Origin of the sequence: Mycobacterium sp. JS623 (genome assembly GCF_000328565.1) — a bacterium.
GTDB lineage: Bacteria > Actinomycetota > Actinomycetes > Mycobacteriales > Mycobacteriaceae > Mycobacterium.
Genome location: NC_019966.1, coordinates 1 through 230,686, shown reverse-complemented (window position 1 = coordinate 230,686; position 230,686 = coordinate 1). Strand labels below are relative to the sequence as shown.

Here is a 230,686-nt window from a genome sequence, read left to right as displayed (position 1 = left end):
CGTTCTGTTCGACCTGCGTCAGCCCCGCCTGCAAGCCTCCCGGTCGGTCGAGACCCATCGAGCGCACCGCCGAGCTGAAGTTCGACATCGCGTCATTGAGTTGCTTCACCGTTGAGTCGAGGGACTGCTTGTCTCCGAACCCCTGCAGTTGTCCGGCCAGAGTGTTGATCTGGTCGAGGCTTCCGTTGTTTCGAGCATCGACCAGCTTCTGAAACTGGATGCGGGTGTCGCTGCACGAGGGATTGGCATCGCAGATCGCGTTGCCGTTCAGCGCGGCCAGCACCGGACCCACCCACGCGAACATGTCCCTGACGGCGGAGAAATTCACGCCCATGGCGTTGCCGAGCGCGTTGATGCTCTGCACCAGCTGGGCGGCCGTCTCGACCTGCTTGACCAACTTGTCGCCGCCGAATTGGCTTCGCATCGACGAGAAGGAGTCAATCAGACGCTGCATGCTGGGAGCGATTCGGTTGATCTGAGCGCGCACATCACTGAGGCTGTCGGCCAGCGTGCCCGCCCCGTTCGCGAGTCGGTTCAGGTCGCCGGCGCGCTGATCGATCTGGGCCGAACCGGTGGCCATCCGCTCGCCGACAATGCCGGCCTGATAGGTGGCTCTGAACTCCTGCGGCACAACGCCGGTGGGTCGGGTGATGCCGCTGACAAGGCCGATGTTGGGCAGTTGGCTGACCCGCTGCGCCATCTGCTCGAGGTCTGCGAGCGCCTGCGGTGTGCGCAGGTCGCGCGGTGACTGAACCAGGATGTATTCGGCGACGGCCTGGCTGATGGGGAAATGGCGTTCCAGCGCGGCATACCCGATCGAACTGGACACCGAAGGCCCGAGGGCTTGGCGATCGTCGTAGTTGTAGTGCACGAAGCTCGCACAGCCCGCGAGCACGGCCAGGACAAGGACGCTGGCAACCAGATGGGTCTTTGGCCGCCGGACGATGCGTATCCCAGAACGTCGCCACAGTCGGGCGGTCAGTTCGCGCCTCGGCTTCACCCAGCCGCGAGGCCCGGCCAAGACCAGAATGGGCGGCAGCAACGTGATCGCGGCAAGGAAGGCCACCGCGACGCCGATCGCGCACGCCACACCGACCGTGGAGAACACCCCCATCCGGGCGAAGCTGATCCCGACAAAGGTGATTGCGACCGTGGCGGCCGACGCAGTGATCACCTTGCCGACCGAGATCATCGCCCGCCGCACCGCATCGTTGAATTCTGCCCCTTGGCGCAGATAGTCGTGATAGCGGCTGATCAGAAAGACTGCGTAATCCGTTCCCGCGCCTGCGATCATCGCGCTCAGAAATATGACGGACTGGTTGGACACGCCAAGCCCGAAGAGTTCAGAGACTCGGGCCACTACGGCCTGAGCAACCACCAGGGACGTCCCGATGGCTGCCAATGGCAGCAGCATGGTGACAGGGTTGCGGTAAACCACCAGCAGTACGAGCAGTACCAGCACCGCGATCGCTATCTCGATGGGTAGCCGATCATGCTCGCCCGCGACGGTGAGGTCCGCGACGGTGGCCGCGGGTCCGGTCACGTGCACGGTCAGCGGGCCGTCGGCGGCGGCGTTGTGTCTGACGACGTCGGCAACCCGGTTGTAGGCGTCGAAGGCTCGCGGCGTGCCCAACTCGCCGGCAAGGCCGACGGGCAGCACCCACGTCGTCTTGTCTTTGCTTGTCAGAAAAGGACGCAACTGTGGTGTGGTGAAGAAGTCCTGAACCATCACGACGTCCGTCACGTCGTCGTGCAGCGCGTCGACAACCTTGCGGTAAGCCGCTTCGTCGGCGGGTTTGAGCCCGTTCTCGTTGATGAAAGCAACCACGAGAAGGTTGTCTGAACCCGATTCGTGAAACGCCTCGGTCATCTGCCGCGCGGCCACACTCGACGGGGCGTCGCTGGGGAGAAGCGCCAGCGGGTGCCGCTGCGCCATCTCGTTCAGGCTCGGTGACGTCAACGGCAGGGCGATCGCGATCGCGACCCACACCCCGATCACCGCCCAGGGCCACCGCACCACAAGATCGGTTAGCCGTTGCATATCGCCCTCACCCTCACCCGAAAATCGCGCCGCTTCACGCTATGCGACGCGTCCCCAGTCCCCGCTGTCAGCGACCCGCACGCACACCGACTTCATGGCCTCCATGTAGCGGGTAACTGATTTCTGGGCCACCGGGTTGTCGGGATGCATGATCGCCATGACCGTGCCCTCCCCGTACCTGAATATGTAGATCGTCAGCTGGTAGGAGTACCGGCCGTCGGGGTAGATCCCGATGTTGTTCGCAAGACCCATGTCGGCTGCCGCGAGGATGGCGTTGAGCGGAGCTGCCCCGCCGTGCAGAAAGTTCGACACCGGAAAATTCGGCTGGGGCCAGTTCAACCATGGCGCCAACTCCAAGACCCGGTAGTACGGCACTCGCGACAGGTCCAGGCCCGAATCGAATGACGCCTGCGCTGCCCACGCGGCCTCGCTGAACGAGGTCGCCGCGATCGGGACGGTGATCGGGATCAAGCCGGTGAACCAGCCCTGCGTCATGAAATTGTCGCCAGCTGTGCGGGAATCCCTCGGAGTGAGGCCGTAATAGGTGAGGGCACCGGTGAGCTCGTACTCCACCAGGCCCAGACAAGCGAACAAGCCGCCGACGAAACGCGCGCCGGCCGCGGTGCAGGCGGATTCGAAGTGTTCCGTCTGCGCCGTGTCCATCAGGATTTCTGAGGTCATCCCGCTGCTGGTCGACTCGTCGGGATTACCCAGCGGCAGCGGGAACTCGGGAAAGCTCCCATTGTTGTTCTCGGCGAAGTCAATCCACGCGCGCACGCCGGGCGAATCCAGCGTCAACTCTGATGTTTGCCCGCGCTCGCGGACACAGAAATCGTCGAAGCTGCCGGCATCGGGAAGCGTGAGGGCCTGAGCGCCGCCGCTCAGCGCCGAGTACATTCCGTTGGCTTCCAACATCGTTGTGCCAATCAATGTCGCATCCCCGTGCACGTGATCCATGGCGGCAAAGAATGTGAAGTGGTTCTCGTGCTGGGCTATCCCGAAAGTGAAGCAGCCCCACTCCAAGGGATTCGGGATGGCCACGACGTGAGCGCGTATTTCGTCGACCGTCATGTGACCCTGATCGATCGGCACGAATTCGATATCGGCCGGATCGGTGATGGCATGCCGGATGAACTCGCCGTCGCCGGTCTGTTCGAACCAACTGCGGAACGTGTCGTGCCGGCGGATGTATGCGTTGACGGCGTGATCCATCGCCGAGATATCGCATTTGCCCGCCACATCGCAGGCCGCAATGATTTGCCGGGAGAAGGTCAGCCCTGCGGATGTGCGATCACAATAGTTACGAAGGTGTTGGCTCTGCATGTAGCTGACGGGCACCGAACTCACCGGAGCGCGTCGCGCCGTTTCGGCAGCAGCGACGGTGGGATGCCAGGATGTGACCGAGCCCGAAGTCAACGACCATTCATCAAGTGCGCCAACAGTTATCTTGCCGATGCGCAAATCGTGTCATCCTTCCAGCTGGGCGGGCTCCGCTCCGGTATCACTCCTGGCGAAATCAACATACCCTCGGTTCGACAGCAGTCGTCCGGCGCCGGCCGAACCCCTGACAGCGACGCCGCACACGCATAGGTGCACATGCAATAGTGGGCGTCGGCGTTGGTTACCTGCGCTACATAAGTTGTGCTGCTGGGTGTAATTCCGACCGCTGAGCACGTTGAGCTGATTGCCGAGTAAGGAGAACAACGGCATGGGATCCGCCGAACATCCGACCGGGCCGGCCGCGCGCTTTGCCATCGTTGGCTACGCGGCGCGTTTTCCTGGCGCCCCGGATGCCGACGGGTTTTGGGACGTGCTGGGCGATGGCCGCGACGCGGTATCGGACGTGCCCAAGGACCGCTGGAATGCCGACGAGTTCTTCGACCCGGAACCCGGTGTGCCCGGCAAGGTCGTGACGCGCCGTGCGGGTTTCGTCGATGACGTGACGGGGTTCGACGCGCCGTTCTTCGGCATGTCGACGCGCGAGGTCAGGTCGATGGACCCGCAGCATCGGCTCTTGTTGGAGACGGCATGGCGCGCGGTGGAGCATTCCGGTACTGCGCCAACGGCTTTGGCCAACACCAACACCGGTGTGTTCATCGGGTTGGCCACCCACGACTACTTGGGCATGGCATCCGACGAGCTGACTTATCCCGAGATCGAGGCCTATATGGCCATTGGGACGTCCAATGCCGCAGCAGCGGGCCGGATCAGCTATCGGTTGGGCCTGCAAGGCCCCGCCGTAGCTGTCGACACGGCGTGCAGTTCGTCGCTGGTGGCAATCCACCAGGCGTGCCAAGCGCTGCGCTTGGGAGAATGTGACCTCGCGCTGGCCGGCGGTGCGAACGTCCTTCTCACACCGGCGACCATGATCACCTTCTCCAGCGCGCACATGCTCGCGCCCGACGGCCGGTGCAAGACGTTCGACGCGGCCGCCGACGGCTACGTGCGCGGCGAGGGTTGCGGCATCATCGTCATCAAGCGCCTCGAGGACGCGATCCGCGACGGCGACCGGATTCGGGCCGTCATCCGCGGCAGTGCGATCAATCAGGATGGCGCATCCGGTGGCTTGACGGTTCCGAACGGTGTTGCCCAGCAACGGGTTATCGCCGATGCGCTGAAGCGCGCCGGCGTCAAACCCAGCGAGGTCGGCTACCTGGAAGCACACGGCACCGGAACGTCGCTCGGCGACCCGATCGAGGCCCAGGCCGCCGGTGAGGTGCTCGGCGCTGGACGCGAGTCAGGCAATCCGCTGTTGATCGGCTCGGTGAAGACGAACATCGGACACCTGGAAGCGGCCGCGGGCATCGCGGGCGTCATCAAGGTCATCCTGTCGCTCGAAAACGAATTGCTGCCTCAGCACCTCCACTTTCAGAACCCGTCGCCGCACATTCCGTGGGATCGGCTTGCGGTGCAGGTTGTCAAGGAGGCGACCGCCTGGGAACGCAACGGCCGGCCACGCATTGCGGGCGTCAGCTCATTTGGTTTCGCCGGGACGAACGCTCACGTCATCCTCGAAGAAGCCCCAGTAGCGCCCGAGGTACCCGCTGCGGTCGAGCAACCCACTGATCGACGCTTCAGCATTCTTCCTCTTTCGGCGCGAACGCCGAATGCGTTGGCGCAGCTTGCCGATCAGTACCGCAACTGGCTGGGCGCACACCCCGAGGCCACCTTGGCGGATGTGTGCTTCACCGCGGGGGCGGGACGTGCACACCTCGAGCATCGGGCCGCGTTGGTGGTCAACTCAAAGGAATCCGCCATCGAGCTGCTCGGCGCGCTCGCCGAGGACCGCCCGGCGCCCGGGTTGGTTCGCGGAGAATCCCACGAGGCACCGAAGACGGCGTGGCTGTTCACCGGTCAGGGCAGCCAGTACCCCGGCATGGCGCGAGAGTTGTTCGACACCGAGCCATTGTTCGCCGAGGTGCTGATTCGTTGCGCGACCGCAGTCGCTGACGTCCTCGAAAAGCCGCTGCTTGACGTGATTTTCGATGCCGACAGCCCTGACGGCGAAGAGCTGCTACGGCAGACCTCATACGCACAGCCCGCCTTGTTCGCAGTGGAGATGGGTTTGGCTCGCCTGTGGCAGTCGTGGGGTTTCGAGCCGGACGTGGTGCTGGGACACAGTGTCGGCCAGTACTCGGCCGCGTGCGTCGCGGGCGTGTTCAGTCTCACCGACGGCGCGCTGCTGATGGCCCAGCGCGGCCGTCTCTTCGGCAGTCTGCCTGCCGGCGGCCGGATGGTCGCGGTGTTCACCGACTCCGAGCGTGTCGAGAACCTCACCGACGAGTTCCCACGGCTGTCGGTCGCCGCCTACAACGGTGCCAACACCGTATTGTCCGGTCCTGCAGAGGATCTGGAGAAGGCAGTGGCTGGACTGGCCGCCGCCGGTGTTCGGTGTGACTGGTTGGACACCAGCCACGCGTTCCACTCGGCGCTGCTGGATCCGATTTTTGACGAATTCCAGTCCTATGCCGACCGATTCGATTTCATGACGCCGCAACGGATCCTGATCGACAACCGTACCGGCGCCCCGCTCGGCAGGAGCGTGAAGCTCGACGGCGCATACTGGCGCCGTCACGCGCGACAACCGGTGGAATTCGCCAAGAGCGTGCGCACCCTTGCCGATCTGAACTGCAAGCTGTTGCTCGAGATCGGGCCGCGGCCGGTGCTGACCGCCGCGGCCCTTGGCACATGGCCTGATCCGGCCACCGTACCGCGGGTGATCACTTCTCTGCGCCGAACCGCCGCCGACCACCGGCAAATCACCGAAGCAGTTGCTGATGCGTATGTTATGGGCCACCAACCGAACTTCGTTGCTATCCAACAAGGTCCAGCACGAAAGGTCGACCTGCCCACCTATCCGTTCGAGCGCCGGCAGTACTGGTTCCTCGACAATAGAGATGAAGGTGAGCAGCAAGCCGACGCGCAACTTCCCGTTGCCGCGCGGACCCAGGCCCTTCGCCTGCTCGAGGACGGGCGGATCGAGGAACTCGCGACGCTGCTCGACGGTGGCAGCGGCGACCAACAGACCCTGAACGTGCTTACTAGGCTTGCGGCACAACACAACCAGCAACGTGCGACGCAGTCGATTGCGGATGACTGCTATGAGATCCGCTGGGAGCAATCCACCACTCCCCACTCCAGCTCGCCAGCCGGCGACGGATCCACCTGGATCCTGATCGGCGAGGACACCGAGGAAACCCAGCCTCTGGTCGAGGCGCTGACTGCACGCGGCCACCGGCACCGGATCCTCGGATTGCCAGCGTCGGATGCGGATGGGGAAAAGCTCGCGGACGCGTTACACGCTGCGGCATTGGATGATTCGACGCTGCGCATCGTGCATGTCGCGGCGCTGGACTCCTCTACCGCTCCGTCGATGCGGTCACTTTTGCGGATGCAGCACAGGATCCTTGGCGGAACTCGGCGGCTCTTCCGCGCCGCAGCCGCCGCGGAACTGCGCAGACCAATCTGGGTGGTCACCCGTAGCGCACAGCGCGCCACTGAAAGCGACACCGTGGCACCGGATCAAAGTTGCCTGTGGGGGTTCGGCCGTGCCGCGTCGCTGGAGCTTCCGCACGTGTGGGGCGGGCTGGCGGATCTGTCCGAAGGCACCACGGAGGAATGGTCACGGCTCATCAACCGCATCACGATGCCGCGCGGTTCGGAGGTGATCGAAGACCTTATCGCGGTGCGTGGTCAGGCGGTCTACGTCCCTCGACTGGTTCGTCGGGATGACGAGCTGACCGGCACCCAGCTGAAAGTTCGTTCCAACGCAACGTATTTGGTGACCGGCGGGCTGGGAGCCATCGGCCTGGAGATCGCCGGGTACCTGGCCGCACACGGCGCCCAGCATCTGGTGCTGACCAGTCGAGGCGCACCGAGTGAGGCCGCACAACAGCGCATCGATTCGCTGGCCGAACAGTACGACTGCGAGATCCGGGTCATCACCGCCGATGTCGGGGACGCGCATGGGGTCGCACGCCTGTTGGCAAGCGTGCGGGCCGAGCTGCCGCCCCTGACCGGCATCGTCCATGCCGCGGGCGAAATCGGCACCACCCCACTGAGTGATCTCGACGACGCCGAACTGGATCGCGTATTTGCCGGGAAGGTCTGGGGCGCTTGGCATTTGAGTGAGGCGGCAGCGGACCTGCAGCTCGACTTCTTCATCTGTACCTCGTCGATTGCCTCGGTATGGGGCGGATTCGGTCAAACCGCCTACGGCGCCGCGAACGCGTTCCTCGACGGACTGGCTTGGCGGTTGCGCGAGCAGGGCATCTCCGGGGTCAGCGTCAACTTCGGACCCTGGTCGGTGGGCATGGCCGACGCGGAGTCTCGTGCGCGACTGGATCAACGCGGGGTCGCGACGTTGTCACCTGCCGATGCACTGGCTGGTATGGCCAACGTGGTGACAGCGTCTTCAGAGCAGGGAGTGGTCGCGAGGATCGACTGGGCCCGGTTCCTGCCGCTGTACCAGCAAGCCGGGCGGCGGGCATTCCTGGCCGAGTTGGAGCGCGAGGTGCCCACCCAACTGACGGCCACCGCGCCGGCCGCATCCGGGAAGAAGACCCAACTCGTCGAGCGGCTCGCGAGTGCCCCTGTGCAGCAACGAAAGCGGCTCTTGACCGATTACCTGCGCGATGCGGTCGCAGAGGTGACGCGCGTCGATGCCGCGGAGATCCGCGAGGATGCCGGGTTCTTCGACCTCGGCATGGATTCGCTGATGGCCGTCGAATTGCGGCGCCGCCTCGAACAAGCAGTTGGCCGCGAGATTCCCGTCACACTGGTGATGGATCACCCGCGTCTGTCCGACGCCGCCGACTACCTGCTGGGCGAGGTGCTCGGACTCACCGAGCAGGCGTCCCCAGCGCCACCGCAGCCCGTGGTGACCACGGGCATCAACGAGCCCGTCGCGATCGTCGCGGTGTCGTGCCGATTCCCTGGCGCGCCTGATCCCGAAGCGTTCTGGGACGTGCTGTCCGGCGGTGTTGATGTGATTCGGGAAGTCCCGGACGACCGCTTCGACATCGACGAGTTCTACGACCCCGATCCAGAGACGCCGGGCAAGACCTATACGCGTTTCGGCGGATTCCTCGACGGCATCGACGGATTCGATCCCGAGTTCTTCGGCATCTCGCCGCGCGAAGCTGTGTGGATCGAGCCGCAGCAGCGGCTGATGCTGGAAACGGTCTGGGAGGGTCTCGAGCGGGCCGGCTACGCGCCAGGGACGTTGCGCGGCAGTCGAACCGGAATCTTCGTCGGGGTGGCCGCCAACGAGTATGCGCATCTGCTGTCGTCGGAGTCGATCGACAGAATCGAACCCCACTTCATCACCGGCAATGCGCTCAACGCCATTTCCGGTCGGGTTGCCTTCGCGCTTGGACTCGAAGGGCCTGCGGTGGCGGTCGATACCGCATGCAGTTCGGCGTTGGTCGCCGTCCATCAGGCCTGTCAGGCATTGCGCTCCGGTGACTGCGACTTGGCGTTGGCCGGCGGTGTCAACGTCTTGCTCAGCCCGGTGACAGCCGTCGCCGCGTCCCGGGCCAGGATGCTTTCGCCCGTCGGGCGGTGCAAAACCTTCGATGCCTCCGCCGACGGCTATGTGCGTAGCGAAGGCTGCGGAATCCTCGTCCTCAAGAGGCTGACTGACGCGGTGCGCGACGGTGATCGGGTATGCGCGGTCATTTCCAGTAGCGCGGTCAACCAGGACGGCGCCTCCAGCGGTTTGACCGTCCCCAATGGCGGTGCACAGCAACGGCTTATCGGGGCGGCGCTGGCACGCGCCGGACTCGCAGGCGGCGATGTCGACTACCTCGAGGCACACGGCACGGGCACCCCCCTGGGTGATCCCATCGAGGTACAGGCGGCCGCGGCCGCCTACGGAGCCTCGCGCGACGCGGACCGTCCGTTGCTGATGGGTTCGGTGAAGTCCAACATCGGCCACCTCGAATCGGCCTCCGGGGCAGCCGGTCTGATCAAGGTCGTGTTGTCGCTACAGCACGAAATGCTGCCCAAAAGCCTGCACTTCGAGACCCCGTCTCCTCATATCCCGTGGGAGTCGTTGCCGGTGCGGGTGGTGGACAAGGCGATCCCGTGGCAAGCCAACGGCAGGCCCCGGCGTGCAGGTGTGAGCTCCTTCGGGTTCACCGGCACGAACGCGCACGTGCTGATCGAGGAGGCGCCACCACAGCCGGCGGCCCCGGAGTCGGACACCCCCGAGCGGCCGGTCCACGTGCTGCCGATGTCTGCACGGTCACCGGAAGCACTGTCGGAGTTGGCGCAGCGTTACGCGACTTGGTTGAGCGCCCACCCCGATGTCGACCTTGCCGCCGCATGCCTGACCGCTGGGACGGGTCGTTCGCATTTTGAACACCGCGCCGCACTCGTCGTGGATTCGGTCGAAGGCGCGCGCGAGGGCCTGGCCGACCTGGCCGAGAACCGGGTCCGACCCGGTGTCATGCGTGGCGAGCACACGCACCATCCGACCACGGCTTGGTTGTTCACCGGACAGGGTAGCCAGTATCCGGGGATGGCACGCGAGTTGTTCGGAGCTGAACCGGTTTTCGCGGAGACCGTGACACGATGCGCGGACGCCGTGGAGGGCATCCTGCCGCGTCCCTTGCTAGAGGTGCTGTTCGCCACCGACCGCGAAACCGGAGAAGCACTGCGGCACACATCGTTTGCTCAGGCGGCACTGTTCGCGGTCGAAATGGGGCTGGCCCGGCTGTGGCAATCGTGGGGCATCGAGCCTGATGTGGTGTTGGGGCACAGCGTCGGCCAGTACGCAGCAGCCTGCGTGGCGGGCGTCTTCAGTCTCGAGGACGGCGCACGGCTGATGGCGGAGCGCGGCCGGATGTTCGGCAGCCTGCCCCAAGGCGGCCGAATGGTGGCGGTATTTGCCGACCCCAAACACGTCGAGGAGACCAGCGGCGAGTTCCCCCGAGTATCGGTCGGCGCCTACAACGGACCAAACACCGTGCTTTCGGGTCCCGGTGAGGATCTCGAACAGATAGTCGCCAAATTCGGCGAAGACGGGATCCGCTGCACCTGGCTGGACACCAGCCATGCGTTCCACTCGGAATTGCTGGATCCGGTGCTCGACGAATTCGAGTCGTACGCAGCCCAAATGCAGTTTGCTGCGCCGACGTTGCCTCTGGTCTGCAACCGCACCGGCGCTGTGCTCACCGCACAGACCCCGCTCGACGCCCAATACTGGCGACGGCATTCGCGCCAGCCCGTGCAATTCGCGGAAAGCGTGCGGACGGTGGCGGCGCTGGGCTGCTCGGTGCTGATGGAGATCGGTCCGCAACCGGTGTTGACCGGGGCCGCAGTGCACGTATGGCCGGAGCACCTGGCCGCGCCGCGGGCAATCGTCTCGCTGCGCAAGGGCGTTGGTGACCGACGCCAAATCGCCGACGCGCTGGCCGCGGCCTACGTCGGTGGCCACCACCCCGACTTCGGCGTGCTGCATCACCAGCCCGGTCGCAGGGTCGAACTGCCCACCTATCCGTTCCAGCGCCGCCGGTTCTGGCCCAAGACATCCGCAATTACGATGGACGGCCCATCGGCATCCGGAATTCTCGGCAGTGCAAAGGATCTCGCTTCCGGCGACTCCGTCTACACCAGCCGGTTGTCCGTGAAGTCGCAGCCATGGCTTGCCGATCACGTCATCTACGGCACCGTTGTCGTCCCCGGCGCGACATACGCGGCGATGGCCTTGGCCGCAGTTGGTACACCGGCGCGGGCAAAGGAAGTCTTCTTCTACGAGCCGATCATCCTGCCGGAGAAGAGTTCTCGCGAGGTGCAGCTGACCTTGCACCCGCTGGAGCACCCGAGCGGGACCGATGGCGAGTGGAAATTCCAGGTGCACAGCCGCCCGTACGGTGACCGCGGCGCCGACTGGTCATTGAACGCCGACGGCACCGTCGTCACCGGTGTCGATGACGAGCAGTCGCCAGCCGACGCCATCGACGAGGTGATCGAGCGGTGCAACCGCATGCGCCCGCAGGAGTTGTTCGAGACCTTCTCCGACATGGAGTTGGCGTGGGGGCCGACCTGGTCCGGCTCCCTGAAGTCACTATGGCTCGGTGAGGGCGAGGCGATCGGCGACATCTTCGTCGGCGAAGAACTGGCCGAGCAGCTCGGAAGCGAGCCGATGCACCCCGTGCTGATGGACCTGTGCACCGGCGTCGCATTCCCGGCGTTCCCCGCATTACTCGCGGCCGAGCAGGGCGTGCACGATCTGTTCTTGCCGCTGCGGTACGGCCAGGTGATGCTGAAGGAGAAGATGCCTCGGCGGTTCTATTGCCGTGCAAGCTGGCGCAGCAGCGAACTCAACAGCGAAACCCAGGTCTTCGACCTCGATTTCGTCGATCGGGATGGCCGCCAGCTCGGCGGGATTCGCGAGTTCACTGTCAAACGCGCACCGCGTGAGGCATTGTTGCGCGGCCTCGGCGGCGACGCCACCCGGCTGCTCTACACCCTTGGCTGGCACGAGGTTCCGCCGCCGGCGCCAAGCGACGTAAATGTCAGCGGCACATGGCTGATCGCCAATTTTGATGGATTGGCCGACATGGTGCCTGGCTGCATCCCGTTCGACCGGACTGTCGATGCAGAGCTCTTGGGCCAGGTACTCGCGCAGGCACACGAACGCGGGGTGGGGTTTTCCGGCGTCGTGTGGCACGGTAGCGCGCCGAGGCCAGACGAATCGACCGCCGACGCCACAGCGCGACTCGAGACCGAGATCGCCAACCTGCTCAGCGTCGTGCACACCGTGCAGAACGGCACGCTGAAACTTCCGAATGGTCTGTGGATCGTCACCGAGCGGGCGGTGGCCACGGAATCCGGTGAACCGGTCGACCCGGTGCAGGCGGCGCTGTGGGGATTCGGACGCACCACGATCAACGAGGAACCGGCGCTGCGCTGCAGACTGGTCGACAGTGACGGATCGCCAGAAGCCGTGCATGCACTGGCGAACCTCATCGCCACCCAGGACCCGGCCCCACACGAACCGGAACTTGCGCTGCGACAAGGAAAGCTGCTGGCCTCACGGTTGTTGCCATGGGCGCGCAGCGGTCATCTCACCGTGCCAAGGTCAACCGATTACGTCCTGGCGCCCACCGAACGCGGCGCCATCGACAACCTGCGTCTCACCGAGTCGGATGTGCCGGACCCGGACGTGGGGTACGTGCAAGTGCGGGTGGAGGCCGCGGGCCTCAACTTCCGCGATGTGCTCAACGTCCTTGGTCTCTACCCTGGCGACCCAGGACCGATCGGCGGCGACTTCGCGGGCACCGTCACCCAATTAGGTAGCGGCGTAACCGGACTCGAGATCGGTCAACGCGTCTACGGCTTCATGCAGGGCGCGTTCGCCACGCGGTTCAACGTGCCCGCGCAGTTGCTGGCACCGATTCCCGACGGGGTGAGCCCGGTAGCGGCTGCCACCATTCCCGCTGCGGCGCTCACGGCCCGACTCGCATTCGACTGGGCGCAACTGAAGCCCGGTGAGCGTGTACTCGTCCACGCCGCGAGCGGTGGCGTCGGCCTGGCCGCCATCCAGATGGCACAACAGCACGGCGCTGTCGTCTTCGCGACTGCCAGCACGTACAAACGCGCGACGCTGCGCAAGCTGGGAGTGGAATACGTCTACGATTCGCGCAGTACGGATTTCGCCGACCAAATCCTTGCCGACACCGACGGCAAGGGCGTGGATGTGGTGCTCAACAGTCTGACCAACGAGGGCTTCATCGAAGCCACCGTGCGGGCCACCGCCACAAATGGCCGCTTCGCCGAGATCGCCAAGCGCGACATCTGGACACCTGAGCAGATGGCGGCGGCCCGCCCCGATATCGCCTACGAGATCGTCGCGCTGGACACGGTGACGTTCCAAGAGCCCGAGCGTATTCGTGGCTTGCTGACCGAAGTTTCGGACGGGCTGGCCAACGGCGAATGGACACCACTGCCCGCGGAGATCTATCCGCTGACAGAAGCAAGGGCGGCGTTCCGCCGCATGCAGCAGGCGCGGCACATCGGAAAGATCGTGGTGCAGATACCGAATCCGTTGCAGCCGCGGGCCGATCGAAGCTATCTGGTCACGGGCGGACTCGGTGCGATCGGTCTGCACACGGCGTCGTATCTGGCGCAACGCGGTGCCGGTGACATCGTGTTGACCAGCCGGCGGGCACCCGATGCGGCCGCGCAACAGGTGATCGAGGAGATCATCGAGCGCTACAAGTGCCGCATCCACACCTTCGCCGCCGATGTCGGCGACGAGTCCGAGGTTGCCAAGCTGCTGGAACGGATTCGGGGGCAGTTACCGGCCCTGGCCGGAGTGGTACATCTGGCGGGCGTGCTCGACGATGCGTTGCTGTCGCAGCAGAGCGTGGAGCGATTCCGAACGACGTTGGCGCCCAAGGCATTCGGTGCCTTCCACCTGGATCTTCTGACGAGGGATGACGAGCTGGACTTCTTCATCGTGTCGTCCTCCGTGTCCAGCGTGTTCGGTTCCCCGGGTCAGTCCAACTACGCGACTGCTAATGCGCTGCTTGACGGTGTTATCGCGCGGAGAAGCGCGCAGGGGTTGCCAGCCACGGGTGTGAACTTCGGTCCCTGGGCACAAGGCGGCATGGCCTCCTCGGAGACCGCCAGCGCCAATATCAGTGCCCAAGGCCTGATTCCGCTGCAACCCTCGGCCGCACTCGGTGCCCTCGCCGAGGTCGTCGCGAATGGAACGGGCCAGGCAACTGTCATCAATGCCAATTGGCAGCGTGCGGCGAAGGTGCTTGGCAGTTCGCGGCCGCCCATCCTCGACCTAGTGTTGCCCAGCGCCGTCGGAGAAGTGACCGGTGACAGTGAGTTGCTCAAGCGGCTGATGGAGATACCGGTGCCGCAGCGCGCTGGCTTCGTCACCGAATTCCTTCAGCGCGAGGTGCAGACCTTCCTGCGGCTGGCGCAACCGCCCGCCGCAACCAGTCGATTCCTGGACCTGGGTACGGACTCGCTGATGGCGATCGAACTCCGCAACCGGCTGCACAGCCAGTTCGGCGGCAAGTTCACGATCAATGCGACCGCGGTATTCGACTATCCGACCATCGGTGGGCTGGCCGAGTATCTCGTGGGCCAGCTACCCGATGCGGAATCTCCGTCGGACGAGGCAGAATCCGTCGCAGACGTCAGTCAGCCCAGCGCGTAGCTTCCACCTCAGGCGGCAGCGTTGACTGCATCGGCACGGCCAGCCCGTCGTAGATGCCCGGCTTTTGGTGCGCCAGCCAGTTGAGGGCTCCGAGCAGACGGTTGGCGGCGGTTGTGTTGCCGCCGTCGGCGCGGGTGCCGCCGGGGACGTCGGCGCGGCTGACGATGGTGAGTTGCGGATCGCCGTCGATGATCACCCGGTGGTCGCCGACACCTTCATCCGGCTGCGGCCAGTGCGGAGCGCACGACCGGTGGATCCGGGTGATGTGGTCGATGATGACGCGTTCCCGCCCCTTCGACTTGCCGATCACCTTAAGCCAGAACGCACCCTGCGTGCCCTTCTCGAACCGGCCCATCACGGTGTCGACGGACTCCTCGAGCGGCAGCCGCTCGACTTCCTCGGTGATCTCGTCGATCTCCAGGCCGAGACCGCGCGCGATCAATCGGATGTTGCCGCCCCAGACCATGGTCGGGATGGACGGCAGCAGCATCATCGGCACCTCTTCCATCGATCCGCCGAACCCGCACGACACCTTGACCGCATACGGCTGGTTGTACGTCGAGTAGTCGAAGATCTCTTGGCAGTTGATGGTCTTGATCCGGGTGCACAGCCCCGCGGCGATGATGGCCAGTGCGTCGTTGCCCCAGCCCGGGTCGACGCCACTGACTAGTAATGAGGCCCCGCCGTCCTCGGCGGCCGCGGTCAGGCGCTCGACCCACTCCGGCGGCGCGGACCGCGGGTCATAGAGGGAGTACAGGGACGGCGTGACGACGTGCTTGCCCGTCCGCAGGCAGCGGGCGATGTCGTTGACGGCGTCGTCGGGCCGGATGTCGCCCGACGCCATGTAGGCCACCGCGTCGCACGCGGCCAGTGCGGCGTCGACGTCGGTGGTTGCCAAGGCGCCGGTCGCGGTCTCGAGTCGCGCGAAGGTCGCGGCGTCCTTTTCCGCTTTATCCGGCGAAGACGTGATCACGCCGGATAGTCGCAAGCCCGGAAAGGCCACCGCGGACCTGATTGCTGTGGCACCCATATTGCCCGTTCCCCACACCGCGACGCGAAGCATCCGGACAGCCTATCTACAGGTCGTGATGAAGCTCACACCAGGGCGAATATGCAGTTCAGACACCTGTCAACTGCGGTTTTGGGCTCCCGGCCAACCACTGGGTTACTTAGCCATCGGAAATTGCTCCGGGAAGGTTTGAGTTGTAGTTACTGATGGGTATAGTTCGGTCCAGTTACTGGTGGGTAACTTAGCCAAAAGTACCCAACCACAAGTGGCTACTCGACGAGGAGGAACTGTGAGCCACTATAAGAGCAACGTCCGTGACCAGGTATTCAACCTGTTCGAGGTCTTCGGTGTGGACAAAGCGCTCGGTGAGGGCGCATACACCGACCTGGACACCGACACCGCGACCGAGATGCTGGGCGAGATGGCCCGGCTGGCCGAGGGCCCGATCGCAGAATCGTTCGTCGACTCAGACCGCAATCCCCCGGTGTTCGACCCCAACACCCATGAGGTGAAGCTTCCCGAGCCGTTCAAGAAGTCAATGCGCGCGCTGCTCGACGGCGGCTGGGACAAGATCGGCCTTGTCGAGGAGCTCGGCGGCATGCCGATGCCCCGCGCACTGCAGTGGGCCCTGATCGAGCACGTGCTCGGCGCCAACCCGGCCGCGTACATGTATGCGATGGGTGCGGGCATGGCCCAGATCCTGTGGAACCTCGGCACCGATGAGCAGAAGAAGTGGGCCGTGCTGGCCGCCGAGCGCGGCTGGACCGCGACCATGGTGCTCACCGAGCCCGACGCGGGCTCCGACGTCGGCGCCGGGCGGACCAAGGCAGTGCAGCAGCCCGACGGCACCTGGCACATCGACGGCGTGAAGCGCTTCATCACTTCCGGCGACGCCGACGACATCGGCGAGAACATCATGCACCTGGTGCTGGCCCGCCCCGAGGGTGCCGGTCCCGGCACCAAGGGACTGTCGCTGTTCTTCGTGCCGAAGTTCCATTTCGACCCCGAAACCGGCGAGCCCGGCGAGCGCAACGGTGTCTTCGTCACCAACGTCGAGCACAAGATGGGCCTGAAGGTCTCGGCCACCTGTGAGCTGTCACTCGGCCAGCACGGCGTGCCCGCCGTTGGCTGGTTGGTCGGCGAGGTGCACGACGGCATCGCGCAGATGTTCGACGTCATCGAGCAGGCTCGAATGATGGTGGGCACCAAGGCCATTGCGACCTTGTCCACCGGTTACCTGAACGCGCTCGAGTACGCCAAGGAGCGTGTGCAGGGCGCCGATTTGACCCAGATGACGGACAAGACCGCGCCGCGCGTGACCATCACGCATCACCCGGACGTGCGCCGGTCGCTGATGACGCAGAAGGCTTACGCCGAGGGTCTGCGCGCGCTGTACCTGTACACCGCGACGTTCCAGGACTCCGCGGTCGCCAAGGCGCTGCACGATGTGGACGCCGAACTGGCCGTGCGGGTCAACGACCTGATGCTCCCGCTCGTCAAGGGTGTGGGCTCGGAGCAGGCGTACGCCAAGCTCACCGAGAGCCTGCAGACCTTCGGTGGGTCCGGCTTCCTGCAGGACTACCCGATCGAGCAGTACATCCGTGACGCCAAGATCGACTCGCTGTACGAGGGCACCACGGCCATCCAGGCGCAGGACTTCTTCTTCCGCAAGCTCGTCCGCGACAAGGGTCAGGCGCTGGCCTACGTGGCCGGCCAGGTCGAGCAGTTCGTCAAGAACGAGGCGGGCAACGGCCGGCTCAAGGCCGAGCGCGCGCTGCTGGCCACCGCGCTGGAGGACGTGCAAGGCATGGCCGCCACGCTGACCGGCTACCTGATGGGCGCGCAGGAAAACCCGGCCGAGCTGTACAAGGTTGGCCTGGGTTCGGTCCGCTTCCTGATGAGCGTCGGTGACCTCGTTATCGGTTGGCTGCTGCAGCAGCAGGCCGCCGTCGCCATCGAGGCGCTCGACGCCGGGGCCAGCGGTGACGATCGCGCCTTCTACGAGGGCAAGATCGCGGTGGCGTCGTTCTTCGCGAAGAACATGCTGCCGCTGCTCACCAGCACTCGCGCGGTGATCGACACCCTCGACAACGAAATCATGGAACTCGACGAGGCGGCTTTCTAAACCCGCTTCGTACGCGACAGGCCCCGGACTCTTCCCGGGGCCTTTTGCGTTGGCGCGTCAGTGATTTGGGCCGACTACCGTCGCGCCGTTCGACATCTGATGCACGAACTGCGGGCAGTACGCCATCGCCGCGTCGACAACGATGACCAATGCGGTCTGCCGATCGACGCCGCCGTTCGCGGCCGCGATGTTGCTGCTGATGTCGCTTGGCTCCATGCCTGCATCGAGCGCGTCGCACGCGTGATGCGCGACCTTCATGGCCGAGTCCGGGCTGCCGAAGCCGATGCCCTGCTGTTGCAGGGCATCGAAGAACTGATCGTCGGCCGTCTGCGCGTTGGCCGTGCCCGCGGTGAGCAGGGTGGCCAGGCCGATCATGCCTGCCGCGATGGCGGGCTTGGCGATTCTTGGGCTGAACATGTGTTGGTTTCCTTACCGGTCGGTGTTTGCGTTGGAAACACCATTCACGGTGGCGCTTGACGAATTCTTGGCGGCCGCAAAGCCGCGATCATGGGGAAAATTTCCCTATTCAACCCGGCCTGACGTGCGACGCACACTACGTACGACACAGCACCAAGAAACCTCCAAGGCCGTCTCGGCACTCTTGCCGCAACAAAGACACATTCGTTGGAAGGACATCGCAATGACCCCAGCTTCGCCGCCGGTTCGGCGGACGAACCGTGGCGTGAAGGTCGCACTCGTTATCGGCCTGCTCGTCATCGTGGCGATCGCCGCTGCGATGAGCATCAAGGCGATGGTTTCGGCTCGCGCATCCCAAACACGCGCCGTGTCGTACGCATCTCAGGCCGTGCTGCCGTTCGCACACGTTGACAAGCCCTACGGCGCAGCGGTCGACGCGGCCGGCAACCTCTACATCGCCGACCATGCCAGTCACCAGCTCTTGAAGCTCGCGGCGGGAGCCGACGCACCGACTCCCCTTCCGTCGACGGGCCTTTCGGCTCCCACTGGCGTGGCAGTTGACAGCGCAGGCAATGTCTACGTCGCCGACAACGGCAACGACCGGCTGTGGAAGCTTGCGGCGGGCGCGGACAAGCTGACTGCGCTGCCGCTGCGTGGTCTCACGGATCCCGACGGAGTGGCCGTGGACGCGGAGGGCAACGTCTACGTCGCTGACTACAGCAATCGCCGGGTACTCAAGCTCGCCCCGGGGGCGAGCATCGCAAGCGTGCTGCCGTTAGGCACATTGCACGGCCCCGCCGCGGTCGCCGTCGACGCTGCGAATGCCGTCTACGTCGTTGACCACGATGCCAACCGCGTGCTGAAACTCGCTGCGGGCGCGAGTGGCCCCACGGTGCTCCCATTCGGCACTCTTCACAACCCCATCGCCGTCGGTGTCGACCGACAGAACAACGTGTATGTCCTGCAGCCGAATCCCGATGCGGTGCTGAAGCTGACGCCGAACGCGACCGCGCCGACCAAACTGCCATTCTTCAGTTCCTCCAACGAGAACGCCGGTTTGGCCGTGAGTCCGTCGGGCGACCTCTACATCACCGACCTCTCCAAGCACAAGGTAGAGAAGCTGCAGGCGGGCGCCAAGAACTCGAGTGAGCTGCCGTTCACTCCACTCCGCTACGCCAACGGAGTCTCGGCGGACACCTCCGGCAACCTCTACATCAGCGGCGAGGGTGATCACCGGGTGTGGAAGCTCGCAGCAGGCGCCGATGCTCCTGCGCCGCTGCCCTTCTCGGACAAGACCGATGCCGGCAGTACGGCGGTGGACAGCGCAGGCAACCTCTACGTCACCGACTTCGACAACCATCAGGTGCTGAAACTGGCTGCCGGGGCGACGAATCCGGCTCCGCTGCCATTGGCCGGCGTCGAATACCCCACGAGTGTCGCAGTGGACGCCACGGGCGATCTGTACATCAGCGACTGGGATGGCAACCGCGTATGGAAGCTGGCCGCAGGGGCGGCCACCCCGATTGCGCTGCCATTCGATGATTTGCGCGATCCCCAGGGAGTCGCCGTCGACCCCGCAGGCAACGTCTACGTCGTCGACAGCGGCAACAACCGGGTGCTGAAACTGGCCGCCGCTGAAAACTCCGCCACCGCGCTGCCGTTCACAGGACTCGACGATCCCGCTGGAGTCGCACTCGACTCCGTGGGCGACCTGTACGTCGCCGACCGCGGCAACAACCGGGTGCTGAAACTGGCTGCCGGGTCGAACACCCCGGCCGCGCTGCCGTTCAGCGGTCTCAACCTCCCGCAGAGTCTCTCCGTTGACGCCAACGGCACTGTCTACGTGACCGACAACGGCAATGGCCGCGTAGTGAAACTTTCGGTGCAGCGATGAGCCGAAAAGCCTTGACCTCCCACCACATTCTTCGCAAAGGAACCAACGTGAAGCGATCTCGGATCACCGTCGGGCTCGTCGCCGCGGCGGCAGTGACGCTCGCCGGATGCTCGTCGTCGAACGGTTCGACGGCGGCGCAGAGCACGGCCAACAGCGCTGTGACGCCGACGTCGAAGGCCGCGTCCGCCGCACCTGCCGTCGCACACGGAACCGAGGCCGCGATCGGCAACGTGCCATGGGGGAAGGTCGGCCAGGGTTGGATGCTCGCGATGTGGAATCCGGTCACCCCGGTCAGGCCCGGCAGCGACCGGGCACCCAACGAGCCAGCTCCCGATGTGGCCACCACGACGCTGTATCTCGTTGACCCGCAAGGCAACCGCTACTCGATCACCAACTTCGCCCCGGGCGCGGACCCCCAGTTGGTCGACTGGTCCGGCGATGGCAGCCACGCGCTGATCAAGCCAGAGAAGTACGAGCCGGGCGCGTCGTCATCGTCACTCGTGTCGATCGATCTGCACAGCGGCGCACAGACCACACTTCCCATCACGGGGTACGCCCAATACACCCGCACCGACGGCAACGCTCTGCTGATCGCCACCGACAACGACCGAACCAAGCCGGGAACGCTGAAGCGGGTCGACCTTGCCGGCAACGAGCAGCAGTCGTATCCGACAGACCAGCTGGGCGGCGCGGGTCACTTCAGCGGCGGCTACCTCCAGTCGCCCGACGGCACGCTGCTCGTGCTCGGGACCGCGAACGTCGGCAGCGACGGCTACACCAAGGCCGACAACAGCCTCGTTGTGATGAGCAATGACGGAAAGATCACCCGAACGTTGCCGACGCCGGTGCCGAAAACCGAATGCACGCCTGTGCGGTGGTGGACCTCGACCGTGATCCTCGCCCGCTGCGAGAACGACGCGGGCAGCCAGCTCTGGAAGGTACCCGTCGATGGTGCGACGCCGACCGCGCTGACCGCCGTCAACTCTGGTCAGGAGGACGATCCCGGCTTCGGCGGGGACATCGGCGACGACGTCGCCTGGCAGCTGCCTAGCGGCACTTTCCTGCAGTCTGCTGGCGCGTGCGGCACGATGTTCCTCTCCCGCTTGACGCCCGACATGCACACCACGCGCGTACACATCCCCGGCGTGTCCGAGAGCGTCATCGTTGCGGGCGCGACCGGCGACAAGTTGCTCATACTCGGCAAGGTCGGCTGCGGTGGTACCACGTCGCTGCTGACGTACGATCCGGCGGCCAACACCTCCACCGTGCTTCTCGGCCCACCGATCAACGGCGGCGGCGTCAGCGACGCACAGCTCTATCCCGAGAAGTAACCGTCAACCACAATCAACAACGGGAAACCGATATGGCACCAAAGTTGCGTAACCGCAACCTAATAGCGGCGCTCGCCGTCGCGGCCGTCATCGCAATAGCGCCGACCCCCGCGGCCGGTGCGCAATCGGGGTGCGACGCACTCGGCGGAACGGTCGACGCCGACGGCATCTGCCAGGTCCACACCACCACCCCGGAATACACGCTCGGCATGAGTTTCCCGCTCGACTACCCCGACCAGCAGGCAGTGAGTGACTACCTGACACAGGACCGCGCTGACTTCCTCGACTGGCTTGCTAAGTTCGCGCCGGACGGCCGCAACCGGCCCTACATGCACGACGTCAGCGCGAAGACGTACCGGTCGTCCGGCACCGTGAGCCTCGTGCTGGACATCGACGACGACACCGGCTTTTCCCATGAGGACCACCCGAATACCTACTACAAGACATTCAACTACGACTTGAGCAAGCGCGCGCCGATCACCTTCGACGCGCTGTTCAAGCCGGACACCACCCGCTTGGCGTGTTGAACCCGATCGTGCAGCGCGAGTTGGGGAAACACCGGTCTACTCCCGTACGCGACGACCTGGACGCCAACACGTACCGGAACTTCGCGATCACCGACGATGCGGTCATCTTCTTCTTCGGTGAGGATGCGGTGGTCCCCGACAACAGCGGACCGCATCAGGTTTCAGTGCCGCGCAGCGAGCTCGCGCCGCTGCTGGCCTAGCTGCAGCAACCTGGACGGCCGAACCGCCAACCCCGAGTGTCTGGCGGATGTCAGGTGGGGCTAGCCACACCGTCCTACAGACAAAAAGGGCGGGTTCGGGAGGACACTTGAGGGCGTCTCATTATTCTCGCGCGTCCGGCTTTCACCTCTTGCCGGCACTTTGGATTGGTCACTCCCGAACCCGTCGTGCGCTCGATCGTACGCCTGTGATTGCGGCCACACCAGAGGAAATTTGGGCCTCACCTGTCCCTGGTTCGCAGCAGCGCGCGGGTGCGTGCACGCCCCTCCGGAGAGGGGTCGAAGGTGACGGCCGCGAACTCGTCGACGCCTGATGCGGCGACTTCGTCGAGGCGGTCGGAAACCGTCTTCTCGTCGCCGATGATCGCGGCGTCCTCCGGCCCCGCATAACCCTCGCGGTCGAGCATCGCGCGGTATGACGGCAGCTGGCCGTAGATCGCGAACTCTTGTGCGGCCCTTGCCCGAGCCTCGTCGACGTCGTCGGTGACGGCCACCGGCAGCGACGCGGCGACACGCACATCTGACTGCGCACGTCCCGCCTCCTCTGCGGCGTCGCGCAGCGTCGGGCTGACATGTTCGGCGAGCGTCTTGGGGCCCGTCATCCACGTCAGCGTGCCTGCTGTGCGACGGCCCGCGAGCTTCAGCATCTGCGGGCCCAGCGCGGCGATGTAAACATCGGGCACGGGCGCCCCGGGAATCTGCAGCGACCCGCGCGTGGTCACCGTCTCGCCTACCGCGTCCGCGGGTTGGCCGGAAAGAAGCGGCAGCAGGCCGTCGAGGTACTCACGCATCCGCCGCAGCGGCTTCTCATACGAGATGCCCCACATCTGCTCGGTGACCATCTTGTGGCTCATCCCGACCCCGAGGCTGAAGCGGCCACCTGCGATCGCATTGAGCGTCAGCGCCCGCTGGGCCAACGACGTCGGGTGCTGGACCTGAATCGGCACCACGCCGGAGCCCACCTCGATGGTGTCGACCTCATGCAGGGCGACCGCCAGGATGGTCAGCAGATCCGGGTCGTAGGGCAGCTGGGCCATCCAGACTCTGCGGAACCCCTCGTCGCGCAGCAGGGCGAGGCTCTTGATGGTCGCGTCGACGGGCGAGCCGCCGGTATCGCTGAGTAATCCGACGAGGCTGAGGCTGATTTGCATGTCCCCATCGAAGCACTCGGGCCCAGAAAATAAGAGCCCCGTGTTGCCGTCGGGTCGGGGGGTCAGACGGCAACACGGAGCTATCGGGTCTATCGACCACTGCCGGGGGCGCGTTACATGCCTGCGAAAATTATTTTCTAGGCCTCGAGGATCGCCGCGACGCCCTGCCCACCCGCTGCGCAGATCGAAATCAGACCGCGGACCGGCTGACCGGTCTCCTTCTTCTTCTCCGCCAGCTGCTTGGCCAACTGCGCCACGATTCGTCCGCCTGTCGCTGCGAACGGGTGACCCGCCGCCAGCGACGAGCCGTTGACGTTGAGCTTCGACCGGTCGATCGAGCCGAGCGCTGAATCCAGACCGAGGCGCTCCTTGCAGTACTCCTCGGACTCCCACGCCTGCAGGTGGGCGAGTACCACCGACGCGAACGCCTCGTGGATCTCGTAGAAGTCGAAGTCGCCCAGGCTCAGGCCGTTTCGGGCCAGCAGCCGCGGCACCGCATAGGTGGGCGCCATCAGAAGGCCGTCCTTGCCGTTGACGTAGTCGACCGCTGCAGTCTCGGCGTCGACGTAGTACGCCAGCGGCTCGATGCCGTGCTGCGCGGCCCACTCGTCGGTAGCGAGCAGGCTCACTGAGGCGCCGTCCGTCAGCGGCGTCGAGTTGCCCGCCGTCATCGTCGCGTCGCCGGCCTTCACGCCGAACACCGGCTTCAGCTTCGCGAGTTTCTCGACCGACGAATCGGCACGCAGATTGTTGTCGCGGTACACGCCGAGGAACGGGGTGACCAGATCGTCGAAGAATCCGCGGTCGTAGGCGGCGGCCATGTTGCGGTGGCTGGCCGCGGCCAACTCGTCCTGCTCGACGCGCTTGATGCCCATTTCCTTGGCGGTGATGGCCTGGTGCTCGCCCATCGACAGCCCGGTGCGCGGCTCGCTGTTGACGGGGATTTCCACGCCGAGCGCCGCGGGCAGCTTGCCGACCAGCTTGAGGCGGTCGACGTTGGACTTCGACCGGCGCAGCCCGAGCAGTACGCGGCGTAGGTCGTCGCCGAACGCGATCGGCGCATCCGACGCGGTGTCCACGCCACCGGCGGCGGCCACGTCGTAGCGGCCTGCGGCGACCCCGTCGGCGGCCGCGATGGTCGCCTGCAGTCCGGTGCCGCACGCCTGCTGAATGTCGAACGCGGGCGTGTACGACGACAGCGAGCTGCCGAGGACGCACTCACGCATCAGGTTGAAGTCGCGGCTGTGCTTGAGCACCGCGCCGCCGATCACCGCACCGAGCTTCTCGCCGTCGAGGTTGAAGCGGTCGATGAGCCCGCCAAGCGCGGCGGTGAACATGTCCTGATTGGAGGCGTTTGCGTACGCGCCATCCGACCGTGCGAAGGGAATCCTGTTGCCGCCGAGAATGGCGACGCGTCGGTGGGTATCACTAGCCATGCGCCCCATATTACGCACCCTTCTTACTCTGGAGTAAGTTCGTCCCATGGCTACGGATCTGTACTCGCAAATCGTCCACTCGGCGCCCGGATCGTTCCTGGCCAAGCAACTCGGCATCCCGCAGCCCGAGACGTTGCGTCGCTACAAGGCCGGCGATGCGCCGCTGGCAGGCACGCTGCTGATCGGCGGCGAGGGCCGCGTCGTGGAGCCGCTACGCGCCGCGCTGGCCGAGGACTACGACGTCGTGTCCAATAACCTCGGCGGCCGCTGGGCCGACTCTTTCGGAGGTCTGGTGTTCGACGCCACCGGCATCACGGAACCCGCGGGGCTGAAGGCCTTGTACAAGTTCTTCACCCCGCTGCTGCGCAACCTCGGTGCGTCGGGCCGCATCGTCGTCGTCGGCACGACACCCGAGCACGTCGACAATGCCCACGAACGAATCGCCCAGCGGGCGCTCGAAGGGTTCACCCGGTCGCTCGCCAAGGAACTGCGGCGTGGTGCCACGGTGAACTTGGTGCACCTGTCGCCCGATGCCAAGCCCGCGGCGACCGGGCTGGAGTCGACAGTGCGGTTCATTTTGTCCGGCAAGTCGGCCTACGTCGACGGGCAGGTGTTCCGCGTCGGGGCGCAGGACTCGGCACCTCCGGCCGATTGGGACCGCCCGCTGGACGGCAAAATCGCGCTCGTCACCGGCGCGGCACGCGGCATCGGCGCTACCATCGCCGAGGTGTTCGCCCGTGACGGGGCCAGCGTGGTGGTCGTCGACGTCGAAGGAGCCGCCGACGCGCTCGGCGAGACCGCGGCCAAGGTCGGCGCGACCGCGCTGACGCTCGACGTGACAGCCGACGATGCTGTCGACCGGATCTCGGAACACTTGCGTGAGCACTACCACGGCAGCGGCCTCGACATCCTGGTCAACAATGCCGGCATCACCCGTGACAAGCTGCTGGCCAACATGGACGAGGCGCGGTGGGATTCCGTCGTCGCGGTGAATCTGCTTGCGCCGCTTCGGCTTACCGAGGGTTTGGTGGGCAACGGCACTATCGGCGAGGGTGGCCGGGTGATCGGGCTGTCGTCGATGGCGGGCATCGCGGGCAACCGCGGCCAGACGAACTACGCGGCCACCAAGGCCGGCATGATCGGGTTGACGGATTCACTGGCGGCCGCGTATTCCGACAAGGGCATCACCGTAAACGCCGTGGCGCCCGGCTTCATCGAGACGAAGATGACCGAGGCGATCCCGGTGGCCACCCGTGAGGTGGGCCGGCGGCTGAACTCGCTGTATCAGGGCGGCAAGCCTGTCGATGTCGCCGAGACCATCGCGTATTTCGCGAGCCCGGCGTCGAACGCCGTGACCGGCAACACGATTCGGGTATGCGGCCAGGCATGGTTGGGGGCGTGAGAGCGTGACGCAGCCGTCAGGTTTGATGAACTTGGTGCGCGCGGCGGCCGGAGCCCTGCCATTCGTTCCACGCGGCGACACCTTGCCCGACCGCACGTTGACGGTCGACGAGTTGAGCATTGATCCTGCAAACGTGGCGGCGTACGCGAACGTGACGGGGTTGCGGTTCGGCGATGCGGTGCCGCTGACGTACCCGTTCGCGTTGACGTTCCCGACGGTGATGTCGCTGGTGACGGGCTTCGACTTCCCGTTCGCCGCAATGGGTTCGGTGCACATCGAAAACCACATCACGCAACATCGGACGATTCTGGTGACCGACACCGTTTCGGTGCGTACGCATGCGGAGAACCTGCGTGAGCATCGCCGCGGGCTGTTGGTCGACATCGTCACCGATGTCAATGTCGGAAACGAGACGGCGTGGCATCAAGTGACGACGTTCCTGCATCAGCAGAAGACCAGCCTGTCGGATGAGCCGAAGCCGCCACCGCAGAAGCAGCCGAAGCCGGGACCGCCCAATGCGGTGCTGCGCATCACGCCGGGACAGATCCGCCACTACGCCTCGGTCGGCGGAGATCACAATCCGATCCACACCAATGCGATCGCCGCAAAGCTGTTCGGCTTCCCCAGCGTCATCGCCCACGGAATGTTCAGCGCTGCAGCTGTTTTGGCGAACATTGAGGGTCAGTTGCCGGATACCGTGAAGTATTCGGTGCGGTTCGCCAAGCCGGTGGTGCTGCCGGCGCAGGCCGGTTTGTATGTCGATCGGATCTCCGACGGCTGGCAGTTGACGCTGCGCAACCTGAAGAAGGGCGACCCGCACCTCACGGGAACGGTGACGGCACTATAGCGACGGGGTACCGACGCCGATGGTGATTTCCGGTGATGCGGCGGGGTCGAGCCAGTTCAGCACCGAGCGCATCTCATCACGGCCGATAGCCACACATCCCCATGTGGGACTGCCATCTGTCACGTGCAGAAAGATGCCGGACACCCGCCCGGGCACGCGTTGCGGATTCACCGCGATGTTCACCGCGTAGTCATATACCGGACCGGAGTCGTACAAATTTTCCGCGATGGACGAGGGGCTGCCGGATCGACGCACGTGGGTGTTGTAGCTAGGTGATCGAGCGTCTTCATCCCACCAGTCCTGTTGAGTCGCTTGGAAATACGGCATCTTGGTTCCGGGATTGGGTCGACGGCCGAACGCCTGGTCGAATCTGAATGTTCCCACCGGAGTGCGGTGGACACCGTCCCCTGGAGCACCGACACCGAGCTCGCCTACCTTGGCGGGCACCGGTCCCAACGCCACCTTCCACTGCTGGCCGACCCGTTGGAACGCGGTAAGGGTTCCGGATGTCGCGTGTGCATCTGGCACACCGACGATGATCCACTGTGCCGGCTGACCGGCGAGCGGCGTTGCGGTATCCGCCCACGCGGGCGCAACGACCGGCAGGCTCAGGATAACCAATCCAATCCCCAGTGCTAGGGGGAGTCTCACTAGCTCGTCGAGGCTCAGTCGCGCACCGTCCCAGCGATCTGCAGGCGCTCGGGGGTCAGCTTCGCCGACAGCCAGTCATTTATGGCGTCTTGGCCGATCTGATGAGCTTGCACGGCGTGTGACGCCGACCGTGGCCGTCCGGTGCTGTCGAAGTGCGACTGCAACACGCTCAAAATCGACGAGTAAAGGTCTTTCTCGGTCACTGCGTCCTTTCCGTCCAGCGGCGCTTCTATCGCATTCTTGCGATGCGACGTGTCGCAGAAGGCAAGGTCTGATAACAATTTAACGGCGACGCGGAAGCACTCAACCTTTTGCCCACCAATGGCGCGCTACGCCAACGCGTCGGCGGCCGCGAGGTCGAAGTCGCCGTGGTCGCTGCCCAGTCCCTGCGCGACGAGTGCGGCTACCGCAGTGCCGAGGACCGCCGCATCACGCGGCGCCCTTCCGAGTCCCATGCCGTAGACGAAGCCAGCCGAGAATGCGTCGCCGCATCCGGTAGTGTCCACCACATCGATGGCGAACGCCGGAACATGTTGTGTTCCTTCGGCGTTGACGATCAGCGCGCCGTCGGCACCGCACGTTATCGCCAACAGTCCTGCACCTGCGTCGAGGAGTTTCCGTGACCCTTCGGCAAGATCTGTGGCGCCCGTGAAGCCGAGTACCTGATCCTCGTTCGGCAGCAGATAGTCCGTGTATTCCATCGCAGGCGCGATGAGATCAAAGGTCCCCATGCCGCCTGGTGCGATCAGGTCGACCGAGGTCGTGACGCCATTATCCTTGGCGTGCTTGAGGACTCGCTTCGCGAAGTCCGGCCCCAGCATCTCCGTTCCACCAAGATGGAGGTGATCTGCCGCCGCGATCGCATCCCGGTCGACGTCGTCGAGCGTGTACGAAAGATTGGCCCCGAGCAAGTGCAGGGCAGGCCGTTCACCGTTTGGTCTGATCGGCAGTACCGACATCGACGTCGGCGCATCAGGTTTGCGGACCACCAGGCCGGTGTCGATGCCCGCGCGGCCCAGCAGCGACAGCAACAAATCCCCCGCGGGGTCCACCCCAATCGCCCCCGCCGTCCGCACCGCCGCCCCCAGCTTGGCGAACGTCAGCGCCGTTCCCGCGGCCGTCCCCGCCGCCGTCATCCGGATCTGCTCGACCAGCGCCGTGTCCTGCCCCGCCGGAATGTCGCTGACGGGACGGACAAGCACATCGAGAATGTGGGCCCCCATGCAAACAACAGATGCAATGACGTTCATCGGGCGAGAGCCTAGCCGCTCGGATAGACCAGATCGGGATCGACATTCTGCGCCTCGTACAAGCGCTTGTAGAGGCCGCCTTCGGCGATCAGCGTGCGGTGATCACCGACCTGAGCGATGCGGCCGTCCTCGAGCACCAGAATTCGATCAGCCACCGCGGCAATGAAGTCCATGTCATGACTGATCACCAAGCACGTGCGATCTCGGGCATACTCGCGGATCACTCCGGTCAGCCTGGCCCGCTGGTCGGCGTCGAGGTTCTCCGTCGGTTCGTCGAGCAGCAACACCTCGGGCCTGCGCAATAGGCAGCGCGCCAACGCGATCAGTCGCTTCTGCCCGCCCGATGGCACCTGCACATCCACCACGGTGTCGTAGCCGTCGTGCATCTTCATCGGATCGGTGATGACCGTGTGCACATGTGCCTGCTGACACGCCTGCTCGACATCTGCGTCGCTGGCGTCCGGTCGCGCCAATCGGATGTTCTCGCGGATCGTGTCCTTGGTGAAGAACGGGAACTGCGCAAGCTTGGACACCTGATCGCGCAACGACGCGGTGGTCACCCCCGCGATGTCGTGGCCGTCGAGCAGAATTCGGCCTCTCTGCGGATCGAGGAACCGCAGCATGAGGTTGAACACCGTCGACTTGCCGGACCCGATGCCACCCACCAGCGCCACCGTTTCGCCTTCGGCGATCGAGAATGTCAACCCCTCGAGAACCGTTTGGCTGTCGGTGTATCCGAACGTCACGTCCTCGAACACGACGTTGCCGTGCACCTCGCCGAGCGTGACGGCCTCAGGGCTGTCCTGAACTGTCGGTCGGGTGTCGAGCAGTTCGTAAGTCGACGTTGCGCTCGGCAGTACCGAGTGGTAGGTGGTGTATGCGCCCATCACCCGTTGCGCTGCACCAAACATCGTCGGAACCATTCCCGCGAACACCATCAGGCCGGCGAAGGTAAGGCCAAAGCTCGAGCTGAACCCGACCCCGACCAGCAACACCACCACGGTGCTGAGCGCTACGAAAATCTGAGACCCGTTCGCGGTGGCCTGCATCCAGACCACGCTCGTCGCGTCGTTCTTCGCGGCGGTCTCCGACGCTTCGTGAAATCGCTTGCTGCGAATGGATTGCGCGTTGAACGTTTGGATCTCGGCGATCCCGTTCACCGTCTGCTCGAGCTCGGCGGACATCAAGCGATCGGCTGTTATCACCCGGTGGATCGCTGCCTGAACATGGCGACCGGCGAACCTCAGGGTGAGCAGCGCCAGCGGTGTGAGGGCCAATGCGGCGATGGTCATCTGCCACGAGAGCGCCAACAGATAAGCGATGGCCGCGACCAATACGAAGGCATCGATCAGTGGTGCCAGTAGGCAGTCCATCAGAAGACGTTGTACGCCAGCGGATTCCGTCGTCACCCGCGGGATCAGCGCACCGCTGCTCGACCCGCTGAAGAAATCAAGAGATAGCGTCTGGATGTGGTCGTGCACCCGCTGCCGGATGTCCGTGACGAGCTTCCGTTGGGCCGTCACCCGCACGGACGCGTTGACCAGATACATCAACTGCGTCAGAACGAGAGAAACCCCCCACGTTCCCAACAGCACCCCGAACGGAACGGGGCCCGCGAACGCACGCAACAGGCCGTCCTCGCGCGCGACCAGCGGGCCCTGCAGATCCCATACCGTGCTGAGATTTCCGCTTGCGCCCGCATCGGCAACCACTTGCATCATGGGGCCGAACGCGGCAGCGGTGACATACGGCAACGCCGAAGCGACCATGCCGAGGAGCACAAGCGCCCCAATTAGGCCGCGCACCGATCGCAGCATGCCGAGGCTGCGCCACACCAGACGGCTGCTCAATGCAGTGCTACCCGGTGGCCGCTGGGTGTGCAGGCTGATCTGCGGGCGCGCCCTTCAGACCGCGCCAGAACAGGTTGATCATCAACTCGGCGGCTTCATCGACGTCGGCGTCGCCGGTGCTCACCCGGGCGGCGACGGCCTCACCCGCACCGACCAGTGCCACGGCCATCATGTCGAAGTCGGTGTCCGGCTCGGGATGTCGGGTGCCCGACCGCAGCAGCCTGCCGACCAGGTCGATGATCCGCTCGCGGCCCTCACGCACCGTGTGCGCGAATGCTTGTGAGCTGGTGGCCTGCGTGTAGAGCACCATCCACGACGCCCGATTCGCGTCGATGTAGGTCAGGAATGCGAGAACGGCGTTGCGCAGCAAGTCTTTTGGGCTCTGTGAGAAGTCGATATTGCTGCGCACGTCGTCGACGAATCGCGTCAGCTCACGGTCAAGGCACGCGCCGAACAAGTCCTCCTTCGAGCCGTAATACAGATACAGCATCGGTTTGGAGATCTCGGCCTCGGCGGCGATCGCATCCATCGAGGTCTCGTGATAGCCGTTGACAGAGAAGATTTGCACCGCGGCGTCGAGCATCTGCTGTTCGCGCACGGCGCGCGGCAAACGCTTGGTGCCTCCGGCCATCAGTCCAGGGTAAGCAATAGGTGACGCTGCGGCGCCGAGAGCGTGAATTTGTCCACGTCAGCCCAGTAGTTCGGTGCGGCGCTGGTCCTCCCACAGCGCCATCCGATGCGTGCGGATTCCCCGACCGCATCCATCACGAGGGGCACGAGTAGTTCGGTCAGCAGGAAACCCGGCGGCCACGCTCTGGTAGACCGTGCCCACCGTCTCTAGCGCTGATCTTGAAGATTGTGAAACATTTATGACTCGCGATTCGCCGCGCAGGTGGTCTATCGCGCCTGGGAGCTTGGGGGTGGTGTACTACGTCGGTGGCAACGTTCTGGAAATCACGCCGCCGCTCGTGTTGACCGAAGCGGAAGCAGATACCGCAGCCCAGATCCTCGGCGACGCGATCGCCGACGCAGCCGCCGGGAAAGTCGACGATGCGGAAGTCGCGCGGTATGCCGGCTGGTGAACCACCCGATGTCTTCGCCGGCGTGCACGCCGACGTGCCCGAGGCATTGGCAGACCATCTGCGCGGCATCCAGCTGATCGACCACCACGTCCACGGCGCCTTCGACAAGCCCGTTGACAGAGCGGGCTTCGAGGCGTCGATCAACGAGGGGTCCATCGATCCGGTGCCGTCGTTCATGACGCAGTTCGACTCGCCGCTCGGCTTGGCGATCCGGCGCTGGTGCGCACCACTGCTCGGGCTTGAACCGCATGCCGACGCCGATACGTATTGGCGTCACCGCAGCGAGCTGACGCCCGACGAGTTGGCCCGTGTGATGCTCACCCCGGCGGGCGTCGCCCGATGGATCGTCGATACTGGCTTCAAAGGCGATCTCATCACCACCCCCGAGCGGCTCAGCGATCTGTCCGGCAGGCCGTCGTCGACGATCCTGCGGTTGGAACGGCTGGCCGAGGACCTGCTGGAGTCGGGGACAGACCCCGGGTCGTTCCCCGACGCCTTTCGTACCGCTCTGCAGGACGCCGCGGACTCGCCGGACACGGTGGGCACCAAGACAATTGCGGCCTATCGCACCTCCTTCAACATCGATTGGTCGCGCCCAACCGACCACGAGGTGGTCACGCACGCCCGCGAACTTGCGGAGCGGCCGACGCCGTTACGCTTGGACAGCCCTGCGCTGATTGCGTTCGCGGTGCATGAGGCCGCCGATCATGGACTGCCCGTGCAGGTACACGTCGGATTCGGTGACCGGGATCTGGATCTGCACCGCACCGATCCGATGCTGTTGCTACCGCTGCTGCGGACGATGACGCCGGTGCCGGTGCTGTTGTTGCATTGCTACCCGTTCCAGCGCCAGGCCGGCTATCTGGCGCAGGCGTTCGATCATGTGAATTTCGATGTGGGACTTGCCATCAACTATGTGGGTGTGCGATCGACCGCGGTGGTCGCCGAGGCGATGGAGACGGCGCCGTTCGCCAAGCAACTGTTTTCCTCTGATGCGTTCGGACCGCCCGAGCTGCATCTGCTCGGCTCGGTGTTGTGGCGCCGCGCCATGGGTCTGGTGCTTGGCGGCTGGATCCGCACTGGCGATTGCGCGGAGCAGGATGCGATCCGGATCGTCGACATGATCGGCGTCCACAACGCCGAACGCGTGTACGCGCTGTGAAGCACGACCGCACCGCTTTTCGATGCGTTGCGCCGATTCGTGGACCGCGGGCAGGCTCCGTCAGCAGCGCGGATTGCGGCCCTTGACCGCGGCCATCCGCAGCACCGATGCGTCGACCCTCGGCATCGTCAATTCGCCTGCGGCCAGCGCCTTTTCCAGCCGGTCCAGCACCGCAGGCACCTCGTCGGTGGTCACCCACAACGCGATGTCCGCACCGGCCTGCAATCCGCGCAAGGCCGCCTCGGCGACGCCCATCCGGTCGCTGATGGCCTGCATGCTGGACAGGTCGTCGGTGAACACGGGGCCGGTGAAGCCAGGACCGCCGTAGTCACCCGAGCGCAGCAGCGCGTAGGCCGCAGGGCTCAGGCTGGCCGGGTCACTGCCGGTCAGCCCGGGCACCTCGATGTGGCCCACCATCACGCCGACCGGACCCTGGGTGGTGAGCGTGCGATACGGGATCAGATCACCTGCCTGCAGATCAGCCAGCGGCGGGGTGACGACACTTCCGGTGTGTGTGTCGCCCGAACCGTGGCCGTGGCCGGGGAAGTGCTTGAGTACAGGCAGGAGGCCGGCGTCGCGCAGCCCGCGGGCGTAGGCGCCCGCGTAGTCCGTGACGGCCGCCGGGTCGGCGCCGAACGAGCGGTCACCGATCACGGTGTCGTCGGGCGCGTTGGTGACGTCGACGACGGGTGCGAAATCGATGGTGATGCCGAGCTTGCGCATCGCCTGGCCTCGCGCAAGCGCGATGTTGTAGACCTCTTCTGGCGTGTGGCTGGCCGCGAGCACGCGGGGTGACGGCTGGCTGCCGATCAGCGATGAAAGCCGGGCCACTCGGCCGCCCTCCTCGTCGACACTGACCGCCAGTGGCAGCGGACCCGTCTCGGCGATATTGGCGATCGTGCCGTCGGACAGCATCGACAGGTCGGTCCAGCTACCGATGAAGATGCCACCGACGTGGTGGTTCTCGACGACGGCGCGAGCGTCGGCCGCGCCGGTGACCCCGACCATCAACAGCTGGGCCAGCTTGTCGCGGGTGGTCATGCTCGCCAGCAGCGCAGGCCCGTCGCCGCACGCCGGCGCGGCAGGGTCGGCCGCCGGCGCAGGCGCAACGGTCGCAGCAATTGTCGGAGCCGGTGTCGTCGCAGACGGCGCAGGTTGTGGGGCCGGCGACGAACAGGCCGCCATTAGCGTGGTCAGCGCCGCCAGGACACACAGTCGACGAGGCAAGGCCATCCCGCCATGCTGTCATGCGCGACAAACCGCCGCGTCGTGGGTATTCCTCGCATATGTCATGCCACGCGTTCGTGCTGGGCGGCGGCGGTCTGCTCGGCGCCGCCGAGGCCGGCATGGCGAGCGCACTGCTGGACGCCGGTATCCGACCCGACGTGGTGTGCGGCACGTCAGTCGGCGCGATCAACGGCGCGGCGCTCGCGGCAGACCCCACGCCCGCCGGGGCGAAGGAGTTGTTGGGGTTCTGGGACGCACTGCCGAACGAGGGCGCGTTCGACGGTTCGATGCTTCGGCGGTTCGCCGAAGTCGTTCGGCGCAGAACGTCGTTGCACGACAACGCCGAGCTTCGCCGGATGTTGCGCAGCTGGCTGCCCGCGCAAACCTTCGAAGAGCTCGCGGTGCCGTTCGAATGCGTCGCCGCCAGCATCGAGCGCGCGCGTGAGCGTTGGTTCAACACCGGCGATCTGATCGAGCCTGTTCTGGCGTCCTGCGCGCTACCCGGCGTTTTCCCGCCGGTGCGCATCGGCGACGAGCACTTTTTCGACGGCGGCCTCGTCAACAGCATTCCGCTGGATCGCGCGGTGCAACACGGCGCGGACACGATCTGGGTGTTGCATGTCGGGCGGCTCGAAGAGGAACTCGCACCGCCGCGTTTTCTCTGGGAGGTCGGGTTCACCGCGTTCGAGATATCGCGCAGGCACCGCTTCCACAGCGATCTGGAACGGGTCGGACCCGAGGTGGCTGTACACGTCCTGCCGAGCGGCCTACCGCAGCGGGCCGCCGCAACCTGGTCGAATCTGCGCTACCGCGACACCCGCCGCATCGCCCGGCGCGCCGAACTCGCATACGACGCGACCCGTGAGTACCTGGAGGCGCTGCCATGAAGCTGCTGCGTCGAGTCGTGACGGTGCCGGTCGCCACCGCGGTGATGATCGGCATCCTCGTGGCGTGGCCGGTGCTGCTGGCCATCGGTGGCGTTGCGGGATTAATCGCCAGGTCGACTCTGCCAGTGCGGACTCTGGGCGTACTGATGGCATATGCGTTGCTGGAACTGCGGGCGATGGGGCAGCTGCTGCGCGGCGGTCAGGACTGCGACCGGTTGGTGCGCGACGTGCTCGACAGGGCGCACACCGTCGGGCAACGCACCCTCAACCTCGACGTGCAACTCGACGATGCGTCACCGACGCCGGAGCAGATCCCGCGCGAGGAGCCGCTGATCGTGCTCTCGCGACATTGCGGACCGGGAGACACCCTGCTGGTGGCGTGGCTGCTCAACATTCACTACGGCCTGCAGCTACGCATCGTGCTCAAGTCGCTTCTGCGCTGCGAACCCGTCCTGGACCTCGTCGGCGACCTCGGCTGCCTGTGCTTTCTGCATCATCGAGGCGCCAAGGCGCGCAAGCAAATTCGCGATCTGGCCGGATCGATGGTCGGCGGGCAGGCACTGCTGTTGTTCCCCGAGGGTGGGAACTTCACCTGGGCGCGGTGGCGCGAGGCGGTCATCCGGCTTCGTTCGACCGGCCGGCTGCGTGAGGCCCGGCGGGCATGGCGCCAGACATACACGCTGCCCCCGCGCACCGGCGGCACCGCCGCGGCGTTGTCCGGAGCGCCTCGGGCGAATGTCCTCGTGCTCACGCACACCGGATTCTCACCTGACGGGCGCGCCCGCGTGTGGTGGCAGCTGCCCATGAACCGACGGCTGTTGGTCCGCACGGTTATGGTCCGCGCCGAGGAACTGCCCCCACCCGATCGACTGGGCCCCTGGCTGGAGGAGACGTGGAGCCAAGTGGACGCCTGGGTGGCCGGCCACGTCACGCGCTGATCGCAGCCACACGGTGCACGTTTCGGTGCGCCACCAGACTCGTTCGCCGGCAGGCACGCAAAACAATGTCTGCTACCTTGGCCGCATGGATCGGTTCATCGTTCCCGCCGCAGCCAGCATCGTTGTCGGCCTGCTGCTGGGAGCGGCCGCCGTCTTCGGCGTGACGTTGATGGTGCAGCAGGACAACAAGCCTGCGGTGGCGCCGGGTGATCCGGCGTCCTCGGTGCTCAACAGGGTCGAGTACGGCGACAGAACATAACGTGACAGCGCCGCTACAGCGGCGCTGGCTGTGGTTGGCCGCGGCGGCGGCGCTCATCCTGACCTTCGCCCAGTCGCCCGGAAAGATCTCGCCCGACACCAAGCTCGACCTCACCGCGAATCCGCTGCGGTTTCTGGCGCGCGCCTTCAACCTGTGGAACAGCGAGCTGCCGTTCGGACAGGCGCAGAACCAGGCCTACGGCTACCTGTTTCCGCACGGTGCGTTCTTCCTCGCCGGCGACGTGCTTGGCCTGCCGGGCTGGGTGACGCAGCGGCTGTGGTGGGCCCTGCTGCTCACCGTCGGCTTCTGGGGACTGCTGCGCGTCGCCGAGGCTTTAAACGACGGGCGGGGCCTCGGCTCGCCGACGTCGCGCGTGATCGCAGCGGCTGCGTTCGCTCTGTCTCCGCGGGCGCTCACCACACTCGGCGCGATCTCGTCGGAAACGCTGCCGATGATGCTGGCGCCGTGGGTGCTGCTGCCGGTGATCGTCGCTCTGCGAGGGGACCCGCGGGTCCGGGTCCTGGCGGCCCGGTCCGCAGTGGCGATCGCGTTGATGGGTGCGGTCAACGCCGTCGCGACGCTGACGGGCTGCCTGGCCGCGGCGATCTGGCTGGTCTGCCACCGGCCGAACAGGCTGTGGTTTCGCTTTGCCGCGTGGTGGGCGCTCTGCATCGTGCTGGCGGTGCTGTGGTGGGTGGTCGCGCTGTTCATGCTGGGCCGAGTCAGCCCGCCGTTCCTCGACTTCATCGAGTCCTCCGGCGTCACCACGCAATGGATGTCGTTGACCGAGATGCTGCGCGGCACCGATGCGTGGACGCCGTTCGTCGCGCCGACCGCGACGGCGGGGGCCTCGTTGGTGACGGGGTCGGTGGCGGTGTTGGCGACGACGCTGGTGGCGGCCGCGGGCCTCGCCGGGTTGGCGATGCGTGCGATGCCAGCGCGCGGCCGGCTCATCGTGATTCTGCTGACCGGTGTGGTTCTGCTCGCCGTTGGCTATTCGGGTGGGCTGGGATCGCCTGTCGCGCACCATGTTCAGGCGTTCCTTGACGCGGGCGGGACGCCGCTGCGCAACATGCACAAGCTGGAGCCGCTGCTTAGGCTGCCGCTCGCGCTCGGGCTGGCGCATCTGATGGGCCGAATCCCGTTGCCCGGCAGCGCACCTCGACGCGAGTGGCTCCATGCGTTCGCGCATCCGGAACGCGACAAACGGGTGGCGGTCGGCATCGTGGTGCTGGCGGCGTTGGCCGCAGCCACATCGCTGGCCTGGACAGGCAGGCTCACACCGCCAGGGTCCTTCGACGCGATCCCGCAGTACTGGCACGACACCGCCGACTGGCTCGACGAACACAACACCGACGGCGGGCGGGTGCTGGTGGCGCCCGGCGCCCCGTTCGCCACCCAGGTGTGGGGCAACAGCCACGACGAACCGCTGCAGGTGCTCGGCGGGAGCCCGTGGGGGGTGCGCGACTCGATTCCGCTGACCCCGCCGGAGACCATCCGCGCGCTCGACTCGGTGCAGCGGCTGTTCGCGGCTGGCCGGCCGTCGGCAGGTCTCGCGGACACCCTTGCCCGCCAAGGCATTTTGTATGTCGTGGTGCGTAACGATCTGGATCCCGAGGCGTCGCGGTCGGCGCGACCGCTTCTGGTGCACCGGGCGATCGAAGGATCTCCGGGTCTGACGCAGGTGGCGCAGTTCGGCGAACCCGTCGGTCCTGGCACGCTTGCCGGCTTCGTCACCGACAGTGGGCTGCGGCCGCGGTTCCCCGCGGTCCAGATCTACCGCGTCGACGCCTCACCCGGCATGCATCCCTACCTCGTCGACACCGATGCGATGGCTCGCGTCGACGGTGGTCCCGAGGCGCTGCTGCGCCTCGACGAGCGCCGCAGGCTGCTGGGTCAGCCGCCGCTCGGACCGATGCTGCTGACCGGCGACGCGCACCGCGCGGGTCTCGCGGCACCCCAAGTCACCGTGACCGATACGCCGTTGGCGCGCGAGACTGACTACGGCCGCGTCGACGATCATTCGTCGGCCATCAGGACCCCCGACGATCAGCGGCACACGTTCAACCGTGTGCCCGACTATCCGACCAACGGCGCAGACACGGTCTACGGACAGTGGAACGGCGGCCGTATCACGGTGTCCAGCTCGGCCGCGGATTCGACAGCGCTGCCCTACGTTTCGCCTGCGACCGGGCCCGCCGCCGCCATCGACGTCGATCCGTCGACGAGTTGGGTGTCGAATGCGCTGCAGGCAGCCGTCGGCCAATGGCTGCAGGTCGACTTCGATCATCCCGTCACCAACGCCACACTCACCATCACCCCGAGCGCCACCGCGGTCGGCGCTCAGGTCCGCCGCATCGAGGTGTCGACCGTCAACGGCACCAGCACGTTGCGCTTCGACCAGGCCGGCAAGCCGCTGACGATCGCGCTGCCGTACGGCGAGACGCCGTGGGTGCGGATCACCGCGGTCGCCACCGACGACGGGTCGGCAGGGGTGCAGTTCGGCATCACCGATTTTTCCGTCACACAGTACGACGCGAAGGGCTTCGCTCACCCCGTCAACCTGCGTCACACCGTCGTCGTCCCTGCGCCGCCTCCGAATTCGGCTGTCACACAGTGGGATCTGGGATCGGAGCTGCTCGGCCGACAGGGTTGTGCGCGAGCTCCCGACGGCACCCGGTGCGCAGCGTCGATGGCACTGTCGCCGGAGGAGCCGGTGAACATGAGCCGGACGCTGACCGTCCCTTCACCGACAGAGGTAGTGCCGACGGTGTGGGTGCGTGCCCGCCAAGGCCCGAATCTGGCCGACTTGATCAGTCAGCCCGGCACGGCGCGGGCGCTTGGCGGCGCAGACCCGATCGATGTGCTCGGTTCGGCCTACGCCGCCGCGGACGGCGACCCCGGTACCGCGTGGACCGCGCCGCAGAGCGTCGTGCAGTACAGGACGCCGCCGACGCTGACGTTGAAGTTGCCCGCCCGTACGCAGGTCGCCGGATTGCGGATCACGCCGAGTTCCTCTGTGCTGCCCGCACATCCGACGATGATCGCGATCGACCTCGGGGCCGGACCCGAGGTGCGCCGATTGGCAGCTGACGGTGGGACGCAGACGGTGAGCCTGCGCCCGGTCGTCACCGACACCGTCAGGGTGTCGCTGCTGAGTTGGAACGACGTGATCGACCGCACCGCTCTTGGCTTCGATCAGCTCAAGCCGCCTGGTCTGGCCGAGGTCGCTGCGCTCGACGCCAAGGGTGCGCCAATCGCGGCCGCCGACGCTGCGCGCAACCGCGCCAGGACCGTCGACCTGCCATGCGGCGAGGGGCCGATCATCGGGGTGGCCGGACAGTTCATCCAGACCTCCATCGCCACCACCGTCAGTGCGCTGCTCGACGGCGAACCCGTCGCGGCCAAGCCGTGCCGGTCCGAGCCGATCACGCTGCCCGCCGGTCAGCAGGAACTGTTGATCAGCCCCGGTGCGGCGTTCGTGGTCGACGGCGTGCAACTAACAGTCCCGCAAGAAAACCAATTACCCACGGCTGCAACAGCTCCCGCCACGGTGGGTCGTTGGGCCGCAGACCACCGCGAGTTGACGGTCGCACCCGCGCAGACCTCGCGGGTGCTGGTGGTGCCCGAAAGCATCAATCCGGGCTGGACCGCGCGCACCGCCGACGGGTCCGCACTGAGGCCGATCACAGTCAACGGGTGGCAGCAGGGCTGGGTGCTGCCACCGGGCACCGCCGGACCGATCACACTGTCCTTCGCATCGAACACGCCGTATCGCGCGGGACTGATCGGCGGGCTGGCGCTGCTGCCGCTTCTTGCGCTGCTGGCCTTCCTGCCGGTCCGGCGTCCCCGGCCCGCGGACCCGGCAGCACAGCCGTGGCGGCCGGGCCGGGTGACGACAAGCCTCGCGGCGGTGGCTGCCGCAGCGGTGATTTCCGGGTTCGTGGGCGCTGTCGTTGCCGCCGCGGCACTCGGCATACGTTACCTGCTGCGCAGACGCGAAAAGCTTTGCGAGGCAGTCACTATCGGTATCACGGCAGGCGGGCTGATCGCCGCAGGCGCGGTGTTGAGCCAGAATCCGTGGCGGTCGGTCGAGGGCTACGTCGGCCACTCCTGGGGTGTTCAGCTACTGGCGCTGGCGTCGGTGGCGATGCTGGCGGCGTCGGCAGTGCCGATTGCGCGACGCGCGAAAGGCGGGGCCTCCGCCGATTACAGCGACTCGTCCAACTGGCCGAGGGTGTCGGTAAGGCGCAGGTTCTCCGAATAGTCGACCGGGCACGCGATCAACGAAACCCCGTCGTCAGCCAACGCTTTCTTCAGGGTGGGCAGCAACTGATCGGCCTCGGTGATTCGATACCCTTTTGCGCCAAAGCTTTCTGCGTAGGTGACAATATCGGGATTGGAGAACTTGATGTAGTGATGCTCGCCCAGCTCCAGATCCATCTTCCATTCGATCAGGCCGTAGCCGCCGTCCTCCCAGATGAGAACCACCAGCGGGATTTTTTCACGCACTGCGGTTTCGATCTCCTGCGAGTTCATCAGGAACGCGCCATCGCCGACTACGGCCAGCACTTTGACATCGGGCTTGGCCAGTTTTACGCCGATTGCGCCAGGTAGCGCAAAAGCCATCGTGGACAGGCCGTTCGAAATCAGGCACGTATTGCGCTCATAGGTCGGGTACAGCCGCGCCATCCACATCTTCGAAGCGCCGGTGTCGACCAGGACCACATCGTCGCGTCCCAACGCGGCCCTGGTATCAGCGACGATTCGCTGCGGAGCGAGTGGAAACCGCGAATCTTGTTGCCCACGTTTCAATTCGTCGTCCAACAGGTCGCGTCCGGGAGCCGCGCCGGCGTCGTCGAAATGGCACCCACTCAGCGCGTCACGCAGCGCATCGACTGAGGCGCTGATATCGCCGATGATCCCGACGTCGACGGGATAGTGCATGTCGACCTCGGCCGGAAAGCGGTGGATGTGAATCACCTTCTTGTCGGCATCAGGGTTGATTTTCGCCGGGTCGAATTCCTGAAGTTCGTAACCGACGGCGATGATCGCGTCCGAGTTGTCGAAGCCGAAGTTGACGTAGTCACGCCGCATGAAGCCGATGGTGCCGATGCTGTTGGGATGGTCGTCGGGCATCACGCCCTTGCCATGGAAGGTGTTGGCGACCGGCACGCCGAGGTCCTCGGCGAACCGCACCAGCGCTGCTGTCGCGTCTCCCCGTGCGGCGCCGTGACCGGCCAACACGACCGGCCGCTTTGCGTTGCGCAGCACCTCGACAGCGCGCTGCACCTGCCCGGGCGACGGCGCCTCGGCGCGAACCACGTTGCGCGGCAACGGCTGCAGGTCATAGTCCGTTTCGTCGGCATCGATGTGCTCGGGCACTGCCAGATAGACAGCGGCGGGTCGTTCTGTTTCGGCAACCTTGAACGCCTTGCGGATCATCTCGGGTATCGCCCGAGACGTCGGGACGCCGTCGGACCAGCGGGTGATCGGAGCGAACATCGACACGAGGTCGACGTACTGGTGCGACTCCTTGTACTCACGGTCCTGGCCGACTTGAGCGGATATCGCGACCAGCGGGGTGCTGTTGGTCGTCGCGTCGGCGACACCCAACTGCATGTTGATGGCACCGGGACCCAGTGTCGCCGACACCACGGCGGCGCGCCCGGTGACGCGGCCGTACATCTCGGCCATAAAGGCCGCCCCCTGCTCATGGCGGGTAAGCACATAGCGAATCGGCGACGCGGCCAGCGCCTGGATGAAGCGGATGTTCTCTTCTCCTGGCAGACCGAAGACGATTGAGACGCCCTCGTTTTCCAGGCACTTGACCATCAACTGGGCGGCTCTCGGCATCTGGCACCTCCATTCGCCACGATAGCGCCGCGACGAAATCGCGACCCACCTAGCATCGGTCCAGTGCCCAACCTCAACACCGCTCGGGGAGCAATCGACACAGCCGACCTAGGCGTAACGCTGATGCACGAGCACGTGTTCATCCTGTCGCCCGACATCACCCACAACTATCCCGAAGTCTGGGGTGATGAGGCCAAACGCGAAGCCGACGCGATCACGCGGCTGAACGAGCTGAAGTCGGTCGGCGTCGACAGCATCGTCGACCTCACGGTGATTGGGATGGGGCGCTACATCCCACGGATAGCCCGAATCGCGGCGGCCACCGACGTCAACATAGTCGTGGCCACCGGCATCTACACCTACAACGACGTACCGATGTACTTCCGCCTCACCGGGCCGGGCAGCCCGCTGGACGGCGAAGAGCCGATGGTCGAGATGTTCATCCGCGACATCGACCACGGCATCGCCGATACCGGAGTCAAGGCCGCAATTCTCAAGTGCGCGACCGACGAACCCGGCGTCACGCCCGGCGTCGAGCGGGTGCTGCGCGCGGTTGCCAAGGCGCACCGGCACACGGGCGCTCCGATCTCCACCCACACGCATGCGGCCAGCCGCCGCGGGCTCGAGCAGCAGCGCATCTTCGCCGAGGAAGGCGTCGATCTGACCCGGGTGGTGATCGGCCACTGTGGGGACACCACCGATTTGGACTACCTCGAGGAGCTCATCGGCAACGGTTCCTACATCGGCATGGACCGATTCGGCGTCGATATCTTCCTGCCCTTCGAGGACCGGGTGAACACCGTTGCCCGGTTGTGCGAACGCGGCCACGCCGACAAAATGGTGCTCTCCCACGACGCGGCCTGCTTCATGGACTGGGTACCAGAAGTAATTTTGCCGGCCTTGCCGAACTGGCACTACCTACACATCCACCACGACGTCATCCCCGCGCTCAAGGAGCGTGGTGTCACCGACGAACAGCTGACGACGATGCTGGTGGATAACCCACGCAAGATCTTCGAGAACCAGGGCGGCTACTGATGACCGCACCCATCCCGTCGATCGGTGCGGAGTTCTCACGGCTGGCCGGGCTGTCCCCGGACGAGGCCGCCGTCACCTGCGAGGGGCGCACGCTGACCCGGGCAGAACTCGACAAGTCCACCAACCGGCTGGCGCGCGCCTACGCGGAACTTGGTGTGCACCAGGGTGACTACGTGACCATCGTGCTGCCGAACTCGATCGAATGGATCCAGGCCGCGCTGGCCGTGTGGAAGCTCGGCGCGGTGCCCCAGCCGTTGTCGGCGCGGCTGCCCGACGCCGAACTCGAGGGTCTGCTCGAGCTCAAGCCACGTGCGCTGCTGGTGGGCCGCGACGACCCGCGCGGGGTGATCCCCAGTGTGCCAGGCGATTTCACCGGTGACGCCGGCTTGTCCGACGCGCCGTTACCGGAGGTGGTGTCGCCGAGCTGGAAGGCGCTCGGCTCGGGCGGCAGCACCGGTCGGCCCAAGCTGATCGAGGCGGGCGGCGACAGCCGGTTTCCCGGCGCGCTGGCCGGCTACGGAATGGGTGCCGCCGAAGGCGACATTCAACTGATCGCGGTGCCGTTGAGTCACAACACCGGCATGACCACCGCGACGATCGGCTTGTTGATGCGTCACCATCTGGTGATGATGCCGCGCTTCGACCCCGCCGAGTTTCTGCGGCTGATTGGCGAACACCGGGTCAGCTTCATGGTGGTGGTGCCGACGATCATGCAGCGGCTGCTTCCCGTGTATCGCGCCAACCCGGACGCCTACGACCTGTCATCGGTTCGGCGGCTGTGGCACGTCGGCGCGGCGTGTCCGCCCGCGGTCAAGGAAGCGTGGATCGAGATACTCGGGCCGGAAGCAGTGTGGGAGTTGTACGGGGGCACCGAACTTCAGGCCTTGACGTTCATCAGCGGCACGCAATGGCTCGAGCATCGCGGCTCGGTCGGGGTTGTCGTTGCGGGTGAGATGAAGGTGCTCGACGACGACGGTAATGAGTGCCCGCTCGGCGTGGTTGGTGAGATTTACATGCGGCCGGCGCCGGGTAGCGCGCCGACGTACCGTTACGTCGGCGCCAAGGCCAAGAGCCGCGACGGATGGGACTCGCTCGGCGATCTGGGCTACTTCGATCAGGACCGCTTCCTGTATCTCAATGACCGGCGCGTGGACATGTTCACCGTCGGCGGCCGCAACGTCTACCCCGCCGAAATCGAATCAGCATTGTCAGCCCACCCGAATGTGTTGTCGTGCTTGGCTGTTGGCGTTCCGGACGATGACCTTGGCCAGGTGCCGTATGTCATTGTGCAGGCCGACGGGCTCGACGAGGCAGACGTCATCGCGTTCCTGTCCGAGCGCATCGCGTCCTACAAGGTGCCCCGCACTGTGGAGTTCAGCGAGACGCCGTTGCGCGACGATGCGGGCAAGGCCCGCCGCTCGGCGGTGCGCGACGAAATCATTGCGCGGCGGGCTCAGGCACGTTCCTGACGGCGCTGTCCAGCGGCGGCACCGGACGCTCTTTGCGAAACTCCCAGCGCCGCAATGCGACTCGGCATGGTGACTCGACCAGCGCGTAACTGACCGCCGCGATCGCAAACCCGAACACCACAGTCAGCACCAACACCACCGGCATGTGCCCGTTGAACATGAACTCGCCGATCAGCGGGAACACCATGGCCAGCGCGGCCAGGTGCCAAATGAACAGCCCGTATGACCAGCGGCCCAAGGTGACCATCGTCGTGCTGCCCAGCAACCGGTGCGGAGTGTCGGGGCGGTCCAGCACCAGCGGGGCGACCAGCGCCCCCGCGACGACCGCCCCCGTCGCGATCTTCACGATGAATTGGCTGACGGTGCCTGGCGTCAGCCCCTCGGGGCCTGCCAATGGCGAGGCGCCGACGAGGAACGCGACTCCCGCGATACCCGCCATCAGCAACCGGCGCCGTGCCAGTCGATGGAACCGGCCGACCTCGGAAACGGTCAACTCGGCCAACAACATTCCCGCGGCGAACCACGAGAAAAACGCGGGCGGCCAGTTCAGCGGATTAACGCCGAACGGCGCGGGGATCGGGAGCAGCGCCCACCCGAGACTGGCCACCCCCACCGCCGTGATCAGAGGTATTCGGGCGCGCACCGGCAGTGGTCGCGCCATTAATGCGAGCAACGGCAGCGCCAGGTAGAACGCGACCTCGACGGAAAGGCTCCACATCTGGGTCAGCCCTGGTGTCAGCGTGAGCGGCACGTAGACCTGGGTCAGCGACAGGTTCGCCAGCCACACCGTCAGGTCGGCATGCGCGTCGGGCAGCAGCGTCAAAATCACCACGACCGCAACCAGGTAGCCGGGCATGATCCGGACGATGCGGGATCGCAGGTAGTGCCCGGTCGGCGGGCGTGACCGCAGGCCGCGCGCTGCGGCGGCGTGGCCGCGCCACAGCAGGAAGCCCGACAGCGCGAAGAACACCGCGACGGCCAGGTCGAACCGGCCGAACAGCCGACCCGAGATGCCCCCGGTATGCGCAGTCTGAAATGCGACGTGCGTCACGACGACGCCGACAGCGGCGCAGGCGCGCATCCCCTCGAGGGCAGGCAGGAAGGAGCGCGTCCCGCCAACAGAAGAGGATTGGGCCACGACGACCAGTGTGCCGTGCTGGTCGATCGGCCGGAAAACGGGTAGTCAAGCGGCCATCGGCGGATGCCTTCGTAGTAAGGATCGACTTTAGTTTGTGCTGTTAGGGTCGAACGGGTTTGCCGCCCTCCCAGGTCGGGACGGTGGTGGAGCGTCTGCAGGCAGACGGTGAAGGAGGCACGGTTTGAACCGCGCAGTGGCGCTGCGTCTGGCAGCGTGCGGAATCATGGGGCTCGGGGCCGCCCTTCTGATCGCCGCGCTGTTGCTGACCACCTACACCAAGGGCAAGATCGCGAAGATCCCGCTCGATCTGGACACCACACTCAATGCCGATGGCACAGGCACGGCATTTGACCCGGAGTCACTGAACTCCGACAAGTTCGTGATCAACAAGAATGTCCCGATCGCCCAGCAGCAACAGATCAGCGTAGAAGCGCCGTCGAACGCCGAGGCCGTCACGCTGCAGGTGGGCGATTCGGTACGCCGCACCGACAAGCAGGGTGACGCCGGACTGTTGCTCGCGCTGGTGGACACCGTCACGGTCAACCGCAAGACAGCCGAAGCGGTCTCCAGCGAAAGCAATCCGGGTGGCGCGGTGCAGAAGCCGCGGGCCATCGACGCCACCCAGCCGCCGACCAACATCGCCCTGCCACACGACGGGCTCACCTACCGATTCCCGTTCGGAACCCAAAAGCAGACCTATCCCGTCTTCGACCCGATCGCGCAGAAGGCTTACGACGCCAACTACGACGGTGAGGAAGACGTCAACGGGCTGACCACCTACAAGTTCAGCCAGAACGTCGGCTACGACGCCGACGGCAAGCTGGTCGAGCCCATCAAGTACGCGTCGCTCTACGACGACGACGCCGACGCCCAGGTCACCGCGCGGGCGTCGCTGTGGGGGCTGCCCGGCAACCCGGACGAACCGATCACGATGACGCGTTACTACGCGGCGCAGCGGACCTTTTGGGTGGACCCGGTGTCGGGCACCATCGTGAAGACGAAGGACCACGGCTACCACTTCTATGCGCGCGAGCCTCTCAAGCCGGAGGTGACGTTCGTCGACTACACCGTGACGTCCACCGAGGGCACGGTCGAGTCGCAGGTGGCCAGCGCGCATGACGAGCGGGACAGGCTCGCGCTGTGGGGTCGCATCCTGCCGATCACGTTCACCGCTGTTGGTCTGGTCGCGTTGATCGGCGGCGCATTGCTTGGCTCGTTCAGCCTGCGCGCCGAGTCGGCGTTGATCGATCCGGGACTGGACGAAGCCGATCACCGCTTTTTCGGGCCACGCGGCGCCGAAGGCGAACGGGTGCCAGGGGCGGAGGCGCAGACCGAAAAGCTGCCTGCGTCTAGACCAACCGACCTTCCGCCGGACAGACCCGTCTGATCGCGCGACTCCCCACGCCAACCCTGGCGCGGTCGTTCATCGCGCCCGGCTACGCGCTGGCGCTCGCTCTGCTGGTGACGGCGCCACTGCTGTCGCCGGGTTATCTGTTGCTGCGCGACGCGGTCTCGACGCCGCGCCCGTATCTGTCCGATGCGGCTCTGGGGTTGTCGGAGGCCGCGCCTCGCGCCTTGCCACAGGACTTTGTGATCGGGCTGGCCAGCGCGCTCGTCGACGGCGGCCTTCTGGTCAAGGCGCTGTTGGTGACGGGGTTGTTCCTGGCGGGTTGGGGCGCGGCCCGATTGGCGGCGGCCGTCGTGCCCGAGGCGGGCACCTCCGGTCAACTGGTCGCGGTCACCGTCGCGATCTGGAATCCGTATGTCGCGGAACGACTTCTGCAGGGGCACTGGAGTCTGCTGGTCGGCTACGGCTGTCTGCCATGGGTGGCGGCGACGATGCTGCGGTTGCGGACGTCGAATGTCGCAGCGTGGTTCGAGGTGTGTGCGCTGGTCTTCTGGATCGGCGTCGCGGGGCTGACCCCGACGGGGCTCATGCTGGCCGCGGCGGTCGCGTTGACGTGCGTGTTCGTCCATGGATCCGGCCGGCCGCGGTGGTGGTGTGCTGCGGTGGCGCTCGGCACCTCGGTGTTGGTGGCGCTGCCCTGGCTGACCGCGGCGGTGATGGCCGATTCGTTGTCGTCGACACAGGCTGAAGGTGTTCGCGCGTTCGCGGCGCGCGCCGAACCCGGCCTCGGCACGCTGGGCAGCCTGGCCAGCCTGGGCGGGATGTGGAACGCTGACGCTGTACCTGCCTCGCGCACAACGGGTTTCGCGATCGCCGGGGCCGTGGTGCTTCTGATTGTCGTCGCGGCGGGACTGCCAACGGTGGTGCGCCGCTGTACGGCCGTACCGCTGCTGATCCTCGCGGCAGTCGCGGTGGTGGTGCCTGCGGTGATGGCCACCGGACCGGGACTGGCTCTTGCCGAGGCGGCGATCAGGACGCTGCCGGGACTTGGCGTGGTACGTGATGCACAGAAGTGGGTCGCGCTGGCCGTGCCCGCGTATTCGCTGGCCGGTGCGGCCGCAGTCGTCACGATGCGGCACCGGATTCCGGCTGGGGCGAGCGCGCTGATCTGTTGTGCGGCACTTCTTGCAACGCTGCCCGATCTCGCGTGGGGCGTCGCCGGACAGATGTCCGCAGTGCACTACCCGCCGGGATGGGCCAAGGCTTCGGCTCTGATCAACGCCGACCCGCGCCCAGTCGCGGTGTTGCCGGTCGACAGCATGCGACGGTTCGCGTGGGCCGGTGACGCACCCGTGCTCGATCCGCTGCCCCGATGGGTCCGTGCGGATGTGCTCACGACGGGTGACCTGACAATCGGCGGCCGCACAGTGCCCGGCGAGGGTGGCCGAGCCCGCGCGGTTCAAGAGTTGCTTTTGACGGGTGCCTCCCGTGAGGAGCTCGCGGCCGCAGGTGTGGGCTGGGTCGTCGTCGAAAACATTTGGAAGACAGGCTGGTCCGCTCCCGCGCTGTCCTTACCGGTCGTCTATCACGACGACGACCTCACGGTGTACCGGGTGGGCGGCGACCATCCGGCCGCATCGGGCCGGGCGGTCATGCTGGCTGTGCATTGGGTGTGGCTCGGCACGCTCATGCTGAGCGGTGTGCTGGCATTGGGGTTGGCGCTGCGGGCTAGAGCACGCCACTGATGACGCGGCCCGCGTTTACGGAGTCCAGCACCGTGCGCATCGCGTCGGCGCTTTGCTGCCAAGAGAATTCGCCACTGCGGGCCTGGGCCTTGGCCCCGAGTTGTTCACGAAGCACCCCGTCGGTCAGCAGGCGGTCAAGCTGGTCGACCAGCTCATCGTGGTCGTCGACAAGCAACCCCGTCACCCCGTCGACGATCGAATCCGTCAGGCCACCCGAGGACCGGTACCCGATCGTCGGCACGGAATGCTGGCCCGCCTCGGTGACCGCCAGCCCCCAGCCTTCTTTACGTGACGGCAATACCTGAACCCAAGACTGTTGCAGCACATGATGTTTGGTGTCGTCATCGACGTGGCCGTGGAACGTCACCGCATCGGAGATGCCCAGCAGGGCGGCGTGATCGACCAACCGCTGCTGCCACCAGCCGCCGCCGAGGATGTCCAGGTGCAGGTTGGGGATCCGGGGGTGCAGCGCGGCGACCGCCTCGAGCGCGTCCTCAATCTGCTTGTGCGGCACCAACCTTGACAGCACAACGACTCGCGGTGTGGCCGACCGCGGCACCGTCAGCGTCTGCGCAGGCGCCTCGTCGAGCCCGTTGCGCACCACCGCGATTCGTCCGGGCTGCACGCCAAGGCCCGTCAGGTCACGCGCCGACGGCAGCGACACCGTGACGTACTGGTTGCGGCGGTGCACCCGTGGCGACAGTTTCGACTCGACGAACCAGCCGATCTTGCTCATCACCGGTCCCGCCACCGGCCACTGTTCGCGATGGCAGTGGTGCACCAACACCGCTACCCGGCGACCGAACGCCCACCTGGCCATGAAGGGCAGGCCGTTCTGGGTGTCGATCACGACGTCCGGGCGCGCATTGCGGAGCGAGCCCAGCCCGATGCGCGCGAGCACCATCGCCAGCCCGGCCCAGATGTAGACGGAGTACGGCCCTCCGGCGCGGCTGATCTGCACGCCGTCCTTGAACTCACGTCGCCGCGCCCCTGGATAGCGGGCGGTGCGCAGGGTGACCCGCACGCCGGATTCAGCCAGTTGGGCGCCGATGCGTTCGAGGTAGGCCTCGCTGCCGCCGCCTTGCGGGTGTCCGGTGTCGCGCCAGCACAGCAGCAGCACGGAACGCACGGGTCGGGCAGACATCGGTGACCAGACTAACCGCTGGCTAGGGTCGGTCCGTGGGCGCCACAGATCAGTTCGCCTCGCAGGCGACGCTCAGGCGGTCGCTGCGGCTGCTCGGCCTGTTCCGCTACGAGCACCCCGAGCCGGCGCGGTTCTACGGCGCGCTGGCCACGGACACGGCCGCGATGGTCACCGACCTGTGGCGGGGAATCCACCGCACGACGCCCGCTGGGCGAACCGTGCTCGACGTGGGCGGCGGGCCAGGTTTTTTCGCGAATGCCTTTCAGGCTGCCGGTCTGCACTACATCGGCGTCGAACCTGACCCCACCGAGATGCACGCCGGTCCCGCGGCTGTGGATCGCCAGACCACCTACGTGCGGGCATCCGGCATGGCGTTGCCGTTCGCCGACGCCAGCGTGGACGTCTGCCTGTCGTCCAACGTCGCCGAGCACGTGCCGCAGCCGTGGCGGTTAGGCCGCGAGATGCTGCGGGTCACCCGGCCCGGTGGCCTGGTCGTGCTGTCGTACACGGTGTGGCTCGGCCCGTTCGGCGGCCATGAGATGGGCCTGTCGCACTACCTCGGCGGCGCTCGCGCCGCCGAACGCTATACCCGCAAGCACGGGCACCGACCAAAAAACGACTACGGATCGTCGTTGTTCCCGGTGTCGGTATCCGACGGCCTCGAGTGGGCGGCCAGCACCGGCGCGCTGGTCGCCGCATTTCCCCGCTACCACCCGCGATGGGCGTGGTGGCTGGCGCGGGTGCCGGGCCTGAGGGAATTCGCGGTGAGCAATCTGGTGCTGGTCCTGCAGCCGTCCTGAAAGCCTGACTGGAACAGGTTCTCGTTTTCCTGATCTATCGGTAATGTGACGCTCATGACACAGACTGTGGATACGGCCTACAAGACCGAGTACGACAAGTTGTTCATCGGTGGCAAGTGGGTCGAACCGTCGACCGCCGACGTTATCGAGGTGTTCTCGCCTGCGACGGGGCAGAAGGTCGGGCAGGTGCCGCTGGCGGCGGAGGCCGACGTCAACGCCGCCTGCGCGGCAGCGCGCAAGGCGTTCGACGAGGGCCCGTGGCCCCAGACTCCGCCCGCCGAGCGCGCCGCGGTGATCGGCCGCGCGCTCAAGCTGCTGGAAGATCGTGCTGATCTGTTCAAGCATCTGCTCAAGCTGGAAACCGGCCAACCTCCGACGATCGTCGACATGATGCAGTACGGCGCTTCGGTCTCGACGCTGCAGTACTACGCGGGTGCGGCCGACAAGTACACGTGGAACGAGATCCGCGACGGCATCTACGGCCAGACGCTCGTCACGAAGGAGCCCGTCGGCGTGGTCGGCGCGGTCGTCGCGTGGAACGTTCCGCTGTTCCTGGCCGTCAACAAGCTCGGCCCGGCGCTGCTGGCCGGCTGCACCGTCGTGCTCAAGCCCGCTGCCGAAACGCCGTTGTCCACCAACGCTTTGGCCGAGGCGTTCGCCGAAGCCGGTCTGCCCGAAGGGGTGCTCTCGGTGGTGCCCGGCGGGGTGGAGACCGGCCGCGCGCTGACGTCCAACCCGGAGCTGGACAAGTTCACCTTCACCGGCAGCTCCGCGGTGGGCAAGGAGATCGGCAAGCTGGCGGCCGAGAAACTCAAGCCATGCACGCTCGAACTCGGCGGCAAGTCCGCGGCCATCATCCTCGAAGACGCCGACCTGGACTCCACGCTGCCGATGCTGGTGTTCTCGGGCCTGATGAACTGCGGTCAGGCGTGCGTTGGCCAGACCCGTATCCTCGCGCCGCGGTCGCGGTACGACGAGGTGGTCGAGAAGGTGTCCGCCGCGGTGGCCGCGATGCCCGTCGGCCTGCCCGACGATCCCGCATCGATGATCGGCCCACTGATTTCGGAGAAGCAGCGTGAGCGCGTCGAGGGCTACATCAAGAAGGGCGTCGACGAAGGCGCGCGCATCGTGACCGGCGGCGGCAGGCCCGAGGGCCTTGACGGCGGCTGGTTCGTGCAGCCGACGGTGTTCGCCGACGTCGACAACTCGATGACCATCGCGCAGGAGGAGATCTTCGGCCCTGTGCTGGCGATCATCCCCTTCGACACCGAAGCGGACGCGATCCGCATCGCCAATGACTCGGTGTACGGCCTGGCGGGCAGCGTGTTCACCACCGACTTCGGTAAGGCCGTCGAGATCGCCAAGAAGATCCGCACCGGCACCTACGCGGTGAACATGTACGCGTTCGATCCCGGCGCACCGTTCGGTGGCTACAAGAACTCGGGCCTTGGCCGAGAGAACGGACCCGAAGGTATCGAGCAGTACTGCGAAGCCAAGAGCATCCTGCTGCCGTTCGGTTACACGCCAGAGGTCTGATCTTCACGCGCCCACCTGGTGGGCCTAAGGTCCGTTGGCTACGGTGGCCCTCCCGTTCACCAAATGAGGAGGGTCACCATGGCGGTATCCGTTGATCTGGCCAAGTCGCTCGACAAGGCATATGAAGACAAGGCGCTCAAGGAGATTCTCGACGCGTCGCCCGCCGCCCTAGCGGGAGTGACGGACAAGGACGCTGAGTTGCTAGCGGAGGCGTTCGGCATCAAGACGGTCCGGCAACTGGGCGAGAACAAATTCTTCACTGTGGCGGCGGCGCTGGCCGCGGTAGAGAGGGCCGGCTAGAAGGACTCTTCGCGCAGATCCATCAAGGCGAGGTCGACGGCCTCGACGATCTTGCGTTCGGCGGTCAGCCGTGGCAACACGTTTTTCGCGAAAAACTTTGCCACGGCTGCCTTTCCGGTATAGAACGCGCGGTCACGATCGGAGATTTCGCTGTCTAGGGCGTTGAGTGCGATCTCGGCCTGGTGCAGCAGCAGCCAGCCGATCAACAGATCGCCGACTGCGAGCAGGAACCGAACCGACTCCAACCCGAGGCGATACAACTCGCGCGCGTTCTCCTGCGAGGACAGCAGGTAGCCGGTCATTGCCGCAGCCATCGCCTGCATATCGGCCAGCGCGGTAGCGAGAAGCGTTCGCGCATCGGCCAACTCGGGCCGCGCGGCGTCCCTGCCGAGGAACTCCTGGATCTGCGCGCTCACGTGTTGCAGCGCCCGGCCCTGGTCGCGGGCGATCTTGCGGAAGAAGAAGTCCTGCGCCTGAATCGCAGTGGTGCCTTCGTAGAGCGAATCGATCTTGGCGTCGCGGATGTACTGCTCGATCGGATAGTCCTGAAGAAAACCGGAACCGCCGAGCGTCTGCAGTGATTCAGTCAGGCACTGATACGCACGCTCGGAGCCGACACCCTTCACGATCGGCAACAGCAGATCGTTGACCCGCTCAGCCATTTCGGCGTCAGCGCCGGACACGATGTCGGCGACGACGACGTCTTGATGGGCGGCCGTGTAGAGATACAGGGCGCGCAAACCCTCGGCATACGCCTTCTGCGTCAGCAGGGCGCGCCGCACGTCGGGGTGATGGACGATGGTGACGCGCGGCGCCGACTTATCCGTCATCCGGGTCAGGTCGGCGCCCTGGACGCGCGTCCTCGCATAGTCGAGTGCATTCAAATAGCCGGTGGACAGCGTCGCAATCGCCTTGGTGCCGACCATCATTCGCGCATACTCGATCACCTTGAACATCTGCGCGATCCCGTTGTGGCTGTCACCGACCAGCCAGCCGACGGCGGGGCGACCGTGTTGCCCGAAGGTGAGCTCACACGTCGGCGAGGCCTTCAGCCCCATCTTGTGCTCGAGGTTGGTGACGTACACGCCGTTGCGCTCACCGGGTTGGCCTGTCTCGGGATCGAACAGAAACTTCGGCACCACAAACAGGCTGAGACCCTTGGTGCCTGGCCCGGCGCCCTCGGGTCGCGCGAGCACGAGATGGATGATGTTCTCGAACAGGTCGTCAGAGTCGCCGTTTGTGATGAAGCGCTTGACGCCATCGAGATGCCAAGTGCCGTCGGCCTGTTGGATCGCCTTGGTGCGGCCCGCGCCGACGTCCGAACCGGCGTCGGGCTCGGTCAACACCATCGTTGCGCCCCAGTTGCGTTCCACTCCCATTGTCGCCCAATGCCGTTGCTGCTCATTGCCGACGACGTAGAGGATGTCCGAGGACTTGGGTCCTGACAGGATCATGAACACCGGGGGCTGTGCGCCGAGCACGAACTCGTTGATCGCCCACTCCAGGATGGCCGGGGCGGGCACACCGCCGACGTCGTCAGCCAGGCCGACGCGGAACCACTCGCCCTGCTGCCACGCGCGCACTGACTTCTTGAACGACTCCGGCAGGTGCACCGTGTGCGTCTCGGGGTCGAACGTCGGGGGATTGCGGTCGGCGTCGGCGAACGATTCCGCCACCGGGCCTTCGGCAAGTCGCGCCGCCTCGTCGAGCATCTCCCGCACCGACTCACCGTCGAGATCGCCGAACCCTCCGGTGGCGAGCGCCTTCTCCAGGTGCAACACCTCGAACAGGTTGAACTCCAGATCGCGGACATTGCTCCTGTAGTGGCCCATGCCTTGCCTTTCGTCACGGACTCACGGTCGGACTGTGACCGACCGTCGCACGCGGCCGGTTGGGCCTCGGCTGGTTCTGCGCGAAGCCGGTACAGGTGCCGAGATGTCCTGCGACGCACGGCACGCCATTCATCGTCGGTACCGGGCCGCCGGAGACCGGCGTGGGCGCGCCGTTGTAACCGTTCTGGTCCAGCGGTGCGGCACCGGCGCTGGGAGCAGCGAAAAAGCCGGCAGCGCAGACGGCGACCAGAAGTGACCTGCGCAGATGCCAGCGCCCGGCCATCGCGGCCCCGCTTTCCTCGGTTTCGCCGCCAGCCTACGGCTCCAAATTAGCGCTGAGCTGGGAACTCTCAATTATGGTAATTACCATAATCGTGTGGATCGGCCAGATCACTGATGCCGGCTAAGGCTGCCCGTTCACCTGCTGTTAAACGTGCTGCATGTGTGACGGGGAATACATTGATTGCGCGTGTGTGTTGCCGGTTCTATGCTCTTTACCATAGACAGGGAGGCACCCGATGTGGATCGTTGAGGTCAACTTCGCCGGCCGCAGGTTCACGCGCGAGGTGCATGGACATCGGCGATCGGTCTTCCCGTTCAGCCCGCGCAACTTCAGCTGGCGGTCCGCACCACTGCGGGACCCGCACGCCGCCTGATCACCGCCGGAGGTTAGTTCTGTCCACCCCGACCAAGACCAGGACCAAACGCGGTTCGACGCGAATCAAGATGTTGGTCAGCGCCGCGGAGGTGCTGCGTGAGCGCGGAGCCGCCGGTGTCACGATCGACGAAGTGCTCACCCGTAGCGGCGCGCCGCGCGGTTCGGTGTACTACCACTTCCCCGAGGGCCGCAATCAGATCCTGACCGAGGCGTTGCAGTACGCCAGCGGCCTCGTCACCGACGTCATCGACGCCGCCGCCGCAAAAGGCGGCATGTATTTGGTCCGTCGGTTTGTCACGTTCTGGGAAGACCTGCTCGCCGAGAGCGATTTCACCGCCGGTTGCCCTGTGGTGGCCGCGGCGATCGGCTCCGCTGAGGACGAACCTCAGCTGACCACTGTCGCGGGCAGCATCTTCGCCCGCTGGCGCGACGCGCTCACTCGAGCGTTTGTCAGCGACGGCTTCGACGAACCTTGCGCCGCATCGTTGGCCATCATGTGCATCGCTTCTCTGGAAGGCGCGGTGGTGCTGTGCCGCTCCACCCGCAGCGTCGACCCGTTGCGCGAGGTGGCCGAGCAGCTCGAATTCCTGATCAAGTCACGGGAATTCGTCCGTGTCTACGGTGTGCCCGAGCACCGTTAGGCCTTGCGCCACCGGGCGCAGACGAAGTCGCCGTTGACGGCGGACTCGACGAGCGCCCATTCGGATCTGATCGGCAGCAATCGTGAGCCGGCGCCCAACGAGCACGGCGCATACGAGACGATCATTTCGTCGATCAAGCCGGCCGTCGCGAACTGTGCGGCCGTCTCACCGCCGCCGACCACCCAGACGTCCTTACCCGCCGCTACCGACACCAACTTCGGATGCACCTCCGCTACGTCGCCGTCGAACGTCTGCACCGGATGTCCTTCGGCGATGATCTGCGGGCGATGCGTCAACACCCAGGACGGCAGCTCATACATCCAGTCGCCCGGGTGATTGTTCACAATCCATTCGTATGTCGCAGAGCCCATCACCAGTGCGCCAATGGTTTTGATGAACGCCTCATACCCAAACGGCCCGTCGGCGTCGACCGTGCGTGATGTCAGCCAGTCCAGACTGTCGGCTTCGTCAACGACGTAGCCGTCGAGGCTGGATGCCGTGAAGTAGACGGTGGCCATGTCGGCGACGCTACGCAACGGCACCGACAAGTCTGGTTCGTCGCCTCACTAGACTCTGTTGCCCAGTGAGCGAATTCGATGCGCTGTGCGCCAACGACGCCGAGCTGGGCCAGCTTCGGACGTCGATCCGCGAGTTCCTTGCCGCCGACCGCGCCGAGTTCGGCTGGGAGCCTGCCGTCGACTGTTGGCTGGCCAAGTGGGACCCCGACTTCTCCGCCCGGCTGGCTGGCGCCGGGTTCGTAGGCCTGACGATCCCCACCGAGTACGGCGGCCGCGGGCTGGGTTATCTGCACCGCTACGTCGTCACCGAGGAGCTGTTGGCGCACGGCGCGCCCGTCGCCGCGCATTGGATCGCCGACCGGCAGGTAGCACCCGCATTGCGGTCGTACGGCAGCGAAGAACAGCGAAACCGGCTGCTGCCTCGGATCGCCGCGGGCCAGCTCTACTCGGCGATCGGAATGAGTGAGCACGGGGCCGGCTCCGACTTGGCTGCCGCGCAGGCGCGGGCCACCCGCACCGACGGCGGCTGGGTCCTCAACGGGACAAAAGTCTGGACGAGCGGCGCGCACGTCGCGCATCAGATCGTGGTCCTGGCCCGAACGAGCCCGCTGGACCCAGAGCACCGGCATGCAGGGTTTTCTCAGTTCATCGTGGCGACGTCGAGTCCGGGCATCATGATCGAGCCGATCGTGTTGATGAACGGCGAACACCACTTCAACGAGGTCATCTTCACCGACGTGTTTATCCCCGATGAGGACGTGCTGGGGCAGATCGGCGATGGTTGGCATCAGGTCACCGCCGAATTGGGTTTCGAGCGGAGCGGTCCCGAGCGGATCTTGTCGACGGCCACACTGATCTTCAGCGCAATCCGCGCTTTGGGCGACGTCGACGACGGAGTCGCGGCCGACGTCGGAGACCTTGTAGCCCGGATGATTTCGCTGCGCCAGCTGTCGATCTCGGTGGCGCGCACGCTGGCCGACGGCCGCGACGCGGCCAGCCGGGCGGCATTGGTGAAGGATCTCGGCACACGCTTTGAGCAGGATTCGGTCGAGTTGGTCGCCGACCTGTTGGACTACGTCGAGGAGCCCGAGCCGTTGCGCGCCCTGCTCGCCACCGCGCGGGTGCACTCGCCCTTGTTCACGCTGCGAGGCGGGACGAACGAAGTGTTGCGGGGCGTCGTCGCAAAAAGTATGGGCGCGCGATGAGCGCTTGCGCGAAGAGCACAAAACGATGAACGAACTGGCGCAACTGGTCGAGGATCTCTGCAGCCGATCGACGGGCGACGAACTGTGGCGCAACCTCGATGAAACCGGGCTCGCCCGGCTGACCAGCAGCGGGGATGGAGGGCCTGCGGAGGCCGCAATCGTGTTGTCCGGCTTGGCAAGACATGCGGCGGCGGTCCCAGTTGCGGAGACCGATCTGCTGGCCGCGTGGCTTGCGAACAAGGCGGGTTTGCCGCTGCCATCGACGGGCCCCTTGACTGTGGCGATCGCCGACGCCACCTCGGTCGATGGCCGGCTCACAGGCACTGCCCGCGAGGTGCCATGGCCTGCAAGCACGGTCGTGCTGGCGGCACGCACAGCCGAGGCCCTGCATGTCGGACTGGTCGGCGATGCGGCCGCGGTGCACGGCCACAACATTGCGGGTGAGCCGCGCGGGTCGTTGACATTCGACGTGGCGCTCAGCGAGACGCGCACCGTCGATATGGGTATCGCCGATGAGCTGACCCGTCGCGGAGCGTGGGCGCGCTGCAGTCAGATCATGGGCGCCCTCGACGCGGCGTGTGAGATGTCGGTGGCGCACACCGGGCAGCGCGAACAGTTCGGCCGTCAACTCAACAAGTTCCAGGCGGTGCAGCATTCGTTGGCCGCGATGGCCGGCGAGATCGAACGCGCCCGCGCCGCAACGGCTTTAGCGGTTGCGGCAGCAGCGGATTACGGGTTCGATTATCCGGCAACCGACTACGCGGTGACGGTGGCGAAGGTGGCAGTCGGGCGTGCTGTCGAACCGGTCACGACTATCGCGCACCAGTTGCACGGGGCAATCGGGGTGACCTCTGAGCACCGACTGTGGTTGGCCACCATGCGGGCCCGAAGTTGGGTCGACGAATTCGGCTCGACCGGGCACTATGCGCGGCGACTGGGCCGGCTCGCGCTGGCCGCCCACGACCCGTGGGACGTGGTGGTCAGCTATCCAGCACCCCGTTAACACGCGCCTCGAGGTCGGCATGGTTACCGAGGTCGGCCAGGTTGATGCCAAAGCGCTCGGTCAGCGCGTCGAGCACCTCGGCGGCGGTGTCGAAGCGGATCTTCTCGGTTTCGCCCGCGCAGTGGATGGCTAGATTTCGGCCACGCATGTTATATCGCGCCTCATCGGTCACCAGAGCTGCCGTCAAACCGGTAACGAAGAACGAGTCGGGATGCGTCGACACATACCAACTTCCGACCTCGAGATCGATTCGCGGTTGCGGCCGCGTGGTGAAGATGTACAGCGGTTGCCACTCGCCGCGGACCTCGGCTTCCAGTTGGAGGAACTCCCCACGCTCTCTGAGGCGGTACGGCTCGTGGCGAGTCTCCTGCACCGGACCCGCCTCCAGGCGGATGGGTGACGTCAAGGTCTGCCCACCGAATCCGACGTCGACCAGAAGCGGGCCATCGACGTCGGGCACGGTCACCGACAGCACCTGATGCGTTTGCGCGGGAAGCGGACCGTCGGGGTTCAGCCACACCACGCGACCGGCAAGCCGTTCGACACCGAAGCCCAACTGCTCGAGCACATATCCCATCAGCCCGTTGTGCTCGTAGCAGTAGCCACCGCGGCGGCGGTGCACGAGCTTGTCGGTCAGCGCGGCGACGCTGAGGTCGGCGACGGGGATGCCCATCAGCGGGTCGAGGTTCTCGAACGGGATGGATCGGTTGTGCACAGCCACCAGCGCACGCACGGTCTCGACGGTCGGTTCCGCGCCGCCGCGATAGCCGATTCGGTCGAAGTAGGCGGCCACATCCACAGCATCGGTGACTTCGGTTGTCATGACGTCATTTTGCGACCTCAACGGGGCTTTCGGGTCAACCCTGGCACTTGAGCTGCTGGAGTCGTCTCCGATTCGGGACGAAGTTGCCCGGCTGGTACTCGTCACCAAGACGCGCCAGGTACCGGCAGACGACACAAATGGCGCGCTGCTCAGCGGGCTGACTGCTTGCCGACGAAAGTTCGGGGATGGCGTCCGCCTGACGTGTATGCGATGCTCCGAAAATGGGGGTGTCATATGAAGAATTCGCAGCTCAACACCGGACTCAGCACCTCACGCCGTTCAATCGGTGGTGCGCGGTCGTGGGTAATTCGCTGGTGCCCGTCGCGGCAGTTACCGCGCTGAAGGGTCGGGTCAAGGCCGGCGCAATGCTGTTCGCTCTGGCGAACGCGACGCTCGTCGCGGGGCACATCGCAGAAGGCAACTTGGCGCGCGCCACGCGCGACTTGCGTGACCATCCGGTCTGGGGGGTGCGCGCCGACGTCGAGGTCGCGGTCGCGACCGTCAAGTCTGCCCTGGGATAACGACTAGGTGCGGCCACGCGGCAACGGGGCGGCGGGATCAGCGGCAGTCGCTTCGTTGACCGGCGAACCGTGCGGCGTATGTGTGACGCCCGGTGCGTTCGCAGGATCTCCCGACGACGGCTCGGCGCCATGTGTGAGCTCCCGCAAGCGAGCGTGCAACAACTCCAGCACCGGGATGCGATTGCCGTGAGACTCCTCGTGGTCGAAGAGGCCGCGCAGCTGTCCCTCGTCGAGGGAGCGAATCCGGTGTCGCAGTTCGGTCAGCGGCAGCTGGTCGTAGTCAGCAATGGGCAGTTCGTCGGCCATAGCTGTCGGTTGCCCACGATCGCGCGACCGAAAACCGTCAGCTTCCCGTCCACTTTGGCGGGCGCTTCTCGGCGAAGGCGATCGCACCTTCCTTGGCGTCGTTGCTGCTGAAGACGGGCATCAGGATGCGGGTCTGCTTCGACCACATCTCGTCCGGGCTCCAGCCTCGCGATTCGACGATGATCTGCTTGGTCGCCGCGACTGCCAGCGGGCCGTTGGCGGTGATCCGCTCCGCGAGTGCGATCGCAGCGTCCAGCGCCGCGCCCGGTTCGGCGAGGGCGTTGACCAGGCCCAGCTCATGGGCCCGTGGCGCCGACAGGTTCTCACCGGTCAGCGCGAGTTCCATCGCGACCGCATAGGGGATGCGCTGCGGCAACCGCAGCAGCCCCCCGCCGCCGGCGACCAGGCCCCGCTTCACCTCGGGAATGCCGAACGCCGACTCCTTGGACGCGACGATCAGGTCGGTGGCCAACGCCAATTCACACCCGCCCGCAAGGCAGTAGCCCTCCACGGCCGCGATCAACGGCTTGGCAGGCGGGCGCTCGGTGAAGCCCATGCCACGGCCCTCCACGATGACGTTCTCCCCGCGGGCGAACGCCTTGAGGTCCATGCCCGCACTGAATGAGCCGCCGGCCCCGGTCAGCACACCCACCGAGAGGCCGGCGTCGCCGTCGAGGCGGTCCATCGCGTCGGCCAACCCGCGGCTCACCGCCGCGTTGACGGCGTTCTTCGCCTCGGGACGGTTGATGGTGATGACCAGGATCCTGTCCCGCTGCTCGACGCGGACTACATTTTCGGTGTTATCTGTCACGCCGGTGATCGTATCCGCCGTCGCTGCCGACATTCGGCGGTAGCCTGCGGGCGGTTATTCGGGCATTGGCTGACCGGCCCCGGCCATGTACCATAAATTAGAACACGTTCTAGTTTTTCTCTTCAGGGGGACCTTTGACCTCGACCGATATCGAACCGTCGGAACTCACCAAGTGGGATCCGGGCCTCACCGCGCGCGTCATGGGCCTCACGCGGCCGTTCCTCAAGCGCTACTTCCGATCAGAAGTTCGCGGGCTGGAGAACATGCCGGCCGGTGGCGCGCTGCTGGTCAGCAACCACTCAGGCGGCATGCTGCCGATGGATGTGCCGATCCTCTCGGCGCATTACTACGAGAAGCACGGCTATGACCGGCCGATGTACACGCTGAGCCACGACATGCTCTCCGTCGGGCCGACCGGTGACTTCTTCAAGAAGATCGGCTACATCAGCGCCAACCACGAGAACGCCGATGAGGCGCTGCGCTCCGGTGGGCTCGTCGTGGTTTTCCCGGGCGGCGACTACGACGTCTATCGGCCGACGTTCTCGGAGAACAAGATCGACTTCGGTGGGCGCACCGGCTACGTCAAAGCTGCACTCAATGCAGGCGTGCCAATTGTGCCGACTGTCGGCATCGGTGGCCAGGAGACGCAGATCTTCCTGTCCCGCGGGACGTGGCTGGCGAAGCGGCTCGGGCCGATCGCGCGCCTGGCCCGCACCAAGATCGTGCCGATTTCCTTCGGATTCCCGTTCGGCTTGAGCATCGTGGTGCCACCCAACATTCCGCTGCCCGCCAAGATCGTCATGCAGGTACTGCCGCCGATCGACATCATCGCCGAGTTCGGTGAGGACCCAGACATCGACGAGGTCGATGCTCACGTGCGCCATGTTATGCAGCGCGCCCTCGACGAACTGGCCGAGGAGCGCACGCTCCCGGTGCTTGGCTAAGTCCCATGGCCATCACCGACCGGCTCACCGAAACGCTCGGCGTTGTCGCGACGATGGCCCGCGCCCGCTTGCTCGCGCCGATGCGGCCCGACAAGTATCTACGGATCGCCGCGGCGATGCAGCGCGAAAACATGGGCATCACATCGGGATTCGCCGCCGCGGCGCAGCGCTGCCCCGATCGGCCCGGCCTCATCGACGAACTCGGCGCCCTGACGTGGCGGGAAATCGACCAGCGCGCCGACGCATTGGCCGCGGCCTTGCAGGCCCTGCCCGGAGCGGCTCCGAAAGTGCTTGGCCTGATGGCACGAAACCACCGCGGCTTCGTCGAGTCACTGATCGCCGCCAACCGGGTCGGCGCCGACGTGCTGCTGCTCAACACCTCGTTCGCCGGACCCGCGCTGGCCGAGGTCGTAAGCCGCGAAGACGTGGACACGGTCATCTACGACGAGGAGTTCACCGAAACCGTTGACCGCGCACTGTCCGATAAGCCCGGCGCGACGCGGATCATCGCGTGGACCGACGGCCCCCAGGACGGGCTGACGGTCGAGAAGCTGATCGCCGACCACTCGGGGCGAGAACCCAAGCGCGCTGACAACAAGAGCAAGGTCATCCTGCTGACGTCGGGCACCACCGGAACTCCCAAGGGCGCCAAGCACTCCGGCGGCGCCGACGGCGGGCCCGGCATTCTCAAGGCGATCCTGGACCGTACCCCGTGGCGCGCCGAGGAACCAGTCGTCGTCGTCGCGCCGATGTTTCACGCATGGGGGTTCTCCCAGTTGGTGTTCGCGGCGTCGCTGGCGTGCACGGTCATCACCCGCCGCAAGTTCGACCCCGAGGCCACCCTCGAGCTCATCGACCGTTACCGCGCCACCGGGCTGTGCGTGGTGCCGGTGATGTTCGACCGGATCATGGAACTGCCCGACGACGTCCGCAACAAATACAGCGGGCGGTCGTTGCGGTTCGCCGCCGCGTCGGGCTCACGGATGCGGCCCGACGTCGTCATCAAGTTCATGGATCAGTTCGGCGACGTGATTTACAACAACTACAACGCCACCGAAGCCGGCATGATCGCCACGGCGACACCGCAAGACCTGCGGGCCGCCCCCGATACCGCAGGCAAGCCGGCCGGTGGCACCGAAATACGGATTCTGGACTCCGATTTCAACGAGCTGCCCACCGGCGAGGTCGGCACCATCTACGTCCGCAATTCCACGCAGTTCGACGGCTACACCTCCGGCAAGACGAAGGACTTCCATGAGGGGTTCATGTCGTCCGGTGATATCGGCCGCTTCGACGAGGCCGGACGGCTTTTCGTGGTTGGCCGCGACGACGAGATGATTGTCTCCGGCGGTGAGAACATCTACCCGATCGAGGTGGAGAAGACGCTGATGTCACATGCGGATGTGGCGGAGGCATCGGTGCTTGGGGTGGACGACGAACAGTACGGCCAGCGACTGGTGGCGTTTGTGGTTTTGAATGGCGGCGCCTCGGCTACCCCCGACGTACTGAAACAACACGTCCGCGAGAACTTGGCGAATTACAAAGTACCCAGGGAGATCACGATTCTCGACGAACTACCTCGCAGCAGCACCGGCAAGATCGTGCGCCGCGAATTGCAGGACCGCGCGGCTCGTGCGTAGACGCTGGCCACTACTGCGCGCCTGCGCGGAGCTGCTCAACGCTGTCAACGGGGTGCGCCCGATCGCCCGCGAGGGCTACATCACGCTGCCTGTGTTCGCCTTCGGTTGGCCGACCACCGAGATGTCGGCTGTCTATCTCGCCGGATCGATGTTCGACGCGGTGCGCCGCGGTGTTCGCGGGGACTTTCGCGGTGCTCGTGGCCGAATTGCGCTGGTGCTCACCGGCATTGCCTGGGGCCTGCTGGTGCTGATCCAGCGCCGCAACATCGCGTCCAAACCGTATTTCGAAGAGCCGCTGCGCGAGGTGCTTGGCGACGACTACGAGAAGATCGCAGCGCAATCACAACCGGTGAGGCGCCGCAGGATGATCGGCGTGTGGCCCACCGATTTGGTACGTCGCCGTTATGTCGAGAAGGCAAGCACGGTTCAGTACGGTCCCCATCGTCGGGTCAACCGGGCAGACATCTGGCGGCGCAGTGATCTACCCCGCGACGGCAAAGCCCCCGTACTGCTGCAGGTACCCGGCGGCGCATGGGCCATCGGCATGCGACGGCCACAGGCCTATCCGCTGCTGAGCCATATGGCCGAGCGCGGATGGATTTGCGTATCAATCGATTACCGGGTCAGTCCCCGGAACACGTGGCCGGACCACATCGTCGACGTCAAACGAGCGCTCGCGTGGATCAAGGAAAACATTGCCGACTACGGCGGCGATCCGGATTTCGTTGCGATCACCGGCGGTTCGGCAGGCGGTCATCTGTGCGCGCTGGCCGCGCTCACCCCTGACGACCCGCAATACCAGCCGGGTTTCGAGGACGCCGACACCTCTGTGGTGGCTGCGGTCCCGATCTACGGCCGCTATGACTGGGTCTCCGGCAACGGCAACGGCCGCAGGGAGTTCATCGCGTTCTTGCAGAAGTACGTGGTCAAGAGGCGCATTGTCGAGCGTAAGCAGGTATACGTCGACGCGTCGCCGATCATGCGGTTACGGCCCGACGCACCACCGTTTTTCATCTTGCACGGCGAAGACGACTCGATCATCCCGGTGCCCGAGGGCCGCGCTTTCGCCGCCGCGATGAAGGACACGTCGACTTCGGTCGTCGCGTACGCCGAGATACCGCACGCCCAGCATGCCTTCGATTTCTACTACGGGTCGCCGCGTGGCCACTACACCGCTCAGGCGGTAGCGACGTTCCTGTCCTGGGTGCACGCCACGCGACGCGAGCAGGCGTCGAGTGGCCACTTATCGCACGCCGAATCGCGCGAAGCGTGACATAACTGGCCACTGCCGGTAAGGCTATTGCGCCATCGCCTTCTCGACGATGGTCAACGTCTCGGAAAGCCCTGCGGCGCGGCGTATTTCGACGAATGCATCGAGCAACGCGTCGGTCAGTTCGTGCGGGTCCGCCAATGTGGCGCCGTCGGAAAGCACCGAGATGTTGAGCTGGTCGACGTAGCTCCACACCGTGATGTTCAGGCCCGCGCCCGTGGTCAGTGGTCCGACAGAGTAGATCTCCGTCACCAATGCGCCCCCGACACGACCCGGCTCACGCGGGCCGGGCACGTTGGAGATCGGGATGTTCAACACCTTGTTCTGGCCATCCTTGTCCGCGAGCCAGCGGAACAACCGCTCAGCAGGCGCGGGCGGGAAGTACGCCGCCCACCTGCTGACCAGTTCGGGGCCGAGCAGATTGTGTGTCTCCTTGGCTTCCACCGCGGCGTCGTGCACGGCCTGCACCCGTTCGAGCGGATCATCGAGCTGGATGGGCACGACCATCATGACGCCCGAGAAGCGATTGCCGGAGACGCGGTCCGGTGAGAAGTCGAAACTCACTGGGACAGAGGCCAATAGCGGATGATCGGCGTGGCCGTCGTATTTGAGCGACAGCTGACGCAGCGCCCCTGCGGAGATCGCGAGCACCATGTCGTTGATCGTGACGCCCAGCTGCTTGGCGGTTTGCTTCACGTCGGCCAGCGCGAGTGTCGCGGTGGCGAACCTGCGCTGCGCGTCCACACGGTGGTTCATGAACGACGGCGGCGGGGTGAAGGGCCGCGTCAGCTCGGGCGACAACTTCCGCGAACTCTTCCTGACCCGCTGGATGCCTTGTGCGGTATAGCGCACGACACCCGGAAATCTGCCGATGTGCCGCACGTGGTCGGCGAACGCCGAACGCAACAGCTCGCCGCTGGTCGGCGCGGGATCGCTCGCATAGCAGTCCCGGTCGGTCTGCGGACCCGTCTGCAAGTCCATCCCCCGCGCCAGCAGGTTGGCCGATGCCACTCCGTCGGCCAGCGCGTGGTGGATCTTGCCGAGCACTGCGATCCTGCCGTTCGCCAGCCCCTCGATGAAATACATCTCCCACAATGGCTTACTGCGATCCAGTGGGGTACTCGCGATCCTGCCGACGGCGTCGTCGAGTTGGCGACGGCCACCTGGCGCGTCGACCCGGAACGGCCGAACGTGGTATTCGAGGTCGACCTCGCAGTTCTCCCGCCACATCGGGTGGTGGACCTTGCCCGGCACCTCGATGAGCTGGTAGCAGAAAGGCTCCATCTTGTGCAGCCGGCCTTGGATCACCTTGCGGAACTCGTCAATGCCGAAGTTGCGGCCACCGAGGTCGTCGAACTCGATCACCGCCAGCTTGAGGGTGTGCATGTGCACCGTCGGGGTCTCGCTGTACAACAGCACAGCGTCCCACCCGCTAAGCCTCTTCACCAGCCTCCTCCCGTTGGGGGAAGCCTAGATCACCTGCTTGGCGCGCGTCAGCGATCGGTTGCGGTGAATTTGGTTGAGGAACAGGCCGATTGCGGTCGCCATCGATCCGGTTCGGGCGCCGTCTATCATGTCGAACGCGTGACCGGCACCTGGCAGCTCGATGTAGCTGACCACCGAGTGCGACGCCTTGCGTAGGCGCTCGACGAAACTGCGGGCCTGCTCGACGGGAATGACGCTGTCACCGGTGCCGTGAATGACCAGAAATGGCGGAGCGTCCTCGTGTACCCACGCCATCGGCGAAGCCTTGCGGAATACATCCGGGTGCTTGGCCGCCTTTCTGCCGACCACCACACGCTCCAGGAAGTCCATGAAGCGAACGCGCTCGGCCGTCGACCGGTCTTCCCAGTCGTAGCGGCCGTAGATCCCGACCACCGCGTCGACGGAGGTGTCCGACCCCTCCGGCAGATCGCACTGCATCTCCGGGTCGTTCGCGGTCAGTCCGGCCAGCGCTGAGAGGTGTCCGCCCGCCGAACATCCCGCTACTGCAACGAAATTGCGGTCGCCGCCGTACTTGTCGACGTTGGCGCGGGCCCACGCGATCGCAGTCTTGACGTCGGTGATGTGCGCCGGCCAGCGGTGGTGCGGCGCGCACCGGTAGTCGATGGACAAGCACACCCAGCCCATCTCGGCCAGATGTGACATCAGCGCGTAGCCCTGCAACATCCGGCTGCCGTGCACCCAGGCACCGCCCGGCACGAAAAGCAAGACGGGCGCCGGCTCGACTGGTAGTTCCTTGGGCCGCCACACGTCGAGCAGCTGCGAGGGGAGTGGACCGTAACGCACCGAGGTGCGGTGCACGCTGCGGCGATGCTGGCGGAACTTCCACAGTGGCGGCGAGCTCTCCGGCGCAGGCCACTCGATTGCCAGATCATTGGCAGGCACGATGCCGTGCAGTGCGGCTTCCGTCACGGAGTTCGTGGCGTCGCGTTCCTGTTGCCGCAACTCTGCGTTGCCCGGCTCAAACCAGGAGCGTGCGGTTGCGCCGAGGAAATCCGGCATGTGGCGGTAACCCCAGATGCCCATTGCCGTCGCAGCCCCAAGCGGCTCAAGATGTTTCCCGATTACGGGCAGGGAGGCCGACGCCACGCTCATCGCCAGCATGTAGTCGGCGGGACCCGCCTTTAGTAACCACCGGGCACGTGACCACATCGTCGGTCCGGGATACCGGGTGTCCGGTCGTACCGTCATTGCGCGAATGTACCCCGAGGATGGATTCCCAAACGACAACATCCGCGACTTGTCTACTAACGTCATGATCAAGATCAAATGTGGGGGCCGTCACATATACCGTGACCAGGGCCGACGCGATAGCTTTACTTGACGACCGTCAAACGTAAAGAGGACTTCCACTGTGAGTAAGTCGGCTCTCGCCATCACCGAAGAACACATCGACCTGGCCGATTCAGTCATCGGGCAGCTGAATCGCCTGGATAGCCGCGGCGCGGCGCGCGCGACGTTGGAGGACGGCGCCGCCCATCCGTCGGAGATCTGGTCGGCAGGCACGGGGCTCGGCTGGAACGGGCTGGCGATCGCCGAGGGCCACGGTGGTTCGGGGTTCAGCCTGGCCGAGCTGGCGGTTGTGCTCGAGTTATTGGGACGTGAGCTGTCACCCGGCCCGTTCCTGCCGACGGTCGCGGCTGCCGTCGTGATCGACCGCTGCGCATCGGATTCTGTTCGCGCGCAGTTACTTCCGAGGTTGGCCGACGGGAGCGCGGTCGGCGCGCTCGCATTGTCGGGCAATGTCACCGGCGGCTCTGACCTGGTGCTCACCGGCGAAAGCCCCGCGGTCCTTGGCGCGCCTGACGCCGACGTGCTGGTGATCGCCGCTGGTGAGGACATTGTGATCGTCGACGCGAAGGCCGACGGTGTGACAATCACGGCGCTGGAGTCCCTGGACACCACTCGCAGCGTCGGATCTGTCGCGCTGCGCGGCGTGACACTCGACGAGGACAGGGTGTTGCGCGGCGCCGCCCGCAAGGCGCGGACGGTGTTCCGGATCCTGGCCTCAGCCGAGGCGGTCGGCGTCAGCTGGGCCGCCCTGGACATGGCGGTCGAATACGCGAAGGTGCGCGAGCAGTTCGGCCGCACCATCGGCACCTTCCAGGCGGTCAAGCACCATGCGGCCAACATGTTGGTCAACGCCGAGGAGACCACGGCGGCCGCCTGGGACGCTGCGCGCGCCGACGACCTGGACAGTGCGTGGTTCCCCGCCGCCGTTGCCGCGGCGCACGCCATTCGCACCCAAGTCTTCAACGCGCAGTACAACATTCAGCTGCATGGCGGCATCGCCTACACCTGGGAGCACGACGCGCATCTGTATCTGCGGCGCGCCCGCACCTTGGCCGCGCTGATGGAGGAGGGCGGCGACCCGCTGCTCGACGTCGTGGAAGGCCAGCGCAGCGGTCAGGCGCACGGGGCGTCGTTCACGCTGCCGCCCGAGGCGGACGCATACCGCAGCCAGGCCCGCGAGGCCGTCGGCCAGCTGCAGTCCCTGCCCGAGGACAAGCAGCGGGACTATCTTGTCGACTCCGGCTATCTCGTGCCGCACTGGCCGAAGCCGTGGGGCCGGGCCGCCGATGTGCTCGAGCAGTTGGTCATCGAGGAGGAGTTCACCGGCATCGAGCGACCGGACATGGGCATCACCGGGTGGGTGGCGCTGACGATCGCGCAGGCGGGCACGGATGACCAGCGGGAGCGCTGGGTCGAACCCGTGCTGCGGGGCCAGGTGATGTGGTGCCAGTTGTTCTCCGAGCCGGGCGCGGGCTCGGACGCTGCCGCGGTGCGCACGGCAGCCAAAAAGGTGGACGGCGGCTGGCGGGTTACCGGGCAGAAGGTGTGGACCAGCCTGGCGCAGTACTGCCAGTGGGGTCTGGCGACGGTGCGCACCGATCCCGATGCGCCCAAGCATGCCGGTGTGACGATGATGGCGATCGACATGAAAGCCCCTGGCGTGACGGTGAATCCGCTGCGCGGCATCACTGGCGATTCACATTTCAACGAGGTCTTCTTCGATGATGTCTTTGTTCCTGACGCCGATGTCGTCGGCGACGTGAACCGCGGCTGGCTGGTGGCGCGCGCGACGCTGGGCAACGAGCGCATCTCGATCGGCGGCGGCTCCGGTGGCGCATCCGGCTTCAGCCCCGACCACCTCATCAAGCTGCTCGATGCCTCCCCGTCGGCGGCCAACTACGTGCGGCGTGCGGGCGAGTGCATTGCGGAGACGCACACGCTGCGGCTGTTGAACCTGCGCCGGGCCAGCCGGGCCATCGCCGGTGCGGAGCCGGGGCCGGAGGGCAACGTGACCAAACTGCTGGTGGCCGAGGCAGGGCAGCGGATCACCGAGTTGGGCATGGAATTGGCCGGTTCGGCGGCGGTGGTCGGCCAGGCGCCGAAGCTGCTGCGAAGTTACCTCGGCAACCGGGCCATGACCATTGCCGGAGGAACATCGGAGATCACCCGCAATACCATCGCCGAACGCATCCTCGGCCTGCCGCGGGACCCGCTGCTGAAGTGAGCGCGGATACTGGTCGCATGCCGCCCGCCGAGTTTCATCCCGATCTGCGCCGCGCCGCGCGCCACCTCCCCAAGCAGATCGTCACACCCGCGACGGTGCCGTTTCTGCGCGCAGCGGAGCGCCTGCTGTGGCGGCGCCGGCCGCCGAGCGATATCGAGGTGCTGACGCTGCCGTCCGGTGTCGGGATTCGACTGTTCCGCCCCACCGGAGTGACGGGCCACGTGCCGGCGCTGTTGTGGATCCACGGCGGCGGGTACGTCATCGGAAGCGCTGCACAGGACGATGCGTTATGTCGCCGGTACGCCCGCGAACTCGGTGCGGTTGTCGCGTCGGTGGACTACCGGCTGGCGCCCGACCATCCGTATCCGGCGCCGCTCGAGGACTGCTATTCGGCGTTGCAATGGCTGGTTCGGCTGCCGTCGGTCGACCCCGCACGGGTGGCGATCGGCGGAGCAAGTGCAGGCGGAGGGCTGGCCGCGGCGTTGGCACTGCTCACGCGCGACCGCGCCGAAATCCCCCTTACCGCGCAGCTATTGGTCTATCCCATGCTCGACGACCGCACTGTGGGCAGGCATCTCGACAATCCGGGGCTTCGGATGTGGAACCAGTCCAGCAATAAGTACGGCTGGTCGGCATACCTCGGCGGTGCGGACCCAGAGGTCGCCGTGCCCGCGCGGCGCGAAGATCTCAGCGGATTGCCGCCTGCCTGGGTGGGTGTCGGCACGTTGGACCTGTTTCACGACGAGGACCTGGCCTACGCCGAGCGGCTTGAAGCCGCCGGTGTGCCATGCGAGGTCGAGGTCGTTCCCGGAGCGTTCCACGGCTTCGACGGCGTTGTGCCGAAAGCCCATGTGTCGCAATCGTTCTTCAAAAGCCAGTGCGCGCTGCTGCGCAGGGCGTTCGCCCCCGCCGCGGCTTGACTGAGAGACCGTCAACCGCGTTCGAAGACGACCTGGCCCGCGATGACGGTCGCGGCAACCATGTTCGCGTCGAGTTCTTCGAGTACCTCTGTTGGCGGGGCTGCCAGCAGGCACAGGTCGCCGGGCTGGCCCTTCGCTATGGCTCGTGCCTCGGTGGGCGTGCTCGATACGCCGAAGAACATCGTCAAAGCCTCACGCGCCGAAACACATTCATCGGCGTTGAGGACTGCGCCGCTCGCGGTGGTCCTGTGAACGGCAGCCCGGATGGTGGCCCACGGGTCGCTTTGGCCGAACGGCATATCGGTGGAGAGCGCGACCTTCACCCCCGCTCTGAGCAGTGACGCCAGCCGCCACAGCTCGTGGTGCTCCTCGGCGGGGACGTCGGTCAGATACTGGTCGCCACGCTCGGCGACAAAGTTGGGCTGCGTGATGACGGTGACGCGCAGGTCTTTGAGTTCGGCCACGACGTCGTCAGGCACGACGGCCGCGTGTTCGATGCGGTCCTGCGGGTGCAGGCCCGCCTCGCGCAGCGCCGAAAGGGTCACGACGAGTTGGGCGGCGGTCACGCAGTGCACCGCGACGGGCGCGTCTTCTGCGTGGCGTCCGGCGATCCACTTGGTGAGATCGGCGAGGTTGAGATCGGCGTCGTGAAGGATGCGCTTACCCGGCGCCAAACAGTTCACGCGCTGCAGGAGTTCGCCGTGCCGGTGGGCCTGCATCAGTTTGAGGATGTCACTGACTTCGAAGTCGGGGGTGGCATCGGTTACGCCGGTGACGCCGTACTCGCTCAGCCGGCGGCTGATCTCGGCAAGCCCGCTTTCGTTGCGCTGCAACGTGTCTGACCAACTGCGGTCTGAACTGCGCAGTCGTCCGTCAGGGTGATCGGTCAGCCCCACCCTGGCCAGCCCCGCAGAGTTCAGTGTCCACAGCACACCGCTGCGGTGCTGCACGCGCACGGGCACGGGTGGCGACAGATCGTCGAGCGCGCGCCGGTCGAGCGGTCCCGCCACGGCCTCGTGGTAGCCGACCGCCCTGATCCAGCCGTCAGAGCCCACGGGTGCGTCGGCCAGCGCGCGGGCCAGGTCGTCACGGCCCCGCACCTCGGCGGGGCCGACGCGCGCCGAAGTCAACGCCGCGGCCGCCGAGCGCAGGTGCACATGGTGGTCGTGTAGCCCGGGGATGACCGTTGCGCCCGCGGCATCGAAGACCTGCTCACCCTTGTCCGGCTCTAGGTCGCCGACGTCGGTGATTTGTTCGTCGACGCGGATGTCGGTGGTGCTGCCGTCGAGCAGCGTGGCGCGCTGAATCAGCATGACACCCAGAGCCTTTCGACGGTCGCGTTGTCGGCACCCAGCGCGGCAGCGGGTGGAGACGGGGCCGGCGTTGCCTTGCAAGGGGTTTCGGCGGTCCGGTCATCGGCGGCGTAGGTGGCGGCGACGGCGGCCATCGACAGTTCAATCAGCTCGCCTCCGCCTTGGTGTAGTGACTCCGCGATTGCGAGCGCCGCGTGCAGACCCGTCAGTGGGTCAGCGATCGCGTCGCCGCAGAACACTGGATCGGCGTCGGCGCCGCCGACGAGACCGCCGGCTACCGCGGCGTCGTCACCGAAGGCGACCCAGTTCGCCCGCTCGCCATCGGTTCCGTGGCCGGTGATCCGCAGCCAGACCTGGCCGCCGTGCGACGTTGGGCCGAGGCTCCGATGCCTAAGCGCCGCGGGCCGTGAGGATTCGATGACGACGTCGGCGGCCTCGAGGAGCCGCCGCAGACCGGATGGCTCGTCGAAATCGGCGGCGTATGACAGCTTTCCGCTGTTCATCCAGTCGAAGAATGCCGGCGGGCCGGCGCGGGTGCCATCGGGCCTAGCATGGCTTTCGACCTTGACCACAGTGGCGCCCGCTCGCCTGAGGAGCTGGCCGCACAGCGGGCCGGCCCACATGGACGACAGGTCGGCGACCAAGAGTCCGTCGACGCCCCGCGGGGCGGCCGGGGCGCCTAGATCGCTGATCCGTGGTGGCGCGGCGGGTGTTTCGCCGAGTGCCGCGACTGGAAGGCCGAGCAGCCGGGCGCGCGCGGTGATGTCGGCGCACGCATGTTCGGCCACCCAGTTCTCAACGGCGTGCCAGGGATCGCTGTCGACGGATTCGGTCAGCGCGTGTATGGCGTCGACATCCTCTTGCCGTGACAACGTCAGCGCGCACCATCCGTCCCGACTGCGCATCAGTTGGGTGGCGCCCCCTGCCGAGACCTTCCCTCGAGGTGACAGCCCGAGCAGGGCGGCGCGTCCAGCGAGGAGTTCGGCAGCGTCGACCGCCACACCCGTGAGCTGGTGGAACGCATCGGCGGCCCGCCGCGCTCGCGTCAGCACGGCGACGGGAAAGGCCATCGGCGTCACAGGCCCATTGTGCTCAGAACTGGAGCGCGCTGAACCGCCAGTCGAGCACTTTACGATCGGGCTCGCCTATGCCTGTCCCCCCAGTCGCTGCGCTCCTACCCCCTGGGATGGCATAGACCTGCGAGCGCAGCTTCAGCACGCCGCCGCGACCGTTTGGCAGCGGTTCTGCGCCCTCGACATGTAGCTCGCTATGCAGCGTATCGCCCTCGTGGACGGGCCCGGTGTGGTCGCAGGACTCCCAACCGAGGACGGTGACCAGGTTGGGCAGCAGCCGCGTGGCCTGCGCCAACGCCAATCCGATGGTGTGGCCGCCGTAGACGAGACGTTGGCCGCCGACACGCCAATCATGGTGTGTCGCAGCGATATTGAGCGTGAGCCGGGCAAGCTCCGGCGCGCTGGTGACCACGTCGGCGGTGCTCTGCAGGACTGCGCCCGCGACGCCGGCATCGAAGTGCGCACCTGGTACCTTCTCGCGGTACACGTCGGCGTCCCAGTCGGCCGTGGGGTCGGGCGGTTTCGCAAGGTCGGCGCCGATACTCGAAAGATCGTCGTTGTGTCCGGTGTCGCGTTCGGCGCTGAGCGGAAGCATCGCACAACGGTAGAAGTCGAGCACCAGCCGGCCAATCTGATCGACGGTCGTCATCCGCAGCGCGGCCAGGCCGGTTGGCGCGCGGCCGGGTTTGGCCGAATTTTGCTTCAGCCCGACAACCTCGGTCCGGGTGAACAGGCTGTCACCGATGACGGGGAAGCGGTGAAACTCCAGACCGCGATAGAACAGGTTGGCCTTCACCCGCAGGGTGGCCAGCGTGCTCTGCCCGACCGCGACGTCGCAGACCAGCGCGGGATGCGCCAGCGCCGAGGTGGCGCCGGTTACGGCATAGGCGAGCTGGGCGTCCAGCGCGAGCCGCAGCCGGTCGCCGATGATCGCCTGATGCGCGCCTGCGGCACCCTGGCTCAAGGTCATTGAGGGCGCCGAGTCGAAGACCTGGCCCACCTCCAAGTCATCGAAGTATGGACCGTTCACAGCCGCCGATGTTGCCATTGGGCCGCACAAAGTGCAAATATGGCCGTACATAATGAATGCCGAAGAAATCATGCTGGTCGAGACGGTGCGGGCCTTCATCGACCGCGATGTGAAGCCGACTGTCCGCGAGGTCGAGCACGCCAACGAGTACCCGGAGGCGTGGATCGAACAGATGAAGCGCATCGGTATCTACGGCCTGGCGGTCCCCGAGTCCTACGGCGGCACGCCGGTGTCGACGCGCTGCTATGTGGAGGTCACCCAGGAGTTGTCGCGCGGCTGGATGAGCCTGGCCGGCGCGATGGGCGGCCACACCGTCGTCGCCAAGCTGCTGGCGCTGTTCGGCACCGAGGAACAGAAACGCAAGTACCTGCCGGTGATGTCCACCGGCGAGATGCGGGCCACGATGGCGCTCACAGAGCCCGGAGGCGGGTCGGATCTGCAGAACATGAAGACGACGGCGTTGGCCGAGGGCGACGGGCTCGTCATCAACGGCTCCAAGACGTGGATCAGCAACGCACGCCGGTCAGGATTGATCGCGCTGCTGTGCAAGACGGACCCATCGGCCAAGCCTGCGCACAAAGGGATTTCGGTGGTGCTCGTCGAACACAGAGAGGCCGCCCCAGGCCTCGACATCGAGGTCAGTGATGGGCTCATCATCTCGCGGGATTTACCCAAGCTGGGCTACAAGGGCGTCGAGTCCTGCGAGCTGACGTTCGACGACTGCCGGGTCTCGGCGTCGGCGATCCTCGGCGGTGAGCCGGGCATGGGCTTCGCGCAGATGATGAAAGGCCTTGAGACAGGCCGTATTCAGGTGGCCTCGCGGGCGTTGGGCGTGGCCACGGCTGCACTCGAGGATGCGCTGCGCTATGCGCAGGACCGCGAAAGTTTCGGCCAACCGATCTGGAAACACCAGGCCGTCGGACACTACCTGGCCGACATGGCGACCAAGCTGACGGCAGCGCGTCAGCTCACGCTCTACGCCGCCGACCGCTACGACGCGGGCGAGCGCGCCGACATGGAAGCAGGGATGGCCAAGCTGTTCGCCTCCGAAGTGGCGATGGAGATCGCGCTCAACGCAGTGCGAATCCACGGCGGCTACGGCTATTCCACCGAATTCGATGTCGAACGCTACTTCCGGGATGCGCCGCTGATGATCGTCGGCGAAGGCACCAACGAGATCCAGCGCAACGTCATCGCCAGTCAATTGGTGGCGCGCGGGGGAATCTGATGAAGCCCGCCTACCAGGTTCTGCGCGAACAACTGCGCGACGAGATCGCGGCGGGTCACTACAGCGACGGTGTGCGGCTGCCGACCGAGTCCGAACTTGTTGCGCGGCATGGCTTGTCACGCCAAACGGTGCGGCGGGCGTTTCAGGATCTGGTCGCCGACGGCGCGGTGTACCGGGTGCCAGGCCGCGGCACCTACGCCAGCGAACCGGGGCGGTATCTGCGCCAGCTCGGGTCGATCGAAGACCTGATGAGTCTGTCCGATGACACCACGATGGAGGTGCTGACGGGACTGCGACGCCGGGTCGACGTCGATGCAGCAAGTCGACTGCGGCTCGATGACGACGTCGTGTACTCGGTGGTGTTCCGCCGCCTGCATGACGGCGTTCCGTTCGTAATGACCATTGTTCACCTGGTGCCATCAGCCGCTCAGCCGATACAGGCCGCGCTCGTCGAAGGTGCGGTCGGCACGCACACCGTGATCGGCCTATTGGAGCCACACCTTTCCGAACCGATAGCCGAAGCCGCGCAATCGATTACGGTCGCCCCGGCCGACGACTCCGTCGCCAATGCCGTTGGGTGCGGGCCAGGTCATCCGATGCTGCGGGTGGACCGGTTGTACTCGGATTCCAGCGGAAGCCCGGTCGAGCTGTCGGTCAGTCACTTCCTGCCCGAGCAGTACACCTACAGGGTGACGCTGCGTAGATCTGGCTGAGCTGGCGGATAGAAGGTGCTTGCCCACTCGCGCATGTGCTGGAAGTCGTCGGCCTCCGAGGGCGCCAACGCGGGACGGTCGAGGTACTCCAGATGGGCCCAGATATCGATGTCGTCAGGCAACATTTGCTTGGCTGCAGCGAGTCGGTCGTCGTAGTCGAGGTCTTCAGACACCCAGTAGGTGGCGAATATATCGCTGGTTGAGTCATCAACCGGGGTGGGACAGATGGAAACGATTTGCATGCCGTCGCCGTTGTCCTCGCAGCTGAAGCTCAAACCCACACCATGCCAATATATTTCGACGGGATTCCCGGCGCCGAAGCCGATGGTGGCATGCCAGCTGGAGTTATCTGCCGTCGACGCGAGCAGGACCGGGCTCACCGGCACCTTATGGACGAATCGGTAATGCTGGCGATCGACCGAGCTCTCCGCCACCACCTGCGGATGCACCGTCACGCCTGCAAAGAACTGTTTCTCGTCGGGGCCCACGGAGCGGAACCAGTAACTTCCGGTCCGCTCTCCTAGGCCGCCCCATGCGTTGGGCGCCTGCCACGCGGGCGCGCGATGGCTGATGTCGTGCCAGACGTAGATGCACTCGTTGACTTCGGCGGTGGGCCAGGACTGAACGCGCCGGACGTCATCGGGCTGCGGCTCATAGGGGATGCGGACGTTGTGGCCGTCGTCGCCGCTCCACACCCAGCCGTGGAACGGACACTGGATACCGCCTTCGACGACGCAGCCGCCATGCGATAGGTCGGCGCCCATGTGTTGGCAGTGCGCGTCGAGGACTCGGACGCTGCAATCGAGGTCGCGGAAGGCCACGAGTTCGGTGCCGAAATAGTGCAGCGGCTTGACGTCGCCGACCTCGAGATCGGCGCTCCAGCCCACCTGAAACCAGCCGGTGGGTCGCATGGACGGCAACCCCATGCCTGCCAGCCTGCCACTAATGCGGTTTCGGCGTGGTGAGTCGCACCCAGGGCGACGAATCACAACGAAGTCACTGGATATCGTCGATCAGACCCCACCGCAACGCCGCGGCGGTATCGATCGTGCGGCCGGACAGCACCAGATAAGCCGTACGCCATCGGCCGATACGACGGGTGATGCTGACGGTGCCGCCCGCGCCGGGGATCAGGCCAAGACTCAGTTCGGGCAGGCCCAGCGCGGCGTCGGGATGTGCCCGCACCCAACCGCAATAGGCGGCCATTTCCAGTCCGCTGCCCAGGACCTGGCCGTGCACCTCGGCGCGGCAATTGCGGCCGAGGCGGGCGGTGATCTCGTCGAGCACCAATGCGGGCGAGTAGCGGGTGCGGGCCAGATGGGCGCTGGCCGGGTCGGCGAGGGTGCCGAACTCGGCCAGGTCGCCGCCGCTGCAGAAGGACGGGCCGTTGCCGGTCAGCACCATCTCAGTGATCGACCCGTCAACGCGAGCGACGTCCAGCTTTTCGAGCAGCGCTGCGCGCATGTCGGTGGAGAACGCGTTGTGCCGCTGCGGCCGGTTGAAGCGGATGTGCAGGCAGTCGCCGTCGCGGTCGGCCTGGACGGGATCGGGGATGTTCGGGACGGAAGCGGGCCCGCGCTCGGCAAGCCAGCGCCCGAACTCCGGTCCCGACTGCAGCGTCGAGTAGGCCAGCGATTCGGTGATGATGCCTGCGCGAGTGGGGGCGGCGGGGTCGAGCGAGCGGAGGACGTCGTCGCACACGGCGGCGGCTTGAGGCCAGCGCTTGCATCGGTCGGAGAGTTCGACGAGCGCCTCAGAGACGGATGGGACGGTGATGGCGCGACGGTCGTCGGTGTCGTCTTCGGTCAGCGTGAAAGTCGCGTCGTCGGAAGGTGATCCGACGGCGACGAGCACCCCATCCGCAAGCTTTCTCACGCGTACTTGTCTATCAGCCCCTGCTTGTAGAGCTTGCCGGTATCGGTGCGCGGCAGTTGCACCTCGAACGAGATCGACCGCGGACACTTGTAGTGCGTCAACCGATCCCGCAGCCAGCCAAGCAACTCCTCGGCGAACTCCTCGGTGGCGTCGGCTGGGTCGACGGTCTGCACGACACCCTTGACGCTTTGGCCCATTTCATCGTCGGGTATGCCGAACACCGCGGCGTCCATCACCTTTGGATGGGTCACCAACATGTTCTCGGCCTCTTGCGGGTAGATGTTCACGCCGCCGGAGATGATCATGTGGTGGCGGCGGTCGGTCAGGTAGAGGTAACCCTCTTCATCGAGATAGCCGATGTCGCCGACGGTTTTCCAGCCGTGCCGATCGCGCGACTTGGCCGTCTTCTCGGGGTCGTTGAGGTACTCGAAGTCGAAGCCGCCCTCGAAGTAGATCTCCCCTGCGTGGCCCGGTGGCAGTTCGTTGCCGTCCTCGTCGAGGATGTGCAATAAACCCATCATGGGCTTGCCGACCGAACCGGGGTGCGCCAGCCAGTCTTCGGCGGTGATCAGCGTCGAGCCGATGGCCTCGGAGGAGGCGTAGTACTCGTCGACGATCGGTCCCCACCAATCGATCATCTGCTTCTTGATCTCGACGGGGCACGGCGCCGCCGCGTGCATCACGCGCTTGAGGCTGGACAGGTCGTAGCGCTCGCGCACGGCCTCGGGCAGTTTCAGCATCCGGGTGAACATCACCGGCACGAACTGGCCGTGGGTGACGCGGTGGCGCTGGATCGCGTCGAGGCAGCCCTCGGCGTCGAACTTCTCCAGCACGACGGTTGTGATGCCTGCGCCCTGAATCTGCATCGACCAGACCGATGGCGCGGTGTGGTACAGCGGGGCCGGACTGAGGTAGATGGCCTCGGGATCGAGCCAGAAGCTGACCAACGCCGACATCAATCCGGGGACCTCGGCCGGCGGCAGGTGCGGCAGTTCGCGTTTGATGCCCTTCGGGCGGCCGGTGGTGCCCGACGAGTACTGCAGAAGGTCGCCTTCGATCTCGTCGTCGATCGGCGTATCCGGTTGATCTGCAACGCATTCCGGGTAGCGGTACCAGCCGTCCAGATCGTCGTCGGCGACGAGTTTCAGAGCGGGCTGCGTGTGTTGGGTGAGGTTCTCGCATGTTTTGCGCAGGGTTGCGGAGCCGACGACGGCTTTGGCGCCGCTGTTGTCGATGATGTACGCAGCCTCGGCGGCGGTCAGGTGGGTGTTGATCGGGACGTAGTACAGGCCGCAGCGGCGGGCGGCCCACATGACGGCGTGGAAGTGCTCGTTGTTCTCCATGATGATCGCGACGGCGTCACCCTCGTGCAGACCGTGCTTGCGAAAGAAGTGGGCGAGGCGGTTGGCACGGGCCTCGAGTTCGGCGAACGTCAGGACCGTCCCCGACGGATGGATGATGAGGGCGGGCTTGTCGGGGTTGGCCGCGGCGTGTTCGCGAATCTGCATGTGCCGACTTTACGACCTCTAACTTGACAGGTGTCAAGACCCCTGTGTTCACCCGGGTTGGCCTGCACGAATCTACGATTACGGCACCGGGGGAACGGGGGTACGTCGTGGTTGATGACCATGCGCCGCGCCCTGCCTCAGGCGTCCTGACCTTCCTGTTCACCGACATCGAGGGCTCGACCCGGCGGTGGGAGGCGGACGCCAAGGCGATGCGCGCGGCCTTGGAAACGCACAACCAGGTGCTGCGCGACGCAGTCGCGAGTCACGGCGGGACCATCTTCAACTACACCGGCGACGGAGTGTGCGCCGTCTTCACCACGCCGCGCTCGGCTGTCGATGCCGCGATCGCCGCGCAGCGATCCCTCGGACTGCCCGTGCGAATGGGCATCGCCACCGGCGAGGCCGAGTTGCAGGGGAACGAGTACTTCGGCACGGTGCTCAATCGCACCGCACGCGTGATGGCGGCCGGCCACGGCGGCCAGGTCTTGGTCGACGGCCCCACCGCAGGGCTGCTGGGTGGTTTCGATCTTCTTGACCGTGGCCCGCGTCAACTTCGCGACATAGCCAAACCTGTTGCCATATACCAAGTTCGCGCCGCGGGTCTTCGAGCTGATTTTCCCGCGCTGAAGACGCTTGACTCGACGCCTGGCAATCTCCAACATCCGACCACGAGCTTCATCGGACGCGAAGCGGAAATCGCCGAGTTGGCGAGAGCGCTGAAGGAGCACCGACTGGTGACGCTGACCGGTGTCGGCGGGGTAGGTAAGACACGACTGGCATTAGAGGTCGCCAGCCGCTCGGCCGCCGACTATCCCGACGGGGTGTTTGTGTTTGAGTTGGCGGCAGTAGGCGATCCCGCCGCGGTCCCCGAGGCAGTCGCCGCAGTGCTCGGCATCACCCAACAGGCGGGGATGAGCTTGGCGGACAGTGTGGCTGCCGCGTTGGAACCGCGTACCCGGCTGCTGGTGTTCGACAACTGCGAGCACGTCCTGGACGCCGCGGCCGACATGATCGAGGCAATTCTCGTCCATTCGGAGACCGTGAAGATACTCGCCACCAGCCGAGAGGGGCTTCGGCTCGACGACGAACAGCTCTGGCCCGTACCGTCTCTCGACGTCGACTCGAGTGCCAAGAGGTTGTTCACCGAGCGCGCTTCCGCGGTCGCCCCTGCCGCATCACTAGATGCGAACACAGTGAGAGAAATCTGCCGACGACTCGACGGGATCCCCCTCGCCATCGAGTTGGCCGCCTCGCGCCTGCTTTCGATGACCGTCACCGAAGTACGTGATCTCCTCGATGACCGATTCAGACTCCTCGTTGGCACACGCCGCGGATTGGAGCGACACCAGACGTTGCGACACGCTGTGCAGTGGTCATACGACCTACTGAGCGCAGATGAGAAGGCACTACTCAACCGATGCTCTGTGTTCGCGGGGGGATTCGACCTGAACAGCGCTCAAGCGATGGCTGATTCTCGCGACAAGTTCGCCACATTGGATCTGCTAGATGCATTGGTCCGCAAGTCTTTACTGGTCGCTGACCAATCGTCGGGGCGGACCCGATTCTCGATGTTGGAGACCATCCGCCAATTCGCAGAAGAGCAACTCGTGGCAAGTGGCGAAGCGGAAGATGCGCGCTCGACGCATGCGCGGTACTTCGCAGGGCGTGAGTCCGATCTGCTCACGCTGTGGGACAGCCCGTGTCAACGCGAAGCCTACGATTGGTTCGCGGTCGAACTTGCGAATCTGCGCGCCGCGTTCAGGTGGTCTGCCGATAGCGGTGATCTGGACACGGCCAGCGCCATTGCCGTATTCGCGACGTTCCTTGGCATGCGTATCGAAAACTACGAGCCCGTAGCGTGGGCTGAAGAGCTCATTGCACCTGCGCGCGAAGTTGAACATCGACGGCTTGCTCAGCTCTACGCCATGGCTGCACAGTGCTACGTAGCCGGTCGAATCGACGATGCAGTCCGCTACGCCGACGCTGGTCTCGCCACCATCGAAAGCGAGCGGTTCGATGACATCGTGTATGACGGCGAGGCGTGGTTAGGGGGAGGGTACATCGCGCGAGGTCAGCCCGAGCGGTGGGTGGAAGTGAGCCGAAGGATGACCACGGCGAACACGAATCAGACCTTCGCCCGGGCAAGCCTGGTGCTGTCCTTGACGATGGTTGGGGAATGTGACGAAGCGCTGGCGGTATCGGAAGGACTTCTCAGCGAGGCTGACGCCACCCGCAATCCCCAACAAGCCAGTTACGCGCTCCTGGCATATGGCATTGCCCAGCGCGATCAGAATCCAACGGCCGCCTATGACGCTCATCGCAGGGGGCTGCAGATCGCACAGGAGAGCGGCAACCGCCAAATCGAGTCGTACCACGCCGGCAACTTGGCGAGGCTCGCGGCCATCCACGGTGACCTCGAAGACGCTCTCGACTATGTGACCCTGGCGATTCGCAGATTCTACGATTCGGTCAGCTTGACGATGATGACGAGCGCGATCGCGGTAGTCGTCGATCTCTTGGACCGGCTCGGACGCTATGAGCCCGCGGCCAGAATGTGCGCATTTGCCGTTACCCCATTTTCAGACGTGACCTATCCCGAGTTGGTGGGGACGATCGCTCACCTCCGCGAGGTTCTCGGCTACGAGATCTACGAATCATTGTCTACAGCAGGCGTATCGATGACCAATGCGAGCATCGTCACGTATGCACTCGAACAGATTGACCTAGCCCGCGCCGTCTTCTAGAGGCGAGCAAGTCGCAATGAGCGTCGTCACTTTCCTCTTCACGGACATCGAGGGTTCCACGCGCCGGTGGGAGTCCGATGCGGACGCGATGCAAGTCGCTCTCGAGGCTCACAATCAAGTGCTCCGCGACACAGTCGAAGGCCATCGCGGCACTGTCTTCAACTACACCGGCGACGGGATGTGCGCCGTATTCGACTCTCCCCGTTCGGCTGTCGACGCCGCGATCGCCGCACAACGAACACTTGAGTTGCCCGTGAGGATGGGTATCGCGACCGGCGAAGCTGAACTACGTGGTCGCGAGTACTTCGGCACCGTACTCAACCGCACGGCACGTGTGATGGCGGCCGGACACGGTGGCCAGATCCTGCTCGACGGTGCAACGGCGGCGCTGCTCGCCGATGTTGAGTTGATTCCGCTGGGTTCCAAGCGATTACGGGATATCGCCAAACCAGTTGCGATCTATCAAGTCCAAGCGCCCGGACTGCGCGCCGACTTCCCTCCGCTGAAGACAGCTGATTCCGCTCCGGGGAACGTGCGTGCGCCGACGACGAGCTTCGTCGGCCGCGCCGCGGAAGTCGCCGAGATCGAGGCAGCGCTCAAGGCACACCGAATGGTCACACTGACCGGTGTCGGCGGGGTCGGGAAAACGCGACTGGCGCTGGAGGTCGCCATGCGCTTGGTAAGTGACTTCCCCGACGGCGTCTTCGTGATCGAGTTGGCTGCGGTCACCGATCCTGCAGCAGTACCGGAAGCTGTCGCATCGACGCTCGGAATCACTCAACAGCCGGGGCTCAGCATGACCAATAGCGTCGCTGCCGCTTTGGAAGGCCGTTCGCGTCTGCTCGTGCTCGACAACTGCGAACACGTCCTCGATGCTGCGGCAGACGTACTCGAGGCGATCTTCGACCACTCGTCGACGGTGAAGATCCTGGCGACCAGCCGAGAGGGGCTCCGACTCGATGACGAGCAGCTCTGGCCCGTGCCATCCCTTGACGTAGGTTCAGGCACGAACTCCTCCGCCGCAACACTATTCGTCGACCGGGCGCAAACCGTATCGCCCGGTGTTTCGACGTTCGCGCCTCCTCAAGAAGCGGCCGCGGTGGTAGAGATATGTCGCCGCCTCGACGGCATTCCCCTGGCGATCGAGCTTGCCGCTTCGCGCATGGTGTCGATGACGGCCGTAGAGGTACGCGATCGGCTCGATGACCGCTTCCGGCTGCTTGTCGGATCGCGACGGGCACTCGAACGTCACCAGACGCTGCGCCATGCCGTGCAGTGGTCATACGATCTGCTGGACGACGCCGAAAAGGCAGTGCTGACAAGGTGTTCAGTGTTCGCTGGCGGTTTCGAGTTGCCCGGTGCGTGCGCGGTTGCTGAGTCCGAGGACGATCTCGCGACTTTGGACCTGTTGGATGCATTGGTCCGCAAGTCGCTACTTGTCGCCAATCGGCCGTCTGGGCACACTCGATTCTCGATGCTGGAGACCATCCGGCAATTCGGCGAAGAACAACTGGTTGCTTCAGGTGAAGCGGAGGCAGCGCGGACAGCGCACGCGCGCTACTTCGCTAGGCGCGACGCCGAGGTCATGGCGCTCTGGGACAGCCCTCGACAGGCTGAGGCGTATGCATGGGTAACCGTCGAGTTGCCGAATCTGCGCAGCGCCTTTCGATGGGCCGCCGACCGAGGTGACGTCGACGCAGCCGTCGCGATCGCGATCTGCGCCACGTTCCTGGGTCACTGGGTTCAGCTCTACGAACCGGTCGTGTGGGCGGAGGAAATGATCGAACCGGCGAAGGCGATCGGCCATCCACGCCTTGCCCAGCTCTACATCATGGCAGCCGACTGCTACTTGGCCGGCCGCACCGACGACTTCCTGCGCTACATCGATGCCGCCTCGCGGGCAACCGAGAGCGGACGGTTCGACGCAGTGCCCGTGGCACTCGAAAGCGCCTTGGCCGGTGGTTACCTCACAACTGTCGGTCCCGACCGTTGCGTGGAATGGGCACGCGGAATGCTCGTGCGATATCCCGATGGTTACGCATACGCGGCGCCTGGTCTGGTCGCCGCACTGGTCTACGCCGGCAGGCACGAGGAAGCGAGATCCGTTGCAAAAGGACTGCTCGTAGCCGCGGAGACCGAGGTCAACCCCACCATCGTCTCGTCAGCGATGTACGCGTACGGCGCCAGTCACAGCGAGACGGAGCCCGAAGCGGCATACGCAGCGTTGCGCCGCGGTATTGCGATCGCTGTGGAGAACGGCGACAGACAAATGGAATCTGTTCTAGCACTCGCACTCTCAAGCTTGGCCGCCACGCGTGCTAAGCCCCTCGAAGGTCTCGAATACTCAGCGCTCGCAATACGCACGTACTACGACACGCGTGCCGTTCAGTTCGTCTCCGGACCGCTCGGCGTTCTTACTGCATTACTGGACCAACTTGGTCGTTACGAGGCAGCCGCCACCATCAGTGGCTTCGCTTTCGCGGACGTCGCCCTCGCGACGTTTCCTGAGATATCCACGGCGATATCTCACCTGCGCGAGGCACTCGGCGACGAGGCCTACGAGTCATTGGCCCGCGCTGGGGCCGCAATGACCAATGCCAGCAAAGCCGCGTACGCACTAGAGCAGATTGACCTCGCCCGCGCAGACCTTCAGTAAAAGTACGGCGTCCCTCGACCTGTCACTAAGCATCTGTGTCAACAGAATTGGCCCCCGGACGTGTCGGATCAAGTGTGCGCCTTGCCATCGCATCGATGCGCTAATTCGCGACGGCGAATATTCGCCATTCGTCGGGTACACCCTTGAGCACGTGAAATCCACGGTCTAAGAACTTAATTCCCGACCCCGCCACTAGATCCTTGACGGTAGACGACACGAGAACTTCAGCCGGTCCGGCGAGTGACGAGACACGTTGGCCGATATGTACTGCGATCCCGCCGATGTCGTCGCCGCGCAGCTCGACCTCGCCGGTATGAAGGCCCGCCCGCACGTCGAGGCCCAGCGACCGAACTCCCGCGCAAATCGCTTGCGCGCACCGCACGGCACGAGCCGGGCCGTCGAATGTCGCGAGCACGCCGTCACCCGTCGTGCTGATCTTCCGACCGCGATGACGGTCGATCTCTCGTGCGGCCATGGCGTCGTGGTGGTCGAGAATCCGCGTCCACTCATCGTCGCCGAGCGCCGCGACGCGCTGCGTTGACGACACGATGTCGGTGAAAAGCACAGTCGCCAATGCTCGATCGAGCGCGTGCACGGGACGAACGCCGGTGAGGAACTCCTCGACCTCATCGAGGATCGCATCCTGGTCCCCGAGGTGTGGAAAGTATTCGTCGCCTTGCAGCTCAATGACTTTCGCGCCGGGTATGTGCGCCCCGAGGTAGCGGCTGCCGGCGGCGTGGCCCATATCCGCGGTCCGATACACAACCAGGGTCGGGACGCGGATGGCGGGCAAGGCGTGGCGCACGTCGAGCTCGCGGACCATCTGCTGGATCGCGACGGCGGCCCCGGGGCTTGCCGACAGGCGCTCCCACCGCCCGTGTGATCTGCGGAACGCGGGGTCATCGGCTCGGCCCGGTGCGAGGGCCCAAAGAGGAAGTCCTCCCTCTTCTCCGCGGCCCCAGTTCTCCTCGAGATGTCGCAGACCATCGGCCCATACGTCGTCAGGGATGCCGTCCGGGTAGTCCGGCGCCCAAGCCATGCGGGGATATGCGCCGTATAGCGCGAGCGCTGAAACACGCTCGGGATACGTCACTGCGAAGAGGATGGAGAGGGCTCCGCCTTCCGAGCCACCGTAAATGGCGGCTCGCTGCGAGCCGGCAGCGTCCATCACGGCACGCAGATCATCCATTCGCTCCTCGAGCGTCGCGACGGCGACGCGATCGGACAAGCCGGTTCCGCGCTTATCGAACATGATGAGTCGGGAGAACGAGGCGAGACGCTCAAAGTATCTGCGCTCGGCAGGATCCTCCCACTGCAGTTCGAGGTTCGAGACAAACGGAGGAACGTAAACGAGGTCGAACGGTCCGTCGCCGACCACTTGGTAGGCGATGTTGACGTCCCCCGACTTGGCGTATCGGGTCTCCGGGACCTCGATCACATGGTCCAGTCTGACCGCGAACAGACGCAAACACCCCAAAATCCGAAGGATTTGGGGGTGTTTGCGTCTTCTCGGAAGAATTAGTCGGCTTCTGCCAACCGATGCTTCAGCGCGTCGAACTCGTCCTTGATGCCGGTCGGCAGCTTCTCACCGACGAACTCGAACCACTCCTCGATCAGCGGCAGCTCGTCGCGCCACTCCGCGACGTTAACGGCCAGAGCCTCGTTCACATCGGCGGGGTCGACGTCGAGACCCTCGAGATCCAGATCGTCGGCGGTCGGCACGGTGCCGATCGGCGTGGTCGTGCCGCCAGCCTTGTGCTCGATCCGGTCGATGATCCACTTCATCACCCGGCTGTTCTCACCGAAGCCCGGCCACAGGAAGCGACCGTCGTCGCCGCGACGGAACCAGTTGACGAAGAAGATCTTCGGCATCTTCGACTCATCGGACTGCTTGCCGATGTCGATCCAGTGAGCGAAGTAGTCACCGACGTTGTAGCCGAGGAACGGCAGCATCGCCATCGGGTCGCGACGGACGGTGCCCACCTTGCCTTCGGCGGCCGCGGTCTGCTCCGAGCCGAGCGTGGCGCCGATGAACACGCCGTGCTGCCAGTCGCGAGCCTGCGTCACCAGCGGCACCGTCGTCTTGCGGCGCCCGCCGAACAGGATCGCCGAGATCGGCACGCCTTGCGGGTCATCCCACTCGGAAGCCAGCGTCGGGCACTGCGACATCGGGGTGCAGTACCGCGAATTCGGGTGCGCGGCCTTCTGGTCCGAGTCGGGCGTCCAGTCGCGGCCCTTCCAGTCGATCAGGTGCTGCGGGTCGCCTTCGAGGCCTTCCCACCACACGTCGTTGTCGTCCGTCAGCGCGACGTTGGTGAAGACGGTGTTGCCGGCGTCAATGGTCTTCATCGCGTTCGGATTCGAGGACCAGTTCGTGCCCGGCGCGACACCGAAGAACCCGAACTCGGGGTTGACCGCGTAGAGCCGGCCGTCCTTGCCGAATCGCATCCATGCGATGTCGTCGCCGACGGTCTCTGCGCGCCAGCCCGGGATGGTCGGCTGCAGCATCGCGAGATTGGTCTTGCCGCACGCCGACGGGAACGCCGCGGCGATGAAATACGACTTGTTCTCGGGGGAGATCAGCTTGAGGATCAGCATGTGCTCGGCGAGCCAGCCCTCGTCGTGCGCCATCGCCGACGCGATGCGCAGCGAGTAGCACTTCTTGCCCAGCAGCGCGTTGCCGCCGTAGCCAGAGCCGTAGCTCCAGATCTCACGAGTCTCGGGGAAGTGGCTGATGTACTTGGTGTCGTTGCACGGCCACGGCACGTCCTTCTGACCGGGCTCCAGCGGCGCGCCGATCGAGTGCAGCGCCTTGACGAAGAAGCCGTCGGTGCCCATCTTGTCCAGCGCGGCCTGGCCCATCCGGGTCATCGTCCGCATCGACACGACGACGTATTCGGAGTCGGTGATCTCGACACCGAGCTTGGGGTCCTCGGCGCCGAGTGGGCCCATGCAGAACGGCACCACATACATGGTGCGGCCGCGCATGCAGCCGCGGTAAAGGTCGGTCATGATGCCGCGCATCTCTGCCGGAGCCATCCAGTTATTGGTCGGGCCGGCGTCGATTTCACGCTCCGTACAGATATAGGTACGGGACTCCACACGCGCCACGTCCGACGGATCTGACAACGCCAGGTACGAATTCGGCTTTTTCTTGTCGTCGAGGCGCTTGAAGGTGCCTGCCGCTTCGAGTTGCTCACACAGCCGCGCGTTCTCCTCGTCGGAGCCGTCGGCGAACACGACCCGGTCCGGCTGCGTCAGCTCCGCGACCTCGGAGACCCAGGCGAGCAACTCCTTGTGTTTAGTCGGTGCGGTGTCCAGACCTGGAATGGTCGCTGCTGTCATCAAACTCTCCTGCGTAGGTTTCCTGCCAGGACGCAGGCCCCGATCGCGCCAACCAAGCCTGATTTGGCGGCGCATTCGGTCGTCCCTGTACTGAGGTTAACGTCCGTGACATACCCGCGGTAAATCGGGAGTATGTCCGATCACTCACAGGAACGATTCAGAAAATCGATTTCCAGCGTTTTACCGATTCAGTTTGCGGACGGACGCATCCGAACCGTTCCTCGATTCCACCGACGCGGATCCGTACAGCTCGGCTCGCACCGCGTCGAGGGCCTCTTTCAGGGGCGGCAGCCGGCGGTCGCGAACGGCCGCGGCCTTAGCGGTGGCGACCGCATGCTCGCGCAGTTCGGTGTCGATCTCGGCGACGCGATCGGCGGCCGCCGCGCTCTCGGCCTCGTCACGGGCGGCCAGGTCGGACGTCAACGCCGCCTCTGCTGCCACCACACGGGTGGCGACCCGCTCCTCGACCACGGCGCGCCATGTCGCGGTGACGTCGGCGACCCAGCGGTCCAGCACCGCTCTGTCCTGCAGTAGCCCCCGGATGCCCACCACCCACACCGTCAGCAGCAGACCCACCAACCCGCCCGCCACCAAGCCCGCGATCGTCAGACCCGGCGCGAGACCCGCGAACAGCCGGGTCACCGCGAGCGCGACTCCGAACCCGAAGCCAGCGCCCACGACCATCGTCAGCTGCGTCTCCAACCGCCGCGACTTCAGCGGCGGCGACGAGACTTCGGGCCTGGGTACTGGTCCAGGATGCTCGGGCGCCGACAGCCCGAGCTCGGTCGCGACGTCGCCCAGGTGTGTGGTGATGCCCTGGTCCACCTCGTCCACGACTTCTCCCGCACGGGTCCGCACGTAGGCCTCGAATTCGCCGAGCTTGCGCCGGCTGGTGTTCGAGGCGTCCTCCTGCAGTTCGGCACGCACCGACGTGCAGCGGTTGCGCGCGAAATAGGTCAGCTGCACCCGCGCCTGCTGAATGTGGCTGCGCAGCGCGATGCTTCGCTCGGACTTCGACAGCCGCCGACCCCGCAGGATGTCTTCGCGGTTCTTGCGCAACGCCGTCACCCGGGCCTGGCGGTCCGACCCGGCGGCATCACCCTGATAGCGCTCGATGGCCGTCTGCAGTCGGACTTCCCACGCACGAAGTCGGTTGCGCCGCTGCACATCGGGGTCGGCCAGCCGCTGCCGAAGCACGCCGACCAGTTCGTCGACGCGCGGCTCCCCCAGGTCCGGCGCGGCCGCCGCGCCCACCCATTGCACGTGCTCATACCGCGGCGCGCGTGCCGCCAACTGAGCCCGATCGGCGGCAAGCACCTCGCGCCAGTTGCGATGAGCGTCGATCTTGGCCACCACGCCGATGATCAGATCTGTGTAGTTGGCGGCGAGATCGACCAGCGCACAATCGGATTCGGTCAGCGGGGTGATCGCGGACACCACGAACACCACCGCCGTCGGCGCATGCGCGGCGCCCAACTCGGCGGCCTCCACGAATGTGCGCTCGGGCATTCGCTCCCGCAGCGCCGCGATCAGACTGCTGGTGCCAGCCAGCCACGGGCCTGTCACGAGCACCACGTCGCGGCGCTCGACGCCCGGTGAACTCAGGCCCGTGTCGATGGCCGCCATTACGGCGTCCACCGCGGCTTCCGGTTCGGTCATCGCGCCTGCCCGAGCAGACGCAGTGAGCCCCTTGCGATGTCCGCGCCGCAACTGCGGTGCAACGCACTGACCGGCCCGCGGCTGTAGTGCCGCCAATGCACGGCCCGACGTAGATGCGCTGCCGCGTCGTCGCCCCGGTCCACCCGCACGCCTACCGCTTCGACCACGTCGACCGCCGCCGACATCACCGCCAGCACAGTGGTGTCTGTCGACAGAAAATCAGCGAGTTGTTCGGTGTCGGATAGTACTGCGAGAGAACGTAATTCGGTGATGGCCGTCTGCAGTCGACGATAGCGCAGCGGGGCGGCCACCGCGGCGATGTACTCGATGACCCGGTCGGCCTGGCTGGCCCGTCTCAACACCGTCGACACGTCTGCGCCCTCGCCCAGTGCAAGCAGCGCGCTGGCGATGCCAAACCGGTCCAACGTCGCCAGCAGTCGATGCCGGATCTCGAGCGGCACCGAATGGGCGCCGCCGACGAAAGCGTCGGTCGACGTCAGCGCCGCGGGCTCGGTGACCAATACGCGCAACGCCCGCATCAGCTCGTCGTCGAGTTCGGCGGTGGCGAGTAGGGCGATCATTGGCACCGTCGGTACCCCGGTCAGCGCCCGGCATTCGGCGGCGCGCCGGTGCGCCCGGGCCAGGGGACCACCGTCGCCCAGACCCGTCAGATCGGCCTTGTTCAGCACCATCACGCTGGGCTTGTCGTCGACGAGGAATGCTTGGTCCTCCGGCTTGACCGCCTCGGCGACCACCACGACCTGAACATCCCCGGCCGTCGCGTCGGCGGCGATTGTCACCCCCGACGCGGCGAGCGCCGCGGCGACCGTGCCGCGCCCCACCCCGTCGCGACCTAGGACAGCAACCCGCGTCGGGGCAGCAAGGCGCGCGATAACCGGCTGTAAACGCGGATCATTGCTGTGCTCAGCGAATCGCATCAACGAATCGACGAAAATCTGGCGGCCTTCCCGAGTGTTGGCGTAATGGTGACACCTTCGAGCGCAGGTCGCGAACGGTTGTCCCCAGTACCAGCCGAAGGCAACTGTTGGGTATCAATCTGTACCACGATGCGGGTACTCAGCTGTCTATGAGCGACCATGGACGGATGCAAACGCCCGGGCCGGACATCGCCTCGCCGCATTTGCACCCCAGGGTTACCAGCTTCCGGACCAGGCGTTCGACGCTTTCGGGCGGCCAACAGGCGACGTGGGAGCGGCTGTGGCCGGAGATGGGCATGCAGGCGCGCGACGCCGACGGCCCGGCGTCGCTGCTGGACACCGAGGCGTGGTTTGGCCGGTCGGCGCCCGTGGTCCTGGAAATCGGCAGCGGAACCGGCATCTCGACGCTCGCGATGGCCACGGCCGAGCCGCACCTCGACGTGGTCGCGGTGGAGGTCTACAAGCGCGGGCTGGCGCAGCTGCTGTCCGCGATCGATCGCGAGGGCGTCACCAATATCCGATTGGTCCGCGGTGATGGCGTCGACGTTCTCGAGCACATGTTCGGGCCGCACTCGCTGACGGGTGTGCGGGTCTTCTTCCCCGACCCATGGCCGAAGGCCCGACACCACAAGCGCCGCCTGCTGCAACCCGCCACCGTCGCACTGATCGCCGACCGGTTGCGCTCTGGTGGGGTGCTGCACACCGCCACCGACCACGCCGGCTATGCCGAACAAATCGCCGAGGTCGGCGACGCCGAGCCGCGGCTGCGCAGGGTCAGCGCGTCGGACCCGCTGCCGATCTCGGTGCAGCGGCCCGTCACGAAGTACGAAGGCAAAGCCCAGCATGCGGGCAGCGCCGTGGCCGAATTGCTCTGGGTGAAACAGCCATGAGCCTCACCGAAGACGACGACGAGCGGCGATCGCAGCGACGTACGAGCGAGGACCGGAGCGAGGAGGAGTCGAGTGAGCCTCACTGAAGACATCCGGCAGATAGAAGATGGAGCCCCGCCGCCGGTCATGCCTGCCGAGCCGACGGCTCGGGTGCTGCTGGTGTGGGACGCACCCAACCTGGACATGGGTCTCGGCTCGATCCTCGGGGGCAGGCCCACCGCCGCACATCGGCCTCGATTCGACGCGCTCGGCCGGTGGCTGCTGTCCCGCACCGCCGAGCTGTCCGCCACCCGCCCGGACCTCACGCTGGAGCCCGAGGCGACCGTCTTCACCAACATCGCCCCAGGTAGCGCCGACGTCGTTAGACCGTGGGTGGAGGCGTTGCGTAACGTTGGCTTCGCGGTCTTCGCGAAGCCGAAGATCGACGAAGACAGCGACGTCGACAGCGACATGCTCGCCCACATCGCGCTTCGGCGCAGCGAGGGGCTGGCCGGTGTGCTGGTGGCCTCCGCCGATGGGCAAGCGTTCAAAGCACCGCTGGAGGAGATCGCCCGCGAGGGCGTGCCGGTCCAGGTGCTGGGATTTCGCGAACATGCCAGTTGGGCGTTAGCGTCGGATACCTTGGAGTTCGTCGACCTGGAAGACATTCCTGGTGTTTTCCGGGAACCGCTACCGCGAATCGGCCTTGATTCGCTGCCTGAGCAAGGGGCTTGGCTGCAGCCATTCCGGCCGCTGTCCTCGCTACTGACCTCGCGCGTGTAGACAACTGGAAAAACGCGGGTAGCCACAGACTTAGAAGGAGCTTACGTGTTCGCCTGGTGGGGTCGAACGGTGTACCGATACCGATACATTGTGATCGGTGTCATGGTCGCACTGTGCCTTGGTGGCGGCGTGTTCGGCATCAGTCTCGGCAGCCATGTCACCCAGAGCGGTTTCTACGACGAGGGCAGCCAATCGGTGCACGCCTCGGTCGTCGGCGACAAGGCCTATGGTCGCGACACGTCCGGCCACATCGTCGGGATTTATACGGCGCCTGCGGGCAAGACCGTCGACGACCCGGACTTCAAGAAGAAGATCCTCGACAACCTCGCCAAGGTCGAGAAGGACCACCCGGACGAGATCCTGCGGTCCATCGGCTACTTCAAGAGTCCAGACGTGCTCAAGAACATGGCCGACGCGGACAAGCAGCACGCGTTCATGTCGATCCAGCTCAAGGGCGACAACGACGACGCGATCCTGAACAACTACAAGAAGGTCAAGGACGACCTGCTCAGCGTCAGGGACGAGGGTGTCGACTTCAAGATGGCTGGTCTGCAGCCGCTGGCCGCCGAACTGACCGGCACCATCGGCGACGACCAGAGACGCGCCGAGGTCGCCGCCATCCCGCTTGTCTGTGTGGTGTTGTTCTTCGTGTTCGGCGGCGTCGTCGCGGCAGCCCTGCCCGGCATCATCGGCGGCCTGACCATCGCCGGCGCGCTGGGCATCATGCGGCTGATCGCCGAATTCATCCCGGTGCATTTCTTCGCCCAGCCGGTGGTGACGCTGATGGGGCTTGGCATCGCGGTCGACTACGGCCTGTTCATGGTCAGCCGGTTCCGAGAAGAGATCGCCGAAGGCTATGACACCGAGGCCGCCGTGCGCCGCACGGTGATGACCTCGGGCCGCACGATCATGTTCTCCGCAGTGATCCTGGTGGCCTCGTCGGTGCCACTGCTGCTGTTCCCGCAGGGCTTCCTCAAGTCCATCACTTACGCGATCATCGCCTCCGTCATGCTGGCAGCAATCCTCTCGATCACCGTGCTGGCCGCCGCGCTGGCCATCCTGGGCCCCAACGTCGACGCTCTCGGTGTGCGCACATTGCTGCGCGTTCCGTTCTTCCGTAACTGGAAGCCGATGCGGATTTACCTGGAGTGGCTGTCGGAGAAGACGCAGAAAACCAAGACGCGCGAAGAGGTCGAGAAGGGCTTCTGGGGCAAGCTCGTCAACCGCGTGATGAAGCGGCCCGCAGCGTTCGCGGTCCCGATCATCATCGTGATGGTTGCGCTGATCATCCCGCTGGGACAGCTGGCTCTGGCAGGCATCAGCGAGAAGTACCTGCCGCCGACCAACTCGGTCCGCCTCGCACAGGAGGAGTTCGACAAGATCTTCCCCGGCTTCCGCACCGAGCCGTTGACCATCGTGATGGAAAGCGACAACGGGCAGCCCATCACCGACCAGCAGATCGCCGACGTCCGCAACAAGGCCATGCAGATCTCCGGCTTCATCGATGCGAACAACGACCCGACCAAGATGTGGCAGGAACGCCCGTATCTCGATGGCGCGTCGAAGGATCCGTCGACGCGGGTGATCCAGAACGGCTTGGTGAACCGCGGGGACGCCGCCAAGAGGGTCGCGGATCTGCGGGCGATCATCCCGCCGCGCGGCATCACAATGTCGATCGGCGGTACGCCTGCGCTCGAGCAGGACAGCATCCACGCGCTGTTCGACAAGCTGCCGTTGATGGTGGTTCTGCTGATCACCACGACCACGATCCTGATGTTCTTGGCGTTCGGATCGGTGGTGCTGCCTATCAAGGCCGCAGTGATGAGCGCTTTGACGCTCGGATCGACCATGGGTGTGCTCACATGGATGTTCGTCGACGGCCACGGTTCCGGGCTGATGAACTACACACCGCAGCCATTGATGGCGCCGATGATCGGGTTGATCATCGCGGTGATCTGGGGTCTGTCGACCGACTACGAAGTGTTCCTGGTGTCCCGCATGGTGGAGGCGCGTGAGCGCGGCATGTCCACCGCCGAGGCGATCAGGATCGGCACCGCCACCACCGGCCGCCTGATCACCGGTGCCGCACTGGTTTTGGCCGTCGTCGCGGGCGCGTTCGTCTTCTCCGACCTGGTGATGATGAAGTACCTGGCGTTCGGTCTGCTGATCGCGCTGCTGTTGGACGCCACGGTGGTCCGAATGTTCCTGGTGCCGGCGGTGATGAAGCTGCTCGGCGACGACTGCTGGTGGGCGCCGCGCTGGATGAAGCGACTTCAGGAGCGCCTCGGCCTCGGTGAGACCGAGTTGCCCGACGAGCGAAAGCGTCCCGCGGTGCGTGAGCCGGACGAGGCGCTCGTCGGCGCGGGCGCACCTGTGCCGCGGCCGAGACCGCCGCATGATCCGACGCATCCCGCCGTCGAGGGTTCGTCACGGCCGAGCGCGTCGTCGCGGATCGCTGCGCCGCCGCGGCCCAATGGTCCCTCCGGCGCAGGCACCACGCGGATCCCCACTCGCGGTCAAGCCGAGGAACCGCAGACCACGCGGCTGTCCGTTGCGAAGAACGCGGTGCGCAATGTCGTGCACAACGCCACCGGAGCCGCCCAGCGGGCGCACCGGCCCGCGCCCCAGCCGCCTGCGGCGCCGCGCGAGGAGCGCGAAATCGAGTCGTGGCTGGGCGAATTGCGCGGGACCAGTGCGGGCAGTCCGCCCGCGGCGCCGCCCGCACCCCCAGCGCCGCCCGCACGGCCGTCCGCGGACGCCACGCGCGCGATGCCCGAGCAACGCCGGCGGCAACCGCGTCCGCAGCCGGGCAACGAGCCGACCACCGCGATTCCCGCGCAACGTCCGCGGCCGCAGAACAACGATGCGCCCGCGACGACTGCCATCCCGACTCCACGCAAGCCCGACGCAGAGGCTGCCACCGAGAAGCTCAACACCCGTGACGACGAAGAGCCGAAGCGGCGCGGTGGCGGGGTCAGCGCGCAGGATCTGCTGCGGCGCGAGGGCCGGATTTAGTCTCGCCTGCGGACAGGAGCGAAGCGACTCGGGGATTTACTCCGTTGCTTCGACGTCGTCGGCTTCAGCCTTGACGACGGGTCCGCTTTGCGCCTCCTGAGCGGCTTCTTCGGCGCCGGGATCTCTGGCCACGAGCACGCGCACCGCGCTGTTCAGGAACGCCACCGTTGGCACAGCCAGCAGTGCGCCGACGATGCCCGCCAGCACGCCGCCGCCGGCGATCGCCAACACCACCGCCAACGGGTGGATCGACACTGCGCGGCCCATCACAAGCGGTTGCAGCACATGGCCTTCCAGCTGTTGGACGGCGATGATCAGGCCGAGCGTGATCAACGCGTAGACAAAACCCTTTGCAATCAGCGCCACCACGACGGCGACGAAGCCGGCGACCACCGCACCGACGAGCGGGATGAACGCGCCGAGGAACACGAGCGACGCCAACGGCAACGCCAGGGGCACGCCAATGATCGCCAGGCCCGTGCCGATACCGGTGGCGTCGACGAGCGCGACCAGAAACGTCGCGCGCACATAGCCGATCAACGAATGGAAGCCGGCCCGGCCCGCGTCGCGCACCCGGTCCCGAACGTCCTCCGGAAAGACCTTCGTGACAAACCCGTAGATGTTGCGCCCGCCATGCAGCACGAAGATCAGCGTGAAGAGCACCAGCAGCGCCCCGGTGACGATCTCGGTCAGCGTGCTGGCCGTCGACAGCGCTCCGCTGGTCAACTTCTCCTGGTTGTTCTGCAGTGCGTCGATGGCAGATTTGCGGGCGTGGTCGATCTGGTCCTGGTTGACGTGCAGCGGCCCATGCGTGAGCCAGTCGCCGACCCCCTTGATGCTGGCGCTCACCTGGTCGACGAGCGCCGGTGCGCCCTCGATGAACTGGGTGACGACAAAGGCCATGATTCCGCCGACGACAGCGATGCCGGCGAGCAGCACCAAGGCCACCGCTCCGCCGCGTGGGGCGCCGTGCCGGTCGAGGAAGTCGACGACCGGCAGCAGCAGCGCAGCCAGCAGCGTCGCCAGCGCGACCGGAACCACGAGCACCTCGAGCTTCTTGACTAGCCACAACAGCGCCACGATCGCACCGCCGATGACCAGCAGGCGCCACGCCCACGCGGCCGTCTTACGGACGAACGGAGTCACCGACTGGTCGGCGACGGTATCGATGGAAGGGCCCGCTGACATGCCGGTAGCGTAACGGCAGGTTCATGCCTCACTGGGTATCTCGCGAATCGACCTCGGCGCGCCTGCGATTGCGCCAATATCTGTGCAAACTGCACCGTTACCCTATTGGCGTGTCCCACGACGCGCCGGCGAGCGACGCCCGCAGCCAGGAGCGCCCTACCCGGGGCAAATACTGGTGGCTGCGCTGGGTGGTCATCGGCGTCGCAGCCATTGTGCTGGCGGTCGAGCTCACGCTGGTGTGGGACCAGTTGGCCAAGGCGTGGAAGAGTGTCTACTCCGCGAATTGGTGGTGGGTGCTGGTGGCCATCGTCGCGGCGATGTCGTCGATGCACAGCTTCGCGCAGATTCAGCGCACCCTGTTGAGGTCGGCTGGCGTCAAGGTCAAGCAGTGGCGTTCGGAGGCGGCGTTCTACGCGGGCAATGCGCTATCCACCACGCTGCCCGGCGGGCCGGTGCTGTCAGCCACCTTCATCTATCGCCAACAACGCATCTGGGGCGCGACACCGGTGGTGGCGTCGTGGCAGCTGGTGATGTCGGGCGCACTGCAGGTGGTGGGTCTCGCGCTCATCGGCCTCGGCGGCGCCTTCATGCTGGGCGCGAGCAAAAACCCACTGTCGCTTATCTTTTCGCTTGGCGGGTTCCTGGCACTGATCGTGCTGGCGCAGGCTGTGGCGACCCGCCCCGAGCTTATCGACGGCATCGGGGTGCGGCTGCTCTCATGGTTCAACTCATTGCGGGGCAAGCCTTCTGACACCGGCTTGAACAAGTGGCGCGAGACGCTGACTCAGCTGGAGTCGGTCAGCCTTTCGCGCCGTGAACTCGGCGAAGCGTTCGGCTGGTCGCTGTTCAACTGGATCGCCGACGTGGGCTGTCTGCTGGCCGCGTGCTATGCCAGCGGCGGTCATCCGTCAATTGCGGGAGTGTCGGTGGCGTATGCGGCTGCCCGCGCGGTGGGGTCCATCCCGTTGATGCCGGGCGGGCTGCTGGTTGTCGAGGCGGTGCTGGTGCCGGGCCTGGTGTCGTCGGGCATGACGCTGGCCTCGGCGATCTCCGCGATGCTCATCTACCGGCTGGTCAGCTGGATCTTCATCTCCACGATCGGCTGGGTGGTGTTCTTCTTCATGTTCCGCACCGAGAAGGACATCGACCCCGACGCCGTCGTCGAAGACGACACCGGACAGCCGCCGCAGTTCAGTCCCGACCCTGATGCGCCCCATGATCCCGAGCCCGAAAACTAATGCGCGGCCAGACGTCAGCAGCACTCGCCCTGATCGCCGCGCTGGTCGTGGCATGCACCTCGCCGACTGAAAACCCGCCGGCATCAACCACTTCGGCTGTACCACGTACTGCTACAGACACAGGCCCGTCGGTGGTGACGCCGCTACTGGCGAACGTCATCGCCGCGCCTGTGGCCGTGCCTGCAACCGACGGCAAGGTGCACCTGGCCTACGAATTGCAGTTGACCAATGTGCTCGACCAGGAGGTGACGCTGAATTCGGTCGACGCGCGCGCTGGGGACCGAACAGTGCTGCACCTTGCGGGCGATCGGCTCGCGCACTGGACGCGTGTGTTGGGAAATCCCACGCCCACAACGAAATTCGGGCCGGGCCAGTCCGCGGTGGTATGGCTTGACGTCGCAGTGGACTCCGGTACAACAGTTCCGACAGACCTGCTACATGCGGTCGGCGTTTCGGTGACCCAACCGCAGCCCCCGCTGTTTCCCGCCACCGTCACCGAGACAGTCGCGCCTATCACCGTGCAGATGCGCAAACCTGCGGTTATTACGCCGCCACTACGAGGACGAAACTGGTTGGCCGCCAACAGTTGTTGCGACATGACGCCGCATCGGATGGCACTGAATCCACTGAACGGACAGCTATGGGCTGCCGAGCGATTTGCCATCGACTATGTGCAATTGCTTTCGGATGGACGGTTGTTCACCGGGGACAAGGCGAAACTGGACAGCTATGCCGGTTTCGGTGCCGACATCCACGCCGTGGCCGACGGTCCCGTCGTCGGCCTCCTGGACGGGCTACCCGAACAGGTGGCCGGCACCAACCCGACTGGTTTGCCGCTTGACCAATACGCGGGTAATCACATTGTGCAGGACATCGGTGACGGAAACTACGCGCTGTACGCCCATTTGAGCCCGGGCAGCATCAAAGTAAAGCTGGGCGACCGGCTAACCTCAGGACAGGTGATCGCCTTGCTCGGAAACAGTGGCAACTCCGATGGGCCACATCTCCATTTCCACGTCATGAGCACCCCAGATCCGTTGCGCTCCAACGGGCTGCCATTCGTTCTGTCGTCCTTCACCCTCGACGGTCGCATCACGTCGATCGACGCCGAAGATGGCTTCCAGGCCGGCCAACCCGCTGCGATGCAGCCCGGTTTCACCCCGCGCGATGAATCTGCCGTCAGCCCACTAGTGCTGGATGTGATGAGCTATGCCAACCGATGACACCCGCAGCGGGGTGGGTCGCGCGCTGATCGCCCTACTCGCTGACATCGTATGTGTGATCGTGTTCGCCACGATCGGGCGCCGAAGCCACGCCGAGGGATTGACCGCCGCAGGCATCGCGCAGACCGCGTGGCCGTTTCTGGCCGGCACCGGTGCCGGTTGGCTGCTGATCGGCGGATGGCGACGGCCGTTCGCGGTCATCCCCACCGGCGTCGCCGTGTGGATCGGTACGGTCGTGGTCGGAATGCTGCTGCGCAAGGCGACATCGGCGGGCGTGCAGACGAGCTTTGTGGTGGTGGCGTCGATAGCGACGGCGGTGCTGCTGCTGGGATGGCGCGCCGTGCCCGCGCTGCGGCACAGAAGTTAGTCCGAATCCGAAGGCAGCTCAGGCGAAGTCGAGATAGTCAGGGTTGCACGCAATCCGCCGAGCGGGCCGTTGGACAGTTCGATGCGCCCGCCGTGCAAGGCGGCCTGCTGCGCCACCAGCGCCAGGCCCAACCCGGACCCACCCGGTGCCGCGTTGCTGCCGCGGGAGAACCGGCCCAGCACGGCTTGATACTCCTCCTCCGGCAGGCCACGGCCGTTGTCGTCGACGACGATCGTCAGCATATGGGCAAATCTACGTGCCGCCAACACAATTCGCGTCGCCTGGCCGTGTGTCACCGCGTTGCGCACCAAGTTGTCGACTGCGAGCCGCAGTCCGCCCGGCCAACCCCAGATCGGCGCGAGATCGTCGGCGGCCTCGACCTCGATCTCGACGCCGCTCGCGGTGCGCATGTTCTCGCGCGCGACCCGGTCGAGCATGTCGGTGATGTCGATGAGCTCGCGGTCTTCGACCTGCGCCAGCTGACCGGATGCCAGCTGACCGAGCGCGGTGATGATCGCCTCAACGCGGCGTTGCGCGCGCGAAAGGTCTTGCACCACTTCGGCTCTCTCGTCATCCGGCAGATCGTGGATCCGCAGGGTGTCGAGGTCGGCGCGCATCGCCGTCAGTGGTGTGCGTAGTTCGTGTGCGGCATTGGCTGCGAAATCCTGCGCCGCCTGCAGTGAATTGGTGGTCGCTCGCTGAGCGGCGGCCAACCTGCTCAGCATCGCCGACATCGCCTCGGACAGATCCTCGGCCTCGCGCACACCGCGCACTTCGGGCATCTCCTGGGCGTCCTCGCCGAGCTGTTTGGTGTGCTCGGTCAGGCGGCGCAGCGGACGTATCGCGGGGCCGGCCAGCAGCCAGCCGAGACCGGCCGCAATCAACACGGTCACGACTCCGACGGCCGTGTACAGCGGAATCCTGGCGCGGTTCAACAGGATACTGTCCGCGCGAATGCCGACCGACATCATCACGCCGCCCTGTTGGTCGACGGCGACGGTGCGCACGCGGTACTCGACGCCGTTCACTTCGACGTTCGCGCTGCCCAGCGGTAAGGGCGGCAGTTGCAGGCCGCGCTGAAACATCACCTGGCCGGTCGACTTGGACCGCCCGGTGGTGAGCACGCCACGGCGGGGATCCTGAACTTCGTTCGGGTTGATACTGGCGTCGACGATCGAGTCGAGTCGCCGATCTAGTTGCGCCGCATCGTTATTCGCGAGCACCACCGAGGTGAGGATGGTGAACACGGCGACCACCGCGGACGCGGCAGCGGCCGACGCAATCGCCACTCGGGTGCGCAACGAGGCGGACCGCAGGAACCGCGGCAAACGCATTTCAGGGACTCACCACTGTGCCCGATGCTCGACTCACCTACGGCTCGTCTCGCAGCACGTACCCGATCCCGCGAACGGTATGGATAACCCTTGGCAGGCCGTCGCGTTCGAGCTTGCGCCGCAGGTAGGAGATGAACACATCGGCCACGTTGGTGTCGACGTCGAAGTCGTAGCCCCACACCAATTCGAGTAGCCGCTGCCGCGACAACACCACCCCGGCATTCTCGGCCAGCACCGCCAGCAGGTCGAACTCCCGCTTGGTCAGGTCGACTCGCTCGCCGTCGACGAACACCAGCCGGCGCGCGGTGTCGATGGTCAACGGCCCGACCGTCATCGTGTCGGACTGTTGATCCGAATGGCTGGCCCGCCGCAGCAGGGCGTGCAACCGCGCCACCAACTCGCCCAGATCGAACGGCTTGGTCAGGTAATCGTCGGCACCGGCCTCCAGGCCCGCGATCCGGTCGTTGACCGTGTCGCGAGCGGACAGCACGCAGATCGGGATGTCATTACCCAACGCACGCAACGCAGTCACCACCGCGACCCCGTCGAGCTCTGGCATTTGTACATCCAGAACCAGCGCGTCATGCGATTCGTTCGACAGCAGCCGCAGCGCCTCTTTACCGGTCGCAGCGACCCGGACGTCGAAACCCGAATGCCGCAGTCCGCGGGCGACGGATGTTCTTACGTCGGGGTCGTCGTCGACCATCAACACCGTGCGGCTCGCGCTCTCCTGCGCGGGCGATTCACCAACCCGCACGCGGATTACGGAATCGCTGGTGCCGGTGCTGAACCGCAGCGGTTCTTCAAATCGACCAGAGGCTGGCGGATCCCAGTCAGATCGGCCTTGGTCTGCGGATTCTGGTCCAGATAATTCTTCACCTCGGTGCGGACCTGGTCACGGGGCAGCCCCTCGAGACTGGTGAAGAACCAGTTCACATCCGGATGCGTGAAGAGGTACGCCGAGGTCGACGCCGAGACACCCGAAGCCACGCCGGCCAGGTCGGCGGCCGTGCAGTTCGGCGGGTTCTTGGCCGGATCGTCGGCCATCGCCGAGGGCAGGGCACCAAACAACATCGCACCGGCAATCGCACCGGTGCCGACCACGCCAGCTACCGCACGCCGCGCGGTACGGGCCGAGAGCAACATGGACAGGCTCCTTCAGACGAAGTGGAGAGGCGAGAACCACGAGCGGTTCCGACAATTCAAAAGCTAAGCAGAAAGGGTGCTGACTTTCTTGCCTTGCGCTCAACCAGTCGTGAGAAAGTCTGAAACCACAGGTCAACTCCGGTCTCTGAGTGTCGTCCTACGCTAACGCGGGGCGACCGTCGACGGCCCCGGCAGCGGTCCGGCGCCCTGCGTACCAGCCGATGCGGGCGACGGGTAAGTCGGCGGCGTCGTGCCGCCAGCGCCCATCGTCTGCGCCGTCTGCAGAGCTCCTGGCAAACCTGCGGGCAGAGCGCCGCCCTGCTGCTGCCCGGCCTGCATGAGGCCCATCAACTGCGGCAGGCTGATCGGAAGCCGGCACCTGGCGGATAGCGAGACCAGCGGCTGCTGCAACTGCTGCATGTCCTTGGCGGCCTGCGGGTTGGCGTCGAAGTAGCCCTTGACCGCGCCGAGTGATTGCGGGCCGGCCTGCTGCTGCGAGATCGTCGTCAGCGCCTGGTTTGTTTGGGGATGCGAGTCCAGGTAGTAGCCCGTCGAGGTGGCCACCGAACCGATGGTCTTCGCCAGCTCACTGGCCGCGCATGGATCTGTGGCCGCGGTTGCTGAGGGAACGGCCAGCGCTGCCACGACTGCGCCACCGGCTGCCGACGCAGCGAACACCGCATAAAGGCTGCGGCGCAACGTTTTAGCAGTCGAATTCATGGACAACTCCTTACGATTTGCGAACGCTTTCGACACATCCGCAAACACCGTGCAATCGGACAGTTGGGTTCCCGACCCCAAAACGGCCTGTCGCACATAGTGCCATCGACGCCACTACCGCTGCCAATCCAGCGAAGAAACATGCTGGTGAACACCAGGAAGTCCACAGCTTAAGTAACGCTTAGCCGATTAATTGCGAGAGCTGAGTTAGAGCTGCTTAAGGCGTTGCTCAGGGCGGGCCACCCTACACGACGCTGATATAGGCTCAGCTTCGCAACGCCGGGCAGAAAGTGGGAGTTCGCCATCCAGCAGTTCATGATGCGCTTGAGCAGCAACCTGCGCAGATATCGCTGGGCGGTCTTCGCGGTCTGGCTGCTTTTATTGGTTCCCTCCATTTATCTGGCGATGAACCAATCCGGCAACCTCACCGGCGGCGGATTCGAAGTCGAAGGATCCCAGTCGCTGCACGTTCAGCGCGAGCTCGAGCAACACTTTCCCGGCCAGGGCGCCTCCCCATTGGCCCTGGTCGCAGCCCCACGCGCGGATGCCTCGTTCGAAGACATGACCGCGGCCGTGGCCCAACTCGAGCGCATCGCCGCCGAGGTACCCAGCGTCAAGGTGGCACCCAACCCGCAGCAGCCACCGCCTCAGCCAGACCGCCCGTACGTCGTCACTCTGCAGCTGGACTTCAACAACACCGGCGCCGTCGACGTCGCGAAACAACTACGGCAGAAGGTCGGCATCACCGGCGATCAACCCGGCGAGATCGAGAACGGCAAGGTCAAGCTCTACGTCATCGGGCAGGGCGCGCTCGGCGCGGCCGCGACGCTGGCCACCAAGCACGACATTGCGCAGGCCGAACAGTGGAACCTTCCGATCGTCCTGATTGTTTTGCTCGCGGTGTTCGGCTCGCTGGCGGCCGCGGCCATGCCGCTGGTCCTGGGCATCTGCACGGTCGTGGTGACCATGGGGCTGGTCTATCTGCTGTCGATGTACACCACGATGTCGGTGTTCGTCACGTCGACGGTGTCGATGTTCGGCATCGCGCTGGCCATCGACTATTCACTATTTATTCTCATGCGGTTCCGCGAGGAACTGCGGGCCGGCCGCGATCCCCAACAAGCCGCCGATGCGGCGATGGCCACCTCCGGTTTGGCCGTCGTGCTGTCCGGCCTGACGGTGATCGCCTCCGTCACCGGCATCTATCTGATCAACACCCCGGTGCTGCAGTCGATGGCGACCGGCGCCATCCTCGCTGTCGCTGTGGCGGTGTTGACGTCGACCACATTGACGCCGGCTGTGCTCGCGACGTTCGGCCGGGCCGCGGCCAAGCGGTCGTCGTATCTGCATTGGTCACGCCGCGTCGAGAGCACGCAGTCGCGGTTCTGGAGTCGGTGGACCGGATGGGTGATGCGCCGGCCGTGGGTGTCGGCCCTGCTGGCCGCGGCATTCCTGTTGACCCTTGCCGCGCCGGCGTTCTCGATGGTTCTCGGCAACAGCATGCAGCGCCAGTTCGAGCCGACGCATGAGATCCGCGGCGGCGTGAACGCGGCCGCCGAGGCGTTGGGGCCCGGCGCGCTCGGACCGGTGCGTGTGCTGGTGACGTTCCCCGATGGCAACGCAGCCTCGGCGGCCGCGAAACAGCCGGCGCTCGAGGCGGTGCGCCAGAAGATGGCGCAGGGACCCCACGTGGTGACGGTGTCGCCGCCGGTCTTCGGCGACGACTACCGGCGTGCGCTGTTGTCGGCCGTGCTGTCGGTGGATCCCGAGGACATGGGCGCGCGCGACACCGTCGACTGGATGCGCGCCCAGCTGCCGCAGACTGACACAGGAGCGCGCATCGACGTTGGCGGGCCGACAGCGCTGATCAAGGACTTCGACGATCGGGTGTCGAAGACGCAGCCGATGGTGTTCGGGTTCGTTGCGCTGATCGCGTTCGTGATGCTGCTGATCTCGATCCGCTCGGTGTTCCTGGCGTTCAAGGGCGTCCTGATGACGGTGCTGTCGGTGGCCGCCGCCTACGGCAGCCTGGTAGCCGTCTTCCAGTGGGGCTGGCTGGAAGATCTGGGCTTCAAGCCGATCTCGTCGCTGGACAGCACGATTCCGCCGCTGGTGCTGGCCATGACGTTCGGCCTGTCGATGGACTACGAGATCTTCCTGCTGACCCGCATCCGCGAGCGCTTCCTGCAGACCAAGAACACTCGCGACGCCGTCGCGTACGGGGTGAGCACCAGCGCACGCACGATCACCAGCGCCGCACTGATCATGATCGCGGTGTTCATCGGCTTCGCGTTCGCGGGCATGCCGCTGGTCGCGCAGCTGGGTGTCGCCTGTGCGGTCGCGATCGCAGTCGACGCCACGGTGGTCCGGCTCGTACTGGTGCCTGCGCTGATGGCGATGTTCGACGAATGGAACTGGTGGCTGCCGCGCTGGCTGGCGCGCATCCTGCCGTCGGTGGACTTCGAGAAGCCGATCCCGAAGGTCGACCTGCCCGACCTGGTCATCATCCCCGACGACATCTCGTCGCTAGGGCCGACCGGCTCGGATCTTCGCATGGTGGTCAAGTCTGCGGCCAGACTGAAAAGCCTTGCGCCCGATACGATTACCGTCGCCGACCCACTCGCGCTCGGCGTCGCTCCCGTCACGCAGCCGATGCCTGCGATTGTCAACGGTGGCGCACCCCGCAACGGCGCGACGAACGGGAACGGTGTGAAGAAGAACGGAAAGCCCGGGCCGCACAGCCCGACCGAGATGCATCCGGTGACCATCTGGCGGGGCAGGCTGTCGGTGGCCCTGGATGCGCTGGAGACCGAGGCCGACTCCGAGCGCGCGCCGGTGGCGCGGAGCAGCCCGGTGGAGACCACCAACGTGCAACTGCCGACGGGTGACCGGCTGCAGGTTCCGACCGGCGCGGAGACGCTGCGGCTGAAGAGCTACCTGGTCATGTGCCGAAACACGACCAGGGATTTTGCCGAGTTTGCCGAATTGGTCGACTCCATGGAGACTCACACTGCCGCTGTGGTGCTCGCGTCAATGGACCGGTACTACTGTGGAGACCGCTCGAGAAAACAATGGGTCGCCACCCAGTTGGTACGCCGCCTGGCCGATCCGCAACCGTCGGACGAGCACGACACCAGGATGTCGGGCCCGGAGGCGGAGGCTGATTGGGCCAAGGTCAGAGAGCGCTGCCTGTCGGTGGCGGTAGCGATGCTTGAGGAGGCGAGGTGACGTTGGCACCCGACATTCGGGACGCGCACCGCGATGCAGTCGCCGGCCCGACGCGAGCCCCTGCGCCGAGGAATGCCCGCAAGCCGGCGATCGACGATCGGCCCGTCGAGTTCTGGCCGACCTCCGCGATTCGCGCGGCGCTGGAGACCGATGACTTGACGGTATGGCAGCGCATCGTCGTCGCGATCAAACGTGATCCGTACGGCAGGACCGCGCGCCAGGTCGAGGAAGTACTGGAAACCGCACGGCCGTACGGGGTTTCGAAGGCGCTGTCGGAGGTGCTGATCCGCACCCGCGAGCATCTCGAGGCCAACGAGCGCGCCGAAGTCGGCCGCCATGTGCAGGCATTGCTGGAGCGATCGGGTCTGGGCCCTAACGAGTTCGCCTCGCGCATTGGCGTGCCCGGCGAGGATTTCAAAGCATATCTCGAAGGAACGACGAGTCCGCCTGCCTCACTGATGATCCGGATGCGCCGGCTGTCCGACCGGTTCGCCAAGATTCGGGATCAACGCCACTGACCATGTCGCACGCGCCGGACATCGAACAGATCCTGCGCGACACGCGCACGGTCGCGATCGTCGGCGCGTCGGCCAATCCCATGCGGGCCAGCCATGACGTGTGGAGCTACCTGAAGTCGGCGAGCAACTACGAGCTGTATCTGGTCAATCCGACGATCGACGAAATCGAGGGCACACCGGTGTACCCATCCCTGGCCGACTTGCCCGTGGTGCCCGATCTCGTCGATGTGTTCCGGCGCCACGAGTATCTGCCCGGCGTGCTCGCAGACACCATCAAGGTGGGGGCGAAGGTGCTGTGGCTACAGCTCGGGTTGTGGCATGACGAGGTGGCCCACGATGGTGAGGCGGCGGGACTGCAAGTGGTGATGGATCGCTGCCTGAAGGTCGACCACGCCCGTCTGCTGCGCTAGCGCGAGTGGATCGGCGATACGTCGTCGACCATCCAGCGCCCGTTGGACTTCGACAGTTGGACGCGAAGGGCGAGGACTGCAGTGTCCGTCGGCTTGCCCGGCGAGCTCTGCGTCGCACGCATGATCACCGCGACGCTGGCGGCGTCTGGCCCGATCGCCTCGATGCCCGCCGAAGCCGTGCTGGCCTGGGCCGAGATGTTTCTGCTTGTCAAATCCTTTGCCACATCGGCGAATTCACGCTTGAACACCTCTGCGCTCTTCGCCGTCATCATGGCCGTAACCCGGTCCATCGATGCGTTCGGGCTTTGCGGCGTGAACGTGGCCGAAGCCTCCGAGACGCCGCTGGCGATGCCGACCACCTCGGCGGTGTCACTGTTGAGGGTGCGGTCGGGCACCGTCCACCTGACGTAGCCGATGATCACGCCGGCCGCCAACGCGGCGGTCGCGACGGCGACGACTGCGAGTCGCAGTCCGGGGCCGTCGTCGTCGGTGCCGAGGGTGACCGAATCGCGGCGCGCGAGAACGACGTTGACGACGACGGCCTCGACGATCAGCAGGCACAGCACCGAACACACCGACACCCACCACAGCGGCCAGGCCAACGCGATGCCGATGTAGACGAGCGCGGTGACCGCGGCTATGGGCGCCAACACGTCGAAAGCCAAGACCCGCAACAGGTTTCTCATCGGATTGGCTCCAGCCGCGAGATCAGCAGCTTGCCGTCCACGTCGGAGACGTCGAGGCGCAGATTCCAGCGCACGGTCTGCGGCTTGTCGGTGCCTGCGTTCTGGCTGATCGACGTCGCCACCACCATCACGGTGTCGGTGCGTGACGCGGCACCCGATAGTTCGGGCTGCTGCTGGGGTGGCGGGGCGCCGTTCGCACTGGGCGGCGCGTGGTGAATCGACTCTACGGCCACCGAGTCGACCTGACCGGTGGTCTTCGCTTGCAGCTTCTGCACCAGCGCGCGGTACGGCTCGACGGTGGAATCGAAGTCCGCGTTGAGCTGACCGACAGTGCCCTCGTGCAGTTTGTTCAGGTCCGAGTCGACGCTGTCCTTGTTCATGTTGATCAGCACGCTGGTCCAGTCGGCGGCGGCCTGCATGATGCGGGCGCGGTAGTGGAGTTCGCCGACATCGCTGCGGTGCTGGGTCCAGATCAGGACGCCGAGGACGACGGCTGCGACGGCCACCAGCCCGACCACAGCGGAACCGATGCCGTAGCCGCTGAAGACGGGGCCGTCGTCGGTGAGGTCCTGGCTCTGCTCGTCGGGCACAGGCGAGAGGCTACCCGGCGGCCAAAGTCAGCCCGGATTGCCCGCGGTTCCGGCGTTGCCGGTTCCGCCGGTGACGCCGCCGCAGCACAACTGAAAATCTCCTGAACAAGGAATTTACGAAGTCAACGGGCAGCCATCGATCAACCGACGTGCTTGCTTTCAAAAAAGAGTCGGTGTGCACGCGGCGAACAGTGCACTCGCGAGCTTCTGGAAGGATGTTGGGGTGACGGTAGAAGCCATTCGCTCCGGTATCGACCTCAGCCACGTCGACTCCGATGCGCGCCCTCAAGACGATCTGTTCGGCCATGTCAACGGTCGCTGGTTGGCCGAGTACAAGATCCCGGCCGACCGCGCGACCGACGGTGCATTCCGCTCGCTCTACGACCGCGCCGAGGAGCAGGTCCGCGACATCATCACCGACGCGGCCGCGTCGGGCGCGGCGCAGGGCACCGACGAGCAGCGTATCGGCGATCTGTATGCGAGCTTCATGGACGAGCAGACGGTGGCCGAGCGCGGTATGCAGCCGCTGCTCGACGAGCTGGCCGCCATCGACGCCGCCGAGACCCCCGAGGGATTGGCGGCGGTGTTGGGCGCGTTGCAGCGCAGCGGCGTAGGTGGCGGTACCGGCGTCTACGTCGACACCGACTCCAAGGACTCGACGCGCTACCTCCTTCACCTCAACCAGTCCGGGCTCGGCCTACCCGACGAGTCGTACTACCGCGCCGAGCAGCACGCCGAGATCCTCGCTGCATACCCACAGCACATCGCGGCGATGTTCACGCTCGTGTACGGCGGCGACCACTCCGAGACCGCCGCACGCATTGTGGCGCTCGAGACCAAGCTGGCCGCCGCGCATTGGGATGTGGTCAAGCGCCGCGACGCCGACCTGACCTACAACCTGCGCACGTTCGCCGACCTGCCTGCCGAGGCGCCCGGCTTCGACTGGGCGGGCTGGGTTCGCGCCTTGGGCACAACTCCGGATGCTGTTGCGGAAGTCGTTGTGCGCCAGCCTGATTACCTCACCGCGTTCGCTGCGGCGTGGTCAGGCGAAGACCTGGAGGACTGGAAGAACTGGGCGCGCTGGCGGCTGATCCACGCCCGCGCCTCGCTGCTCACCGACGATTTGGTGGCGGAGGACTTCTCGTTCTACGGCCGCCTGTTGAGCGGCACCGAGGAGATCCGCGATCGGTGGAAGCGCGCGGTGTCGGTGGTGGAAGGCCTCATGGGCGACGCCGTCGGCAAGCTGTACGTCGAGCGTCATTTCCCGCCGGATGCCAAGGCGCGGATGGACGAACTGGTGGCCAACCTGCGCGAAGCCTACCGCGTCAGCATCAACGACCTCGAATGGATGACCCCGGCCACCCGGCAGAAGGCACTGGCCAAACTAGACAAGTTCACTCCGAAGATCGGCTACCCCGCCAAGTGGCGGGACTACTCGAAGCTGGTCATCGAGCGCGACGACCTGTACGGCAACTACCGGCGTGGCCACGAGATCGAGTCGGATCGCGAGCTGGCCAAGCTCGGCGGGCCGGTGGACCGCGGCGAGTGGTTCATGACACCGCAGACCGTCAACGCCTATTACAACCCCGGCATGAACGAGATCGTCTTCCCCGCAGCGATTCTGCAGCCACCGTTCTTCGACGCCGACGCTGACGACGCCGCCAACTACGGCGGTATCGGCGCTGTGATCGGACACGAGATCGGGCATGGGTTCGACGACCAGGGCGCCAAGTACGACGGCGACGGCAACCTGGTTGACTGGTGGACCGATGAGGACCGGACCGAATTCGGCGCCCGCACAAAGGCGTTGATCGAACAGTACGAGGAGTACACCCCCCGGCAGCTGAGCGACGGCCACCACGTTAACGGCGCCTTCACCGTCGGCGAGAACATCGGCGACCTCGGCGGGCTGTCGATCGCACTGCTGGCCTACCGGCTGTCACTGAAGGGCAAGGACGCGCCGGTGATCGACGGCCTGACTGGCGAGCAGCGGGTGTTCTTCGGCTGGGCACAGGTGTGGCGCACCAAATCCCGGGATGCCGAGGCAATTCGGCGGCTGGCGATCGACCCGCACTCGCCGCCGGAATTCCGGTGCAACGGCGTGATCCGCAACATGGACGCCTTCTATGACGCGTTCGACGTCAGCGAGTCCGACGAGCTGTTCCTGGAACCACAACGGCGCGTTCGCATCTGGAGCTAAAGGCGATACTCGAGACGCCACCTGCGTAGCAGGAGGTCAAGAGCGGCGCCGTCGGTGCGGTAGGCGATCTAGAACATCTGCCAGTCGGACGCGCCGTCTGGCTGGTTGTAGAGGCCCTTCGAGTTCTTGATCACGATCGGATCGCCGCTGCCGAAGTTGTCATAGAACCACTTCGCGTTCTCGGGGCTGATGTTGATGCAGCCGTGGCTGACGTTGCGCTTGCCCTGGTCGGCCACCGACCACGGTGCGCTGTGCACAAAGTTGCCGCTGTTGTCGATCCGAACGGCGAGATCCACGTCGACCTTGTAGCCGTTGGCCGAATTCACGGGCACGCCATAAGTCGAGGAGTCCATCACGATGTGGGGGAACTTCTCGAGCACGTAGTAGGTGCCGTTCGGGGTCGTATGCCCGCCAGCCGACATACCCATCGACACCGGGATGGTCCTCTCGACCTTCCCGTTCCGCACGACCGTCATCTGATGGGTCGCGTCATCCACGGTGGCCACCAGTTGCTCGGGAACGGTGAAGCTCGACTTGGTGCCGCTCGCGTCGATGTTGACGACGGTGCCTGCCGGCCAGAAGTTCTGCGGCCGCCAGCGCACCTGCGTGTCGCTGGTCCAGTAGAACCGCCCAGGCACCGGCGGAACCGACGAGATGTGGATGGCCTGCTCGGCCATCGCGCGGTCGGCGATCGGCCGCGCGAAGTTGATGTAGATCGGCTTGGCAGCTCCGGCCTTGGCGCCGTTTGTCGGGTTGAACGTCGGCGGGGCGAACACCGGCGGGCCGGTGTACGGCGTCGGGTTCTGGCCCGCGGGCGTGCCCTCGGGGATCACAGCGGGCTGCGCGGCCAACGGATCGGCAGGCGCGAACGGGTTCGGCAACCCGAACGGCGGCGGAGCGGGCGGTGCGGCCGGATCGGCCGGCGGCGGGACTGCGAGCGGATCAGCGGGCGGCGGCGGTGCGAACGGATCGGGCGGCGGCACGGGCGCTGCGGCCGGATCGATCGGCGCCGGCGGCGGCGGAACGTCGGGGTCAGCCAGCGCAGATGGGTTGCCCAACGCCAGTCCACCAACCAGTCCAACCGCGATCATCGCGGTGGCCAGTCTGCCGCTCATCCGCGTACGCATACGTCACCTCCAGTCACACACAAACTTCGTCCAGTCTCGCACAGCGAAAGCACCGGCTACTTCGGCGAGGAAGCTGCCTGGTCCTGTGCAACCGCCCAGCCCAGGGCGCTGACCTGCAGTGTCAATCGCAGCGAAGCGGGGAATGTTACTTCCTACTGCTTGCCTGCGGAATTAAAGATCACCACAAATATCGAGCGGGGATGCGAATCGCGCCAGGGCGAGTTGTGAGCTCGTAGTGGATCGGCGCCAATTCGAGAGAGGAATCTGATGGTCGATATTCCGACGGGGTACGAAACGCTGCTGGAACGCCCGCTCTACGGGCATTTGGCGACGACGCGGCCCGACGGCAATGCGCAGGTGAACCCGATGTGGTTCGACTGGGACGGCGAGTTGCTGCGCTTTACCCACACCACCAAACGGCAGAAGTACCGCAACGTCACGGCGAATCCGAACGTGGCGATGTCGATCAGCGATCCCGATAACCCGTACCGCTACCTGGAGGTGCGCGGCGTGGTCGAGGAGATCGTCCCCGATCCCACCGGCGCCTTCTACCTTCAGCTCAACGACCGCTACAGCGGGCCGCTGACGGAACCGCCTGCGGACAAGGCCGACCGCGTGATCCTTGTCGTGCGCCCGACCGGATACAGCAAGCAATAACCGTGTGTTGAACGTGAGCCCCTCACCCCATTTCTCTTTACGATCAGTTGAATCGTTGGGACGAAGGAGCCATCGACGGCCAGTAGCGGCAAAACTCCGCCCACCGACCCGCTGACCAGCAGCGAGCGCCGGGGCATGTTGATTGCTGCGGCGATTCTGGTCGGCATCATCGCAGTCGGCACGACAGCCTGGACGGTCATCACCAGCAGATCGGCTTCAGTTCACCCAACCGATGCGTGTGTGACCGTCGCGCTGGCCAGTTCGATGGGAGGCGGGGTCGAACACGCTTGCGGTAACGCGGCGCGCACGTGGTGTCGGGCCGCCTACGCACAACACGACCCGCACGCGCAAGCTGTCCAGGTCCAGTGCCGGGCCGCCGGAATTGTTCCGTAGCAGCGCCGCGCGGCGGTCACTGCGGATGGTTGGTTGCATCACCATTGACGAAGTGCTCGATCTCGCGGTCGAGTTGTGCGCGGCGGATCCGGTCCAGCGGCGAGCGCACCACGGCGACGCCTGCCATCAGGCCCACGATCGCAGCGCCCCAGATGCCCGCCCCTACGCCGATGGCATCGACATCGGCCTGCATTACCGGTGTCGGTGGATCGACCTGCCTGCCATCGTCATTGAGCCAGAGGCGAATCCGATCGCCGTCGCCGACCGAGCGGCGGGTGGTGACCCACTCCGCGCGCTCGGACTGTGATTCGCCTCCGCGAGCGCCGTCGACGGCAGATGGCCACGTCGCCAGGACTGTCGAGGTGGCGGTGTGCTGCTGGTGCGGGTTCGCGGTCGCGGCAACCGTCGCGGTGACCATGTGGCGCATCCGGGCCTGCGCAGCGTAGAGCCTCGCGTGCGACTGGTAGACCACTGCACCCTGGGCGACACTGACCCCGCCTACGCCAAGCGCGAGCACCATCGCCGCGAGGATGACGCAGGCCTCAACCCGATCGGGCCAGCGCAGTAGCGGGTTTCGGCCGAATGCGCGCGCAACCCATCGATATCGGCAACGCAGGACGAATTTGCGCATTGCGACTCCTGTAGCCGTGACTGGCACATGCGTCGACGTTTGAATTCTGATCCGATTCCTGTCGTATTTCAACGGGCAAAATAACTTGCGTCGGAAAATTTCATCTGCGCTAGTCGCGTACCCGCATCGGCGCTATCAAATACGTTGTTCGCCAACATGATTGGTAAAGTCCGGCGATCGGGAGACTGTGCAGCTGAAGGATGGCTGCGAAATCGCTGTCCAGACGCGCCGAAAATGTGGTTAATAACCTGGGAGAATAAGGTCTCTCGAAATAAAGAATTAACAATAGCTAATCCACACGAAACGCGCTGAGCGTAAAAATTTGGCCAGCCGGTAGGCGGAATTACGACCAGCAAAGGCGGTCTGCATGAATCCCTATCCCGACTGGCTCGGCTCGGGCGACAATGCGTGGCAGTTGGTGGCGGCCACCCTCGTCGGCCTCATGAGCCTTCCCGGCATCGCGGTGCTATACGGCGGCCTGGTCCAGAAGAAGTGGGCCGTCAATACGATGTTGATGGCCTTCACTGGCTTCTCGCTGGTGCTCGTCGTCTGGGTCTTATGGGGCTTCAAGATGGGCTTCGGCGAGCCACTCAAACTCGGTCCCGGCGTCTTGCAGGCCGCAGTGGGCAAGCCACGGTCGATCCTCGGCACCGACAACCAGCACCAGGCGGTCATTCCTCTGCTCGACGGGTTGATGCCCCAATTCAAGTTTTCCGAGACGACGCTGGCCTACTTCCAGTTCGTCTTCGCCGCGATTACACCGCTGCTGTTCCTGGGCAGCGTGATCGGCCGGATCAACTTCAAGGTGTGGCTGATCTTCGTCCCGTTGTGGTCGACGTTTGCATATTGCGTCAACGCCTTCCTCGTGTGGGGTGGCGGCTTCTGGGCTCAGGCCCACGCCGGAGCCAGCAGCCTGTTCAGCACAGGCGTGCTCGACTACTCCGGGGGCTACGTCATCCACCTGGCTGCAGGCACCACAGGATTCGTCGCCGCCGCGGTGATCGGGCCCCGCCTGGCTCGGGACCGCGAGCGAGCGGTGCCGAACAATCTGCCCATGGCGGCCGTGGGAGCCGGCATTTTGTGGTTGGGCTGGAACGGATTCAACGGTGGCGATCCGTACTTCGCAGGCACTAACGCCTCTCTGGCCGTACTCAACACCAACGTCGCCACCGCGGTCGCGCTTCTGACCTGGGTGATCTGGGATATCTTCGCCAGTCGCGAGCGCAAGCCCACGTTCCTCGGCGGTGTCAACGGCATGATCGTCGGTTTGGTGGGAATCACGCCCGCCGCCGGTTACGTCAACACGTTTGGCGCCATCATCATCGGCGCGGTGGCTTCGTCGCTGGTCTGGATGTCCTGGAACTGGCTGGGCCGCACTCGGCTGTTCAGCAAGGTCGACGACACACTCGGCGTGGTCCACACCCACGGCGTCGCCGGATTGATCGGCGGGCTGCTGGTCGGTGTACTCGCCGACCCACACGTGATCATCTATCTCGGCAACGGCAAGGACGTCAGCGACGTGACCGCCTCGGGCTGGTTGTGGGGCCACCATCCCGCGCAGATCCTCGTGCAGCTCTGCGCGGCGCTCACGATCATCGCGTGGGACGCGCTGGTGACGGTGGCCATCCTGAAGTTCCTCGGCCTGTTCATGAAACTGCGCGCCCCCGAAGACGTTCTGGCAGAGGGCGACATCGCCGTGCACCAAGAGGAGGCGTACCCGGACGAGTCGCTCATCGGCGGGCGACTGGACTCCGAAGGCGCAAAGGTGGTGTGACGCCGTGAAGCTGATCACCGCGATCGTTCAGCCGTTCACCGTCACTGACGTTCGCGCGGCCATCGATGCGGCCGGTGTACACGGCATGACGTTCAGCGAAGCGCAGGGCTATGGCCGCCAGAAAGGCCACACGGAGGTGTACCGCGGCGCGGAGTATCGGGTCGACTTCATCCCCAAGGCGCGCCTTGACGTTGTGGTCGAGGAAGATCACGTCGAAACCGTGCTCGAGGCCATCATCGGCGCGGCACGGACCGGCAAGATCGGCGATGGCAAGGTCTGGGTGACCACGGTCGACGCCGTGGTCCGGGTACGCACTGGCGAACGGGATGTGGAGGCGTTGTAGCGAGGACTAGGAGCGAACTAAGCGGGCGATGGCCGCCGACGCCTCGGCCAGCTTGGCGTCAGCCTCGTCCCCACCCTCGGCAACAGCCTGGGTGACGCAATGGCCGAGGTGCTCGTCGAGTAGCCCGAGCGCCACCGACTGCAGCGCGCTGTTGACCGCGCTGATCTGGGTGAGCACGTCGATGCAGTACTTGTCCTCGTCGATCATCTTCGCGATGCCGCGGACCTGACCCTCGATTCGGCGGAGCCGTTTGGCGTAGTTCTCCTTTTGCTGCGAATAACCGTGTGCGGCAGTCATTTTCAGCCTCCCAGCATCTGTTTCATCTGGCCGATCTCGGCTTCCTGCGCGGTGACGATGTTCTTCGCCACTGATTTGGCATCCACATTGTCGCCGTTGGCGATCTCGGCCTTGGCCATTTCGATCGCACCCTGGTGGTGACCGATCATCGACTGCAGCCACAGCTTGTCGAACTCCGCGCCGTTCAGCGATTTCAACTTCGTCATCGTCGCCTCGTCGACCATGCCCAGCATCGTGTTGCCGTGGCCCGCATGCCCCGCGTTGTTTTCCGGGTTCTCGTTCCACTGCACCAGGAACACCTTCATCACTTGAATCTCGGGTTGCTGTGCCGCCGAGATCTGCGTCGCCAGCTGCTGGAGTGCTGCGTTGGTGGTGCGGTCGGGCACCAGCGCCGAGAGGTCGACGGCCTGTTGATGGTGCGGAATCATGTTGGTGGCGAATGCGACATCGTCGGCGTTGTAACCAGCGGGCTGCCCCGTTATCACGGGCTCGTCGGACTTCGGATGATCGGTGTGCCCGTCGCTCTTGGGGCTGCTGCACGAGGACAGGAACAGCGCTGTAGCTACCGCCACAAGCGCCGCGAGCAGACGAGTCATCGGGGTCACCCACCCAGGGTACCCCGAGGGGGTATTCGTAACGGTTTGGCCTGTCGAAACGCCGACGGCATACTGAAACGCATGCCCTCAAGCCCTGACATGAAGCCCCGAAGCCGCGACGTCACCGACGGCCTGGAAAAGGCCGCAGCCCGCGGAATGTTGCGGGCCGTAGGGATGGGTGACGAGGACTTCGCCAAGCCGCAGATCGGCGTCGGCTCATCGTGGAACGAGATCACGCCGTGCAACCTATCGCTGGACCGGCTGGCCAAGGCCGTCAAGGACGGCGTGTTCACCGCCGGCGGCTATCCGATGGAGTTCGGCACGATCTCGGTGTCCGACGGCATCTCGATGGGTCACGAAGGCATGCACTTCTCGCTCGTCTCCCGCGAGGTGATCGCCGACAGCGTCGAGACGGTCATGCAGGCCGAGCGCCTCGACGGTTCGGTGTTGCTGGCCGGATGCGACAAGTCGCTGCCAGGCATGCTGATGGCTGCCGCCCGGTTGGACCTGGCTTCGGTGTTCTTGTATGCGGGCTCGATCCTTCCCGGCATCGCCAAGCTGTCGGACGGCACCGAGAAGGAAGTGACGATCATCGACGCGTTCGAGGCCGTCGGCGCATGCTCTCGCGGGCTGATGTCGCGCGAGGACGTCGACGCGATCGAGCGGGCAATCTGCCCCGGCGAGGGCGCGTGCGGCGGCATGTACACCGCCAACACCATGGCGTCGGCCGCCGAAGCGCTCGGCATGTCGCTGCCCGGCTCGGCTGCACCACCCGCCACCGACCGGCGACGTGACGGGTTCGCCCGTAAGTCGGGCCAGGCCGTCGTGGAGCTGCTGCGCCGCGGCATCACCGCCCGTGACATCCTGACCAAGGAGGCGTTCGAGAACGCGATCGCCGTGGTGATGGCGTTCGGCGGGTCGACCAACGCGGTGCTGCACCTGCTGGCCATCGCGCACGAGGCGAACGTGAAGCTGACGCTGGAGGACTTCACCCGCCTCGGCGCGAAAGTTCCCCATCTCGCCGACGTGAAACCCTTTGGTAGCCATGTCATGACGGACGTCGACCGCATCGGCGGCGTGCCCGTGGTGATGAAGGCCCTGCTGGATGCCGGTCTGCTGCACGGTGATTGCCTAACGGTGACGGGCCAGACGATGGCCGAAAACCTCGCGCATATCAGCCCGCCTGATCCCGACGGCAAGGTGTTGCGGGCGCTGTCCAACCCGATCCATCCGACGGGCGGCATCACGATCCTCGGCGGTTCGTTGGCACCCGAGGGGGCGGTGGTGAAGTCGGCAGGCTTCGACTCCGATGTGTTCGAGGGCACCGCAAGGGTTTTCGAGCGGGAGCGGGCAGCGCTGGATGCTCTGGAGGACGGCACCATCACCGCCGGCGATGTCGTGGTGATTCGCTACGAGGGCCCCAAGGGAGGACCAGGGATGCGCGAGATGCTCGCCATTACTGGCGCTATCAAGGGCGCCGGACTCGGCAAGGACGTACTGCTGATGACCGACGGCCGCTTCTCCGGCGGCACCACGGGCCTGTGCGTGGGGCACATCGCGCCGGAGGCCGTCGACGGCGGGCCAATCGCGTTCCTGCAAGACGGCGACCGCATTCGGCTCGACGTGGCCAAGGGCACGCTGGACGTGCTCGTGGACCCAGACGAATTCGAAACGCGCAAGGCAGGTTTCGAGCCCCTGCCCCCGCGTTACACCACCGGTGTGCTGGCCAAGTACACCAAGTTGGTCGGCTCCGCGGCCGGCGGCGCCGTCTGCGGCTAGTGCAGCGCTTTCGCTAACAGCGGCGGTAGCTGGTCTGCCACGAAGGGCAGCGACAGGGGCGAACAGAACGCGATCGCACCGGCCTGCTCGTTGGTGGTAAAGACATTGCGGTTCTCACGCGTGGCCGGCAGATTCGCGATACCTGGAATGGCGAGCAGCGCATCGATATCGGCCTGGCTCTCCGTCTTCCAGATCAACACGTCGGCCTCGTCCAGCGGCGCGGGGTCGTTGGGATCCAGATACGCCCGGTCGTCGCCCCTGCTGTAGGCGGCGATGCCCGCGGGGATCACGAAGCCCATCTGAGTGAGGAACTCTGTCTTCCAACTCGGGATGGCCGCGATGACGCTGTCCTGCCAGAACGTATTTCCTGAGAGCAGGAAGACCTTTTTGCCTGCGAATTGCGGGTATTTCTTGGCGACCGCCGCGAACCGCCCGTCGACGCCGGCGATCACGGACCGCATCCTGTCCGCCTGGAACACCGCTTCGCCGATCGCGTTCGCCTGCAATTTCCATGGTTCGAAGAACGGTTCGGCGCCGGACTGGGGAATGGTCGGCGCGATGGCCGAGAGTTGTTGGTACGTATCCTCGTTCACGCCGGCGTTGGTCGCGACGATCAGGTCAGGCTTCAGCGCCGCAATCTGGTCGACCTGGATGCCGTCATAAATGCTGAGCACCGTTGGCTGCGCCCCGCCGAGTTTGCCTTGCGCCCACGGCCATACGGCGAACGGCTCGTTGCCGAACCATTCGGTCGTGGCGATCGGCACCACACCGACGGACAGCAGGTCGTCCTGTTCGGTGAAGCCGGCGCTGACGACACGTTTGGGCGGCGAAGGAACCACGGTCTGCCCGAAGGCGTGGTTGATGGTCACAGGACCTGTATTGGGTGCGGCCGTCGCGCGGCCCGCCGCATGAGTCGCTGTGATCGCCAAGCCCGCCGCTGCGGTCATCCCGAGGAAACTTCGCCTACTCCATTGTGGGTGCATCGCGCCAGCGTAAGCGGTGCGTACTCGAATTTCAGGCAAATTATCTATTCTGTCAATACGCTCAGTGAGATCCTTCAGGTGGATCGACCGGGCTCAGCGAGATCGGCAGCCAATGGGTGCCCGGACCCTCACCTGGACACCCGGCTCCTTCGATGACGAGGGTGCGCTCTCCGAAGAAGCTGCCGTCAGCGTTCGGGATCCAGTAGTCCGACCGTTGGGCTTGCACGGCGCTGCTGGGGTCATTGCGGTCACAGAAGTAGGGATACTGACCGCTGGTTTCCCAGCGATCGCCCGTCCATCGGTACTCGTAAGCCAACGGAGCGCCGGGATTGCGGGCGTGGTCGTCCTTGTTGTCCATGCGCACGAAGCAACCGTCCACGCCACATTGGGTGGTGAATTCGGCAGGCACCGTTATCGGATTCATCGGTGTCGGCAGCCCGTTGAATGTCTGTTTCGAAAAGTCGATGAACAGGTTGTAGGACCCGTACAGCGGCGGTGGTTCGGCTCGATCCGCATGAGCGACCGGCGACACGAGCAGCGCAGCACATGCAGCAAGCACGCCTATGGACAGAGTTTTCGACATAGCACTGAATTAACACACTCATACGGTCATTCGTTGGGGAATCGGCCGTACAACGCGGGCAGGAAGCCAGCGAGGTGGTTCATCTCCTACGCGCACTGCACCATCAGGTCAGGGGGGTCAGGCAGCTGACGCGCGCCGTGACCCGCCGAAGGGCCCTGTCCGCCAACGATATTAGAGCGCTCGGCGGCCGATACGGCACCGTGGTCGCTACAAGTCTTACTCGGGCTCCTTGACGATTGCCACCGCGAAGCCGTCCCAGCCCTTGGTGCCGACGGTCTGAATCGCAGCGGCGTCCAGCCGCGGATGCGCGCCCATCATCTCCAGCATGTCGCGTACGGCCCGCGCCTGCAGATCGTCAGGGGCGGGCTCGAGGACGCGGCCGAAGCGAGCGATGTTGTCCACCAGGATGATTGACCCCGGCGCCCCGAGTTTGATCGCCCACTCGACGTATGCGACGTTGTTCTCCTTATCGGCGTCGATGAAGATCAGGTCGAAGGTTTCGCCGCGGCCCTGCAGCGTCGGCAAGGTGTCCAGCGCAGCACCGACGATGACCTCGACGCGGCGGTCGACACCGGCCCGTGCCAGGTTCGTCCGCGCCACCTCTGCGTGCTTGGGTTCGAATTCCAGCGTGATGACGCGGCCGCCGGGCCCGACGGCCCGGGCCAACTGGATGGTGCTGTAGCCCGCGAGCGTGCCGATCTCGAGCACACGCGTGGCGCGCATCGCGGTCGCGAGAAGGAACAACAACTTGCCGTGTTGGGCGGACACTTCGATCGCCGGCATACCGGCCGCGCTGCCGGCTTCTCGCGCTGCCTTCAGCGCGTCGTCCTCGGTGTCGAGCACGCGGTTGAACAGCTCATCGAGCGCCTTGGGGTCCGGCTCAGTCACTCGACAAACGCTACCGGACACCCTCTTTGGCGTATACGACGCGCAACACATAGGCGACCTCCGCGCCCATCACCGCCTCGGCGAGCCCGCAGAACGTTGCGACGAAGTCCGGTCCATGCGGCGGCTCGGCGTCGCTGAGGTGGTGAGCGATCTCGTGCAACACCACCAGCTCGCGCAGCGCCCACGTCGAACGCCCGTCGGGCACGGCGATGGTGGCGTCGTCGTCGAGTCGCTCGTAGTGGGCGGCGGTCACACCGCGCCGAGCCCTGACCATCAACGGGCGGTCAGCACCCACATGTGCCAACACCTCGTCGACGTACCGCTGCACGGCGGCGACCGATCCGAAGCGCCCCTCCGGCGGCAGTGTGAGCTGCGTGCCGAAAAAGTCGACGACACGATTGCCCCGCTCGGTAGCGCGGTCGAACAGTGTCCGCACGAATTCCTCAGCGGCATAAACCTTTGCGCGCTGCGTGTCGCGTGGCGTCACGTCTCCAATGCCGAGCGGGCGCCCGCCAGCTCGGGGCTGTGGCCCAGCCGGGCCCGTTTTCCGGCCCGATCACCGGCGCGCCGGGCAGCCGACGAGTAGCCCGCCGTCGCGCTGGTGGCTCGCCAGGTGCCCCGCGCCTGGGACGTCTCGCGGTAGAAGTCTTTTAGTTCGATATCCTTGTCCCGCAACGCGATAGCCGTACCTGGCTGGCTGTCACGGCCCGCCGTGGCCTCGCGCTGCGCCTGCTCGCGCGCCTCCACCAGCCGTTTTCCGATGCGGGCGCCGAACGCCAGTTGGAAGTTGATTCGCGCGGTGATGGTGGGCGTTGGCCGGTGCGCGCCCGAGGAGATGTACGACTCCGACGCTCTGACCATCTGCAGCACCAGGCTGGCGTAGAGCGCATGGCTGGCGTCGATGTCCTCGGCGAATCCGTACGCGTATACGAACGTCGAGTTCGATGCGACGTCGCATTTCACGTCGTTGGCGTGGGCGATCGACGTGAACAACTGCACATAGGTGCGCAGTCCGCGGGTGCCCGCATTACCGATGGTGATCGTGCGCTGCACCGGCGCCTGCGCCTTGGTGCGCTTGTCGGAATGCGCGCGGGCAACCGCGAGGTCGATGGACGTCGCCGTGGCCAATCGCTGTGCGGCGGCCATGAACGCGTCGGCCTCGTGCTGGTTGTCGGTCCCCTCCGCCTGGCGAAGCAGCGCGGCGATGCGCGCCAGCATCTTGTCGTCTGTCACCCCGCCAGACTAGGGCTACTTTCCGACGAAGACGTTGAGCGCCGTGACCACCTGTGGAGAAAGTGGGCCTTGTTTGGTGAGGTTCGCGATGCTGTCGCTGGGGTCGTCGCGCAGCACGTGATTGACGCCGTGCAGTTGCACGACGGTGAGCGCGGTGTGCTTGAGCGCGTCGATCAGCGGTTGCTCGGCGTCGCACTTGGCCTGACTGTCGGTGTCCGAGCAGGTGAACAAGACCGGCATGCCCGCGGGCAGCTTCGCGGCCTCCGCGATCGGATCGATCTTGTCGGTCTCGACGACAGCCCTCACATTGCCGGGGTTGACGATGGCGCCCAGCCCTTCGGGCAGCTTGTCGGACACCGTGCCCTTGGTCCGGACCTCGTTGACGGCCGCCAGCCACGTCGCCAATGTCTGGGCGCTCGCGTCGCCGCGCACCCGGTTGGTGATGATGTCCAGGTATCGGCCGGGCAACGGCTGAAACAGGCCGAGCGAGTGGACCTTTGGCGCACCTCGCGTGGTGTCGGTGGCCAGCGCCATCGCGTGGATGGTGCCCTCACCGAGGCCGTACACCGAGATGCGGTCTTTGTCGGTCCCGGGCTGATCGGCGAGGTAGCGCACCGCGGCTTGGGCGCCCGCCGTGTAGACCGCGCTGACGACGTCATTCGGGCGGGCCTGGTAAGGGCCGAGGCCCGTCTTGCCGGTGCCGATCTTGTCATAGCGCAGGCTCGCGACGCCGTGGGACGACAGTTGTTCGGAGAGTTGTCGCATGTTGCCGATGGGACCGACGACCGTGTTGTCGCCGTTGCGGTCTGTCGGGCCGCTCTCGGAGATCAACAGTGCCGCGGGCGCGGGTCCGCCGCCTTGCTGGTGGTGATAGGTGCCGTGGATGGTCAGGCCGTCGGCCACGTCGAAGGTGATGTCATCGTCGACCCAGGGGTGGTCATCCGACGAGCAGCCGGCAAGTGCCAGCACCAGCGAAACCGCAAGGACAACAACGCCTTTCAAAGGCGAACCTCGATCCATGACGAAACGTCGTCGAGCACCACAGCGCGTTCGGGCTCATTGAACACCTCGTGGTACAGCTCGGGGTAGGCCTTCAGGTGCACATCCGTCGAACCTACGCATTCGACCAGGCGCCTGCTGCCGTCGACGGGGATCAGCTTGTCCTGCTCGCCGTGCACGACGAGCAGCGGCGCGGTGAGCGCACCCGCTCGCTGGGGCATGGTCTCTCCGACGCCGATCAACGCTCGGGCGATGCCTGCGGGCAGGTTGCCGTGGTGAACCATCGGGTCGGCGTTATAGGCGGCCACCACCTCGGGGTCGCGAGACACCGCGTCGGTGGGCAGCTGTTCGACGGGCAGCCCCGGCATGATCTTGCCGAGCAGTTTGGCGACGACGACCATCACCGGCGACACGCCCTCCTGCGCGTCGACGGCGGGTCCCGACAGCACCATCGCCGCGTAGTCGCCGGGATGCTCCACGCCGTAGGCGAAGACGATGCCGCCGCCCATGCTGTGGCCAAGCACGACGCGCTTCAGTCCGGGGTGATCGGCGGCCGCGATGCCGACAAGGGTATGGAAGTCGTCGGTGTATTCGGAGATGTCGCGCAGGTAGACGCGCTTGCCGCCGGAGCGGCCGTGGCCTCGATGGTCCAGCGCATAGGTGACGAGGCCGGATTCGCCGAATCGTTGCGCGACATGGTCGTAGCGGCGCGCGTGCTCGGCGTAGCCGTGGGCCAGCACGACGACGCCGCGCGGCTCGATATCCGGAGTCCATACGTCGTAGACGATGCGCACGCCGCCGACCCCGTCGAAGCTGCGTTCCTTGCGCGTAGTGGCCATCAAGGGAGAGTAGCGAGTGCATGTCGGTCGGTCTGCGTAAGCTCGGCAAGGTGACCGTCCTCGCTCATGAAACCGATGACGAGTTCCTGCTCAAGGCCGAGCCCCACCGGCGTGAACTGCTGGCGCACTGCTACCGGATGACCGGTTCGCTGCACGACGCCGAGGACCTGGTTCAGGAAACTTACCTGCGGGCATGGAAGGCGTACGGCGGCTTCAAGGGCCAGTCGTCGCTGCGGACATGGCTCTACCGGATTGCCACCAATACCTGTCTGACCGCGCTGGACTCGCGGCAGCGCCGCCCGTTGCCGACGGGCCTTGGCCAGCCGAGCTCGGACCCTGTCGACGACATCGCCGCCCGCGACGAGGTGCCCTGGCTGGAACCCCTGCCCGACGACTCCGCTGACCCCTCGACCATCGTCGGCTCCCGCGAGTCGGTGCGGCTGGCGTTCGTCGCGGCACTACAACATCTCTCACCGCGACAACGCGCTGTTCTGGTGTTGCGGGAGGTGCTGCAGTGGAAGGCCGCCGAGGTCGCCGACGCGATTGGTTCGTCGACCGCCGCGGTCAACAGCCTGCTGCAACGCGCGCGGGCGCAACTCGACGAGGTGGGCCCCAGCGAGGACGACCAGCTGGCCGAGCCCGACTCACCCGAGAGCAAGGATCTGCTCGACCGGTACATCGCCGCATTCGAGAACTACGACATCGACAAGCTGGTCGATTTGTTCACCGCAGACGCGGTGTGGGAGATGCCGCCCTTCGACGGCTGGTATCAGGGCCCGGAGAACATCGTCCTGCTGTCGAAGACGCACTGCCCCGCCGAGCGGGCGGGCGATATGCAGTTCATCCGCACCACCGCCAATGGTCAGCCGGCCGCGGCGCTGTACATGATCAACCGAGAGACCGGCGTGCACGAGCCCTTCCAGATGCACGTCCTCGCGGTCAGCCCGCACGGCATCTGCCATGTCGTGGCCTTCCACATGACGTCTTTCGAAAAGTTCGGTCTGCCTGCTCACTTGTAGGCGTCGCTCTGGGCCTGTTCTGTGCGCTTTGTTGCGCTCAGTGGCTGTTTCAGCACACAACGTGGTCTAGTCCGGCATAAACGCACTTCAGCGGGCTAGTTGACACCTGTTTTGGAACGTGTTCTATGATCGCGATTCATGAAGACCAAAGGGGCTCTGCTGTGGGAGCTCAATTCCCCGTTCCGCGTCGACCAGATCGAGCTTGGCGACCCCGTCGCCGATGAGGTGCAGATCCGCATGCATGCCGCGGGTATGTGCCACTCGGACTATCACCTGACTACCGGCGCCACCCCGATCGGCCTGCCCGCGCTCGGCGGTCACGAGGGCGCTGGCGTCGTCACCAAGGTCGGCAAGAACGTCAGGGGCATCGAGGAGGGCGACCACGTCATCCTCGCCTTCATCCCGGCCTGCGGTGAGTGTCCGCCGTGTTTGAAGGGCTACCGCTCGTTGTGCGACCGCGGCGCCGTGCTGCTCGGCGGCAAGGCCATCGCCGACGGCACCAGCCGCGTGCACGCCGGCACCACCGAGGTGTCGCCGATGAACCTGCTCGGCACGTTCGCCCCGTACATGACCGTGCACAAGGATTCCGTCGTCAAGATCGACAAAGACATCCCGTTCGAGACCGCCGCCATCATGGGCTGCGCGGTGCCGACCGGCTTCGGCTCGGCCACCAACGTGGCCCAAGTGCAGCCCGGTGAGACGGTCGCGATCGTCGGTGTCGGCGGCATCGGCATGAGCGCACTGCAGGGCGCCGTCATCTCCGGCGCCCGCAACGTCATCGCGATCGACCCGAACGAGTGGAAGCGCGACCAGGCCATCAAGTTCGGCGCCACGCATGTCTATCCGTCGATGGCCGAGGCCATCGCGCCGATGATCGACGTCACCCAGGGGCTGATGGCCGACAAGACCATCATCGCGGTGGGCGAGATGAAGGGTGAGTACCTCGAAGAGGCGATGATCCTGACGGCCAAGACCGGCACCTGCGTGGTCACCGGCATGGGCTCGATGATGGACGTCGACGTCAAGCTCAACCTGTTCCTGTTCACGATGTTGCAGAAGACGTTGAAGGGCAACATCTTTGGCGGCGGCAGCTCGCACATCGAGACGCCGAAGCTGGTCGGCCTCTACAAGTCCGGGCAGCTGAAGATCGACGAGATGGTCACCACGACGTATTCGTTGGAGAACATCAACGACGGCTATCAGGACATGCTCGACGGCAAGAACATCCGCGGCGTCATCAAGTTCACCGAAGCTGATTGGTAGCTCGGCTACCGAAGCCGACTGGTAACCAGCCCAATCCAGGAGCTCAGCGACCGCAGCTGCGCGGCGCTCACCCCGTCGAAGACGACTGAGCGGACAAGCTCGGCGTGTCCTGGCGCCGCGGCCTCCAGCGCTGCACGTCCCGCAGACGTGAGTTCGACGGTCGCGCCGCGACGGTCGACGCCGCTGCCATGGCGGTCCACCAAACCGCGGCCACGCATCCGCCGCAGCTGATGTGACAGCCTGCTCTGCTCCCATCCCAGCGCCTCGCCGAGCTCGTTGATCCGCTGCGGCCCCCGCTCGGACAGCGCCACCAGTACGTCGTAGTCCGCCAGCGACAATTCGCAGTCCTGCTGCAACTGACGGTGCATTGCGGTCTGCAGTCCGTTCGTCATCGCCAAGTACCCTCGCCAGATCTGCTGTTGCTCCTCGGTCAGCCACATGGAATACATGACACATCATGTATGTTGTCGCAGTCAAGGCTACCCACTTAGGCTGGCCAGGACCAAGGAGATGCCATGACTGTCGAGATCCGGCGTGCCGACGATCGCTTGAAGACCAAGATCGACTGGCTGGACTCCAAGCATTCCTTTTCGTTCGGCAGCCACTACGCACCCGACAACACCCATCACGGCCTGCTGTTGGTCAACAACGACGACCTGGTCGCACCCGGTACTGGGTTTGACACCCATCCCCACCGCGACATGGAGATCGTGACGTGGGTGCTGCGCGGCTCACTGGTTCATCAGGACTCGACGGGACACTCGGGAGTGATCTACCCGGGCCTGGCCCAACGCATGTCGGCCGGTCGCGGCATCCTGCACTCGGAGAAGAACGACTCGTGGAACCTGACTGGCTCTGAAACCCATGACGAGCCAGTGCATTTCGTGCAGATGTGGGTGGTGCCCGACGAGTCGGGCCTCACGCCGGGCTACCAACAGCTCGAGATCGACGACGAGTTGCTGCGCGGCGGCCTGATCACGATTGCGTCCGGTATGCCCGAACACAGCGACGACGCCGCCATCACCATCCGCAACCGCTACGCCGCGCTGCACGGCGCGCGCCTGCAGGCCGGCCAATCCGTCGAGTTGCCCGAAGCGCCCTACTTGCACCTGTTCGTCCCCCGCGGTGAGGTGACTCTGGAAGGCGCCGGGCCACTACACGAGGGCGACGCGGTGCGGTTCACGGCCTCCGGCGGCCAACGCGTCACCGCTACCGAACCCGCGGAGCTTCTGGTCTGGGAGATGCATGCGGGTTTGGCTGCGGCGTAAGCGAATTGGAGCCACGCTGATCGGCGTTGTGCTGATTGCGGCGTGTTCCTCCGAGCCGTCGACGCCAAGCACACCGACGGTGTCAGCCACACCCCCCGCCGCGGGCCTTGTGCCGGTGACCGTTCAGGTCGAGCCGAACCTGGCCCAAGCCCCATTCGACCAACCGCGCCAAGCTTTGGTGCCAGCGGGCTGGACGCTTTCGGTGTGGGCGCGGGTCCCCAGGGCCCGAATGGCGGCGTTTGCGCCGGACGGAAGCCTGCTGATCTCTGTGCCGAGCAGCGGGCAGATCGTCAGGCTCGAATCCGGCCGCGACTCCGTGCTGCTCGACGGCCTCGACCAACCTCACGGCCTGGCCTTCGCCGACAACACGTTGTACGTCGCCGAGAGCGATCAGATCGACACCTACGACTACGTCGGGGGCAAAGCCGGCAACCGCAGCACCGTCGCCGACCGTCTGCCGGATGCCAAGAGCCCCGATCTGCACGGCGCCTACGCGCATGCGCTGAAGAGCGTCGCGGTCGGCCGCGACGGCGCTGTGTACTTCTCCATCGGATCGACGGGCAACATCACCGCCGACGATCGCTCCGCGAATCCGCCGCGCGCCACCATCATGCGGATCCCGCCCGGCGGCGGCCCCGCTGAGCCGTTCTCGACCGGCGTGCGCAACGGAACGGGGCTGGCGATAGGGCCGGACGGTTCGGTGTGGACGGCGGTCAACAATCGCGATAACGTCGCCGACCCTGAAACCGGAGAGGCCACCGCCGATTACGTCAGCGGCCATCCGCCCGAGTCCGTCGCTCGGCTGACGCCCGGGCGCGAATTGGGTTGGCCCTACTGCAATCCCGACGGCGGGCCGGCCAACCTGCCGTTCATCCGCGACGTGCAGACCAACGCCGACGGCAGCAGGCTGGACTGTGCGGCACTGCCGCCGGTCGAACAGAGCCTCGGCGCACACGCCGCCCCGCTCGGCATGAGCTTCACTGTGGGCGTGCTGCCCTCCCCTTACACTTCCGGCGCGCTAGTCGGTGTACACGGTTCGTGGAACCGGCAACCGCCGTACCCGCCGGAGGTGACGTTCTTGCCCTGGGACAACGGCACTCTCGGTAATCCGCAGACACTCGTTGGTGGCTTCCAGGCCGATGACGGCACAAGATGGGGCCGTCCGGTCGCCGCGGTGGCGGGACCGGACGGAGCCGTCTATATCACCGACGACTACGCGAACGCGGTCTATCGGTTAGCGCCGCGCTAACGCGCGGGGGTGCCGGTACCGCGCCTGCCGGTGATGGCTAGGTAGGCCGCGATCAAGATGATCGCCACCACCACGCCAGCGAGGAACGGAATGACCGCCCACCCGCCGTTGGAGTTGGAGTAGCCAACTTGATAGGTCACCCACGACCCGATCAAGGACCCGAGGATGCCCAGCACGATGGTCATGATGACGCCGATGCTCTGCTTGCCCGGCATGATGAGGCGCGCAAGCGCGCCAACGATCGCTCCGACGACGATCGCACTGATGATTGTGCCGATCATTTCTGCTCCTCACGTTGAAAGTCCGACCAACGCGGGATTACCCGTTTCGGCGAATCCCACTCCGCGCAGCTGAGGGCGCGACCCACCCGACGCCCAACCGATGCTGAGCTGTTATCAAAGTTGACTGTGTGTCGGCTGTGATTAATGTTGTCTGGTCTTCTGCTGGTTCAGCAAAGGGGCGTCCGTGCCAATTCCACCCGCGATACTGCGACGATTCGTGGCGTGTGCCGTGGCGTTGTCGGTGTGCGCAGCGGTGGCGACGACGGCCAGCCCGGTCGCCCGCGCCGCCGACGGCCGTGAGTTGTTGGCAGGCGCCATCGCCAACACGCGCGGCTCCTACCTCGTCTACAACTTCGGCGGCGGCGCGCCAGCCCCGATGCTCAACGGGGCAGGCAATTGGTACGAGATGAGCAGTGGTGGCCACCTGATGATCATCAAGTCCGCCGCGCAACGCCTGGCGCCGCGCCTGCTCGTCGATTCGCACTCTGGTTATCAAGCCCGCTGTGAACGAGATCCGCGGGCGCGCACCGGCGAAGGCCTCTGGCAGGCCTCCGAGATCTACACGCCGCTGCAAGCGTGGCAAGCACTCGGCCAGCCGACGATCGCGATCAACGCCAACTTCTTCGACGTGCGCGGCCAGAAGGGCGGCTCGTGGAAGTCCACGGGATGCAGTTCTCCGCTGGGCGCCTACGTCGACAACACCCGGGGCCAGGGCCGGGCCAACACAGCGGTGACGGGCACCGTCCCCTACGCCGGAAAGCAAGGACTGTCGGGCGGCGGCGAAAGCTGGAGCGCGCTGTCGACGATGATCCTGCCCGTCAGTGGCGCACCTTATGTCGTATCGCCCAGTGGCCCACAGGATTACGACGCGGCCACGGCCACGATTCAAGGTCTGGTCGACAAGGGCACGCGGTTCGTGGCGGTGAGCGGCATCGGACTGCTGGCGCCCGGCGACACCGGACAGCTCAACGACGGCGGGCCCAGCGCCGCTCGCACTGCGCTCGCCTACTCCAAGAGCAAGGACGAGATGTACGTCTTCCAAGGCGGCAGCTACACACCGGACCAGATCCAGGACCTGTTCCGCGGCCTTGGCAGCGACACGGCGATCCTGCTCGACGGCGGCGGGTCGTCGGCGATCGTGTTGCGCCGCGACACGGGAGGTATGTGGGCGGGCGCCGGTGTACCGGACGGCAATTGCGACACCCGTCAGGTGTTGTGCGACTCCCGCGAGCGCGCTCTGCCAAGTTGGCTCGCGTTCAATTGACGGCTCGGCCGTTATCGGTCTTTGCCGGCACGCAGTGCACTCGCTGCGGCAAACGCCGTCTGGCGCGCATACCCGCCGCCGAACAGTGCCACGTGAGCAAGCAACGGGTAGAGCTGATGCAGTCCGACGCGGTCCCGCCAGCCCTCGCGCAACGGCCGCTGCGCCTGATAGCCCTCGATCACCGCGTCGAGATGTGGGCAGCCGAACAGCGCCAGCATGGCGAGGTCTGTTTCCCGGTGCCCGCCGTGGGCCGCCGGGTCGATCAGCACTGCGCCGCCGGGCGTCCACATCACGTTGCCGCTCCACAGGTCGCCGTGCAACCGGGCGGGCGGATCGTCGTCGTCGAACTCGCCCTCATCGCAGTGCGCCATCACAGTGTCGATGGCGTTGCACGTGGGCGTGTCCAGTTGGCTCGCCGCCCGTCCGGTCATCGGAGCCAATCGTTCGTTGGCGTAGAAGCTGCCCCACCGATCACCAGCCGTGTAGGACATGGGCAGCGGCTGCTGCAGCGGCCCGAAGTAGCCGGGGCCCGTCCATCCCTGCGGTGGCGCACCGAATGCATCCGCCCCGGCGTCGTGGGTGCGGGCCAGTCGACGGCCGAACTCATGCGCAGCGGTGCGGGTTGGCGCCGCGACCTCCAGCCTCTCCAACGTCAGGCTGACGTCGTCGTAGCCGATCACCTTGGCGCATGGCACGCCGTCGGCGTCCGAAAGCCATTGCAGCCCAGCGGCTTCGCAGGCAAAGAACCCTGCAGGCGCGCTACCGCTGCGCTTGACGAACACTACGGTTGGCCTGCCACGCGTCGCAACACCACATCACGCACGGCCGTTGGCAGGTTCGTCATCAGCGCCACCTGCAGCTTGTTGCCTGCGCCGACGAGATAGCGCGCACGCGGTCTGCGCGCGGTCAGCGCCTGCTCGACCACGGCGGACACCTTGTCGGCGGGCACGGCGAGCTTCTGGGATATCGGGATCGTCTTCCTGAATCCCGCGATGTGCTTTGCATACAGGGCTCGGTGCTCAGACGTCAGTGCGGCCTCGGTCTGTTCGACCATGTCGTCGGCGGTGCGCCACATGTCGGTGTCGGTCTGCGCGGGCTCGACGATCACCACGCCAATGCCCCAGGGCCGCAACTCCATTCGCAGGGCATCGGCGGCCGCCTCCAGCGCGAACTTGCTTGCGCAGTAGGCGCCGATCAGCGACATCGAGAGGCGACCGTTCACGCTTGAGATGAACACCACCCGCCCCCGCGATGCACGTAGCCGCGGAAGCACCGCCCTGGTGACGGCGAGCTGCCCGATCACGTTGATCTCCAGCTGCTTTCGCCAATCATCGGGCGTGAGGGCCTCCATTGGCCCGCTCACCACAATGCCCGCGTTGTTGACGACCGCGTCCAGCCGCTCTGGCAGCGACCGGTCGAGTGCGGCGATGTGTCCGGCATCGGTGACGTCGAGGAGAACCGAGGAGATCCGCTGCGGGTTCAGCGCGATCACCGCGGCGCCATCGGCGTCGCTGCGGACTCCAGCGATGACATCCCAGCCGCGCCCCGCCAAATGCTGGACGATCGACTTGCCGATTCCGCGACTGGCGCCGGTGACGAGTACTGAGGGCATGCGCCCGAGACTAGTCCGCGGTCCCCTCGCCTCTTCGCGGACCGAATCGGAAGACCACCGCCGCAACTGCCACCACGCCAGCGGAAAGCCCGATCACCGGCGCGACGAACCACCGCGTCAACGTCGCGCCCACGAACGCTCCTGCGCACATCGTCAGCACCACGCTGTAGCGCAGCTTCTCGCGATGTCCGGTGCCGCCGGCGACTCGGCTGTCGAAGCCGATGCCCACGATCGTCGTCGTCAGCACCGTGGTGGACAGCTCCTGGATGCCGAACTGCCGGGCCGTCGCGGCTTGGCTGCCGAACGTCAGCGCCAACCCGGCGATCAGGATCAGCTTGGTGTTGTCGTGGTAATCGAGCACACCCGCCCCGCTGAGTATCGCCAGCGTTGCAAGCATGGCGACTTCGACGCCGAGGGTCACGGTGAGCCAGCGGCGGACATTGCCGTCGAGGTGTCGCGACAGCCGACCGCCGAGTACCGCGCCTGTCACAAAGCTGACGAATGCGACCAGCGCTGCGGTCATGTCCACGACGGTGTGCGGTGCGAACCAGAATCCGAGGAAGATCACGTTGCCGGTCATGTTCGCGACGAAGACGTGGCCGAGCACCAGCACACTGATCGCATCGACGATGCCCGTCGAGAACGTCAGCAGCAGCAGGCCAACGACCGTCGTCCGCTCAGAAACGGGAGAGACGACCGGCATGCCCGGCTACAGCTGCGGCGTCAGATCGAACGACGTCACCGTCGACATCCGCGTGATCAACCACTTCGCATCGTGGCGCTGCAGGGTCAACCGGTAGGACAGGTAACGCAGGGACGGGATGTTCTTCGAACCCGGGCTGGTGGCAACCGAATTCGTGTACACCAGGGCGGTGGCCTCCTGGGGGCTCACGCTCTCGACGGCCGTGCCCATCACCTGCGTGGTGTTGGTGACCTGAGCCTGCTTGTTGGTAGCCACGATCGCGTCGATGTACTTGCGGTACTCATTTGCGAAGTCACCCCCCAGATATCCGGCAGCCCGCTCCGGCAAGGCGTCCATGTTGTCAGGGGTGTAGGTCCATAGCGTGGTGATCGCGTTTGCGGCCGTCCTGGCGATGTCCAGCTTGGTGTTCACCAGTGCCCGGTCGGCCAGATATGGCTGCAACATCGCACCGGCGAAGCCGGCCGCTGCGACGAAGAGAACGCTCGCCACGCCCGCCACAATGGTCAGCCGCTTCCCCGCAGGCCGGTGCGGCACCATCACCACGTCTTCCTGCGGCGCCTCGTCGCCGGAGTCCGTCTCCGGTTCGGCGGCCTCGTCCGTCGTCGCTGAAACCGGTTCAGCTTCAGTAGCTTTCGGCTTACGGCGGAACAGACCCCTGCGCCTCGGCATGGCGGCAGGTTCCTCGGCGACTTCGGGTTCGGGCTCCGGTTCGCCGGCGCTCGTCTCGGCCGCGTCCCCGCGGCTTGCAGCCAGCTGCTGACGCCGCGGCATCCGATGACGATGACGGGCAGCCTTGCCGGTCGGTGTCTTCACAGGCTCCGCGGACTGATCCGGCGGTTCAGCACTGGTCAGATCACCTGGATCAGGTTGCTGATCTTCCACTGCTGTCCTTCCTTGACCGCCGTTGCCACCCAACGGCTTCCGCTCTCGACTGTCTGCTTCCCATCCGGCGACTTCGTCGTAATCTTCGTCGCCACCAACACGTCAGCGCTGCCGTCGTCGCGCCACCGCTGCAGCCCGGCTTCGAGGACGCTTCCGGTGGTCGGCTCGGCGCGAGCCACCTGAAGCAGGATCTCGTTCTGCTTGTCCTTGAACATCTTCGCGAACTCACCGGTGCCCTGCGCCAGGACCCGGTCCGCATACGCGTTGGCGTGGAACGGGTCCAACGTCGTGTATTCGACCATGAATTGGCGCACGTAGCCCAACGCGTCCGCCTCTTTGGTCGCCGCCTGGGTGTCTTTCACATGCTGGATCAACATGAAGGTGCTGGCGCCGATCGCCGCGGCCATCACCAAAGCCGCCACGATAGCGACGACAGGCAGCCCCCACCGCCGCGGCGGCTTGGGCACCACCTCGAAGAAGTCCTGCTCGTCCGCGTCGAGCTTGCGACGCGGACTCATTGGCCTGCCTGACTCAGCTGGGGCTTCTTCAGCACAATGAGATTGGCGACGCGCCACTGCCCGTCGCGCGACTTGTCGAAATCAGCCCGAACCGTGGCGGTGATGAACTTGAAGTCGCTCGCGTTGGCGCCGCGCTGTCCCTGCATCGCCAACAGCATCGACATGTGGTCTGCGGTCTCCTGGGGAGTCCGTAGCACCGCGCTGCTGACCGCGAAGTACTGGTTCTTGGTGGCGCCAGCCTTGAGCACGGCCTGCTGCTGCGCGATCAGCTGTGGTCGATAGGCATCCGTCGTCAGCGACTGCGCGTGGGAGAAGTCTTGCTGCAACGTGTCCACGTTGTAACTCAGCAGTTGTTCGACGATCCGTGGGCCCTGCTCGGCGATCTGCTGGCGGGCCGAGACCACTGCGCGCTCATGCCCATACACCGTCAGATAGCTCAGGCCGACCCCCGCCGTACACAGCGCCGTCGCGGCGATGAGCACTGCGGCTACCGGGCGATGCATGTCTCGATGCGGCGGCTCGACCTTGTGCACCTCGGTGCGGAGCAACAGGTCGGCGAATGTTCGCCGACGACGATCCCACAGCGGCCACACCCAGCCGACGAACAACGCGGCGGTATCGAGCAGGTGAGCCACGTCGCGCCCGAGCAGCCTCGCCACGCCAACGGCCGAGCCGTCGCGCCCGCGCACGGCAATGCCGAACAGCGCACGGCCCAGCGACCATCCTGTAATCGTCGGCAGCAGTAGCCGGTTGACAGCCATCAACACGATTGCCACCGCGACAACGACTGCGAACACCCACCACGTCCAATCCCGCGGCGGCGCTGTTTTCCAGAGGAGCGCCGCCGTGGCGATCACGCCCAACCCCACAAAGATGTCCACCAGGAAGGCGCCAGCACGCGCCGCCCACGAGGCAGGACCTCCCGCAGCCGGCTCAACGGGTGCCTGAGGCGCCGCGTCGAGGGTTGCGGTCACGAGGCGACCTGCTTGATGTCGGCGATCTTGTAGGTGCCATCGGCCGGCGCCATCTGCACCCGGAGCCGATACCCTTGTTCCTGGTCTGCGGCCTGGGAGTTGGTCACCTTCGTTCGCAGCGCCACCAGCACGTCGATCGAGCCGTCGTCGTTATGCCGCTCCACCGCGGCGCGCAGATCCGTCACCTTCACTTGAACGTTTGCCGCTTGATATGCCTCGGCCAGCACGCTGCTGTACAGCGGCGCCTGCAAGCCGAACGCGCCTGTGGAGCATTCGATGATCTTGGACTGGCTGGCCAGCATCGCTGCCGTGTCCGGCGCCTGCGTGGCCGTCACACAATCCCTGGCCGCGGCAAGGGCGGCTGCCTCGGTGCGGGCAATGGCCTCACTGGCGTGGTGAGACCGCAAGGCCAGGTATCCCCCGGCGGCCGCACCGCCGGCCAGGATGACAAGAAGCGCGCAGATGGACACCACCGAGCCGACGCCAAGCCGCGACGGCCGGCGATCGTCGGTGGCGTCGTCGATGCCGTCCTCGACTTTCGCGAGCGATTCCTCGGCTTCAGAGGCGTCTGTCGATTGTTCTAGGGATACTGCTAACGACTCATCGGGCGTTTCATCAGCATCGGTGGGGTTCAGCTGGCGGGTGCCAGCATCTCCTTCCATCCGTCGTCTCCTGGGTTCTTCGAATTGCTGACGTTGTACTTGACGCCGTCAGGTCCGACCACCTCACCGCTCGACGGGCTGTAGATAGCCGTCGAACCCGGTGGCCCCTGTGCGGGAGTGTACGTACACGGGTTGGGCTGCTGCCCGCTGCACTGGACGCTACCCTGCCCCGGCGGCGACACCGGGTCGCTGGTCGGTGCAGACGCCCGCGCCGGTGGGGGCAACTGATCAGCCGGCAGCGGATTGAGGCCGTTGTTGACCGATGGCGCCGGTATGACTCCGCGCCCCGGATTGACTCCCTGATCACAGCGGGCCGCAGGAGCAGGGCAGGACAGAATCTGGTTCGGGTCGCCATACCAGGGGTTGGTACCCAAGGGCACATACGGCTCGTTACTGTGGCACTCCCTCGGTGTCGCCGCGCGCTTGCCCGGCACATCCGCACAGGGATAGTTGCGGGCGCCGCGAACGACGTTGCCCTGGAAGTCTTTCGGAATCTTGCAGTACGTGCCCGACGGCAGCGGCGCCATGCTGGTGTCGGCTGGTGACCGCCACTGCGAGGCGGGCAGGAACCCCGTCAAACACGGCGGAGGCTGGTTGATCCCCAGGGCCAAGGGCAGCTGACCGACATTGTCGAACAGTGTTCCGGCCTGCGCGACCGCAGCACCCTGCGGGAGGATCACCAGCGTCTGCTCGAGACCCTTGTGGTAGCGCTTGAGCATGTCGAAGACGACGGCCAGATTGGCGAGAGTCTGCGGTAGGGCATCGCGAACATCGCTGAACACGGCCGTCACCTGGTCCAACGTGGGCGCGGCCTGCTCAAGTCCGCTACGCAGGGCTGCGTCCTGCTCGGCTGATTGGGCCGCGATGATGTTGAGGTTGCGGGCCCATTGCTCGATGTTGTCGCCGGAGTCGGCTTGGCTCTGCAGGATCGGCGTCGAGTGCTCGATGATGTCGTTCAGCTCGGGCAGGTTGTCCTTGAAACCCTGCGCAATGTTCGTGGTGGAATCGACCAGCCGCTGCAAAGCCGGGCCCAATCCGCCGACCGCTTTCGAGGTTTCGGTGAGCAGCGTGTCGATCTTCTCCTTGGGCAGGACGGCCAGCCCGCGGTTGGCGGCGTCCAGCGCCGGACCGACCTCGCTGGGCACCGTGTTGTCGTTGATCGAGCCGACGTTCTGGCCGTCGGACAGGAAACGACCGGGGTTGCCCGTAGAGACGATGTCCAGGTACTGCTCACCGATCGCCGAGACGGAGTGCACGTTCGCGGTCGCGTCCGCAGGGATCTTGAACCGGCTGTCGATGCTCATCTCGGCCCGCGCACCACGCTCTGTGGGATCCACGGCGGTGACTTTGCCGATCTGGGTGCCCCGATATGTCACGTTGGCGGTCCCGTAGAGACCGCCGGACCGGGGCAGGTCGGCATAGAGCTTGTACTGCCCGATCCCGGCCAGGCTGGGCACCCGCAGGTAGTACCAGCCCAATACGACGATCGCGATGATCGTCAGGATCGTGAACAGCACCAGCTGGATCTTGATGAAACGGGTCAGCACTGCTCACTCACCCCTTTCAACCAGCGGACCGTTCGGCGCGTCATGCGGATTCGGGGTGAATCGCACATCGGGAATCATCGTCTCCGGGTCGCGGCCCCAGCTCTGCTCGAGCGCGCGCAGCATGCCCGAGATACCGGTACCCGACAAGAACCCGTTGTCCAGTCCCGACAGGGTGAGGTCGACCATCAACGACACGTTGAGGAAGTCGCCACGGACCACCTTCGGCACGTTCTCGATGGAGAACGGCGCGGTGAGCATCAGCTTCAGGGCACCGATCAGATAGGGCGACGCCCGGCCGAGCTGCTTGAGTGGCCGCTGGAGGTTCTGCAGGTTGGTGTGCAGGTTATCGCTGGACGGAGCCAGAGCATTGTCGGCGGCCCTGCTGATCCGGCCGAGCGCCTCCACCGCATTTGCGAACAGATCCCGGGTGTCGGCGAAATGCTTGATAAGCGGCGGGAATTCGGTGAGTACCCGATCGAGTGTCTGATCACGTTGGCCCACGATCGTCAACAGCCGATTGGTCGAATCAATGGCCCGCGTGATGTCCTGACGCTGCTGATTCAGTTGGTCGGTGAAAGTGTCCAACTTGTTGAGGAATGCACGGATCTGATCGGCCCGGCCCGTCAGCAGGTTGTTGACCTCGGTCTGGATCGTTTCGAGGTTCTGGACGCCGCCCCCGCGCAGGATCGTCGCGATGCTCGCCAGCACCCGCTCGGTGGTGGGGAAGGCTGAGCTGTTCTGCAGCGGGATGGTGTCACCGTTCTTCAGCTCACCCTGGGGGTTGGGCGGCGGATCGAGCTGCACGTGTTGACTGCCGAGCAGGCTGGTCTGGCCGATCTTGGCCAGCGTGTTCTTCGGTAGCTTCACGTCGGGTTGCAGCTCGAGGGTCAGTGTCGCGACCCAGTTCTTCAACTCGATCGACCGCACCCGGCCGACGTACACATCGGCCACGCGTACCCGGCTATTCACGTTGAGCGCCAACGTATCCGGCATCTGCACGTAGATCGTCGTGTTCCTGCTGCCGGTGCCCGGTCCGCCGGGCAGCGGCACATTGGCGATGCCCTTCCACGAACCGCACGCGCTCAGTACCAATGCGACCACAATCAACGCGACGCTGCGCTGGGCGATCCTGCTCCATTTACGTGCAGTCATCTAATGACCTGCCTCAGCGGGTAGTGGCGGGCCCGCAGGCGGCGGCCCGGCCGGGGCGGCGGGGCCCGGGCCTGGCCCGGCAGCGGGCGCGGACAGCGGCGACCCACCGGGGTCACCGGGTATCACCCCGGGTGCCGGGGCAGGCGGTGGCCCAGGCTGCGGATACCACGGCGGCGGCAGCGGGTTGTTCTCGTTATACGAGTCCGGCGGGCCGGGCAGGTTGCCCCCTGGCGGCGCCCCGAAGGCCGGTGGAGCTCCGGGGATCACACAGTCGGGTCCACCCATCAATTCTGCGAGGCACTCCGGCGTCAGCATGTTGGAGGTGAACGGTTGCACGTCGACACCCTGCATGCCGGGAGCGGCGACCCAGCCCGGCTCGTGGTTACCAAACGAGAACAAGGTATCGCGGGAGAAGACGCCGGGCACCGTGGTGTCCTTGTAGCCCCCCGGCGGGTGCAGACGCGGCTCTGAGTACGCGATCTCCTTGGGCAGCGTCATCGCGGTGTTGAACTCATTGATACCGATCGGGGGGAAGTTGAACTTGATCGCGTCGAGGATGGGCGCCAAGTACTGGGCACATAGTTCGGCAGATTCTTGGTACCCCAATCGGCTGCCGGCCTGAATAGCGCTGCACACAAACTGCATTGGGTTCGCGAAGTTGGCGATGGCGGGCAAGCCCATGACACCGCCGGTGACCGGCGACACGATGTTCATCAGGTTCGCACCGAGCGTCGGGAACACGTGCAGGGCGGTTTCCAGACCGTTGAGCGGCTCCGGTTGCAGAATCGCATTGGTCACGTCGGCCAAGTTGTTGACGTCGTGGGTCAGCACCTCGCCGTTCTTGTTGATGAACTGACGGGTCGTCGTCAACAACTGGTTGAGGTCCTGCAGCGCGTTGGCCACCTCGCGGTCGGTGTTGGTGAACGCGTTGGTGAATTGCGCGAGATCGTGATTCAGCGCGACGAACTGCTGATCGCTCTTGTACAGCGCGTTGACGAACAGGGCCAGACTCTTGATCACGCTGAAGAAGTCGCCCCGGCCCTCGTTGAGGGTGTAGAGCGCCTCCGACAGTCCTTTCAGGGTCTTGTTGAGCTGATCGCCCTTGCCGGCGAAGCCGTTCGCGGCCGATTCGATGATGTCGCCGAAGGGCCCCTTCGGCTGGTCCTTCGTCGGCCCGAGTTCGGTCAGGATCCGGTTGATCGAGTCGCGGAGCTGATCGTATTCGACGGGCACCTGCGTCCGGTCGATCGGAATGACCGCGTTGTCTTCCATGACGGGCCCGCCGGTGTACGGCGGCGACAGCTGGATATTGCGCGATGCGACCAGGCTGGGATTCAGGATCGACGCTGTGGCGTTGGCCGGGACCTTGTATTTGTTCTCGTAGGAGAAGGTCACCTTCATCTTGTCGCCTGCCGGCTCGATCTTGTCGATCGAGCCGACCTTGATGCCCATGATGTTCACTTTGTCGCCCGGATACAGCGCCAAAGTCTCCGGGAAATAGGCGACGACGGTGTTGGTGGTCAGCTTCTTGTACACGTTCCAGCCGACGATGGCAGCCACCAGTGCGAGAATCACGATCAGCGCACCGATGATCAGCGCCCCCCGAGAGATGTTGCCGGTCTTGATGTTTCGGATGTTGAAGACAGTCGACATCTAACTCAGCCCCCCTGCGATCCGGGCGGGAGGTACGGCGGATTGCCCGGCAGCGGCGGCGTGCCTGCCGGCCCGGCGTCGGGACCGGGCCCCGGCGGCGGTGGCGGACCGGTCAGGGCAGGCGGCAGCGGGGCGATACCCGGGGTGAAGTCCGGCGGCTGCGGCGGCAGCGGGCCCACCGGCACGGTGCGCGCTCCGGGCGGCCCCGGCGCGATCGGTACGGGCGCGCCCGGCATGTCCGGCGGCAGCTGACCCGGGATGGCAGCGGCAGGCACGCCCGGCGTGAAACCGGGCCCGTTCGGATTCGGATTCGAGGTTGCAACGTCGGGCGGAGGATACTCAGGACCGCCGAACGGCCCGGTCGTTAGGCCCGCGCACGGCAGGGGGTCTCCCGGCCGCGGCAGGCCCTCAGGAACGCCAGGCGTGTACGAGCACGGCGAGCCCTTCAGAACGCCGGGGCCGGGATGTTCCGGCGTACCTTCGAGCACCGTCGGCGCAGGCGCAGGCGCGCCATTCGGGAACCGCTGGCCGTTCGGATCGGGGAACCGGAAAGCCGGCAGGCCCGCATCGCCCCAGAACTTCTCCGGGTCGATACCGCGCTTCTTGAATGCGGCGTCAACGAACGGCTGCAGGATCTGGTAGGGCAGCAGATTCGCCAAAAAGACTTTGAAGAACGGGCCGGAGGCGACCGCCTCACCAAGGGACGCAACGAATTTCGCTACGGTGGTCAGCGTCTGCATCAGATCGAACTTGCGGTCCCTTAGCACGTCGCTGATGGTGCGCAGTTGCTCGAGCACGTGGTTGAGGTTCGGGTTGTCGTCGATGAAACCCTTCACCTGTTCAGAGAACGACGCGACCCTTTCGAGCAGCATGCTGACTTCGTAGTGGCGTTCATTGATCGCTGCCAACAGCGACTGGGCATTGACGAACAGTTGGTTGATCTGCGCGCTGCGGTTGCCGAGGACGCCCGCGATCTTGTTGGCGTTGGCGAGCAGTTGCTTGACCTCATCGTCGCGCTTGCCGATGGTGTCGGAGAACCGCGCCACCCCGTCGAGTGCCGCGGACAGATGCGGATACGTCTGATCGATGGTCTCGGACAGCACATTCAGCGACCGCTTCACCGTCTGGGTGTCCCAGCCAGAGGCCGCCTTGGTCACGTCGAAGAATGCGTCGTAAATCTGGTACGGAGTGGTGGTCTGACCCAACGGCAGAACGCCGTTGGCGCGCAACGGGTCAGTGCCGCGCGGTTCGATCTCCATATTGCGCCGACCCAGAATCGTGTCGGTGCGGATCGATGCGCGACTCGCGGTGCCGATCTGGGTGCCCTGCAGCGAGTAGCCGATCACTACCTTGTCCCCGTCGATTCGCATCGACCGAACTTGACCGACGTCGACGCCGGCAATGCGCACCTTGTCACCCGTGCCGATGCCGCCGGTGTCGGAGAACTGTGCGTAGTAGGTGGGTGTCGCGAAGAGCATCGGAACGCTCGCGAAGCTCTGGCCGACGCCGAGCACCAGAATCAGGATGATGATGCCCATCAACCCGTTTCGGATGCGGTCCGACCCCTCGAGTGTCCTCATTGCGGCGTGCACCTACCCGACGGCTGACTGGTGAGTTTGACAGTGCGAACCGGACCGCCGGGCTGCAGCCCGAACGTCTTCAGCGTGATATCGCAGGCGTAGAAGTTGAAGAAGTCGCCGTAGATACCACCGGCGCGACCGATGATGTTGAACGCCGTCGGCAGCCTGACCAAGATGTCGTTGAGCTGTTCCTTCTGATCCACAAGCGGCTGCTGGACTCCCTCGAGATAGGTGATCGTGCTTTGCAGCAGTGGCCGGTTGTCGGCGAGCAGGTCCGCGATTGTGCCCGCAGCGTCACTGATGTCCGCCACCGAGCTGGCAATCGGGTCCTTGCGATTCTTCAGACCGGTGATGAGCTTCTCGAAATTCTGGACCGTCTCGTCGAACTGCTGCTGGTGCTTGACGGTCGTGTCGAGCACGGTGTTCAGATTGCGGATCACCTCGCCAATGGCTTGGTCGCGATCGGCCAGTGCCGATGTGAGCGATGCGGTCTGGTCCAGGATGTCGTTGATGGTGCCCCCCTGGCCCTGAAACACCGTGATGATCGACTGGGCGATGTTGTTCACCTTGGCGGGGTCCAGTGCCCGAAAAACCGGACGGAAGCCGCCGATCAGCGCATCCAGATCGAGCGCGGGCTGGGTTCGCTCGATCGGGATGGTGCCGCCGGCCGGCAGGCGCTTGTTGCTGTCGCCGCGCTTGAGCTCCATGTAGCGGTCGCCGATCAGGTTCAGATACCGGATGGACGCCGTGGTCCCGTCGAACAGTTGCAGCGAGCGATCGACGCTGAAGTGCACCTTCGCCTGCGAGCCACCGTCCATCAGTTCGATTTTGGAGACCTTGCCGACCTCGACGCCGGAAGCGCGGACGAACTGCCCGGCTCGAAGGCCACTGACGTTGGAGAAGACCGCCGTGTATCCGGTGGTGCGGTCGAACCGCATCTGACCGAACACCACGATGATCATCGCGGTGAAAAGCAACAGCACCAGCGAGAAGATGCCGAGCTTTATAGCAGTACCGGTGATTTTCATGGGTTGATCGTGTACTCCCCGAACTGACGCCCCCAGACGTATTCGATCCCAGGAGCGATGACCGGAATCGGGGCCGGAAGCAGCGGAATGATGCACGGCGGCAGGCCGGCGCAACCGAACGGCGAGGCGAGTGCCAGGTGGTTGTACGGCGCAATCGATGCACCGGTGTCCATGACCAGGTACGGCGCGGGCCACAGATCGCGCGTGATCGGTTGCCAGCAGCCCGGCCTGCCCTCGGGGCCGCCCCTGGCGTTCACCCGAGGCAGATTGTCCGGATAGACGTAGGGGTTGCCCGGGCCGATCAGCTCGCTGGTGGTCCGAAGCGAATACCCGTTGCCACCCAGGGACGCTGCGACCTTTGGCTCCACGTCGTGGAAGTTGCGGATCGTGCAGAACAGCGCGGGGCTGTATGTGTCGAGCAGCTGCGAGGTGGGCACCAGGTCGGCAGTGCCACGGACCAGGTAGGGACCGCTGCGTTCGAAGATGTCGCCGCCGGTATTACCGAATCCGACAGCCGCCATCAGCGCCTGGTCGATGTTGCCCTGCTCCGCATTGAGCGTGCGCGCGGTGGTGACGGCGTTCTCCAGGCCGTCGAACAGGTCTGGCGCCGCGTTGGCGTAGACGTCACCCAGATCGGCGAGCAGCTGGTTGTCGCGGCGGATCTGGGGCATCAGCGGATTGACGTCGTCCAGGATCTGGTTGCCGTGAATGATCGACTGGCCGAACCGATCACCCAGCCCGCTGAGCGCTTCGGCGGTGGCGCTCAATGTCTGGTTCAACTTGATCGGGTCGACCTGCTGGGCCACCTCGACGACCGTCTCGAACAAGGTGTTGAACTCGGTCGTCACCGACGTCGCGTCAATCACATCCGACGGGGAAATGCGTTGCGGCGTCGGGTTTTTCGGCGACGTGAAGGATATGTACTTGTTGCCGAACACTGTGGTGGCGGTGATGGCGGCATTCACGTTCTTGGGAATCAAGTGCAGATATTTGCGATCTACCTTGAGCGTGATCCTCGCCTTGGGCTCGCCCCCGACATCGATCTGGTCGACGTTGCCGACCCTGCCGATCTCAACACCGTTGTAGGTCACCTTTGCGCCGGGATCCATCGAAAGGCCGGCCCGCGCCGCCATCATCGTCAGATCCTCGCGGTCGAGGAAGGTGCCGCGGAACTGGAGGAAGACCAGGACCATCGCGACGACGACCAGTAGCGTCAAGACCGCGCCCGCCGCCTTGAACGGTGGTGTGCGGGACTTGTTCACGGGTGCGGTCATCGGCTACACCGTCAAGTTGAAGTTGGGGTCGACGCCGTAGAGCGCCAACGCGACGAACAGAACCACCAACGCCACCGCCACCAACGACGCCCGCATGGCCCGCCCGACCGCCTCGCCGACACCGACGGGGCCACCGCTGGCGAAATAGCCGTAGTAGCAGTGGTTGAGCATGACGATCACCGAGATGATGATCGCGTCCATGAAAGACCAGAACACGTCCTCGGGCCGCAGGAACGTGCGGAAGTAGTGGTCATACGTGCCGGTCGACTGGCCGTAGAACAACGTGGTGGTCACTTGACCGGACAGGAAGGACAGGATCATCGCCATCGCGTAGAGCGGGATGATCACCACGAAGCCGGCCATGATTCGAGTCGAGACCAGGTAGGAGATCGACTTGATGCCCATCACCTCGAGGGCATCGATCTCCTCGCTGATCCGCATGGCGCCCAGTTCGGCCGTCGCGCCGGCGCCGACGACCGCAGCCAACGCGACGCCGGACACCAGCGGAGCAGCGGATCGCACATTGATCATCGCGGCGAAGAATCCGGTGAAGGCCTCGACGCCGATATTGCCGAGCGATGCAAAACCCTGGATCGCCACCAGCGACGACCCGGACAAGCTGACGAAGCCGACGATCGCCGCGGTACCGCCGATGACAGCCATCGCGCCGGTGCCCATGCCGATCTCGGCGATCAGCCGCAGCGTCTCCTTGCGGTAGTACCGCAGCGCATGACCGGTTGCGCCCAGTGCGGTGACGATGAACCACGCGACGTGGCCGACACTGTCGAGGAATCGCGCAGGCGCACCGGCGACTCTTTCAGCACGCGCGGTTCCCCGCGGGAATCGTGAGCGCAGAACGGCGCCGGTACTCATGTCAGCGCCCCGTTCCGAACCGCACGCCGATCGTGGTCAGAACCACGTTGACGGCGAACAGCGCGATGACGCACAGGACCAGCGTCTCGTTGACCGCAGTTCCGACGCCCTTGGCGCCGCCCGAGACCGTGAGTCCGCGGTAGCAGCCGACCAGCCCGGCGATCAGGCCGAAGACCGTGGCCTTGATGACCGAGATCAGCACTTCGGGCAGGCCGGTAATCAGTGTCAGCGTCGAGACGTAGGCGCCCGCCGACACGTTCTGCAGGTACACGCCGAAGACGAATCCGCCGACCAAGCCGATGGTCACCACGGCGCCGTTGAGCAACAACGCGACGAAAGTCGATGCGACCACACGAGGCACCACCAGGCGGTGGATCGGATCGATGCCGAGCACCTCGAGCGCGTCGATCTCTTCACGAATGGTGCGCGCGCCGAGGTCTGCGCAAATGGCTGTCGACCCAGCGCCTGCCACCACCAGCACGGTGACCAGCGGGCCCAACTGAGTGACGGCGCCGATTGCCGCGCCCGCACCGGACACGTCGGCGGCGCCGAACTCGGCGAGCAGGATGTTCAGCAGGAAGATCAGCAGCACAGTCAGCGGCGCGGAGACCGCGAGGGTCGGCAGGAACGACACCCGGAACAAGAACCAGCTCTGAAGGATGAATTCGCGCCACTGGAAGGGCCGGAACAGTGCCCTCCCGGTCAGCACGCACATACGAGTAAAACCGCCGACGGCCTGCAGGGCAGGTCTGGTCTGCTCTCGGACATAGCCGACCATGCCGGTCGACGCCGTCACCAGGTCGCTCCCACCACGAAACCGTGACGGTCGTGGCGCAGCGGCAGCCCGTGTCGCACGCCCCCTCCTTGCCCCAACCCCGTGTGTGTGATGTCCGTCTCCCTACTCGCAAGTAGTAAGACGGACCACAGGACTGTACCCGATGCTGTACCGCCAGTGCACCGCATCGGCAGGATTGTGCCCGTAACCGTTAGCAAACCCTCCCCCGTCCGTTAAATGTCTTGTGCCGCAGCAGAAACCGTTGGCGGAGTAGAACTTTCGCCAGCGTCAATGAAACTTTCCGCGCCGAACCGCGCTCGCAGTTCTGTTTTCAGGACTTTGCCAGCTGGGTTGCGTGGCAGCGCAGCGACGATCTCCAGCGCCTTCGGATGCTTGTACCGGGCCAGCCGCTCGGTCAGGAATCCGTCGAGATCGGAGAGGTAGAGGTCGCTGCGAACGGCCGCTACCGCCACCGGCACTTCGCCCCACCTCTGGTCTGGACGCCCGATCACCGCCACCTCGACGATGGCGGGGTGTGCGGCCAGCGCGTTTTCGACCTCAGCACAGTAGATGTTCTCGCCGCCGGAGATGATCATGTCCTTCTTGCGGTCGACGACCCAGACATAACCCTCGTCGTCCTGGCGGACCAGGTCGCCGGAGTGAAACCAACCACCGTGGAACGCCTCGGCGGTGGCCTTCGGGTTGTTCCAGTAGCCGGCCATCAGCGTTGGTGCCCGGTAGACGATTTCGCCGACCTGGCCGACTGGGACGTCGTTCATGTTCTCGTCGACGACGCGCGCGGCCACCGTCGGGATAACTTTGCCGACCGAGCCGAGCTTGCGAATTGCGTCCTGCGCCAACAACATACAAGTCACCGGCGACATCTCGGTCTGTCCGAACGCGGCATAGATCTGCGTACCGGGAAAGGTCTCGGCCATCTCGCGCAGCAGGGTGTCCGACGCCGGTGCGGCGCCCCACGACAGCACTCGCAGCGCCAGCTTTCGCGGGTTGGCCCGCTGCTCGGCGACCACCGCCTGCCACTGCGCGGGCACCAGGAACATCGTCGTCACCTGTTCGGCCTGGAGCACGTCGAGCAGATGGGCGGGATCAAAGGCGCCAAGGGGATAGATGACCGTCGGCAGCCCGAGCTGCAGCGGGGTGATCGTGTTACCGATGCCGGCGATGTGGAACAGCGGCACCCCGATGAAGCCGACATCATTGTTGACGTCGGCCGCGATCGTGAACAGATTGGTCATCGCCTGGCCCGCGATGTTGGTGTGGGTGAGCACCGCGCCCTTCGGCCTGCCCGTGGTGCCCGACGTGTACATGATCAGCGCGGGCGAGTCGTTGGGGATATCGACAACTGGGGCCGGGTCCCCCTGTTCTGCGATCACGTCGTCATAGCCGATGACTGCGTCATCGGTGGCGCCACCAGCGACGATCACGGTCTGCAGCGTCGGGTCGAGGTCCCGCACGGCGGTGGCCACGCCGGCCAGCACGGTTTCAGTGACCACGACGCGGGCCTGGCAGTCGCTGACCAGGAACGCGATCTCCGGCGGGGTCATCCGGAAGTTCACCGGTACGGCGATGGCGCCCAGTTTGTTGGCGGCAAGGAACGATTCGACGAACTCGGTGCGGTTGAGCATGAGGATCAGCACGCGGTCACCGAAACGGACTCCGCGCCTGCTCAGCGCAGCCGCCAGCGCGGTCACCCTGCGGTCGAGCTCACCCCAGGTCGTCGTGTGACCGAGGAACCGCAGCGCCGTGGCCTCGGGCTGCATCAACGCGTGCCTGGCGAGCTGCGTGATCCAGTTCTGCCGACGCGCCAGATACGGCTGGTCGGTAGGTGACGGCTCAGCGGTCAACAGCTAGTGCTCCCTCGGGCGGCGGGTTGCGCGGCGTTGATATTTGATCAAACATTATGTTGCCGTGGTCACACTAAGACCTCGGCGCCGCGGGGACAAGCCCACGCGAGACAACCGGAGAGAGCCATGAACGCACCCGCCAGACCCCGCTCACAGCGGCGGCTGGCGGTACGCCGCGAGCAGCTCTCCGACGAGGTCGCAGCACGGCTACGCACCGACATCATGACCGGCACGCTGCGGCCGGGGACCTTCATCCGGCTCGACGAAACCGCCGCTGCGCTGGGCGTCAGCATCACACCGGTCCGCGAGGCGCTGCGCACTCTGCGTGGCGAGGGCATGGTTCAGCTCGAGCCGCACCGCGGGCACGTGGTGGTGCCGCTGACCCGCAACGACATCGAGGACATCTTCTGGCTGCAGGCCACGATCGCTAAGGAGCTGGCCGCCACCGCGGCAGCACGGATCACCGACGCGCAGGCCGACGAGCTGGAGCGGCTCAATGAGACCCTCGCCGTTGCCGTTGACGGTGGCAATCCCGAGGAGATCGTCGCGGCGGAGTTCACCTTCCACCGGGCGTTCAACCGGACAACGGACCGAATCAAGCTGGCGTGGTTCCTGCTGCACGTCGCGCGCTACATACCCGGACAGATCTATGCCAGTGAACCGGCGTGGGGTGCAGCGGCGGTGGCAGGCCATCGCGAGCTCATCGCCGCGTTGCGCCGTCGCGACGTGGACACCGTCGTCCGGCTCACGTCACGTGAGTTCACCGACGCAGCACAGCGTTTGGTGGCCCGGCTCGAGGAGATCGGGTTGTGGAGCTGAGTTAGGGTTTGGCCGCCAGATGCTCGGCGCGCGTCTTGAGGTTGTCGGCCAGATAGTCCAGCGTGTCTCCGATCGCCTTCTTCACCATCGGCCCCGGGATCGGCAGCTTGGTCTCGACCTCGAAGTCGACGGTCAATAGAGAGGTCGCGCCCATCGGCACCACCGAGAACCGCTGCTCCTGCTTCTCGAAGAACTCGCCCTGCTGCAGCACGGTGTAGATCTGGTTTTCTGCCGGGTAGTAGACCGCGGTGATGAACGTGCCCGACTGGCCCTGGACGGTGACGTCGAGACGCAGCTGACTCGGTCTGCCGTCGTCATATCTGGCCAGCACCCAGCAGCCCTTGATCTCCTCGTTCCACTCCGGATACGACTCGAAGTCGGCGACGATCGCCATGATCTTCTCCGCGGGCGCGGTTACCTCAACTGTCTTGCTTACGAGCGGCATCCGGCGAGCATATCGACTCCAGCAGCGACCGAATCGGCCCCGGGATCGGCACCGGCCGCCTGCTCTCACGGTCGACGTACACATGCACCCAATGCCCGACCGCTGCCAGCGGCTGATAGGCCTGGAACAGCGCCAACCGATACGTGACGCTGCTATTGCCGAGCCGGCCGACGGCCACCCCGACGACCAGCGGATCGGGGAACTTCAACTCCGCGAAGTACTTGCAACCCGACTCCGCGACCACTCCCAGCCAGGGCACCGTCAGCGGATCGATGCCACACGTCGTATTGATCCACCCGTTGATCGCGGTGTCGAACAGTTCGTAGTACACCGCGTTGTTGAGGTGGCCGAACATGTCGTTGTCCGTCCATCGGGTCAGCACCGGCCAGTGCACCGGGAAATCCGCGCTGGTGAGCGATTGCTCGCTTGTCATGGCAGCAGTCTGGCAGTAGTTGGATTGCCGGCTCCGCCGGCGTCACGGCAGGCTGGTCCTCATGAGGATCCGCGGCGCCGTACTAGAAGAAATAGGAAGACCCCGGCCCTATGCCGAATCGCGACCGCTGTCTGTCGGCGAGCTCGAACTTGCTCCGCCCGGCGACTCCGAGCTGTTGGTCCGCATCGAAACGGCCGGGCTTTGTCATTCCGACCTGTCGGTGGTCGACGGCAACCGCGTCCGCCCGGTCCCGATGCTGCTGGGGCACGAGGCAGCGGGGGTGGTCGAGCAGGCGGGGTCGGCGGTCGACGACATGCCGGTCGGGCAGCGCATCGTGATGACGTTCCTGCCGCGATGTGGCCAGTGCCCGGCGTGCGCCACCAATGGGCTGACACCATGCGAGCCCGGCAGCGCTGCGAACGGCGCCGGCACCCTGATGGGCGGCGAGCGCCGACTGTCGCGCAACGGCCGGCCCGTCCATCACCACCTCGGGGTCTCCGGCTTCGCCACCTACGCCGTCGTCGACCGTCGGTCGGTGGTGCCGGTGCCCGACGACGTGCCGCCCGAGGTCGCATCGCTACTCGGCTGCGCCGTGCTCACCGGCGGCGGAGCCGTGATCAACGCAGGACGCCCGCAGCCCGGCCAGACCGTGATCGTCGTCGGACTGGGCGGCGTCGGCATGGCCGCGGTGATCACCGCGCTCGCCGACGACCACGTCACCGTGATCGGCGTCGACCAGCTGGCCGACAAGCTGGAGCTGGCGCGGACCATGGGCGCTCACGAGGCGTACACCCCCGACGAGGCTCGTGAGCGCGGGCTCAAGGCGGCGGTCGTCATCGAGGCAGCGGGCCACCCGCTGGCCCTACAGACCGCGATCGATCTGACCGCCCCTGGCGGGCGCACCGTCACCGTCGGCCTGCCGCCGCCGGATGCGCGAATCACGTTGTCGCCGTTGGGTTTTGTCGCCGAGGGCCGCTCGCTTATCGGCAGTTACCTCGGCTCTGCGGTGCCGTCGCACGACATCCCGCATTTCGTCGGGCTGTGGCGGGCAGGCCGACTGCCCGTCGAAAAGCTCGTGTCGTCGACGATCACCCTCGACCAGATCAACGACGGCATGGATCAACTCGCCGACGGACGTGCCGTCCGGCAGTTGATCAGTTTTGACTAGTCACCGCACCGGACGTCGCGATGCCGTTGCGACGGAACGACGACACGATCAGCGCCCGCAGCTCACGCCCGACCTCGAACTGCTTACCCGGCAGCGTGCGTGCCACCATCCGCAGATTGACGGTGTCGACCTCGATGCTCTCGACGCCCATCAGAGACGGCTCGTCGAGTAAGAGCTCCGGCAGGCCATCGTCCTGCATCGCGGCCTTCGCGACGTCACCCAGCACGTCGTTCACCTTGTTCAGGTCGGCCGAGGTGGGCACCGGCACGTCGACAACCGCGCGTGCCCAGTCCTTCGACATGTTGAGTGATTTCACAATCTGGCCGTTGGGCACGGTGTACATCTCGCCGTCGCTGGTGCGCAGTTTGGTGACGCGTAGTGTGACGTCTTCCACAGTGCCGACCGCTGAGCCACCGGCCGTCACGCTGAGCTCGACAAGGTCACCGAAGCCGTACTGCTTCTCGGTGATCAGGAAGAATCCGCTGAGCAGGTCCTGCACGATGCGTTGTGCCCCGAACCCGAGTGCGGCACCGAGCACCGCCGCCGGCGCCACCAGCGAACCAAGCGGCAGGCCAAGCTGATTGGCGATGTCGACGGCCACCACCACGTAGAGCAGGGCGATCGCCACCGACGAAATGACCGAGGCGACCGCCTGTCCGTGCTTGACGGTTTCCGAGCGCACTGTCGCGTCGCGATCGTCGCCCCTGGTGAGTCGCGTGCTGATCCGTCCCGCGACCCAGCGGATGACCCGCGTGACGATGATCGCGAAGAGCACGACGAGGACGATGTGCAGGCCCTTGGTCAGGACCCAATGGGTGAGGTCTTGAAGTGTTGTAGGCATACCCGCGGACGGCTTCCCACTGGGCGGGGGGATTCAAACACGGCAATCCAATTACTTGTCATACGTAAAAGCAGAGCGCGGATCAGAACCAGGCGTCGCGCATCTCCAGGGTCGTGCGGTCCAGGCTTTCCAGCAGGTCCAGCTGTGGCGCCGTCTTGGGCAGCTCGTAGCGGAAGAAGTACTGTGCCGCCTGCCGCTTGCCGTCGTAGAAGTCGCCGGTGCGTCCGTTGGCGGCAAGCAACTGCTGGAGCCATATCCACGCAACGACGATGTGCCCGAAGGCTTCGAGGTAGATGGCGCTGTTGGCCAGCGCGGCTTCGACGTCACCCGAGCCGAACATCCCGGTGGTCACGCTGACGAGGCGCTGCCACGACGAGTCGAGCTGGGTAGCGAGCTCGGCGGCCGCACCGCCGGTGGCACCGGCCGTGGCGACGGTGGTGTCTACGGCTTCACCGAGCGCGGCCAAGCTGGCCCCGCCGCGCTGAGTCACCTTGCGGCCCAACAGGTCCAGGCTCTGGATACCGTGCGTGCCCTCGTGGATGGGGTTAAGCCGGTTGTCGCGGTAGTGCTGCTCGACGTCGTACTCGCGGGTGTAGCCGTATCCGCCGTGCACCTGGATGGCCAGGCTGTTGGCCTCCAGACACCATTGCGACGGCCAGCTCTTGCCGACTGGCGTGAGGATGTCGAGCAGCAGGCCGAGCGCATCGCGCTCGTCGTCGGATTCAGCGCTGTGCTGTAGGTCGACGAGCTTGGCGCAATACAGCAGCAGCGCCATGCCGCCCTCGACATAGGCCTTCTGCGCCAACAACATTCGCTTGACGTCGGCGTGTTCGATGATCGGCACCTGCGGCGTCGACGGGTCCTTGGCCAGCACCGGCCGGCCCTGTGGCCGTTCGCGCGCGTACTCCAGCGACTTGAGGTATCCGGTGTAGCCCAGCGACACCGCGCCCATGCCGACGCCGAGACGGGCTTCGTTCATCATCGTGAACATGTAGGCCAGGCCGCGGTGCGGCTCGCCGACCAGATAACCGACGGCGCCCTCGAAACTGAGCACGGTGTTGGTGATGCCGCGCTGGCCCATCTTGTGGTTGAGGCCGGCGAGCACGACGCCGTTGCGCTCACCGATGGAGCCGTCGGCATTGACGAGGAACTTCGGCACGATGAACAGCGAGATGCCCTTGGTGCCCGGCGGACCGCCGGGGATCTTGGCGAGCACCAGGTTGACGATGTTCTCGGTCAGGTCGTGTTCGGCCCCCGAGATCCACATCTTCGATCCGAACAGCCGATAGGTGCCGTCGTCCTGCGGTTCGGCGCGGGTGAGGATGTCGGCGAGTGACGAGCCGGCCTGTGTCTCGGACAGGGCCATCGTGCCGGAGAACCGGCCGGCGAGCATCGGCTTGAGGAACGCTTCGACCTGCTCGTCGGTACCGAACTTGGCCAGCAGGTTGGCGTTGGCCATCGTCAGCATGAGGTAGCCCGTGGTGCTGACGTTGGCGGCGGAGAACCAAGCGAAGCCAGCCTCTGCGACGGTGGCGGGCAGCTGGGCGCCGCCGAGGTTTTCGTCCATCGACATGGCGATCAGGTCGGCTGCGGCGAACGCGTCCCACGCCTCCTTGACGTCATCGATGAGGGTGACCGTCTCGCCGTCGAAGTGCGGTTCGTTGGCGTCGCTCTTCTTGTTGTGCGGCGCGAAGTAGCGCGTGGCCAGCTGCTCGCACAGATCGAGAACGCCGTCGAAGGTCTCGCGGGAGTGCTCGGCGAAGCGCTCGCGTTTCGTGAGCTCGTCGATGCGCAGCCATTCATAAAGGAGAAAGTCGAGATCGCGGCGCGACAGCAGAGTGGACTTCACGTGTCCATCTTCGCCGAGACCGTGGACGATGCGCGAGGGCCGTCTTCTAGGCGGCGTGTACGTCTGGAGTATGTACATGTTCGGGGCGAAAGCCCCGTCCGACGACGATCGGCGGAATGAACTGCAGCGGTCCAAAGCCAACGATTTTCGGGATGCGGATTGGTGACAGATCACCGGCCAAATTGGGCTCGATCACTCTGTTCTGGGCCAACACTTGACCCGCCTGAATGATCCGGGTCGGCAGCTCACGGCGGCGCTGCACCTTGGCGAGGTCCGCGTCGGTCAGTCGACCTTCGCGAAGCGGCGGGCAGAGGATATTCGCAGCGGCCACCGCATCGGCCACAGCGAGGTTGATGCCGACCCCGCCGGCCGGTGACATGGCATGGGCTGCATCGCCGATGCACAGCAGACCCGTACGCCACCACGTCTTCAGCCGGTCCACCCGCACGTCGAGATGGCTGATGTCATCCCAGGAGTGCAGATCGTTGACGTGTTCACTCAGCTGCGGGCGCGCGGAGACCAGCCGCTCCTTCAACGCCTGAATCGACCCGTTCCGAGGGTTGGCTCCCTTCGGCACCGGATACGCGACCTGCCAATAGTCGCCGCGGTAGATCATGGCCAGGAGTAGGCCCCTACGGATCACCGCGAACAATTCCTGAGGGTCACCGGGACGCCATTTCAGCCGGAACCACAGCACGTCCATCGGGGAGTGCGCCGTCGCGATCTCCAGACCCGCGGCCGCCCGCACCGCCGAAGAGCGCCCGTCGGCGGCCACCACCAGTTCGGCGTGCACCTCCACGTCCGGCGTGCGCACCCCGACCACCCGATCTCGTTCGAAGATGAGGCCCGTGACCTCGGCACTCCGGATCAAGGTGAATTCCGGGTACGCAGAAGCCTTTTCGGCAAGGAAGTCGAGGAAGTCCCACTGCGGCATCAAAGCGATGTAGGGCTGCCTGAAGCCCAGCCACTTGAGTGCACCGAAGTCACCTACCGTGCGAAGGTCAACGGAACCGTCGGCATCGAAAGCCACGCGGTTGATCTTGGTGTGGGGTAGTCGCAGGAACTCATCGACAAACCCCAACTCGTCCATGATCCGCAGGGTGCTCGGATGAACAGTGTCGCCGCGGAAGTCGCGCAGGAAATCCTTGTGCTTCTCCAAGACGACAACCCGAACCCCGGCCCGGGCAAGCAGCAGAGCGTGAACCAGGCCCGCGGGACCGCCACCCGCAACACAAACCTGGGTCCGCAGAATTTGCGTCACGGCGCGAGAGTACTGGTGACCGCTCGCGCTCTAGGTTGACCGACTCGCGTTTTCTACGTCGATGCCCAACGGCGACTCGACGCGCGTCGTCTCATCGCGAATCAGCCCGCGTAACAACGCAGTGCTGAACTCCTCGGCGATTTCCTGCGCGGTGCGCCTGCCCTGCGGCCGCAGCCAGCGGTAGGAGCCCAGCGTCATCCCGATGTAGCCCAGCGCCAGCACATGCGAGTCGCAGTCGTAGAACTCACCGCTGGCGATGCCGCGGTCGATCACGTCGCGCACGTGCTCGTAGACCTGCGTTTCCTTCTCCCGGATGTAGCCGACCTGGTCCTCGGTGAACCACTCGGTGATGTACGGGCCCTCCTGGAAATACACCGCCGCGCGCTCGATGTTGCCCGCGATACCGACCAGCAGCCGCTGGGTGAAGTGGTAGATGGTCTCGCGCGCAGATGCCGTCGGGTCGTCGTGCAATGCATCGACCGTGAAGTCGGCGGCGCCCTTATAGATGTCGTAGAGGATCAGTGACTTGCTGGCGTAATAGTGATAGACCGTCGCCTTGTTCAGCCCCACCGCGTCGGCCACATCGTCCATCCGCGTGCCGTGGTAGCCCCGCGCGGCGAACAGCTTGGTCGCGACGGTCAACAGCTCCTCGCGGCGGGTCATCCCGTTGGTGGTGGCTGGGACAGCCGGGCTGGATTCGGACATGGCGACTCACTATATGCAGGCCCCGGGCGCGTCGGGGCGTCAATCAACTGGTTGGCCAGTTTAAGGTCTTCCGGCTGTTGCGACACTGGCAGCCGGTCTAGACTTCACCGAGAACCAGCCGATACGCGAGAGGGTGAGCACATGGATCCGAATCCGGACTATGACGCGAGCGACGAAATCGAGTACGGCGCCAACTGGTTCGCATGGATCCTGCGCGGCGTGTATCCGCCCCCGGCGTATCCCCCGGTCTAAGCCCTAGGCAGCCGCTGCTTTCACCGCGCGCCCGACTTCGGCGCGCAACTCGGTGTATTCCGCTGAGCGACGCAATTCCTCGGGGTCGACGCCTGTGCGCGGCAGGTCGACCGGCAGATCCAACGCCACCTGCCCCGGCCGCCGCGTCAGCACCACGATCCGCGAACCCAGAAACGCCGCTTCGTCGGCACTGTGCGTGACGAACACCGTTGTGCGGCCCGACTCCGCGCTGACCTGACGGACGTCCTCCTGCAGCCGCTCCCGAGTGAGCGCGTCCAGAGCTGCGAACGGCTCGTCGAGCAGGAACAGCGGTGTCTCGGCGGCCAGCGCCCGTGCGATCGCCACCCGCTGCTGCTGCCCGCCGCTGATCTCCCAGATCTTGCGGTCGGCGGTGCCCTCCAACCCCACGCGGGCGAGCAGCTGGTCGCGACGCTCCGCACGACGCTCCCGGGGCATGTTTGCGTATTTCAGCGCGAGGTCGACGTTGCCGCCGACCGTGCGCCACGGGAACAGGCGAGGCTGCTGAAACACCACGCCCGCCGTCACACCGGGCGTCGGCGCAGCGCCCGACACCGCGACCGAGCCTTCGCTTGGCGACTCGAAGCCCGCCAGCAATCGCAGCAGCGTGCTCTTGCCGCAGCCCGACGCGCCGACCAGAACCAGAAACGATCCCGGTTCGACGGTCAGGTCGACGGGGCCTAGCGCCGTGACCTCGCCGCGACCCCTGCCGTAGCGGTGCTTGACCGACCGCAGGTGCACCGCGCCGACATCTGAGCTAGGCCGGATGTCCGCTCTATTGGGTGATGGCACCGGGCAGCCCCCTCGTATAGATCGCGTCCTGGAACGTCTGCAGCGACGCCGCCGAGGGAATCTGCTTCTGGTCGGCGAGGAACTGCGAAGCACTCTGCAGGTTGACCGCGATGTTGCCCGGCTTGCCTTCTGCGCCAAGCCATTCCGGCGACGCGACCTGTTCCGGCGTCAAGTACACGCCTTGCTTCAGCTGACCGGCGACCTCGTCGGGGCTCAGGCCGATCTCGGCGGCAACGGCCTTGGCCGCCGCGGCGGGATCGTCGTGAATCAGCGTGAGCGCGCGGGCTTCCTGCTGGCGCCAGGTGTCGACGACGTCGGGATGCGCGTCGGCGAACTCATCGCGGACCGCACCGAGATCCAGCGTGGGCTTGCCGTTCTTGGCCAGCTGACGGCTGGTGATCAGGTCCTTACCGGTCTTGCGCAGCTGGTCGAGCGTGGGCAGCCACGAGTAGGCCGCGTCGATGTCCCCGCGGTCCCACGCCGCGAGGATGGCCTGCGGCTGCAGGTCGACCAGCTGAACATCCTTGGCGGACAACCCGTTCTGCGCGAGCGCCGCCAACAGGCTGTAGTGCGCAGTCGACGCGAACGGGGTGCCGATCCGCTTGCCCTTGAGGTCGGCGACCGTGTTGACGCCGCTGCCGTTGCGGGCCACCAGCGCCTCGTTGTCGCCCGCGACGTCGAGCACGAACGCGACCTTGTACGGAATGTTCAGCGGAGCCGAAAGTCCGCGCGCTACAGGGCTGGAGCCGAGCGCGCCGAAGTCCAATTCTTTCGCGATGAAGGCGGTGTTGACGTCGGCGCCGGAGTCGAACTTCGTCCACTTGATGTGGTAGTTCGGCAGCGCTTCCTCGAGCCACTTGTTGTTCTTCACGATCAGGTCGCCGGACGGAAAGCTTTGGTAGCCAATACGAATCGTCGGCTTGTCGGCTTGGTCCCCTGAGTGGTCGACCGAGCAGCCGGCCAGCGCCAGCGTCGACGCCGCAACTGCTGCGATCAGAACCTTGAGTTTCACTAGATTTTTCCTCTCCAGGGGACAGCGCGCCGCTCCACGGCGCGAAGCAGACCGTCGATGACAAGGCCGGAGATGCCGATGGCGAAGATGCCGACCAGCACGACGGGGGTGTTGTTGTAGTTGCTGGCGTCTTTGACGAGGCCGCCGATGCCTGGCAGCCCGTTGAACAGTTCGGCGGCGACCACCGAGGAGTAGGCCATGCCGACCGCAAGCCGGATGCCGGTGAAGGTCTCGGGCAGCGCGGACGGAACGACGACGTCGCGGATCACCTGCCGTCGCGAGGCGCCGAGTGCGCGGGCCGCCTCCTGTAGTCCAACGGGTGCGGCGACGACGGCCGCGGTGGTGGCCACGGCGGCAGGCGGCAGCGCGGCCAGCGCCAGCAGCGTGATCTTCGGCGCCTCGTCGATGCCCAGCCAGATGACCAGCAGGAAGAAGTAGGCCAGCGGCGGCAGCGCGCGCAGGAACGTCAGCCAGGGCTCGAGCACGCTGCGCACCCAGCCGACGGATCCCATCACCAGGCCGAGCAGCACGCCCAGCACGACACCGATGACCGCGCCTGCGAACACGCGGCGCAGCGTCATGTAGAGGTGCTCCCACAGCAGGTATCCGGCATAGCCGCGGACACCGTCGTGGGTGGTGGAGACGTCGAGGAATGCGTGCCACACCGCGCTGGGGTAGGGCACGAATGTCTGGTTCCAGATGCCGCTGGCCGCGACGAGCTGCCACGCGACGAAGAAGACGATGACCGACAGCAGTGGCAGCGCGGCACGCGTCGACCGCCCGCGCCACTTGCCTGACGGCACGACAGCCGCCGGCGAATCAGCAAGCGACTCGTCGGGTGCGATATCAACGAAAACGGACACCGCGTATTGGTACCGGGGTGAGACCGTTCGGTGAAGGTCTGCGCTCAGCGCGAGCGAAACTACGTCGACCAAGCGCTGCCGAACGTGGGTTACCCGCACGCTCTGCGCGACTCAAGCGTGTCGGTAACCCACGTTCGGCGGCTATCTCGGCGGCAGGTGACCGACAGGACACACGGTCGATTTGGCCCGACTCTTAGACTGACGTATTCCACTCGTCCACGACGAGCTGTGTCGGGGGGCCTTGTCGCGCCCCGACCGGACCGTGACAGAAACCTAGATCGGATCGAAATCGATGATCATCGGGATCCCGAGAGAGTCGCTGCCTGGCGAAACGCGGGTCGCCGCGACACCGCAGACGGTTGGCCAACTCATCAAGCTGGGCTACGACGTCGTGGTCGAGACGGGCGCGGGCGCCGCCTCGAGCTTCTCCGACGAGGCGTTCACCGAGGCTGGCGCCGAGATCGGTGAGGCCTGGAAGGCCGACGTCGTGCTCAAGGTGAACGCGCCGGACAACGCGGAGATCGCGGCCCTACGCGACGGCGCCACGTTGATCAGTCTCATTTCCCCCGCGCTCAAGCCGGAGCTCGTCGAGCAGCTGGCCACCCGGCCGATCACCGTGCTGGCCATGGACGCTGTTCCTCGTATCTCGCGGGCCCAGTCGCTGGACGTGCTGTCGTCGATGGCCAACATCGCCGGCTATCGCGCCGTGGTCGAGGCCGCCCACAGCTTCGGCCGGTTCTTCACCGGACAGGTGACTGCGGCGGGCAAGGTGCCTCCGGCCAAGGTGCTCGTCGTCGGCGCCGGCGTCGCCGGTCTGGCAGCCATCGGTGCGGCGGGCAGCCTGGGCGCCATCGTGCAAGCCACCGACCCGCGGCCCGAGGTGGCCGATCAGGTCAAGTCCCTGGGCGGCGAGTACGTGTCTGTCGACCCGGAGGCAGCCGAGGTCTCGGCCACCGGCTACGCCAAGGAGATGGGCGACGACTACAAGGCCCGCGAGGCGCAGCTGTACGCCGATCTGGCCAAGGACGTCGACATCATCATCACCACCGCGCTGATCCCCGGTAAACCGGCGCCGCGCATCATCACCGCCGAGATGGTCGCGTCGATGAAGCCCGGCAGCGTGATCGTGGACATGGCCGCGGCCAACGGCGGCAACGTCGAGGGCACCGTCAAGGACCAGGCGGTCGTCACCGACCACGGCGTGACGATCGTCGGCTACACCGATCTCGCCGGCCGACTGCCCGCCACCGCATCACAGCTGTACGGCACCAACCTGGTGAACCTGCTGAAGCTGCTCACCCCCGAGAAGGACGGCAAGCTCATTCTCGACTTCGAGGATGTGGTTCAGCGCTCGGTGACTGTGGTTCGCGACGGCGAGGTCACCTGGCCGCCGCCGCCCGTCCAGGTGTCGGCGGCCCCGGTCGTTGCCGCGGCCGCGCCGGCTGAAACGAAGCCGGCTAAAAAGCCCATGACCATCGGGCGCAGGCTGGGGCTGACCTTCACCGCGGCGGCGGTGCTCTTCGCGCTCATCGCGCTGTCACCGGCCGCGCTGCAGGTGCATCTGACGGTGTTCGCGCTGGCGATCGTGATCGGCTACTACGTGATCGGCAATGTGCACCACGCGCTGCACACCCCGCTGATGTCGGTGACCAACGCGATCTCCGGGATCATCGTCGTCGGCGCGCTGTTGCAGATCGGGCACGGCAATGTCGTCGTCACCGCGGTGGCAACTTTGGCGACGCTGCTCGCCAGTATCAACGTCTTCGGCGGCTTCTCCGTGACCCGCCGCATGCTGGCCATGTTCTCGAGGAGCTGAGAAGTGTTCACACTGGAAACCATCGCGACAGCGGCCTACGTCGTCGCGGCCATCCTGTTCATCCTCGCGTTGGCCGGCCTGTCCAAGCACGAAACATCCAGGGCCGGTAACACTTTCGGCATCGCCGGAATGGCCGTCGCCCTGATCGCAACGATCGCGCTGGCATTCGCCCGCCACATCGAGCCTGTCGGCGTCGCGCTGCTGGTCGGCGCCATGGCCATCGGCGCAGCGATCGGCCTGTGGCGCGCCAAGGTCGTCGAGATGACGGGCATGCCCGAGCTGATCGCGCTGCTGCACTCGTTCGTGGGCCTGGCCGCGGTGCTGGTGGGGTGGAACGGCTACCTGCACGTCGAAGCCGATCTCGCCGGATCCGAGGCAGCGCTGCTGCACAACCAGGGCATGCTCGGCATCCACTCGGCCGAGGTCGTCATCGGCGTGTTCATCGGCGCCGTGACGTTCACCGGCTCGATCGTCGCCAACCTGAAGCTCTCGGCCCGCATCAAGTCCGCGCCGATGATGCTGCCCGGCAAGAACTTCCTCAATGTCGGCGCGCTCGTCGTCTTCGTCGCGCTGACGGTGTGGTTCGTGATCAGCCCGCAGCTGTGGCTGCTGGTGGTGGTCACCGTGCTTGCGCTGCTACTGGGCTGGCACCTGGTCGCTTCCATCGGCGGCGGCGACATGCCGGTGGTGGTGTCGATGCTCAACAGCTACTCCGGCTGGGCCGCGGCAGCGTCGGGCTTCCTGCTCGGCAACGATCTGCTGATCATCACCGGTGCGCTGGTCGGGTCGTCCGGTGCCTACCTGTCCTACATCATGTGCAAGGCGATGAACCGGTCGTTCATCTCGGTGATCGCAGGCGGCTTCGGGATCGAGGCCGGGCCCGCCGATGACAAGGATTACGGCGAGCATCGCGAGATCAACGCCGAGGGCGCCGCCGATCTACTCGAGTCCGCCAAGTCGGTGATCATCACGCCCGGCTACGGCATGGCCGTCGCCCAGGCCCAGTACGGCGTCGCCGACCTGACCCGCAAGCTGCGCGACCGCGGCATCAACGTTCGGTTCGGCATCCACCCCGTCGCCGGCCGCCTACCCGGCCACATGAACGTGCTGCTGGCCGAGGCCAAGGTGCCCTACGACATCGTGCTCGAGATGGACGAGATCAACGACGACTTCGACAGCACCGACGTCGTCCTCGTCATCGGAGCCAACGACACCGTCAACCCGGCGGCGGCCGAGGATCCGGGCAGCCCCATCGCCGGCATGCCGGTGCTGACGGTGTGGAACGCCGCGCACGTGATCGTGTTCAAACGGTCCATGGCCTCGGGCTATGCCGGCGTGCAGAACCCGCTGTTCTTCCGGGAGAACACCCAGATGCTGTTCGGTGACGCCAAAGACCGGGTCGACGCGATCAACGCGGCGCTCTCGGAGACCGCGAAGGTGTAGCCCTCGATGCCCGTCGATCGTCTGTTACCCACCGAGGATGCGCGCGATCTGATCGAGTTGACCCGGGACATCTGCAACAAGGTGCTCGACCCGATCGTCGACGCGCACGAGAAGGCCGAGACGTACCCGGAGGGTGTGTTCGCTCAGCTGGGTGCGGCAGGGCTGCTGAGCCTGCCGCAGCCCGAGGCGTGGGGTGGCGGTGGGCAGCCGTTCGAGGTCTATCTGCAGGTGCTCGAGGAGATCGCCGCGCGATGGGCGGCCGTCGCAGTGGCGGTCAGCGTGCACAGCCTGTCGTCGCATCCGCTGCTGGCGTTCGGCACCGACGAGCAGAAGCAGCGCTGGCTGCCGGGCATGCTGTCCGGTGAGCAGATCGGCGCGTACAGCCTGTCTGAGCCACAGGCCGGTTCGGACGCCGCGGCACTGCAGTGCAAGGCTGTGAAGACGGCCGACGGCTACGTGCTCAACGGCTCCAAGTCCTGGATCACGCACGGCGGACGGGCCGACTTCTACACGCTGTTCGCCCGCACCGGTGAAGGCTCGCGGGGTATTTCATGCTTCCTGGTGCCCGGCGATCTGGATGGGCTGTCGTTCGGCAAGCCCGAGGAGAAGATGGGCCTGCATGCCGTCCCGACGACGTCGGCGTTCTACGACAACGCTCACCTTGAAGCCGACCGGCTGATCGGCGCGGAGGGCCAGGGCCTGCAGATCGCGTTCTCCGCACTGGATTCAGGCCGGCTGGGCATCGCCGCGGTTGCGGTCGGGTTGGCGCAAGCGGCGCTGGACGAGGCCGTCAAGTACGCGAACGAGCGAACGACGTTCGGCCGCAAGATCATTGACCACCAGGGCCTGGGTTTCGTGTTGGCCGATATGGCTGCCGCGGTGGCCAGTGCGCGGGCCACGTATTTGGACGCCGCGCGTCGACGCGATCTGGGCAGGCCGTACTCACAGCAGGCCAGCGTGGCGAAGCTGGTGGCCACCGACGCCGCGATGAAGGTCACCACCGACGCAGTGCAGGTCTTGGGCGGCGTCGGCTACACCCGCGACTTCCGCGTCGAGCGCTACATGCGTGAAGCGAAGATCACCCAGATCTTCGAGGGCACCAATCAGATTCAGCGCCTGGTCATTTCGCGAGGGCTCACCACGTAGCGCGCTGGCGTTTGGCCTTGCCTCGCCTCCGGTGCACGAGCACGGCGAAGAGCGCCCCCGCGGCGTAGCTCACTCCCATGGCCACGTCCGAGTCGAGCCGGCCTCGGTGGCATACGTTGGGTTGGCAGGGTCGGGGGACCCCACGGCGACTCCATCGGCTCATCGCGCCGCAGCGGGGGGGTGATCGGGCGGGGTTTCACGACGTAATCCGACCGTGGGCGGTAGACGGCAGTATCCGCCCGGCGTATAACCAGGCTCATGACGATCGAGACCACGAGCACCCGGATGTCGTCGTGGCAGCGCAGCGCGACTGCATCGAGGGTCACGTCGGAGGCGGGGCTGCCGCCTGGTCCTAGACTCCCGAGCATTGTCCAGTCGCTGCTGATCTGGACGCAGCGGCACCGGTTCGTCCCCGCGATGCACCGCCGATACGGCGACACGTTCACCGTCAACGCCGAACCCACGGGCTACGGAGTGGTGTTGCGCAACCCTGATGACCTCCGCACAATCTTTCGCGGTGACGCGGAGATCTACCGTGCAGGCGAAGCCAATTCGCTGCTGACACCGGTGGTGGGCAGTCAATCGGTGCTGACCATGGACGCGCCGGAGCATGTCGCCGAGCGCCGCCGAATGCTGCCGCCGTTCCACGGCGAACGCATCGCCCGGGCAGTCGCGCTGATGGAAGAGGAGACCGAGCGAGAGATCGCACAGTGGCCGATCGGCCGGGATTTTGAGCTGTTGCCGCGGATGCAGGAGCTGACGCTGCGCATCATCGTGCGCGTGGTTCTCGGCGTCGACGATGACGATCGCGCCGCGGCTGTCGGCGCAGCGTTGCGCCGGGTGCTGAGGTTCCGGTTGCGGGCAATGCTGGTCTGGGTATGGCCCGCGCTGCTGCGATTGCCGCCGTGGAGCAGCACCGTGCGCGACCTGGACAGGGCCGACGAGTTGATCTACGCCGAGATCGAGCGCCGACGAGCCGATCCCGGGCGAGCGGAGCGGCCCGACGTGTTGTCGATGCTGCTGGACGACGACCCCGATCCGGGGTTGGTGCGAGACGAACTGGTCACGCTGCTGGTCGCGGGGCACGAGACCACAGCGGTCGCGCTGTCGTGGACATTCGAGCGGCTACTGCGCCATTCCGGCGCGCTGGACAAGGTGCGGGCCGGCCTCGATGATCCCCGCGATCCGTACCGGGCCGCTGTCGCCAAGGAAGTGTTGCGACTGCGACCGGTGATCATGAATGTCGCGCGCCGCGTCACCCAGCCGGTCGAACTGGCGGGCCACACGATGCCGGCGGGCACTCTGCTGCTGCCGTCGATCATCGGCATCCAGACCGACCCGAAGATCTGGGGCCCGGACGCCGCATACTTCCGACCGGAACGCTGGCTGTCTGGCGAGCAACCGACCTACGCATGGATTCCGTTCGGCGGCGGCGCACGCCGTTGCCTGGGTGCGACATTCGCATTGACCGAAATCGACGCCGTGCTTCGGACTGTGCTGCGGCGCATCGAATTACGCGCCGACCGACCGCAGGACGAGGCACTGCGGATGCATCACATCACGCTGGTGCCGGCGCGCGGCGCGCGCGTGCACGTCACCGCGAAACGGTAGGTTCCGGCGGCGACGTCACCGTTACTTGCGTGCCATAGCCGGGCCGCGAGTCGATGTCCATCGACCCGCCCATCGCATCGAAGCGGGCCAGCAGGGAGCCCAACCCGATGTGCCCGTCGGCGACATACTGCGCGACAATCGCGGGGTCGAATCCGGTGCCGTCATCGTCGATCGTCAGGATCACCCGGTCTCCTTTCCGGCTGAGGCCGACGCGGACCGCCGTCGCCTTCGCGTGCTTGCCGACGTTGGTCAACAGCTCGCGCGTGGCGCGTTACAGCAAGGCTTGCGATTCCGGCTTGCCCACGTCGTCGAGGTTGGCCTCGACCGTCACGTCGTTGCGGGACTCGAACTGCCGCAACAGTTCTCGCACCGCTGGCGTAAGGCCTAGCTGGGCGAGCACCTGCGGGTGCAGCTGCGTCACCGTCGAGCGCAGCCCGGTGGCGGTCTCCTGCAGCGCCGAATGCACCATGTCGAGCGCGGGGTCGGAATTTCGTTCCCGCGCCTCATCGAGTTCCAGCCGCGCCGCCAGCAGCGTCTGCAACGGTTCGTCGTGCAGATGCTCGGCGACCTCGCGGTTGTGCCGCTCGTCGGACTGCATTGCCTCCGAGACGAGCTGACGCCGCATCTCCTGCAGCGCCCCGCACGCGAGCGGACCGACGCGCGAGCACGTAACACAGCGCTGTCACCGCGACGGCCAACCACAGCACGAAGCCGAAGTGCGTGTACACCATGTTCGGCAGCCCGACCTTGTCGTCGCGTTTGGAGTAGAAGATCCATACCGCGAGATAGCCTGCCGCCGTGACGGTTCCGATGATCGCCGTCAACCACGGCCGGTCCTGGAACGCCACCGAGATCGGCAGCAGGAAGAAGACGGGCAGCAGCGCCGCGGTCGCGCCACCGGACACCAGACACAGCGTGAGGATCACCAACAGATCGACGGACGTCGACGCCCAATCGCCCCACCGCGGCACCGGCCCCCTCAGCACGGCAATCAGCCACAGCAGCGCCGCTACCGCATAGACCCCGAGGATCACCGCGTACAACTCGGGCAGCCAGTGGTCGACCTCCCAGATCCACACCAACACCGCGATCAGGCCGATCAGCGGCAAGCGCAGGATCGCCGAGACGCGCACCGGCTCCGCGGCGAAGTAGTCGATGACTCCTTGAACGGGGCGCGGCACGCTACTCCAACAGCTTGCGGCGCATCGCCTCGGCGACGGCAGCGCCGCGGTCGCTGACGCCGAGCTTCTCGTAAAGCCGCTGCACGTGCGTCTTGACCGTCGACGGCGCCAGGAACAGCTCCTTGGCCATCGCAGGAATGCTGCTGCCCGCGGCGATCAGTTTCAGCACCTCCCGCTCACGCGGGCTGAGCACGGGGCCTTCCGGTTCGGCCCGCTTGCGGATCTCGCCGGCCAGGCCCGCGGCGAGGCTGGGCGCCACGACGTCGCGGCCCTTCGCGCAGTCCAGCACGGCGTTGATCAGCTCGCTGCGCGTCGACTCCTTCGGTAGAAAGCCTGCCGCCCCCTCCTGCAGGGCACGGAACACGATTGCCGACTCGTCGTGCGCCGACACCAGCAGCACCCGGGTCGGAAGCTCGTCTCGTTGCACGGCGGCCGCGACTTCCGCACCGTCCATGCCCGGCATGCGGTAGTCGAGCAGCGCGACCTGCGGGGAATGCGTGCGAATCGCGTCGAGCGCCGAGGGGCCGTCGTCGGCTTCTGCGACCACTTCGATAGACCCGCTCGACGTCAGCGCCCGCACGACCCCGTCGCGAAACAGCGGGTGGTCATCGCCCACCACCACACGCACCTTTTCACTCGTGATGGCTCGACTCCCGCTCGCTCCGGTGCTCACTCGCAGTCGTCTTCGCTGGTCATGCAGCCAGCGTCGCACAGGCGGCTCCCTTTGTTCCCCCGATTGGGGGACACGTGATTCATCCGTGTCGCCCTCCGATTACCGGACATACAACGCGGCCGCGGCACGGCACTCTTGAGTCAACGCCGGAACGCACCGGCAGACAAGACCAAAAGCAAACGGACACAGGAGAATTCACATGAACAACTTCGCACGCATCATCGCCCTTCCGATCGTCTCGGCCGGCATCATCGGCGGCGCGGCCCTCGGCCTGGCCGGCGCGGCCAACGCGGCCACCACCGATGCGCACCAGCCCAACATCGTGGCCACTCCGGAGGTCAAGGCGCATCCGGCGCCGGAGGCCCAGCCGGGCTGGCACTGGCACCACGGTGTGCAACACCTCGCCGACCTGCAGCCGAACTACACCCGCTAATCACCCCAGACCGGAACCCTCCCCGACGTAGCCCCGGGGAGGGTTTCTCAAAAACCCACCGCCACAGGAGAACTCAGATGACCATCACCCGCAGCTTCGCCCGCTACATCGCCCTGCCCGCCATCTCGGCAGGCGTCCTCGGCGCCGCCGCCCTCGGCGTGGCCGGCACGGCCAACGCAGGCACCTACTCTTACGAGCCGACGCCCCGCCCGGGCATCGTGGCCACCCCGAACACCATCGCCCGGCCACCGATCATCGTGATGCCCGGCCACCGCTGGCACAACCACCACTCGATCATCATCGACGGCACTGCCGGCGAATAACCCGACTCCCGCTCCTGAGGCCCTCCCCGATGACCTTCCGGGGAGGGCCTCTCCACTTCTAAAGTGAGGCCATGGCCATAGATCCGTTGCACGCGATGTGGTCCGCGGCGGCGCCGTCGTGGGGTGAATACGCCGACTACATCGACGACCGCGGCGCCGCCGTCGGCGAGGCCATGTTGACCGCCGCCGCCATTCGGCCCGGTGAGGCGGTACTCGAACTCGGGTGCGGGCCCGGCGGCGTCGGCTTCGCGGCGGCCGAGCTCGTCGGCCCCGACGGTCAGGTGGTGTTGTCCGATGTCGCCCCTGAGATGACGAGGATTGCCGCCGAGCGTGCCGAAAGCAGGGGACTGCGCAGCGTCGTCACCCGCGAACTCGACATGGAGCATCTCGACGTGCCGGACTCGTCCTTCGACAAGGTGCTGTGCCGCGAGGCGCTGATGTTGGTGGCGGATCCGACGGCGGCCGCTGGGGAGGCACGTCGCGTGCTGCGTCCCGGCGGTCGGGCGGTGTTCGCGGTATGGGGGACGCCTGCGGCGAACCCGTGGCTCAGCGCGCTGCTCGACGCGGTCGGCGCTCAACTCGGCGCACCCGTTCCGCCCCCGGGCATGCCGGGTCCGTTCGCCCTATCCGAACGCGGCGCACTCGACGGCGTGCTGCGCGGCGGCGGCTTTGCCGACGTCGACGTGCGCGAAGTCGCGGTGCCGATGCACGTCGGTTCCTTCGACGACTGGTGGCGCATGGTCCCGGCGCTGGCAGGCCCGGTCGCCGGGCTGCTCGCGTCGCTTCCCGACGACATGATCTCAATGATCCGCACCAACTCAGAAGAGGCCCTGCGGCCCTTCGCAACTGAATCCGGATACGTGGTTCCGGGACTCAGCCTCGTCGGGGTCGGTCAACACCAGGGAGTCCCCGATGCCCGGACGTGAGGGTGACACCAATGATTCTGTGGCGCAGCAGTTTCCGCAGGAATCCCGGCGGTTTCTCTACCTGAGCAGCGTATTGCAATCCGCATTGCGCGCTGTGCTGACCCTGTTCGCCGCTGCCACTCTGATAGTCGAGCCACCCCGCGCACAGCTGGGAACCTGCGCAGCCGTGCTGGCAGCGTACGCAGTGGTCGTAGCTTGCTGGGGCTTCTGGGCACTGCGGCCGGCGGCACGCACGGTCGCCGTGAGCAGAACGATCGTGACACTGCTGGTGCTCGCGTGCGACGTCGCCGCTGTATCCGTGCTTTCGGTGTTGACCGGCCTGACGTCACCCGACGAGTGGACCTCAGACGTGATGAGGATCGGCTTCTTCCTGATCCCGTTGATTGCGGCGGCCCAATTGGACCCGGTCATCAGCGGACTGGTGGCGATGCCCACCACTGCCGCGTTCGTAGCCACCTGCTGGATAACCAAGACCGCCAACCACGAGCCTTGGGCATCGATCGTGCTGAGCACGTTGGTGTTGGTCGGGCTGGCAGGCGGCTCCGTCCTCTTGTCGCTTATTCAACGCTGGAAGGTTGACACGATCGCCGACCTGGCACGGCAGCGAAGGCAGTTACTGCAGGATCTGCTCGGAGTGGAAAAGTATGAGCGGCAGTCGATTTCCGAGCGGCTTCACGATGGCGCGCTTCAGTGCGTGCTCGTCGCTCGCCAAGACATGGAGGACGTGCGGGACGGCTCGATGGCTGCCGCGGACCGAGTCGACGTGGCCCTTGTCGAATGCTCTCAGTTGCTGCGCGACGCAGTCCGCGAGCTGCATCCGGACGTGCTGGCGCGGATGGGTCTCAGAGCGGCGCTGTCTGCACTCACCGACAGCCTGACTTCCCGTACCGGCCTTGTCGTCGAGCTGGACGCGCGTTCGTGGCCGGATGGGGTGCGTACCGATGCCGACTATGTGCTCTACAGCGCCGCGCGCGAGACGCTGACCAACGTCGTCAAGCATGCCCGCGCCGAACATGTCTGGATCGACCTGGAACGCGATGACGGGCTGGGTTCGCTGCGCGTCGCGGACGACGGGGTGGGGATCTCGCGAGCCGTGATGGCCGAGAAGGCCCGAGCGGGTCACATCGGCCTGGAGTCGATCCGCGCGAAGGCGTTGGCGGCCGGGGGCCGATGCGACGTGCGCCCTACATCGCCCGGTACCGAGATCACGATTGCGATTCCGCTAGGAAAACGGATGAGCGACAGCGAGTCGGAAGCTGGTGGGCTTGCCGTCGGCTCACCATAACGGGATGTCGAGGCCGTACTCCGACTCCGGCCGCGGGCCGAAGTAGCGGCGCTCGGACTCGTCGATCTTCACGTCGTTGATACTGGCCTCCCGCCGCGCCATCAGGCCCTCCGGGGTGAACTCCCACAACTCGTTGCCGTAGCTGCGATACCACTGCCCGGTGGCGTCGCGGCTCTCGTACTGAAAGCGCACCGCCATCCGGTTCTCCCGAAAACCCCACAGGCTCTTGCGCAGGACGTAGTCGAGTTCGCGCTCCCACTTGCGGGTGAGAAGCGCGACGATCTGCTGCCGTCCCACCACGTGCTCGTCGCGGTTTCGCCACTGAGAGTCGACGGTGTAGGCCAGGCTGACTTTCTCCGGGTCGCGGGTGTTCCATGCGTTTTCGGCGGCCTGCACCTTCTGCCGTGCGGTCTCGACGGTGAACGGTGGGAATGGCGGTCGGCTCTCGGTCATGTCTTGTTTCTACGCCCCACCCACTGCCGTGATCCCCTCGCTCGACAGGTGTCATATCGTGCAGGCATGGACTTCGCGATGTCGGCCAAGGGGCAGGACTACTACGACCGGCTCAGCGACTTCATGGTCGAGCACGTGTTCCCCGCCGAAGCCGATTACGACCGGTATCGCGAGGAGAAGGGGCGCGACGACCACACCGTGCCCCCCGTGGTCGAGGACCTGAAGAAGCTGGCCAAGGACCGCGGGCTGTGGAACCTGTTTCTGCCCGCCGTCTCGGGCCTGACCAACCTGGAGTACGCCCCGCTGGCGGAGCTGACCGGCTGGAGCATGGAGCTTGCGCCCGAGGCAACCAACTGTGCCGCGCCCGACACCGGCAACATGGAGACGCTGCATCTGTTCGCCACCGAGCAGCAGAGCAAGCAGTGGCTCGAGCCGCTGCTGAACGGTGAGATACGCAGCGCGTTCGCGATGACCGAGCCCGCGGTGGCGTCGAGCGACGCGCGCAACATCCAAACAACTATTGAGCGCGACGACTCCGGCTCTGGGGACTACGTCATCAACGGGCGCAAGTGGTGGATCTCGGGGGCAGCCGACCCGCGCTGCAAGATCCTGATCGTGATGGGCCGCACTAATCCGGATGCAGCGAGCCACCAGCAGCAGTCGATGATCCTGGTGCCGGTCGACACCCCCGGCGTCTCGATCGAGCGGTCGCTTCCGGTGTTCGGCTGGCAGGACCAGCACGGGCACTGCGAGATCAGCTTCGACAACGTGCGGGTGCCGGTGGCCAACCTGCTCGGTGAGGAAGGCGGTGGGTTTGCGATCGCACAGGCCAGACTGGGGCCGGGCCGCATCCACCACTGCATGCGCGCCATTGGGGTGGCCGAGAGGGCCATGGCACTGATGATCGACCGCGTCAACAACCGCATCGCGTTCGGTAAGCCGTTGGCCGAGCAGGGCGTGGTGCAACAGCAGGTTGCGTTGTCGCGCAACGAGATCGACCAGGCCCGGCTGCTGTGTCACAAGGCGGCGTGGACCATCGATCAGCACGGCAACAGAAGCAAGGATGCTCAGCAACAAGTCGCGATGATCAAGGCTGTCGCGCCGCAGATGGCGTGCAACGTGATCGACCGGGCGATCCAGGTGCACGGCGCGGCGGGCATCAGTGACGACACCGTGCTGGCCCGGCTCTACGGCTGGCATCGCGCGATGCGGCTGTTCGACGGTCCCGACGAGGTGCACATGCGCACGATCGCCCGCAATGAACTCGGCCGCGAAAAGAGCGCCTTCGCTGCGGCGGTGACGGGCTAGTGGCGGTCGGCACCGGGGAACTGTCGGGGGCGTGGAACTTTCGTGATGTTGCCGAGGAAACCGGTGTGCGACCGGGGCGGTTCTTTCGCTCCAGCGAGCTGAGCCATCTCGACGACTCGGGCCGCGAGGCCATCCGCCGGTTGGGCATCACCGATGTCGCCGACCTGCGCTCGGCCCGCGAGGTGGAACGTCACGGCCCAGGACTGGTGCCGAGCGGAGTCGAGGTGCATCTGCTGCACTTCCACGAAGTGTCCGCGGTCGACGGCGAGGCGCCGCACGAGGCCGCGTTCCAGAGGATGATGGGCGAGAAGCCCGACGACGAAGACATCGCGGTGGCCGCGCGCCGATTCATGACCGAGGAGTATCTGCGCTTCCCGACGCTCAGCGGTGCGCAACGCGCTGTGCGGCAAGTCATTTCGCTGCTCGCCGACGAGCGACCGGTGATCGCGCATTGCTTCGCGGGCAAGGACAGAACCGGCTTCACGGTGGCGACCGTGCTCGATGCCGTCGGTGTCGACCGCGACGCCGTCGTCGCCGATTTTCTGCGCAGCAACGACGCGGTGCCGCGGTTGCGGGAGCAGATCCTGGCATCGATTCGCGACCGCACGGATACGGCGGAAGAGGTGACGTTCGCCGAGGCGAGGCTGACCGACGCGGTGCTCGGGGTGCAGGAGGACTACCTGGCCGCCTCGCGCCGGTCGATCGAGCAGAACTACGGATCGCTGCAGGGCTACCTCGAGGCGGCAGACGTTCCCCCGATCGACCTTGCGCGGGTGCGCACGGCGCTTCTGGGATAGCTCCCGAATTGAAAGTGCCTTTCCAGGCTGCGCGGTAGCGTCCTTGCCGACGATGATTCCCGAAACGCATTCGCTCGTGCTGACCACCGACTACCGCGTGCCGGACCCCAGCCGCGTGTGGCCGCTGCTGCAGCGGCGCCGCGACGGCCTCGCCGCGCTCGGGGCGCACCACGTGTTCGTCTACACCTCCACCACCGACCCCGAGCGGGTGCTGGTGACGATCGCGCTGCAAACCCGCGAACCGGTCGTCGAACTGTTGCGATCCCGCGCATTCTTCGAGTGGTTCGACGCGGTGGGTGTCGAAGATCTGCCCGCGGTATTCGCCGGCGAGATGATCGAACGGTTCGATTTCGTCGACGACCCTGCCGCTCCGCCAGGCATCATCGTTGCCGGTGTCATGTGCGTGGAGGATCCCGGTACCTTTCGACGCCACGTTCAGGAAACCCGAGATCTGTTTTCGAAAGCGGGAATTCGCCGAATGAGGATGTTCGAGGCCTTCGATGATCCTGATGAAATCATGTTCCTGCACGAACTCGCCGACGAGGAAAGCGCGCGGCGTTGGCTGGAGCGGCCCGATATTGCGGCCGAATGGTTTTCCAACGCCGGCGTCGGCGCCTATCCTCCGCTGTTCATCGGCAGGTTGGCGCACAGGATGCGCATCGAGTCCTGATGTACGTGTGCCTGTGTCTCGGAGTCACCAGCGACACCATCGGCCGGGCCGTGGCCGCGGGCGCGACAACGTCCAAAGAAGTAGCCGAAGCATGCGGCGCAGGTTCGGAATGCGGCCGCTGCCGTCGGACCGTGCGCGCGATCATCGCCGCTACTGAGTCAGATAAACACCCGCCACCCAAGCAGCCGTAGCGAGCAGCGCGCCGCACAGTTCAACGCCGACGGACAGCGCGACGCCCTTGAGCGCATGCTTGGTCGATGTCCACGCCACCCGTTGATCGTGCCGCTTAGCCAGTTCGGCCAGATAGATTCCGAGCACGAAGCCAATCACCAAGCCAAACACCGGAATTACGAAGAAGCCGACGATGCCGAGCACGGCACCCGCCACCAGGCTCCACGTGCTCACCTCGGCGGCCCGCATACGTCGCATCGGCCACAGGTACTTGATCAACGTCGAGACGGCCAACAGGGCGGTGACCACTCCGAGCGTCACCCATGCGGTGACGTTGTGCTCGGCGAACGCCCACACCGCGACGGCCCCGAACACCAGCAGGGTCCCCGGCAGCATCGGCACGACGATGCCCACCAGCCCGACGAAGATGACGAGCGCGACGAGGACTATGCCGCTGCTACTCACGCGCCGAGCTGTTCGGCCAAGTCGACGAAATCGGCTGCGACGACATCGAACTCGTCGGGCTCGACGCGGTTCGGTTTGCTCCCGGGTCCGTGCTCAAGCGGCCGATGGACGTACGCAGTCTTGACGCCGGTGGTGCGGGCCGCCCTCAGGTCGCTGGGATGCGCTGCGACAAGCATCAGCTCATCCGGCTCGATGCCGAGCAGATCGGCACAGCCGAGGTAGGCCTCGCGGTCGGGCTTGTAGTGATGGAACAGCTCGGCGGAGATGACGCAGTCCCACGGCAGGCCGGCCCGCTTGGCCATGTTGGTCAGCAGCGACATGTTGCCGTTGGAAAGCGTTGTGATGATGAACTTTTCCTTCAATCGCGTGAGCCCGGGGATGCTGTCCGGCCACGGGTCAAGGCGATGCCACGCGCGGTTGAGCTCGTCGACGTCCTCGACGCAGATCGACGTGACGCCGGCCGCACCCAACAGCTCCTCGAGAATCATCCGGTGCAGGTCGTCGATCCTGGTCCACGGCAGTTCGCCGCGGCGCACGCGGTCCATCGCCGGGGCATACCCGGCCCGCCAGTGGTCGGCGAACGTCGCCCAATCCTGTTGCAGCCCATGGCGTTGGCCAAACTGCTCGAGGTCACCGATGATGCTGGAGCGCCAGTCGACGACCGTCCCGAAGACGTCGAACGCCAGCGCCTTCACCCTCATAGCCCGATGTTCCTCGCGCAAGCGCTCGTCATCGCCATCTGTTCCTCGCGCAAGCGCTCGTCATCGCCATCTGTTCCTCGCGCAAGCGCTCGTCATCGCCCACTGTTCCTCGCGCAAGCGCTCGTCACGGCTCCAGCACGACCTTTCCGAGCACCCCGCCGTCGGCCAGGCTCTGCAACGCGGCGCTGCCTTCGGCCAACGGGTACCGGATCGGTGGCGGCGGCCGCAGCCCCGCCTTGACCAGTTCGTTGACGCCGTACTCGAACAGCGACTGCGCTCCCGGTTTGCGGTTGACGAATTCACCGTAGCCGACGCCGACTACGCTGATGTTGCGCAACAACAGCCGGTTGACCTTGACCGTCGGAATGCCGCCTGCCGCAAAGCCGATAACCAGCAAGCGGCCCTCGGTGTCCAGCGCCCGGATCGCGTCGTCGAACGCATCGCCACCAATGGGATCGACCACCAGGTCGACGCCACGGCCGTCGGTCACGTCCTTCACCGCCTGCAGCCAGCCATCCGACAGCGGTAGAACCACGTCGGCGCCAAGCGACTTCACAAAGTCCATTGCTTCCGGGCGATGCACCATCGCAATGACCCGCGCGCCAAGCGCCTTGGCGATCTGCACAGACGCGGTCCCGATGCCGCCACCCGAACCGAGCACCAGCACCGTCTCCCCCTGCCGCAGGGCGCCGCGCTTTGCCAGCGCGAAATACATCGTCTGGTAATTGCCAAGCAGCGCAACGGCTTCCGCGTCGTCGATGCCGTCGGGCGTCGGCTTGAGGTTCTCCGCCGGCACCGCGACCTGTTCAGCCCAGCCACCCAGCATCGACAGCGTCGTAACCCGTTGGCCCGGTTTGAAGTCAGACCCATCCGGCGCCGAACTAACCACCCCGGCGACCTCCATGCCGGGGATGAACGGCGGCTCGAGGCGAAGCTGATACTCGCCGCGCAGCAGCAGTAGATCGGGGAAGCTCACCCCCGCAGCACCGACGTCGATGACGACGACATTGTCGCCACGGACGTCATCGACGTCAGCGTACTTCAGTCCAGTCGGGCCGGAAAGCTCCTGCGCGACAAGCGCTTTCATCCGTGTCCGGTCAGCGCAGGCTGAACGCGGCCGGCTGCGCCCCGGACAGGTCGGTGATCTCGCCCCACTTGCCGGAGACCTCGTCGACGCTGGGCACGTGATCGAATGTGACGCCGTCTGTCTGGAACAGCGCCGCGCGCTGTACCTTGCCGCCGCCCACGATGAAGATCGACGCGGTCTCGGGCACCTCTTCGGTGCACAGGTACGCGACGACGGGAGCCACGTATTCCGGCGTCAGCTTCTCCAAAACTTCCTTCGGAAGGATGTCCTCGGTCATCCGGGTGGCGGCGATCGGCGCAACCGCGTTGGTCTTGATGTTGTACTTCGCACCCTCCTGGGCCAGCGTATTGATCAGGCCGACGAGCCCGAGCTTGGCGGCGCTGTAGTTGGCCTGGCCGAAGTTTCCGAACAGGCCGCTGGTCGAGGTGGCGACGACGACGCGGCCGTAGCTCTGCTCGCGGAAGTGCGGCCACGCCGCTCGGATCACGTTGTAACCGCCGTACAGGTGCACCTTGAGCACGGAGTCCCACGCCCCGAACTCCATCTTGTGGAAGGTGCCGTCGCGCAGGATGCCCGCGTTGCTCACCACGCCGTCGACCTTGCCGAACTCGTCGAGCGCGGTCTTGATGATGTTCTCGGCGCCCTCGGCCTCGGCCACGGAGTCGTAGTTCGCAACGGCGCGACCGCCTGCGTCCTTGATCTCCTTGACCACCTGGTCGGCCATGTTGTGGCCGGCGCCGGTGCCGTCACGAGAACCGCCGAGGTCATTGACGACGACGCTGGCGCCCTCCTTGGCGAGCGTCAACGCATACTCGCGGCCGAGTCCGCCTCCGGCCCCGGTGACGACGATGACGCGATCCTGCACTCCTGGCATGAGGTTCCTTTCTCAGAACAGCCGTCTAGCGAGCTTGAAAGCCTTCTCTGTATACGGGGGATAGATGAACGCGCCGACATCGGGTCGGGTCGGCTTGGTCATCACGGTCTTCTTGTGGCTGAACTGCTCGAAACCGAACTTGCCGTGGTAGGCGCCCATGCCCGACGGGCCGACGCCGCCGAAAGGCAGCTTGTTCGTCGAGAACTGGAACAGCAGGTGGTTGATCACCATGCCGCCGGCCGCGACCTCTTTGATCACGCGCTCACGGATGCTCCTGGTTTTGGTGAACAGGTAGGCCGCCAACGGCTTCGGCCGCGAGTTCACGAAACCGATTGCGTCGTCAAGGGATTGGACGGTCATGATCGGCAGGATCGGTCCGAAGATCTCGTCGGTCATCAATGGCTCTGCCGGATCGGGGTCGACGACGACGGTGGGCTGGATGCTGATGGTCGACGGGTCCGAGCCGCCGCCGATGACGACGTCGCCCTTGGTCGCGGCCAGCGATGCCGTCAGCCGATCGAAGTGGCGCTCGTTGACAATCCGCTTGCCGCCGGGGTTTTGCGACTCGAAGGTCGTCACTGCGGCCTTGATCTTGTCCACCAGCTCGTCACGGATCTTCGCGTCGGCGAGCACGTAGTCCGGCGCAATGCAGATCTGGCCGGAGTTGATCAGCTTCGTCCACGCAATCCGCTTTGCCGCCACATCGATGTCCGCGTCGGCGGACACGATCACCGGGCTCTTCCCGCCCAGCTCCAGGGTGACAGGAGTCAGGTGCGGGGCGGCGCCTTCGTAGACCTTTCGGCCGATCTCGGTGCCCCCCGTGAAGCAGATGTGGTCGAAGCCCTGCGCGATGAGTTCCTGGCTGACCGCGCCGTCGCCCTCGATGACCGCGATCGCATCGGGGTCCAGATACTTGGGCACCAGCTCGGCCATCATCGCCGACGAGGCAGGGCACACCTCCGAGGGCTTGAGTACGACGGTGTTGCCCGCGGCGATCGCCCCGACAGCGGGCCCGAGCGTCAACACGAACGGGAAGTTCCACGCGCCGATCACCAACACCGTGCCGTAGGGCTCGTATTCAACCCAGCCGCGCCCGGGCAGCTGCGACATCTCCAGCAGTCGGTAGCGGCGACGCATCCACTTCTTGACGTTCTTGGCGGCGTCCTTCGCCTCGCCAGCGGTGCTGGCGATGTCGGCCAGCCATGCTTCGAACGGGCTGCGGCCGAGGTCTTTCTCGAGGGCCTCGGCCAGGGCGCCCTCGTTCTCGACCATCATCTTCTCCAGCGCCAGCAGCTGTTGCTTGCGCCAGTCGACGCTGCGAGTGCGGCCGGTCTTGAAGGTCTCTCGGAGCCTGCGAACGGTACCGGGAATGTCTGGGGTGGCGGCGCTGGGCGTTTGGACTTCGGGCGCCACTGATTCGGTGGTCATGGTGGGTGTCCTTCCTGACCCGAGGAGGAATACCCGATCCTAACCAACCGGTTGGCTCGGCCAATAGGCCCACTTTCCCGCCGGTGACCGACCGTGTTTGTACGTGAACACGCCGCGATAACGCGTGCAAGAGCGGTCGCGCGCGGCGGTCGGTGGCTCACCCGGGGATGACCGGGAGAGTTATGGCGGACGGATGCGCCTCGTCATGCAAGATCGTCTGGGCCGCGGTCTGGACGGCTGCACTCTCGCCGAAGGGCGCACCGGTGTTGGGATTCGGCGCGAACTGCGGATAGTCGCTGCTGGAGACCTCGAGGCGGATGCGGTCGCCCTTTCGGAATTCGTAGCTCGTAGGCCAGATCTGGATCCGATACTCATACGGCCGGCCCGGCACCGTTGGCGTCGGGGCCGCAAGCGAGTCGCGGAACGCGGTGCGCAGGATGCCGTTGTTGAGGTTGATCACGCTGCCATCCGGTTTGGCCACCGTCAGCTTGGCCGTGAAATCGGTGTCGGCGGCGCTGGACTGCGCCCACAGCCGCACGGTTGTCGGCCCGGTGATCTCGGTGTCGTGCTCAAGCGGCGCACCGTCGTAGACAAGTACGTCGGAGCGTTGCTCGACGGGCACCTGGTCGAACGGACCCTGCGGGCCAGAGCGGGCGCCGCAGCACGAATGCCCACCCAAGCTGGGCGCCGGGAACGCGGGGTCGTACGTGTACGTGTCGGGCGGCTGCGCACCCGGTGCATTCGCGACGAGTTGGCCCTTGCGGTCGGCGATCCCACCGGCGCCCGACAGGTAGAACGTTGTCCATTGCGTCTGTGGCAGCGGCCAATTCGTCGCCGACTTCCACTTGTCGGCACCCATCACGAAATAGTCGACGCGAGGACCGGTCGCGGTGCCGTTGTCTTGCCCCTTGAGGAAGTGGTCGAACCACTCCAGCATCACTTCGTTGATGGGACTGTTTCCGATTGCGCCGATGTCGTGTAGCAGCGGCGCGGGCTCCGAGTCCGGGCGTCCCCAGTTGACGTGGTCCCACGGTCCGATCACCAGGCGCTGGTTGGAGCGGGCCGACTCGGAGCCGCCGTCGGCCACCATGCCGGTGAAGTTCTCCACGCCGCCGGCGAGGAACGCGTCGTACCAACCCTCGAAATCGAGCACGGGCACTTTCACCGAGGCGTAGCGATCGCGGATGCTGACGTTCGACCAGAAGGCGTCGCGCGTCGAGTGCCGGATCCAGTCGAAGTACCACGGCGCGACCGCGGGGTTTTGCGGCTGCATCGGCGGCAGGTCCTTGAACGGCCGGGAGTTCATCCACCGCGTTGGATCGGCGGCCGCCGCCGTCAGCTCGTCGACCGCCGCCTGATCGCCGCGGTTCTTCGCGGCGCTCAACGCGAGTGAGCCAATGGCCCACGGTTGTACGAACGCAAGACGGAACTCGCCGCCCTCGTAAGTCCATCCGTCGTAGTAGTCCGAGGCCGTGTTCGCGGGCACGATCGTCACCAGGTGCGGCGGCGCAGTGACGGCGGCCAGCCATTGGGTGGCGCCGACATAGGACGAGCCGTACATGCCGACCTTGCCGTTGGCGCCGGGCAGCGCGGCGGCCCACTCGACGGAGTCGTAGCCGTCGGCCATGTCATTGGTGAACTCGCTGAACGTGCCGCCCGAGGCGCCCTGGCCGCGGACGTCCTGAATCACGACGAGATAGCAGTGCGAGGCGAACCAGTCCGGCGGCTGATAGCGCTCGGGTGTCACCTGCGCACCCGATTTTCCGTACTGGGTGCGCATCAGAATGACCGGTACCGGATCGGTGGTGCGCGGCCGGTAGACGTCGGCCCGCAGCACGGTGCCGTCGCGCATCGTGGCGGGCACGTCCGTTTGTTTCGTGACGGCACACGGTCCTCGTCCGGCGCCCTGCGGGAATGGTAGCGACACACCGGCCTGCTGGTCGGCGCAGCCGCTCATGGCGACGGCAACGGCCGCGACGAGAGCGCCGATGTTGACGGCGGCTGAGCGCACGCCTCGAAGGTAGCGCCTGCCGGACGCGGCTACAGCTTGACGCCGCTGACGAACGTGGAGAACGAGTCGTCGCCGGTATCGACCGACTCGACGGCCCGGCCCAGTCGGCGCATCTCGTCCTGCGAGGCGACGACGCTGGACTGCCACCCATGCTGATCGAGCCAGACCGCGACGTCGGCGCGGTCGGGATCCTCGTAGGTCAGCTCGCCGACATCGATGGTGCCGTCGACTCCGAACTGCTCGGCGAGCTTGCCGAACCGCTCGCGCATCCGCTCGCGCCGATCCGCAGCGTGAATGCCGACGGTCTCGGCAGAAATGCCGCTGCCCGGCGCGGACAGTTCGGTGATGTTCTCGAAGAGCCGGTCCTGCGCGTCGGCGGGCAGGTACATCAGCAGCCCTTCGGCCAGCCACGCGGTCGGCACACTTGGGTCAAAACCCGCTTCGCGCAACGCTTTCGGCCAGTCGTAGCGCAGGTCCATCGGCACAGCACGACGCACTGCCGTCGGTGAAACACCGTCGAGCGTGGCCGCCTTGTACTCGAGCACCTTGGGTTGGTCGATCTCGTAGACCGTGGTGCCTGCCGGCCACTGCAGCCGGTAAGCGCGGGAGTCGAGGCCGGAGGCGAGGATGACGATCTGACGGATGCCCGCCGCGGCGGCGTCGGTGAAGAAGGCGTCGAAGAAGTGGGTGCGGACCGCTTGATAGGCGCTCATGTGCTCGACGATCGCGGCGACCTCGGGATCGGCGTCGCCGACCTTGGCGACGAACTCGCCGTCGAGCATGAATTCCCACAGGCCGGTTCCGGCTCCAGCTACCAGGTCCTTGGCGTAGGGGTCGCAGATCAGCGGATCGTCTCGGTCGGTCTCGGCGGCCCTGGCCGCTGCGACCATGACGGCGGTCGCGCCGACGCTGGTGGCGATGTCCCAGGTGTCGTTCTCTGTGCGCTGCGAACTCATCGGGCGTCTCCTTCAAGCCGAGCGTGCACAAAGACGCTGTCCATCGCGGTTGCAGCAAGGCCCAAGGCGGTTGCGCCGACACTCGCGGTGATGTCGCAGCTCTCGCCGTCCGTACGGAGGCGGCGTGCACTCGAATCAGTCATATCGTAAGCAATGCTATCTAAAAAGTTAGCAGTGCTATACGAAGTGTGGGCTACATCACCGCAGGTAGTACGTTACTCGTGCAGATGCCAGAGCTTGTTGGCCATCAAAAGCTCGAACTTGTGCACCACCGAGGAGAGGTCTTCGTGGCTGCCCACGAAGCCGGCGTAGAAGCCCATCCCCCACATCACCGCCACCAGCATTTCGACCAGGTGGTTGATGTCGGTGTCGGTAGTGAGCTCACCTCGCTTGATTGCGTCGTCGACAGCCCACGACATGAACTCACGCGATGCCCGCATGGAATCGTGCTCGTCGGTGCTCAGCTCCGGATGGCGCTGCGACTCCAGCACCGATGTGACGAGAAATGCTGCCGCAGAACGGTCTTCGGAGTCAGCCTGCATCACGACCGAGAAGAAGGCGGACAGCCGGCCAAGCAGACTGGTTTCCGCCTGGGCTCGCGACATCCCCGCGCTAACTACCAACGTGTTCGTTTGCTCGACGACTTCGCTCCACAGCACCCGTTTACTGGCGAAATAATGGTTAATGGCGGGACGCGTGAGATCGGCGCGGATGGCGATCGCCTGGAACGTGGCGGCGTCGTAGCCAAGTTCGCTGAAGACCTCACGAGCCGCTTGTACAATGCGCTCTCGCGTTTCGGCAGCCTTCGCTGCGGGGGGGCGACCGGGTCCTCGACTCGCGGTATGTTGCGGCACGGTCAAATTGTGCCACAGCTCACTTCTCTATTTACGCTTGCGCCCAATTCCGGCCACATTCGCATGTTGGCTCAGCAAATTCTCAGCGCCGGGCACGGCAGCCCATCGAGGTGCGACCTTCGCAATAGCCGTCCACCAGCGATACCCCGTAGAACTATGGTGCTGGGGTGGCGAGCGTCGTATCGCGGGAGTCCTACTTCGAGGTCGGCCTCGAAGTGCTGTCCGATTTGGGTTACGGCGGACTGAAGCTGGCCGAGGTCTGTCACCGGCTTGGCATCACGACCGGCTCCTTCTATCACTACTTTCCTGGCTGGCCCGCGTACACCAAGGAGCTCGTCTCGCACTGGATGCAGCGTCAGACGGTGCAGATCATCGAGGCGGTGCGCGCCGAACCGGATCCTCGTCGTCGCATCGACACGCTCATCCAGGAGGGGCTGTCGCTTCCCCATGGTGCCGAAGCCGCAATCCGGGTGTGGAGTTCGGTCGATCCGGAGGTGTACGCCATCCAGGCGGCGGTCGACCAGCAGCGCTTCGACATCATGTACGAGTCGGCCTTCGAGATCCTGGACAACAAGCGGCAGGCTGAAACCTTCGCGGCGTGGGGCGTGTACGTGCTTGTCGGTTACGAGCAGGCCGCGCTGCGACGGGACACCACGGCGTTGGAGTGGATCGCGGGCCAGCTCACCGACGCGCTGGACTCCGGCCGATTCGCGTCGGTGCCAGACAGTGAATAACGCAGCAGTCTTTTCAGCGCTGGGGGGCGCGATTCTTGCCTTCTGAAACGGCCGCGGTGCTTCGACACGTGCTGGACCGTCTTCGCGCGCGCGACCCCGAATTCGACGCGCTGCGCCGTGCCTTACGGGTCGCGATCGTCGTGCCCGTCGCGGCGGCGGTGAGCTTCGCGGTCGGCGGTGGATCGCAGACACCGCTGTTCACCATCTTCGGCTCGGTGGCACTGCTGATACTCGTCGACTTCCCCGGCAACCGGCCGGCGCGGGCGCTGGCCTACTGCGGGCTGGGCTTCAACGGCGCGGTACTCATCACCCTCGGCACGCTTGTCGCGCCGTACCCGTGGTTGAGCGTCGCGTTGATGTTCGTGCTTGGTGTCGCGGTCATTTTCGCCGGAGTGCTCAGCGAAATCGTCGCCGCGGGTCAACGCGCCACGCTGTTGATGTTCGTGTTGCCCGCATGCACCCCGGTCGGACCGCTGCCCGAGCGGCTGCTGGGCTGGCTGATCGCACTGGGGATCTGCGTGCCCGCCGCCCTGTTTCTCTTCCCGCCGCGGCATCACGACGAGTTGCGCGCCTACGCGGCACGCGTCTGCAACAGGCTCGCCGATCGACTGGAGGGAACCGGGTCCGGACGCGAAGTCACCAAGGCGATGAACGCGCTCGATGCCGCCTTCCTCGGCGCCGACTACCGACCCGTCGCGTTAACGGCGGGCAGTCGCGCGCTCGTCCGGGTGGTCGACGACCTTGGCTGGCTCTCCGATCGGATCACCGACGACACTGGTCGGCTGATGGGGGCGGTGAAGGAGCCCGCGGTGCGCGTGTTGCGGGACTGCGCGGCGGTGCTGCGATTACGCAGCGTGTCTGCCCGGGTGGCCCGCAGCGCCGACCTTGGCGAGGCGCTCACCGAACTGCGGGCCGTCGCACAAGGCCACTGGCGCGAGGACCTCACCGAGCTGCTCGGTGAAGCCAGCGATGCGGCCGCCGTTGACGTCGGCCGAAACCTGTTGAACCGCCGCACTATTGCGGCCACGGTGGCGGTGACCGGGCGGATCATCCGCAACGCGGCAGCCGCGGATGCGCGACCGGTGTGGGCGCGCGTGCTGGGCCGCCGGCTGCCGGAGACCGGCGCCGCCGATTGGGTGATGCCCGAGACCGTCGCGGTCACCGCGATCACCAAAGGCTTTCTGGCCACCAGGGCGGTGGTGCTTCGCAACAGCCTGCGCACCGGGCTCGGGTTGGCTCTCGCCGTTGCGGTCACCCACATCTTCCCGGTGGAACATGGGTTCTGGGTGGTGCTCGGCGCGATGTCTGTGTTGCGCAGCAGTGCGCTGACCACCGGGACGCGGGTGCTGCGGGCGGTGGCGGGCACGGCGGTCGGGTTCGTATTGGGCGCCGTCGTCATCGAGTTGCTCGGCATGGATCCCGTTGTGCTGTGGATACTTCTGCCGATCGTCGCGTTCGGCTCGGCCTACGTACCGGAGGTGTACTCGTTCGTCGCCGGGCAAGCCGCGTTCACGATGATGGTGCTGATCAACTTCAACCTGATCGTGCCGACGGGCTGGAAGGTGGGGTTGATCCGCGTGGAGGACGTGGTCGTCGGTGCGTTGGTTGGCATCGTGGTGTCGGTGTTGCTGTGGCCGCGAGGCGCATCGTCGGCGGTGTCCAAGGCGGTCGAAGAGGCCCGCGCAGTCGGTGCAAAGTTTTTGAAGGAGGCGGTGCTGCGGGTGACCCGCGGTGCCTCCGAAGACGCGACCGATCGCGTGATCGCGCTCAGCCATCAGGGCCTGGAAGCTTCGCGCACTGTGGATGATGCTGTGCGGCAATATCTTTCGGAGAACGGCGGGACGACGGAGTTGCGCGGGCCGGTGGTCAGAGCCGCCAACCGCGCGGTCCGCGTGCGCGCCACGGCCGAGTTGATCGCTGACGTCGTGCCACCGCCACTCGGACCGTACCCGCGGACCCGTGAGGTGCTCGAGGCCCACACCGAAGCGATCTGCGCGCGACTGACCGGCGATCCGCGCCGCAAGCTCGAATCGATCAGCGATGACTTCGTGCCCGCGTTGCGTGCCGACGCCACCGCCGATGAACTCGCGATTTCAGCGGCGCTGCCGCTGACCGCCGTGGCGGCTCACCTCGGCGAACTCGAATTGCTGTACGCGCAACCGGTAGCGTCAGCCGGGTGAGCGACATTGTCGTGCTCGGTTCGGGTTTTGCCGGATTGTGGGCGGCGCTCGGCGCGGCAAGGCGGCTCGACGAGCTCGGTGCCACCGGCGTCGAAATCACCGTGCTGAGTTCGCAGCCTTACCACGACATCCGGGTGCGCAACTACGAGGCCGACCTGACGCCGTGCCGAATACCGCTGAGCGATGTGCTCGACCCTGCTGGAGTCCGGCACATCACCGGGGACGTGACGGCGATCGACCCCGCATCGCGCACGGTGAGGAGTTCTGCCGGCACGCACACCTACGACCGCCTCGTGGTCGCGCTTGGCAGTCAGGTGGTGAAGCCCGGCATCCCCGGTCTGCACGAATTCGGATTCGACGTCGACACCTACGACGGCGCGACGCGGCTGCAACGACACCTGGCCGCGCTGCCCGCTGGCGCCGCAACGACTTCCGCGAGCACTGTCGTGGTCGTCGGAGCTGGCTTGACGGGCATTGAGACCGCCTGCGAGTTGCCTGCCCGGCTGGCGGCGCTGTTCCCCGACGCCACGCCGCGAGTCGTCCTCGTCGACCGCAACCCGCACGTCGGCTCGGACATGGGCTCGTCGGCCCGACCGGTGATCGAGGCCGCGCTCGACACGCTCGGGGTGCAGACCCGGCTCGGGGTCGGTGTCACCGCGGTTGATGCCGACGCGGTGACGCTGTCGAGCGGCGACGTGCTGTCCGCTTCGACCGTGGTGTGGTGCGCGGGCATGCGGGCCAACCCGTTGACCGCGGACTTGGGTGCGCCACGTGATCGGCTCGGCCGCCTTCCGGTCGATGACTACCTACGGGTCATCGGTGTGGCTGACGTGTTCGCCGCCGGCGACGTGGCGTCCGCCAGGATGGACGACGCGCATTTGTCGGTGATGTCGTGCCAGCACGGCAGGCCGATGGGCAGGTTCGCCGGCTACAACGTCGTCAGCGACCTGCTCGACGAGCCGATGCTTTCGCTCCGAATTCCTTGGTATGTCACGGTTTTGGATCTTGGGCCGGCAGGTGCTGTCTACACCGAGGGCTGGGATCGCCAGGTGGTCGCCGGCGGTGCCGAAGCCAAGGCCACCAAGATGACCATCAACGGCCAGCGGATCTACCCGCCGCTCAATCGAGACCGCGAAGCGCTTCTGGCCGCGGCGGCACCGGCGTTGCAAAGTCAGCCGGGCGCCGACGGCTAGGCCGACCTCACATCCTCGAATAGCGGCTCAACGCAAAGCTATAGCAGCCGTAAGCTGCAAAACCCAAGGCGGCGCACAGAACTAGCGCGGTGCCGGATGGCCCATGCTCCAGTGTCTTCACCGCACCGTCGAGCCCTGTGGCTTTGGACGGGTCAGCGCGCACCGCCGCGACGACGACCAGCGCGCCGACACCCGCGAGCACCAGACCTTCAGCGACATAGCCGAATACACCCAAGACGGTCACTACGGTTCCCGGTGAAACCTTGAGGTCATCGCAGAACCTGCGCGAGGCGCCCTTGAACGCGAAGTAACAGCCGATCGAGAGGATGACGAACCCGACGGCCACGAGAACGGTCTTGCCTTCTGGTGACCGCATCAGTCGGGCGCTGAGCCCCGCGTTCTCTGCGGCGCCGGACTTACGGCTACCGAGCGCAAATTGCACCGCGGTGACGCCGACAGCCGTGTACACCACAGCGAGTCCGAATGCCTTGAGCCGATTCGTCCATCGAAAGTCCTTCGGGTCGGCTCGCGCACCGCTGTGCTCGCTCGGGTGTAAACCCAGGATGGTTTCGGCGAGGCGCCACAACGTCAACGGAACCAAGGCGGCCGCGGTCGCCCACAGCGCAATGGTGCCTCCGCCGGTCGTGGCGACGGTCCGTAGTGCACCCGTCTGGTCGGCGTCCCCACCAGAGCCCATCGCGATCCGGACAATCAGGTACGCGATCAACAGATGCATCAGTCCGCTGATCACATAGCCAACGCGGGCCGCGACATGCGCGAAGGGGTGCTCGACGGCGGAGCGGACGACATCCGCCGGATGGGCGGCATGGGTCACCGGCGGTCAGACCCCGGTTACATGCTGCGTCGGCGGGGGCGGAAGGCGTCTTTGACCTTCTCGGCCGCGCCCTTCAGGTGCGACGCCCGTTCGTCGAACCGCCCCTGCGCTTCCAACTCGGGGTCGTTGGTCGCGCGGCCCATTGCTGCCTTGGCCTTGCCCCTGAGCTGATCCATCTTGTTCCTGGCTTTATCGGTAGCACTCATAGCCAGTGGTTACCCATTTCGGGCGCGATCTTGCAGCCGCGGGTGGGGCGCCGACGGCTAGCTGAGCGGTCGATGCGGCATCAGCGCGTTCGGCGGGATGGCGCCGAACTTGCCCGCCTGAAAGTCATCCATCGCCTGGATCAGTTCGGCCTTGCTGTTCATCACGAACGGGCCGTACTGGACGACGGGCTCCCGAATCGGCTTGCCGCCCAAGATCAGAATTTCGAGCGCGGGCCTGCGCGACTCCTGCGTCGGCTCGGCGCCGATGCTGATCCGTTCGCCGGGGCCGAAGACCGCCAGCTGACCCTGGTGGATCGGATGGCCGACGGATCCGACCGAACCGCGGCCCGACAACACATATACCAACGCGTTGAAGTCCCGATTCCACGGCAAGCTCAGGCGCGCGTCGGGCTCAATGGTCGCGTGCGCCAAGGTGATTGGCGTGTGGGTGGCTCCCGGACCCTGTTGGCCGTCAACCTCACCGGCGATGATGCGGACCAGCGCACCGCCGTCGTCCGACGACAACAGCTTCACCTCATTGCCCTCGATGGCCTGATACTTGGGGGTCGCGAACTTGTCCTTGCGCGGCAGGTTCACCCATAGCTGGATGCCGTGGAACACGCCGCCGCTCTCGACAAGTTCGGCGGGCGGGGTTTCGATGTGCAGGATGCCGGAACCGGCCGTCATCCACTGGGTGGCGCCGTCGGTGATCAGACCGCCGCCGCCGTGCGAGTCCTGGTGTGCGAAACGGCCGTCGATCATGTAGGTGACGGTCTCGAAGCCGCGGTGGGGGTGCCAGTCGGTGCCCCGGGGTTCGCCCGGTTGGTACTCGATCTCACCCATCTGGTCCATGTGGACGAACGGGTCGAGGTCGGCGGCGCTCACTCCCGCGAAGGCACGGACGACGGGGAAGCCTTCACCCTCGTAACCGCGCGGGCCGGTGGTGATGGAGCGCACCGGGCGTTCGGTATCGCTCGGCGCAGCCGCAGGTATGCGCGGGAGTGTGAGTGTGTCAGCGGTGATAGCAGGCATGACACGATTAACCGGACTGCAGTCCGATTAATTCCCCAGCGCTGCCAGCGCGGCGGTGCGCGCGTCGGCTGCGCTGGCGGTGCCGAGCACGGCGTCGGCCGCATCCCGACACTGCTGCAGCGTGACCTGCGCGAGCTTGGCGCCGACGCCCTGGATCGCGGCGGCCGCGGCCGACAACGACGTCACGCCGAGCCCGGTCAGCACGCACGCCAACAACGGGTCGGCTGCGGCTTCTCCGCATACACCGACCGGCTTGCCTGCGGCGGCGCCCGCCCGCACCGCCATGGCCACCAACGCCAGCACCGCCGGCTGCCACGGGTCGGTCAGCGTGGCGAGGTCGGCCGACATCCGGTCGGCGGCCATCGTGTACTGAGCCAGGTCGTTGGTGCCGATCGACAGGAAGTCGACGTGTTCGAGGATCCGGTCGGCCAGTAGCGCGGCGGCGGGCACCTCGATCATCACGCCTGCAGTTAGGCCGTGCGAACGTGCCTTGGCGGCAAAGCTTTCCGCTTCCTGCGCGGTCGCGATCATCGGCGCCATCACCCACGGCTGGTTGCCAGCGCGCTCGGCGGCGGCCGCGATGGCCTGCAACTGGCGGTCCAGCAGCCCCGGGTTGCCCTCTGCGATGCGAATGCCGCGCACCCCGAGCGCGGGGTTGGCCTCTTCGGGATGGCCGACGAACTTCAGCGGCTTGTCCGACCCGGCGTCCAGCGTCCGGATCACCACCTTGCGACCCGAAAACGCCTCTAGCACTTCGGCGTAGATGTCGGCCTGCTCGTCAACGGTCGGCTCGGTGTCGCGGTTGAGAAAGCACAGCTCGGTGCGGAACAAGCCGACGCCCTCGGCGGGTGTCTGCGTCGCAGCGCGAGCGGCGGCCCCGTCTTGCACGTTGGCTAGTACGGACACGGCGTGTCCATCGGCGGTCGCGCCCGGGCCGGACCAATGCGCGGCGCGTTCGGCTTCGCGTTGCGCCGCGGCGACGGCCTCGCCCGCGGCGGCTTGATCCGGGGCCACGGTCACGGTGCCAAGGGTCCCGTCGACGAGAACCATCGTTCCAGCCTCGACGTCATCGAGTCCGTCGACGGCGACGACGCACGGGATCCCGAGCTGCCTGGCGATGATCGCGGTGTGGCTGGTTGGCCCGCCCAACGTGGTGGCAAGGGCGACAACGAGATTCGGGTCTAGGCCCGCAGTGTCGGCGGGAGCGAGGTCCTCGGCGCACAGGATCGACGGAAGGTCGGGCAGCGGAACGCCCGGTTCCGGCAGACCGGACAGTTCGGCGATGACGCGGTCACGGATGTCGCGCAGATCGGTGACGCGTTCGGCCATCAGGCCGCCCAGTTGGGTGAAGAGGTCAACGAACTGTTCGACCGCTGCGGCCACCGCGCTCACGGCAGGCGTGCCGGCCTTGATGCGCTTCTCCGCCGCACCCAACCACGCGCGATCCTGCGCCAAGGCTGCGGTGGCGGCGAGCACCTCCGACGCAGCGCCGGTCGCGTGTGCCGCGCGATCCCGCAACCGGTTGGCCACCGCGGTGGCCGCCGCTGCGAATCTTGCCGCCTCGGCGGGGCGATCGCTCTCCGCTATCTCGGCGTGGCTCGCGACGTCGACCGCGGGCAGCCGACCGGGCCGGATCACCGGCGCGTACTGCACACCGGGGACCACCGGCACACCACGCAGCACCGTGCCGACTGAGGGAAGTGAGGTAGGCGGGGATGAAGCGGTCATGTGAAGCAGATTACAAGAATATCTTGACAAGTCAACACGAACAGTAGTAAAACCAACTATATCCACATTGATACGGGCTTAATCCCACACATACGGAGCCTCATGTACGCGGAAGAACGTCAGCAAGCGATCGCCTCGCTGGTGATCTCGCGGGGCCGCGCTTCGGTGACCGAGCTCGCGCAGGCCTATGACGTCACCACCGAGACGGTGCGGCGCGATCTCGCCGTGCTGGACAAGGCGGGCGTGCTACGTCGCGTGCACGGTGGCGCCGTGCCCGTCCGCGCACTGCACCTCGTCGAGCCGGGCGTCGGTGAGCGCGAGACGACCCGTGCCGAGCACAAGGACGCCATCGCCGCCGCGGCCACCGACTTCTTCCCGCTCGGTGGTGCCAGCGTGCTGCTGGACGCAGGCACCACCACAGCGCGCATCGCGGCACAGCTGCCGGCCGACCGGGACCTGGTCGTGGTGACCAACTCGGTCCCCATCGCCGCACGGCTGGCCGCCATGCCCTCGGTCTCGCTGCAACTGCTCGGAGGCCGGGTGCGGGGTCTGACCCAGGCGGCGGTCGGCGAGCAGACGCTGCGAGTGCTCGACACGTTGCGGGTCGACATCGCTTTCATCGGCACCAACGCGATCAGCGTGCGACACGGGCTGTCTACGCCGGACAGCGATGAGGCCGCAGTCAAGCGCGCCATGGTCAAGGCCGCCAATTACGTTGTGGTCGCCGCGGATTCGTCGAAGGTCGGCCGGGAGGACTTCGTTAGCTTCGCCCCGATCGCCAGCGTCGACACCCTGATCACCGACTCCGAGATCAGCGCCGCCGACCGCGACGAGTTGAAAGCTAGCGGCGTCGAAGTGGTGATCGCGTGATCGTCACCGTCACCCCCAACCCGAGCATCGATCGCACGGTCACCCTCACCGGCCCCCTCACCCGCGGTGCGGTGCACCGAGTTTCGTCGGTGACGTCCGAGCCCGGCGGTAAGGGCGTCAACGTCGCACGCGCGCTGACGCTCGCCGGCCTCGACGCCGTCGCCGTGCTGCCGGCCCCTACCAACGGCCCACTGATCACCGCCCTCACCGACAGCGCCGTGCCGTTCAGCTGCGTGCCGACCGCGGGCGCGGTGCGCACCAATCTCGCGATCACCGAACACGACGGCACGACAACGAAACTCAACGAGCCAGGGGCACCACTTGACGCCACGGCCCTCGAAGCGTTCACCAAGGCGGTGATCGCCGCCGCAGAATCCGCGTCATGGGTCGTGCTGTCCGGTTCGCTGCCACCCGGCGTGCCCGACCACTGGTACGCCGACATGACCGCGCTGCTCGCGCCCTACCGATGCCGGGTCGCTGTTGACACCTCGGATGGTCCGCTCACCTCGCTCGTCGAGGGACTCGACCGCGCCGCACCCGACCTGATCAAACCCAACGCCGAGGAACTCGCCGGTGTGCTCGGCTATTCACCGCGTGCGCTGGAAGCCGCAGTGGCCCACGGTGATCCAGAGCCCGTCGTCAATGCGGCCAGGCAACTGGTCGACCGCGGGGTACGGGCTGTGCTCGCCACTCTCGGCGCCGCCGGAGCGGTGCTGGTCGACGAGACCGGCAGCTGGATGGCTGCGCCACCTCCCGTCGTTGCGCGCAGCACCGTAGGCGCCGGTGACGCGTCACTGGCCGGCTACCTCCGCGCCGACGTGGGCGGCGCCGTGCCGCCCGCGCGACTGCAGATGGCGGTCGCATATGGCGGCGCTGCCGCCGCACTTCCCGGATCCGCGCTGCCAAGGCCCGCGCAGATCGACCTCAACGCCGTCCGAGTGACACCCATCGCTCCCAACACGAAAGTATCGCCATGACAAGCACTTTGCCGGTCATAAACACAGATCTGGTCCTTCTCGATGTCGACGCGGGCGGAGACAAGCAGACGGTCATCGGCCGGCTGGTCAACCGGCTCGCCGATGCGGGCCGGACGCACGACACCGACGGGCTGATCGCCGCCGCGTTGGCGCGTGAGGAGCAGTCAGCCACCGGGCTGCCCGGCGGCATCGCGATCCCGCACTGTCGTTCGCCGTATGTCGACACGGCCTCGATCGGCTTCGCGCGGCTGAACCCTGCCGTCGACTTCGGCGCGCCGGACGGTCCCGCCGACCTCGCGTTCCTGATCGCCGCGCCAGAATCAGGCGGCGTCGAGCACATGAAGCTGCTGTCCAGCCTCGCCCGCGCCCTGGTGCGCAAGGACTTCGTCGAGTCGCTGCGCAACGCGACGACGCCGGGTGAGGTCGTCGAACTGGTCGACGGCGTCGTCAACGCGACGACCGAAAAGCCCAAGCCCGCAGCCGAACCCGAGAAGGCGGCCCCGAAGACTTTGGTTGCCGTCACCGCATGCCCGACCGGCATCGCGCACACCTACATGGCCGCCGATTCGTTGGTGGCCGCAGCCAAGGAGGCTGGCGCGACGCTGCACGTCGAGACGCAGGGTTCGTCGGGCAGCACGCCGCTGTCGGCGGAGACGATCGCCGCCGCCGACGCGGTCATCTTCGCCACCGACGTCGGCGTCAAGGACAAGCAGCGGTTCGCGGGCAAGCCGGTGGTCGCCTCCGGCGTCAAGCGCGCCATCAACGAGCCCGCCAAGATGGTGGCCGAAGCCCTTGCCGCTGCGGACAATCCGAGCGCTGCACGAGTGCAGGGTGGCGCCGGCGCACCCGCCGCCTCGGCGGCACCTGCCGGCGGCGTCGGCTGGGGAACCCGGCTACGCCAGATCCTGCTGACCGGCGTGAGCTACATGATCCCGTTCGTCGCCGCGGGCGGCCTGCTGATCGCGCTCGGGTTCTTATTCGCCGGATACGACATCGGCAACTCGCCTGACGGAGCGAAGCCGCTGGCCTTCGGACTGAACTCGCTCGGCAGCCACATCGCCACGACGAACACACTCACCAACCTGCCCTCGGGCGGCCTCATGCAATACCTCGGGGCCGTGCTGTTCACCCTCGGCGGGCTGGCGTTCATGTTCTTGGTGCCTGCACTTGCCGGTTACATCTCGTTCGCAATCGCCGACCGGCCCGGGATCGCACCGGGATTCACCGCAGGCGCGGTCGCGGTCTTCGTGGGCGGCGGCTTCATCGGCGGCATCGTCGGTGGTCTGATCGCGGGGTTCACCGCGCTGTGGATCAGCCGCATCGACACACCGCGGTGGCTCAGAGGCTTGATGCCCGTCGTGATCATCCCGCTGTTCGCCTCGCTGGTCGTCGGCCTTCTGATGTTCATGCTGCTCGGTCGTCCGCTGGCTGCCGTCACGTCCGGCCTCACCCACTGGCTGGGCGGCATGACCGGCACATCGGTGATCATTCTCGGCATCGTGCTCGGCCTGATGATGTGCTTCGACCTCGGTGGCCCGGTGAACAAGGCGGCTTACGCCTTCGCCACCGCCGGCCTCAACGTGTCCGATCCCGCGTCGCTTCGGATCATGGCCGCTGTGATGGCCGCAGGCATGGTGCCGCCGTTGGCGATGGCGCTGGCCTCGACCATCCGACCGGGCTTGTTCACCGAGCCCGAGCGCGAAAATGGCAGGGCCGCTTGGCTTCTCGGCGCCTCGTTCATCTCCGAGGGCGCCATCCCGTTCGCGGCGGCCGACCCGCTGCGTGTGATCCCGTCGATGATGTTCGGTGGAGCCGTCACCGGTGCGCTGATCATGGCGTTCGATGTCACGCTGAAGGCTCCGCACGGCGGCATCTTCGTGTTCTTCGCCATCGGCCATCTGCTGTGGTTCCTGGTCGCCCTGGCAGTCGGGACCGTCGCAGGTGCCTTGACCGTCATCGCCGCCAAGGAGTTCATCAAGCCCAGCGTCAAGGCCGAAGACACCCCGGCCCTGGCCACCGCCTAATCACCCGTGCGCCCAAACGGACGTTTCGGCGCAATAGATCGAGTAGTTCACACCATTACGTCGATTTCGACGAACAGAGAAGGAGCACCGCATGCCCACCAAGACCGTGATCGTCGGCTCGGCCATCGGCCTGCACGCCCGCCCCGCCGCCATCATCGCCGAAGCCGTCATCAATGCCGGCGTCCCCGTCACGCTGTCGATGGACGGTGGTGAGCCGGTCGACGCAGGCTCAGCGCTGATGATCATGACGCTGGGCGCAGGCAACGGCGCAGAGGTGACCGTCGCCTCCGACGACGAGGCGGCGCTCAAGACCGTCGCTGAGCTCGTTCAGCAAGACCTCGACGCCTAGCGCATACGCCACCGCTGCAACTACCGGCTTTGCCGAGTTAGCGAACAACACCCCTCCGGCGGCCCCTTAAGATTGCTTCGATGCATGGAGCCGACGGCGTTGACGTGAGAATTTGCCCTACCGTCGCCCCGGCACATCGTTTGCTGTGGACTCGTCAGCACACTGCTGTCGGGCGGAGCGTCGAAAGGGGTGACCGCCCGTGCGCCGCATAGGCGTGTTGCTGGCAGCACTGATTCTGGCGGTGTTGAGCGCTCCCCCTGCCGTAGCGATCGAGCCCCCGACCATCGACCCGGCCGTGGTGCCACCGGACGAAATGGGTCCGGACCAGCCGACGGAGCAGCGCCGCGTGTGTTCGGCTCCGACGGTGTTCCCCAACTCGAACTTCGCGGACAAGCCGTGGCCGAACGACTACCTACGGCTGGCCGACGCGCAGAAGTTCGCAACCGGCGCCGGCGTAACTGTCGCCGTCATCGACACCGGCGTGAACGGTTCACCCCGCGTGCCGGCCGAACCCGGCGGGGACTTCGTCGACAAGGCCGGCAACGGCATGAGCGACTGGATCAACACCGTCAGCCGTGCCCACGTCGAACGCGGGGTGCGTGGCCGCTTCACTCAGGCCAACCACGGCAAGCCGCACATGTTGAAGAAGATGGCCCGGGGGGACTGGATCGTCTTTTATTCACCGAAGACCGACTATCCGGAGGGTGAGCCGTTGCAGGCATTCACCGCGATCGGGCAGGTGGTCGACGACGAGCCGTACCAGGCTGCGATATCGCCAGACTTCCAGCCCTGGCGGCGCAACGTCGACTTCCTCGACTGCGCGGAAACACCGATCCGCCCACTGATCGCGGAACTGGAATTCATCGAAGACCCCGCCCGCTGGGGCTACAAGTTCCGGTCCGGGGTGTTCAAGATCAGCGATCGCGACCTTGACGTGATCCGCTCGGCGATGACCAGCACACCGGACCGGGGGGCTACCGTGAGTCCGTGAGCAATACCGACACCGCTCCGGCTGAAGTCGCCTGTGTCGCTTCGCCGTTCGCCGGCGTACTGCATCCGCGTGAGGTGCCGCTCGGCGGACCGCGGGCCATCAAGGTGCGGCGCACGCTGCCGCAGCGCGAGCGCTCGCTGATCGGGGCGTGGTGCTTTGCCGACCACTACGGTCCGCACGACGTCCGGGGCAGCACCGGGATGGACGTGCCGCCGCATCCGCACACCGGATTGCAAACCGTCAGTTGGCTGTTCAGCGGCGAGGTGGAACACCGCGACAGTGCGGGCGTGCACGCGATGGTCCGTCCCGGCGAGCTGAATCTCATGACGGCGGGCGCGGGGATCTGCCACTCCGAGGTCTCGACCTCCGCCACGACGGTGCTGCACGGCGTGCAGCTGTGGGTGGCGCTGCCCGACTCGGACCGCAACACCGGCCGTGAATTCGCCCACTACGTGCCGCAACCGCGGGCGATCGGCGGTGCCACGCTACGGGTGTTTCTCGGTGCGCTCGAAGGCGACCGCTCCCCCGTGCACACCTTCACCCCGCTGCTCGGTGCGCAGCTCGATCTCGATCCGGGTGCCGACCTCACTCTGGACGTCGATCCCGGTTTCGAGCACGGCGTGCTGCTCGATCAGGGCCGCGTCGAGGTCGGGCGTGCGGCGCTTGACGTCGCCGATCTGGCATTCCAGGCCGCGGGCAGCGACTGCCTGACGATCACCAACCGCGGCGACGCCCCCGCTCGGGTGGTGCTACTCGGCGGTCCGCCGTTTCCCGAGCGGCTGGTGATGTGGTGGAACTTCGTCGGGCGCAGCCATGAAGACATCGCGGGCTATCGGCAGCAGTGGGAAGACCAGGCCGACCGCTTCGGCGCGGTAAGCGGCTACGAGGGAGCCGTGGCCCGCCTGCCCGCGCCGCCGCTGCCAAATGCGACGTTGCGACCGCGTCCCAATCCCGGGGTATAGAGAACACATGGCCACCGACAAGACCGGCGCACCGACGACCGTCACCCAGGAATCCGACCGCTTCAGCATCTCCGTCGACGGACGACGGGTCGGCTTCACCGAGTACGTCGATCGCGACGGCCAACGGGTCTTCCCGCACACGGAGGTGCTCGACGAATTCGGGGGTCGCGGACTGGCGACCATCCTCGTCGCCGAGGCGCTGCAGGCCACCCGCGACGCCGGGCTGCGCATCGTCGCCGTGTGTCCGATGGTGGCCGGTTACGTGAAGAAACATCAAGAGCTCGACGACGTGGTCGACCCGGTCGATTCCGACATCAAACGCTGGCTCGCGAACCGGTAATTGCGTAGCTGTCCTTGCGCCCGACAAATTCGCGTAGCCGACTACTCGCTCCTATCCGCGGAAAGTGCGCGAAGCTCAGATCACGACAACATCGACGTGCTAGCCCGGTGGGGGTAACGGGGGCGGATAACCCCACAACGCAGCACGGTCGCGGGCCCGTCGTCACTCATTGTGGCGACGGGCTCGCCACGTCGCAGCGGCCTGCCCGATATCGTCGGTCGCGATGACCACCCAGGACCGCGCGACCGATGCTGCGCCCACCCGCAGCGGGCCATCGGCGTTCTTCGTTGCCGACGGCGATACCTTCGTGCCGCGGTCCATCGCCCGGGGGCCGTGGGGCGACACGATCAGCGGCAACTACGTCGGCGGCATCCTCGGCCATGTCCTCGATCGCGATGCAGGCGATCCCGACTTTCAGCCCACCCGCCTGACCGTCGACCTGTTCCGGCCCGCCGCGCTGGCCCCGGTGCGTGTCGCCACCACGATCACTCGGCAGGGTCGCCGGTTGAAGTTGGTGGACGCGGTGATGACGCAGGGCGACACGGTCGTTGCCCGGGCCAGCGGACTGTTTCTGCGTCGCGGCGAGCAACCGACCGACCAGATCTGGTCGTCGCCGGTGACCATGCCGCCGATTCCGCCCACCCCCGACCCGATTCCGCGGGGCTTGGCGATGCTGGTGTGGACCTACGGCCGCAACGAACACCCGCCTGGCCCCAGCTTTGGGCTCGATGCGTGGCAACACGCGGGACCGAAGTACATCTGGGTTCGCGATATCAGGCCGTTGGTCGACGGCGAAGAGCTCACGCCGTTCACCAGAGCGGCGATGGCCGGGGACATGGTCAGCTCGCTAACCCACTTCGGCGCAGAGGGTTTGCAGTTCATCAACGCCGACTACACGCTGACGCTGTCCCGGCTGCCCGAAGGGCCGTACCTCGGTCTCGCCGCGTTGACCCACTACAGCCACGACGGCGTCGCGACCGGCACGGCCACCATCGTCGATCAGCGCGGCCCGATCGGCACCGGCGTCGCCAACGCGTTGTCGAACCCCGGCTTCAACCCGCCGCACCCCTAACGCGGTTTCAGCACCACCACGGGAATCTCGCGGTCGGTCCAACTTTGGTAGTTGTCGAAATCCGCGTACAGCTCAACCAGCTTGGGCCACAACCGCGCCCGCTCGTCGGGGCCTGCAGTCTCGGCGTGCACCGCGCGGCGGTCGGCGCCGATCTCGACGTACGTGTCGGGGTTGGCCACCAAATTCCGATACCACTGCGGGTCCTCTGGCCGTCCGCCCTGCGACGCGACGATCACGACGTCGGCCCCGTCGAACATGTACAGCAGCGGCGTGACGAACACCTTGCCCGACTTTCGACCGCGGTGCTCGAGCAGCAGCGTCGGCACCGGCTTCCGGAAACCCGCGCCGATGCGCCACTTCCCGCCGATCTTTCCGCCCGTCCGGCGATAAACCCAGACGTGCGCCTTGCCCGCGTACTTGAAGATCTTCGGCAGCAGCGGCGAGTCCAGCTGCTTCGGTCGCTCCTGCGGCATCAGAGATACTCGGCCGTGCTGCCGCCAATGGGCATCGCAGGCATGCCGAGCTTGCGGTGATCCCAACTGCGCAACCGGCTGGGCACCACCCGAACGCAGATACGATTGTTCATCATTTGATCGATGAACGGACGCATCTCGTCGGTATACGGTCCGGTGTAGCGCTCCCACACGCTAATGCCAACGCGCAGAATGGTTTCCGCGTCATCAACGATCTCGGCTTTGCCGTCGATCGATACGCCGCGCAGTGTGTCGTAGCTCTGCCCGTCTTCGATCATCACCGTGATCGTCGGATCGCGACGCAGGTTGACCGCCTTCTGCGACTTGGCCTTGGTTTCGAACCAGATCTCGCCATCGACGACGGCGTACCACATCGCGACCAAGTGCGGTCTGCCGTCGGGCAGCACTGTGGCCATCGTCGCGGTCCGGCTGCGCTCTATGAATTGGGCGATCTCCTCGTCGGTCATGACAATCTTCGCCCGCTCGTTGTTGCCCACGCCTAATGCCTATCAGGCCCGCGCGGCGGTAACCGTCACCGGGATGCCGTTGAGCGCTCCGTTGCCCGACGGCTCATCGATGAACGTCGGCGGCGACAGGATGTTGGTGTTCACCCCGGGTGACTCGTTCGCGATCGCCATCCTGGTGCCGGGCTCGCCGTGTCCCCAGCCGTGCGGCATCGACACCACACCCGGCATGATCGCGTCGGTAACCTCGACGGGCACCTCGATCTGCCCGCCCGACGACGTCACCGCGACCAGGTCGCCCGTCGCAACGCCGCGCTTCGTCGCGTCATCGTCATGCATGAGGAGGGTGCAGCGGTCCTTGCCCTTCATCAGCGGCCCGACGTTGTGCAGCCACGAGTTGTTCGACCGCAGATGGCGCCTGCTGACCAGGACGAGGTCGTCGGGCGCGCGGTCGAGGCGGTCGGCCAGCCGGGGCAGGTCGTCGAGCAGGTACTGCGGCGCAAGCCGGATCTTGCCGTCCGAGGTACCCAGCACGTCAGGCACCTGCGGCACCATCGGGCCGAAGTTGATGCCGTTGGGCTGTGCCTTCAGCTTGTCCAGCGTGACGCCGTCGGGGTTCTCGCCGTAGCGGTCGCCGAACGGGCCGGTGCGCAGCGTGAGGTCGAGGATGCGCTCGGGCCCGCCGCGCTGGTAGTGCTGACGTATCTGCGCGCCGTCGAGGCCTTGCGTGAAAGCCATGTAGTCGAAGAACCCGTCGTCGACGGCCGTCACGTCGACCTCCTCGGCGGGCGTGCCGGTGCACAACCCCGTCAGCCGGATCAGGATCTCCCACTCCTCCGGCCGATCGGGGTCTTCCGGCGCGAACACCGGCGGTGAGTAGTTCGCGATGCTGTTGATCGCGAAGTTGAGGATCAGGTCGTCGTGATGCGGCTGCTCCAGCGGCGAAGGCGCGGGCAGGATCACATCGGCATGTCGCGTGGTCTCGTTGAGCCACAGATCCACGGCGATCATCGCGTCCAGCATCGGCAGCGCCTCGTCGAGCTTGTGACCAGCCGGCGTCGACAACACCGGATTGCCCGCCACCGTGATCAGCGCCTTGATCTGCCCCTCCCCCGGCGTCGCGATTTCCTCGGCAAGACACGACACCGGCACCTGGCCCAGTACTTCCTTCGCGCCGCGCACCCGCGTCCGGTACCGCCCGAACTCGGGCGCGCCATCCTCGAGACCGGGAATCGGCTGCACAGTCACCGACCACGCCGCGGCGCGCGGGAACATCGAGCCGCCCGGCGTGTCGAAGTGCCCGGTCAGGATGTTGACCACGTCGACCAGCCAGCTCGCCAGGCTACCAAACTCCTGATTGCACAACCCAATTCGGCCGTAGACCACGGCGCGCTCGGTGTTCGCCAGCTCACGGGCCAGCGTGCGGATGCGGTCAGCCGCGATGCTGGTGACGGCGGCGACGCGTTCGGGTGGCCACTCGGCGGCCACCTCGCGCATTCGGTCCACGCCGTCGACGTGCGGTTCGACCGCGCCGAGCCTGACCAGATTCTCGTCGAACAGCGTATGCACGACGGCGAGCAGCAGTGCGGCGTCGGTACCGGGCGCAATCGGCAGCCATTCGTCGGCGCGGGCGGCGGTGGCGGTGCGCACCGGGTCGACGACAATCACCTTGCCGCGCTTGCGAATTCCGTCGATGATGCCCATCACGTCGGGCGCGGCCAGCAGCGACCCCTGCGATGCGGCGGGGTTGGCGCCCATCACGACCAACAGGTCAGTGCGCTCGATGTCGGGTACCGGGAAACTCCACCAGCCGCCGTACATCAGATGCGACGAGAGGTTCTTCGGCCACTGGTCGACGGTGCCCGGGGAGTAGCTGAGCGGGATGCCCGACATGCCAAGCAGCACACCGGTGTAGCGGCCCAGCGAGAATGAGTGTGCCAGCGGGTTGCCGGTGTAGCACGTGACCGCGCTGATGCCGTGTTTCTCGATCACCGGGGCCAGCAGTTCGGTGCAGCGACGGAAGGCCGCGTCCCAGCTGACCTCCTGCCACTGACCGTCGACCTTGATCATCGGGCGCCGAATGCGATCAGGGTCCTCGTGCACCGCCCCGAGCGTCGCCCCCTTGGGGCAGATGTGCCCGCGGCTCCAGGTGTCATGCTTGTTGCCGCGAATGCTCGCGACTCGGCCGTCGGCGACGTGAATCTCCAAGCCGCACATGGCTTCACACAGCGGACAGGTGTAGAGGTGCCGGCCGTCCTCACCGACGCCAGCCAACGGTTCGGTCATAGCGGCCTCCAGTCGCATTTACCGCGAACGTGGGTTACCCGCACGCGTTCGTGCCGGAAAGCGTGCGGGTAACCCACGTTCGGCACCATGTTGTTGTGACAGACTGTAACGACAAATCAGAGCCGGCGGGAGGCGAATCGTGGAAGCCGAGCGACGACATCGTCGGCAGGGTTCCCGTCGTGACCCGTCGATCGACACGGCGGTGATGGCCGCGGCCCGGCAACTGCTCGTCAAGCGTGGTTATGCCGCCACCACCATCGACCTGATCGCAACTACGGCCGGTGTCAGCAGGCCCGCCGTCTACCGACGCTGGAACTCCAAGGCGCAGCTTGTGCACGAGGCGCTGTTCCCCGACCTCGGGCCCGAACCAGCGGAGGACGACTTCGTCGCAGAGATCAGCCGACTGTGTCGCGGGGCGCTGAAGATGTACGGCGACGCCGCGGTGCGTGAGTCAATTCCCGGTCTGCTCAACGATTTACGGTCGGACCGTCAGATGCGGCGGCTGCTCAGCGATCGGCTGGAGGCCACGGCCCGTAGTCAGCTGGCGAACAGGCTGGGCGAGGCCGTCCACGACGGGACTGCGCGCCCCGGTATCAGCGCGGACACGCTGATGGACGCCATCGCCGGCGGCGCCTGGTACGCGGTGTGCGTGCGCCGCATCCAGGATGTCGACACCGCGGCCAAGGAGCTCAGCGAGCTGCTGCTGCGCGGCGTGCTGGCCGGCGACTAGCCGCTCAACAGCATCGCGTACTGCGCCGCCACCTGCTGCTGGGCGTCCAGCAGATTGTCCGCCGTGGTCTCGATGGCGTACTTGTCTGCTGCGCCAAGGCAATAGAAGGTCTTGTCCTTCAGCTGCAGGCAGCGGCTGCCGGGCAGGTTGTTGACCGGCTTGGCCTGCTGCGAGGTCGACTGCAACTCGGCGTAGAACCCCTCCACGATCTTCGGCGCGCTGGCAGCGTCCTTGGTCTGATAGACGTTCGTCTTCGCCATCGCCGCCAGATCCATCCCGGTGTCGGCGAACAGCTTCGCCGACCGGGTCGGATCGCTTTGATATTGCAGCGCGCCGCGTTGTTCATAAGTGGCGTTCTGGATTGGCGTCGCTTCCTTGTCCGGAACCGGAAGGGTGCGCGCCAGCAGCCCGGTCGGATCGAGCGAGATGTCGGCAAACTCGGACGGATCGGTCGCGCGGAACTTGTCGATCGCGGGTCCTTGCAGATCGACGGTCTTGGCAACCAGACCGATCGCCGGGTCCATCCCGTCGACGGCCTGCGCCAGTTGCATGAACACGTACTGGCCGTGGGCAGTGAACGCGCGCACGGCGCTCCACCTCTTGCCGGTCGAACCCTCGGTCTGGGTGTAGCTCGCCGCCTTCGTATCGGGGTGACCCGGGATCTGGGCGGGCTGCACGCCGTCACCGGTCCTGGCCGCGATGTCGGCGAACTCCGTAGCGGCAGCACCCGCAGCACCGGCATCGGCGAACCGCAGCACCGCGTTCAACAGGATCTTCTGCCCGTCGGCGGTGCGCGCCGACGCGAAGCCGTTGATGAAGCCGTGCTGGCTGGCCGCTGCCGCGAACGTCCCGGGGCCGATCTGCGCCAACGCGCCGACGTTCGGCAGCACGGTGGCTCCGAAGCCGAACCAGCCCGTCACGGCCGGGTCGACCTCCCACGGGCCGATGACGTTGTTGGCCATCCGCTGCGACTCGACGAACGAACCGCGGTCCGGGTCGCCCGCCACGCCCAGCGGCTGGCTCGGCTGCGTCGGGTACGGCCCGACGTCAAGCTTGCTGACGTCGACGGTCGGACCGGCCGCCACTCCCGACGGCTTCACCGCCGAACCTTCGACCGTCGAGGAGCACGCCGCCGACAGCAGCGCAACCGACACAATTGCGATATACGCGAGGCGCATTCGCAAAAAGCTACCGTGCGCGACTCCAAATACAACGGCCGGCCGCACGGTGTCGAGAGGCATTCACGGGGATTCAAAAAACCGAGGCGAGTCACCTGTAATGGGTGACCCGCCTCGGATGTGAATGCGAGCATTCACATCTCTCGTCTCAGTCATGTGTGGGCGAAGGGGGACTTGAACCCCCACGTCCCGAAGGACACTGGCACCTGAAGCCAGCGCGTCTGCCATTCCGCCACTCGCCCCAACAACCGGGGGAGCCTATCACGCAAGCTTCCCCGCTCCCCAACCGTACCGATCCGAACGCAGGCCCTGTCAGTTCGTTGTGAACGGGTCAAGATCGGGTGGGCTGACCTGCGGCGATTCGATTCTCAGAATTCCGTTGGTCCCGCAGCGCTGTGCTGGGCCGATACCATGCAAGTAAGCCAAGCGGCCAGGCGACACGCTGGCGCGTGGGGGCATGAGCAGGACGAACGGACAACGACGAGTGAGGCGGGCGGTGATATGGGTCTGGTCGACCGCATCGAACGCAAACTCGAGTCGACCGTCGGCGACGCCTTCGCGCGGGTGTTCGGCGGATCGATTGTGCCGCAAGAAGTCGAGGCGATGCTCCGCCGGGAAGCCGATTCCGGCGCGCATGAGGTAGCCGGTGGCCGTATTTTGGCCCCAAACGACTACGTCATTACCCTCAGTGTGCCTGACTATCAGAAGGTGAGCGCCGACCCGGACCTCACATCAACGACTTTCGCCAAGCACTTGGAGGGATACATCCATGAGCAGGGGTGGCAAACGTATGGTGATGTGGTCGTCAGATTCGAGGCGTCACCGAACCTGCACACCGGACAGTTTCGCGCGCGTGGAGCGGTCAACCCCGATACGACCACAGGCGACCCCGCCCCACCACCAGACCGTGCGTCCAACGCAGAACCAGGAGTACCACCGATGAGCGACAACCCGAGCTACCGCGGCCAGGGACAGGGGCGGCCGGCCGACGAATACTACGACGAGCGCTACGGCCGCCAGGACGAACGCGGCCCATACCCACCCCCAGAGCAGGGTGGCTATCCGCCGCCGGGCGAGCAGCCCGGCTACCCGCCGCGTCAGGGCGGCTACCCCGACCAAGGTGGCTACCCCGAGCAAGGTGGCTACCCCGATCAGGGCGGTTACCCGGACCAGGGTGGCTACCCGCCGCAGTCCTACGAGCAGCGCCCGCCCGCTGGCGGATACCCACAGCAGGGTGGCGGCTACCCGGATCAGGGCTACCGACAGGCCCCGGGCGGCTACGGCCCCCCGCAGGGCGGCCAGCCCGGATACGGCGCCCCCGCAGGTGACTACGACTACGGCCGTCAGCCCACCCACGGGCGTCCCGACGACGGTGGCTACGGCCGCCAGGAGCCGCGGCCCCCGTATCCGGACCAGGGCGGCTACCCCGAGCAGGGCGGCTATCCCGACCAGGGTGGATATGGCGGCCAGTCATACGGCCGCCAGGATCAGGGCTACGGACCCCAGGCCGATTATGGCCGCTACGAGCCCCCGGGCGGCGCCGGATACGCCGAACCCGGTTATGGCGAGCCGCCGGGCGGCTACGACTACGGCCAGCAGGCGGCCCCGACCGCCGGTTACGGCGGCGGCTACGGCCAGCCCGACTACCCGGCCGGCGGAGCCTCGGTGACGCTGCAGCTCGACGACGGCAGCGGCCGGACCTACCAGTTGCGAGAGGGCGCCAACGTGATCGGCCGCGGCCAGGACGCGCAGTTCCGGCTGCCCGACACGGGTGTGTCCCGCAGGCATCTGGAGATCCGGTGGGACGGCCAGGTGGCGCTGCTGTCGGACCTCAACTCCACCAACGGCACGACGGTGAACAACGCGCCGGTGCAGGAGTGGCAGTTGGCCGACGGCGACGTGATCCGGCTGGGCCATTCCGAGATCATCGTCCGCGTTCACTGAGGGCTTCGGGCGGTCGAAGCCGGGCGAAGCTGAACGCTTCACCGTCGCGTCGATCGCTGTCCAAGTATCGTGACGTTGCCGAAGTTGGCGCGGTACGAGAACGGGACGGGGACGGAGAGGACGTCAGATGCAGGGGTTAGTACTGCAGCTGACGCGCGTCGGTTTCCTTCTGCTGCTGTGGCTGTTCATCTGGTCGGTGCTCCGCATCCTGCGGACCGACATCTACGCACCGACCGGGGCGGTCATGGTGCGACGAGGCCTGGCGTTGCGCGGCTCGCTGCTGCCCAATCGTGGCCGCCGAAGCGTGGTGCGCCAGCTGGTGGTCACCGAGGGCGCGCTGACAGGCACGCGCATCACATTGGGCAGCCAGCCCGTGCTCATCGGCCGTGCCGACGACTCCACTCTGGTGCTCACCGACGACTACGCCTCGACGCGGCACGCCAGGCTCTCCCCACGAGGTTCGGAATGGTATGTCGAGGACCTAGGATCGACCAACGGCACATACCTTGACAGGGCGAAGGTGACGACGGCGGTACGGGTTCCGATGGGCACGCCGGTTCGAATCGGCAAGACGGTAATCGAGCTGCGCCCGTGACACTGGTGCTTCGATATGCGGCTCGCAGCGACCGTGGTTTGGTCCGCGCCAACAACGAGGACTCGGTGTACGCCGGTGCGCGACTGCTGGCGCTTGCCGACGGGATGGGTGGGCACGCCGCGGGCGAGGTGGCTTCGCAACTGGTGATCGCCGCCCTGGCCCACCTCGACGACGACGAGCCCGGCGGTGATCTGCTCTCCAAGCTCGACTCGGCGGTACGCGAGGGCAACTCCGCGATCGCCGCGCATGTCGAGGCCGACCCCGAACTCGAGGGCATGGGCACGACGCTGACCGCAATCCTGTTCGCAGGCAACAGGCTTGGGCTCGTGCACATCGGCGACTCACGCGGCTATCTGCTGCGCGACGGCGAGCTCGTCCAGATCACCAAGGACGACACGTTCGTACAAACTCTGGTCGACGAAGGCCGAATCACTGCCGAGGAGGCGCACAGCCATCCGCAGCGCTCGCTGATCATGCGCGCGCTGACCGGCCACGAGGTGGAGCCCACGCTGATCATGCGCGAGGCGCGCGCAGGTGACCGCTATCTGTTGTGCTCTGACGGCTTGTCCGACCCGGTCAGCCACGAGACCATCCTCGAGGCGCTGCAGATCTCCGATGTCGCCGAAAGTGCCGACAGACTAATCGAATTGGCGCTGCGCGGCGGCGGCCCCGACAACGTCACCGTGGTGGTGGCCGACGTCGTCGACTACGACTACGGCCAGACCCAGCCCATTCTCGCCGGTGCGGTGTCGGGTGATGACGATCAGAGCGCCCCGCCCAACACCGCGGCCGGTCGCGCGTCGGCGTTCAACCCGCGGCGCAACGAGGCCAAACGCGTTCTGCCGCAACCGGAAGAGCCGGAGCGCAAGCCACGGTCACGGCGGCGCATGCTGATCGCAGCCGTCCTGCTGGTGTTGGTGGTGCTCGCGGGCCTCGCGGTCGGCCGCGAGATCGTTCGCAGCAATTATTACGTCACCGAGCACGACGGCACGGTGTCGATCATGCGGGGTGTTCAGGGCTCCTTTCTGGGTTTAGCACTTCAGGAGCCCTACTTGTTGGGCTGTCTGAACGCGCGAAATGAGTTGTCCCTCATCAGCGCCGGCAGTTCACAGGACAATTTGAACTGCCGCATGCTCGGCGTCAACGACATGCGGCCCTCGGAGCGGGCACAGGTGGTCGCGGGTCTGCCATCGGGCTCGCTGGACGACGCCATCGCCCAGATCGAGGAGCTTGCCCGCAGTTCGGTGCTGCCGACGTGTGTTACCCCGACGCCGACGCCGACCACCACGGCGCCAACCCCACATCTGCCGGAAACACCTGTGAATCCGGGCATTCCGGAAGTCAGCGGTGAATCTCCCGCCCCGGAGATCCCCACGACGGTGACCGCGCCGGCTCCCGCTCCCGTGCCGGCTTCCCCCGGTGCGCCGCCGCCCGCCGCGCCCCCTCCCCCGCCGTCCCCGACGCCGCAGCCCACAGTCACCGCGCTGCCTCCCCCGCCGCCCGAACCGGGAACGAACTGCCGGGAAGTGTCATGACGACCCGAAGACGAGCGGGAGTCGAGGTATGACGACGCAGCCGCAGTCGCCCGTCGCCGTCACGCCGCCGCTGCGGAACCGGCGCAACGCCGAACTGTTCCTGCTCGGCTTCGCGGCGGTGATCACCACTGTGGCACTGCTTCTCGTCGAGGCCAACCAGGAACAAGGTCTGCATTGGGACCTTGCGCAGTACACGGTCGCCTACCTCGCGCTGTTTACCGGTGCGCACCTGGCAATCCGGCGCTTCACTCCGTACGCCGACCCGCTGCTGCTGCCGGTGGTCGCGCTGTTGAACGGGCTCGGAGTGGTGATGATCCATCGCCTGGACCTGGCGGCGGGCGGGCCATCGGGAAAGGGCTTGGGCGGCACCGCTAATCAGCAGATGCTGTGGACGCTCGTCGGCGTCATCGCATTCTCGTTGGTGGTGATCTTCCTTCACGATCATCGGATGCTGGCGCGCTACGGGTACGTCTGCGGTCTGACCGGCTTGATCCTGCTGATCATTCCCGCCGTGTTGCCCCGCTCGATGTCGGAGCAAAACGGCGCCAAGATCTGGATTGAGTTGCCGGGCTTCTCAATTCAGCCCGCCGAGTTCTCGAAGATCTTGCTGCTCATCTTCTTCGCCGCTGTGCTGGTCGCCAAGCGCAGTGTGTTCACCAGTGCGGGCAAGCACTTCCTCGGCATGGACCTGCCGCGGCCCCGCGATCTTGCTCCGCTGCTGGCAGCGTGGATCGCCTCCGTCGGTGTGATGGTCTTCGAGAAAGACCTCGGCACGTCGCTGCTGCTGTATGCGTCGTTTCTGGTGCTGGTCTATGTCGCCACCGACCGATTCAGCTGGGTCGTTATCGGCCTGGCGCTGTTCGCGGCGGGAAGTGTTGCGGCGTACTACATTTTCGGCCACGTCCGGGTCCGGGTGGAAACGTGGCTGGACCCATTCGCCGATCCCGACGGCGCCGGCTACCAGATGGTGCAGTCACTGTTCAGCTTCGCCACCGGAGGGATCTTCGGCACCGGCCTCGGTAACGGACAGCCTGGGACCGTGCCCGCCGCGTCGACCGACTTCATCATCGCCGCGATCGGTGAGGAGCTCGGACTGGTGGGCCTGGCCGCGGTGCTGATGCTCTACACGATCGTCATCGTCCGCGGACTGCGCACCGCGATCGCCGTCCGCGACAGCTTCGGCAAGCTGTTGGCCGCCGGGCTGGCCTCGACGTTGGCGATCCAACTGTTCATCGTGGTCGGCGGCGTCACCAGGCTGATCCCCCTGACGGGGCTCACCACTCCATGGCTGTCGTACGGTGGTTCGTCGCTGCTGGCCAACTATGTGCTGCTGGCGATCCTGGTGCGCATCTCGCATGCGGCCCGCCGGCCGATCGACACCCGGCCGCACACCACGCCGATCGCGGCCGCGAGCACTGAGGTGATCGAGAAGGTATGAACACCTCGCTGCGCCGAATCGCCGTGACCATCATGGCGCTGATCGTGCTGCTGTTGGCCAATGCCACACTGACACAAGTGTTTACGGCCGACGGGCTGCGCGCAGACCCGCGTAATCAGCGGGTGCTCCTCGACGAGTACTCCCGTCAGCGCGGCCAGATCTCTGCGGGCGGCCAGTTGCTCGCCTATTCGGTATCCACCAACGGCCGGTTCCGTTTCCTTCGCGTCTACCCCAATCCGCAGGCCTACGCGCCGGTCACCGGCTTCTACTCGCTGAGCTATTCGAGCACCGGCCTCGAACGCGCCGAGGACTCCATCCTCAACGGCTCCGACCAGCGGCTGTTCGGCCGTCGGCTGGCCGACTTCTTCACCGGACGCGACCCTCGCGGCGGCAACGTGGCGACGACCCTCAATCCGCAGGTTCAGCAGGCGGCGTGGGATGCGATGGAGGACGGCTGCAACGGGCCGTGCAAGGGTGCGGTAGTGGCGCTGGAGCCGTCGACCGGAAAGATTCTCGCGATGGTGTCGTCGCCGTCGTACGACCCGAATCTTCTTGCTACCCATGATGTTCAGGCCCAATCCAACGCATGGCAACAGCTGCGGGACAACCCCGATTCGCCGCTACTGAACCGGGCGATCTCGGAAACCTACCCGCCTGGGTCCACTTTCAAGGTGATCACGACCGCCGCCGCGCTGCAGCACGGCGCCACCGAGAACACCCAATTAACGTCTGTATCTCGAATTCAGCTGCCGGACAGCACCGCAACGCTCGAGAACTACGGCGGCGCGGCATGTGGTGCCGGGCCGACTGCTTCGTTGCACGATGCGTTCGCGAAATCATGCAACACCGCGTTCGTTCAGCTCGGACTCAACACGGGCACCGACGCGTTGCGGTCGACCGCGATGTCGTTCGGGCTCGACACCCCTCCCCCGACGATTCCACTTCAGGTGTCCGAATCGACCGTCGGCCCGATCACCGACGCCGCCGCCCTCGGTATGTCGAGCATCGGGCAAAAAGATGTTGCACTGACGCCGCTGCAGAACGCGCTGGTCGCCGCCACCATCGCGAATAAAGGGGTGACCATGCGCCCTTATCTAGTCGATAGTCTGAAGGGACCCGACCTCGCGAACATCAGCACGACGGCTCCCCGCGAGGAGCGCCGGGCGGTGTCCGAGCAGGTCGCGAATACACTTACCGATTTGATGGTCGCCGCCGAGCAGGTGACGCAGCAGAAGGGAGCCATCGCCGGCGTGCAGATCGCATCCAAGACCGGCACGGCGGAGCACGGTACTGATCCGCGCAACACCCCGCCGCACGCCTGGTACATCGCCTTCGCGCCAGCATCGGCACCCAAGGTTGCGGTGGCCGTTGTCGTCGAGAACGGCGGTGACCGGCTCAATGCCACCGGAGGTGCCGTGGCCGCCCCGATCGGGCGCGCCACCATCGCGGCAGCGCTAAGGGAGGGCTCATGAGCCCCCGAAGCCGAGCGCGAGTGAGGATCGCAGCGCGCAACGCGCGAGGACCGGAGCGAGCGGGAGGCGAGCAATGAGTCCCCGCGTGGGAGTGACGCTGTCCGGTCGCTACCGGCTGCAGCGGCTGATCGCCACCGGCGGTATGGGCCAGGTGTGGGAGGGCATCGACTCGCGGTTGGGCCGCCGTGTCGCGATCAAGGTGCTCAAAGGCGAATACTCCACCGACCCCGAATTCGTCGAACGCTTCCGGGCAGAGGCCCGCACGGTCGCGATGCTCAACCACCCCGGCATCGCCAGCGTGTACGACTACGGCGAGACGGATATGGACGGCGAGGGCCGCACCGCCTACCTGGTGATGGAACTTGTCAACGGCGAGCCGCTCAACTCCGTGCTCAAACGCACCGGCAGGCTGTCGCTGCGGCACGCGCTCGACATGCTCGAGCAGACGGGCCGCGCCCTGCAGGTCGCCCACACCGCGGGCCTCGTGCACCGCGACGTGAAGCCCGGCAACATCCTGATCACCCCGACGGGACAGGTGAAGCTCACCGACTTCGGCATCGCCAAGGCGGTCGACGCCGCGCCAGTGACGCAGACCGGCATGGTGATGGGCACGGCCCAGTACATTGCGCCGGAGCAGGCGCTGGGCCACGACGCGACCGCGGCCAGCGACGTGTACTCGCTGGGAGTTGTTGGCTACGAATCGGTTTCGGGCAAGCGACCGTTCACCGGCGACGGCGCACTAACGGTGGCGATGAAGCACATCAAGGAGACGCCGCCGCCGCTGCCCGCCGACCTGCCTCCCAACGTTCGAGAGCTCATCGAGATCACGCTCGTGAAGAACCCCGGCATGCGGTACCGCTCCGGCGGGCCGTTCGCCGACGCGGTGGCCGCGGTGCGGTCCGGTCGTCGGCCACCGAGGCCCAACCAAGCGCCGTCGATCGGGCGGGCATCGCCCGCCGCGGTGCCGTCAGCCGCGCAGGCGAGGGCGGCCGCGGACATGACCGGGCGGGCACCGGCGACCGCGGCAAGGGTTCGGCCCGCGACAGGCAGTCATCGCAGTACTCCCCCGCCACGGCGGACGTTCTCGTCGGGTCAGCGCGCGCTGCTGTGGGCGGCCGGTGTGCTGGGTGCGCTGGCGATCGTCATCGCGATCCTGATCGTGTTGAACGCACAGGACAAGAAGGGCCAGCAGACACCGCCTCCGACGGTGACGAATACGATTACCGAAACAACCCCGTTCCAGTCGCCGACGGCGATGCCCAGTTGGACCGATGAGGGCATCTTCGGTCATGGTGGAGTGGAAATCGGGGTAACCCGACTCGACGCGAGTGCGCTGCCTGCAATGGTGCAGGTGACGCGGTTGGCCACGGAGCCGGGAAGCCGGCGACAGACAGTTTCAGAACAGACATGGCAATGACCACCCCGCAACACCTGTCCGACCGGTACGAACTCGGCGACATCCTCGGCTTTGGCGGCATGTCCGAGGTCCATTTGGCGCGCGATCTGCGGCTGCACCGCGACGTGGCCGTCAAGGTGCTGCGCGCAGACCTGGCTCGCGACCCAAGCTTCTATCTGAGGTTCCGCCGCGAGGCGCAGAACGCCGCCGCGTTGAACCACCCGGCGATCGTCGCGGTGTATGACACCGGCGAGGCCGAGACGGCGGCCGGTCCGCTCCCGTACATCGTGATGGAGTACGTCGACGGGGTGACGTTGCGCGACATCGTGCACACCGAGGGCCCGATGCCGACCAAGCGGGCGATCGAGGTGATCGCCGACGCGTGCCAGGCGCTGAACTTCAGCCATCAGCACGGCATCATCCACCGCGACGTCAAACCCGCGAACATCATGATCAGCAAGAACGGCGCTGTGAAGGTGATGGACTTCGGCATCGCCCGCGCGCTGGCCGATGCCAACAGCGTCACGCAGACCGCCGCAGTGATCGGCACAGCGCAGTACCTGTCGCCCGAGCAGGCCCGCGGCGAGAAGGTCGACGCCCGCTCCGACGTGTACTCACTGGGTTGCGTGCTCTACGAAATCCTTACGGGGGAGCCACCTTTCGTCGGTGACTCACCCGTCGCGGTGGCCTATCAGCATGTCCGCGAAGATCCGGTGCCGCCGTCGCAGCGGCACAACGGCATCGCCCCGGAACTCGACGCCGTCGTGCTCAAGGCGCTCGCGAAGAACCCCGACAATCGCTACCAGTCCGCTGCCGAGATGCGCGCGGACTTGGTTCGGGTGCACAGCGGGGAGGCGCCGGAGGCGCCCAAGGTTTTCACCGACGCCGAGCGGACCTCGATGTTGTCGGCGACGTCGTCGCAGCACCGCACCGAGCCAATCGACTCGGCCGGACGACCCGCGCCCGGCTACGTCGAGAAGGAAGAGCGCGGCGGCTCGATTGGGCGTTGGCTGATCGCGGTCGCGGTGCTGGCGGTACTGACCGTGGTGGTGACGGTCGCGATCAACATGTTCGGCGGCAGCACGCGCGATGTGCAGGTGCCGGACGTGGCCGGTAAGACGAAGGACGACGCGGTAGCGATACTGCAGAATGCTGGCTTCAAGACCCGCGACCAGCAGCAGTCGAGTTCCACGGTGCCGCCTCAACGCGTGATCAACACAGATCCCGCCGCAGGTACCTCGGTTGGTGCCGGCGATGACATCCTGATCAACGTCTCGAGTGGTCCCGAACAGCGCGAGATCGTCGACTGCAAGAACCTCAGCTATGCCGATTGCGTGCAGAAGCTCACTGCGGCCGGCTTCGGCAAGTTCAAGAAGTCGGATTCACCGTCGACTCCGGAGCTCAAGGACAAGGTCCTGGCCACCATTCCTGGGGCCAATCAGACTTCGGCGGTCACCAACGAAATCACGATCGTGGTTGGGACGGGACCACCCAGCACGCCTGTGCCTGACTGCAAGGGCTTGGCAGTCGACGCGTGCCAGCAGGTGCTCGCCGCGGCGGGGTTCACGAAGATCCTGCCCGTCGAAGTCGACAGCCCGACGCCGAAGGGCTCCGTGGTGGGCACCGCGCCGCCCGTCGGCGGCCAGGTCGCCGTGGACACGCTGATCCAGATTCAGGTGTCCCAGGGCAACGAGTTCGTCATGCCCGATGTGCGTGGCGGATTCTGGACCGATGTCGAGCCGAACCTGCGTAACGCGTATGGCTGGACGGGCAATTTGATCAGGGCGCCGGATGTGCAGAACAGCGGCCAGCGGACCAATGCAGTGGTGACTCAGAGCCCGGCTCCGGGCACGCCGATTAGGTTCAGCGACCCGATTACGCTGGCGTTCGCGTCGTAGCGGCCTGCACGGCGTTGGCCACCTCGTCCTCGAGCTGTCGCACGAGGTTTTCGTCGGGTGCGGCACCGCAGTAGCCCAGCCAGTTGGCGAGCATCCGGTGGCCGCCCTCGGTGAGAATTGACTCGGGGTGGAATTGCACGCCGTGGATCGGTAATTCGACGTGGCGCACGCCCATGATGACGCCGCCCTCGGTGCGCGCGATCACCTCGAGTTCGTCGGGCACGGTGTCGGGCAGAATCGTCAGCGAGTGGTAGCGGGTCGCGGTGAACGGATCCGGAAGACCTTGCAGCACACCGGCATTCGAGTGAAACACGGTGCTGGTCTTGCCGTGCAGCAATTCGGGTGCGCGGTCGACAGTGCCGCCGAATGCCACGCCGATGGCTTGGTGCCCGAGGCAGACGCCCAGCAGCGGAGTCTTCGCCGCTGCGCACGCGTTGACGAGCGGGATGGACGCGCCGGCGCGCTCGGGCGTTCCGGGGCCGGGGGACAGGAGCACCCCGTCGAATTGCTCGGCGACGGCGTCGGGTTCGGCGAGGCGGTCATCGTCGTTACGCCAGACATGCGCGTGCACACCAAGCTGGCCCAGATATTGGACCAGGTTGAACACGAAGCTGTCGTAGTTGTCGACGACCAAGACCTGCATCAGCCCAGGCTACTGGTCGGTTTGAAGATCCTGTGTGCCGCGTTCACTCTGCGGTGTGGGTGTCGGCTACTTGAACTTCTGCGCCGTACACGCAGAGTCAACATCCAAGACTCAGTAGCCGACGGGGCCCGCCGGCTTCGCGAACTTCATCCGCGTCGGCTCGGTGTGGCCGACGAGGTCGACTTGGGGCCGCGGTACTTCGGTGTAACCGAGCCCGAATCGCACCACATATTGCTTGTAGAGCGTCACGAACGGCGACGCAGCCAGCGCGGCCTGCATGGCGGGCGCATCGCCGATCGCGGTGATCACGTACGGCGGGCTGTACGTCCGGCCGTTGAGCAACAGCGTGTTCCCGACACATCGCGGCGCGGACGTACCGATGATCCGCTGATCCTGCATCTGGATGCCTTCGGCACCCGCGCTCCACAACGCGTTGAGCACGGCCTGGATGTCCTGCTGGTGCACCACCAGATCGTCGGGCGAGGCGTCACGTGGGAAGCGGCCCTCCGCGTCGCGCTGCGCGTCGTTGAGCGTGACGACGAGGCCGGGCCCGCGCATGGGGTCCAGGCCCGCGTCGACGGCCAGCGTGGCTGAGCGGTGAGTAATGGCCGCCAGTGCAGCGTCGGCGCCGGGTGATCCGCCGTGGTGGTTGTCGATCGTCGAGACCAACGCGTCTCGCTGGGCCGTCAGCCGGTCCACCGACTGCTGGGCCTCACGCACCAGGTCGACCAGCCGTGGAGCGTCGCTGCGGCGGATCTCGGTGCCGCCGGAAACCCCGTGCGTAGCTGCCAGCAGGAGCCCCGCGAGCAGGCAGACCACCGGCACGCCGAATCGCCAGGCGGAACGCCGCGGCTTCTCCATCGGCTCCTCTCCAGGAATTCTTGGCTGGGGTGCACCTACGTTAGGCTCGTAGACACATCGTCGCACCGTGTGACGCAGAGTGGTCCGCGAAGGTAGCAATGCCCAAGTCCAAAGTTCGCAAGAAGAACGACTTCACCATCAACCCGGTGAGCCGGACGCCGGTCAAGGTCAAGGCCGGACCGTCGAGCGTTTGGTTCGTCGTTTTGTTCTGCAGCTTGATGCTGATCGGCTTGGCCTGGCTGCTCGTGTTCCAGCTCGCGTCCAACCACATCCAGTTCCTCGCCGACCTGGGTCCGTGGAACTACGCGATCGCCTTTGCTTTCATGATCACCGGCTTGTTGCTCACAATGCGCTGGCGTTAGCCGTACCGACCATTGGTATGAATTTATCTTGGACTCCGCGCGTTACCCATTTAGCAACCTTGCGGTCATCAGATCACACTGATGTGATTCATCCCCATTGGGGATAGCACTTGTGGATAACCTCATTAGCAACGGTAAAAGGGTGTTAATTAGCCGTGCAGCAAACTGAGTGGAGCCCTCCGACGGTCGGAATCGCAGCTTGCGGCATGGCCGGACTCATCTTGGCTATCGCTGCTGTGACCCTGATCACAGATGCTCCCGGGCGCATTCTGCTCGGGATAGCCGCAGCCTGCTTGCTGATGTTTGCAGCCGCATCCTGGCGTGCTCGCCCAAAGCTGGCAATCAGCGACGACGGTCTGGTGACGCGGGGCTGGGCGCGCACAAACATATTGGGCCGAGACGACATCCGGCTCGTCCGGATCACCGAGTTCCGCCGTTTGGCCCGCAAGGTGCGGCTGCTGGAGATCGACACGAAAGATGGTCAGCTGCTGGTCTTCACCCGGTGGGATCTGGGCACCGACCCGCTGCACGTGCTCGACGCGCTGACTGACGCCGGCTACGCCGGCTCGCGCTGACTGCCCAGCGGGCGGGTCAGGAGACGGTGATCGACTCGATCACGACCGGATCGGTCGGCCGGTCGCTGCGGTCGGTAGCCGTCGTGGCGATGGCGTCGACGACCTTCTGCGACTCGGGGTCGACAACCTCACCGAAGATCGTGTGCTTGCGATTCAGGTGCGGCGTCTGACCGACCGTGATGAAGAACTGCGAGCCGTTGGTGCCCGGCCCGGCGTTGGCCATGGCGAGCAGGTAGGGCTTGTCGAAGACCAACTCGGGGTGGAACTCATCGGCGAATTGGTATCCGGGCCCGCCGCGGCCGGTGCCGGTGGGGTCGCCGCCCTGGATCATGAATCCCGAAATCACGCGGTGGAAAACCGCGCCGTCGTAGAACGGTCCCGACGAGCTGCCAGACGCGTTCTCGGTGCTGTACTCCTTGGTGCCCTGCGCCAAACCAACGAAGTTCGCGACGGTCTTGGGGGCGTGGTTTCCGAACAGTGCGATCTTGATGTCACCGCGGTTGGTGTGCAGGGTCGCGGTCGCTGTCTGAATGGGGCTCGTCACGGGATGCCAGTGTGCCACCTGCCGTCCAACGGGCGACGCGGGGTGGCAGTTGGTGGCAGGCTGGACGGGGATTGACGATCACGCCGCGAAAGAGGTGGACATGAGCTCGAAGACGGACGTCCGGTTGACCCCGAGCCAGCGGCTGGGCCGTGGCCTGAAGTATTCCGCGGTCGGACCGGTCGACGTCACGCGAGGGACCGTCGGGCTGAGCGTGCAGGGTGCGCAGTCGGCCGCCAGCAGCATTCGTCGCAGCCTCGAAAAGAGCCGTCTGGCCAAGGAACTCGGGGATGCGCAAGAGAGCATCGCGGCCGAACTCGCCGCAGCGCAGGAGGTCATTGCCGGCCTGCCCGCGGTCATCGCCGACGCGCGCAAGCCCAAGCGCAACCGTCGGCCCTTGCTGTTGGTGGCCGTGGGCGCCGCGGTGCTGGCCGGGGGAGCGGTGGCGTTCTCGATCGTGCGCCGCTCGATGCAGCCCGAACCGTCGTCGCTGCCACCCAGTGTCGACGTGACTCCCAAACCCTGATTTGCCGCAGGTTTCGCCATGGCCGTATCCGTCTTCGATCTGTTCTCGATCGGCATCGGGCCGTCCAGCTCGCATACCGTCGGGCCGATGCGCGCCGCGGGCCGGTTCGCGCGTCATCTCGGCGACGACGGGCTGCTGGCGAGTGTGGCGCGGGTACGCATCGAGCTCTACGGCTCACTGGGCGCCACCGGTGCCGGACACGGCACGCCCGGCGCCGTGCTGCTCGGGCTGGAGGGCTGCGAGCCCGAGACGGTCGATCCGGCGGTCGTGCGCGGCAGAGTGGAGGAGATCAACGCGGTCGGCAAACTACAGCTGGCGGGCTCGCACACAATCCAATTCGACCACCCCGCCGACATCGTCTTGTCGTTGCGCGCCATGGACTTTCATAGCAACGGCATGGTGTTCCTCGCCTTCGACAGCGACGGCGCGGAGCTCAGTCGGCGGGTGTACTACTCGGTCGGCGGCGGCTTCGTCGTCGACGAACATGAGGCCTCGTCTGGGCTCCGCGAGGATGTCGCCGTCCCGTACCCGTTCAACACGGCCGAAGAACTCGTGCGGCTGGCGACATCGAACGGCTGGAGCATCGCCGAGCTGATGGCGCGCAACGAGGCCGCGCTGAGCCGCGAGCCCGACCTACGCGCCGGGCTGCTGCGCATCTGGGGGGCGATGCGCGAATGCGTCGAAGCCGGGCTGGCTGCGACGGGCACGCTACCGGGCAAGCTTCGCGTCAAACGCCGTGCGCATTTGCTGGCGGAGTCGCTGGATCCCGACGATCCGTTGTATGCGATGGACTGGTTGACGGTGTACGCGCTGGCGGTCAACGAAGAGAACGCCGGCGGCGGCCGCGTGGTGACCGCGCCGACGAACGGTGCTGCCGGCGTGATTCCCGCAGTGCTGCACTACTATTCGCGCTTCGTCCCCGGCGCCAGCGACGACGGCATCGTCGAATTCTTGCTGACGGCAGGCGCTATCGGTCAGCTGTTCAAAGCGAACGCATCGATCTCCGGTGCCGAGGTGGGCTGTCAGGGCGAGGTCGGGTCAGCGTGCTCGATGGCGGCGGGCGGGCTGGCAGCGGTGCTGTGCGGAACGCCGGCGCAAGTGGAGAACGCCGCCGAGATCGGCATTGAACACAACCTCGGTCTCACCTGCGATCCGGTCGGTGGCCTGGTGCAGATTCCGTGTATCGAGCGCAACGCGGTCGCGGCGGTGAAGGCGATCACCGCGGCGCGAATGGCGTTGCACGGGGACGGAACTCACCACGTGAGCCTGGACACTGCGATCAAGACGATGCGCGACACCGGCGCTGACATGAAGGACAAGTACAAGGAGACGTCAAAGGGCGGGCTCGCCCTCAACGTCGTCGAGTGCTGACTACGATCCGTCCACGATGAGACGGGACACGATGGATTCTCGCGTTGGACGACGTCATCCGCTGATATGGACGAATAGCGCATCGCGCGGCAGGTTCCGCCCGCACGTTTGCTCCGCCAAAAGCGAGGGTATTCAGATCGGCACTGGCCATCCGGCCAGCCAGGAGGTGGGGCGTGAGATCTGTCCCTGTGTGCCCCGCGTGTGGCTATCCGGTCGAGGGCGAAGGGATGTGCTTCGCCTGTCGGCCGCGCATCGCAGTCAGTAATGAACCCACGGAGTTATCGCTATGAGCACCGATATCTTTGGCTCGCTTCAGTCGCTGATTTGGTTGCTGATCGTCATCGTCATCATCGCGGTCATTGTGTGGGCCGTGCGAATGGCACTCGCGCCGCGAGAACGGACGTATACCGAACAGCCGGTCGTGCAACAGCCACCCGCCGTGCAGCCACCGCCCGCGACGAGCGGGTTGGCGCCTGGGTGGTATCCGGACCAAAACGACCCCGACTCCATGCGCTACTTCGATGGTCGGGTGTGGACAGCTCAGACAGAGCCTCGACGCTGAGCACAACGCGAAGAAGGCGCTAGTCGACGATTGTGCGGCTTGTGCGCACGACCGAGCCAGGAGCTATAGCGCGGACATACGTTCGGCCACAAGCAAGTTCACCCCGAACTGCTTGTCACCAGAAAGGCCGAACCAATGAGAATCCGAACCTTCCCTGCCCCGGCACTCTTAGCAGCCGGAGGCGCTGCCGTCGTCACGCTCGCGCCGCTGGCGCAGGCGGACGCGACGCCACCGCCGTGCAATTCCACCGGCAACGCGACCGTCTGCCAGACAGAGGGCAACGCGCAGGTGAGCGCACTGCAACCGACGATCCAATACCAGGCGCAGTACCCATTCGGTGAATACGGCGGTCTGCTGTTTCATCATGGCCGTCATTGACCGTAGGTGAAGCGCAGGTTGGCGTTGATGAGTTCATTCACGCGCTAGCGCATGTGTCCCGTGAGCGCGGCATCAGGCAGCGGTTCGTCGACATACGCGTCCTTTGTGGAGCCTAGGAGAATCGAACTCCTGACATCTACCTTGCAAAGGTAGCGCTCTACCAACTGAGCTAAGGCCCCTGATTTGGTCAGGCCGGCAGGTCGGCCGCCGCGTGCCATACCTCGACGCCGTGCCGTGACCGCCAGATCGCAATGACGACTGCGGCAGCGATGCCTGATGCGAGCACGAACACGAGCCTCAAGGTATGCACCTTTCCGTGGGGCTAGGAGGACTCGAACCTCCGACCTCTTCGTTATCAGCGAAGCGCTCTAACCGCCTGAGCTATAGCCCCGAAATCCGCACGGCCGAGCGACGAGATTACCGCACCCGTAGGCCGCCGCCCAAACTCGATTCCCTAGTCGTTGCGCTGCTGCCCGCCGGACCTCAGTCCCGGTCGGCCAGTGTGACCTCTACGCCGCCCACTAGATCGGTGGTCAGGTTGTAGATGAAAGCCCCGGCGGTCGCCATCGCGGTCAGCAGCACGATGTTCACCAAGCCGATCAAGGCGGCGCCCCCGAAGATCGTTCCGCTGGACACCAACTCACCGCCTGCGCTGCCGCCGGTGCTGGTCAGCAGGTCGCCGACGTTGCTGTTCAGCTTGCTCCACACACCCATGCCGCCGAGCACCAGGTACAGGAACGCGACGGCGATCATCCAGACAAAGAACTGCGCGACCGACAACACCAGCGAGACCTTCAGCGTGCTCCAGGGGTCGATGCGCCGGATCTGCATGCTGGCCCGCACCGGGCCCTTGTGCCGGTTGCCGACCTGCAGGCGGCTGGCCACCGAGGGTCGGCTCACCGGTTCAGACGACGGTCGTTGTTCCGGCGCCTGCTTGCGCGGCTGTGGTGAGCGCGGCATCGGCCCCGACAGGTCGGGCAGCTCGCTGGCGAAGGCCTCAGGCCGCACGGTCTCGGTGCGCTCGCCGCGCGGCGGACCGTCCTGGTCGTGCGCCGGTGCCGGGGCTGGCGACCCCGATCCACCGCCGATGAAGCGGTTCAGCCGAGCATCCACGGGCGAACCGCCGGAGCCTGCCTGATCCGGCGACTGCCGTTGCGGCTGGCGCGCAGCACGCGCGGCCGGGCCGCGCTGCCACGGCGGGACATCGCCCCCACCGCGGGACGCCGAGTTGCCGACCGAGCCGCCGTCATGCGGCGGCGGTCCGCCTGGGGAGCCGTTGGCGCTACCGGGGGCGTCACCCGCGCGCGGGTAGCCCGGCTCGTTCGGTGAACTCACCTACGGCTCCTTAACGTCGTTACGTTGCGTCGGTCTCGACCGCGTCAACGTCGGTCTCTTCAGCGTTGCGCGCAATAGCAACCAGTGTGTCGCCCTCGCCCAGGTTCATCAACCGAACGCCCTTGGTCTGCCGCCCGGCCTTGCGGACCTGGCGAGCCGCCGTCCGGATGACGCCCCCACCGGAGGTGATGGCGTACAACTCGGTGTCGTCATCGACGATCAACGCTCCGACCAGACTGCCACGACGCTTGTCGAACTGGATCGTCAGCACCCCTTTGCCGCCGCGGCCCTGAACCGGGTATTCGTCAATCGCGGTCCGCTTGGAGTAGCCGCCGGCCGTCGCGACCAGCAAATACGTGTCCTCTTGGACCACGTTCAACGACAGCAGCTTGTCCTCTTCGTTGAACCGCATGCCCTGCACACCGGAGGTGGCACGCCCCATCGGGCGCAGTGCCTCATCGGTTGCTGAGAATCGAATCGACTGGCCCTTGGCCGACACGAGCAGCAGATCGTCGTCGGAGGAACACAGGACGGCGCCGACCAGTTCGTCGCCGTCGCGCAGGTTCACCGCCACGATGCCGCCCGAACGGTTGGAGTCGAAATCGGTCAGCTTCGACTTCTTCACCAGGCCGTTCTTGGTCGCCAGCACGAGATACGGCGCATCCTCGTAGCTCTTGATCTGGATGACCTGAGCGATGCGCTCCTCTGGCTGGAAGGCCAGCAGGTTCGCGACGTGCTGACCGCGCGCGGTCCGCGACGCCTCGGGCAGGTCGTAGGCCTTGGCGCGGTACACCCGGCCCTGCGTGGTGAAGAACAGGATCCAGTCGTGCGTCGAACACACAAAGAAGTGGTTGACGATGTCGTCCTGCTTGAGCCCGGCGCCCTGCACGCCCTTGCCGCCTCGCTTTTGGCTGCGGTACAGGTCGGTCTTGGTGCGTTTGGCGTAGCCGGTTTCGGTGATGGTGACGACGACGTCCTCACGCGCGATCAGATCTTCGTCGTTGACGTCGCCGTCGGCGGCGATGATGCGGGTTCGGCGGTCGTCGCCGTACTTGTCGACGATCTCCTTGAGCTCGTCGCGCACGATGGCGCGCTGCCGCTCGGGCTTGGCCAGGATGTCTTCCAGGTCGGCGATCTCGGCCTCGATCTTGGCCAAGTCGTCGACGATCTTCTGACGTTCCAGGGCGGCCAGCCGGCGCAACTGCATGTCCAGGATGGCCTGGGCCTGGATGTCGTCGATATCGAGCAGCTCGATCAATCCCTGCCGCGCGACATCGACGGTCTCCGACGCCCGGATCAACGCGATTACTTCATCGAGCGCGTCGAGGGCTTTGACCAATCCACGCAGGATGTGGGCCCGCTCGTTGGCCTTGCGCAGCCGGTAGGTGGTGCGCCGGACGATGACGTCGAGTTGATGGTTGACGTAGTGCCGGATCAGCTGGTCGAGCCGAAGTGTGCGGGGCACACCGTCGACGATCGCCAGCATGTTGGCGCCGAAGCTGGTCTGCAGCTGGGTGTGCTTGTAGAGGTTGTTCAGCACCACCTTCGCGACAGCATCGCGCTTGAGCTCCACCACGATTCGCAGCCCGACGCGGTCGCTGGACTGGTCTTCGATGTTCGAGATCCCGCCGAGCTTGCCGTCGCGGACCTGCTCGGCGATCGAGGTGATGAAGTTGTCGTGGTTCACCTGATACGGAAGCTCGGTGATGACGATCCCGGTGCGCCCGCGGTTGTCCTCTTCGATCTCGCACACACCGCGCATCCGAATCGATCCCCGGCCGGTGGCATACGCGTCGTTGATGCCCTGCGAGCCAACGATCAAGCCGTAGGTGGGAAAGTCCGGTCCCTTGACATACTCGGTCACCGCGGCCAGCGTCGCTTCTTCGTCGGCCTCGTGGTTTTCCAGACACCAGTAGACGGCGTCGGCCAACTCGCGCAGGTTGTGCGGCGGCATGTTGGTGGCCATGCCGACCGCGATACCGCCCGACCCGTTGGCGAGCAGGTTCGGGAACCGGCTCGGCAGAACCGTCGGCTCCTGCACGCGCCCGTCGTAGTTCGGGATGAAATCGACTGTCTCCTCGTCGATTTCGCGCAGCATCTCCATCGCAAGCGGAGTCAGCCGCGCTTCCGTGTTGTGGCTGATGAAGCCGTTGGTGATGAATGCGTGATCGTCCGTGTCGACGCGAAGGCTGTAGACAGGCTGCACGCCTGCATCGGTCACTGATGCGACGCGTGCGTAATAGAACCGGCCGTCAGTCAGCTCCGACGCGATGGCGCGGACGTCCGGGTCGCTGATGTGGCTGAGGATCTCAGCTCCATCGCGCTGCCACCTGGACAGCCGGTCTATGTTGTGCTTGCGCAACCATTCCTTATCGACCCAACGACCGCCACCGTGCGCCCGCACAAATGTCGCGAGCCCCGGGACGTAGTCGGTATCCAAGCCACCGGCCTTGCGCGGCCACGACGCTACGAGACCTTGCAGCTTCGACTGCTTGACGCCACCGAACCCAACTCGTGTTGCAAATAGCTCGGCATGGGCGCGATTGGTTATGACGACCTTGTGCTCGCCTGTGGCGTGCAGGTACCGCCGCGCAACCACACCGAACTCCAGCAGCATTTGCTGGACATCTTTTGCGAGATGGCCACTACGCGTCGTGTATGAGATCTGAATCGTGTTGCGCGGCAGTGCGGAGCACGAACCGTCGCCTTCGAACAGAGCACCTAGAAACGCGCGCTTCACTGCGGCGGGGGAGTGCCACAGCCATTGGGGGACAGCCTTGTCCGCCGAGCGCCGGCCCATGAGCTCTGCGAGCCGACTTCTGCGCAACGTGGTCAGATTTTGGATATCGAGCTCGAGAAGGTTGGATCCCGACGCAATCGTGCGTTCCGACACGTATCTCGGGCCGCCGACGACAGCGTCATACGCGGCTACGACCATATTGAAGTAATCACGGTCGACGTTGTTGAACCCGGCGCGGCGTTGTGAGACGAAGCCTTCACTGATGAAAGCTCCAAGTAGAAGCGCCTCCAGCGTGTCGTAAAAGTCACCGGGGCCGAACTCCGTCGCCGGTGTTCTTTGGATCACCACACGGTCATCCGGGCGTACTTCTTCGATTAGCCTCCACAACAGCGTCGGCACGCCGGCTACATCCACCAGACACAGAAGCGGATGGTTGGCGGTACCAGTAACCGAATACCCTTCGGCCGTAGTCACTGTGTAGGTCTGGTGCTCACCGGAATGGAAGAGCCGATCCGCCACGACTGGGTTGCCGTGTCGGTCCAGAACCTTCGCATCGATGACATTGTCCGAATTGGGCCGAGCACCGGGCACGATGTCCGCGATCCGAACCGATTGGCCAAAAGGCAACCGCACTAGCGCGTCTCCGGTGACGCAATACCTCATGGCGGCCGGTGGATCGTTGCCCGGTGAACCGAAGTTGCCCTGCCCGTCGACGAGCGGGTAGCGCAGCGACCACGGCTGCGCCATGCGCACCAGGGTGTCGTAGATCGACGAGTCACCGTGGGGGTGATAGTTACCCATCGTTTCGGCAACGGAGCGCGCCGATTTCGCGTGGCTGCGATCCGGTCGGAAACCCGAGTCGTACATCGCGTAGAGCACGCGGCGGTGCACCGGCTTGAGGCCATCGCGAACCTCCGGCAGCGCGCGGCCAACGATGACGCTCATCGCATAGTCGATGTAGCTGCGCTGCATCTCCTGCTGGATGTCGACAGGCTCGATCCGGTCGCCCTCGGGCGGCAAAGTATCAGTCATATTTCAGCCCTATTAGTGGTTGAATTCGGCGTTAAACATCAAGGAAGCGAACGTCTTTGGCGTTCCGGGTGATGAAGCTGCGACGTGCCTCGACGTCCTCGCCCATCAGGATCGAGAACAACTCGTCGGCAGCGGCGGCGTCGTCCAGCGTCACCTGCCGCAGCACTCGCACCGACGGATCCATGGTGGTTTCCCACAGCTCCTTGGCGTCCATCTCACCAAGACCCTTGTAGCGCTGGATGCCGTCGTCGGTGTTGATCTTCCTGCCCGCCTTCCTGCCCGCTTCGAGCAGCCCGTCACGTTCACGGTCGGAGTAGGCGAACTCCGGCTCGCTGCGCTGCCACTTCAGCTTGTACAGCGGCGGCTGCGCCAGGAACACGTGGCCGTTCTCGATCAGCGGCTTCATGAATCGGAACAGCAGCGTCAGCAGCAGCGTCGAGATGTGCTGGCCGTCGACGTCAGCGTCGGCCATCAGCACGATCTTGTGATAGCGCAGCTTGGCGATATCGAATTCGTCGTGAATACCGGTGCCGAGCGCGGTGATGATCGCTTGGACTTCGGTGTTCTTCAGCACCCGGTCGATGCGGGCCTTCTCGACGTTGATGATCTTGCCGCGCAACGGCAGGATCGCCTGGAACATCGAGTCGCGGCCGCTCTTCGCCGAACCGCCTGCCGAATCACCCTCCACCACATACAGTTCCGACTTCCGCGGATCCGTCGAGCGGCAGTCAGCCAACTTGCCGGGCAGGCCGCCGATGTCGGTGGCACTCTTGCGGCGCACCAGCTCGCGGGCCTTACGCGCCGCGATACGCGCCTGCGCCGACGAAACCGCCTTGTTCACAACGGTTTTCGCCTCAGCGGGGTTGGCCTCGAACCAGTGGCTCATCTGCTCGTTGCATATCTTCTGCACGAAAGATTTGACCTCGGTGTTGCCGAGCTTCGTCTTGGTCTGGCCTTCGAACTGCGGTTCAGCGACCTTGACCGAGATGACCGCGGCCAGACCCTCGCGGATGTCATCGCCGGTGAGGTTCGGGTCCTTGTCCTTGAGGAGCTTCTTGTCCTTGGCGTACTTGTTCACCACGGTGGTCAGCGCAGCACGGAATCCCTCTTCATGGGTGCCGCCTTCGTGGGTGTTGATCGTGTTGGCGAAGGTGTGCACCGATTCGGAGTAGCCGGCATTCCACTGCATCGCGATCTCAACCTCGTGGCCTTCGCCCTTGCCGGAGAAGTCGACGATGCTCTGGTGGATCGGCGTCTTGGTGCGGTTGATGTGCTTGACGAAGTCGACCAGGCCGCCGGGGTAGTGGAAGGTGCGGTGCTTGACCTTGTGCGGGGCCGCGGCTTCGGCGGCCTTCTCCTCGGCTGACTTCGGTGCCTCGGCGGTGTCGCTGACGACCTCGTCGGTGACTTCCTCGGCGGTGACGCGCTCATCGGTGAGCGTGATGGTCAGTCCCTTGTTGAGGAAGGCCATTTCCTGCAGTCGCCGCGCGACGGTCTCGAAGTCGTAGTTGGTGGTCTCGAAGACATTCGGGTCGGCCCAGAACCTGATGGTGGTGCCGGTCTTCTTCGTCTTCTCGCCCTGCTTGAGGGTGCCGGGTATCGAATTGTCGTAGGTCTGGAACCACTCATAGCCGTCGGTGCGGATGTCCGCCTCGAGCCTGCTCGACAGGGCGTTGACGACCGAGACGCCCACACCATGGAGCCCGCCGGAGACGCTGTAGGCGCCTTCCTCGAACTTGCCGCCAGCGTGGAGCACCGTCATCACGACGTCGACGGTGGGAATGCCGGTCGAGTGCATGGCCACCGGAATTCCGCGGCCATTGTCGGTGACCTCTACGCCGCCATCGTCGAGCAGTCGAACCGCGACGTGGTCGGCGAAGCCGGCCATCGCTTCGTCGACGGCGTTATCCACAACCTCCCAGATCAGATGGTGCAGGCCCCGTTCACCGGTGGACCCGATGTACATGCCGGGGCGTTTGCGGACGGCCTCCAGACCCTCCAATACCTTGATCGAATCGGCACCGTACTGTTCCTGTGGTTTCTTCTTCGCAGCAGCCACGAGCGGAAGCTTCCCTACTTTCTGATGGGGGTGGTGCTCTGACGGCAATGGTTACCGTCGGCAAGTCATGAGGACAGTCTACCGGCAGACAGCGGCGGGACCGATTCTGAGGCGGCGTTTCTGCATACCTATTTGCGACGCCTGTGGAATTTCTCGATCTCGGGTGCGTGAAGTCGCTTAAGAGGTAGGCTCGCGGCCTTCTGGCGGCTCTCAGCCGACCGGTGCCAGCCGCTTACCCGTACGTGTCGCGGGGCCCGCGGCCCGCGATGTGATACCGCCCCTTTCGCCACGACGGGGCTACCGGCCCGACGATTCTCAACGAGGTCACCACTCCGTCCCCCACGGCCGCAGCGATCTTGGCCAACAGCTGCGCCTGCACCATCCTCAGCTGCGTCGCCCAGGCCGTCGATTCGGCCGACACCGTGAGCACACCGTCATTCAGCGATGTCGGCGTCGCATGCGCTGCGATCTGCTCGCCCACCAGGCCGTGCCACCGGCCGAACACCGATCCCTCGGCGACCCGGCCCGACCAGCCGCGGTTGCGTGCCAAGTCAGCCGTCGCCGAGCCCAGCAGTTGCGGGTCCCGCGAGTCTGGACCCGGTCCCGACCAGCGGCGACGGCTGGTTCCGGCCACTCGTCGCCGGACCGGTGAGTTGCGGCCGCGACCGACATCCTTGCCCTGGACCCGCGCGGCCCCGCGGGCTTCTTCGAGCGTGCGCCGCACCAGATCCATGCCCGCCAGCCCACTCAGATGCGCGGGCGGGCCCACTGCAGTGTCGTCGGGATCGTCGTCTTCAGGGGAGGTCATGGCACCGCCATCGAAATTCGGCCGCTGTCATCGTCGCGCATTGTGATCTCGACCCGCCGGGCGTCCCAATCGGAGGGAATGTCGTCGTGCACCGCCGCAGTCACCAGCACCTGCTCCGCATTCGCCGCGACGTTGGCCAGCGCTTGCCGACGCGCGTTATCGAGTTCGGCGAATACGTCGTCGAGCAGCAGGACGGGATCACCGCCATCGGTGCGCAGCAATTCGTATGCGGCGAGTCGCAGCGCCAGCGCCATTGACCACGATTCCCCGTGGCTCGCGAAGCCTTTCGCGATCTGATCACCGAGCCGCAGCTCGAGGTCGTCGCGGTGCGGACCGACGAGACAGACGCCGCGCTCAAGTTCGGCGTCGCGGCGCCGGGCCAGCGCGTCGAGTAGCGCGGCCTCGAATATCTCCGGGTTGTCGTTGCCCGCGGCGGCCTCTGCCTCGACCACGTCGACGCCGCTGCGGTACTGAATGGCGGCGGGGCGCGACGCCGGGGCCAACAGCTGGTACGCCTTCTCCACTTCGGGGGCGAGCAGGTTGGCCAACTCCACGCGCGCCGCAATCAGTTGGGCGCCGTGCGCCGCAAGGTGGCCGTCCCACACGTCAAGGGTGTCGAGCACGCTGCGGTCACCGCGGTGGCGTGCCGGTCCCGCCGTCTTCAGCAGCGCAGCACGCTGCCGCAGCACCTTGTCGTAGTCCGCCCGGATCGCAGCCACCCGGGGCCGGCGTGTGGTCGCGAGTTCGTCCAGGTAGCGGCGCCGTTCACCGGGGTCGCCGCGCACCAACGCCAGATCCTCTGGCGCGAACAGCACCGCGCGCAATACACCCAGCACCTCGCGCGCCGACCGCACCGGGGAGCGGTTGAGCCGCGCCTTGTTGGCGCGCCCCGCCGTGATTTCCAGGTCAATCGCCAATTCGCGGCCGTCGCTGACCACGATCGTCGACACCACGGCGCGTTCAGCGCCCGTCCGGATCAGCGGCGCATCCGACGCGACGCGATGCGAACCCAGCGTCGACGAATACCACAGCGCCTCAACGAGATTCGTTTTACCGAAGCCATTGGGCCCGACTAACACCGTCCGTCCGGGTTCCAACTCCAGGTCGGCCCGCGGCCAGGACCGGAAGTCCTGCAAACCCAGTCGGCGAACGAACACCTATCCCGACTCGCTGATTCGTTTCACGGCGTGGCCACCGAATTGGTTTCGCAGTGCAGCGACGGCCTTCATGGTCGGCGAGTCATCCTGACGCGACAAGAACCGGGCGAACAGCGATGCGGCGATGCCAGGCACCGGAACCCGCAGCCGAATCGCCTCCTCCACCGTCCACCTACCTTCGCCCGAATCCTCGGTATATCCGGAAATCTCCGCGAGCTTGGGATCTTCCTTGAGTGCCCTGGCCAGCAGCTGCTGCAGCCACGAGCGCACCACGGTGCCGTTCGTCCACGCCTGATACACGGCCTGCGGATCCTTGACCAGCTCTTCGGCGGCCAGCATCTCGTAACCCTCGGCATACGCCGTCATCAGCGCGTATTCGACGCCGTTGTGGACCATTTTGGTGAAATGACCTGCGCCGACGGGACCGGCGTGGACAAATCCGTCCTCGCGCGGCCCGGCTGGACGCAGCGTGTCAAAGATGGGCATCGCCCGCTCGATGTCGGCGTCGCTACCGCCCACCATCAGGCCGTAGCCTTCCTTCAGACCCCAGATGCCACCGGAAACTCCGGCATCGATGAACGCAATTCCCTTGTCGTCCAACAGTTTTGCGTGCGGACCATCCTCGGTATAGCGCGAGTTGCCGCCGTCGATCACCAGGTCACCGGCGCTGAGAACATCCGCGAGCGCTGCGATGGTTTCGTGGGTAACGGTGCCCGACGGCACCATCACCCAAACCACCCGCGGAGTGGGTAGCGCTTCGGCGAGCGCGGCGAGCGTCGGCACGTCGGTGACCTCTGGCCGAGGGTCGTACCCAATCACCTCGTGGCCGCCCTCGCGCAGACGCTCCCGCATGTTGAAACCCATTTTGCCCAGGCCGACGAGACCTAATTGCATATGCGCGCCTCTTTCGTGGCGGTAGGGCCGGTCAGCCCGGAAGCCGCACCGGCATCAACAGGTACACGTAATCGGTTTGAGCGGCCGGGAACGGCCCACTTGCGCCGACAGACCCATCATCCTCACCTGCCGGACGCAACACCGCGGGACGACTGGGCGTCGTGAAACCAAACGTCACGCGTTCCGAATGCAACGAACTCAACCCGTCGGTCAGATACGTCGGGTTGAACGCGATCGTCAGCGGATCACCCGAGAAGGTGACGGGAAGGTCTTCTTCCGCGCGCCCGACGTCATCAGCGCCGGCGGACAGCCGCAACGCATCATCGGAGAATTCCATCCGCACCTGCGCGCCCCGATCGGCGACCAGGGCTACCCGCTTGATCGCCTCGGTGAGTTCCGCGACGCCGATGGTCGCGATCGCCGTGTGCTCGGCGGGTAACAGCTGACGAAATTTCGGGAACTCCGCATCGAGCAGGCGAGTGGTGCTGCGCTTACCGTCGCTGCGAATACCGAGCAGGCCTTCCTTGCCGACCGCTGCTCCGGCACCGAGCGACAGATGCACATCCGCGCCGTCGGTGCCCGCCTTCGCCGCCTCCGCGAGAGTCTTCGCCGGCACGAGCACCGCAGCTTCGATGTCGGCCGACTCCGTCGACCACGTCAGCTCGCGTACCGCGAGACGGAAGCGGTCGGTCGCCGCCAAAACCACCTTCTCGCCGGAAATCTCGACCCGAATGCCCGTCAGCATCGGAAGTGTGTCATCTCGGCCGGCCGCGACGGCCACCTGGCCAATGGCCTCGCCGAACAACTCTGACGAGATGACACCCGTGTCGTCGGGTAGCGCCGGCAACGCCGGGTAGTCCTCGACGGCCATGGTCGGCAACGAAAACCGGGCACTGCCGCAGGTCAACGAGACGCGGGTGCCCTCGACGCTGACGTCGACGGGTTTGGCAGGCAGCGCCCGGGTGATGTCGGACAACAGCCGACCGGACACCAAAACACTTCCAGGAGAAGCGATTTCGGCTGCCACCCGCACTTCGGCAGACACTTCGTAGTCGAATCCCGAAATCGTCAGCCCGTCGTCCGACCCCGTCAGCAACACGCCCGCCAGGACGGGCACAGTCGGTCTGGACGGCAAATTCCTGGCGACCCAGGCCACGGCGTCGGCGAAGTCTTCCCGCACTAACCGGAACTTCAAATCGGTGAGACCAGCGGTTGTCGTCGCCACGTCCATAGCGTCCCTTCGATCCACCCCACAACAAGGTCTAACCAGCGGTTTTCCGGTGTCTCGCGCCGCGTCTCCCCGATGCGTATCAACGACCGTAACGGCTGTCGATGAACCACCGTAGAGCTTTCCGCCTCAACTTGAAAGCTAATCGATCGGGCTGACATCGGCCTTCGCAAACCAGCCCGGCGCACAGTGAATCGATGTGTCCCCAGGTGGCTTCTTCAAAGAAGAAACTTTGGAGATATACAAGTAACAGTATTAGGGCTTGTGGACATTGGGGATAACCGGGTGTCGGTGCAGCGTGGCACGCGTGTCGGGGTGTGAGGCAATTGTGGACAATTGCATGCGGCCGGTCGGCGCATTGTGGACTTTCGGGGTGTTGTGGGAAAAGCGCCGAACAATCCGAGGCTTGGTCGCAAGTTGTCCACACCGGCATGCACACGGCCGTGGTGTGACAAGTGATACCGACGGTGCCAAAGTTTTTTGAAGATTTTTTGTCAGTAGGCGCGCACAACTCGGTTGCCCCGAGATCCGGGACAACAAAATTGGGGACGATAGAAGATTCGGTCAGCGCTTGGAGCGCTGGCGGATTCGGGTGGTGAGTTCCTTGACGTGATCGAACACCTCACGGCGCTCGGCCATCTCGCCGCGGATCTTCTTTTCGGCATACATGACCGTGGTGTGGTCGCGGCCGAAGGCCTGACCGATCTTGGGTAGTGACAGATCGGTGAGCTCGCGGCACAAATACATGGCGATTTGCCGCGACTGCGCCAACGCCCGCGTCTTACCCGGCCCACGCAGCTCCTCGATGGTGGTTTCGAAGTATTCGGCGGTGGCGGCCATGATCGCTGCTGTGCTGATTTGCATGGTGCTGGCGTCGGAGATGAGGTCGCGGAGCACGATCTCTGCCAACGACTTGTCGATCGCCGTTTTGTTCAACGATGCGAATGCGGTGACCCGGATCAGGGCACCTTCGAGTTCGCGGATGTTGCGTTCGATGCTGCTGGCGATCAGCTCGAGCACATCGTCCGGCACGTCGAGCCGGTCCATCTGCGCCTTCTTGCGCAGAATTGCGATGCGAGTCTCGAGTTCGGGCGGCTGAACATCGGTGATCAGGCCCCATTCGAACCGGGTGCGCAGCCGGTCTTCCAGTGTGGCCAGCTGTTTGGGCGGCCGGTCGGAGGAGATGACGATCTGCTTGTTCGCGTTGTGCAGCGTGTTGAAGGTGTGGAAGAACTCCTCCTGGATGCCTTCCTTGCCCTCGATGAACTGGATGTCGTCGACCAACAGCACGTCGATGTCGCGATAGCTGCGCTTGAACGACGCTTTGCGATCGTCGCGGAGGGAGTTGATGAAGTCGTTGGTGAATTCCTCGGTCGACACGTACTTGACGCGCATGCCCGGAAACAGCCGCTGGGCGTAGTTGCCGGCGGCGTGCAACAGATGGGTCTTGCCTAGTCCGGATTCACCCCAGATGAACAACGGGTTGTACGCGCGCGCCGGTGCCTCAGCAATCGCGAGCGACGCGGCGTGAGCGAATCTGTTGGAGGCCCCGATGACGAACGTGTCGAAGGTGTACCGGCGGTTCAGATTGACTGCGGTGGGCTCGCCGGCGGGGGTGTTTTGCGGCCGGTTCGAAAAGTAGGTCGGCCAGCTTTCCTCGGCGCTGGCGAGGGCCTCGGAGACTTCGTCGACTTCGTCGGGTTCTGCGCTGGCGGCTGCGGCGGCGTAACCGTTGACGCCCTCATCGGGGTCGTTGGCAGCCGGCGCCGCGATGCGGACTCCCAGCTCGACGCGCTGGCCGAGCTGACGACTGAGCGCGCTGATGATCGGTTCGCGCAGGTGTCGTTCGATCTCGTTTTGCACAAACGGCGTGGGCACCGACAGCAGGGCAAATCCCTCGGCGATGACAAGCGGTTGGACCAGCTTTAACCAGGCTCTTTGCTGGGGGGTCAGGGTGGGGACGGTGGAGTCCCCGTTGAGGGTCTCGCCGGAGTCGGTGTCGCCGTTGAGTTCGGCAACCACGTTGTTCCAGACGGCGACGAAGGGGGGATCGGGGTCAGCTGTCAATGACGAGAACCCCCTAAAGGCCGATCCAGGGACGACCAAAGGAACGATGACGAACTGTCCACATAGTTATCCACAGGCTGTGGAGACAGGACAGTCGTCGTCGCTCTGTTGTCTACCGGCGTGGACGCCGCGGGCCGGGGCTCGTCACAGTGGTGGTGCACTCTGTGGGCTCGCGACCTGTTGGGCATCTCCGCTTCGTTGTCTGTCGCCGTTTCGTTATCGAATCGGCATTGGCAGAAGCTAACAGTTTTCTTCCCGAGTGCCAACCGTTCTGCAACATTCGCCGGGGGTAGATTTTTGCTCAGTCCGGACGCGTGACGGCTGTGGCGAATGTGAACGTGCGGGCGGTGACCCGGGATCGCTCGGGCGAGGTTTGACCCAGCGAAATGTCGTCAGTACCCTCGAACAGTCGCCCGAACGTGGCGATACGGCTGCGACCCACAAGATTCTGGAGACCGCGCCGGTTAGCAAGCGAGACGGATGAGCTTACCAACGGCAATCGCGTCCCCACCGGTATGAGATTCATCGGCGTGGGTTGC

Annotated in this window: 199 protein-coding genes, 3 tRNA genes and 4 pseudogenes (1 of these 206 cut by a window edge); 95 read left to right on the top strand and 111 right to left on the bottom strand. The window is 65.8% G+C overall.

What is annotated here, in order from left to right:
• Together MYCSM_RS01025 and MYCSM_RS01020 are read right to left on the bottom strand one after the other, a co-directional pair.
• Positions 1 to 2,041 carry the 5' portion of an MMPL/RND family transporter gene (locus tag MYCSM_RS01025; protein ID WP_015304258.1) on the bottom strand. It extends 959 nt beyond the left edge of the window, so only the first 2,041 of its 3,000 coding nucleotides appear in the window; its start codon is at positions 2,039 to 2,041; the stop codon falls past the left edge of the window.
• A 39-nt stretch (positions 2,042 to 2,080) separates the two neighbouring features.
• Positions 2,081 to 3,502: a condensation domain-containing protein gene (locus MYCSM_RS01020; RefSeq protein ID WP_015304257.1), complete on the bottom strand. Its 1,422-nt coding sequence runs from the start codon at positions 3,500 to 3,502 to the stop codon at positions 2,081 to 2,083.
• Positions 3,503 to 3,749: 247 nt separating this feature from the next.
• Between MYCSM_RS01020 and MYCSM_RS01015 the strand changes: the two genes are divergently transcribed.
• Positions 3,750 to 14,726 carry a type I polyketide synthase gene (locus tag MYCSM_RS01015; protein ID WP_015304256.1) on the top strand — a complete coding sequence of 3,659 codons (10,977 nt, stop codon included), beginning with the start codon at positions 3,750 to 3,752 and terminating at the stop codon, positions 14,724 to 14,726.
• On the opposite strand, the gene MYCSM_RS01010 is transcribed toward MYCSM_RS01015, so the two are convergent.
• Positions 14,707 to 15,789, bottom strand: a complete 1,083-nt coding sequence (locus MYCSM_RS01010) for an NAD(P)H-dependent amine dehydrogenase family protein (protein ID WP_015304255.1) — start codon at positions 15,787 to 15,789, stop codon at positions 14,707 to 14,709. The genes MYCSM_RS01015 and MYCSM_RS01010 overlap by 20 nt on opposite strands.
• Positions 15,790 to 16,024: 235 nt before the next feature.
• Here MYCSM_RS01010 and MYCSM_RS01005 point away from each other — a divergent pair, with 235 nt between their 5' ends.
• Complete coding sequence (locus tag MYCSM_RS01005; protein WP_015304254.1) at positions 16,025 to 17,860, top strand: acyl-CoA dehydrogenase; 1,836 nt, start codon at positions 16,025 to 16,027, stop codon at positions 17,858 to 17,860.
• A 57-nt stretch (positions 17,861 to 17,917) separates the two neighbouring features.
• Here MYCSM_RS01005 and MYCSM_RS01000 read toward each other — a convergent pair whose 3' ends face one another.
• Positions 17,918 to 18,277, bottom strand: coding sequence for a DUF732 domain-containing protein (locus MYCSM_RS01000; RefSeq protein ID WP_015304253.1), 360 nt, complete (start codon positions 18,275 to 18,277; stop codon positions 17,918 to 17,920).
• Between the two features lie 223 nt (positions 18,278 to 18,500).
• Between MYCSM_RS01000 and MYCSM_RS35125 the strand changes: the two genes are divergently transcribed.
• The 4 genes from MYCSM_RS35125 to MYCSM_RS37990 are packed head-to-tail and all read left to right on the top strand — an operon-like array spanning position 18,501 to position 22,229.
• On the top strand, positions 18,501 to 20,171 hold the full coding sequence (locus MYCSM_RS35125) for an NHL repeat-containing protein (RefSeq protein ID WP_015304252.1): 1,671 nt from the start codon (positions 18,501 to 18,503) through the stop codon (positions 20,169 to 20,171).
• A 47-nt stretch (positions 20,172 to 20,218) separates the two neighbouring features.
• On the top strand, positions 20,219 to 21,502 hold the full coding sequence (locus MYCSM_RS00985; protein ID WP_041311144.1) for a hypothetical protein: 1,284 nt from the start codon (positions 20,219 to 20,221) through the stop codon (positions 21,500 to 21,502).
• Positions 21,503 to 21,534: 32 nt separating this feature from the next.
• Positions 21,535 to 22,029, top strand: a complete 495-nt coding sequence (locus MYCSM_RS00980) for a hypothetical protein (protein ID WP_051073688.1) — start codon at positions 21,535 to 21,537, stop codon at positions 22,027 to 22,029.
• Entirely contained in the window at positions 22,023 to 22,229 is a 207-nt protein-coding gene (locus MYCSM_RS37990) for an RsiV family protein (RefSeq protein ID WP_051073687.1), read from the top strand. Before MYCSM_RS00980 ends, MYCSM_RS37990 begins: the two co-directional genes overlap by 7 nt.
• A gap of 239 nt (positions 22,230 to 22,468) precedes the next feature.
• Here the strand turns inward: MYCSM_RS37990 and MYCSM_RS00975 are convergent, their stop codons facing one another.
• Together MYCSM_RS00975 and MYCSM_RS00970 are read right to left on the bottom strand one after the other, a co-directional pair.
• Positions 22,469 to 23,398, bottom strand: coding sequence for a TIGR03564 family F420-dependent LLM class oxidoreductase (locus MYCSM_RS00975; RefSeq protein ID WP_015304250.1), 930 nt, complete (start codon positions 23,396 to 23,398; stop codon positions 22,469 to 22,471).
• A gap of 137 nt (positions 23,399 to 23,535) precedes the next feature.
• Entirely contained in the window at positions 23,536 to 24,843 is a 1,308-nt protein-coding gene (locus MYCSM_RS00970) for an acetyl-CoA C-acetyltransferase (protein WP_015304249.1), read from the bottom strand.
• A gap of 37 nt (positions 24,844 to 24,880) precedes the next feature.
• On the opposite strand from MYCSM_RS00970, the gene MYCSM_RS00965 reads away from it, so the two are divergent.
• Both MYCSM_RS00965 and MYCSM_RS00960 read left to right on the top strand, forming a co-directional pair.
• A complete protein-coding gene (locus tag MYCSM_RS00965) occupies positions 24,881 to 26,236 on the top strand; it encodes a 3-oxoacyl-ACP reductase (protein WP_015304248.1) in 1,356 nt (451 codons plus the stop codon).
• A gap of 4 nt (positions 26,237 to 26,240) precedes the next feature.
• Positions 26,241 to 27,083, top strand: a complete 843-nt coding sequence (locus MYCSM_RS00960) for a MaoC/PaaZ C-terminal domain-containing protein (RefSeq protein WP_198344986.1) — start codon at positions 26,241 to 26,243, stop codon at positions 27,081 to 27,083.
• Here the strand turns inward: MYCSM_RS00960 and MYCSM_RS00955 are convergent.
• From MYCSM_RS00955 to MYCSM_RS00935, 5 genes are all read right to left on the bottom strand, one after another.
• Complete coding sequence (locus MYCSM_RS00955) at positions 27,078 to 27,704, bottom strand: L,D-transpeptidase family protein (protein ID WP_232425702.1); 627 nt, start codon at positions 27,702 to 27,704, stop codon at positions 27,078 to 27,080. The genes MYCSM_RS00960 and MYCSM_RS00955 overlap by 6 nt on opposite strands.
• Before the next feature lie 44 nt (positions 27,705 to 27,748).
• Positions 27,749 to 27,937, bottom strand: coding sequence for a hypothetical protein (locus MYCSM_RS00950; RefSeq protein WP_015304245.1), 189 nt, complete (start codon positions 27,935 to 27,937; stop codon positions 27,749 to 27,751).
• 126 nt (positions 27,938 to 28,063) lie between these two features.
• Positions 28,064 to 28,984, bottom strand: a complete 921-nt coding sequence (locus MYCSM_RS00945; protein WP_015304244.1) for a carbohydrate kinase family protein — start codon at positions 28,982 to 28,984, stop codon at positions 28,064 to 28,066.
• 11 nt (positions 28,985 to 28,995) lie between these two features.
• Entirely contained in the window at positions 28,996 to 30,834 is a 1,839-nt protein-coding gene (locus MYCSM_RS00940) for an ABC transporter ATP-binding protein (protein ID WP_232425701.1), read from the bottom strand.
• 7 nt (positions 30,835 to 30,841) lie between these two features.
• Positions 30,842 to 31,465 carry a TetR/AcrR family transcriptional regulator gene (locus MYCSM_RS00935; RefSeq protein WP_015304242.1) on the bottom strand — a complete coding sequence of 208 codons (624 nt, stop codon included), beginning with the start codon at positions 31,463 to 31,465 and terminating at the stop codon, positions 30,842 to 30,844.
• A gap of 289 nt (positions 31,466 to 31,754) precedes the next feature.
• Between MYCSM_RS00935 and MYCSM_RS35645 the strand changes: the two genes are divergently transcribed.
• Together MYCSM_RS35645 and MYCSM_RS00930 are read left to right on the top strand one after the other, a co-directional pair.
• Positions 31,755 to 31,916, top strand: coding sequence for a hypothetical protein (locus tag MYCSM_RS35645; protein ID WP_232425700.1), 162 nt, complete (start codon positions 31,755 to 31,757; stop codon positions 31,914 to 31,916).
• On the top strand, positions 31,903 to 33,078 hold the full coding sequence (locus tag MYCSM_RS00930; protein WP_041311132.1) for an amidohydrolase family protein: 1,176 nt from the start codon (positions 31,903 to 31,905) through the stop codon (positions 33,076 to 33,078). The genes MYCSM_RS35645 and MYCSM_RS00930 overlap by 14 nt, the downstream gene beginning before the upstream one ends.
• Positions 33,079 to 33,138: 60 nt before the next feature.
• On the opposite strand, the gene MYCSM_RS00925 is transcribed toward MYCSM_RS00930, so the two are convergent.
• Complete coding sequence (locus MYCSM_RS00925; protein ID WP_015304240.1) at positions 33,139 to 34,311, bottom strand: glycoside hydrolase family 3 N-terminal domain-containing protein; 1,173 nt, start codon at positions 34,309 to 34,311, stop codon at positions 33,139 to 33,141.
• A 14-nt stretch (positions 34,312 to 34,325) separates the two neighbouring features.
• Here MYCSM_RS00925 and MYCSM_RS00920 point away from each other — a divergent pair, with 14 nt between their 5' ends.
• The 4 genes from MYCSM_RS00920 to MYCSM_RS00905 all read left to right on the top strand — a co-directional run bounded on the left by MYCSM_RS00920 (position 34,326) and on the right by MYCSM_RS00905 (position 40,656).
• On the top strand, positions 34,326 to 35,192 hold the full coding sequence (locus MYCSM_RS00920; RefSeq protein ID WP_232425699.1) for a patatin-like phospholipase family protein: 867 nt from the start codon (positions 34,326 to 34,328) through the stop codon (positions 35,190 to 35,192).
• Positions 35,189 to 36,130: a lysophospholipid acyltransferase family protein gene (locus MYCSM_RS00915; protein ID WP_015304238.1), complete on the top strand. Its 942-nt coding sequence runs from the start codon at positions 35,189 to 35,191 to the stop codon at positions 36,128 to 36,130. Before MYCSM_RS00920 ends, MYCSM_RS00915 begins: the two co-directional genes overlap by 4 nt.
• An 85-nt stretch (positions 36,131 to 36,215) precedes the next feature.
• Entirely contained in the window at positions 36,216 to 36,389 is a 174-nt protein-coding gene (locus MYCSM_RS00910; protein WP_015304237.1) for a DUF2613 domain-containing protein, read from the top strand.
• Between the two features lies 1 nt (position 36,390).
• Complete coding sequence (locus tag MYCSM_RS00905) at positions 36,391 to 40,656, top strand: alpha-(1->3)-arabinofuranosyltransferase (protein WP_015304236.1); 4,266 nt, start codon at positions 36,391 to 36,393, stop codon at positions 40,654 to 40,656.
• On the opposite strand, the gene MYCSM_RS00900 is transcribed toward MYCSM_RS00905, so the two are convergent.
• Positions 40,599 to 42,245: an acetolactate synthase large subunit gene (locus MYCSM_RS00900; protein ID WP_015304235.1), complete on the bottom strand. Its 1,647-nt coding sequence runs from the start codon at positions 42,243 to 42,245 to the stop codon at positions 40,599 to 40,601. The two genes, MYCSM_RS00905 and MYCSM_RS00900, sit on opposite strands and share 58 nt — an antisense overlap.
• A 63-nt stretch (positions 42,246 to 42,308) precedes the next feature.
• On the opposite strand from MYCSM_RS00900, the gene MYCSM_RS00895 reads away from it, so the two are divergent.
• Positions 42,309 to 43,283 carry a phosphotriesterase family protein gene (locus MYCSM_RS00895; protein WP_015304234.1) on the top strand — a complete coding sequence of 325 codons (975 nt, stop codon included), beginning with the start codon at positions 42,309 to 42,311 and terminating at the stop codon, positions 43,281 to 43,283.
• Complete coding sequence (locus MYCSM_RS00890) at positions 43,283 to 44,752, top strand: AMP-binding protein (protein WP_015304233.1); 1,470 nt, start codon at positions 43,283 to 43,285, stop codon at positions 44,750 to 44,752. Before MYCSM_RS00895 ends, MYCSM_RS00890 begins: the two co-directional genes overlap by 1 nt.
• On the opposite strand, the gene MYCSM_RS00885 is transcribed toward MYCSM_RS00890, so the two are convergent.
• Positions 44,721 to 45,833 carry an acyltransferase family protein gene (locus tag MYCSM_RS00885; protein ID WP_051073686.1) on the bottom strand — a complete coding sequence of 371 codons (1,113 nt, stop codon included), beginning with the start codon at positions 45,831 to 45,833 and terminating at the stop codon, positions 44,721 to 44,723. The genes MYCSM_RS00890 and MYCSM_RS00885 overlap by 32 nt on opposite strands.
• Before the next feature lie 238 nt (positions 45,834 to 46,071).
• Between MYCSM_RS00885 and MYCSM_RS00880 the strand changes: the two genes are divergently transcribed.
• Positions 46,072 to 47,277 (top strand): DUF3068 domain-containing protein, encoded by a 1,206-nt coding sequence (locus tag MYCSM_RS00880; protein ID WP_015304231.1) that lies wholly within the window; start codon positions 46,072 to 46,074, stop codon positions 47,275 to 47,277.
• Between the two features lie 38 nt (positions 47,278 to 47,315).
• Positions 47,316 to 48,983 carry a hypothetical protein gene (locus MYCSM_RS00875; protein WP_015304230.1) on the top strand — a complete coding sequence of 556 codons (1,668 nt, stop codon included), beginning with the start codon at positions 47,316 to 47,318 and terminating at the stop codon, positions 48,981 to 48,983.
• Here the strand turns inward: MYCSM_RS00875 and MYCSM_RS00870 are convergent.
• Positions 48,967 to 50,127, bottom strand: a complete 1,161-nt coding sequence (locus MYCSM_RS00870) for a glycosyltransferase family 4 protein (protein WP_015304229.1) — start codon at positions 50,125 to 50,127, stop codon at positions 48,967 to 48,969. The genes MYCSM_RS00875 and MYCSM_RS00870 overlap by 17 nt on opposite strands.
• Positions 50,128 to 50,162: 35 nt before the next feature.
• Here MYCSM_RS00870 and MYCSM_RS00865 point away from each other — a divergent pair, with 35 nt between their 5' ends.
• The 3 genes from MYCSM_RS00865 to MYCSM_RS00855 all read left to right on the top strand — a co-directional run bounded on the left by MYCSM_RS00865 (position 50,163) and on the right by MYCSM_RS00855 (position 52,763).
• The gene (locus tag MYCSM_RS00865; protein WP_015304228.1) at positions 50,163 to 50,927 is read left to right on the top strand and encodes a class I SAM-dependent methyltransferase; all 765 of its coding nucleotides are present in this window, start codon (positions 50,163 to 50,165) and stop codon (positions 50,925 to 50,927) included.
• Positions 50,928 to 50,981: 54 nt separating this feature from the next.
• Positions 50,982 to 52,463 (top strand): aldehyde dehydrogenase, encoded by a 1,482-nt coding sequence (locus MYCSM_RS00860; RefSeq protein WP_015304227.1) that lies wholly within the window; start codon positions 50,982 to 50,984, stop codon positions 52,461 to 52,463.
• A gap of 78 nt (positions 52,464 to 52,541) precedes the next feature.
• Positions 52,542 to 52,763 carry a hypothetical protein gene (locus tag MYCSM_RS00855; protein ID WP_015304226.1) on the top strand — a complete coding sequence of 74 codons (222 nt, stop codon included), beginning with the start codon at positions 52,542 to 52,544 and terminating at the stop codon, positions 52,761 to 52,763.
• Here the strand turns inward: MYCSM_RS00855 and MYCSM_RS00850 are convergent.
• Positions 52,760 to 54,595, bottom strand: coding sequence for an acyl-CoA dehydrogenase (locus MYCSM_RS00850; RefSeq protein WP_015304225.1), 1,836 nt, complete (start codon positions 54,593 to 54,595; stop codon positions 52,760 to 52,762). The genes MYCSM_RS00855 and MYCSM_RS00850 overlap by 4 nt on opposite strands.
• A gap of 13 nt (positions 54,596 to 54,608) precedes the next feature.
• Positions 54,609 to 54,878: a hypothetical protein gene (locus MYCSM_RS00845; protein WP_015304224.1), complete on the bottom strand. Its 270-nt coding sequence runs from the start codon at positions 54,876 to 54,878 to the stop codon at positions 54,609 to 54,611.
• A gap of 235 nt (positions 54,879 to 55,113) precedes the next feature.
• Here MYCSM_RS00845 and MYCSM_RS37670 point away from each other — a divergent pair, with 235 nt between their 5' ends.
• Positions 55,114 to 55,251, top strand: coding sequence for a hypothetical protein (locus MYCSM_RS37670; RefSeq protein ID WP_015304223.1), 138 nt, complete (start codon positions 55,114 to 55,116; stop codon positions 55,249 to 55,251).
• Positions 55,252 to 55,321: 70 nt separating this feature from the next.
• Positions 55,322 to 55,894, top strand: a complete 573-nt coding sequence (locus tag MYCSM_RS00840; protein ID WP_041311119.1) for a TetR/AcrR family transcriptional regulator — start codon at positions 55,322 to 55,324, stop codon at positions 55,892 to 55,894.
• Here MYCSM_RS00840 and MYCSM_RS00835 read toward each other — a convergent pair.
• Positions 55,891 to 56,412 (bottom strand): dihydrofolate reductase family protein, encoded by a 522-nt coding sequence (locus MYCSM_RS00835; RefSeq protein WP_015304221.1) that lies wholly within the window; start codon positions 56,410 to 56,412, stop codon positions 55,891 to 55,893. The two genes, MYCSM_RS00840 and MYCSM_RS00835, sit on opposite strands and share 4 nt — an antisense overlap.
• A gap of 65 nt (positions 56,413 to 56,477) precedes the next feature.
• Here MYCSM_RS00835 and MYCSM_RS00830 point away from each other — a divergent pair, with 65 nt between their 5' ends.
• Positions 56,478 to 57,617, top strand: coding sequence for an acyl-CoA dehydrogenase family protein (locus MYCSM_RS00830; RefSeq protein WP_015304220.1), 1,140 nt, complete (start codon positions 56,478 to 56,480; stop codon positions 57,615 to 57,617).
• A 25-nt stretch (positions 57,618 to 57,642) separates the two neighbouring features.
• A complete protein-coding gene (locus MYCSM_RS00825) occupies positions 57,643 to 58,620 on the top strand; it encodes an acyl-CoA dehydrogenase family protein (RefSeq protein WP_015304219.1) in 978 nt (325 codons plus the stop codon).
• On the opposite strand, the gene MYCSM_RS00820 is transcribed toward MYCSM_RS00825, so the two are convergent.
• Positions 58,598 to 59,443: an arylamine N-acetyltransferase family protein gene (locus tag MYCSM_RS00820; RefSeq protein ID WP_015304218.1), complete on the bottom strand. Its 846-nt coding sequence runs from the start codon at positions 59,441 to 59,443 to the stop codon at positions 58,598 to 58,600. The two genes, MYCSM_RS00825 and MYCSM_RS00820, sit on opposite strands and share 23 nt — an antisense overlap.
• A gap of 299 nt (positions 59,444 to 59,742) precedes the next feature.
• On the opposite strand from MYCSM_RS00820, the gene MYCSM_RS00815 reads away from it, so the two are divergent.
• Positions 59,743 to 59,964 carry a hypothetical protein gene (locus MYCSM_RS00815; RefSeq protein ID WP_015304217.1) on the top strand — a complete coding sequence of 74 codons (222 nt, stop codon included), beginning with the start codon at positions 59,743 to 59,745 and terminating at the stop codon, positions 59,962 to 59,964.
• Positions 59,965 to 59,967: 3 nt separating this feature from the next.
• On the opposite strand, the gene MYCSM_RS00810 is transcribed toward MYCSM_RS00815, so the two are convergent.
• A complete protein-coding gene (locus MYCSM_RS00810) occupies positions 59,968 to 60,270 on the bottom strand; it encodes a hypothetical protein (RefSeq protein ID WP_015304216.1) in 303 nt (100 codons plus the stop codon).
• A gap of 37 nt (positions 60,271 to 60,307) precedes the next feature.
• Entirely contained in the window at positions 60,308 to 61,114 is an 807-nt protein-coding gene (locus MYCSM_RS00805; protein ID WP_015304215.1) for a crotonase/enoyl-CoA hydratase family protein, read from the bottom strand.
• Positions 61,115 to 61,215: 101 nt separating this feature from the next.
• On the opposite strand from MYCSM_RS00805, the gene MYCSM_RS00800 reads away from it, so the two are divergent.
• From MYCSM_RS00800 to MYCSM_RS00790, 3 genes are read left to right on the top strand one after another with little or no spacing between them, the layout of a single operon-like run.
• Positions 61,216 to 62,025, top strand: a complete 810-nt coding sequence (locus tag MYCSM_RS00800) for a lysophospholipid acyltransferase family protein (protein ID WP_015304214.1) — start codon at positions 61,216 to 61,218, stop codon at positions 62,023 to 62,025.
• A gap of 5 nt (positions 62,026 to 62,030) precedes the next feature.
• Positions 62,031 to 63,665, top strand: a complete 1,635-nt coding sequence (fadD12, locus tag MYCSM_RS00795; protein ID WP_015304213.1) for an acyl-CoA ligase FadD12 — start codon at positions 62,031 to 62,033, stop codon at positions 63,663 to 63,665.
• On the top strand, positions 63,658 to 64,938 hold the full coding sequence (locus MYCSM_RS00790) for an alpha/beta hydrolase (protein ID WP_015304212.1): 1,281 nt from the start codon (positions 63,658 to 63,660) through the stop codon (positions 64,936 to 64,938). Before fadD12 ends, MYCSM_RS00790 begins: the two co-directional genes overlap by 8 nt.
• Positions 64,939 to 64,962: 24 nt before the next feature.
• Here MYCSM_RS00790 and MYCSM_RS00785 read toward each other — a convergent pair whose 3' ends face one another.
• Together MYCSM_RS00785 and MYCSM_RS00780 are read right to left on the bottom strand one after the other, a co-directional pair.
• Entirely contained in the window at positions 64,963 to 66,381 is a 1,419-nt protein-coding gene (locus MYCSM_RS00785) for a WS/DGAT/MGAT family O-acyltransferase (protein ID WP_015304211.1), read from the bottom strand.
• A 24-nt stretch (positions 66,382 to 66,405) separates the two neighbouring features.
• Positions 66,406 to 67,629 carry an alpha/beta hydrolase gene (locus MYCSM_RS00780; RefSeq protein WP_041311110.1) on the bottom strand — a complete coding sequence of 408 codons (1,224 nt, stop codon included), beginning with the start codon at positions 67,627 to 67,629 and terminating at the stop codon, positions 66,406 to 66,408.
• Positions 67,630 to 67,792: 163 nt separating this feature from the next.
• Here MYCSM_RS00780 and MYCSM_RS00775 point away from each other — a divergent pair, with 163 nt between their 5' ends.
• Together MYCSM_RS00775 and MYCSM_RS00770 are read left to right on the top strand one after the other, a co-directional pair.
• Positions 67,793 to 69,955 carry an acyl-CoA dehydrogenase gene (locus MYCSM_RS00775; RefSeq protein WP_015304209.1) on the top strand — a complete coding sequence of 721 codons (2,163 nt, stop codon included), beginning with the start codon at positions 67,793 to 67,795 and terminating at the stop codon, positions 69,953 to 69,955.
• 17 nt (positions 69,956 to 69,972) lie between these two features.
• The gene (locus MYCSM_RS00770; RefSeq protein ID WP_015304208.1) at positions 69,973 to 70,875 is read left to right on the top strand and encodes an alpha/beta hydrolase; all 903 of its coding nucleotides are present in this window, start codon (positions 69,973 to 69,975) and stop codon (positions 70,873 to 70,875) included.
• Between the two features lie 11 nt (positions 70,876 to 70,886).
• Here the strand turns inward: MYCSM_RS00770 and MYCSM_RS00765 are convergent, their stop codons facing one another.
• From MYCSM_RS00765 to MYCSM_RS00755, 3 genes are read right to left on the bottom strand one after another with little or no spacing between them, the layout of a single operon-like run.
• The gene (locus MYCSM_RS00765; RefSeq protein WP_015304207.1) at positions 70,887 to 72,188 is read right to left on the bottom strand and encodes an amidohydrolase family protein; all 1,302 of its coding nucleotides are present in this window, start codon (positions 72,186 to 72,188) and stop codon (positions 70,887 to 70,889) included.
• Positions 72,182 to 73,258, bottom strand: coding sequence for a CoA transferase (locus MYCSM_RS00760; protein WP_015304206.1), 1,077 nt, complete (start codon positions 73,256 to 73,258; stop codon positions 72,182 to 72,184). Before MYCSM_RS00760 ends, MYCSM_RS00765 begins: the two co-directional genes overlap by 7 nt.
• 22 nt (positions 73,259 to 73,280) lie before the next feature.
• Positions 73,281 to 74,309: a MaoC family dehydratase gene (locus MYCSM_RS00755; RefSeq protein WP_015304205.1), complete on the bottom strand. Its 1,029-nt coding sequence runs from the start codon at positions 74,307 to 74,309 to the stop codon at positions 73,281 to 73,283.
• A gap of 34 nt (positions 74,310 to 74,343) precedes the next feature.
• Here MYCSM_RS00755 and MYCSM_RS00750 point away from each other — a divergent pair, with 34 nt between their 5' ends.
• Both MYCSM_RS00750 and MYCSM_RS00745 read left to right on the top strand, forming a co-directional pair.
• The gene (locus MYCSM_RS00750; RefSeq protein WP_015304204.1) at positions 74,344 to 75,519 is read left to right on the top strand and encodes an acyl-CoA dehydrogenase family protein; all 1,176 of its coding nucleotides are present in this window, start codon (positions 74,344 to 74,346) and stop codon (positions 75,517 to 75,519) included.
• Positions 75,519 to 76,232, top strand: a complete 714-nt coding sequence (locus MYCSM_RS00745) for a GntR family transcriptional regulator (RefSeq protein ID WP_015304203.1) — start codon at positions 75,519 to 75,521, stop codon at positions 76,230 to 76,232. Before MYCSM_RS00750 ends, MYCSM_RS00745 begins: the two co-directional genes overlap by 1 nt.
• Here MYCSM_RS00745 and MYCSM_RS00740 read toward each other — a convergent pair.
• The 3 genes from MYCSM_RS00740 to fadD4 all read right to left on the bottom strand — a co-directional run bounded on the left by MYCSM_RS00740 (position 76,202) and on the right by fadD4 (position 79,615).
• Positions 76,202 to 77,158: a Rieske 2Fe-2S domain-containing protein gene (locus MYCSM_RS00740; RefSeq protein ID WP_015304202.1), complete on the bottom strand. Its 957-nt coding sequence runs from the start codon at positions 77,156 to 77,158 to the stop codon at positions 76,202 to 76,204. The genes MYCSM_RS00745 and MYCSM_RS00740 overlap by 31 nt on opposite strands.
• Before the next feature lie 70 nt (positions 77,159 to 77,228).
• Positions 77,229 to 78,107 (bottom strand): enoyl-CoA hydratase/isomerase family protein, encoded by an 879-nt coding sequence (locus MYCSM_RS00735; RefSeq protein ID WP_015304201.1) that lies wholly within the window; start codon positions 78,105 to 78,107, stop codon positions 77,229 to 77,231.
• Positions 78,104 to 79,615: a fatty-acid--CoA ligase FadD4 gene (gene fadD4 / locus MYCSM_RS00730; RefSeq protein WP_015304200.1), complete on the bottom strand. Its 1,512-nt coding sequence runs from the start codon at positions 79,613 to 79,615 to the stop codon at positions 78,104 to 78,106. Before fadD4 ends, MYCSM_RS00735 begins: the two co-directional genes overlap by 4 nt.
• Positions 79,616 to 79,722: 107 nt before the next feature.
• On the opposite strand from fadD4, the gene MYCSM_RS00725 reads away from it, so the two are divergent.
• Together MYCSM_RS00725 and MYCSM_RS00720 are read left to right on the top strand one after the other, a co-directional pair.
• Positions 79,723 to 82,359: an ATP-binding protein gene (locus tag MYCSM_RS00725; protein ID WP_232425698.1), complete on the top strand. Its 2,637-nt coding sequence runs from the start codon at positions 79,723 to 79,725 to the stop codon at positions 82,357 to 82,359.
• 16 nt (positions 82,360 to 82,375) lie between these two features.
• On the top strand, positions 82,376 to 85,015 hold the full coding sequence (locus MYCSM_RS00720) for an ATP-binding protein (protein WP_015304198.1): 2,640 nt from the start codon (positions 82,376 to 82,378) through the stop codon (positions 85,013 to 85,015).
• 100 nt (positions 85,016 to 85,115) lie between these two features.
• Here the strand turns inward: MYCSM_RS00720 and MYCSM_RS00715 are convergent, their stop codons facing one another.
• The 4 genes from MYCSM_RS00715 to MYCSM_RS00700 form a co-directional block, all read right to left on the bottom strand.
• Positions 85,116 to 86,453, bottom strand: coding sequence for an adenylate/guanylate cyclase domain-containing protein (locus MYCSM_RS00715; protein ID WP_041312932.1), 1,338 nt, complete (start codon positions 86,451 to 86,453; stop codon positions 85,116 to 85,118).
• A gap of 80 nt (positions 86,454 to 86,533) precedes the next feature.
• Positions 86,534 to 88,360, bottom strand: coding sequence for a phosphoenolpyruvate carboxykinase (GTP) (locus MYCSM_RS00710; protein WP_015304196.1), 1,827 nt, complete (start codon positions 88,358 to 88,360; stop codon positions 86,534 to 86,536).
• A 180-nt stretch (positions 88,361 to 88,540) separates the two neighbouring features.
• Positions 88,541 to 90,019: a hypothetical protein gene (locus MYCSM_RS00705; RefSeq protein ID WP_015304195.1), complete on the bottom strand. Its 1,479-nt coding sequence runs from the start codon at positions 90,017 to 90,019 to the stop codon at positions 88,541 to 88,543.
• On the bottom strand, positions 90,016 to 90,957 hold the full coding sequence (locus MYCSM_RS00700) for a hypothetical protein (RefSeq protein ID WP_015304194.1): 942 nt from the start codon (positions 90,955 to 90,957) through the stop codon (positions 90,016 to 90,018). The genes MYCSM_RS00705 and MYCSM_RS00700 overlap by 4 nt, the downstream gene beginning before the upstream one ends.
• Before the next feature lie 149 nt (positions 90,958 to 91,106).
• Here MYCSM_RS00700 and trmB point away from each other — a divergent pair, with 149 nt between their 5' ends.
• The 3 genes from trmB (at position 91,107) to MYCSM_RS00685 (ending at position 95,624) form a co-directional block, all read left to right on the top strand.
• On the top strand, positions 91,107 to 91,847 hold the full coding sequence (trmB, locus tag MYCSM_RS00695) for a tRNA (guanosine(46)-N7)-methyltransferase TrmB (protein WP_041311101.1): 741 nt from the start codon (positions 91,107 to 91,109) through the stop codon (positions 91,845 to 91,847).
• Between the two features lie 126 nt (positions 91,848 to 91,973).
• Positions 91,974 to 92,609: an NYN domain-containing protein gene (locus tag MYCSM_RS00690; protein WP_232425864.1), complete on the top strand. Its 636-nt coding sequence runs from the start codon at positions 91,974 to 91,976 to the stop codon at positions 92,607 to 92,609.
• Positions 92,610 to 92,654: 45 nt separating this feature from the next.
• The gene (locus tag MYCSM_RS00685; protein ID WP_015304191.1) at positions 92,655 to 95,624 is read left to right on the top strand and encodes an MMPL family transporter; all 2,970 of its coding nucleotides are present in this window, start codon (positions 92,655 to 92,657) and stop codon (positions 95,622 to 95,624) included.
• A gap of 36 nt (positions 95,625 to 95,660) precedes the next feature.
• Here MYCSM_RS00685 and MYCSM_RS00680 read toward each other — a convergent pair whose 3' ends face one another.
• Positions 95,661 to 96,812, bottom strand: a complete 1,152-nt coding sequence (locus MYCSM_RS00680; RefSeq protein ID WP_015304190.1) for an AI-2E family transporter — start codon at positions 96,810 to 96,812, stop codon at positions 95,661 to 95,663.
• 110 nt (positions 96,813 to 96,922) lie between these two features.
• On the opposite strand from MYCSM_RS00680, the gene MYCSM_RS00675 reads away from it, so the two are divergent.
• From MYCSM_RS00675 to MYCSM_RS00665, 3 genes are all read left to right on the top strand, one after another.
• Positions 96,923 to 98,050, top strand: coding sequence for a lysylphosphatidylglycerol synthase transmembrane domain-containing protein (locus MYCSM_RS00675; protein WP_015304189.1), 1,128 nt, complete (start codon positions 96,923 to 96,925; stop codon positions 98,048 to 98,050).
• A 131-nt stretch (positions 98,051 to 98,181) separates the two neighbouring features.
• A complete protein-coding gene (locus MYCSM_RS00670; protein ID WP_015304188.1) occupies positions 98,182 to 99,273 on the top strand; it encodes a M23 family metallopeptidase in 1,092 nt (363 codons plus the stop codon).
• A complete protein-coding gene (locus MYCSM_RS00665; protein WP_015304187.1) occupies positions 99,260 to 99,640 on the top strand; it encodes a DUF3054 domain-containing protein in 381 nt (126 codons plus the stop codon). Before MYCSM_RS00670 ends, MYCSM_RS00665 begins: the two co-directional genes overlap by 14 nt.
• Here the strand turns inward: MYCSM_RS00665 and MYCSM_RS00660 are convergent.
• The 4 genes from MYCSM_RS00660 to MYCSM_RS00645 form a co-directional block, all read right to left on the bottom strand.
• Positions 99,637 to 100,974, bottom strand: a complete 1,338-nt coding sequence (locus MYCSM_RS00660; RefSeq protein ID WP_015304186.1) for a sensor histidine kinase — start codon at positions 100,972 to 100,974, stop codon at positions 99,637 to 99,639. The two genes, MYCSM_RS00665 and MYCSM_RS00660, sit on opposite strands and share 4 nt — an antisense overlap.
• 37 nt (positions 100,975 to 101,011) lie before the next feature.
• Complete coding sequence (locus MYCSM_RS00655; protein WP_198345037.1) at positions 101,012 to 101,680, bottom strand: response regulator transcription factor; 669 nt, start codon at positions 101,678 to 101,680, stop codon at positions 101,012 to 101,014.
• Between the two features lie 56 nt (positions 101,681 to 101,736).
• Positions 101,737 to 102,120: a heme-binding protein gene (locus MYCSM_RS00650; RefSeq protein WP_015304184.1), complete on the bottom strand. Its 384-nt coding sequence runs from the start codon at positions 102,118 to 102,120 to the stop codon at positions 101,737 to 101,739.
• A 162-nt stretch (positions 102,121 to 102,282) separates the two neighbouring features.
• Complete coding sequence (locus tag MYCSM_RS00645; protein WP_015304183.1) at positions 102,283 to 102,840, bottom strand: hemophore; 558 nt, start codon at positions 102,838 to 102,840, stop codon at positions 102,283 to 102,285.
• A gap of 315 nt (positions 102,841 to 103,155) precedes the next feature.
• Here MYCSM_RS00645 and MYCSM_RS00640 point away from each other — a divergent pair, with 315 nt between their 5' ends.
• The 3 genes from MYCSM_RS00640 to MYCSM_RS00630 are packed head-to-tail and all read left to right on the top strand — an operon-like array spanning position 103,156 to position 106,996.
• Positions 103,156 to 106,068 (top strand): MMPL family transporter, encoded by a 2,913-nt coding sequence (locus MYCSM_RS00640; RefSeq protein WP_041311092.1) that lies wholly within the window; start codon positions 103,156 to 103,158, stop codon positions 106,066 to 106,068.
• Positions 106,065 to 106,586: a hypothetical protein gene (locus tag MYCSM_RS00635; protein WP_015304181.1), complete on the top strand. Its 522-nt coding sequence runs from the start codon at positions 106,065 to 106,067 to the stop codon at positions 106,584 to 106,586. The genes MYCSM_RS00640 and MYCSM_RS00635 overlap by 4 nt, the downstream gene beginning before the upstream one ends.
• A 2-nt stretch (positions 106,587 to 106,588) precedes the next feature.
• A complete protein-coding gene (locus MYCSM_RS00630) occupies positions 106,589 to 106,996 on the top strand; it encodes a CoA-binding protein (protein WP_015304180.1) in 408 nt (135 codons plus the stop codon).
• Here the strand turns inward: MYCSM_RS00630 and MYCSM_RS00625 are convergent.
• Both MYCSM_RS00625 and MYCSM_RS00620 read right to left on the bottom strand, forming a co-directional pair.
• A complete protein-coding gene (locus MYCSM_RS00625) occupies positions 106,993 to 107,682 on the bottom strand; it encodes a hypothetical protein (protein ID WP_015304179.1) in 690 nt (229 codons plus the stop codon). The two genes, MYCSM_RS00630 and MYCSM_RS00625, sit on opposite strands and share 4 nt — an antisense overlap.
• Positions 107,679 to 108,272, bottom strand: coding sequence for a hypothetical protein (locus MYCSM_RS00620; RefSeq protein ID WP_015304178.1), 594 nt, complete (start codon positions 108,270 to 108,272; stop codon positions 107,679 to 107,681). Before MYCSM_RS00620 ends, MYCSM_RS00625 begins: the two co-directional genes overlap by 4 nt.
• A gap of 223 nt (positions 108,273 to 108,495) precedes the next feature.
• Here MYCSM_RS00620 and MYCSM_RS00615 point away from each other — a divergent pair, with 223 nt between their 5' ends.
• A complete protein-coding gene (locus tag MYCSM_RS00615; protein WP_041312930.1) occupies positions 108,496 to 110,472 on the top strand; it encodes a M13 family metallopeptidase in 1,977 nt (658 codons plus the stop codon).
• Between the two features lie 68 nt (positions 110,473 to 110,540).
• Here MYCSM_RS00615 and MYCSM_RS00610 read toward each other — a convergent pair whose 3' ends face one another.
• Positions 110,541 to 111,599, bottom strand: coding sequence for a L,D-transpeptidase (locus MYCSM_RS00610; protein ID WP_015304176.1), 1,059 nt, complete (start codon positions 111,597 to 111,599; stop codon positions 110,541 to 110,543).
• 267 nt (positions 111,600 to 111,866) lie between these two features.
• Between MYCSM_RS00610 and MYCSM_RS00605 the strand changes: the two genes are divergently transcribed.
• On the top strand, positions 111,867 to 112,256 hold the full coding sequence (locus MYCSM_RS00605; protein ID WP_015304175.1) for a PPOX class F420-dependent oxidoreductase: 390 nt from the start codon (positions 111,867 to 111,869) through the stop codon (positions 112,254 to 112,256).
• 409 nt (positions 112,257 to 112,665) lie between these two features.
• Here the strand turns inward: MYCSM_RS00605 and MYCSM_RS00595 are convergent, their stop codons facing one another.
• Entirely contained in the window at positions 112,666 to 113,280 is a 615-nt protein-coding gene (locus tag MYCSM_RS00595) for an Rv1733c family protein (RefSeq protein ID WP_015304172.1), read from the bottom strand.
• Between the two features lie 367 nt (positions 113,281 to 113,647).
• On the opposite strand from MYCSM_RS00595, the gene MYCSM_RS00590 reads away from it, so the two are divergent.
• Together MYCSM_RS00590 and MYCSM_RS00585 are read left to right on the top strand one after the other, a co-directional pair.
• On the top strand, positions 113,648 to 115,054 hold the full coding sequence (locus MYCSM_RS00590; protein ID WP_015304171.1) for an ammonium transporter: 1,407 nt from the start codon (positions 113,648 to 113,650) through the stop codon (positions 115,052 to 115,054).
• Between the two features lie 4 nt (positions 115,055 to 115,058).
• The gene (locus MYCSM_RS00585; protein WP_015304170.1) at positions 115,059 to 115,397 is read left to right on the top strand and encodes a P-II family nitrogen regulator; all 339 of its coding nucleotides are present in this window, start codon (positions 115,059 to 115,061) and stop codon (positions 115,395 to 115,397) included.
• Between the two features lie 6 nt (positions 115,398 to 115,403).
• Here MYCSM_RS00585 and MYCSM_RS00580 read toward each other — a convergent pair whose 3' ends face one another.
• Both MYCSM_RS00580 and MYCSM_RS00575 read right to left on the bottom strand, forming a co-directional pair.
• Entirely contained in the window at positions 115,404 to 115,694 is a 291-nt protein-coding gene (locus MYCSM_RS00580; protein WP_015304169.1) for a metal-sensitive transcriptional regulator, read from the bottom strand.
• Positions 115,695 to 115,696: 2 nt separating this feature from the next.
• Positions 115,697 to 116,290 carry a DUF305 domain-containing protein gene (locus tag MYCSM_RS00575; protein ID WP_015304168.1) on the bottom strand — a complete coding sequence of 198 codons (594 nt, stop codon included), beginning with the start codon at positions 116,288 to 116,290 and terminating at the stop codon, positions 115,697 to 115,699.
• A gap of 81 nt (positions 116,291 to 116,371) precedes the next feature.
• Here MYCSM_RS00575 and ilvD point away from each other — a divergent pair, with 81 nt between their 5' ends.
• Positions 116,372 to 118,069 (top strand): dihydroxy-acid dehydratase, encoded by a 1,698-nt coding sequence (gene ilvD, locus MYCSM_RS00570; RefSeq protein WP_015304167.1) that lies wholly within the window; start codon positions 116,372 to 116,374, stop codon positions 118,067 to 118,069.
• Here ilvD and MYCSM_RS00565 read toward each other — a convergent pair.
• The 7 genes from MYCSM_RS00565 to MYCSM_RS00535 all read right to left on the bottom strand — a co-directional run bounded on the left by MYCSM_RS00565 (position 118,066) and on the right by MYCSM_RS00535 (position 123,594).
• Positions 118,066 to 119,052 carry an ABC transporter substrate-binding protein gene (locus MYCSM_RS00565; protein WP_041311081.1) on the bottom strand — a complete coding sequence of 329 codons (987 nt, stop codon included), beginning with the start codon at positions 119,050 to 119,052 and terminating at the stop codon, positions 118,066 to 118,068. The genes ilvD and MYCSM_RS00565 overlap by 4 nt on opposite strands.
• A gap of 61 nt (positions 119,053 to 119,113) precedes the next feature.
• On the bottom strand, positions 119,114 to 119,635 hold the full coding sequence (locus MYCSM_RS00560; protein WP_015304165.1) for a hypothetical protein: 522 nt from the start codon (positions 119,633 to 119,635) through the stop codon (positions 119,114 to 119,116).
• 216 nt (positions 119,636 to 119,851) lie between these two features.
• On the bottom strand, positions 119,852 to 120,523 hold the full coding sequence (locus MYCSM_RS00555) for an O-methyltransferase (RefSeq protein WP_041311077.1): 672 nt from the start codon (positions 120,521 to 120,523) through the stop codon (positions 119,852 to 119,854).
• Between the two features lie 10 nt (positions 120,524 to 120,533).
• On the bottom strand, positions 120,534 to 121,010 hold the full coding sequence (locus MYCSM_RS00550; protein ID WP_015304163.1) for a TIGR04338 family metallohydrolase: 477 nt from the start codon (positions 121,008 to 121,010) through the stop codon (positions 120,534 to 120,536).
• Entirely contained in the window at positions 121,007 to 121,756 is a 750-nt protein-coding gene (locus MYCSM_RS00545; protein WP_041311073.1) for a DUF2786 domain-containing protein, read from the bottom strand. The genes MYCSM_RS00550 and MYCSM_RS00545 overlap by 4 nt, the downstream gene beginning before the upstream one ends.
• A 15-nt stretch (positions 121,757 to 121,771) precedes the next feature.
• Entirely contained in the window at positions 121,772 to 122,758 is a 987-nt protein-coding gene (locus tag MYCSM_RS00540) for an alpha/beta hydrolase family protein (RefSeq protein ID WP_041311070.1), read from the bottom strand.
• Positions 122,755 to 123,594, bottom strand: a complete 840-nt coding sequence (locus tag MYCSM_RS00535) for an alpha/beta hydrolase (protein ID WP_015304160.1) — start codon at positions 123,592 to 123,594, stop codon at positions 122,755 to 122,757. The genes MYCSM_RS00540 and MYCSM_RS00535 overlap by 4 nt, the downstream gene beginning before the upstream one ends.
• 20 nt (positions 123,595 to 123,614) lie before the next feature.
• Here MYCSM_RS00535 and MYCSM_RS00530 point away from each other — a divergent pair, with 20 nt between their 5' ends.
• Positions 123,615 to 124,613 carry a sigma-70 family RNA polymerase sigma factor gene (locus tag MYCSM_RS00530; protein WP_015304159.1) on the top strand — a complete coding sequence of 333 codons (999 nt, stop codon included), beginning with the start codon at positions 123,615 to 123,617 and terminating at the stop codon, positions 124,611 to 124,613.
• A 138-nt stretch (positions 124,614 to 124,751) separates the two neighbouring features.
• Positions 124,752 to 125,876 carry an NDMA-dependent alcohol dehydrogenase gene (locus MYCSM_RS00525; RefSeq protein ID WP_015304158.1) on the top strand — a complete coding sequence of 375 codons (1,125 nt, stop codon included), beginning with the start codon at positions 124,752 to 124,754 and terminating at the stop codon, positions 125,874 to 125,876.
• Between the two features lie 5 nt (positions 125,877 to 125,881).
• On the opposite strand, the gene MYCSM_RS00520 is transcribed toward MYCSM_RS00525, so the two are convergent.
• Positions 125,882 to 126,325: a MarR family winged helix-turn-helix transcriptional regulator gene (locus MYCSM_RS00520; protein WP_015304157.1), complete on the bottom strand. Its 444-nt coding sequence runs from the start codon at positions 126,323 to 126,325 to the stop codon at positions 125,882 to 125,884.
• A gap of 66 nt (positions 126,326 to 126,391) precedes the next feature.
• On the opposite strand from MYCSM_RS00520, the gene MYCSM_RS00515 reads away from it, so the two are divergent.
• Together MYCSM_RS00515 and MYCSM_RS00510 are read left to right on the top strand one after the other, a co-directional pair.
• Complete coding sequence (locus tag MYCSM_RS00515) at positions 126,392 to 127,144, top strand: pirin family protein (RefSeq protein WP_015304156.1); 753 nt, start codon at positions 126,392 to 126,394, stop codon at positions 127,142 to 127,144.
• Positions 127,122 to 128,393, top strand: a complete 1,272-nt coding sequence (locus MYCSM_RS00510; RefSeq protein WP_015304155.1) for a PQQ-dependent sugar dehydrogenase — start codon at positions 127,122 to 127,124, stop codon at positions 128,391 to 128,393. Before MYCSM_RS00515 ends, MYCSM_RS00510 begins: the two co-directional genes overlap by 23 nt.
• On the opposite strand, the gene MYCSM_RS00505 is transcribed toward MYCSM_RS00510, so the two are convergent.
• A complete protein-coding gene (locus tag MYCSM_RS00505; protein WP_015304154.1) occupies positions 128,390 to 128,674 on the bottom strand; it encodes a GlsB/YeaQ/YmgE family stress response membrane protein in 285 nt (94 codons plus the stop codon). The genes MYCSM_RS00510 and MYCSM_RS00505 overlap by 4 nt on opposite strands.
• A 151-nt stretch (positions 128,675 to 128,825) precedes the next feature.
• Here MYCSM_RS00505 and MYCSM_RS00500 point away from each other — a divergent pair, with 151 nt between their 5' ends.
• Positions 128,826 to 129,938 (top strand): phosphodiester glycosidase family protein, encoded by a 1,113-nt coding sequence (locus MYCSM_RS00500; RefSeq protein WP_051073685.1) that lies wholly within the window; start codon positions 128,826 to 128,828, stop codon positions 129,936 to 129,938.
• Between the two features lie 11 nt (positions 129,939 to 129,949).
• On the opposite strand, the gene MYCSM_RS00495 is transcribed toward MYCSM_RS00500, so the two are convergent.
• The 16 genes from MYCSM_RS00495 to fadD5 all read right to left on the bottom strand — a co-directional run bounded on the left by MYCSM_RS00495 (position 129,950) and on the right by fadD5 (position 147,036).
• Positions 129,950 to 130,720: a fructosamine kinase family protein gene (locus tag MYCSM_RS00495; RefSeq protein WP_015304152.1), complete on the bottom strand. Its 771-nt coding sequence runs from the start codon at positions 130,718 to 130,720 to the stop codon at positions 129,950 to 129,952.
• A complete protein-coding gene (locus MYCSM_RS00490) occupies positions 130,720 to 131,550 on the bottom strand; it encodes an SDR family NAD(P)-dependent oxidoreductase (RefSeq protein ID WP_015304151.1) in 831 nt (276 codons plus the stop codon). Before MYCSM_RS00490 ends, MYCSM_RS00495 begins: the two co-directional genes overlap by 1 nt.
• Positions 131,551 to 131,560: 10 nt before the next feature.
• Positions 131,561 to 132,253, bottom strand: coding sequence for a YoaK family protein (locus MYCSM_RS00485; protein WP_015304150.1), 693 nt, complete (start codon positions 132,251 to 132,253; stop codon positions 131,561 to 131,563).
• Positions 132,254 to 132,259: 6 nt separating this feature from the next.
• The gene (locus MYCSM_RS00480; RefSeq protein ID WP_015304149.1) at positions 132,260 to 133,024 is read right to left on the bottom strand and encodes a hypothetical protein; all 765 of its coding nucleotides are present in this window, start codon (positions 133,022 to 133,024) and stop codon (positions 132,260 to 132,262) included.
• Positions 133,025 to 133,101: 77 nt separating this feature from the next.
• A complete protein-coding gene (locus MYCSM_RS00475) occupies positions 133,102 to 133,653 on the bottom strand; it encodes a hypothetical protein (protein WP_015304148.1) in 552 nt (183 codons plus the stop codon).
• Entirely contained in the window at positions 133,650 to 134,627 is a 978-nt protein-coding gene (locus MYCSM_RS00470; RefSeq protein ID WP_015304147.1) for an RDD family protein, read from the bottom strand. Before MYCSM_RS00470 ends, MYCSM_RS00475 begins: the two co-directional genes overlap by 4 nt.
• Positions 134,624 to 135,289: a hypothetical protein gene (locus MYCSM_RS00465; protein WP_015304146.1), complete on the bottom strand. Its 666-nt coding sequence runs from the start codon at positions 135,287 to 135,289 to the stop codon at positions 134,624 to 134,626. The genes MYCSM_RS00470 and MYCSM_RS00465 overlap by 4 nt, the downstream gene beginning before the upstream one ends.
• Complete coding sequence (locus MYCSM_RS00460) at positions 135,259 to 136,836, bottom strand: MCE family protein (RefSeq protein WP_015304145.1); 1,578 nt, start codon at positions 136,834 to 136,836, stop codon at positions 135,259 to 135,261. The genes MYCSM_RS00465 and MYCSM_RS00460 overlap by 31 nt, the downstream gene beginning before the upstream one ends.
• 3 nt (positions 136,837 to 136,839) lie before the next feature.
• The gene (locus tag MYCSM_RS00455; protein ID WP_015304144.1) at positions 136,840 to 137,988 is read right to left on the bottom strand and encodes a virulence factor Mce family protein; all 1,149 of its coding nucleotides are present in this window, start codon (positions 137,986 to 137,988) and stop codon (positions 136,840 to 136,842) included.
• The gene (locus tag MYCSM_RS00450) at positions 137,989 to 139,641 is read right to left on the bottom strand and encodes a virulence factor Mce family protein (protein WP_015304143.1); all 1,653 of its coding nucleotides are present in this window, start codon (positions 139,639 to 139,641) and stop codon (positions 137,989 to 137,991) included.
• Between the two features lie 5 nt (positions 139,642 to 139,646).
• The gene (locus MYCSM_RS00445; protein ID WP_015304142.1) at positions 139,647 to 141,221 is read right to left on the bottom strand and encodes a virulence factor Mce family protein; all 1,575 of its coding nucleotides are present in this window, start codon (positions 141,219 to 141,221) and stop codon (positions 139,647 to 139,649) included.
• On the bottom strand, positions 141,218 to 142,249 hold the full coding sequence (locus tag MYCSM_RS00440) for a virulence factor Mce family protein (protein WP_015304141.1): 1,032 nt from the start codon (positions 142,247 to 142,249) through the stop codon (positions 141,218 to 141,220). Before MYCSM_RS00440 ends, MYCSM_RS00445 begins: the two co-directional genes overlap by 4 nt.
• On the bottom strand, positions 142,246 to 143,523 hold the full coding sequence (locus tag MYCSM_RS00435; protein WP_015304140.1) for an MCE family protein: 1,278 nt from the start codon (positions 143,521 to 143,523) through the stop codon (positions 142,246 to 142,248). Before MYCSM_RS00435 ends, MYCSM_RS00440 begins: the two co-directional genes overlap by 4 nt.
• 3 nt (positions 143,524 to 143,526) lie before the next feature.
• The gene (locus MYCSM_RS00430; protein ID WP_015304139.1) at positions 143,527 to 144,396 is read right to left on the bottom strand and encodes an MlaE family ABC transporter permease; all 870 of its coding nucleotides are present in this window, start codon (positions 144,394 to 144,396) and stop codon (positions 143,527 to 143,529) included.
• Position 144,397: 1 nt separating this feature from the next.
• Positions 144,398 to 145,192: an MlaE family ABC transporter permease gene (locus tag MYCSM_RS00425; RefSeq protein ID WP_015304138.1), complete on the bottom strand. Its 795-nt coding sequence runs from the start codon at positions 145,190 to 145,192 to the stop codon at positions 144,398 to 144,400.
• A 212-nt stretch (positions 145,193 to 145,404) separates the two neighbouring features.
• Complete coding sequence (gene fadD5 / locus MYCSM_RS00420) at positions 145,405 to 147,036, bottom strand: fatty-acid--CoA ligase FadD5 (RefSeq protein WP_015304137.1); 1,632 nt, start codon at positions 147,034 to 147,036, stop codon at positions 145,405 to 145,407.
• A gap of 126 nt (positions 147,037 to 147,162) precedes the next feature.
• Here fadD5 and MYCSM_RS00415 point away from each other — a divergent pair, with 126 nt between their 5' ends.
• A complete protein-coding gene (locus MYCSM_RS00415) occupies positions 147,163 to 147,855 on the top strand; it encodes a GntR family transcriptional regulator (RefSeq protein ID WP_015304136.1) in 693 nt (230 codons plus the stop codon).
• A gap of 1 nt (position 147,856) precedes the next feature.
• Here the strand turns inward: MYCSM_RS00415 and MYCSM_RS00410 are convergent, their stop codons facing one another.
• Together MYCSM_RS00410 and MYCSM_RS00405 are read right to left on the bottom strand one after the other, a co-directional pair.
• Complete coding sequence (locus tag MYCSM_RS00410; RefSeq protein ID WP_015304135.1) at positions 147,857 to 148,300, bottom strand: SRPBCC family protein; 444 nt, start codon at positions 148,298 to 148,300, stop codon at positions 147,857 to 147,859.
• Positions 148,275 to 148,733 (bottom strand): acyl-CoA thioesterase, encoded by a 459-nt coding sequence (locus tag MYCSM_RS00405; RefSeq protein WP_015304134.1) that lies wholly within the window; start codon positions 148,731 to 148,733, stop codon positions 148,275 to 148,277. The genes MYCSM_RS00410 and MYCSM_RS00405 overlap by 26 nt, the downstream gene beginning before the upstream one ends.
• A gap of 61 nt (positions 148,734 to 148,794) precedes the next feature.
• On the opposite strand from MYCSM_RS00405, the gene MYCSM_RS00400 reads away from it, so the two are divergent.
• Positions 148,795 to 149,901: an alcohol dehydrogenase catalytic domain-containing protein gene (locus MYCSM_RS00400; protein WP_015304133.1), complete on the top strand. Its 1,107-nt coding sequence runs from the start codon at positions 148,795 to 148,797 to the stop codon at positions 149,899 to 149,901.
• On the opposite strand, the gene MYCSM_RS00395 is transcribed toward MYCSM_RS00400, so the two are convergent.
• The 4 genes from MYCSM_RS00395 to MYCSM_RS00380 all read right to left on the bottom strand — a co-directional run bounded on the left by MYCSM_RS00395 (position 149,888) and on the right by MYCSM_RS00380 (position 154,557).
• Positions 149,888 to 150,742, bottom strand: a complete 855-nt coding sequence (locus MYCSM_RS00395) for a mechanosensitive ion channel family protein (RefSeq protein ID WP_015304132.1) — start codon at positions 150,740 to 150,742, stop codon at positions 149,888 to 149,890. The two genes, MYCSM_RS00400 and MYCSM_RS00395, sit on opposite strands and share 14 nt — an antisense overlap.
• 82 nt (positions 150,743 to 150,824) lie before the next feature.
• Positions 150,825 to 152,591, bottom strand: a complete 1,767-nt coding sequence (locus MYCSM_RS00390) for an acyl-CoA dehydrogenase (RefSeq protein ID WP_041311060.1) — start codon at positions 152,589 to 152,591, stop codon at positions 150,825 to 150,827.
• 46 nt (positions 152,592 to 152,637) lie between these two features.
• Positions 152,638 to 153,852 (bottom strand): FAD-dependent oxidoreductase, encoded by a 1,215-nt coding sequence (locus tag MYCSM_RS00385; RefSeq protein ID WP_015304130.1) that lies wholly within the window; start codon positions 153,850 to 153,852, stop codon positions 152,638 to 152,640.
• 30 nt (positions 153,853 to 153,882) lie between these two features.
• Positions 153,883 to 154,557 (bottom strand): TetR/AcrR family transcriptional regulator, encoded by a 675-nt coding sequence (locus MYCSM_RS00380; protein ID WP_015304129.1) that lies wholly within the window; start codon positions 154,555 to 154,557, stop codon positions 153,883 to 153,885.
• 144 nt (positions 154,558 to 154,701) lie between these two features.
• Here MYCSM_RS00380 and MYCSM_RS37985 point away from each other — a divergent pair.
• Positions 154,702 to 154,809 (top strand): annotated as a pseudogene (locus tag MYCSM_RS37985) (CAP domain-containing protein); the annotation flags it as partial.
• A gap of 3 nt (positions 154,810 to 154,812) precedes the next feature.
• Here the strand turns inward: MYCSM_RS37985 and MYCSM_RS00375 are convergent.
• The 3 genes from MYCSM_RS00375 to MYCSM_RS00365 are packed head-to-tail and all read right to left on the bottom strand — an operon-like array spanning position 154,813 to position 157,494.
• Complete coding sequence (locus tag MYCSM_RS00375) at positions 154,813 to 155,595, bottom strand: ABC transporter ATP-binding protein (RefSeq protein WP_041312921.1); 783 nt, start codon at positions 155,593 to 155,595, stop codon at positions 154,813 to 154,815.
• Positions 155,596 to 155,602: 7 nt separating this feature from the next.
• Positions 155,603 to 156,631: a taurine ABC transporter substrate-binding protein gene (locus tag MYCSM_RS00370; protein ID WP_015304127.1), complete on the bottom strand. Its 1,029-nt coding sequence runs from the start codon at positions 156,629 to 156,631 to the stop codon at positions 155,603 to 155,605.
• A complete protein-coding gene (locus MYCSM_RS00365; RefSeq protein WP_015304126.1) occupies positions 156,631 to 157,494 on the bottom strand; it encodes an ABC transporter permease in 864 nt (287 codons plus the stop codon). Before MYCSM_RS00365 ends, MYCSM_RS00370 begins: the two co-directional genes overlap by 1 nt.
• 292 nt (positions 157,495 to 157,786) lie before the next feature.
• Between MYCSM_RS00365 and MYCSM_RS00360 the strand changes: the two genes are divergently transcribed.
• The 4 genes from MYCSM_RS00360 to MYCSM_RS00345 all read left to right on the top strand — a co-directional run bounded on the left by MYCSM_RS00360 (position 157,787) and on the right by MYCSM_RS00345 (position 163,510).
• Entirely contained in the window at positions 157,787 to 159,310 is a 1,524-nt protein-coding gene (locus tag MYCSM_RS00360) for a Re/Si-specific NAD(P)(+) transhydrogenase subunit alpha (RefSeq protein WP_015304125.1), read from the top strand.
• Between the two features lie 3 nt (positions 159,311 to 159,313).
• Complete coding sequence (gene pntB, locus MYCSM_RS00355) at positions 159,314 to 160,753, top strand: Re/Si-specific NAD(P)(+) transhydrogenase subunit beta (RefSeq protein ID WP_015304124.1); 1,440 nt, start codon at positions 159,314 to 159,316, stop codon at positions 160,751 to 160,753.
• Positions 160,754 to 160,759: 6 nt separating this feature from the next.
• The gene (locus MYCSM_RS00350) at positions 160,760 to 161,899 is read left to right on the top strand and encodes an acyl-CoA dehydrogenase family protein (RefSeq protein WP_015304123.1); all 1,140 of its coding nucleotides are present in this window, start codon (positions 160,760 to 160,762) and stop codon (positions 161,897 to 161,899) included.
• A 258-nt stretch (positions 161,900 to 162,157) separates the two neighbouring features.
• Entirely contained in the window at positions 162,158 to 163,510 is a 1,353-nt protein-coding gene (locus MYCSM_RS00345) for a cytochrome P450 (protein WP_015304122.1), read from the top strand.
• On the opposite strand, the pseudogene MYCSM_RS00340 reads toward MYCSM_RS00345, so the two are convergent.
• Positions 163,494 to 164,691 (bottom strand): annotated as a pseudogene (locus tag MYCSM_RS00340) (sensor histidine kinase). The gene MYCSM_RS00345 and the pseudogene MYCSM_RS00340 sit on opposite strands and share 17 nt — an antisense overlap.
• Position 164,692: 1 nt before the next feature.
• A complete protein-coding gene (locus MYCSM_RS00335; protein WP_041312919.1) occupies positions 164,693 to 165,334 on the bottom strand; it encodes a response regulator in 642 nt (213 codons plus the stop codon).
• Between the two features lie 229 nt (positions 165,335 to 165,563).
• On the opposite strand from MYCSM_RS00335, the gene MYCSM_RS00330 reads away from it, so the two are divergent.
• The 4 genes from MYCSM_RS00330 (at position 165,564) to MYCSM_RS00315 (ending at position 168,331) form a co-directional block, all read left to right on the top strand.
• Entirely contained in the window at positions 165,564 to 165,797 is a 234-nt protein-coding gene (locus MYCSM_RS00330) for a hypothetical protein (RefSeq protein ID WP_015304120.1), read from the top strand.
• Positions 165,798 to 165,874: 77 nt separating this feature from the next.
• On the top strand, positions 165,875 to 166,120 hold the full coding sequence (locus tag MYCSM_RS00325) for a hypothetical protein (RefSeq protein WP_015304119.1): 246 nt from the start codon (positions 165,875 to 165,877) through the stop codon (positions 166,118 to 166,120).
• A 71-nt stretch (positions 166,121 to 166,191) separates the two neighbouring features.
• The gene (locus tag MYCSM_RS00320; protein ID WP_015304118.1) at positions 166,192 to 167,046 is read left to right on the top strand and encodes a class I SAM-dependent methyltransferase; all 855 of its coding nucleotides are present in this window, start codon (positions 166,192 to 166,194) and stop codon (positions 167,044 to 167,046) included.
• Positions 167,033 to 168,331, top strand: coding sequence for a sensor histidine kinase (locus MYCSM_RS00315; protein WP_015304117.1), 1,299 nt, complete (start codon positions 167,033 to 167,035; stop codon positions 168,329 to 168,331). The genes MYCSM_RS00320 and MYCSM_RS00315 overlap by 14 nt, the downstream gene beginning before the upstream one ends.
• Here the strand turns inward: MYCSM_RS00315 and MYCSM_RS00310 are convergent.
• Entirely contained in the window at positions 168,323 to 168,784 is a 462-nt protein-coding gene (locus MYCSM_RS00310) for a nuclear transport factor 2 family protein (protein ID WP_015304116.1), read from the bottom strand. The genes MYCSM_RS00315 and MYCSM_RS00310 overlap by 9 nt on opposite strands.
• 78 nt (positions 168,785 to 168,862) lie before the next feature.
• Here MYCSM_RS00310 and MYCSM_RS00305 point away from each other — a divergent pair, with 78 nt between their 5' ends.
• Genes MYCSM_RS00305 through MYCSM_RS35640 form a run of 4 tightly spaced genes read left to right on the top strand, consistent with a single transcriptional unit; the run spans position 168,863 to position 171,750 of the window.
• Complete coding sequence (locus MYCSM_RS00305) at positions 168,863 to 170,092, top strand: acyl-CoA dehydrogenase family protein (RefSeq protein ID WP_015304115.1); 1,230 nt, start codon at positions 168,863 to 168,865, stop codon at positions 170,090 to 170,092.
• A complete protein-coding gene (locus MYCSM_RS00300) occupies positions 170,092 to 170,889 on the top strand; it encodes a tyrosine-protein phosphatase (RefSeq protein ID WP_015304114.1) in 798 nt (265 codons plus the stop codon). Before MYCSM_RS00305 ends, MYCSM_RS00300 begins: the two co-directional genes overlap by 1 nt.
• 52 nt (positions 170,890 to 170,941) lie before the next feature.
• Positions 170,942 to 171,559, top strand: coding sequence for a hypothetical protein (locus tag MYCSM_RS00295; protein WP_015304113.1), 618 nt, complete (start codon positions 170,942 to 170,944; stop codon positions 171,557 to 171,559).
• Positions 171,559 to 171,750 (top strand): (2Fe-2S)-binding protein, encoded by a 192-nt coding sequence (locus MYCSM_RS35640; protein ID WP_015304112.1) that lies wholly within the window; start codon positions 171,559 to 171,561, stop codon positions 171,748 to 171,750. The genes MYCSM_RS00295 and MYCSM_RS35640 overlap by 1 nt, the downstream gene beginning before the upstream one ends.
• Here MYCSM_RS35640 and MYCSM_RS00290 read toward each other — a convergent pair.
• From MYCSM_RS00290 to MYCSM_RS00255, 8 genes are all read right to left on the bottom strand, one after another.
• Positions 171,710 to 172,195, bottom strand: a complete 486-nt coding sequence (locus MYCSM_RS00290; protein ID WP_015304111.1) for a DUF456 domain-containing protein — start codon at positions 172,193 to 172,195, stop codon at positions 171,710 to 171,712. The two genes, MYCSM_RS35640 and MYCSM_RS00290, sit on opposite strands and share 41 nt — an antisense overlap.
• Positions 172,192 to 172,896 (bottom strand): haloacid dehalogenase type II, encoded by a 705-nt coding sequence (locus tag MYCSM_RS00285; RefSeq protein ID WP_015304110.1) that lies wholly within the window; start codon positions 172,894 to 172,896, stop codon positions 172,192 to 172,194. The genes MYCSM_RS00290 and MYCSM_RS00285 overlap by 4 nt, the downstream gene beginning before the upstream one ends.
• Before the next feature lie 124 nt (positions 172,897 to 173,020).
• On the bottom strand, positions 173,021 to 173,983 hold the full coding sequence (locus tag MYCSM_RS00280; protein WP_015304109.1) for an NADPH:quinone oxidoreductase family protein: 963 nt from the start codon (positions 173,981 to 173,983) through the stop codon (positions 173,021 to 173,023).
• Between the two features lie 10 nt (positions 173,984 to 173,993).
• On the bottom strand, positions 173,994 to 174,857 hold the full coding sequence (locus tag MYCSM_RS00275) for an SDR family oxidoreductase (RefSeq protein WP_015304108.1): 864 nt from the start codon (positions 174,855 to 174,857) through the stop codon (positions 173,994 to 173,996).
• Between the two features lie 12 nt (positions 174,858 to 174,869).
• Positions 174,870 to 176,285 carry an aldehyde dehydrogenase family protein gene (locus MYCSM_RS00270; protein WP_015304107.1) on the bottom strand — a complete coding sequence of 472 codons (1,416 nt, stop codon included), beginning with the start codon at positions 176,283 to 176,285 and terminating at the stop codon, positions 174,870 to 174,872.
• 157 nt (positions 176,286 to 176,442) lie between these two features.
• Positions 176,443 to 178,242 carry a CocE/NonD family hydrolase gene (locus MYCSM_RS00265; RefSeq protein WP_051073850.1) on the bottom strand — a complete coding sequence of 600 codons (1,800 nt, stop codon included), beginning with the start codon at positions 178,240 to 178,242 and terminating at the stop codon, positions 176,443 to 176,445.
• A gap of 83 nt (positions 178,243 to 178,325) precedes the next feature.
• On the bottom strand, positions 178,326 to 179,252 hold the full coding sequence (locus MYCSM_RS00260; protein WP_015304105.1) for an SAM-dependent methyltransferase: 927 nt from the start codon (positions 179,250 to 179,252) through the stop codon (positions 178,326 to 178,328).
• A 215-nt stretch (positions 179,253 to 179,467) separates the two neighbouring features.
• Positions 179,468 to 180,106, bottom strand: coding sequence for a TetR/AcrR family transcriptional regulator (locus MYCSM_RS00255; RefSeq protein ID WP_015304104.1), 639 nt, complete (start codon positions 180,104 to 180,106; stop codon positions 179,468 to 179,470).
• 167 nt (positions 180,107 to 180,273) lie between these two features.
• Here MYCSM_RS00255 and MYCSM_RS00250 point away from each other — a divergent pair, with 167 nt between their 5' ends.
• The 3 genes from MYCSM_RS00250 to MYCSM_RS00240 are packed head-to-tail and all read left to right on the top strand — an operon-like array spanning position 180,274 to position 184,213.
• The gene (locus tag MYCSM_RS00250; RefSeq protein WP_015304103.1) at positions 180,274 to 180,840 is read left to right on the top strand and encodes a TetR/AcrR family transcriptional regulator; all 567 of its coding nucleotides are present in this window, start codon (positions 180,274 to 180,276) and stop codon (positions 180,838 to 180,840) included.
• Positions 180,841 to 180,875: 35 nt separating this feature from the next.
• Positions 180,876 to 183,020: an FUSC family protein gene (locus tag MYCSM_RS00245; protein ID WP_051073684.1), complete on the top strand. Its 2,145-nt coding sequence runs from the start codon at positions 180,876 to 180,878 to the stop codon at positions 183,018 to 183,020.
• The gene (locus MYCSM_RS00240; protein ID WP_041311043.1) at positions 183,017 to 184,213 is read left to right on the top strand and encodes an NAD(P)/FAD-dependent oxidoreductase; all 1,197 of its coding nucleotides are present in this window, start codon (positions 183,017 to 183,019) and stop codon (positions 184,211 to 184,213) included. The genes MYCSM_RS00245 and MYCSM_RS00240 overlap by 4 nt, the downstream gene beginning before the upstream one ends.
• Before the next feature lie 7 nt (positions 184,214 to 184,220).
• Here MYCSM_RS00240 and MYCSM_RS00235 read toward each other — a convergent pair whose 3' ends face one another.
• Genes MYCSM_RS00235 through ptsP form a run of 4 tightly spaced genes read right to left on the bottom strand, consistent with a single transcriptional unit; the run spans position 184,221 to position 188,014 of the window.
• Complete coding sequence (locus MYCSM_RS00235; RefSeq protein WP_015304100.1) at positions 184,221 to 185,048, bottom strand: DUF1206 domain-containing protein; 828 nt, start codon at positions 185,046 to 185,048, stop codon at positions 184,221 to 184,223.
• Between the two features lie 17 nt (positions 185,049 to 185,065).
• On the bottom strand, positions 185,066 to 185,254 hold the full coding sequence (locus tag MYCSM_RS00230; RefSeq protein WP_015304099.1) for a CsbD family protein: 189 nt from the start codon (positions 185,252 to 185,254) through the stop codon (positions 185,066 to 185,068).
• A 57-nt stretch (positions 185,255 to 185,311) separates the two neighbouring features.
• Positions 185,312 to 186,286 carry a pirin family protein gene (locus tag MYCSM_RS00225; protein ID WP_015304098.1) on the bottom strand — a complete coding sequence of 325 codons (975 nt, stop codon included), beginning with the start codon at positions 186,284 to 186,286 and terminating at the stop codon, positions 185,312 to 185,314.
• 27 nt (positions 186,287 to 186,313) lie between these two features.
• A complete protein-coding gene (gene ptsP / locus MYCSM_RS00220) occupies positions 186,314 to 188,014 on the bottom strand; it encodes a phosphoenolpyruvate--protein phosphotransferase (protein WP_015304097.1) in 1,701 nt (566 codons plus the stop codon).
• A gap of 102 nt (positions 188,015 to 188,116) precedes the next feature.
• Between ptsP and MYCSM_RS00215 the strand changes: the two genes are divergently transcribed.
• The 9 genes and pseudogenes from MYCSM_RS00215 to MYCSM_RS00180 all read left to right on the top strand — a co-directional run bounded on the left by MYCSM_RS00215 (position 188,117) and on the right by MYCSM_RS00180 (position 195,599).
• Positions 188,117 to 188,884: a DeoR/GlpR family DNA-binding transcription regulator gene (locus MYCSM_RS00215; RefSeq protein WP_015304096.1), complete on the top strand. Its 768-nt coding sequence runs from the start codon at positions 188,117 to 188,119 to the stop codon at positions 188,882 to 188,884.
• Positions 188,881 to 189,861, top strand: coding sequence for a 1-phosphofructokinase family hexose kinase (locus tag MYCSM_RS00210; protein ID WP_015304095.1), 981 nt, complete (start codon positions 188,881 to 188,883; stop codon positions 189,859 to 189,861). The genes MYCSM_RS00215 and MYCSM_RS00210 overlap by 4 nt, the downstream gene beginning before the upstream one ends.
• Complete coding sequence (locus MYCSM_RS00205) at positions 189,858 to 191,885, top strand: PTS fructose transporter subunit IIABC (protein WP_015304094.1); 2,028 nt, start codon at positions 189,858 to 189,860, stop codon at positions 191,883 to 191,885. Before MYCSM_RS00210 ends, MYCSM_RS00205 begins: the two co-directional genes overlap by 4 nt.
• A 91-nt stretch (positions 191,886 to 191,976) precedes the next feature.
• Positions 191,977 to 192,234 carry an HPr family phosphocarrier protein gene (locus tag MYCSM_RS00200; RefSeq protein WP_015304093.1) on the top strand — a complete coding sequence of 86 codons (258 nt, stop codon included), beginning with the start codon at positions 191,977 to 191,979 and terminating at the stop codon, positions 192,232 to 192,234.
• Between the two features lie 199 nt (positions 192,235 to 192,433).
• Positions 192,434 to 192,790 (top strand): annotated as a pseudogene (locus MYCSM_RS37665) (type VII secretion-associated serine protease); the annotation flags it as partial.
• Positions 192,782 to 193,225 (top strand): EVE domain-containing protein, encoded by a 444-nt coding sequence (locus tag MYCSM_RS37660; RefSeq protein WP_041312913.1) that lies wholly within the window; start codon positions 192,782 to 192,784, stop codon positions 193,223 to 193,225. The pseudogene MYCSM_RS37665 and the gene MYCSM_RS37660, both read left to right, overlap by 9 nt.
• Positions 193,222 to 194,187, top strand: coding sequence for a pirin family protein (locus tag MYCSM_RS00190; RefSeq protein ID WP_015304091.1), 966 nt, complete (start codon positions 193,222 to 193,224; stop codon positions 194,185 to 194,187). Before MYCSM_RS37660 ends, MYCSM_RS00190 begins: the two co-directional genes overlap by 4 nt.
• Positions 194,188 to 194,194: 7 nt before the next feature.
• A complete protein-coding gene (locus MYCSM_RS00185) occupies positions 194,195 to 194,527 on the top strand; it encodes a GNAT family N-acetyltransferase (RefSeq protein WP_015304090.1) in 333 nt (110 codons plus the stop codon).
• A 223-nt stretch (positions 194,528 to 194,750) separates the two neighbouring features.
• Positions 194,751 to 195,599 carry an acyl-CoA thioesterase domain-containing protein gene (locus tag MYCSM_RS00180; RefSeq protein WP_015304089.1) on the top strand — a complete coding sequence of 283 codons (849 nt, stop codon included), beginning with the start codon at positions 194,751 to 194,753 and terminating at the stop codon, positions 195,597 to 195,599.
• Here MYCSM_RS00180 and MYCSM_RS00175 read toward each other — a convergent pair.
• Genes MYCSM_RS00175 through MYCSM_RS00165 form a run of 3 tightly spaced genes read right to left on the bottom strand, consistent with a single transcriptional unit; the run spans position 195,596 to position 198,822 of the window.
• Positions 195,596 to 196,072, bottom strand: a complete 477-nt coding sequence (locus MYCSM_RS00175; protein ID WP_015304088.1) for a nitroreductase family deazaflavin-dependent oxidoreductase — start codon at positions 196,070 to 196,072, stop codon at positions 195,596 to 195,598. The two genes, MYCSM_RS00180 and MYCSM_RS00175, sit on opposite strands and share 4 nt — an antisense overlap.
• Positions 196,072 to 196,569 carry a pyridoxamine 5'-phosphate oxidase family protein gene (locus MYCSM_RS00170; RefSeq protein ID WP_015304087.1) on the bottom strand — a complete coding sequence of 166 codons (498 nt, stop codon included), beginning with the start codon at positions 196,567 to 196,569 and terminating at the stop codon, positions 196,072 to 196,074. The genes MYCSM_RS00175 and MYCSM_RS00170 overlap by 1 nt, the downstream gene beginning before the upstream one ends.
• 12 nt (positions 196,570 to 196,581) lie before the next feature.
• Positions 196,582 to 198,822, bottom strand: a complete 2,241-nt coding sequence (locus MYCSM_RS00165; RefSeq protein WP_015304086.1) for a molybdopterin-dependent oxidoreductase — start codon at positions 198,820 to 198,822, stop codon at positions 196,582 to 196,584.
• A 139-nt stretch (positions 198,823 to 198,961) separates the two neighbouring features.
• Between MYCSM_RS00165 and MYCSM_RS00160 the strand changes: the two genes are divergently transcribed.
• On the top strand, positions 198,962 to 199,552 hold the full coding sequence (locus MYCSM_RS00160) for a TetR/AcrR family transcriptional regulator (protein ID WP_015304085.1): 591 nt from the start codon (positions 198,962 to 198,964) through the stop codon (positions 199,550 to 199,552).
• On the opposite strand, the gene MYCSM_RS00155 is transcribed toward MYCSM_RS00160, so the two are convergent.
• Complete coding sequence (locus MYCSM_RS00155; RefSeq protein ID WP_015304084.1) at positions 199,549 to 200,730, bottom strand: DUF7373 family lipoprotein; 1,182 nt, start codon at positions 200,728 to 200,730, stop codon at positions 199,549 to 199,551. The genes MYCSM_RS00160 and MYCSM_RS00155 overlap by 4 nt on opposite strands.
• 159 nt (positions 200,731 to 200,889) lie before the next feature.
• A tRNA-Leu gene (locus tag MYCSM_RS00150) sits at positions 200,890 to 200,972 on the bottom strand.
• Positions 200,973 to 201,231: 259 nt separating this feature from the next.
• Between MYCSM_RS00150 and MYCSM_RS00145 the strand changes: the two genes are divergently transcribed.
• The 7 genes from MYCSM_RS00145 (at position 201,232) to pknB (ending at position 211,008) form a co-directional block, all read left to right on the top strand.
• Positions 201,232 to 202,674 carry an FhaA domain-containing protein gene (locus tag MYCSM_RS00145; protein WP_015304083.1) on the top strand — a complete coding sequence of 481 codons (1,443 nt, stop codon included), beginning with the start codon at positions 201,232 to 201,234 and terminating at the stop codon, positions 202,672 to 202,674.
• A gap of 127 nt (positions 202,675 to 202,801) precedes the next feature.
• The gene (locus MYCSM_RS00140) at positions 202,802 to 203,269 is read left to right on the top strand and encodes an FHA domain-containing protein FhaB/FipA (RefSeq protein ID WP_015304082.1); all 468 of its coding nucleotides are present in this window, start codon (positions 202,802 to 202,804) and stop codon (positions 203,267 to 203,269) included.
• Positions 203,266 to 204,804, top strand: a complete 1,539-nt coding sequence (locus MYCSM_RS00135) for a PP2C family protein-serine/threonine phosphatase (RefSeq protein ID WP_015304081.1) — start codon at positions 203,266 to 203,268, stop codon at positions 204,802 to 204,804. Before MYCSM_RS00140 ends, MYCSM_RS00135 begins: the two co-directional genes overlap by 4 nt.
• A gap of 28 nt (positions 204,805 to 204,832) precedes the next feature.
• Positions 204,833 to 206,242, top strand: a complete 1,410-nt coding sequence (locus tag MYCSM_RS00130) for an FtsW/RodA/SpoVE family cell cycle protein (RefSeq protein WP_015304080.1) — start codon at positions 204,833 to 204,835, stop codon at positions 206,240 to 206,242.
• Positions 206,239 to 207,714 (top strand): D,D-transpeptidase PbpA, encoded by a 1,476-nt coding sequence (gene pbpA / locus MYCSM_RS00125; RefSeq protein WP_015304079.1) that lies wholly within the window; start codon positions 206,239 to 206,241, stop codon positions 207,712 to 207,714. Before MYCSM_RS00130 ends, pbpA begins: the two co-directional genes overlap by 4 nt.
• A gap of 73 nt (positions 207,715 to 207,787) precedes the next feature.
• A complete protein-coding gene (locus tag MYCSM_RS00120) occupies positions 207,788 to 209,131 on the top strand; it encodes a serine/threonine-protein kinase (RefSeq protein WP_015304078.1) in 1,344 nt (447 codons plus the stop codon).
• Positions 209,128 to 211,008 carry a Stk1 family PASTA domain-containing Ser/Thr kinase gene (gene pknB / locus MYCSM_RS00115; protein ID WP_015304077.1) on the top strand — a complete coding sequence of 627 codons (1,881 nt, stop codon included), beginning with the start codon at positions 209,128 to 209,130 and terminating at the stop codon, positions 211,006 to 211,008. Before MYCSM_RS00120 ends, pknB begins: the two co-directional genes overlap by 4 nt.
• On the opposite strand, the gene MYCSM_RS00110 is transcribed toward pknB, so the two are convergent.
• The gene (locus MYCSM_RS00110) at positions 210,986 to 211,651 is read right to left on the bottom strand and encodes an aminodeoxychorismate/anthranilate synthase component II (protein WP_015304076.1); all 666 of its coding nucleotides are present in this window, start codon (positions 211,649 to 211,651) and stop codon (positions 210,986 to 210,988) included. The genes pknB and MYCSM_RS00110 overlap by 23 nt on opposite strands.
• Positions 211,652 to 211,762: 111 nt before the next feature.
• Positions 211,763 to 212,512, bottom strand: coding sequence for a DUF881 domain-containing protein (locus tag MYCSM_RS00105; protein WP_015304075.1), 750 nt, complete (start codon positions 212,510 to 212,512; stop codon positions 211,763 to 211,765).
• 98 nt (positions 212,513 to 212,610) lie between these two features.
• On the opposite strand from MYCSM_RS00105, the gene crgA reads away from it, so the two are divergent.
• Positions 212,611 to 212,874, top strand: coding sequence for a cell division protein CrgA (gene crgA, locus MYCSM_RS00100; protein ID WP_015304074.1), 264 nt, complete (start codon positions 212,611 to 212,613; stop codon positions 212,872 to 212,874).
• A gap of 155 nt (positions 212,875 to 213,029) precedes the next feature.
• Entirely contained in the window at positions 213,030 to 213,449 is a 420-nt protein-coding gene (locus MYCSM_RS00095; protein WP_041311036.1) for a PH domain-containing protein, read from the top strand.
• A 16-nt stretch (positions 213,450 to 213,465) separates the two neighbouring features.
• Here the strand turns inward: MYCSM_RS00095 and MYCSM_RS00090 are convergent, their stop codons facing one another.
• The gene (locus tag MYCSM_RS00090) at positions 213,466 to 213,993 is read right to left on the bottom strand and encodes a peptidylprolyl isomerase (RefSeq protein ID WP_041312908.1); all 528 of its coding nucleotides are present in this window, start codon (positions 213,991 to 213,993) and stop codon (positions 213,466 to 213,468) included.
• A gap of 100 nt (positions 213,994 to 214,093) precedes the next feature.
• Here MYCSM_RS00090 and cwsA point away from each other — a divergent pair, with 100 nt between their 5' ends.
• From cwsA to MYCSM_RS00070, 4 genes are all read left to right on the top strand, one after another.
• On the top strand, positions 214,094 to 214,516 hold the full coding sequence (cwsA, locus tag MYCSM_RS00085; protein WP_015304071.1) for a cell wall synthesis protein CwsA: 423 nt from the start codon (positions 214,094 to 214,096) through the stop codon (positions 214,514 to 214,516).
• Positions 214,517 to 214,534: 18 nt separating this feature from the next.
• A complete protein-coding gene (locus tag MYCSM_RS00080; RefSeq protein WP_015304070.1) occupies positions 214,535 to 215,887 on the top strand; it encodes an L-serine ammonia-lyase in 1,353 nt (450 codons plus the stop codon).
• 286 nt (positions 215,888 to 216,173) lie between these two features.
• Positions 216,174 to 216,449 (top strand): DUF2510 domain-containing protein, encoded by a 276-nt coding sequence (locus MYCSM_RS00075; protein ID WP_041311034.1) that lies wholly within the window; start codon positions 216,174 to 216,176, stop codon positions 216,447 to 216,449.
• A gap of 135 nt (positions 216,450 to 216,584) precedes the next feature.
• Complete coding sequence (locus tag MYCSM_RS00070) at positions 216,585 to 216,827, top strand: hypothetical protein (RefSeq protein ID WP_015304069.1); 243 nt, start codon at positions 216,585 to 216,587, stop codon at positions 216,825 to 216,827.
• Between the two features lie 106 nt (positions 216,828 to 216,933).
• On the opposite strand, the gene MYCSM_RS00065 is transcribed toward MYCSM_RS00070, so the two are convergent.
• From MYCSM_RS00065 to dnaA, 10 genes and pseudogenes are all read right to left on the bottom strand, one after another.
• A tRNA-Ala gene (locus MYCSM_RS00065) sits at positions 216,934 to 217,006 on the bottom strand.
• Between the two features lie 138 nt (positions 217,007 to 217,144).
• Positions 217,145 to 217,218: transfer RNA gene (locus MYCSM_RS00060), tRNA-Ile, on the bottom strand.
• 92 nt (positions 217,219 to 217,310) lie between these two features.
• Positions 217,311 to 218,162, bottom strand: a complete 852-nt coding sequence (locus MYCSM_RS00055; protein ID WP_015304068.1) for a DUF3566 domain-containing protein — start codon at positions 218,160 to 218,162, stop codon at positions 217,311 to 217,313.
• A gap of 19 nt (positions 218,163 to 218,181) precedes the next feature.
• Complete coding sequence (gene gyrA / locus MYCSM_RS00050) at positions 218,182 to 221,934, bottom strand: intein-containing DNA gyrase subunit A (RefSeq protein ID WP_015304067.1); 3,753 nt, start codon at positions 221,932 to 221,934, stop codon at positions 218,182 to 218,184.
• Positions 221,935 to 221,965: 31 nt separating this feature from the next.
• Positions 221,966 to 223,993, bottom strand: coding sequence for a DNA topoisomerase (ATP-hydrolyzing) subunit B (gene gyrB / locus MYCSM_RS00045; protein ID WP_015304066.1), 2,028 nt, complete (start codon positions 223,991 to 223,993; stop codon positions 221,966 to 221,968).
• A gap of 232 nt (positions 223,994 to 224,225) precedes the next feature.
• Entirely contained in the window at positions 224,226 to 224,801 is a 576-nt protein-coding gene (locus MYCSM_RS00040) for a DUF721 family protein (RefSeq protein WP_015304065.1), read from the bottom strand.
• A complete protein-coding gene (recF, locus tag MYCSM_RS00035) occupies positions 224,798 to 225,958 on the bottom strand; it encodes a DNA replication/repair protein RecF (RefSeq protein ID WP_015304064.1) in 1,161 nt (386 codons plus the stop codon). The genes MYCSM_RS00040 and recF overlap by 4 nt, the downstream gene beginning before the upstream one ends.
• Positions 225,959 to 226,864: pseudogene (gnd, locus tag MYCSM_RS00030) on the bottom strand (phosphogluconate dehydrogenase (NAD(+)-dependent, decarboxylating)); the annotation flags it as partial.
• A 19-nt stretch (positions 226,865 to 226,883) separates the two neighbouring features.
• Positions 226,884 to 228,083: a DNA polymerase III subunit beta gene (gene dnaN, locus MYCSM_RS00025; protein WP_015304062.1), complete on the bottom strand. Its 1,200-nt coding sequence runs from the start codon at positions 228,081 to 228,083 to the stop codon at positions 226,884 to 226,886.
• Between the two features lie 561 nt (positions 228,084 to 228,644).
• Positions 228,645 to 230,147: a chromosomal replication initiator protein DnaA gene (gene dnaA, locus MYCSM_RS00020; protein ID WP_015304061.1), complete on the bottom strand. Its 1,503-nt coding sequence runs from the start codon at positions 230,145 to 230,147 to the stop codon at positions 228,645 to 228,647.
• Between the last annotated feature and the right edge of the window lie 539 nt (positions 230,148 to 230,686).

Bases quoted from the DNA above. Each gene is read 5' to 3' on its own strand.
- MYCSM_RS01015 (WP_015304256.1), top strand. From the start codon at position 3,750: ATGGGATCCGCCGAACATCCGACCGGGCCGGCCGCGCGCTTTGCCATC.
- MYCSM_RS01010 (WP_015304255.1), bottom strand. From the start codon at position 15,789: ATGCTTCGCGTCGCGGTGTGGGGAACGGGCAATATGGGTGCCACAGCA.
- MYCSM_RS01000 (WP_015304253.1), bottom strand. From the start codon at position 18,277: ATGTTCAGCCCAAGAATCGCCAAGCCCGCCATCGCGGCAGGCATGATC.
- MYCSM_RS35125 (WP_015304252.1), top strand. From the start codon at position 18,501: ATGACCCCAGCTTCGCCGCCGGTTCGGCGGACGAACCGTGGCGTGAAG.
- MYCSM_RS00980 (WP_051073688.1), top strand. From the start codon at position 21,535: ATGGCACCAAAGTTGCGTAACCGCAACCTAATAGCGGCGCTCGCCGTC.
- MYCSM_RS00975 (WP_015304250.1), bottom strand. From the start codon at position 23,398: ATGCAAATCAGCCTCAGCCTCGTCGGATTACTCAGCGATACCGGCGGC.
- MYCSM_RS00970 (WP_015304249.1), bottom strand. From the start codon at position 24,843: ATGGGGCGCATGGCTAGTGATACCCACCGACGCGTCGCCATTCTCGGC.
- MYCSM_RS00965 (WP_015304248.1), top strand. From the start codon at position 24,881: ATGGCTACGGATCTGTACTCGCAAATCGTCCACTCGGCGCCCGGATCG.
- MYCSM_RS00945 (WP_015304244.1), bottom strand. From the start codon at position 28,984: ATGAACGTCATTGCATCTGTTGTTTGCATGGGGGCCCACATTCTCGAT.
- MYCSM_RS00935 (WP_015304242.1), bottom strand. From the start codon at position 31,465: ATGGCCGGAGGCACCAAGCGTTTGCCGCGCGCCGTGCGCGAACAGCAG.
- MYCSM_RS00930 (WP_041311132.1), top strand. From the start codon at position 31,903: ATGCCGGCTGGTGAACCACCCGATGTCTTCGCCGGCGTGCACGCCGAC.
- MYCSM_RS00925 (WP_015304240.1), bottom strand. From the start codon at position 34,311: ATGGCCTTGCCTCGTCGACTGTGTGTCCTGGCGGCGCTGACCACGCTA.
- MYCSM_RS00920 (WP_232425699.1), top strand. From the start codon at position 34,326: ATGCGCGACAAACCGCCGCGTCGTGGGTATTCCTCGCATATGTCATGC.
- MYCSM_RS00915 (WP_015304238.1), top strand. From the start codon at position 35,189: ATGAAGCTGCTGCGTCGAGTCGTGACGGTGCCGGTCGCCACCGCGGTG.
- MYCSM_RS00910 (WP_015304237.1), top strand. From the start codon at position 36,216: ATGGATCGGTTCATCGTTCCCGCCGCAGCCAGCATCGTTGTCGGCCTG.
- MYCSM_RS00900 (WP_015304235.1), bottom strand. From the start codon at position 42,245: ATGCCGAGAGCCGCCCAGTTGATGGTCAAGTGCCTGGAAAACGAGGGC.
- MYCSM_RS00890 (WP_015304233.1), top strand. From the start codon at position 43,283: ATGACCGCACCCATCCCGTCGATCGGTGCGGAGTTCTCACGGCTGGCC.
- MYCSM_RS00885 (WP_051073686.1), bottom strand. From the start codon at position 45,833: ATGCGCGCCTGCGCCGCTGTCGGCGTCGTCGTGACGCACGTCGCATTT.
- MYCSM_RS00870 (WP_015304229.1), bottom strand. From the start codon at position 50,127: ATGTCTGCCCGACCCGTGCGTTCCGTGCTGCTGCTGTGCTGGCGCGAC.
- MYCSM_RS00860 (WP_015304227.1), top strand. From the start codon at position 50,982: ATGACACAGACTGTGGATACGGCCTACAAGACCGAGTACGACAAGTTG.
- MYCSM_RS00855 (WP_015304226.1), top strand. From the start codon at position 52,542: ATGGCGGTATCCGTTGATCTGGCCAAGTCGCTCGACAAGGCATATGAA.
- MYCSM_RS00850 (WP_015304225.1), bottom strand. From the start codon at position 54,595: ATGGGCCACTACAGGAGCAATGTCCGCGATCTGGAGTTCAACCTGTTC.
- MYCSM_RS00845 (WP_015304224.1), bottom strand. From the start codon at position 54,878: ATGGCCGGGCGCTGGCATCTGCGCAGGTCACTTCTGGTCGCCGTCTGC.
- MYCSM_RS37670 (WP_015304223.1), top strand. From the start codon at position 55,114: ATGTGGATCGTTGAGGTCAACTTCGCCGGCCGCAGGTTCACGCGCGAG.
- MYCSM_RS00840 (WP_041311119.1), top strand. From the start codon at position 55,322: ATGTTGGTCAGCGCCGCGGAGGTGCTGCGTGAGCGCGGAGCCGCCGGT.
- MYCSM_RS00835 (WP_015304221.1), bottom strand. From the start codon at position 56,412: ATGGCCACCGTCTACTTCACGGCATCCAGCCTCGACGGCTACGTCGTT.
- MYCSM_RS00825 (WP_015304219.1), top strand. From the start codon at position 57,643: ATGAACGAACTGGCGCAACTGGTCGAGGATCTCTGCAGCCGATCGACG.
- MYCSM_RS00820 (WP_015304218.1), bottom strand. From the start codon at position 59,443: ATGACAACCGAAGTCACCGATGCTGTGGATGTGGCCGCCTACTTCGAC.
- MYCSM_RS00810 (WP_015304216.1), bottom strand. From the start codon at position 60,270: ATGGCCGACGAACTGCCCATTGCTGACTACGACCAGCTGCCGCTGACC.
- MYCSM_RS00805 (WP_015304215.1), bottom strand. From the start codon at position 61,114: ATGTCGGCAGCGACGGCGGATACGATCACCGGCGTGACAGATAACACC.
- fadD12 (WP_015304213.1), top strand. From the start codon at position 62,031: ATGGCCATCACCGACCGGCTCACCGAAACGCTCGGCGTTGTCGCGACG.
- MYCSM_RS00780 (WP_041311110.1), bottom strand. From the start codon at position 67,629: ATGACGGTACGACCGGACACCCGGTATCCCGGACCGACGATGTGGTCA.
- MYCSM_RS00770 (WP_015304208.1), top strand. From the start codon at position 69,973: ATGCCGCCCGCCGAGTTTCATCCCGATCTGCGCCGCGCCGCGCGCCAC.
- MYCSM_RS00765 (WP_015304207.1), bottom strand. From the start codon at position 72,188: ATGCTGATTCAGCGCGCCACGCTGCTCGACGGCAGCACCACCGACATC.
- MYCSM_RS00760 (WP_015304206.1), bottom strand. From the start codon at position 73,258: ATGGCCTTTCCCGTCGCCGTGCTGACGCGAGCGCGGCGGGCCGCCGAT.
- MYCSM_RS00755 (WP_015304205.1), bottom strand. From the start codon at position 74,309: ATGGCAACATCGGCGGCTGTGAACGGTCCATACTTCGATGACTTGGAG.
- MYCSM_RS00750 (WP_015304204.1), top strand. From the start codon at position 74,344: ATGAATGCCGAAGAAATCATGCTGGTCGAGACGGTGCGGGCCTTCATC.
- MYCSM_RS00745 (WP_015304203.1), top strand. From the start codon at position 75,519: ATGAAGCCCGCCTACCAGGTTCTGCGCGAACAACTGCGCGACGAGATC.
- MYCSM_RS00740 (WP_015304202.1), bottom strand. From the start codon at position 77,158: ATGGGGTTGCCGTCCATGCGACCCACCGGCTGGTTTCAGGTGGGCTGG.
- fadD4 (WP_015304200.1), bottom strand. From the start codon at position 79,615: ATGCAGATTCGCGAACACGCCGCGGCCAACCCCGACAAGCCCGCCCTC.
- MYCSM_RS00720 (WP_015304198.1), top strand. From the start codon at position 82,376: ATGAGCGTCGTCACTTTCCTCTTCACGGACATCGAGGGTTCCACGCGC.
- MYCSM_RS00710 (WP_015304196.1), bottom strand. From the start codon at position 88,360: ATGACAGCAGCGACCATTCCAGGTCTGGACACCGCACCGACTAAACAC.
- MYCSM_RS00705 (WP_015304195.1), bottom strand. From the start codon at position 90,019: ATGACCGAACCGGAAGCCGCGGTGGACGCCGTAATGGCGGCCATCGAC.
- MYCSM_RS00700 (WP_015304194.1), bottom strand. From the start codon at position 90,957: ATGCGATTCGCTGAGCACAGCAATGATCCGCGTTTACAGCCGGTTATC.
- trmB (WP_041311101.1), top strand. From the start codon at position 91,107: ATGAGCGACCATGGACGGATGCAAACGCCCGGGCCGGACATCGCCTCG.
- MYCSM_RS00690 (WP_232425864.1), top strand. From the start codon at position 91,974: ATGCCTGCCGAGCCGACGGCTCGGGTGCTGCTGGTGTGGGACGCACCC.
- MYCSM_RS00680 (WP_015304190.1), bottom strand. From the start codon at position 96,812: ATGTCAGCGGGCCCTTCCATCGATACCGTCGCCGACCAGTCGGTGACT.
- MYCSM_RS00665 (WP_015304187.1), top strand. From the start codon at position 99,260: ATGCCAACCGATGACACCCGCAGCGGGGTGGGTCGCGCGCTGATCGCC.
- MYCSM_RS00660 (WP_015304186.1), bottom strand. From the start codon at position 100,974: ATGCGTTTGCCGCGGTTCCTGCGGTCCGCCTCGTTGCGCACCCGAGTG.
- MYCSM_RS00655 (WP_198345037.1), bottom strand. From the start codon at position 101,680: ATGGTCGACGACGACCCCGACGTAAGAACATCCGTCGCCCGCGGACTG.
- MYCSM_RS00650 (WP_015304184.1), bottom strand. From the start codon at position 102,120: ATGTTGCTCTCGGCCCGTACCGCGCGGCGTGCGGTAGCTGGCGTGGTC.
- MYCSM_RS00645 (WP_015304183.1), bottom strand. From the start codon at position 102,840: ATGAATTCGACTGCTAAAACGTTGCGCCGCAGCCTTTATGCGGTGTTC.
- MYCSM_RS00640 (WP_041311092.1), top strand. From the start codon at position 103,156: ATGATGCGCTTGAGCAGCAACCTGCGCAGATATCGCTGGGCGGTCTTC.
- MYCSM_RS00630 (WP_015304180.1), top strand. From the start codon at position 106,589: ATGTCGCACGCGCCGGACATCGAACAGATCCTGCGCGACACGCGCACG.
- MYCSM_RS00625 (WP_015304179.1), bottom strand. From the start codon at position 107,682: ATGAGAAACCTGTTGCGGGTCTTGGCTTTCGACGTGTTGGCGCCCATA.
- MYCSM_RS00610 (WP_015304176.1), bottom strand. From the start codon at position 111,599: ATGCGTACGCGGATGAGCGGCAGACTGGCCACCGCGATGATCGCGGTT.
- MYCSM_RS00605 (WP_015304175.1), top strand. From the start codon at position 111,867: ATGGTCGATATTCCGACGGGGTACGAAACGCTGCTGGAACGCCCGCTC.
- MYCSM_RS00595 (WP_015304172.1), bottom strand. From the start codon at position 113,280: ATGCGCAAATTCGTCCTGCGTTGCCGATATCGATGGGTTGCGCGCGCA.
- MYCSM_RS00590 (WP_015304171.1), top strand. From the start codon at position 113,648: ATGAATCCCTATCCCGACTGGCTCGGCTCGGGCGACAATGCGTGGCAG.
- MYCSM_RS00580 (WP_015304169.1), bottom strand. From the start codon at position 115,694: ATGACTGCCGCACACGGTTATTCGCAGCAAAAGGAGAACTACGCCAAA.
- MYCSM_RS00575 (WP_015304168.1), bottom strand. From the start codon at position 116,290: ATGACTCGTCTGCTCGCGGCGCTTGTGGCGGTAGCTACAGCGCTGTTC.
- ilvD (WP_015304167.1), top strand. From the start codon at position 116,372: ATGCCCTCAAGCCCTGACATGAAGCCCCGAAGCCGCGACGTCACCGAC.
- MYCSM_RS00565 (WP_041311081.1), bottom strand. From the start codon at position 119,052: ATGCACCCACAATGGAGTAGGCGAAGTTTCCTCGGGATGACCGCAGCG.
- MYCSM_RS00560 (WP_015304165.1), bottom strand. From the start codon at position 119,635: ATGTCGAAAACTCTGTCCATAGGCGTGCTTGCTGCATGTGCTGCGCTG.
- MYCSM_RS00535 (WP_015304160.1), bottom strand. From the start codon at position 123,594: ATGGCCACTACGCGCAAGGAACGCAGCTTCGACGGGGTCGGCGGCGTG.
- MYCSM_RS00530 (WP_015304159.1), top strand. From the start codon at position 123,615: ATGTCGGTCGGTCTGCGTAAGCTCGGCAAGGTGACCGTCCTCGCTCAT.
- MYCSM_RS00525 (WP_015304158.1), top strand. From the start codon at position 124,752: ATGAAGACCAAAGGGGCTCTGCTGTGGGAGCTCAATTCCCCGTTCCGC.
- MYCSM_RS00520 (WP_015304157.1), bottom strand. From the start codon at position 126,325: ATGTATTCCATGTGGCTGACCGAGGAGCAACAGCAGATCTGGCGAGGG.
- MYCSM_RS00515 (WP_015304156.1), top strand. From the start codon at position 126,392: ATGACTGTCGAGATCCGGCGTGCCGACGATCGCTTGAAGACCAAGATC.
- MYCSM_RS00510 (WP_015304155.1), top strand. From the start codon at position 127,122: ATGCGGGTTTGGCTGCGGCGTAAGCGAATTGGAGCCACGCTGATCGGC.
- MYCSM_RS00505 (WP_015304154.1), bottom strand. From the start codon at position 128,674: ATGATCGGCACAATCATCAGTGCGATCGTCGTCGGAGCGATCGTTGGC.
- MYCSM_RS00490 (WP_015304151.1), bottom strand. From the start codon at position 131,550: ATGCCCTCAGTACTCGTCACCGGCGCCAGTCGCGGAATCGGCAAGTCG.
- MYCSM_RS00485 (WP_015304150.1), bottom strand. From the start codon at position 132,253: ATGCCGGTCGTCTCTCCCGTTTCTGAGCGGACGACGGTCGTTGGCCTG.
- MYCSM_RS00480 (WP_015304149.1), bottom strand. From the start codon at position 133,024: ATGCCGCGGCGTCAGCAGCTGGCTGCAAGCCGCGGGGACGCGGCCGAG.
- MYCSM_RS00475 (WP_015304148.1), bottom strand. From the start codon at position 133,653: ATGAGTCCGCGTCGCAAGCTCGACGCGGACGAGCAGGACTTCTTCGAG.
- MYCSM_RS00465 (WP_015304146.1), bottom strand. From the start codon at position 135,289: ATGGAAGGAGATGCTGGCACCCGCCAGCTGAACCCCACCGATGCTGAT.
- MYCSM_RS00455 (WP_015304144.1), bottom strand. From the start codon at position 137,988: ATGACTGCACGTAAATGGAGCAGGATCGCCCAGCGCAGCGTCGCGTTG.
- MYCSM_RS00450 (WP_015304143.1), bottom strand. From the start codon at position 139,641: ATGTCGACTGTCTTCAACATCCGAAACATCAAGACCGGCAACATCTCT.
- MYCSM_RS00445 (WP_015304142.1), bottom strand. From the start codon at position 141,221: ATGAGGACACTCGAGGGGTCGGACCGCATCCGAAACGGGTTGATGGGC.
- MYCSM_RS00440 (WP_015304141.1), bottom strand. From the start codon at position 142,249: ATGAAAATCACCGGTACTGCTATAAAGCTCGGCATCTTCTCGCTGGTG.
- MYCSM_RS00435 (WP_015304140.1), bottom strand. From the start codon at position 143,523: ATGACCGCACCCGTGAACAAGTCCCGCACACCACCGTTCAAGGCGGCG.
- MYCSM_RS00430 (WP_015304139.1), bottom strand. From the start codon at position 144,396: ATGAGTACCGGCGCCGTTCTGCGCTCACGATTCCCGCGGGGAACCGCG.
- MYCSM_RS00415 (WP_015304136.1), top strand. From the start codon at position 147,163: ATGAACGCACCCGCCAGACCCCGCTCACAGCGGCGGCTGGCGGTACGC.
- MYCSM_RS00410 (WP_015304135.1), bottom strand. From the start codon at position 148,300: ATGCCGCTCGTAAGCAAGACAGTTGAGGTAACCGCGCCCGCGGAGAAG.
- MYCSM_RS00405 (WP_015304134.1), bottom strand. From the start codon at position 148,733: ATGACAAGCGAGCAATCGCTCACCAGCGCGGATTTCCCGGTGCACTGG.
- MYCSM_RS00400 (WP_015304133.1), top strand. From the start codon at position 148,795: ATGAGGATCCGCGGCGCCGTACTAGAAGAAATAGGAAGACCCCGGCCC.
- MYCSM_RS00395 (WP_015304132.1), bottom strand. From the start codon at position 150,742: ATGCCTACAACACTTCAAGACCTCACCCATTGGGTCCTGACCAAGGGC.
- MYCSM_RS00380 (WP_015304129.1), bottom strand. From the start codon at position 154,557: ATGTCCGAATCCAGCCCGGCTGTCCCAGCCACCACCAACGGGATGACC.
- MYCSM_RS00360 (WP_015304125.1), top strand. From the start codon at position 157,787: ATGATCATCGGGATCCCGAGAGAGTCGCTGCCTGGCGAAACGCGGGTC.
- MYCSM_RS00350 (WP_015304123.1), top strand. From the start codon at position 160,760: ATGCCCGTCGATCGTCTGTTACCCACCGAGGATGCGCGCGATCTGATC.
- MYCSM_RS00345 (WP_015304122.1), top strand. From the start codon at position 162,158: ATGACGATCGAGACCACGAGCACCCGGATGTCGTCGTGGCAGCGCAGC.
- MYCSM_RS00330 (WP_015304120.1), top strand. From the start codon at position 165,564: ATGAACAACTTCGCACGCATCATCGCCCTTCCGATCGTCTCGGCCGGC.
- MYCSM_RS00325 (WP_015304119.1), top strand. From the start codon at position 165,875: ATGACCATCACCCGCAGCTTCGCCCGCTACATCGCCCTGCCCGCCATC.
- MYCSM_RS00320 (WP_015304118.1), top strand. From the start codon at position 166,192: ATGGCCATAGATCCGTTGCACGCGATGTGGTCCGCGGCGGCGCCGTCG.
- MYCSM_RS00315 (WP_015304117.1), top strand. From the start codon at position 167,033: ATGCCCGGACGTGAGGGTGACACCAATGATTCTGTGGCGCAGCAGTTT.
- MYCSM_RS00310 (WP_015304116.1), bottom strand. From the start codon at position 168,784: ATGACCGAGAGCCGACCGCCATTCCCACCGTTCACCGTCGAGACCGCA.
- MYCSM_RS00305 (WP_015304115.1), top strand. From the start codon at position 168,863: ATGTCGGCCAAGGGGCAGGACTACTACGACCGGCTCAGCGACTTCATG.
- MYCSM_RS00295 (WP_015304113.1), top strand. From the start codon at position 170,942: ATGATTCCCGAAACGCATTCGCTCGTGCTGACCACCGACTACCGCGTG.
- MYCSM_RS35640 (WP_015304112.1), top strand. From the start codon at position 171,559: ATGTACGTGTGCCTGTGTCTCGGAGTCACCAGCGACACCATCGGCCGG.
- MYCSM_RS00285 (WP_015304110.1), bottom strand. From the start codon at position 172,896: ATGAGGGTGAAGGCGCTGGCGTTCGACGTCTTCGGGACGGTCGTCGAC.
- MYCSM_RS00280 (WP_015304109.1), bottom strand. From the start codon at position 173,983: ATGAAAGCGCTTGTCGCGCAGGAGCTTTCCGGCCCGACTGGACTGAAG.
- MYCSM_RS00275 (WP_015304108.1), bottom strand. From the start codon at position 174,857: ATGCCAGGAGTGCAGGATCGCGTCATCGTCGTCACCGGGGCCGGAGGC.
- MYCSM_RS00270 (WP_015304107.1), bottom strand. From the start codon at position 176,285: ATGACCACCGAATCAGTGGCGCCCGAAGTCCAAACGCCCAGCGCCGCC.
- MYCSM_RS00265 (WP_051073850.1), bottom strand. From the start codon at position 178,242: ATGAGCGGCTGCGCCGACCAGCAGGCCGGTGTGTCGCTACCATTCCCG.
- MYCSM_RS00260 (WP_015304105.1), bottom strand. From the start codon at position 179,252: ATGAGTTCGCAGCGCACAGAGAACGACACCTGGGACATCGCCACCAGC.
- MYCSM_RS00230 (WP_015304099.1), bottom strand. From the start codon at position 185,254: ATGAGTGCTACCGATAAAGCCAGGAACAAGATGGATCAGCTCAGGGGC.
- MYCSM_RS00225 (WP_015304098.1), bottom strand. From the start codon at position 186,286: ATGCCTGCTATCACCGCTGACACACTCACACTCCCGCGCATACCTGCG.
- ptsP (WP_015304097.1), bottom strand. From the start codon at position 188,014: ATGACCGCTTCATCCCCGCCTACCTCACTTCCCTCAGTCGGCACGGTG.
- MYCSM_RS00215 (WP_015304096.1), top strand. From the start codon at position 188,117: ATGTACGCGGAAGAACGTCAGCAAGCGATCGCCTCGCTGGTGATCTCG.
- MYCSM_RS00205 (WP_015304094.1), top strand. From the start codon at position 189,858: ATGACAAGCACTTTGCCGGTCATAAACACAGATCTGGTCCTTCTCGAT.
- MYCSM_RS00200 (WP_015304093.1), top strand. From the start codon at position 191,977: ATGCCCACCAAGACCGTGATCGTCGGCTCGGCCATCGGCCTGCACGCC.
- MYCSM_RS37660 (WP_041312913.1), top strand. From the start codon at position 192,782: ATGAGCGACTGGATCAACACCGTCAGCCGTGCCCACGTCGAACGCGGG.
- MYCSM_RS00185 (WP_015304090.1), top strand. From the start codon at position 194,195: ATGGCCACCGACAAGACCGGCGCACCGACGACCGTCACCCAGGAATCC.
- MYCSM_RS00180 (WP_015304089.1), top strand. From the start codon at position 194,751: ATGACCACCCAGGACCGCGCGACCGATGCTGCGCCCACCCGCAGCGGG.
- MYCSM_RS00175 (WP_015304088.1), bottom strand. From the start codon at position 196,072: ATGCCGCAGGAGCGACCGAAGCAGCTGGACTCGCCGCTGCTGCCGAAG.
- MYCSM_RS00165 (WP_015304086.1), bottom strand. From the start codon at position 198,822: ATGACCGAACCGTTGGCTGGCGTCGGTGAGGACGGCCGGCACCTCTAC.
- MYCSM_RS00155 (WP_015304084.1), bottom strand. From the start codon at position 200,730: ATGCGCCTCGCGTATATCGCAATTGTGTCGGTTGCGCTGCTGTCGGCG.
- MYCSM_RS00145 (WP_015304083.1), top strand. From the start codon at position 201,232: ATGGGTCTGGTCGACCGCATCGAACGCAAACTCGAGTCGACCGTCGGC.
- MYCSM_RS00140 (WP_015304082.1), top strand. From the start codon at position 202,802: ATGCAGGGGTTAGTACTGCAGCTGACGCGCGTCGGTTTCCTTCTGCTG.
- MYCSM_RS00130 (WP_015304080.1), top strand. From the start codon at position 204,833: ATGACGACGCAGCCGCAGTCGCCCGTCGCCGTCACGCCGCCGCTGCGG.
- pbpA (WP_015304079.1), top strand. From the start codon at position 206,239: ATGAACACCTCGCTGCGCCGAATCGCCGTGACCATCATGGCGCTGATC.
- MYCSM_RS00120 (WP_015304078.1), top strand. From the start codon at position 207,788: ATGAGTCCCCGCGTGGGAGTGACGCTGTCCGGTCGCTACCGGCTGCAG.
- pknB (WP_015304077.1), top strand. From the start codon at position 209,128: ATGACCACCCCGCAACACCTGTCCGACCGGTACGAACTCGGCGACATC.
- MYCSM_RS00110 (WP_015304076.1), bottom strand. From the start codon at position 211,651: ATGCAGGTCTTGGTCGTCGACAACTACGACAGCTTCGTGTTCAACCTG.
- MYCSM_RS00105 (WP_015304075.1), bottom strand. From the start codon at position 212,512: ATGGAGAAGCCGCGGCGTTCCGCCTGGCGATTCGGCGTGCCGGTGGTC.
- crgA (WP_015304074.1), top strand. From the start codon at position 212,611: ATGCCCAAGTCCAAAGTTCGCAAGAAGAACGACTTCACCATCAACCCG.
- cwsA (WP_015304071.1), top strand. From the start codon at position 214,094: ATGAGCTCGAAGACGGACGTCCGGTTGACCCCGAGCCAGCGGCTGGGC.
- MYCSM_RS00080 (WP_015304070.1), top strand. From the start codon at position 214,535: ATGGCCGTATCCGTCTTCGATCTGTTCTCGATCGGCATCGGGCCGTCC.
- MYCSM_RS00075 (WP_041311034.1), top strand. From the start codon at position 216,174: ATGAGCACCGATATCTTTGGCTCGCTTCAGTCGCTGATTTGGTTGCTG.
- MYCSM_RS00070 (WP_015304069.1), top strand. From the start codon at position 216,585: ATGAGAATCCGAACCTTCCCTGCCCCGGCACTCTTAGCAGCCGGAGGC.
- gyrA (WP_015304067.1), bottom strand. From the start codon at position 221,934: ATGACTGATACTTTGCCGCCCGAGGGCGACCGGATCGAGCCTGTCGAC.
- MYCSM_RS00040 (WP_015304065.1), bottom strand. From the start codon at position 224,801: ATGACCTCCCCTGAAGACGACGATCCCGACGACACTGCAGTGGGCCCG.
- dnaN (WP_015304062.1), bottom strand. From the start codon at position 228,083: ATGGACGTGGCGACGACAACCGCTGGTCTCACCGATTTGAAGTTCCGG.